Source organism: Arcanobacterium pinnipediorum (genome assembly GCF_023973165.1).
Lineage (GTDB): Bacteria > Actinomycetota > Actinomycetes > Actinomycetales > Actinomycetaceae > Arcanobacterium > Arcanobacterium pinnipediorum.
This window is the reverse complement of the sequence record NZ_CP099547.1, coordinates 1,730,144-1,952,277: the sequence shown is the minus strand read 5'-3', so window position 1 is coordinate 1,952,277 and position 222,134 is coordinate 1,730,144. Positions and strand designations below refer to the sequence as shown.

At 50.4% G+C, this 222,134-nt stretch carries 168 protein-coding genes, 8 tRNA genes, 3 rRNA genes, 1 other RNA gene, 2 pseudogenes and 2 CRISPR repeat arrays (1 of these 184 cut by a window edge); of the genes and pseudogenes, 102 read left to right on the top strand and 80 right to left on the bottom strand.

Annotation, left to right across the window (positions count from 1 at the left end; translation table 11 throughout):
- Positions 1-372 precede the first annotated feature (372 nt).
- From rpmH to NG665_RS08605, 8 genes are all read left to right on the top strand, one after another.
- Positions 373-513, top strand: a complete 141-nt coding sequence (gene rpmH, locus NG665_RS08640) for a 50S ribosomal protein L34 (protein WP_091279413.1) — start codon at positions 373-375, stop codon at positions 511-513.
- Entirely contained in the window at positions 514-876 is a 363-nt protein-coding gene (gene rnpA / locus NG665_RS08635) for a ribonuclease P protein component (protein ID WP_252673288.1), read from the top strand. It begins immediately after the preceding gene.
- Entirely contained in the window at positions 873-1,208 is a 336-nt protein-coding gene (gene yidD, locus NG665_RS08630) for a membrane protein insertion efficiency factor YidD (RefSeq protein WP_252673287.1), read from the top strand. The genes rnpA and yidD overlap by 4 nt, the downstream gene beginning before the upstream one ends.
- Positions 1,209-1,240: 32 nt before the next feature.
- Positions 1,241-2,386 (top strand): membrane protein insertase YidC, encoded by a 1,146-nt coding sequence (gene yidC / locus NG665_RS08625; RefSeq protein WP_252673286.1) that lies wholly within the window; start codon positions 1,241-1,243, stop codon positions 2,384-2,386.
- A 39-nt stretch (positions 2,387-2,425) separates the two neighbouring features.
- Positions 2,426-3,019 (top strand): Jag family protein, encoded by a 594-nt coding sequence (locus NG665_RS08620; protein ID WP_252673285.1) that lies wholly within the window; start codon positions 2,426-2,428, stop codon positions 3,017-3,019.
- A gap of 427 nt (positions 3,020-3,446) precedes the next feature.
- Positions 3,447-4,076 carry a 16S rRNA (guanine(527)-N(7))-methyltransferase RsmG gene (gene rsmG, locus NG665_RS08615; protein ID WP_252673284.1) on the top strand — a complete coding sequence of 210 codons (630 nt, stop codon included), beginning with the start codon at positions 3,447-3,449 and terminating at the stop codon, positions 4,074-4,076.
- Positions 4,077-4,534: 458 nt separating this feature from the next.
- Entirely contained in the window at positions 4,535-5,413 is an 879-nt protein-coding gene (locus NG665_RS08610) for a ParA family protein (protein ID WP_435366698.1), read from the top strand.
- Between the two features lie 6 nt (positions 5,414-5,419).
- A complete protein-coding gene (locus NG665_RS08605) occupies positions 5,420-6,895 on the top strand; it encodes a ParB/RepB/Spo0J family partition protein (RefSeq protein WP_252673283.1) in 1,476 nt (491 codons plus the stop codon).
- A 280-nt stretch (positions 6,896-7,175) separates the two neighbouring features.
- Here the strand turns inward: NG665_RS08605 and NG665_RS08600 are convergent, their stop codons facing one another.
- The 6 genes from NG665_RS08600 to NG665_RS08575 all read right to left on the bottom strand — a co-directional run bounded on the left by NG665_RS08600 (position 7,176) and on the right by NG665_RS08575 (position 15,128).
- Complete coding sequence (locus NG665_RS08600) at positions 7,176-8,486, bottom strand: aminotransferase-like domain-containing protein (RefSeq protein ID WP_252673282.1); 1,311 nt, start codon at positions 8,484-8,486, stop codon at positions 7,176-7,178.
- A gap of 2 nt (positions 8,487-8,488) precedes the next feature.
- Positions 8,489-8,812, bottom strand: a complete 324-nt coding sequence (locus NG665_RS08595; RefSeq protein WP_252673281.1) for a thioredoxin family protein — start codon at positions 8,810-8,812, stop codon at positions 8,489-8,491.
- 26 nt (positions 8,813-8,838) lie between these two features.
- A complete protein-coding gene (gene trxB, locus NG665_RS08590; RefSeq protein WP_252673280.1) occupies positions 8,839-9,786 on the bottom strand; it encodes a thioredoxin-disulfide reductase in 948 nt (315 codons plus the stop codon).
- Between the two features lie 57 nt (positions 9,787-9,843).
- Complete coding sequence (locus NG665_RS08585) at positions 9,844-12,276, bottom strand: hypothetical protein (RefSeq protein WP_252673279.1); 2,433 nt, start codon at positions 12,274-12,276, stop codon at positions 9,844-9,846.
- 80 nt (positions 12,277-12,356) lie between these two features.
- Positions 12,357-14,621 (bottom strand): DUF6049 family protein, encoded by a 2,265-nt coding sequence (locus NG665_RS08580; RefSeq protein WP_252673278.1) that lies wholly within the window; start codon positions 14,619-14,621, stop codon positions 12,357-12,359.
- Positions 14,622-15,128: an NUDIX hydrolase gene (locus NG665_RS08575; RefSeq protein ID WP_252673277.1), complete on the bottom strand. Its 507-nt coding sequence runs from the start codon at positions 15,126-15,128 to the stop codon at positions 14,622-14,624.
- A gap of 62 nt (positions 15,129-15,190) precedes the next feature.
- Between NG665_RS08575 and NG665_RS08570 the strand changes: the two genes are divergently transcribed.
- From NG665_RS08570 to NG665_RS08680, 9 genes are all read left to right on the top strand, one after another.
- On the top strand, positions 15,191-16,681 hold the full coding sequence (locus NG665_RS08570) for a CCA tRNA nucleotidyltransferase (RefSeq protein ID WP_252673276.1): 1,491 nt from the start codon (positions 15,191-15,193) through the stop codon (positions 16,679-16,681).
- Complete coding sequence (locus tag NG665_RS08565; protein WP_252673275.1) at positions 16,678-17,922, top strand: MFS transporter; 1,245 nt, start codon at positions 16,678-16,680, stop codon at positions 17,920-17,922. Before NG665_RS08570 ends, NG665_RS08565 begins: the two co-directional genes overlap by 4 nt.
- 65 nt (positions 17,923-17,987) lie before the next feature.
- Positions 17,988-19,262: an AI-2E family transporter gene (locus NG665_RS08560; protein ID WP_252673274.1), complete on the top strand. Its 1,275-nt coding sequence runs from the start codon at positions 17,988-17,990 to the stop codon at positions 19,260-19,262.
- A gap of 5 nt (positions 19,263-19,267) precedes the next feature.
- Entirely contained in the window at positions 19,268-21,475 is a 2,208-nt protein-coding gene (locus NG665_RS08555; RefSeq protein ID WP_252673273.1) for a transglycosylase domain-containing protein, read from the top strand.
- A 197-nt stretch (positions 21,476-21,672) separates the two neighbouring features.
- The gene (gene rpsF / locus NG665_RS08550) at positions 21,673-21,978 is read left to right on the top strand and encodes a 30S ribosomal protein S6 (RefSeq protein WP_252673272.1); all 306 of its coding nucleotides are present in this window, start codon (positions 21,673-21,675) and stop codon (positions 21,976-21,978) included.
- An 18-nt stretch (positions 21,979-21,996) separates the two neighbouring features.
- Positions 21,997-22,527, top strand: a complete 531-nt coding sequence (locus NG665_RS08545; RefSeq protein ID WP_252673271.1) for a single-stranded DNA-binding protein — start codon at positions 21,997-21,999, stop codon at positions 22,525-22,527.
- Between the two features lie 60 nt (positions 22,528-22,587).
- Entirely contained in the window at positions 22,588-22,824 is a 237-nt protein-coding gene (rpsR, locus tag NG665_RS08540) for a 30S ribosomal protein S18 (protein WP_252673270.1), read from the top strand.
- Between the two features lie 21 nt (positions 22,825-22,845).
- Positions 22,846-23,292 carry a 50S ribosomal protein L9 gene (rplI, locus tag NG665_RS08535; RefSeq protein WP_252673269.1) on the top strand — a complete coding sequence of 149 codons (447 nt, stop codon included), beginning with the start codon at positions 22,846-22,848 and terminating at the stop codon, positions 23,290-23,292.
- Between the two features lie 548 nt (positions 23,293-23,840).
- Positions 23,841-30,758: a YPDG domain-containing protein gene (locus NG665_RS08680; protein WP_289812915.1), complete on the top strand. Its 6,918-nt coding sequence runs from the start codon at positions 23,841-23,843 to the stop codon at positions 30,756-30,758.
- A gap of 175 nt (positions 30,759-30,933) precedes the next feature.
- On the opposite strand, the gene NG665_RS08525 is transcribed toward NG665_RS08680, so the two are convergent.
- Both NG665_RS08525 and NG665_RS08520 read right to left on the bottom strand, forming a co-directional pair.
- Positions 30,934-32,244, bottom strand: a complete 1,311-nt coding sequence (locus NG665_RS08525) for an ISL3 family transposase (RefSeq protein WP_252672635.1) — start codon at positions 32,242-32,244, stop codon at positions 30,934-30,936.
- Between the two features lie 234 nt (positions 32,245-32,478).
- The gene (locus tag NG665_RS08520; protein ID WP_252673268.1) at positions 32,479-33,816 is read right to left on the bottom strand and encodes an MATE family efflux transporter; all 1,338 of its coding nucleotides are present in this window, start codon (positions 33,814-33,816) and stop codon (positions 32,479-32,481) included.
- Positions 33,817-34,298: 482 nt separating this feature from the next.
- Here NG665_RS08520 and dnaB point away from each other — a divergent pair, with 482 nt between their 5' ends.
- Entirely contained in the window at positions 34,299-35,645 is a 1,347-nt protein-coding gene (gene dnaB / locus NG665_RS08515; protein WP_252674112.1) for a replicative DNA helicase, read from the top strand.
- A 68-nt stretch (positions 35,646-35,713) separates the two neighbouring features.
- On the opposite strand, the gene NG665_RS08510 is transcribed toward dnaB, so the two are convergent.
- From NG665_RS08510 to NG665_RS08490, 5 genes are all read right to left on the bottom strand, one after another.
- Positions 35,714-36,412, bottom strand: a complete 699-nt coding sequence (locus tag NG665_RS08510) for an HD domain-containing protein (protein WP_252673267.1) — start codon at positions 36,410-36,412, stop codon at positions 35,714-35,716.
- On the bottom strand, positions 36,412-37,242 hold the full coding sequence (locus NG665_RS08505; protein ID WP_252673266.1) for an aldo/keto reductase: 831 nt from the start codon (positions 37,240-37,242) through the stop codon (positions 36,412-36,414). Before NG665_RS08505 ends, NG665_RS08510 begins: the two co-directional genes overlap by 1 nt.
- Before the next feature lies 1 nt (position 37,243).
- Positions 37,244-37,822 carry a 1-acyl-sn-glycerol-3-phosphate acyltransferase gene (locus NG665_RS08500; protein ID WP_252673265.1) on the bottom strand — a complete coding sequence of 193 codons (579 nt, stop codon included), beginning with the start codon at positions 37,820-37,822 and terminating at the stop codon, positions 37,244-37,246.
- 106 nt (positions 37,823-37,928) lie between these two features.
- Positions 37,929-38,744, bottom strand: coding sequence for a DsbA family protein (locus NG665_RS08495; protein ID WP_252673264.1), 816 nt, complete (start codon positions 38,742-38,744; stop codon positions 37,929-37,931).
- Between the two features lie 4 nt (positions 38,745-38,748).
- Positions 38,749-39,669 (bottom strand): DUF4862 family protein, encoded by a 921-nt coding sequence (locus tag NG665_RS08490; RefSeq protein ID WP_252673263.1) that lies wholly within the window; start codon positions 39,667-39,669, stop codon positions 38,749-38,751.
- Between the two features lie 70 nt (positions 39,670-39,739).
- Between NG665_RS08490 and NG665_RS08485 the strand changes: the two genes are divergently transcribed.
- From NG665_RS08485 to tgt, 3 genes are all read left to right on the top strand, one after another.
- Positions 39,740-40,318 carry a hypothetical protein gene (locus NG665_RS08485; RefSeq protein ID WP_252673262.1) on the top strand — a complete coding sequence of 193 codons (579 nt, stop codon included), beginning with the start codon at positions 39,740-39,742 and terminating at the stop codon, positions 40,316-40,318.
- Between the two features lie 20 nt (positions 40,319-40,338).
- Positions 40,339-41,166 carry a DUF4261 domain-containing protein gene (locus tag NG665_RS08480; RefSeq protein ID WP_252673261.1) on the top strand — a complete coding sequence of 276 codons (828 nt, stop codon included), beginning with the start codon at positions 40,339-40,341 and terminating at the stop codon, positions 41,164-41,166.
- Between the two features lie 67 nt (positions 41,167-41,233).
- Positions 41,234-42,457: a tRNA guanosine(34) transglycosylase Tgt gene (gene tgt, locus NG665_RS08475; protein ID WP_252673260.1), complete on the top strand. Its 1,224-nt coding sequence runs from the start codon at positions 41,234-41,236 to the stop codon at positions 42,455-42,457.
- Positions 42,458-42,522: 65 nt separating this feature from the next.
- On the opposite strand, the gene NG665_RS08470 is transcribed toward tgt, so the two are convergent.
- On the bottom strand, positions 42,523-43,944 hold the full coding sequence (locus NG665_RS08470) for a hypothetical protein (protein WP_252673259.1): 1,422 nt from the start codon (positions 43,942-43,944) through the stop codon (positions 42,523-42,525).
- Between the two features lie 149 nt (positions 43,945-44,093).
- On the opposite strand from NG665_RS08470, the gene NG665_RS08465 reads away from it, so the two are divergent.
- The 4 genes from NG665_RS08465 (at position 44,094) to NG665_RS08450 (ending at position 49,277) form a co-directional block, all read left to right on the top strand.
- Positions 44,094-44,711 (top strand): TetR/AcrR family transcriptional regulator, encoded by a 618-nt coding sequence (locus NG665_RS08465; protein WP_252673258.1) that lies wholly within the window; start codon positions 44,094-44,096, stop codon positions 44,709-44,711.
- 12 nt (positions 44,712-44,723) lie between these two features.
- The gene (gene hrpB / locus NG665_RS08460) at positions 44,724-47,189 is read left to right on the top strand and encodes an ATP-dependent helicase HrpB (RefSeq protein ID WP_252673257.1); all 2,466 of its coding nucleotides are present in this window, start codon (positions 44,724-44,726) and stop codon (positions 47,187-47,189) included.
- Between the two features lie 124 nt (positions 47,190-47,313).
- On the top strand, positions 47,314-47,961 hold the full coding sequence (locus NG665_RS08455; protein ID WP_252673256.1) for an HAD-IA family hydrolase: 648 nt from the start codon (positions 47,314-47,316) through the stop codon (positions 47,959-47,961).
- Between the two features lie 50 nt (positions 47,962-48,011).
- Positions 48,012-49,277: a methyltransferase domain-containing protein gene (locus NG665_RS08450; RefSeq protein ID WP_252673255.1), complete on the top strand. Its 1,266-nt coding sequence runs from the start codon at positions 48,012-48,014 to the stop codon at positions 49,275-49,277.
- Positions 49,278-49,652: 375 nt separating this feature from the next.
- Here NG665_RS08450 and NG665_RS08445 read toward each other — a convergent pair whose 3' ends face one another.
- From NG665_RS08445 to NG665_RS08405, 9 genes are all read right to left on the bottom strand, one after another.
- Complete coding sequence (locus tag NG665_RS08445) at positions 49,653-49,925, bottom strand: 50S ribosomal protein L7/L12 (RefSeq protein ID WP_252673254.1); 273 nt, start codon at positions 49,923-49,925, stop codon at positions 49,653-49,655.
- 246 nt (positions 49,926-50,171) lie between these two features.
- A complete protein-coding gene (locus NG665_RS08440; protein ID WP_252673253.1) occupies positions 50,172-51,422 on the bottom strand; it encodes a hypothetical protein in 1,251 nt (416 codons plus the stop codon).
- Positions 51,423-51,449: 27 nt separating this feature from the next.
- Positions 51,450-52,673 (bottom strand): RHS repeat-associated core domain-containing protein, encoded by a 1,224-nt coding sequence (locus NG665_RS08435; RefSeq protein ID WP_252673252.1) that lies wholly within the window; start codon positions 52,671-52,673, stop codon positions 51,450-51,452.
- 455 nt (positions 52,674-53,128) lie between these two features.
- Positions 53,129-54,439 (bottom strand): ISL3 family transposase, encoded by a 1,311-nt coding sequence (locus NG665_RS08430; protein ID WP_252672639.1) that lies wholly within the window; start codon positions 54,437-54,439, stop codon positions 53,129-53,131.
- Positions 54,440-54,486: 47 nt separating this feature from the next.
- The gene (locus tag NG665_RS08425) at positions 54,487-55,695 is read right to left on the bottom strand and encodes a hypothetical protein (protein WP_252673251.1); all 1,209 of its coding nucleotides are present in this window, start codon (positions 55,693-55,695) and stop codon (positions 54,487-54,489) included.
- A gap of 37 nt (positions 55,696-55,732) precedes the next feature.
- A complete protein-coding gene (locus NG665_RS08420) occupies positions 55,733-56,404 on the bottom strand; it encodes a hypothetical protein (protein ID WP_252673250.1) in 672 nt (223 codons plus the stop codon).
- Positions 56,405-56,455: 51 nt separating this feature from the next.
- Positions 56,456-57,217, bottom strand: a complete 762-nt coding sequence (locus tag NG665_RS08415; RefSeq protein WP_252673249.1) for a hypothetical protein — start codon at positions 57,215-57,217, stop codon at positions 56,456-56,458.
- Between the two features lie 12 nt (positions 57,218-57,229).
- Positions 57,230-57,538, bottom strand: a complete 309-nt coding sequence (locus NG665_RS08410; protein ID WP_252673248.1) for a hypothetical protein — start codon at positions 57,536-57,538, stop codon at positions 57,230-57,232.
- Between the two features lie 220 nt (positions 57,539-57,758).
- Positions 57,759-57,971: a hypothetical protein gene (locus NG665_RS08405; RefSeq protein ID WP_252673247.1), complete on the bottom strand. Its 213-nt coding sequence runs from the start codon at positions 57,969-57,971 to the stop codon at positions 57,759-57,761.
- A 187-nt stretch (positions 57,972-58,158) separates the two neighbouring features.
- Here NG665_RS08405 and NG665_RS08400 point away from each other — a divergent pair.
- The 4 genes and pseudogenes from NG665_RS08400 to NG665_RS08385 all read left to right on the top strand — a co-directional run bounded on the left by NG665_RS08400 (position 58,159) and on the right by NG665_RS08385 (position 61,757).
- Positions 58,159-59,395 (top strand): annotated as a pseudogene (locus tag NG665_RS08400) (IS3 family transposase).
- A 20-nt stretch (positions 59,396-59,415) separates the two neighbouring features.
- Positions 59,416-60,050: a CRISPR direct-repeat array (repeat unit 30 nt; unit sequence CTCTTCCCCGCATACGCGGGGGTATTTCCA).
- Positions 60,051-60,167: 117 nt separating this feature from the next.
- The gene (locus tag NG665_RS08395) at positions 60,168-60,470 is read left to right on the top strand and encodes a tyrosine-type recombinase/integrase (protein WP_252673246.1); all 303 of its coding nucleotides are present in this window, start codon (positions 60,168-60,170) and stop codon (positions 60,468-60,470) included.
- 407 nt (positions 60,471-60,877) lie between these two features.
- Positions 60,878-61,390: an ImmA/IrrE family metallo-endopeptidase gene (locus NG665_RS08390; protein ID WP_252673245.1), complete on the top strand. Its 513-nt coding sequence runs from the start codon at positions 60,878-60,880 to the stop codon at positions 61,388-61,390.
- Complete coding sequence (locus NG665_RS08385; protein ID WP_252673244.1) at positions 61,380-61,757, top strand: hypothetical protein; 378 nt, start codon at positions 61,380-61,382, stop codon at positions 61,755-61,757. Before NG665_RS08390 ends, NG665_RS08385 begins: the two co-directional genes overlap by 11 nt.
- A gap of 781 nt (positions 61,758-62,538) precedes the next feature.
- On the opposite strand, the gene NG665_RS08380 is transcribed toward NG665_RS08385, so the two are convergent.
- Positions 62,539-62,916, bottom strand: a complete 378-nt coding sequence (locus NG665_RS08380) for an ImmA/IrrE family metallo-endopeptidase (RefSeq protein ID WP_353888237.1) — start codon at positions 62,914-62,916, stop codon at positions 62,539-62,541.
- Positions 62,917-62,940: 24 nt separating this feature from the next.
- The gene (locus NG665_RS08375; protein WP_252673242.1) at positions 62,941-63,231 is read right to left on the bottom strand and encodes a hypothetical protein; all 291 of its coding nucleotides are present in this window, start codon (positions 63,229-63,231) and stop codon (positions 62,941-62,943) included.
- A gap of 343 nt (positions 63,232-63,574) precedes the next feature.
- Between NG665_RS08375 and NG665_RS08370 the strand changes: the two genes are divergently transcribed.
- Positions 63,575-64,138 carry a DM13 domain-containing protein gene (locus NG665_RS08370; protein ID WP_252673241.1) on the top strand — a complete coding sequence of 188 codons (564 nt, stop codon included), beginning with the start codon at positions 63,575-63,577 and terminating at the stop codon, positions 64,136-64,138.
- A 111-nt stretch (positions 64,139-64,249) separates the two neighbouring features.
- On the opposite strand, the gene NG665_RS08365 is transcribed toward NG665_RS08370, so the two are convergent.
- On the bottom strand, positions 64,250-68,740 hold the full coding sequence (locus NG665_RS08365) for a glycosyl hydrolase family 95 catalytic domain-containing protein (RefSeq protein WP_252673240.1): 4,491 nt from the start codon (positions 68,738-68,740) through the stop codon (positions 64,250-64,252).
- 271 nt (positions 68,741-69,011) lie between these two features.
- On the opposite strand from NG665_RS08365, the gene NG665_RS08360 reads away from it, so the two are divergent.
- Positions 69,012-69,084: transfer RNA gene (locus tag NG665_RS08360), tRNA-Arg, on the top strand.
- Positions 69,085-69,387: 303 nt separating this feature from the next.
- Here NG665_RS08360 and NG665_RS08355 read toward each other — a convergent pair.
- From NG665_RS08355 to NG665_RS08345, 3 genes are all read right to left on the bottom strand, one after another.
- Entirely contained in the window at positions 69,388-70,698 is a 1,311-nt protein-coding gene (locus NG665_RS08355) for an ISL3 family transposase (RefSeq protein ID WP_252672639.1), read from the bottom strand.
- 485 nt (positions 70,699-71,183) lie between these two features.
- Positions 71,184-72,377: a Gfo/Idh/MocA family protein gene (locus NG665_RS08350; protein ID WP_252673239.1), complete on the bottom strand. Its 1,194-nt coding sequence runs from the start codon at positions 72,375-72,377 to the stop codon at positions 71,184-71,186.
- 43 nt (positions 72,378-72,420) lie between these two features.
- A complete protein-coding gene (locus NG665_RS08345) occupies positions 72,421-72,564 on the bottom strand; it encodes a hypothetical protein (RefSeq protein ID WP_252673238.1) in 144 nt (47 codons plus the stop codon).
- Positions 72,565-72,585: 21 nt separating this feature from the next.
- Between NG665_RS08345 and NG665_RS08340 the strand changes: the two genes are divergently transcribed.
- A complete protein-coding gene (locus NG665_RS08340; RefSeq protein ID WP_252673237.1) occupies positions 72,586-73,953 on the top strand; it encodes a Mur ligase family protein in 1,368 nt (455 codons plus the stop codon).
- Positions 73,950-74,777, top strand: coding sequence for a type 1 glutamine amidotransferase (locus NG665_RS08335; RefSeq protein WP_252673236.1), 828 nt, complete (start codon positions 73,950-73,952; stop codon positions 74,775-74,777). Before NG665_RS08340 ends, NG665_RS08335 begins: the two co-directional genes overlap by 4 nt.
- Before the next feature lie 85 nt (positions 74,778-74,862).
- Here the strand turns inward: NG665_RS08335 and NG665_RS08330 are convergent, their stop codons facing one another.
- A complete protein-coding gene (locus NG665_RS08330; RefSeq protein WP_252673235.1) occupies positions 74,863-79,419 on the bottom strand; it encodes a hypothetical protein in 4,557 nt (1,518 codons plus the stop codon).
- A gap of 364 nt (positions 79,420-79,783) precedes the next feature.
- Here NG665_RS08330 and NG665_RS08325 point away from each other — a divergent pair, with 364 nt between their 5' ends.
- A complete protein-coding gene (locus NG665_RS08325; protein WP_252673234.1) occupies positions 79,784-80,464 on the top strand; it encodes a hypothetical protein in 681 nt (226 codons plus the stop codon).
- Positions 80,465-80,620: 156 nt separating this feature from the next.
- Here the strand turns inward: NG665_RS08325 and NG665_RS08320 are convergent.
- From NG665_RS08320 to NG665_RS08300, 5 genes and pseudogenes are all read right to left on the bottom strand, one after another.
- A pseudogene (locus NG665_RS08320) lies at positions 80,621-81,858 on the bottom strand (IS3 family transposase).
- A gap of 105 nt (positions 81,859-81,963) precedes the next feature.
- Positions 81,964-84,798: a CRISPR direct-repeat array (repeat unit 29 nt; unit sequence GGAAATACCCCCGCGTATGCGGGGAAGAG).
- Between the two features lie 20 nt (positions 84,799-84,818).
- Positions 84,819-85,133 carry a type I-E CRISPR-associated endoribonuclease Cas2e gene (gene cas2e / locus NG665_RS08315; RefSeq protein WP_252673233.1) on the bottom strand — a complete coding sequence of 105 codons (315 nt, stop codon included), beginning with the start codon at positions 85,131-85,133 and terminating at the stop codon, positions 84,819-84,821.
- Positions 85,130-86,083 (bottom strand): type I-E CRISPR-associated endonuclease Cas1e, encoded by a 954-nt coding sequence (gene cas1e, locus NG665_RS08310; protein WP_252673232.1) that lies wholly within the window; start codon positions 86,081-86,083, stop codon positions 85,130-85,132. Before cas1e ends, cas2e begins: the two co-directional genes overlap by 4 nt.
- On the bottom strand, positions 86,080-88,719 hold the full coding sequence (cas3, locus tag NG665_RS08305; protein ID WP_252673231.1) for a CRISPR-associated helicase Cas3': 2,640 nt from the start codon (positions 88,717-88,719) through the stop codon (positions 86,080-86,082). Before cas3 ends, cas1e begins: the two co-directional genes overlap by 4 nt.
- Positions 88,716-89,414 carry a type I-E CRISPR-associated protein Cas6/Cse3/CasE gene (locus tag NG665_RS08300; protein WP_252673230.1) on the bottom strand — a complete coding sequence of 233 codons (699 nt, stop codon included), beginning with the start codon at positions 89,412-89,414 and terminating at the stop codon, positions 88,716-88,718. The genes cas3 and NG665_RS08300 overlap by 4 nt, the downstream gene beginning before the upstream one ends.
- 247 nt (positions 89,415-89,661) lie before the next feature.
- On the opposite strand from NG665_RS08300, the gene NG665_RS08295 reads away from it, so the two are divergent.
- Genes NG665_RS08295 through cas5e form a run of 4 tightly spaced genes read left to right on the top strand, consistent with a single transcriptional unit; the run spans position 89,662 to position 93,742 of the window.
- A complete protein-coding gene (locus NG665_RS08295; RefSeq protein WP_252673229.1) occupies positions 89,662-91,293 on the top strand; it encodes a type I-E CRISPR-associated protein Cse1/CasA in 1,632 nt (543 codons plus the stop codon).
- 19 nt (positions 91,294-91,312) lie between these two features.
- Positions 91,313-91,921 carry a type I-E CRISPR-associated protein Cse2/CasB gene (casB, locus tag NG665_RS08290; RefSeq protein ID WP_252673228.1) on the top strand — a complete coding sequence of 203 codons (609 nt, stop codon included), beginning with the start codon at positions 91,313-91,315 and terminating at the stop codon, positions 91,919-91,921.
- 31 nt (positions 91,922-91,952) lie between these two features.
- Positions 91,953-93,008 carry a type I-E CRISPR-associated protein Cas7/Cse4/CasC gene (gene cas7e, locus NG665_RS08285; RefSeq protein ID WP_252673227.1) on the top strand — a complete coding sequence of 352 codons (1,056 nt, stop codon included), beginning with the start codon at positions 91,953-91,955 and terminating at the stop codon, positions 93,006-93,008.
- A complete protein-coding gene (cas5e, locus tag NG665_RS08280; RefSeq protein WP_252673226.1) occupies positions 93,005-93,742 on the top strand; it encodes a type I-E CRISPR-associated protein Cas5/CasD in 738 nt (245 codons plus the stop codon). The genes cas7e and cas5e overlap by 4 nt, the downstream gene beginning before the upstream one ends.
- A gap of 129 nt (positions 93,743-93,871) precedes the next feature.
- On the opposite strand, the gene NG665_RS08275 is transcribed toward cas5e, so the two are convergent.
- Complete coding sequence (locus NG665_RS08275; protein ID WP_252673225.1) at positions 93,872-95,008, bottom strand: ROK family transcriptional regulator; 1,137 nt, start codon at positions 95,006-95,008, stop codon at positions 93,872-93,874.
- Between the two features lie 394 nt (positions 95,009-95,402).
- Here NG665_RS08275 and gnpA point away from each other — a divergent pair, with 394 nt between their 5' ends.
- The 4 genes from gnpA to galE are packed head-to-tail and all read left to right on the top strand — an operon-like array spanning position 95,403 to position 101,204.
- Complete coding sequence (gene gnpA, locus NG665_RS08270; RefSeq protein WP_252673224.1) at positions 95,403-97,565, top strand: 1,3-beta-galactosyl-N-acetylhexosamine phosphorylase; 2,163 nt, start codon at positions 95,403-95,405, stop codon at positions 97,563-97,565.
- Positions 97,562-98,656, top strand: coding sequence for a phosphotransferase enzyme family protein (locus tag NG665_RS08265; protein WP_252673223.1), 1,095 nt, complete (start codon positions 97,562-97,564; stop codon positions 98,654-98,656). Before gnpA ends, NG665_RS08265 begins: the two co-directional genes overlap by 4 nt.
- A gap of 1 nt (position 98,657) precedes the next feature.
- On the top strand, positions 98,658-100,148 hold the full coding sequence (locus NG665_RS08260) for a galactose-1-phosphate uridylyltransferase (protein WP_252673222.1): 1,491 nt from the start codon (positions 98,658-98,660) through the stop codon (positions 100,146-100,148).
- A gap of 39 nt (positions 100,149-100,187) precedes the next feature.
- On the top strand, positions 100,188-101,204 hold the full coding sequence (galE, locus tag NG665_RS08255) for a UDP-glucose 4-epimerase GalE (protein ID WP_252674111.1): 1,017 nt from the start codon (positions 100,188-100,190) through the stop codon (positions 101,202-101,204).
- 107 nt (positions 101,205-101,311) lie between these two features.
- Here galE and NG665_RS08250 read toward each other — a convergent pair whose 3' ends face one another.
- The 4 genes from NG665_RS08250 to NG665_RS08235 all read right to left on the bottom strand — a co-directional run bounded on the left by NG665_RS08250 (position 101,312) and on the right by NG665_RS08235 (position 104,360).
- Entirely contained in the window at positions 101,312-101,815 is a 504-nt protein-coding gene (locus NG665_RS08250) for a carboxymuconolactone decarboxylase family protein (RefSeq protein WP_252673221.1), read from the bottom strand.
- An 855-nt stretch (positions 101,816-102,670) separates the two neighbouring features.
- The gene (locus tag NG665_RS08245; RefSeq protein ID WP_252672639.1) at positions 102,671-103,981 is read right to left on the bottom strand and encodes an ISL3 family transposase; all 1,311 of its coding nucleotides are present in this window, start codon (positions 103,979-103,981) and stop codon (positions 102,671-102,673) included.
- Positions 103,982-104,155: 174 nt separating this feature from the next.
- Positions 104,156-104,247, bottom strand: a tRNA-Ser gene (locus NG665_RS08240).
- Between the two features lie 25 nt (positions 104,248-104,272).
- Positions 104,273-104,360: transfer RNA gene (locus tag NG665_RS08235), tRNA-Ser, on the bottom strand.
- A 127-nt stretch (positions 104,361-104,487) separates the two neighbouring features.
- Here NG665_RS08235 and NG665_RS08230 point away from each other — a divergent pair.
- Entirely contained in the window at positions 104,488-106,698 is a 2,211-nt protein-coding gene (locus tag NG665_RS08230) for a hypothetical protein (RefSeq protein ID WP_252673220.1), read from the top strand.
- Between the two features lie 86 nt (positions 106,699-106,784).
- Here NG665_RS08230 and NG665_RS08225 read toward each other — a convergent pair whose 3' ends face one another.
- Both NG665_RS08225 and serS read right to left on the bottom strand, forming a co-directional pair.
- A complete protein-coding gene (locus NG665_RS08225) occupies positions 106,785-107,720 on the bottom strand; it encodes an HAD family hydrolase (RefSeq protein ID WP_252673219.1) in 936 nt (311 codons plus the stop codon).
- 4 nt (positions 107,721-107,724) lie between these two features.
- Positions 107,725-109,005 carry a serine--tRNA ligase gene (gene serS / locus NG665_RS08220; RefSeq protein ID WP_252673218.1) on the bottom strand — a complete coding sequence of 427 codons (1,281 nt, stop codon included), beginning with the start codon at positions 109,003-109,005 and terminating at the stop codon, positions 107,725-107,727.
- 102 nt (positions 109,006-109,107) lie between these two features.
- Between serS and NG665_RS08215 the strand changes: the two genes are divergently transcribed.
- Positions 109,108-110,274 carry a diacylglycerol/lipid kinase family protein gene (locus tag NG665_RS08215; RefSeq protein WP_252673217.1) on the top strand — a complete coding sequence of 389 codons (1,167 nt, stop codon included), beginning with the start codon at positions 109,108-109,110 and terminating at the stop codon, positions 110,272-110,274.
- Positions 110,271-112,547, top strand: a complete 2,277-nt coding sequence (locus tag NG665_RS08210; protein ID WP_252673216.1) for a hypothetical protein — start codon at positions 110,271-110,273, stop codon at positions 112,545-112,547. The genes NG665_RS08215 and NG665_RS08210 overlap by 4 nt, the downstream gene beginning before the upstream one ends.
- Here the strand turns inward: NG665_RS08210 and NG665_RS08205 are convergent.
- The 4 genes from NG665_RS08205 to upp all read right to left on the bottom strand — a co-directional run bounded on the left by NG665_RS08205 (position 112,528) and on the right by upp (position 116,250).
- On the bottom strand, positions 112,528-113,298 hold the full coding sequence (locus NG665_RS08205; RefSeq protein ID WP_252673215.1) for a glycosyltransferase: 771 nt from the start codon (positions 113,296-113,298) through the stop codon (positions 112,528-112,530). The two genes, NG665_RS08210 and NG665_RS08205, sit on opposite strands and share 20 nt — an antisense overlap.
- Positions 113,299-113,491: 193 nt before the next feature.
- A complete protein-coding gene (locus NG665_RS08200; protein WP_252673214.1) occupies positions 113,492-114,370 on the bottom strand; it encodes a DUF5926 family protein in 879 nt (292 codons plus the stop codon).
- Between the two features lie 241 nt (positions 114,371-114,611).
- Positions 114,612-115,610: an alpha/beta hydrolase gene (locus NG665_RS08195; protein ID WP_252674110.1), complete on the bottom strand. Its 999-nt coding sequence runs from the start codon at positions 115,608-115,610 to the stop codon at positions 114,612-114,614.
- Between the two features lies 1 nt (position 115,611).
- Entirely contained in the window at positions 115,612-116,250 is a 639-nt protein-coding gene (gene upp / locus NG665_RS08190; RefSeq protein ID WP_252673213.1) for a uracil phosphoribosyltransferase, read from the bottom strand.
- A gap of 245 nt (positions 116,251-116,495) precedes the next feature.
- Here upp and tadA point away from each other — a divergent pair, with 245 nt between their 5' ends.
- Together tadA and NG665_RS08180 are read left to right on the top strand one after the other, a co-directional pair.
- Entirely contained in the window at positions 116,496-116,990 is a 495-nt protein-coding gene (gene tadA, locus NG665_RS08185) for a tRNA adenosine(34) deaminase TadA (protein ID WP_252673212.1), read from the top strand.
- A 150-nt stretch (positions 116,991-117,140) separates the two neighbouring features.
- Positions 117,141-117,231, top strand: a tRNA-Ser gene (locus tag NG665_RS08180).
- A 673-nt stretch (positions 117,232-117,904) separates the two neighbouring features.
- On the opposite strand, the gene NG665_RS08175 is transcribed toward NG665_RS08180, so the two are convergent.
- The 7 genes from NG665_RS08175 to NG665_RS08145 all read right to left on the bottom strand — a co-directional run bounded on the left by NG665_RS08175 (position 117,905) and on the right by NG665_RS08145 (position 127,622).
- Entirely contained in the window at positions 117,905-120,631 is a 2,727-nt protein-coding gene (locus NG665_RS08175) for a hypothetical protein (RefSeq protein WP_252673211.1), read from the bottom strand.
- 4 nt (positions 120,632-120,635) lie between these two features.
- Positions 120,636-122,492, bottom strand: a complete 1,857-nt coding sequence (locus NG665_RS08170) for an HSP90 family protein (RefSeq protein WP_252673210.1) — start codon at positions 122,490-122,492, stop codon at positions 120,636-120,638.
- 8 nt (positions 122,493-122,500) lie between these two features.
- Positions 122,501-122,980, bottom strand: coding sequence for a type III secretion system chaperone family protein (locus NG665_RS08165; protein WP_252673209.1), 480 nt, complete (start codon positions 122,978-122,980; stop codon positions 122,501-122,503).
- Position 122,981: 1 nt separating this feature from the next.
- The gene (locus NG665_RS08160; RefSeq protein WP_252673208.1) at positions 122,982-123,425 is read right to left on the bottom strand and encodes a type III secretion system chaperone family protein; all 444 of its coding nucleotides are present in this window, start codon (positions 123,423-123,425) and stop codon (positions 122,982-122,984) included.
- A gap of 155 nt (positions 123,426-123,580) precedes the next feature.
- On the bottom strand, positions 123,581-124,654 hold the full coding sequence (locus NG665_RS08155; RefSeq protein WP_252673207.1) for an acyltransferase family protein: 1,074 nt from the start codon (positions 124,652-124,654) through the stop codon (positions 123,581-123,583).
- Between the two features lie 233 nt (positions 124,655-124,887).
- The gene (locus NG665_RS08150; protein ID WP_252673206.1) at positions 124,888-126,288 is read right to left on the bottom strand and encodes a hypothetical protein; all 1,401 of its coding nucleotides are present in this window, start codon (positions 126,286-126,288) and stop codon (positions 124,888-124,890) included.
- A 476-nt stretch (positions 126,289-126,764) separates the two neighbouring features.
- Positions 126,765-127,622: a hypothetical protein gene (locus NG665_RS08145; protein WP_252673205.1), complete on the bottom strand. Its 858-nt coding sequence runs from the start codon at positions 127,620-127,622 to the stop codon at positions 126,765-126,767.
- 610 nt (positions 127,623-128,232) lie between these two features.
- Between NG665_RS08145 and def the strand changes: the two genes are divergently transcribed.
- The 5 genes from def to NG665_RS08120 all read left to right on the top strand — a co-directional run bounded on the left by def (position 128,233) and on the right by NG665_RS08120 (position 134,510).
- Positions 128,233-128,916: a peptide deformylase gene (def, locus tag NG665_RS08140; RefSeq protein ID WP_252673204.1), complete on the top strand. Its 684-nt coding sequence runs from the start codon at positions 128,233-128,235 to the stop codon at positions 128,914-128,916.
- 426 nt (positions 128,917-129,342) lie between these two features.
- Positions 129,343-130,836: a DUF1846 domain-containing protein gene (locus NG665_RS08135; RefSeq protein ID WP_252673203.1), complete on the top strand. Its 1,494-nt coding sequence runs from the start codon at positions 129,343-129,345 to the stop codon at positions 130,834-130,836.
- A 2-nt stretch (positions 130,837-130,838) separates the two neighbouring features.
- A complete protein-coding gene (locus NG665_RS08130) occupies positions 130,839-133,259 on the top strand; it encodes an HAD-IC family P-type ATPase (protein ID WP_252673202.1) in 2,421 nt (806 codons plus the stop codon).
- A 400-nt stretch (positions 133,260-133,659) separates the two neighbouring features.
- Complete coding sequence (locus NG665_RS08125) at positions 133,660-133,914, top strand: GlsB/YeaQ/YmgE family stress response membrane protein (protein WP_252673201.1); 255 nt, start codon at positions 133,660-133,662, stop codon at positions 133,912-133,914.
- A gap of 224 nt (positions 133,915-134,138) precedes the next feature.
- Positions 134,139-134,510, top strand: a complete 372-nt coding sequence (locus NG665_RS08120) for a PfkB family carbohydrate kinase (protein WP_252673200.1) — start codon at positions 134,139-134,141, stop codon at positions 134,508-134,510.
- 509 nt (positions 134,511-135,019) lie between these two features.
- On the opposite strand, the gene NG665_RS08115 is transcribed toward NG665_RS08120, so the two are convergent.
- From NG665_RS08115 to NG665_RS08105, 3 genes are all read right to left on the bottom strand, one after another.
- Positions 135,020-135,093 (bottom strand) — tRNA-Pro (locus NG665_RS08115).
- Positions 135,094-135,228: 135 nt separating this feature from the next.
- The gene (locus NG665_RS08110; protein ID WP_252673199.1) at positions 135,229-136,236 is read right to left on the bottom strand and encodes a metallophosphoesterase; all 1,008 of its coding nucleotides are present in this window, start codon (positions 136,234-136,236) and stop codon (positions 135,229-135,231) included.
- Positions 136,233-138,650, bottom strand: a complete 2,418-nt coding sequence (locus tag NG665_RS08105) for a transglycosylase domain-containing protein (RefSeq protein WP_252673198.1) — start codon at positions 138,648-138,650, stop codon at positions 136,233-136,235. The genes NG665_RS08110 and NG665_RS08105 overlap by 4 nt, the downstream gene beginning before the upstream one ends.
- A 156-nt stretch (positions 138,651-138,806) precedes the next feature.
- On the opposite strand from NG665_RS08105, the gene NG665_RS08100 reads away from it, so the two are divergent.
- Genes NG665_RS08100 through NG665_RS08090 form a run of 3 tightly spaced genes read left to right on the top strand, consistent with a single transcriptional unit; the run spans position 138,807 to position 139,813 of the window.
- Positions 138,807-139,127, top strand: a complete 321-nt coding sequence (locus tag NG665_RS08100) for a WhiB family transcriptional regulator (protein WP_252673197.1) — start codon at positions 138,807-138,809, stop codon at positions 139,125-139,127.
- Positions 139,128-139,180: 53 nt separating this feature from the next.
- A complete protein-coding gene (gene sp36 / locus NG665_RS08095) occupies positions 139,181-139,339 on the top strand; it encodes a Sp36 family protein (protein ID WP_252673196.1) in 159 nt (52 codons plus the stop codon).
- The gene (locus NG665_RS08090) at positions 139,340-139,813 is read left to right on the top strand and encodes a RidA family protein (RefSeq protein WP_252673195.1); all 474 of its coding nucleotides are present in this window, start codon (positions 139,340-139,342) and stop codon (positions 139,811-139,813) included. It begins immediately after the preceding gene.
- A gap of 190 nt (positions 139,814-140,003) precedes the next feature.
- Here the strand turns inward: NG665_RS08090 and NG665_RS08085 are convergent, their stop codons facing one another.
- Entirely contained in the window at positions 140,004-140,681 is a 678-nt protein-coding gene (locus NG665_RS08085; protein ID WP_252673194.1) for a Crp/Fnr family transcriptional regulator, read from the bottom strand.
- A gap of 187 nt (positions 140,682-140,868) precedes the next feature.
- Between NG665_RS08085 and nth the strand changes: the two genes are divergently transcribed.
- Complete coding sequence (gene nth, locus NG665_RS08080; protein WP_252673193.1) at positions 140,869-141,561, top strand: endonuclease III; 693 nt, start codon at positions 140,869-140,871, stop codon at positions 141,559-141,561.
- A gap of 33 nt (positions 141,562-141,594) precedes the next feature.
- Here the strand turns inward: nth and NG665_RS08075 are convergent, their stop codons facing one another.
- Complete coding sequence (locus NG665_RS08075) at positions 141,595-142,506, bottom strand: alpha/beta fold hydrolase (protein WP_252673192.1); 912 nt, start codon at positions 142,504-142,506, stop codon at positions 141,595-141,597.
- Positions 142,507-142,564: 58 nt separating this feature from the next.
- Positions 142,565-143,749 (bottom strand): DUF2157 domain-containing protein, encoded by a 1,185-nt coding sequence (locus NG665_RS08070; RefSeq protein WP_252673191.1) that lies wholly within the window; start codon positions 143,747-143,749, stop codon positions 142,565-142,567.
- A 183-nt stretch (positions 143,750-143,932) separates the two neighbouring features.
- Here NG665_RS08070 and NG665_RS08065 point away from each other — a divergent pair, with 183 nt between their 5' ends.
- The 7 genes from NG665_RS08065 to NG665_RS08035 all read left to right on the top strand — a co-directional run bounded on the left by NG665_RS08065 (position 143,933) and on the right by NG665_RS08035 (position 148,652).
- The gene (locus NG665_RS08065) at positions 143,933-144,958 is read left to right on the top strand and encodes a CpaE/TadZ family protein (RefSeq protein ID WP_252673190.1); all 1,026 of its coding nucleotides are present in this window, start codon (positions 143,933-143,935) and stop codon (positions 144,956-144,958) included.
- Positions 144,958-146,118 carry a TadA family conjugal transfer-associated ATPase gene (locus NG665_RS08060; RefSeq protein WP_252673189.1) on the top strand — a complete coding sequence of 387 codons (1,161 nt, stop codon included), beginning with the start codon at positions 144,958-144,960 and terminating at the stop codon, positions 146,116-146,118. The genes NG665_RS08065 and NG665_RS08060 overlap by 1 nt, the downstream gene beginning before the upstream one ends.
- Positions 146,103-146,804 (top strand): type II secretion system F family protein, encoded by a 702-nt coding sequence (locus tag NG665_RS08055; protein WP_252673188.1) that lies wholly within the window; start codon positions 146,103-146,105, stop codon positions 146,802-146,804. Before NG665_RS08060 ends, NG665_RS08055 begins: the two co-directional genes overlap by 16 nt.
- Positions 146,805-146,900: 96 nt before the next feature.
- Complete coding sequence (locus NG665_RS08050) at positions 146,901-147,332, top strand: type II secretion system F family protein (protein ID WP_252673187.1); 432 nt, start codon at positions 146,901-146,903, stop codon at positions 147,330-147,332.
- Between the two features lie 256 nt (positions 147,333-147,588).
- A complete protein-coding gene (locus NG665_RS08045) occupies positions 147,589-147,780 on the top strand; it encodes a DUF4244 domain-containing protein (RefSeq protein WP_252673186.1) in 192 nt (63 codons plus the stop codon).
- Between the two features lie 88 nt (positions 147,781-147,868).
- On the top strand, positions 147,869-148,207 hold the full coding sequence (locus tag NG665_RS08040) for a hypothetical protein (protein ID WP_252673185.1): 339 nt from the start codon (positions 147,869-147,871) through the stop codon (positions 148,205-148,207).
- A 4-nt stretch (positions 148,208-148,211) separates the two neighbouring features.
- Positions 148,212-148,652: an Rv3654c family TadE-like protein gene (locus tag NG665_RS08035; protein ID WP_252673184.1), complete on the top strand. Its 441-nt coding sequence runs from the start codon at positions 148,212-148,214 to the stop codon at positions 148,650-148,652.
- A gap of 140 nt (positions 148,653-148,792) precedes the next feature.
- On the opposite strand, the gene NG665_RS08030 is transcribed toward NG665_RS08035, so the two are convergent.
- Positions 148,793-151,075: a DEAD/DEAH box helicase gene (locus tag NG665_RS08030; RefSeq protein ID WP_252673183.1), complete on the bottom strand. Its 2,283-nt coding sequence runs from the start codon at positions 151,073-151,075 to the stop codon at positions 148,793-148,795.
- 308 nt (positions 151,076-151,383) lie between these two features.
- Here NG665_RS08030 and NG665_RS08025 point away from each other — a divergent pair, with 308 nt between their 5' ends.
- The 9 genes from NG665_RS08025 to NG665_RS07985 all read left to right on the top strand — a co-directional run bounded on the left by NG665_RS08025 (position 151,384) and on the right by NG665_RS07985 (position 163,491).
- Positions 151,384-153,189: a ribonucleoside triphosphate reductase gene (locus tag NG665_RS08025; RefSeq protein ID WP_252673182.1), complete on the top strand. Its 1,806-nt coding sequence runs from the start codon at positions 151,384-151,386 to the stop codon at positions 153,187-153,189.
- Complete coding sequence (locus NG665_RS08020; protein WP_252673181.1) at positions 153,190-153,951, top strand: anaerobic ribonucleoside-triphosphate reductase activating protein; 762 nt, start codon at positions 153,190-153,192, stop codon at positions 153,949-153,951.
- 32 nt (positions 153,952-153,983) lie between these two features.
- Entirely contained in the window at positions 153,984-155,492 is a 1,509-nt protein-coding gene (locus NG665_RS08015; RefSeq protein ID WP_252673180.1) for a methyltransferase, read from the top strand.
- Between the two features lie 67 nt (positions 155,493-155,559).
- The gene (gene topA, locus NG665_RS08010) at positions 155,560-158,292 is read left to right on the top strand and encodes a type I DNA topoisomerase (protein WP_252673179.1); all 2,733 of its coding nucleotides are present in this window, start codon (positions 155,560-155,562) and stop codon (positions 158,290-158,292) included.
- 2 nt (positions 158,293-158,294) lie between these two features.
- The gene (gene tmk / locus NG665_RS08005) at positions 158,295-158,963 is read left to right on the top strand and encodes a dTMP kinase (RefSeq protein WP_252673178.1); all 669 of its coding nucleotides are present in this window, start codon (positions 158,295-158,297) and stop codon (positions 158,961-158,963) included.
- Positions 158,960-160,174 (top strand): DNA polymerase III subunit delta', encoded by a 1,215-nt coding sequence (locus tag NG665_RS08000; protein WP_252673177.1) that lies wholly within the window; start codon positions 158,960-158,962, stop codon positions 160,172-160,174. Before tmk ends, NG665_RS08000 begins: the two co-directional genes overlap by 4 nt.
- A gap of 27 nt (positions 160,175-160,201) precedes the next feature.
- Positions 160,202-161,776 (top strand): alpha/beta hydrolase, encoded by a 1,575-nt coding sequence (locus NG665_RS07995; protein ID WP_252673176.1) that lies wholly within the window; start codon positions 160,202-160,204, stop codon positions 161,774-161,776.
- 228 nt (positions 161,777-162,004) lie between these two features.
- Positions 162,005-162,080: transfer RNA gene (locus NG665_RS07990), tRNA-Thr, on the top strand.
- Between the two features lie 274 nt (positions 162,081-162,354).
- Entirely contained in the window at positions 162,355-163,491 is a 1,137-nt protein-coding gene (locus tag NG665_RS07985; protein WP_289812914.1) for an IS1249 family transposase, read from the top strand.
- Positions 163,492-164,362: 871 nt separating this feature from the next.
- On the opposite strand, the gene NG665_RS07980 is transcribed toward NG665_RS07985, so the two are convergent.
- From NG665_RS07980 to NG665_RS07960, 6 genes are all read right to left on the bottom strand, one after another.
- Positions 164,363-166,171, bottom strand: a complete 1,809-nt coding sequence (locus NG665_RS07980) for an AAA family ATPase (protein WP_252673175.1) — start codon at positions 166,169-166,171, stop codon at positions 164,363-164,365.
- A gap of 244 nt (positions 166,172-166,415) precedes the next feature.
- Entirely contained in the window at positions 166,416-166,607 is a 192-nt protein-coding gene (locus tag NG665_RS07975) for a hypothetical protein (RefSeq protein WP_252673174.1), read from the bottom strand.
- Between the two features lie 27 nt (positions 166,608-166,634).
- Positions 166,635-166,805, bottom strand: a complete 171-nt coding sequence (locus NG665_RS08775) for a helix-turn-helix domain-containing protein (protein ID WP_353888236.1) — start codon at positions 166,803-166,805, stop codon at positions 166,635-166,637.
- A 170-nt stretch (positions 166,806-166,975) separates the two neighbouring features.
- Positions 166,976-167,917: a hypothetical protein gene (locus NG665_RS07970; protein ID WP_252673173.1), complete on the bottom strand. Its 942-nt coding sequence runs from the start codon at positions 167,915-167,917 to the stop codon at positions 166,976-166,978.
- Positions 167,914-168,240, bottom strand: a complete 327-nt coding sequence (locus NG665_RS07965) for a hypothetical protein (RefSeq protein WP_252673172.1) — start codon at positions 168,238-168,240, stop codon at positions 167,914-167,916. Before NG665_RS07965 ends, NG665_RS07970 begins: the two co-directional genes overlap by 4 nt.
- A 15-nt stretch (positions 168,241-168,255) precedes the next feature.
- A complete protein-coding gene (locus tag NG665_RS07960; protein WP_252673171.1) occupies positions 168,256-169,536 on the bottom strand; it encodes a tyrosine-type recombinase/integrase in 1,281 nt (426 codons plus the stop codon).
- Positions 169,537-170,168: 632 nt separating this feature from the next.
- On the opposite strand from NG665_RS07960, the gene NG665_RS07955 reads away from it, so the two are divergent.
- The 4 genes from NG665_RS07955 (at position 170,169) to rrf (ending at position 176,593) form a co-directional block, all read left to right on the top strand.
- Positions 170,169-170,714 (top strand): DMP19 family protein, encoded by a 546-nt coding sequence (locus tag NG665_RS07955; protein WP_252673170.1) that lies wholly within the window; start codon positions 170,169-170,171, stop codon positions 170,712-170,714.
- An 804-nt stretch (positions 170,715-171,518) separates the two neighbouring features.
- Positions 171,519-173,045 (top strand): 16S ribosomal RNA (locus NG665_RS07950).
- Positions 173,046-173,291: 246 nt separating this feature from the next.
- A 23S ribosomal RNA gene (locus tag NG665_RS07945) occupies positions 173,292-176,384 on the top strand.
- A 91-nt stretch (positions 176,385-176,475) separates the two neighbouring features.
- A 5S ribosomal RNA gene (gene rrf, locus NG665_RS07940) occupies positions 176,476-176,593 on the top strand.
- The 16S, 23S and 5S rRNA genes sit together here, the layout of an rRNA operon.
- 324 nt (positions 176,594-176,917) lie before the next feature.
- Here rrf and NG665_RS07935 read toward each other — a convergent pair.
- Positions 176,918-178,804 (bottom strand): solute carrier family 23 protein, encoded by a 1,887-nt coding sequence (locus NG665_RS07935; protein ID WP_252673169.1) that lies wholly within the window; start codon positions 178,802-178,804, stop codon positions 176,918-176,920.
- A 227-nt stretch (positions 178,805-179,031) separates the two neighbouring features.
- On the opposite strand from NG665_RS07935, the gene NG665_RS07930 reads away from it, so the two are divergent.
- A complete protein-coding gene (locus NG665_RS07930) occupies positions 179,032-180,498 on the top strand; it encodes a purine-cytosine permease family protein (protein ID WP_252674109.1) in 1,467 nt (488 codons plus the stop codon).
- 152 nt (positions 180,499-180,650) lie between these two features.
- Here NG665_RS07930 and NG665_RS07925 read toward each other — a convergent pair whose 3' ends face one another.
- The 4 genes from NG665_RS07925 to NG665_RS07910 form a co-directional block, all read right to left on the bottom strand.
- Positions 180,651-180,905, bottom strand: a complete 255-nt coding sequence (locus NG665_RS07925) for a metal-sensitive transcriptional regulator (protein WP_252673168.1) — start codon at positions 180,903-180,905, stop codon at positions 180,651-180,653.
- 52 nt (positions 180,906-180,957) lie between these two features.
- Positions 180,958-182,580, bottom strand: a complete 1,623-nt coding sequence (locus NG665_RS07920; protein ID WP_252673167.1) for an FAD-dependent oxidoreductase — start codon at positions 182,578-182,580, stop codon at positions 180,958-180,960.
- 184 nt (positions 182,581-182,764) lie between these two features.
- Positions 182,765-182,935: a DUF8730 family Cys-rich protein gene (locus tag NG665_RS07915; protein ID WP_252673166.1), complete on the bottom strand. Its 171-nt coding sequence runs from the start codon at positions 182,933-182,935 to the stop codon at positions 182,765-182,767.
- Between the two features lie 305 nt (positions 182,936-183,240).
- Positions 183,241-183,651 (bottom strand): YccF domain-containing protein, encoded by a 411-nt coding sequence (locus tag NG665_RS07910; RefSeq protein ID WP_252673165.1) that lies wholly within the window; start codon positions 183,649-183,651, stop codon positions 183,241-183,243.
- A gap of 153 nt (positions 183,652-183,804) precedes the next feature.
- On the opposite strand from NG665_RS07910, the gene NG665_RS07905 reads away from it, so the two are divergent.
- The 4 genes from NG665_RS07905 to ispF all read left to right on the top strand — a co-directional run bounded on the left by NG665_RS07905 (position 183,805) and on the right by ispF (position 186,556).
- A complete protein-coding gene (locus NG665_RS07905) occupies positions 183,805-184,545 on the top strand; it encodes a phosphoglyceromutase (RefSeq protein ID WP_252673164.1) in 741 nt (246 codons plus the stop codon).
- Between the two features lie 165 nt (positions 184,546-184,710).
- Positions 184,711-185,256 (top strand): CarD family transcriptional regulator, encoded by a 546-nt coding sequence (locus tag NG665_RS07900; protein ID WP_252673163.1) that lies wholly within the window; start codon positions 184,711-184,713, stop codon positions 185,254-185,256.
- A gap of 62 nt (positions 185,257-185,318) precedes the next feature.
- A complete protein-coding gene (ispD, locus tag NG665_RS07895; RefSeq protein WP_252673162.1) occupies positions 185,319-186,005 on the top strand; it encodes a 2-C-methyl-D-erythritol 4-phosphate cytidylyltransferase in 687 nt (228 codons plus the stop codon).
- A gap of 68 nt (positions 186,006-186,073) precedes the next feature.
- Entirely contained in the window at positions 186,074-186,556 is a 483-nt protein-coding gene (ispF, locus tag NG665_RS07890; RefSeq protein WP_252673161.1) for a 2-C-methyl-D-erythritol 2,4-cyclodiphosphate synthase, read from the top strand.
- Between the two features lie 63 nt (positions 186,557-186,619).
- Here ispF and NG665_RS07885 read toward each other — a convergent pair whose 3' ends face one another.
- On the bottom strand, positions 186,620-188,032 hold the full coding sequence (locus NG665_RS07885; RefSeq protein WP_252673160.1) for an MFS transporter: 1,413 nt from the start codon (positions 188,030-188,032) through the stop codon (positions 186,620-186,622).
- Between the two features lie 202 nt (positions 188,033-188,234).
- On the opposite strand from NG665_RS07885, the gene cysS reads away from it, so the two are divergent.
- The 5 genes from cysS to NG665_RS07860 all read left to right on the top strand — a co-directional run bounded on the left by cysS (position 188,235) and on the right by NG665_RS07860 (position 193,948).
- Positions 188,235-189,659, top strand: coding sequence for a cysteine--tRNA ligase (cysS, locus tag NG665_RS07880; RefSeq protein ID WP_252673159.1), 1,425 nt, complete (start codon positions 188,235-188,237; stop codon positions 189,657-189,659).
- Complete coding sequence (gene rlmB / locus NG665_RS07875; RefSeq protein ID WP_252673158.1) at positions 189,659-190,642, top strand: 23S rRNA (guanosine(2251)-2'-O)-methyltransferase RlmB; 984 nt, start codon at positions 189,659-189,661, stop codon at positions 190,640-190,642. Before cysS ends, rlmB begins: the two co-directional genes overlap by 1 nt.
- 2 nt (positions 190,643-190,644) lie before the next feature.
- A complete protein-coding gene (locus NG665_RS07870; RefSeq protein WP_252673157.1) occupies positions 190,645-191,949 on the top strand; it encodes a hypothetical protein in 1,305 nt (434 codons plus the stop codon).
- A 7-nt stretch (positions 191,950-191,956) separates the two neighbouring features.
- Positions 191,957-192,478 carry an ASCH domain-containing protein gene (locus NG665_RS07865; protein ID WP_252673156.1) on the top strand — a complete coding sequence of 174 codons (522 nt, stop codon included), beginning with the start codon at positions 191,957-191,959 and terminating at the stop codon, positions 192,476-192,478.
- A gap of 99 nt (positions 192,479-192,577) precedes the next feature.
- The gene (locus NG665_RS07860; protein ID WP_252673155.1) at positions 192,578-193,948 is read left to right on the top strand and encodes a uracil-xanthine permease family protein; all 1,371 of its coding nucleotides are present in this window, start codon (positions 192,578-192,580) and stop codon (positions 193,946-193,948) included.
- Between the two features lie 3 nt (positions 193,949-193,951).
- Here NG665_RS07860 and NG665_RS07855 read toward each other — a convergent pair whose 3' ends face one another.
- Positions 193,952-194,524 carry a LytR C-terminal domain-containing protein gene (locus NG665_RS07855; RefSeq protein ID WP_252673154.1) on the bottom strand — a complete coding sequence of 191 codons (573 nt, stop codon included), beginning with the start codon at positions 194,522-194,524 and terminating at the stop codon, positions 193,952-193,954.
- Between the two features lie 173 nt (positions 194,525-194,697).
- Here NG665_RS07855 and NG665_RS07850 point away from each other — a divergent pair, with 173 nt between their 5' ends.
- The 3 genes from NG665_RS07850 to NG665_RS07840 all read left to right on the top strand — a co-directional run bounded on the left by NG665_RS07850 (position 194,698) and on the right by NG665_RS07840 (position 201,128).
- Complete coding sequence (locus NG665_RS07850) at positions 194,698-195,999, top strand: MFS transporter (protein WP_252673153.1); 1,302 nt, start codon at positions 194,698-194,700, stop codon at positions 195,997-195,999.
- Between the two features lie 332 nt (positions 196,000-196,331).
- A complete protein-coding gene (locus tag NG665_RS07845) occupies positions 196,332-197,420 on the top strand; it encodes a DUF5979 domain-containing protein (RefSeq protein ID WP_252673152.1) in 1,089 nt (362 codons plus the stop codon).
- 375 nt (positions 197,421-197,795) lie between these two features.
- Positions 197,796-201,128, top strand: a complete 3,333-nt coding sequence (locus NG665_RS07840) for a DUF5979 domain-containing protein (RefSeq protein WP_252673151.1) — start codon at positions 197,796-197,798, stop codon at positions 201,126-201,128.
- A 398-nt stretch (positions 201,129-201,526) separates the two neighbouring features.
- Here NG665_RS07840 and NG665_RS07835 read toward each other — a convergent pair.
- Positions 201,527-201,614 (bottom strand) — tRNA-Ser (locus NG665_RS07835).
- A gap of 124 nt (positions 201,615-201,738) precedes the next feature.
- Between NG665_RS07835 and ffs the strand changes: the two genes are divergently transcribed.
- From ffs to recR, 3 genes are all read left to right on the top strand, one after another.
- Positions 201,739-201,834, top strand: an RNA gene (ffs, locus tag NG665_RS07830) — signal recognition particle sRNA small type.
- Between the two features lie 172 nt (positions 201,835-202,006).
- Complete coding sequence (locus tag NG665_RS07825) at positions 202,007-204,751, top strand: DNA polymerase III subunit gamma and tau (protein ID WP_252673150.1); 2,745 nt, start codon at positions 202,007-202,009, stop codon at positions 204,749-204,751.
- Entirely contained in the window at positions 204,751-205,368 is a 618-nt protein-coding gene (gene recR / locus NG665_RS07820; protein WP_252673149.1) for a recombination mediator RecR, read from the top strand. Before NG665_RS07825 ends, recR begins: the two co-directional genes overlap by 1 nt.
- A 74-nt stretch (positions 205,369-205,442) precedes the next feature.
- On the opposite strand, the gene NG665_RS07815 is transcribed toward recR, so the two are convergent.
- Both NG665_RS07815 and NG665_RS07810 read right to left on the bottom strand, forming a co-directional pair.
- Positions 205,443-206,693, bottom strand: a complete 1,251-nt coding sequence (locus tag NG665_RS07815) for a DUF4032 domain-containing protein (protein ID WP_252673148.1) — start codon at positions 206,691-206,693, stop codon at positions 205,443-205,445.
- Between the two features lie 149 nt (positions 206,694-206,842).
- Complete coding sequence (locus NG665_RS07810) at positions 206,843-207,970, bottom strand: ABC transporter ATP-binding protein (RefSeq protein WP_252673147.1); 1,128 nt, start codon at positions 207,968-207,970, stop codon at positions 206,843-206,845.
- 234 nt (positions 207,971-208,204) lie between these two features.
- On the opposite strand from NG665_RS07810, the gene NG665_RS07805 reads away from it, so the two are divergent.
- The 3 genes from NG665_RS07805 to NG665_RS07795 all read left to right on the top strand — a co-directional run bounded on the left by NG665_RS07805 (position 208,205) and on the right by NG665_RS07795 (position 211,019).
- The gene (locus NG665_RS07805) at positions 208,205-209,896 is read left to right on the top strand and encodes a serine/threonine-protein kinase (RefSeq protein WP_252673146.1); all 1,692 of its coding nucleotides are present in this window, start codon (positions 208,205-208,207) and stop codon (positions 209,894-209,896) included.
- Positions 209,897-209,976: 80 nt separating this feature from the next.
- Entirely contained in the window at positions 209,977-210,828 is an 852-nt protein-coding gene (locus tag NG665_RS07800; protein ID WP_252673145.1) for a thioredoxin domain-containing protein, read from the top strand.
- 118 nt (positions 210,829-210,946) lie between these two features.
- Positions 210,947-211,019, top strand: a tRNA-Thr gene (locus tag NG665_RS07795).
- Between the two features lie 21 nt (positions 211,020-211,040).
- Here NG665_RS07795 and NG665_RS07790 read toward each other — a convergent pair.
- Entirely contained in the window at positions 211,041-211,202 is a 162-nt protein-coding gene (locus NG665_RS07790; RefSeq protein WP_252673144.1) for a hypothetical protein, read from the bottom strand.
- 97 nt (positions 211,203-211,299) lie between these two features.
- Here NG665_RS07790 and NG665_RS07785 point away from each other — a divergent pair, with 97 nt between their 5' ends.
- Positions 211,300-212,742, top strand: coding sequence for an alanine/glycine:cation symporter family protein (locus NG665_RS07785; RefSeq protein WP_252673143.1), 1,443 nt, complete (start codon positions 211,300-211,302; stop codon positions 212,740-212,742).
- A 20-nt stretch (positions 212,743-212,762) separates the two neighbouring features.
- Here the strand turns inward: NG665_RS07785 and NG665_RS07780 are convergent, their stop codons facing one another.
- A complete protein-coding gene (locus NG665_RS07780) occupies positions 212,763-213,431 on the bottom strand; it encodes a potassium channel family protein (protein ID WP_252673142.1) in 669 nt (222 codons plus the stop codon).
- A 15-nt stretch (positions 213,432-213,446) separates the two neighbouring features.
- On the bottom strand, positions 213,447-214,838 hold the full coding sequence (locus NG665_RS07775) for a TrkH family potassium uptake protein (protein WP_252673141.1): 1,392 nt from the start codon (positions 214,836-214,838) through the stop codon (positions 213,447-213,449).
- 94 nt (positions 214,839-214,932) lie between these two features.
- Between NG665_RS07775 and tdh the strand changes: the two genes are divergently transcribed.
- The 3 genes from tdh (at position 214,933) to NG665_RS07760 (ending at position 218,791) form a co-directional block, all read left to right on the top strand.
- A complete protein-coding gene (gene tdh / locus NG665_RS07770; RefSeq protein WP_252673140.1) occupies positions 214,933-215,991 on the top strand; it encodes an L-threonine 3-dehydrogenase in 1,059 nt (352 codons plus the stop codon).
- Positions 215,991-217,184, top strand: coding sequence for a glycine C-acetyltransferase (locus NG665_RS07765; RefSeq protein ID WP_252673139.1), 1,194 nt, complete (start codon positions 215,991-215,993; stop codon positions 217,182-217,184). The genes tdh and NG665_RS07765 overlap by 1 nt, the downstream gene beginning before the upstream one ends.
- A gap of 302 nt (positions 217,185-217,486) precedes the next feature.
- Entirely contained in the window at positions 217,487-218,791 is a 1,305-nt protein-coding gene (locus NG665_RS07760; protein ID WP_252673138.1) for a thioester domain-containing protein, read from the top strand.
- A gap of 4 nt (positions 218,792-218,795) precedes the next feature.
- Here the strand turns inward: NG665_RS07760 and NG665_RS07755 are convergent, their stop codons facing one another.
- A complete protein-coding gene (locus tag NG665_RS07755; RefSeq protein WP_252673137.1) occupies positions 218,796-219,467 on the bottom strand; it encodes a uracil-DNA glycosylase in 672 nt (223 codons plus the stop codon).
- A gap of 136 nt (positions 219,468-219,603) precedes the next feature.
- Between NG665_RS07755 and NG665_RS07750 the strand changes: the two genes are divergently transcribed.
- The 3 genes from NG665_RS07750 to groL form a co-directional block, all read left to right on the top strand.
- Positions 219,604-219,864 (top strand): DUF3263 domain-containing protein, encoded by a 261-nt coding sequence (locus NG665_RS07750; RefSeq protein ID WP_252673136.1) that lies wholly within the window; start codon positions 219,604-219,606, stop codon positions 219,862-219,864.
- 70 nt (positions 219,865-219,934) lie between these two features.
- Entirely contained in the window at positions 219,935-220,552 is a 618-nt protein-coding gene (locus NG665_RS07745) for a LytR C-terminal domain-containing protein (protein WP_252673135.1), read from the top strand.
- A 305-nt stretch (positions 220,553-220,857) separates the two neighbouring features.
- Positions 220,858-222,134 carry the 5' portion of a chaperonin GroEL gene (groL, locus tag NG665_RS07740; protein ID WP_252673134.1) on the top strand. Its footprint extends 346 nt past the window's final position, so 1,277 of the gene's 1,623 nt are visible here — the first part of the coding sequence; its start codon is at positions 220,858-220,860; its stop codon lies beyond the right edge, outside the window.

Below are 222,134 nucleotides of genomic sequence, written 5' to 3'. Positions count from 1 at the left end.
AATTTCCTCTTTTCGTGTTTTATCACTGGAATCGACTTCACTGAGTACATGATATGGGAGAACTCAAATTAAATCTCGAGTTATCCACAGTCTTATGCACAGCTGTGGATATTACATCGGTGTAATTACATGAGTTGAACCGCGAGTTGTCAGACGAAAAATGTATCCACTGGTTTGTCCACAACTGTGGAAAGAAAAGAAGACAGATTCGCCACAGATCTGCCGTCGTGTGACAATAGTTACGCAGGTAGTGTCTTTTATTGACTATGAGCCGAAAAGTCGCGTAAAGTCGTCAAGTCATGTGTGTGCAGGACACACACGGATTTAATGCAATTTGAATCCGTTCAAGAATCGATAAGTGGGAGATCACCCATGTCTACCAAGCGTACGTTCCAGCCTAATAATCGTCGTCGGGCCAAGGTTCACGGCTTCCGTAAGCGTATGGCCACCCGTGCGGGTCGTGCAGTTCTTGCCTCCCGCCGTCGTAAGGGCCGCGCACGCCTCTCCGCGTAAATGTTGCCCGCCGCTAACCGATTACGAACATCGGGCGATTTTGCCCGAACAGTTCGTCATGGGAGGCGGAGCGGAAACAGCCTTTTAGTTGTCTACTTTCTAGAAGATAACGAACATAGTGAAGCCGACCTTTGTACAAAGGTCGGCTTCATCGTGGGGAAAAAAGTCGGAAATTCTGTTGTCCGGCACACACTCTCACGTAAACTCCGTCACCTCGTGCGAAACATGCTTGCTGGAATTAAGCCGGGAATCGTCGTCGTACGGGCAAATCCGGATGCGGCAACGGCGTCGTCACCCGAACTTCACACTGCACTAACGCGGGCACTTTCCCACACCCATGCCTGGAGCGAGGAATCCCGATGATTGCACGCATTCTAACTTGGGCAATTCGCTGGTATCAGCGCAATATATCGGCCGGACTTCCCCGTCGATGCAAATATCAGCCAACCTGCTCCCAATATGCTATCGATTCCATTCGGGTTCACGGCGTAATAAAAGGTACACTTTTGACTGTGTGGCGTTTACTGCGCTGCAATCCCTGGAGTCACGGTGGCGTAGACTGGGTTCCACAACCAGGAGCCTGGCCAACGAAACCACTCGGATACACTGAACTTATGGCGTACCGCGCCAAAGAAGAATCATCAGGCCACAGCGGCCACGGCGATGATACACACAACGGCAACCGCCCTAACTAAAAACGGCAACTGCCCTAACTGAAAGAAGAACTGTGGATACTATCCTCTTCCCCATCAAGTGGGTTATCTCGTGGATTATGTACGGCATTCACACAGTGCTGACCACTCTTGGTATGAGCACTGGTTCTGGTGCCGCGTGGGTCTTGTCGATCGTCGGTTTGACGATCGTGATCCGATTTTTAAGTATTCCGCTGTTCAACAAGCAAATCCGTGCCATGCGTATGGGACAAGAACTGCAGCCAGAAATTCAAAAACTTCAAAAGAAGTATAAGGGCCGCACGGATGCTGTGTCGAGGCAGCGCCAACAAGAAGAAATAACGGCACTCTACAAGGAACATGGCACATCACCATTTGCGTCCTGTTTTCCAGCGCTTATCCAGATGCCGATTTTCTTCTCTCTTTTCCGAATACTGAATAATGTCAATATTATTTCTCAAGGTGGCGAAGGTATTGGCGCAGTCGATCAACAGGTGGCGACGGAGATCGCTAACTCCACACTTTTCGGGGCGCCACTGTCGTCGTCGTTAGGAACTGCGAGCGCGTATGATTTAACGACCAACGTTCGTGTTGTTGCAGTTATTTTGATTGTTTTGATGATGGCAACTTTGTTCTATTCACAGAAGATGATTATGACGAAGAACATGCCAGAATCCTCCCAAGATCCCGATAATCCGGCATACAAGATGCAAAAGACGATGCTCTACGGCATGCCGATTATTTATGTCTTTACTGGTTTCGCATTCCAGGTTGGTGTGCTTGTTTATTGGCTTACCTCCAACTTTTGGAATATCGGCCAGCAGTACTGGCTCATCACCTACAACCCAACTCCGGGTTCGCCAGCATACAAGAAGCGTCAAGCAAAGATTCGTGCCAAGCGTATTGCTGCTGGTTTACCTCCTGAAGAAGAGCCAGCTGAACCAGTTCAGCCACGTATCCAGCCCTTAGGCAAAGAGCGTTCGAAGAAGGCCGGCGGTAAGAAGATTCCGGCACAACTACAGGCTGAAGAAACGACAGAAAAGACCACGTCTAGCGAAATTCGTGGCCTTGATGGTCTCACTGATGAAGAACGTGCCCAAAAGCGCTATGAACGCCGGATGGCTGAGCGTCAGCGCGCAAACGAAAAGAAGAAAGCTCGCCAACAAAAGGCGAAGCAGAATAAAAAGAATCGTAATTTTTAATCATCTGTTGGCAGATGAGATGACATAAAAGGAATCACCATGACTGAAGAACACGTTGATCTGCGGGCTTTGCTCGACGAAGAAGGCGATATCGCCGCAGATTATCTCGAAGAGCTTCTTGATATTATTGATATGGACGGCGATATTGAGATTACGGTTGAAGCTGATCGCGCCGCGGTAGGTATTGTTGTTGACGACGTCGCTGATCGTCGTCTCAAGCGTTTGATTGGTAAGCACGGCGATACCCTTGACGCTCTCCAAGAATTAACTCGACTTGCGGTCCAGCAGCAAACCGGTGAGCGTTCTCGACTTATGCTCGATATTCTCGGCTATCGCCAGCAGCATCGGCAAGAGATTGCTGAGATTGCGCGCGAAGCTATTAGTCGAGTTGAAGATTCTGGCGAGCCAGTTGCGTTGAAGCCAATGAATCCGTTTGAACGCAAAGTTGTTCACGACGTCGTCGCTGAAGCTGGTTTGTTCTCCGACTCGTCTGGTATTGGACCGGCACGTCACGTTGTTATCTCATTGCTTGATGAAGAACACGACGTCGAAGACGACGGCGACGATGCAGACATTTTTGACGGCACGAGTGAGTCTGCCGAATCGGCTGAATCTGCCGAGTCTGCTGACTGAGTTAGCTCACGCAGTACATGCAAATTATCCACGTTTGGCCCGCACATGTTGCGGGCCAAACGTTTAGGTTAGATGTGTGAATGAACAGTGTAATTAAGGAATTTGGTGGCATGTGATTATCTAGCTGAGGCGGTTATTGTTTTCTGTTCTTTTATTCCCATGTATTCCCATGCCTATGTTTGGTTAGCCTAGCTGGTTCCGTATGTCTGCGCATTTGGCCTAGATTTACATGCTTCACTCCGGAGTTCTTGCACGGCTGGAATGAATTTTTATGTTTCAAAAACGCATTTCTATATTTTCGTGTGTCGTATACTCAGGTATAATCACGATGGATGTAACCGGTTTACATCTTATTGATAATCATTATTATTAATATTTTTAAGTTTTTATTGCGTGGCGATGTTGGATTTTATCGGTAAGGTGAGTTATGTCAGTTGAGCGTATTCCTGACCATGGTGTCGAACACTTTGGAGATACCGTCTGGGACCAACTCGTTCATTTTTCTCGACTCTTAGAGTCCGAAGGTGAACTCCGCGGTCTCATCGGTCCGCGAGAATTAGACAAGATCTGGTCACGCCACATTTTGAACTCCACGGCTATTGTAGATTTTGTTCCACAAAAATCTACCTTGATTGACGTTGGTTCGGGTGCGGGATTCCCCGGTCTGGTAACTGCAATTGTTCGCCCTGATGTTGATATTCACTTGGTGGATTCTTTAGGACGCCGTACCGAATGGCTTTCGTACGTCATTGATACTTTAGGTATCGATAACGTCACGGTTCACAATAATCGTGCCGAGGAACTTCATGGAGTTCTTTATGGAGATGTTGTCACTGCTCGCGCTGTTGCGGCGCTCAAGAAATTATTGCCTTGGACTATGCCTTTAGTTAAAAGTCATGGTCAGTTGGTTGCACTCAAGGGTGGACGCGCGGAACAAGAAGTTGACGAGGCGCATAAGGAATTACGTAAATATAGTGCAGCCTGGGCTGAAGTGCATGACGTTGATGTGTGGGGTGCTGATGAAGGTACCCGCGTCGTTGTGGTGGAGAAACTGTAGATCTTATCCGGTAGATCTTATCGGAGTTCGTACTGTCAAAGTATCAACACCGATGTTTCACGTGAAACATCGGTGGTCGGTAATGTTTCACGTGAAACATTATATGCCTATGTAGTTAGCTGACCATCAGATTTCATCCTCCCGGAATCCGATGCGTTAGTGATGTTATGTGTGATGGTGTGTGGTGTATTTTCTTCGTTCAGATAATGGCATGTTCTGTTATGAGTTAGTTTTGGTGGGTGGTTTTCTACAGCCTGTGGAGAATAGCTCGGCTTTAATAATGGCGATAGTGGATAACATTGCATTGTGGTTTATGTAATTCATGAATGGCTTTTAACTAGTAGACTTATAGCAGGATAAGGATAGGAGCTGTAGGAATGGTGGATCCACGTAAACGTGTTTCGAGGAATCAAGATAATTCTAAAGATGTACCAAGTGCAGCTGCATTGTTTACAGATATGAGTTCTCCAGTTGGTGCGGATTTATTGCGGGATCGCGAGCTAATGCATAAGCTCGAACGAGTAACGTTCAAACAACCATCACACACGCGCGTGATTACCGTGGCGAACCAAAAAGGTGGAGTTGGGAAGACGACGTCTGCAGTTAATATCGCTGCTGCCCTCGCCCAAGGGGGCTTGCGGGTGCTACTTATTGATGCTGATCCACAAGGAAATGCGACAACAGCTCTTGGAGTTGAACACGTTTCAGGTACGCCTTCACTGTATCACGTCTTAGAAAATGAACTCACTTTAGCGGATGTCATCCAACCTTGCCCAGATGTCAATGGACTTTTCGTAGCTCCGTCGACGATCGATCTTTCCAGTGTTGAAATTTCTTTGGTGTTGCAAGAGCGTCGCGAATTTAGGTTACGCGATGCGATTTCTGATTTTCTCGCTCAAAATTCAGAGGATAAAGCAGTTGATTACATCATTATTGATTGTCCACCGAGCCTAGGTCTTTTGACGCTTAATGCGTTAGTTGGCGCCCGGGAAGTTATGATCCCTATTCAAACTGAATACTATGCGCTTGAGGGTCTGACTCAACTCATGAAGACGATTACTATGGTGACGGAGTCTCTCAATCCTGGTCTCCATATTTCTACGATTCTATTAACCATGTTCGATCGCCGTACAAATCTTTCCCAAGATGTGGCGAGCGAAGTTCGCCAATATTTCCCACGTGAAACACTGTCGGTGGAAATTCCTCGAAATATCAGAATTTCCGAAGCGCCAAGTTTCCAGCAGACGGTTGTAACGTACGATCCTAAATCTTCCGGAGCTCTCGCATATCGCGCTGCAGCATACGAACTAGCAGAGCAAATTTCTGAAGAGGAGTAATTTTAGATGGCAGAAAAACGGCGTGGCTTAGGGCGAGGTATCGGAGCACTTTTCCCTGCTGATCAGGAAGAATCACGTAAGCGGCCAATCGACATATTCTTCACACATAACGAAGAAAACAACAACTCAAGACGTACTCAAGAGTCACCTATTAACACAGATGACTCCAAGATCTATGAAACTCCGCGCATCGAGGAGAAGGACTCTAAGAATGAAGCTGCCCCAGTTGTGCAGTCTGATTCGGCCGGAGTAGCAAAGCCGTCCGCCACAACAAAGTCAACGAAAGTAGCTTCAACACGTGCATCTAAAGCTAAGATAAAGACGCACAAGGATAAGGCGGATAGCGATGTGATTCCTACTGAAAGCATCGCAACAAAGGTTAGCGAACCTGGCACTGATCAGGATTCAGTTTCTAGTCATTCCACCTCTGAATCTACTCACGCAACTCTAGTGGCTGAACTGGGTGTTGAAAAATCTGTTTCATCGCGTAAACCTGAAATAGATTCGACTCCAGCCAATGTTTCACGTGAAACATCGGCAGGTGATCAGCCAGAGCGACAGCAGGATATGCAAGAACAATCTCGTGAAAACAGTGAATCGTCTACAATTAACGATTCTAACGATTTACAGGAAATCCCAGGTGCGACTTTCGGTGAGCTCTCCCTCGATGAAATCGTCCCGAATATGCATCAGCCACGCCAAATCTTTGATGAAGATGATTTAGCTGAATTAGCAGCGTCCATCAAAGAAGTCGGTGTGCTTCAACCGATTGTGGTTCGGCCACTAGATCAGCCAATTCAAGATCATCCAGAAGCACGCTATGAACTTATCATGGGTGAACGGCGTTGGCGCGCATCACGTTTAGCAGGAAACAGTTCCGTACCAGCGATAGTACGGCACACAGATACCGGCGATATGTTGCGCGACGCTTTGCTAGAGAATCTTCATCGAGCTCAGCTCAATGCTCTTGAAGAAGCAGCTGCATATCAACAGTTGATGGAGGACTTCAACTGTACTCAAGAAGAGTTATCGCGCCGAATTGCTCGATCACGTCCACAAATTTCGAATACATTACGTCTGTTGAAGCTACCACCACTCGTACAGCGTCGGGTAGCTGCGAATGTTATTTCAGCAGGTCATGCTAGAGCATTGTTAGGGCTCTCTGATCCGGCTGCGATGGAACGTTTAGCGCAACGCATTGTTGCAGAAAATCTATCAGTGCGTGCAATCGAAGAACTCGTTGCCCTCGGTGAAGGCGGAGAACAGGTTAAAAAACCTGGATCGCACCGTTCATCACAATATCAGCCAGAACTGAGCGAACTTGCATCGCGTCTCATGGATCGCTTCGAAACAAAAGTAAAAGTCGTTATGGGGCAGAAGAAAGGACGCATTTCAATCGACTTCGGTTCCATTGACGATCTGAACCGTATTCTCGACTTGCTCGATGAAGAGTCGATCGATGTTTCACGTGAAACATTGTAGGACGAAGGCGTGAGATCGCAGTATGAGCGCGTGACATCGCAGTATGAGAGCGTGATATACAGTGTCAGCTGAACAACTCAACACGCGATCTAGCTAGTATTACTACAGCTCACCGTAGATCTAATGACTATCGGTGAGCTGTAGTGTTATGTGAGCTTATGTGATCGCGTAAATACCTGAATATCACACCATCAGAATAAGGTTGCACGTAGTATTGAAAAACAAATGTCACGAATGACGAATATTCTATGAAGATGTTCCTACCATGTGATTTGAATGATTACTTGAGGAGTAATTCTTCTTCGATCGTCTTTGCCAACCGCTTGACGCCTTCAGTAATTCGATCCGGGGTGGGGTAACAGAAGGATAGACGAATATGATCTGATCCTTGACCATCGGCGTAGAAAGCAGTTCCAGAAACGTAAGCAACACCGTTATCGACTGCACGGGGAAGCATCTCTCGGGCGTTAATGCCGTCGGGTAATTGAACCCAAATATAGAAACCACCATCGGGAACGGTCCACCGACATTGCGGTAAGTACTCTTCGAGGGCTTTATTCATTGCGTTCCGACGTTCGCAATACATCACACGGTATTCTTTGATTTGGCTAAGCCAATCATAGGTACGTAGATACTCGGCAATCGATAGTTGCCCAACCTTGGTTGGGGAAAGGACTGCGTTCTCGTTAGCAAGCACAAGCCGAGCAGTGAGTTCTTCACTTGCTAAAGCCCAACCGACTCGATAGCCCGGAGCGAAAATCTTAGAAAATGAACCCAAATAAATAACGCCGTCAGGATTCCAATTATAGAGTGCACGGTTCGTTTGATCATCGAAACCAAGCATGCCATAAGGATTATCTTCGAGAATAATAACCTTATGTCGCTTAGCAATCTCAACAATTTGTGGCCGACGCTCGATCGCTAAGCACACACCGCCAGGATTATGGAAGTTTGGAACGGTATAGATAAACTTCACCGGTGTTCCGGCTTTTTCAAGCTCGGTAAGAGTGCGTTCTAGCTCTTCAGGAATCAAACCATCTTCATCCATCGGGACATGAACAACCTTCGCCTCATGGGCGGCAAATACTCCTAGCGCACCAACATACGATGGAGCTTCAGCGACGATAACGTCACCAGGATTAACGAGAACCTGGGTAACAATATCAAGTGCTGCTTGAGAACCGGTCGTTACAGTGATCTGATCAGGAGAGGCATGTACGCCCTCTTTTTCAAGAAGATTGACGATCTGCTCGCGCAACTCCAACTCGCCCTGACCGCCGCCATATTGCAGAAGCTCGGTGCCGCGTTCGCGCATGAGCTTTGCAGACATGTCTGCTAAAAAGTCCAACGGCAAACCAGAAATATTGGGCATACCGCCAGCGAGTGAAACAACTTCAGGACGGTTAGCGACAGCAAATAAGGATCGTGTCTCAGACTGTTTGGTGTTTAATGCGCGACTGGAATATACGTGAGCCCACATCTCTTCGTCGATTTGTGGCTCGATTGGGTTGAATGAGGACGAGCTATCACCGCTGGCAGCGGCGGCAGCAGAATTAAGGATATGCGTGCTACCGTCCGTATGTTCTGCCATAATTACTCCTTTGTTACACGAGCATTGATGCTGTGCTTTTCTAACGCGGTGATAAGTTCACTGCGCAACGCCAGTTTAGGTCTCGCTCCCACGAGAGTGATGAGGTCCTGGCTGTTTGCTGATAACTGAATAGCGGGAACATGTGTAATACCATGAGTTTCCACTAGTGTTGGCTGTTGATCAATATCAACAGCCAACACTGTGAGCGGTGTTCCCGATAACTCAGGTACATTTTGTATATAGCGGCAAATATCCGCGGCAACTTCGTTGAAAATACGCCGCATCTGGATACTGGCAAGTGACCACGAGGCGAAAAAATATCGCATCGTAAATTCAGAGTTCGCTACATCTATCACTGTGATGCTTCATTAGCCTCCAAGTTAATCAAGTATGTTTCAGCATCAAGAGCTGCTACACAACCGCTACCGGCAGCGGTAACTGCTTGCTGATAGGTTGAGTCAACGACATCTCCACATGCGAAAACACCTGGAATGGAGGTCTTTGCAGAAGGCGAATCAACCTTGATATAGCCATGACCATCGAGTTCGAGCTGGCCGTTGAGAACCGCGGTACGTGGATCGTGGCCGATTGCAACAAACATACCAGATACAGGCAAATCAGAGTGTTCACCGGTGACGGTATCTTCAAGAGTCAATGATTCTAAGCCACCAGCGCCATTGATGTCTGCAATCTTAGAATTCCAGTGCACGGTGATGTTTTCGATATCGTTGATACGCTGAGCCATTACCTTCGATGCACGTAGCTCATCACGACGGTGGATCAAATGCACCGTGGAGGCAAAGCGTGAGAGGAAAATTGCTTCCGTGACTGCGGAATCACCGCCACCAATCACGGCAATCTCTTGGCCCTTAAAGAAGAAACCATCACAGGTAGCACAGTAAGAAAGTCCCTTACCGGTGTAGGCTGTTTCGCCTTCAAGACCGAGCTTGCGATATTCAGATCCTAGCGCCAAGATAACTGTTTTTGCCTGGTAGGTAGCATCATCTGTTGTAACGGATTTGATATCACCAGTCAGGTCGAACGAAATGGCGTCTTCATAGCGAACTTCCGCACCAAACCGCTCGGCTTGTTCTTGCATACGCATCATCAATTCAGGTCCCATAATAGGTTCAGGCCAACCGGGGAAATTTTCTACTTCGGTTGTGGTCATGAGTGCACCGCCGGAATTAAGAGTACCGGCTAGAACGATTGGCTTTAATCCGGCACGTCCCGTGTAGGTAGCTGCAGTCCAGCCAGCTGGGCCGGAACCGACGATAATAACATCATGAATTGTACTCATGTAAACCTCTTTGCAAATAAATAGCACGTATAGATATATACGTAGTGCTTACGTGTATTATTCCACCGAAATGTCAGACAGGTAAATACGATTGGCACCGGTGTGATCAACTGGTAATTCAGTGAACCAGAGTAAAAGGTCTGAAGTCAACGGTTTTTGCTCGAAGGTGATGGTAGTTTTTTCGTCTACCGGACCCTCGTAGAGTAGTTCGCCACCGTTTGGATCACCGCCAGTTTTAACCTGAACATTACCGCCACTTCCAGCTACATCCAGAATGAGTGTGGAAAGTTGGGCTTCTTGTTCCAAAACGACGTGGATACCAATACCGGAGATGTCTCCCATTCCAGGATCGTTGAAATACCACGACTGCCAGATTGTTTCTGGATTCCCGTCGATAATATGACCGACGTTTTCTGGATAGTTTGGCACTTCGGGGTCAGAAAAGAATCGTGGACTATCTGGATCAACGAGATTGGCTGCCACAACTTTCGGTGGTACCGCTGGATTCTGGGCTTGTTGTGAGGTTGTTTCGTGAGAATCTGGGGTAGTAATCTCAACGTCACGCAACGGTTTGAAGAGTTGGCGTAGCCCGAGTACAGCAGCAAAAACGACGATAAGGACCAAAATAATAATGACCAATGTCGAAGCATTAAACGAGCGCCCCGAGGATGGTGTAGGTACTTTCTTCGACGAAGATGCCTGGCGCGGTGAGCGCGGTTGATGAGAGTCGAGATTGGATACGGCGAGATTTTCGCCGGCCAAGTGGCCAGTAGCGGAGATATCCTCAGCATTAAGCACGTGGACATTGGTAGTTACGTGGTCAGCTTCAAGATCGCTTTCGAGTTGCGGATGAATAGACGCCAGGATTTGGGTGTTGTCACCTACCAGATCGCTATCACCAGCAGTTTCGTTCTCGTTGTCCGCTTCAGTATCCGCCACGGTACTATCGGCCACGGCAGGCCACTGGTTCACATCCGGGACGGTGCTTTCCGCAGTGATCCCGAGCAGTGTCTCGACTTTTTCCTCAGCTTCTTCGGGGGTTTGGGCGGGGTTATTCGATACCACCTCAGCTACCTCACCAGTTACTTCGGTTGGTTCGACGTCGGGGCTATCGGTTTCGTCGTCGGCTTCGGTTGGTTCGTAACTAGCTTCGGCTGATTCGCCGCTGGTCATCTCATCCGGTTCGACGGCGGAGTCATCAGACTCGCTCGAAATATCGCTCGGATTCTCAACCTCAGCATCGCTACCAACCTCAACCTCAGCATCGCTACCAGGCTCAGCTTCGGCTTCGCTACCAGGCTCAGCTTCGGCTTCGCTACCAGGCTCAGCTTCGGCTTCGCTACCAGGCTCAGCTTCGGCTTCGCCAATATCCTCAGCGACGCCAGATTCGTCATGCACAGAATCAGGATCGACGTCTTTCTCATCGGTGAGCGATTCTGAATCTATCTCACCAGAATCTGCTGAATCCTCGTTGCTCGCATCTTCGCCGCCCGCAGCGTCGTCGTCAAAAACCTTGGGGAAAACAGTCGATGAAAAGTCTATCGCGGAGTCCGCAAGGCTTTCTGAATCACTCGCAAGCCCGGCTGAAGTGCCGGCTAGACCTGCTGAAGCGCCGGCTAGACCTGCTGAAGCCCTCGCAAAATCAATCGAAGATTCTGCGGTATCGATATGTTCCCCTGTAACTTCGGGGATTGTGGGTGCGAATGTTGATAGCGAATCGGTATCAACATCTGCCCAGGGAACGAGCTCTAGTAATAAGTTGTTTGGCGATGACGGCCCGTGATCTGTGGTCGTAGCCGTGAGAAGCTCTTTGATCTCGGCAGAGAGATCAGGCATATTGGCTGCTTCTTGAATAATCTCATTGCGCTGTTCGATAAACGTTTCACGTGAAACATGACGACCAACAAGTAAAGACGCTAATACCGCAATGATTCCTTCAGCCTCGCGGCGATCTAGTTCGGCAGTGTCTAGATCGTGAGGAATGCTGTGCAATGCCGCATTGACGCCGTATCCGTCGATGATGACGTTGCCTGCATCAGTAATATAAATGTCGTCAGTATCAAGAACTAGGTGCCGAATTCCTTGGTGGCGCACTGAATTAATTGCCGAGGTTACTTCGCCAATAATTGCATGGGCTAACTGGGGAGGGAGTGGCTTGTCATTGAGGAAATCAGAAAGACGGCGGCCCGGCGGAATCTCAGTGAAAATAGCATAGTCACCACCTTGACCAATCACAGCGATCGTGGTGACCATTGCGGCCGCTATGTCTTCAGTATTTTGCAGATATGATGTACGACGAGCGGCGTCGAGAACCGCGTTAGCTCCCGGAAATTCCGGATCGATTACAATTGCGCGAATTTCTACTGAGCGAGCTGTGTCTCGAGCTGCCCATACTGACGAATAGGCTCGGTCTGCCTGCGTCGCGATAGGAAACATGAGTTCAAAGCGATCAGCTATGCGTTTTCCAGAAAAGGCATAGGATTTACTCACAATTGTCTCCTTCATCAGTCTGATTTACTCGTTAAGTTCAGCATGGTCATCGTGGTTATTAGATATAGTACGGTCACAGTTTACTCTGAGTTTGGTAGATCCTGCGTATTTTCGGTGCGGAATCGTTGTGAAACTGCCAGTGAGGCTTGACGCGGATCCATCGGCTGTGACCGACGTCCTTGGCGAATGGATTTAAAGACTCCAAAAATAAACAAGACGCCGATTAAGCCCGCGATAATAGCGGTTCCCGTGTTTTCCCAATCTGCTCTAACTCGAACATGGACTGTTGCGGGGTCACCGATCGTTAGTCCGGTGCTGTTGGTCAGTGATACAGCAAGATCAAGGTTGCCAGATCCCCAGGCTTCAACTGGAATCATCGCTTGGGAGGTGCTTTTGGCCGGAATAGTGATGGTGTCAGAATCGGTTGCCCGAAGTCGAGAATCTGATGCTTCGAGGGACACAGTAACATTGACCGGCTGGCTATAGGAATTACTGATTCGGATCGGCAATGATGAATTGGTGGAAATAAGATTGATCGTCGAGGTCTTTTCCACGGTGATCTTGTGCGTATCAACATTGCCCATCGCACGAATAAAAGTCTCACGTTTTTGCGGATCTGTACGCCACTGTGTTCCCATGAGGCTATCCGCATAGCTATCGATCATGCTATCTAGCGCGGTTCCTGTACCGAAAATCTGGGCGAATTGGTGTGCGGTAGACAGTGACTGATCGTAGAGCTTCAGTTCCGCAGGGCTCAGTTCGCCGGGCGCAAGATTGGTTTCGGGTAACTCTTCATAGTCAAAATCAACCGTGGGTGAAGCAAGGAGTGCCGAAACTGATATGGGTTGGTTCCACGGGGCTTGCGAGAGTGCCGAAACGACTTCAGCGGGCGCATTAACCTGGGCCGCGTGGACGTCAGTTCGCGGTAAGAGAGCTGCAACTGCACGCTGATTATTGGGTTGCTGGCGGTAGAGCATCGCGGAGAGTGCTAGTGCAACTTGCCGGCTGTCGAGTGGATCAAGTGAAATTTCTTCGTCGTAGTTTCGCAGCCGTCCAGCGATAGCTTCAGACAGCGCTGTGTTGGCGACGACGAGGGGCATCGGCTCGTTATCGACGTTTACCGATGTGTGTGCGTCACTGTTATATAGCTGTTCGCCGGCTGGAGTGAGAGTGGAATCGTGAACGATAGCGGCTTTGAACCCAGCGGAACGCACCGCCCGTAGCGTGGTGATATCTACTGCTCCTGCTGGGATATACAGTTGTGGGATTGAGCTGTTGAGATAGTAGCTGATGCGTTGTGGCATGTTGGCGTGGGCTAATGCAGCTAGGTCGGCGTCGTATGCCGGAAGAGCGCGATGTTCGGCGTTGTTGAACGTGGTGGAGTGGGTGAGGCGCGGATCGGAGAAGAGTGTTACTCCTGGGATATCCCAGTGGGCGAAGAATGAGGAGAGGTCGCCAGGTTCTGTGTTTTCGTGGTTAGGTGTTGCAGATTGTGTGCCGGGACCGGTTGCAGATCCACCACCAGAATCCACGGGTGCTGATTGAGGTTGAGAATTTGTTGGAGCCGATCCATTACCAGCAGCAGGAGTGGATCCATTACCGGTATTAGGTGCCGACTCACTACCGGAATTCACTGCTTCGGATTGAGTTCCCGGGTCTGCTGACGTAGTGGTTAAAACCTCGTCAAGGAGTTCTGGAACTGACTTACTGTGGGTAGGTAAGTGCTCAATGACTGGAACAACTGCAGTAAAATGGGTGCGAACTAGGGGCGTATCGGGTGTGACAATAATGAACGAACGGTCAGATAACTCCTCGTCACCGTGGATAGCATTAACTTCGATACCGCGCGGACCCCACGCTGTTACAGTGTTCGACCAGGTAATCTGCGATCGCGGCACGGTAATTGTATGGGTTAGACGATCTTTGGGTGCTACCTCTACTGCACGGTTATCATCATAGAGGGAGTAGCCGTACAGATTCCCGGAAATCCAGGCAGAGATTTGGCTGGCTGTTGTTGCTGGCCACGATTGAGAGCGGACGTTGAAACCTGTGATTGCCAAAGGTTGAGTGCTGGGGTTTACGAGTTCAACCGTCAATGTGAGGTCTGTATCGGGGGCCAGCGTCGGATCGCCAACTGATGTGATAGTTAGATGCGGTTCACGAGCTTGCGTCTGGGTTTGGGGCTGTGGCTGGGTTTGGGGCTGTGGCTGGGTTTGGGGCCGTGGCTCGGTGTGAGTAGCCAGAGTGCCAGGCAACACTGAACCATCGGATACGAAAAGCCCGCCCAGTGGGATCATGATAGCGCTAAATCCAGCTAGAACACGCTTCAAACTCCAACGTTTCATTTAGCCCTCCAGCAAGGTTCGGGCTACCCCAACAATGCGTCGTTCGTTGGGGTAAGCAAGACGGGCTGCGACATGATCGAGGCGTACCCATTCGACCATTTCTGCTTCGTGGTCTGGATCATTTTCGACGGTGAGTGTGCCATAGAGCGCTTCGAGGAGGAAGTGGTGGACGACTTTGTGAACTCGGCGGTCGTGCCCGGAGAACCAATAGTCGATGGAGGCTAAATGCCGCAGAACCCGGCCGGTAATTCCGGTTTCTTCCGATATTTCGCGTACGGCTGCTTGTTCAGCTGTTTCCACTCCTTCGAGATGACCTTTGGGTAGGCACCATTCAAGGCGCCCGCCACGATTCCTACGCGCTATGACTGCAACGTAAGCTCGACCTTCTTGAACTGAAATAATGACTCCGCCAGCTGAGGTTTCGTTCACAATAGGCAGGGGTGATCGCCGCGCCGAATGGCTTCGACGCGGTCCGTTTGGTGGCGGAGCCGGATATTTTCGCGACATAACTTCTACTTCACAGTCGCTGAGAATATGCTTAACAGCGCCTTTCGTGGCACTCTAGGAGGGTGACTTCAAGCGATTCTGTATTCAATTCTCATACGACGACGGACACTGACGTTAATCAGCGTGCCCGGCTACTTACCCAAGCGCATCAGCGTTTAAGTGAGTTACCTGCGGCAATACTGGAACTAGGTTCTATTTTCGCACGTAATGGCCATGAATTGGCAATGGTGGGAGGTCCTGTTCGCGATGCGCTTCTGGGTTTGCCGATTCATGATTATGATTTCACTACCTCTGCCCGGCCCGATGAAACCGAACGGTTACTAGCATCGTGGGGTAGTGCGCATTGGGATATCGGGCGTGAGTTCGGCACGATCGGCGCCTCTAAAGCCGGTTATGTGGTTGAAGTCACAACTTATCGTACTGAGGAATATGACACAGAATCTCGAAAACCTGGCGTGCACTATGGCGATAGTCTCGAAGGTGATGTGACTCGTCGTGATTTCACAGTCAACGCAATGGCGATCCGGCTGCCATCTATGGAACTTGCCGATACCACCGGCGGGTTAGACGATTTAGTTTCTGGCGTTTTACGCACCCCGGTCAGTGCCCAGCAAAGTTTCGACGACGATCCCTTGCGGATCATGCGCGCTGCGCGTTTTAGTGCCCAGCTTGGTTTTGATGTCACTGACGATGTGCGATCAGCAATGGCCGACATGGCAGATCGGCTCAACATCGTCTCCGTAGAGCGCATCCAAGCAGAACTTCATCGCCTGATTATCTCCCCACATGCCCGCAAAGGTCTCGAACTCCTCGTCGATACGGGTGTGGCCGATATTGTGTTACCCGAGCTGGCCCAGTTGCGCGATACGGTTGATGAACATGGTCTGCATAAAGACGTCTACACTCACACATTGACAGTCCTTGACCAGGCGATCGCGCTGGAAACCGATGCCGAAGGCGCCCTACCGGGACCAGATTTTATTCTCCGCTTTGCCGCGCTCATGCACGATATTGGCAAGCCCGCAACGCGCCGGTATGAACCCGATGGCACAGTGACGTTTCACGCCCACGATATCGTCGGGGCACGCATGGTTGCTAAGCGCATGAAAGCACTACGGTTTGATAAGGCGACGACGAAAGCCGTAGCACGCCTTGTTGAACTACATTTACGTTTCCACGGATATGGGGAACAACACTGGTCAGATTCAGCTGTACGGCGTTATGTTGCCGATGCCGGACCACATTTAGAACGATTAAACCGCCTGACTCGAGCAGACGTCACTACCCGCAATAAACGTAAAGCACGCTGGCTAGCTGCTGGGATGGATGATTTAGAACAACGTATTGCTCTTTTGAAAGAACAAGAAGAAGTCGATGCAATTCGCCCCGATCTTAACGGGGAACAGATCATGGAGCTGTTAAACCTGACGCCAGGTCCCGAAGTGGGCCAGGCATATCGCTTCTTACTGGATTTACGAATGGAAGAAGGACCTTTGGGAGAAGATGTTGCAACCCAGCGTCTGTTGGCCTGGTGGGAACAGCGCACTCAATGAGTTCCATTTCCACTCTTATACATCGGCTTCTTCCCTATCCGCAGTTTCGTAGATTGCTCACAATCCGGTTGCTTTCTCAAACCGGTGACGGGTTGTTCCAAGCTGGGTTAGCCTCCATCGTCTTATTTAGTCCGTATCGGTTGGGAACTATAGAAGAAGTTGCGCTCGCGTTTGCAGTGATATTGTTGCCCTTCACGATCATCGTTCCGTTCGTTGGTCCGCTACTAGATCGGTGGGATCGCCGTCGAATCTTGTTATGGGGTAACTATCTGCGTGCCGGTGGGGTGTTTAGTTTAGCTATCGCGCTCGCGATCAAGCCCACCACTAGTGTGATGATTGTGGGAGCGCTTGTGCTTCTTGGTATAAATCGCTTTATTCTTGCCGCCTTATCTGCTGGGCTTCCCCACACTCTGCCTACGCGACTCTTGGTTGTTGCCAATTCGTTGATTCCAACGGTGGGGTCAATCGCGGCTGGCTGCGGTGGACTGCTCGGTTTGGGTTTAACCGTGATCTTGGCACCGGGCACATGGCGCGACGTCACTGCGCTTGGTTTAGCCGGGCTGTTTTTTATAGCTGCGAGTGCCACCGCCGCTACGATGAATAACCGATGCTTGGGTCCACTTACGATAAAGCAATGGTCTGTGCGCCAGATCCTCACCCAGCTCATGGCGGGTCTTTCCTATCTAGTTCACCAACGCCACCCGGCTTACGCGCTGGCAATCATGACCGCACATCGGTTGTTGTACGGGCTAGAACTGATGATGCTTTTAGCTTTGAGCAAGTCAGGATCGCTCGGACTTTTTCCTTTCGCCACGGTTTTGGCGGTATCCTTCTCCGGCAACGCTCTAGCCATCTTAATTACTCCCGTTGCACATCGGCGCATCGGGGCACACAACTGGATTCTATGCTCTCTCACCCTCGCCGTTACCGGGCACTTGGCCTGGGCACTAAGCTCTAACCTCGCCTTGGTATATCTAGTGTTTGCGCTCTTCGGTCTCAGCGTCCAAGGCGTCAAAATTTCAGTAGATACGATTGTGCAACGCGATGTTGGCGATGCCTACCGTGGGCGTGCGTTTTCGCTCTACGACATGTTCTTCAACGCCGCACTAGTTGGAGCAGGAGTGTTAGCCGCATTCTTTCTGCCCCCTTCTGGATGGTCGACGACGGTGAACATTGGCTGTGCTCTAGCTTACGGCACGAGTGCATTTATTTATCGTAGTGTGGTTCGGTCACCGCAATAACGCCGATATTTTGGCACAATAGGAGAACGTATGCATGTACGTCACTCTTATTTAAGGAGCACAGCATGAGTCAAGCAAACGATCACGACGCCGTCGGCACTGATAACGAAGGTACGCGAAACGCTGGTGAAGAATCCGTCGTCGATATTAATACCAGTGGTTTCATGATGCTTGCGGTGCTGGCTCTGCTGACGGTTGTGGGGATCGGAGTCCATTCCATCGCCGATGTTTTCGCGCCACTGTTTCTAGCCTTCACTTTGGTGTTAGCGTTGCGTCCGTTTGGGCAATTCTTGATTCGTCACCGCTTCCCGTCGTGGTTTGCTTCGTTGACGACGTTGATTATCACCTTTGTGATTATTGTTATTTTGTTGATGCTCACGGTGTGGTCTTTGACTCCTGTTCCTGACGTCGTTGTGGAGTATTCGGCAAAATTCGAGACGACGATGTATGACTTCTTTACGTGGTTGCAAGGACGCGGGCTGAAAACGCGTGACCTTATGTCTTATGCGAATCAGATTAACGTCAATTCTATTGTGGGCTGGACGTGGAGTTTTATCGGTGGGTTGTTCTCTGTTGCCGGACTGATGTCTATTGTTGCTATCGCGGCGTTCTTCTTAACAATTGATACCACGGTGACTCGTGCGCGCTCCCAAGTGGTTTCCAAGGATCACTGGAACATGGGTGAGGCGATGCGCGGTTTTGAAAAACGTGTGCGTCACTACTGGATTGTGACAACCGTTTTCGGCCTGCTCGTTGCTGGGATCGATGGGATTGTTTTGCAATGGATGGCGATCCCGTTGGCTTGGACGTGGGCTTATTGGGCTTTTATTACTAACTACATTCCTAATATTGGTTTCGTCGTCGGCGTCATTCCTCCGATGCTCATCGGTCTACTTGATTCTGGTTGGCAGACGGCGTTGTGGGTTTTAGTGGCTTACTCGGTGATCAACGTTGTTATTCAAACGTTTATCCAACCTAAACTCACCGGCGATATTGTTGGTCTTTCACCGTCGGTAACCTTCTTCTCGCTAATAGTGTGGACTTCGATCGTTGGTGTGTTGGGCTCGATCTTGGCAGTTCCGTTGACGTTGTTCTTCAAAGCGCTGTTTGTTGATTCAGATCCGCGTACGCGCTGGCTTGATGTGTATCTGATTTCAGAAAGTCAGGCTGGGCGGCGGCTCGAAGATGGCTACTATGATGCTTCAGCGCCCTACGAAGGCGATCTTCCAGAGTTCCTTAATCCATTTTCTAGACTTGAACGCAAAGCTAGAATGCAGTACCGCCCCAAGCTCCATGCGCTCAGTAGGCAACTGAAGCGTTCGGCGAATAAAGAAAGCTAGATACTGTGACTGCAAAGAAAACATCAAAAAAACCGCGTAAACGTGGATGGAATTATCCGCGAGCCGGCTATGGTCCGATCCATCGTTGGCTTCCGTCGTGGCGTATCGTGCTGGGCACGCTATTTTCAATGTTTGCGTTAGCTATCGGCACTTTTATTGGATTGTATGTTGCTATCGACGTACCTGAGCCAGATGATTTTGCCCTCGCCCAAGCAACTGAAGTTTATTATGGTGACGGCGAGGAACTGTTGGGTAAGTTTGCTGAAGCTGACCGGCGTTCTGTGGAGTTGGCAGATATTTCACAACAGTTGCAGCATGCCGTTATTTCTTCTGAAGATCGCAGGTTTTACGAAAACAACGGGGTAGATCCCAAAGGCATTGTGCGAGCACTGTGGAACAATATCCAAGGAAATCCAACCCAGGGTGGTTCTACGCTCACTCAACAATATGCCGAACGTTATTACACTGGGCAAACCACGTCGTTGACCGGTAAAGTACGCGAACTTATTTTGGCGATTAAGATCGATCGGGAGCAGTCAAAGGAACAGATTCTTAATAGCTATCTCAATACGATTTATTTCGGGCGTGGAGCATACGGCGTCGAATCTGCGGCACGAAAGTATTTTGGGGTTAGCGCTAAGGATTTGACGCTATCTCAATCTGCACTGCTAGCTGCGGTTATTCCAGCGCCATCTGCTTGGGATCCGGCTGTGGATCCAGATACTGCGCGAGTTAAATATGAGCGAGTGTTGAACCGGATGGTTGAAGATGGTTGGGTGAGCCAGGCTGATGCAGATAGCGCTGAGTTTCCGCAAACTCTAGATCCGAACACGTCGCAAACGGGTGTGAGTGGCACTGATGGCTATCTACTTCAAGAAGTTCGAAATGAATTGATTGACGATGCTGGTTTCACCGATGAACAAATCGACCGTGGCGGATTTACTATTGTGACGACGATTGATAAAGCTAAGCAGCAAGCCGCCGTCGATGCAGTTAATTCACTGCCCGAGGATCGGCCCGCGAACAACCATGTGGGTTTGATGTCGGTTGATCCGGCTACTGGGGAAACTCTAGCAATGTATGGTGGCCGTGATTATGAGGTGCGTCAACGTAACAGCGCGACTCAAGATCGAGCGCAAGCCGGATCGGTGTTTAAGGTTTTTGGCGTTGCGGCAGCGCTAAAGAACGGGATCTCACCATATGCAACATTTAGTTCTCCAGCTTCGTACACTATTCCGGGTACTGATTTGACGTTTAGTAATTTTGCTGATGCTGCTTTTGGTGAGTTGCCGTTGCGGGACATGATTGCATATTCGGTTAATACCGGGTTTATTAAGTTGAATGAAAAGATTGGTCCCTCGGCAACAGCGCGAATGGCTGTTGATATGGGACTGCCTAAAGATCTGGTTGGCTTAGATAACAATGCCGGCAATATTTTAGGTTCGGCTTCACCGACTGCTAAAGAGATGTCACGAGCAATTTCTACGTTGGCAAACGGTGGGCGGCGATTAAATACGGTACATATTGTGCGTGAAGTTAAAGATCCGCAAGGTAACGTCATTTATCGTGGTGATACGGGTAGTGAACAGGTGCTAACTTCAGATATTGCCACAATGGCAACGTATGTGGTTCGCGGTGGTAGTGCTCCCTACGGTACTGCTTCTGATTTAGCTACGTTGCAACGCGATATTGCTGCTAAAACTGGAACCTCTACTGGTCCACGATCGGGCTGGGTAGTTTCCTATACACCTAATCTGGTTACTGTTGTTGATATGTATCAGGTTGGTGAAGATGGTAGCGAAGAAGATTTGACCCCGTTTGGGGGAGTAAACCTTATTACTGGTTCGTCATGGCCACAACATATTGCCTTAACCTATTTGGAAGCGGCATTTGAGGGCATGGACAAGGTGAAGTTCCCTAATGCGAAAACTATTATTGACAAATACTTCCCCCCGCCACCGCCCCCACCTCCCCCACCGGTTGAAGAGCCAAAGAATGAGGAAGATCAAGGTGAGCAACCGCCGCTAGAAAATCTTCCACTGCCTGAACCTGGTCCGCTTCCATATCCGGATCCGACTCTTCCCGAGATGCCGCAGGATAATAACGGGCAGGGCACACCTCCGGCTGGCCAAAATCCGGGAGGCACGCCGGGCAATAGGCCAGATAATAGACCAGGAAATCAGGGTGGTTCTGGAAGTGAGAACAATAATTGACGGGGTAATGGCAGTGCGGTGCACTGCCGTGCTCTGGTGATGATAGTGACGAGAACGATAGCGTCGTGTGGTGTAAAACGCACGGCGCTATCGTCATTCTTCCGGTATTGTTAATACAGTGCGTTATATACGCACAGCATGACCCTCCTGTCATGGAAAGACCATGACCGTATTAAGTCCAAAGGAGGTGGGTACACATGCGTCAGTACGAGATGATGATTATTCTCGATCCTGAAACAGATGAGCGTACTCTCCAGGGAACCCTAGAGAAGTTACTCGCTGTTGTCCCAGCCGAGGGTGGAACCCTTGACAACGTGGACATCCTCGGTAAGCGCCGGCTCGCTTACTCGATTAACAAAAAGTCCGAAGGTATCTACGTAGTTGTCTACATGACCGCTACCCCGGCAACCGCTCAAGAACTTGATCGCCAGCTCGGCCTTAATGAGTCGATCATGCGCACCAAGCTTTTGCGTTACGAGCCAGTAGCTACTACCCAAGCCTGAAAGAAATTGGAGTAAACCATGGCTGGCGAACCGATTATCACCGTCGTCGGAAATCTCACCGCAGATCCGGAACTCAAGTACGTTGGCTCGGGCACGCCTGTTGCCTCGTTTACTGTGGCCTCCACCCCGCGTAACCTGAATCGTCAAACAAACGAATGGGAAGATGGCGAAGCCATGTTCGTTCGTTGTTCTGTGTGGCGTGAATATGCTGAGAACGTGACTGAAACGCTGTCTAAGGGCATGCGTGTTGTGGTTACTGGAAAGCTTCAGGTGCGCAACTATCAGCGTCAAGATGGCTCGCAAGGCACATCGATTGAGATGCAGGTAGATGAAGTGGGTCCATCCTTGCGTTACGCAACCGCTCAGGTGATGCGTACTCAAGGTGGTGGAAATCGTGGCGGTTTCAACCAGAATCAAGGTGGATTTAATCAGGGAGATGGCCAGCACGGCCGTGCTTCCTACGATGCTCCGGCCGGCGGATCAGCTTATGATCCGTGGGGTCAAGCACCTGCTGGTGGCTCATCATTCGATGATGCTCCACCATTCTAAGACTTTTTGGGATAGCCGTGTTTCTAACATGGTTATCTAACAATCGAAAGAGGAATTACTATGGCAAAGCCTGTATTGCGCAAGCCAAAGAAGAAGTCCAATCCGTTGAAGGCAGCGAAGGTCGCTGTTATTGACTACAAGGACACCGCAACCCTACGCAAGTTCATCTCGGACCGTGGCAAGATTCGTTCCCGCCGAGTAACTGGCGTTTCCGTCCAAGAGCAGCGTCAGATCGCTCGTGCAGTTAAGAATGCACGCGAAATGGCTCTTTTGCCTTACACGAGCTCTGCTCGCTGATCGAGAGAGGAAAACTATATTATGAAGATTATCCTCACTCACGAAGTTGAGAACCTCGGTACTGCTGGCGACGTCGTCACAGTTAAGGATGGCTACGCACGTAACTTCTTGATCCCACGTGGCTACGCTACGATGTGGACCAAGGGTGCACAGCGTCAAATCGATCAGATCGCTGAGTCACGCCGGAAGCGTGCAACTGAAGATATCGAAGCATCTCGCGAAATGCGTGACGCTCTCGAAGCTACGGTTTTGACCATCGCTAAGACTGCTGGTGCAAACGGCCGTCTCTTCGGCGCTGTCTCAACCGCTGATGTTGCTATCGCAGCTTCTGAAGTTGCTGGTAAGCCTGTTGATCGTCGTTCGATCAACCTGCACACCAATATTAAGTCCGTTGGTGATTACACCGGTCAGATCAAACTCCATGCTGATGTGACCGCAAACATCAAGCTCACTGTTGTAGCTAAATAACAGCGAGCATAGCTAGATGGTGGCTGATCGAGCTTCTACTAGCTATTACAACTCACAACTGTGCACCTAGAAACTCACGTTTCTAGGTGCACAGTTTGTTTATAGTGGTAGGTGAGATTGTGAAATCGGTGCTGTGTTGAATCTATTCGGAAAATCTTTCTGTGACATCGATACCTGTTTATGCGATCTTTTATCAAACTTATTTGTAACAGGTCGATTTCATAGTTTTGAGCGAGCCAAATAATTAAGAGTATAACAATACTCCACAGATAATCAGCCGAAGGGGTCTTTTCCAATAACTCGATAATTGAGCCCTAAATTAGTTATCTATTATGAAAATCCGCCGATTGTGCAATATGTCAAATACATGTATGTAATTAGGATAATTGTCTGTTTCTATGTGGTTGGAGTGGTAATGTGTGAATTACTGATGAATAGGTCTGCACTTTGTGCACCCTATTTACCAACAAAATGTAGTATGTCCCCTAGCGGAAAGAGTAACAAGTGAATCAAAGCAACAATTTACTGTGTAAGGGGGTGGCGTCTCTATGAGATCTAAGTTCTCTTTGAAGCGAATACTCGCCCCCTTAGCTGCTGCTACGGTTGCGCTATCGGGAGTGGTTGGTCTTGGCCACCTTCCCGCAGCTTACGCCGTAGATCCTGCGCCCGGCACCACTGTCGGCGCAATTCATTCTCCCGGCCTAGCGAGTAACAACCAGACAGTTTCCGGTAACGTTCGCGAAATTGTTCGTTACGGAACAAATAACGGTCTAGATTCACTCGGTCAGGAAGCTAAGGGACTCGAGGGTGTAAAGGTTTACTTCCAATGGTATGAAGGCCAAGAGCGTCGTGGGCGTTACGCGTCACCCGTCTATTATGCGGTGAGTGATTCGCAAGGCAACTTCACTATTGATGCGAAACCTTATCTAGATGATCGTGGGCGTGTTCGCGCTTTTGATGGCAACCCCACAGTGGGTGCTGCTGGAACAAAGGCTCTCAACGGTCTAGATTCCCGAGATGGCTGGAAGGAAAAGGTTCGTATTTGGTCAGAGCTTTCTGATTCAGATAATAACTATCGCCTGCAGGCACAATATGCGGCCTCTCCGGCACCTGATCAGTCAATCAATGACTTGAATCTATTTTCGACTTGGGACGCTGGAAAGCATCAACTAAAAGATGTTTTTATTAACTATCAAGATTTATCCAATGAACCGCAACATTTACCGGAAGAGCTCTGGTATGACTCTGCGTCTAGCCAAGGTAGGGGTCTTAATGGGTCGGTCAGTGGTGTCGCAGCATACAACCTGACAGTACCAAACGGTGCGTTAGACTTACACACCTATACTGAGATTGTTGGCGATCCTCGGATCCCTGGTTTGGAAATTGTTGGCTCTTATCTATCAGATTCCGCAATTGACAAGATTAAAGCGCATGTCGATCAGAACTTTGGTGGTAAGGCATTGCGTGGCGCTGGATGGACTGCACAGGATGAAAAGGGACTCCAGCGGTGGATTCACGAACAAGTTGCAGCTAACCCCACCGAGTGGATTGCGGAAACTTCGAAAGCTGTTACTGATCAGAACGGAGAGTACCACTTATACTTCCGTGGTACTTATGGATTCTCGAGCGAGGAGTGTGGAACGTCTGCTATTTCAAGGACGTGTGCTAAGAACCCAGATGGGTCGTACAAATATTGGCATAAAATTGCTGAGAATTGGGGCGATGGAACCTTCGCTAATATCTCGGCTGGCCTAGCGAAGCACGTAAATACCGAGTGGATGTATGTTGCTCCTAAGGATTTGCCAAGCAACGTTGGTCTAGCTTCGCCATACTCAATGGCTCGCTGGGTTGATGGTGCTGCAGATAACGATTGGGGTGGTGGTGCATTCGCTCCAACAGTCGCAGTTAACGGCAAGTCGCTTGACTACGTTACATTCCAGAACATGTACCTATCGTTGTCAGCTTTGCGTTTCGATATCACTAACTATGATTCGCAAGCTAACCAGGCATCTCGTGGTGATATTGCAAAAACTGCCACCTCAGGTTTGGTTAATGGTAAAAAGTACACCATCGACTGGCCTGGTACAGGCAAGAGTTGTACCTTTACCGCTGGTGCTGACACCACTATCCCTTCCTGTGATTTCCAGGTTCCAGAGGATTTAGCCACCACCACAACCTACGTCGCTAATCTTTATGACGGCGAAGGAACAAATGGTGCTTTCTTGGGCTCTGATACTTTTACCGCACGAGTACCTCAGGATCTTGCGTGGGGTAGCCGAGGCGACGACTACACGGGTTCAGTTGCGATTACTACTGATCCTGCTGCAGGAAACATTCCTTTAAACTATAGTGATTACACTGTTGCGCCTGAATTGCAGGAGAACCTTGTACTCGATACTGCTACTGGCGCTGTAACAGGTAAGCCGACCACAGCCGGAACTACTGATCACAAGGTCAACTACAATGTTTCTTTCGTCCCAGAGGGACGTACTGAAACAGTCACACAAGAGGCTAGCTACAACACTCAGCTTGTAGTTACTGATACTCCGCTTGCCACTGGGCAAGTCGGAACAGAGTATGACCAGACCGTCACCCCCACCGGTTTCGAAGCAGCTGGTTACACTTTGCAGAAGATTAACAGCGTTGAAGGTCTACCTGCTGGTCTGACTTATGCAAATAATAAGATCACTGGAACCCCCACAGTCACTGTTGATGCAACTGAGGAAACTCCGAATGTCACTGTCAAGTACACTGTCGTCAATGCTGCTGGTGAAACCAAAGAAGTAACGGATATCGTTCCGTTGAAGATTGGTGAAACTGAAGCTACCGTCTACACTCCTGCATACACTGAGACTCGGACTGCTCCTGGTAAGACTGTTTCTTCTGCTGCTCCTACCTTTACTGATAAGGATGGTGCGACTGTAGATAAGCCTGAGGGTGCGACTTTCGCGGTTGATACTGCTAAGTTACCTGCTGGTTTGACTGCTGAGATGGTTTCTATTGACGAAGCTACCGGCGTGGTTACGTTGAAGACTCCGGCTGATGCAGCAAACGAGACTGTTTACGACATTCCTGTGATTGTTACTTACAAGGACAATTCCACGGATAACGTTACTGCTCCGTTCAAGGTCTATGACCAGGACGGCGACGGTGTTGTTGATCCAGTTGATCCTGACAATCCACAAGATGGTGAGGATAAGTGTGCTGACACTCCTGCTGGTGCAACTGTTGATGCTGATGGTTGTACCTTGGCTCAGCGCTACACCCCGGTTTACACCGACACTCCGGCTGTTGTTGGGGTAGCTAAGACTTCTGCAGCTCCTACGTTTGATGATGTGACCACTAAAGATGTTGTGGAAACATTGGCTTACGATGCTCTGACTCAGGGCAAGGGTACTGATGCTGAGAAGACTGTTGCAGCTACTTTCGCAACCGCTAAGGACGGTGCGACTGTTGGTACTGATGGTGCAGTAACATGGACTCCTGACCAGACTGGTCGTGTTGAGATTCCTGTGAATGTAACCTACCCGGATACCACGGTTGATGCTGATGTTCCCGCTCCGTTCGTGGTTGAGGACAGCCAGGCTAATACCAATGATCCTGCTTATGAGGATAAGACTGGTAAGCCTGGTGAGACTGTGACTGTTCCGCAGACCGGCGATACTGAAATGCCTGCTGGCACTAAGTATGCTGAGAAGACGGATAATCCGAATGTGACAGTTAACGCTGATACAGGTGAACTAACTGTAACTATTCCTAACGATGCTACCCCTGGTAGTGAAATCACTGGAACTATTACTGTTACCTATCCAGATGGTTCTTCTGAGGACATCACCTATAAGGTGACGGTACTTCCAAATGACGCACAGAAGTTTGAGCCTGCATACACTGAGACTCGGACTGCTCCTGGTAAGACTGTTTCTTCTGCTGCTCCTACCTTTACTGGTAAGGATGGTGCGGCTGTAGATAAGCCTGAAGGTGCCACGTTCAAGATTGATGAGGCTAAGCTACCTACTGGTATTACTGCCGAGATGGTTTCTATTGATGCAGATACCGGTGTGGTTACGTTGAAGACTCCGGCTGATGCTGCAAACGAGACTGTTTGGAATATCCCGGTCATCGTGACTTATCAAGATGGCACAATGGATAACGTTACTGCTCCGTTCAAGGTCTATGACCAGGACGGCGACGGTGTTGTTGATCCAGTTGATCCTGACAATCCGAAGGATGGCGAGGACAAGTGTGCTGAGACTCCTGCTGGTGCAGAAGTTGATGCTAATGGTTGTGCGGTAGCACCAACCTTGGGTGATGTGCCGAATGTTAATGGGACTATTGGTGTGGAGATCACTCCGATTGAGGTTCCTGTTACTAACACTGGTATGAATGAGAATCTGACTTGTACTGCTACTGACTTGCCTGCTGGTTTGTCTGTTGCTTTGAAGGCTGATGGTTCTGCTTGTGTTATCTCCGGTACTCCGACTGAGAAGGCTACTGATAAGCCATTCACTGTAACGCTTACTTACGATAAGCCTGATGGTGATAAGACTGCTGGTACCCCGATCGTTAAGAACGGTACCGCTACTATTGGCGACAAGCCTGACGCTGATGGTGATGGTGTTCCTGATGATATGGATCAGTGTGCTGAGACTCCTGCTGGTGCAGAAGTTGATGCTAATGGTTGTGCGGTAGCACCAACCTTGGGTGATGTGCCGAATGTTAATGGGACTATTGGTGTGGAGATCACTCCGATTGAGGTTCCTGTTACTAACACTGGTATGAATGAGAATCTGACTTGTACTGCTACTGACTTGCCTGCTGGTTTGTCTGTTGCTTTGAAGGCTGATGGTTCTGCTTGTGTTATCTCCGGTACTCCGACTGAGAAGGCTACTGATAAGCCATTCACTGTAACGCTTACTTACGATAAGCCTGATGGTGATAAGACTGCTGGTACCCCGATCGTTAAGAACGGTACCGCTACTATTGGCGACAAGCCTGACGCTGATGGTGATGGTGTTCCTGATGATATGGATCAGTGTGCTGAGACTCCTGCTGGTGCAGAAGTTGATGCTAATGGTTGTGCGGTAGCACCAACCTTGGGTGATGTGCCGAATGTTAATGGGACTATTGGTGTGGAGATCACTCCGATTGAGGTTCCTGTTACTAACACTGGTATGAATGAGAATCTGACTTGTACTGCTACTGACTTGCCTGCTGGTTTGTCTGTTGCTTTGAAGGCTGATGGTTCTGCTTGTGTTATCTCCGGTACTCCGACTGAGAAGGCTACTGATAAGCCATTCACTGTAACGCTTACTTACGATAAGCCTGATGGTGATAAGACTGCTGGTACCCCGATCGTTAAGAACGGTACCGCTACTATTGGCGACAAGCCTGACGCTGATGGTGATGGTGTTCCTGATGATATGGATCAGTGTGCTGAGACTCCTGCTGGTGCAGAAGTTGATGCTAATGGTTGTGCGGTAGCACCAACCTTGGGTGATGTGCCGAATGTTAATGGGACTATTGGTGTGGAGATCACTCCGATTGAGGTTCCTGTTACTAACACTGGTATGAATGAGAATCTGACTTGTACTGCTACTGACTTGCCTGCTGGTTTGTCTGTTGCTTTGAAGGCTGATGGTTCTGCTTGTGTTATCTCCGGTACTCCGACTGAGAAGGCTACTGATAAGCCATTCACTGTAACGCTTACTTACGATAAGCCTGATGGTGATAAGACTGCTGGTACCCCGATCGTTAAGAACGGTACCGCTACTATTGGCGACAAGCCTGACGCTGATGGTGATGGTGTTCCTGATGATATGGATCAGTGTGCTGAGACTCCTGCTGGTGCAGAAGTTGATGCTAATGGTTGTGCGGTAGCACCGGTCATCCCGAATGTTCCGGCAATCACTGGTGAGAAGGATAAGCCGATCGATCCGATCACTATCCCAATCGAAAACCCAGGTAAGGCAACTGACCTTGTTTGTAAGGCAACTGGTCTTCCTGCTGGTTTGAACATCGGGCTCAACGAAGATGGGACTGCATGTGTTGTTACTGGTACACCTACCGTGGCTACCGATGGTCCTGTTGATGTCACTGTAACGGTTGAATACAACAAGCCTGATGGTGATAAGGGTCCTGGTACTGTAACCAAGGATGGCACTGCTAACATCACCGTCCCAGTTCCTGGTGACGCTGATGGCGATGGTGTTCCTGATAATGCAGATAAGTGTGCTGACACTCCTGCTGGTGCAACTGTTGATGCTAATGGTTGTGCAGTAGTACCAAGCATTCCGAACGATCTACCGAACATCGTTGGCGAAAAGGACGAGCCGATCGATCCGATCACTATCCCAATCGAAAACCCAGGTAAGGCAACTGACCTTGTTTGTAAGGCAACTGGTCTTGCAGCCGGCTTGATGATTGAGTACGTCGACGGCAAAGGATGTGTCATTTCCGGCACGCCGACTGAGGTGAAGGACGGCGATTACACCGTCACAATCGAATCCAAGCGTCCTGATGGTGATAAGGGTGACAACACCCCTGTTGTTAAGGACAATGGCAAGATCAAGATCACCGAAGCTCCTGTTGCTCCGAATTGGGAAGACACTACCGGCAAGCCTGGTGATGATGTCGTGATTCCTAATACCGGTGGCGAGGTTCCAGATGGTGCAACCATTGAAACCAATGGTCCTGGTACTGCTATTCTCGATAAGGATGGAAACATTAATGTGACCATCAACGAGGATGCTAAGCCTGGTGACAAGGTTATCGTGACGGTGAAGGATAAGGACGGTAATCCTATTGATACCGTTACCATCACTGTTGTTGAGAAGCCTGTTGCTCCGAATTGGGAAGACACTACCGGCAAGCCTGGTGATGATGTCGTGATTCCTAATACCGGTGGCGAGGTTCCAGATGGTGCAACCATTGAAACCAATGGTCCTGGTACTGCTATTCTCGATAAGGATGGAAACATTAATGTGACCATCAACGAGGATGCTAAGCCTGGTGACAAGGTTATCGTGACGGTGAAGGATAAGGACGGTAATCCTATTGATACCGTTACCATCACTGTTGTTGAGAAGCCTGTTGCTCCGAATTGGGAAGACACTACCGGCAAGCCTGGTGATGATGTCGTGATTCCTAATACCGGTGGCGAGGTTCCAGATGGTGCAACCATTGAAACCAACGGTCCTGGTACTGCTATTCTCGATAAGGATGGAAACATTAACGTGACCATCAACGAGGATGCTAAGCCTGGTGACAAGGTTGTTGTGACGGTGAAGGATAAGGACGGTAACATCATCGATACCGTTACCATCACAGTTGCAGAGAAGCCTGTTGCTCCAACCATCAAGGAAAAGCTTGCAAAGACTGGTCTTGATATCGCTGGATTAGCAGCGATCGGACTAGGCTCGCTCCTGATCGGTGCGTTCGCAGTAATGCGCCGTCGCAAGGAAAGCTGATTCCAACGTGATTAGCGAGTAATCGCTAACTACCATACGGGTGGGCATGAACGAAAGTTCATGCCCACCCGTTGCTTTTCAACAGCAACAACTACGGCGATTCCAACAGGAGATCAACTAAAGAAAGAGACAATCAGCGCCACCATGCAAAGCGGCTCTTCGGATTTTGGCGGGGTTAGGGGAAGATTGTGTTGAGGAGTCGCCAGTTGGGTTTGCCTGCGTAGAGGAGGCATCTGATGCGGTAGTTGGTGAAGTTGGTAAATCCGTAGCCGATTCTTTTGATGCGTTTGATGAGGTTGTTCATGGCTTCGGTGATCGAGTTCGATAGGCGGGCGTGGTGGTAGGCCAGGATCTGGTGATACCAGTTTTTAAGTGTTCGGCTAAGTTGTTGGATTTCTTGGGGCATGAAGTCCTGGCTGGTGTGGTTGATGAGTTGATCAAGCATGGTTTGAGCGGTGGTGATGTTGTCTTGAGCGTAGAAATTTCGGAGGCGTTCTTTGACACGGTAAGCGATAGCGACTTCACCATGAGGGTCTCCTAAGCGTAAAAGTGATTCGATCCGATGTTGTGTTTTATCGGTGAGTTTTTCTTGTCCGTAGACAAGTTGGCGTCTTATACGGTAGAGCGGGTCGGTTTTTCGTCCGCGGTGTCCAAGTGTTTGTTGTTGAACACGCCGGCGTACACGATCAAGGGCTCGGTTAGCTAATGTGATGACGTGGAAGTGGTCAGCGACTTGGGTAGCGTGTGGTGTGACCACGTTGAAAACAGCCCGGTAGGCCGGGCTCATATCGAGTGTGGCATAGCTGATTCCTTGTTTCCAATAGGTAGGGAAGCGGTGAAGGAAACGGGCAACCTCAACATAGTTACGGCTTGGAATAATATCAATGATCTGGTGGTTGGCTACATCGCATAGCGTGGTCACATATTGGGTAGGGCGTTTGTTCAAACGAACGAAACTTGTCTCGTCAAGACCGATTGCAGGAGTTTGAGATAAACGTTTACGATCAGCATCAAGTAAGGCCTGCCCGTAGACGGTCACGGTATGGTTAATCGTGTGCCAATCACAGCCCAGCTCGGCAGCGACTTCACTTATTGTCCGTCCCATTCCTACTTGCCTGGTCGCCCATTTAGCTGCCCTGGTCGTTAACCGACAGTGTCTACTAGCAATGCGTTTGTCCTGGCTTGTCCATGACCCCATATCGCATTGATGGTTAGGACAATACCAGCGGTGTTTACGCCAGATCAAACCCATGGGGCGTCCGTAAACGGGCAGATCGATATAAGGAACTCGTGGCCTATCCTTGACTCGTGCCCGTACCTTGCATCGAGGACACACCACGGTGTTAAGATCTTGCTCGATCTCGATTGACTGGTGTGGTCCGTGACGATGATAAGCCACAGGCACAACATCTTTTAAACTCAGCAAACGAGCCACGATTACGTTAGGATCAGAACTGGTGAAGATAGTTTCAGGTTTTTTGCTCACACTCTAAGCATGAACTATCTTCACCACTTTCACATCCCCTAACCCCGCCAAAATCCGAAGAGCCTGCAAAGCCGGAACAAATAGCAGGAAAGTAGAGCAAGCCACGGCACAGAACAGAAGAACTAGTGCGAAAAAGAAACGAGTCAGCGCTTCACCTTGGTTAAAAATAGCAATACGTAGAGCAATACCTACAGGCACACAGTTACGTACTGTCTATGCGCAGCCCAGAACCCATTAACGAGCGAGATGCATCCAGTCATCGCCACGAGTACGAACAAATTGAGTTCCGGCACGTACCGCCATTGTTACCCCGCCATAACCAATCCAAAGAACAGCCATACCCCACGTTTGACCAAACCAATCAGGACGCCACAAAACAATACCCGCAACAGGAGCAAAAGCACACAGCGTAGCTAACATGTACCACGCTAAGCGTCGAGTATCACCAGCGCCAATGAGAACCCCATCGAGGATAAAAGCCAGCGACGCTAAAGGCACAGCGAGACCTGCAATCCACAAGATTATTCGAGACAAAGTTTGCACATCGGCATCAGTACTCATAATCCACGGCACAACAAATGAGAGTGCACCAACAACGATTCCCAATCCGATACCAACCCAGACTCCCCATAATATACAGCGATGTAACACGCGCCGAACAACGTTCGGTTGGTTCAAGCCAAGAGCCTGACCAACAAGGATTTGTGCTGCAGTAGCCAAAGAATCCAGGCCATAAGACATGAAATTCCACACCGTCATCACGATTTGATTCGTAGCAAGAGCAACCGTACCAAGTCCCGAAGCTCCAGCGATCAACAATAAAATAGCACTACGCAGTGACAAGGTACGAACAATAAGCGGAAACGCATCATGCAGCGAACGTAAAACGCCAGTTCCAGAAGCTAGTATCGACGCGCCCGCTTGCCGAGCACGGTGGGCAATAATAGTAACTAAGACAATTGCCATACCCGATTGTGCTAAAGCAGTACCAAGACCAGCCCCTGTTATCCCTAACCCGAATACGTAGATAAGAATCGCATTGATGGGGATGTTAACTAACGCTCCACTCGTTGCCACTATAAACGGCGTACGGGCATCGGCAAAGCCACGCAAGGTACCTGTAGCGGCAAGAACAATCAGCATGCCGGGAAGACCCCAGGAACTTGCATGAAGATAAGAAAGCGCCTGTGTAGTTACTGCAGCGGTTGGATTAAACCAACTGATAATAACTGAACCACCAAAATACAAGATCAGACCGAGAACAATACCGAGACCACCAGCAAGCCAGATACCATCTATTCCGAAGCGGTAACCTTCTTTGTTCCGGTTGGCACCGACCGCACGCGCAGTAGCAGCAGTAGTGGCATAGGTCAAGAAAATACATAGGCCCACTAGAGTGGTCAAAATTGTTGAAGCGAGAGAAAGTCCAGCGAGAGGAGCGCTACCGGGCAGGCGACCAATCATCGTCGTATCTACAGCTACTAATAGCGGCTCAGCAAGTAACGCGCCCAAGGACGGTAATGCGAGTCGGATGATTGCTAAATCTACATGTTCTAGATCATCGTTAGCCACAAAAGCCTCGAATCTTTTCACAACAAAGGTACTGAGTAATCTTCGACTTCCAGACTACCGAAACTTCAACGGTATTGACGACACGCGGAAACTTAAAGTGGTTGAGGTCTAACTGCGGAAAAGTTTGCAAAACGAGGTAGTAAAAATCGTAAACTATCCACATGCGTGGAGAACATTATGGCGAGATAGCGGGGAAGGCGCCACCATAATCCACAACGGTGGATAAATATGTGAAAATCTGTGGATAACTGAAGAAGTTACTAGCAGGGTTATACACAAATCCACCGCAGTTATCCACAGAAAAACTTAAAGTAATCACAGAGCTGTGGATAGTTTACTCGCAATACATGCAGTGAGATTGAACAAACCACAGCACTTATGCGCGAAATCAGCCATAATTAGCTGTGGTAGTGCGCTGCGGTGCGAACAAGGCGATGAGCACTCGTGGCAGTTTGAGTGGCAAAAGAATGGACGTGAACGATATGTCGAACTCTCAGTATGAACGTACCCCACCCCACGATATAGATGCCGAACGCTCCGTCCTTGGCGGAATGATGCTCAGCAAAGATGCACTAGCCGATGTTTTGGAAATACTTGATGCCAAGGATTTCTACCGCCCAGCTCACGCCACGATCTATAACACCATACTTACTCTTTTCGGTACCGGCCAGCCTGCGGACGCGATCACGGTTGCTGCAGAGCTACAACGCCAAGGCGTGTTGGAACAAGTAGGTGGGCGAGCAGTCCTCCACGATCTTGTTTCAGGAGTGCCAACTGCAGCTAATGCCGCATACTATGCACAGATTGTGCGCGACCAGGCAGTATTACGCAGGTTAGTCGAAACTGGAACCCGTATTGCCCAGCTCGGATATACTACCGAACGCGGCGACGTTGCCCAGTTAGTTAATCTGGCACAATCCGAAGTGTATGCATTAAGTGAATCTAAATCGTCAAATGACTACGCTCAACTCCGTGCAATCCTTCCAGATGTATATGAAGAACTGGAATTAAACTCGGCTCGTGATGGCCAATTAGCCGGCTTAGCTACCGGTTTCCACGATCTTGATAAAGTCTTGCTTGGTTTGCGACCCAACCAGATGATTATTGTGGCCGCTCGCCCAGGAATGGGGAAAACAACGTTAGCGATGGATTTTTGCCGGCACATTTCTATGAAAGAGAATAAGCCGGTGGCGTTCTTCTCGTTGGAAATGAACCGCAATGAATTGGCGATGCGCATGTTGGCAGCCGAGTCAGGAGTGTGGTTATCACGGCTTATCGGAGGTGACCTCGAACAACGCCACTGGGAACAAATTTCCCAAACACTTGAACGTATCGCCGACGCACCGCTTTTCGTTGACGATTCTCCTAACCTGACTATGATGGAGATTCGCTCCAAAGCACGCCGAATGCGCCAACAGCACGGCATTGAGCTCATTGTGATCGACTATCTGCAGTTACTCACCTCCGGTGGGCGCACCCCAGAATCACGCCAACAAGAAGTCTCAGAGTTTTCGCGCTCTATCAAACTACTTGCTAAAGAGCTCGAGATCCCGATCATTGCAATCGCGCAGCTCAATCGTGAAACCGAACGCCGAGATTCGAAGAAACCCCAAGTATCTGACTTGCGTGAATCTGGATCACTAGAGCAGGATGCCGACGTCGTTATCCTCATTAATCGTCCCAAGGAACGTGACGAGATGGGTGCGTTACCACCGGCACAAATTATCGTGGGAAAGAACCGATCCGGCCCAACCTCAGATGATATCGAACTTGAGTTCCAAGGCCAGCTCACGCGCTTTGCGAACTATGCGTCGGCGGAGGATTATTAGTCCTGGAATAGTAACCGATCTGGAATAGTAACCGATCTGGAATCGGCAACGCTAGACAATTTCTGTAGCTAAGCTGTTAATTCTGTAGCTAAGCGACCAAAGAACGTCCGCTGTACATCGATTGCTTCTTGCCACAGCCGAGTAGCCGTCTGAGTAGCACATGGCTGGCTCCACAGCCTGTCAAGCTTGTTAAGATAGCTCTTTAGCCACCGGAGTTGCTCGGTAGTGGAAAGATCCATGAAGCCTATGTACGCCAGTGTATCTGCCACCCGGTAGGCGCCAAACCGATCGATATTATCGCAGTCCCCGATACAGCGAGCTAAGAGGCTTGGGGATGTATCAAACACTAAATATGGCCGCCCGTGCACATCGTGATCCCCGCCTTGCCCATCAGAGCGCGGATTGTATAAATCGTCGGTATGCATCGCAATACCCTGGACGATTTCGTCACGCTGAGATTGATCCAACCCAAGCGCAGAAAGAAACTGGTGTGCAACCACAGCCCCGGCACGGCCGTGATCGACGGGGAAAGGTGCATCAAACTTCCCCACATCATGCAGCAAACACCCCAAAGCTAAAACATCGCCATCAAGCCCCTCAGCTTGCGCAACTACACGCCCAATGCGCGCAACTCGTTGACAATGTTCAAACCGATACCGCCGCTGGCTCAAGCTCACCGGTTCGCCAGAGACAATCCGATCAGGGGAGAACAAATGCTGGTGCAGAAAAGCTAACGCAGGCTCGAACGCCGCAGCTGCACTAATCATCACGAAAGCCGCGAAAAGTCGTTCGGATGTGGACCGCGCCGGCCATCGGCACCGCGATCAAGTGCCCGAATAGCGGCAAGATCGTCATAATCTAAAGTCACCCGCAACGAATCAAAGTTTTGCTGTTGCCGAGCTAACGTCGATGACTTTGGAATAACTACGAAATTTTCCGCTAAATGCCACGCTAACACCACCTGTGCTGGCGTGGCATGATGTTTATCAGCGATCTCTAAAATCACCGGATCTTTAAGATCTTCCCCGCGACCCAACGGTGACCACGACTCTACCGTAATCCCCATCTTCCGGCAGTAATCAACAACGTCGCGATTTTGGAAATAAGGATGGATCTCGATCTGGTTGACCGCAGGCACGCCACAACCGGCAGATACTAACTTCTCAATATGTTCGATCTCGAAATTAGAAACACCAACGGATCGTGCACGGCCCTCAGCTACAAACGATTCGATGGTCTTAAACGTCTGCGGGAAATCTCCGCCGTAGTGCATCGGCAGCGGCCAATGGATCAAAAACAAATCAACATACTCGGTGCGCAGATTGCGTAAGGATTGAGCGAAAGATTCGCGTGCCTTATCAGCTTCATGGTTCGGGTTATTAAGTTTCGTTGTAATAAAAATGCTCGCGCGCGCGAGCCCAGATTCGATCATTGCCCGCCCAACCCCGGCCTCATTGCCATACATTTGTGCGGTATCAATATGGCGGTAGCCTACTGCGAAGGCTTGCTGGACCAGATCAGCAGTATCAGCTAACGGAATCTGGTAGGTGCCAAATCCGAGGGCGGGCATCGTGTAGCCGGTAGATAGTCGAGTCATTTTAGTTCTCCAACGGTGATTCGTCACGCAGGCGAGGCGTGGATGTAAGTTCCGGATGAATACCGGCTAGCGGTTCATAAAATTCACGAATACGATCCATATCTGCCTTGCGGTCACCGCTTAGCATCATCGAGCCACGCCAGCCATAGGTGCGAGTATGCGAATCAATGAAGCCAAACACCACCGGCACCCCGGCTTCGTAGGCGATATGGTAAAACCCAGACCGCCACGTATCACGCTTACTGCGGGTACCTTTAGGAGCTAAACACAAAGTAAAATCAGTTGCGTGACGAGCTTGTTGCGCAATATCACTAACCACTCCATGCGGTGAATGCCGATCTACCCCAACTGCACCAAAAGCGCGCGCAATTGGGCCTAGTGGGCTTCGAATAACCGAATCTTTCACCAAGAATCGTAAGTTACGTTCCGAATGCCAAAAAGCTACCAACATGTAGATCGCGTCCCAGTTCGATGTATGCGGAGCGCCGATCACAATAGCTTTTGGCGGTAGTGGTTCGACCTGTAGTTCCCAGCGGGAAAATTTTTGAAAAGTGTGGGAGATGAATCGTTTGATAGACATAAGATTTCCTTGCAGTGGTTCGTCTTCCCCGGTTGGATCTGACAATGAGTGGCGAAAAGGTTGGGCTACGTTAAAACGTTGGGGTACGTTAAAACGTTAGGCTACGTTAAAAACGCTGCATTTCTTGATCGATGACGGAAATAAAACGATCTGCAGGCAATGCTCCGGAAATAAACGAATAACCGATCAGGAATGCCGGAGTACCCGTGATCCCCAGAGCGATTCCGTGACTGCGTTCGCCACTAATAGCAGCCACCGTTTCATCAGAGACGAGATCGGCTGCGAACTTCTCAGTATCCATTCCCAATTTGCCAGCCAACTCAGTCAGGGCTTGCGGGGTGACCTCGGGCAGGTTCGTGAAAAGTTCCTTATGGTATTCCCAGAACTTATTTTGCAAAGCCGCCGCATGCGAGGCTTGCGCTGCAAGAATGGAATCCTTGCCAAGAATCGGCAACGAATTGTATTCAACCCGGATCTTGCCGCTATCAATAAGATCTTGGAGTTCTGGCAATGTGTTCAGCGACCAGTCCCGGCAATGCCCGCACCGATAATCCGAATACATTTCAATAATAACTGGCGCATCAACCGAACCGAGCGCTCGCGGATCGTTAGGATCCTTCCGGTGTTCGTTTTCTACCGCTTGTTTAAGTTGCGGATCGAGTTCGGTAGCCGGCTGCTGGGCAGAATCGCTACCACCAGAAGCGTTGCCACCAGAAGCGTTGCCACCAGAAGCGCTACTTTCTTTTCCACTCGGCTGACTTTGAGCCGCCGTTGATTCCGACGGCGATCCCTGCGGTGACGGCTTTCCCAACAAAAAGCCCGAGGCGATAAGGCTAATCACCAGCACTGCCACCGTTATCAGGGCAATGAGCGAAATAATAATGTTGCGGCGACTCTTGGGGGTATCTGCGGGCTGACTCATAGATTTAACCTATCTGCAATGTGGTTGTTGATCCTGCCGCCATAGCAATATGGCGAAGTATCTCCAGCCTAGTGGACAACGAGGCCTCGGTTCCAATGCTCACCTTCGCTCCCATCACTGAAGCAGAATATTTCTGGGCGAGTCGGGAAACGTCAGCTACGTGCGAGGACGTCATTAACGACGTCGGTTCGTCAGTGTTGAGCGGAACATGATCGTCATTCCATGCCGGACCATACGCATTTGGTTGCGCATGTGCCCCAGAAAACATCACGCCAGCTAACGCGTGGGCACTACCGGCAGTTTCTACATGTTCGTAGGCAGTTTGAGTATCACGGCCTTCGATAACTGATCGTCCCCAATTAATCAGAATCTCAAGACCGTGAGCACGTCCGGCTTTAATCTCATCAGCTAAACTCAAAAAACCCTTTTGTGGGCTTTGCTCGGCGATGAATGCGTCTTGATGTTCAATAACGAGTTTGGCATCGTCCCAATCCCATTGGGTAACCACATCTAAAGAATGATTAAACGCAACCGGATCTGCAATTTTAGTTGGTGCAGAGTGTAAGGCGACGTGGGTAAAAACTTGGCGCCCGGCAGCATCGTTGATTGCCTTAATCGCCCACGAGGCATTCAATAGATAATCAAGAGCAGCTGTTTTGCCACTTTCTTCTGGTGAGGCCAAACCAAAATACTGATCCTTACCAACGCGTTGCATAACACCAGGGATAGGGGTGAGCATATTGGTGGTAAAATTAGGAGAGAGCTGAGATACAAACCACTCAACGTCGTCGGTAATTGAATCACGGAACGGAATCTCTAAACCCTGAACCCACGGTTGGCCGGCAAGTATCTGGTAATAGTCCGCTTGTTCCTCTTTGGTTGCGGGCAGTGATGCGTAGGCACCAATAATAAATGGGACAGACATTGCACAGACCTTTCAAGCACAACGAACTAATGTGCTTCTAGTTTACGACCCACAGCCCAAAGGTGGTATTTTGACAAGCATGAAGGTTGGCATTTCTCAATTCCGCACAATCATCACAGTTTTCATTGTGGTGATACTTGTGTCTGTCAATTTTCTGGTGGTCTACTATATTGCTCGCGAAAACAAGGCTGATATCGAGTTCCCGTCCGATCCCGATATTACTTATCGCACCCACAACATCGCCGATTCGCACATGTTCGTATCCAATTTTGTGGGCGATCAAGAAAACACACAAAATATACTGAAAACCTTGCCTCTCAATAGCGATATTACCGCCATAGACATTCTCGATTCCGGGATCAACATCACTGTCCACAACGTTCATCTCGACGACGAATCAACCCAACGCGATATTCTCTATTCGGCCGCCGTCATTATGACGATGATTAAAGACGCCACATATGTTTCCTATCAAAACGGTACGAAAATTATTGAAGTTACTCGCACCGACGTCGAATCCTTTGTTCCCGAACAAACCCTTTCTTCCTACGATCAACAGGCATGGAACCGGGTGCGCCGCTCCATCCCCGAAGCCGTATCGTCAATTATTGAAGTTCGAAACACCACAACGAAGTTCAAAGAAGGCTAGGCTCCCGTAAACTTAACCGCATGGAGTATCTCGGAATCAACGCAATTCATCCAACCGCCCCTGAATATTTAACGGCGGCTGGTCTCTTTAGTGCCCCGATCGACGTCGGCGCCGCGGTAGAACGTATCCGTAACTTGTGGGGTGAAGATATTCAACCGCGCTGGGTCAATGTTGAGGCACAAAAAACTGGGGGAATGAGCGGAGAGATTTTGACGTTTTCCCTCCAAGGCGTTCAGGTGATGATAACTCCGGTAACCGGGCAACTCCACATCGATAAGGGCCATCTTCCGAACCATCACACCCATGTGGCGATGACCTTCTACGCTCCGCTAGCTGGCCAAGCACACGGCACTCTTGCCGGCGAGCGTGAGCTAACTGGGCAAAACGCTGCAGAACTAACTCGGCGTCACCGCATGGTTTCGGCACATATTGCCTATACTCAGGTGGCTGATGCTTTGATGCGCGAACAAGCTGCGTTGGGTATCTATCGTCATGAGCTTGGTGTTATTCATCAACCTCAGATGGTGAGCACACTGGCAGATTCGCTGACCCAAGGCCAGGTGCCGCTGCCGTTATGGATTAATATCCGCCTCGGCGAGGGTCCAACAACGCGGGCGCGCACCCTCGGATTGCCCTTCTTTGGTCACCTTGATTTAGAAGTGAGCGGAAGTGGGCGAACATTGGCGCAAACAGCTGAGTTCGTCGAAGCAACTGCGCGCTATATCGTGATGGGTGATAGCTACTTGTTACCTGGCCAAACAATCGGGGCTAACGACGGCGGTAGCTATCCGGTTTCCCAAGAAGTTTCGCTAGCCGATGGGGCTACAGTTATTCGGATTGACTACTAAGATTTGCACAACACGTTTCGGGGAATCCGGCGTGGATTGTTTAAGGCGATAGGTATAGGTGAAGATAATGTTTGAGATAGATAACCGGTTAGATGGCCAGTTGGGTCGAACTGGAACGATTCACACCCCGCACGGTGATATTCAGACGCCGGCGTTTATTCCGGTAGCTACCAAAGCAACGGTTAAGAGCGTCTTGCCAGAGACGATGCGCGAGATCGGCGCGCAAGCATTGCTTTCCAACGCCTACCATCTGTATCTGCAACCGGGCTCAGATGTTGTTGATGAAGCTGGCGGGGTGGGCGCATTTGAAAACTGGGATGGGCCGACGTTTACTGATTCGGGTGGCTTCCAAGTGTTGAGCTTGGGTTCTGGGTTTAAGAAAGTGCTTTCGGAGGAGTTTAACGGTTCGGCACATGTTGACGGCAAGGTTGCGGCGAATAAGGAACGGTTAGCGAATGTTGACGACGACGGCGTGTGGTTCCGTTCGCATCTTAACGGATCGAAACACCGGTTTACGCCCGAGATTTCGATGCGGATTCAACATGAGCTTGGTGCCGATATTATTTTTGCTTTTGACGAATTGACGACCTTGTTGAACTCGCGCGGCTATCAAGAACAAGCCTTGGAGCGTACTCGATTGTGGGCTGAGCGCTGTTTGCGAGCCCATCAACAGCTCACCGAAGAACGCCAGGGCAAACCCTATCAACAGTTGTTCGGTGTTATTCAAGGTGCGCAATATGAGGATTTACGGCGTAAAGCTGCGCGTGACTTGGGGAATATGGAGATTGATGGGCAGCGTTTCGATGGCTTCGGTGTTGGCGGGGCGCTCGAAAAAGAAAACCTGGGGCGGATCGTGCGCTGGGTCAATGAGGAGCTTCCTGAAGATCGGGCACGTCACCTGCTTGGTATTTCAGAACCTGATGATTTGTTTGCCGGTGTGGAAAACGGTATCGATACCTTTGACTGCGTCAACCCTTCGCGCGTAGCACGCAATGCCGCGATTTATTCTCCTGACGGCCGCTTTAACGTTAATCGGGCACGGCATAAGCGAGAGTTCATCCCCTTAGTTGAGGGCTGTGAATGCTATACCTGTAGGCACTATACGCGCGCCTACATCCATCATTTGTTCAAGGCTAAAGAGATGGTCGTAAATACGCTAACAACTATCCACAACGAATATTTCACGATCAAACTCGTTGACGATATTCGCCAGCACATCAATGCCGGAACCTACTGGGAGTTCAAGGAAGAAACCCTGGGCCGGTTTTATGGGAACACGAACCAATCATAGGTCAGGCGTTATCTAGGTGCTTGCCTGCCAACTTCGTTAGTGAGTTGCAGGCAAGCACCTAGAAGTTAAAACTCGCGGTCAACTGCGGCCTGAAGTTTTTCTAAGGTCTGAGCATCAGGGAAACCGGAGACTTTCCAGCGCGGCGGCCAGGCATCTTCGTCGCGCACGAAACCCTCTTTCCAAATCTCGCGCGCAACCTGGGATCGCAACGTGATCGATACTGCTGGTTCTGGCTCGAATGGATGCGGGGAACGTTCGCGGGTGAAGGTAATCATCTCAGTTTCAGGTACGGATCCGTGATGATCGGTAGCATCCCACTCGGTCACCCCTACCAGATCTCCGCTCGGGGATTCCATCACGTTGTAGTGTTTGAGGTTTCCGAAGTCAGCCCAGCGATCCATGATGCTTGCTTGAGCATTGTAGATAGCTTGGCGGTAGGTGGTGCGCAACTGGCTGAGTTTGCGGGAAAGCCTATCACCAGGCAACGGAATCCATTCCGTCCAGCCGTCACTAGCTAGCGTGTGGGGCAGAGGATAAACCATGGTTTCGGTGTTGCTGGTTTCAATGAGCGCATCGAAAATATCTTCGAGATGCGGATCGTCAGCGAAGGCGATGAAGTAGTGATCGAGAGCTACCGGGATGAAGAGTGGGATATCTCCTGGACGATCGGCGATAACTTGTTCGGCTATGGACGCCATCATCTCAATATCGCACCACCACGATAACTCATAGCCAGGCGGGGACATAAAGGTGACGATTTGGGCTTTACCTAGCTCGGCAAAACCTAAAGTGATGTGGTTTTCTTTTCCGCCAGATCCAACACCTAACCGGAGATTGGCTACTCCTTCGGAGAGCAGCTCCCCGATATCGCGCATATCCCCTTCGGTTTGAGAATAATAGACCGGGACTTGGCCGCGCTCAGTGTCGCGCACTAAACCAACTGCAACGAAATCAGTGATGGGCAGATAGATGATGGAATCTCCCCCTGAGTGTGACCGTAAAAAGTAGGGGGCAGAATCTATGCGCGGAAAATAGTTCACATTAGGACCGGCTGCAAGCGTAGAAAATTCTTCATCATCGTCCGCATCCTGATATTTTATAGCGTTCTTGATTTCGTTGAGCCCGAATGGATCAGCTGGCGTGCCGCCAATAGAACGGAACGACTCAATAAGAGTTTCTAGGGTCGGATTGCTTACGTCTGGTGGCAGTTGGCGCTCAGAATCGCTGCCGGATTGATCGACGCCGGTATCCCCTTCTGGCATAGCAGAGGGTACTGCTTGAGCGATACCGATGCTCAGTAATCGGATGAGGATATCGGTTCGATCTTCCTCATCGGCGTCCGGGCGGATAAGTACCCCTGGCCGGAACCGGAATGCTCGCCCATCGGCTAAGAGGATTTCGAGCCATTCGTTATTGATAGTGATGATTGCATCGCGTAGCTGTGGGTGTGATGATGCTACGTGCTGTGCCCACGCCATGAATTCCATAATTTCATTCTCCCGCGAATTGATTAGTTCTCATACTCGTAACCCCAAATTACTCGGATCGGGATTTTGGTCGTAGATGAAATTTTACACGACGATGTAGGCTTATACTGTTATCGATGACGGCGATGCGTTACCTGCATAGTAACGGTGTGACGAAAGGAATAGCGATGCCGCGGATCTCTGCTCCTACTGTGAAAGAGCATCACGATATCGTGTTCGAAAAACTGATTAATGCTGCCGAAGAGATTTTGCGCTCGCCTAACGGGCAGGCATTTACTGCCGGAGCGATAGCGCAGAAGGCTGGGATCGCCCGGAACTCGATCTACCGATATGTGCCGTCAGTAGACCATTTGCGTCTGCTGGTTCTTGAACGATATTTGCCGATTTGGAACGAGCGTGCCAACGCCGCCACTCAAGCGGTATCTACACCGGCAGAAAAGCTGGTGGCGCTGGTCGATATCAGTTTAGAGTTGGGTGCACAAACCGGACATCAGTGGTTGATTAACGTTTTGAAGACGACGAAGTTCACTCCTGAGACATTTGCCACGATGGAGAATTTGCCGCCTGCGGTTGTGAATTTTCACCGCGAATTGGCTCACACGGTTGTTGAGTTGTGCCAGCAGATCGATCCGGTGCGTGCTCCGATGAATGCTCGTATTACCCGCAGTTTAATGGATTGTGGTTTGCGGGCGCTCGACGACGGTTTGCCGCTTGATGATGTGCGTGAAGCAGTTTTGAACTCGGTTCGTTCTTTGATTAGGTCTTGAACTGGGTTGCGTGTGAGGTTTTGCGAGATTTGCGCCGATCCACCTGACCTTCCGGTGCGCGAAGCGTTGGGCGAGATTGCTGGTGAATCTGGAAATCTTGTTATTGCAGCCCCGCCTGGGAGTGGAAAAACTACGCTCGTGCCGGTGGCGTGTGCGGCGCGTTTAGGTGGCGGGATCGACGTCGAACATCGCAAAGTTATTGTTGTTCAACCTCGCAGGGTGGCAGCGCGCGCAGCTGCGCGGCGTATCGCACAGTTACTAAACGAGCCGGTTGGGACGCAGGTGGGGTATCGCGTTCGCGGTGAAACCAAACCCGGAACCGATATCGAGATGGTTACGCCAGGTGTGTTGTTGCGGATGTTGCACGATGACCCTGAACTACCTGGTGTTGGCTGCGTGATTATCGACGAAATCCACGAACGCGATCTCGATACTGATATTGCTACCGCATTCGTGCTTGATGCTCAACGCGCCTTGCGTCCGGATCTGCAAATTATTGCCATGTCTGCCACGGTGGCGTTAGAGCAAACCGCGAACCTGCTTGGGGCACGCATTATCGAGGTGCCAGGCCATATTTATCCTGTTGAAACAGTTGAGGTGCCCGGCCCGCAGCCATTAACCGTTACGCGCAGCGCCGCGATCGTGGTATCTGAGGACTATCTTGACCATATTGCTGGCGTTGTACGCCGAGCACACCGCGAACATGCCGGTTCGATTTTGGTGTTTGTTCCTGGCGTGCGTGAAATTTCTGCGGTGGTTGGCCGGTTACATAATCTCGATATTCCTGTGTTTGGATTACACGGCCAGTTAGATGCGCGCGAACAAGACCGGGTCCTGGATGCTGGTGGGGAGCGCGTGATTGTTGCAACTGCGCTGGCAGAGTCGTCGTTGACCGTGCCCGGAGTGCGAATAGTCGTTGATGGCGCACTGGCCCGCCAAGCTCGGGTAGATGGCGGAATTAGTGGGCTTGTTACCGTATTTGCCTCCCAAGCCTCAATGATTCAACGAGCCGGACGTGCCGGGCGTGAAGGCCCCGGCTTCGCATACCGATGCATGGGGTTGGGTCGAGCCGAAAAGTATGCACAACCAGAGATTCGCACCGCAGACTTAACGGATGCGTTGTTACAGTGCGCAGCCTGGGGTGCGCCGGGTATGCACGGCATATCGTTACTTGACGAACCCCACCCGGAACATCTTGCGCATGCTAGTGCCGAACTTTTCGCGCTCGGATTTATTGACCAAGCCGGAACTATTACCGCTCGCGGCCAGCGCGCCGCCCAACTCCCACTCAGCGCCTACCTTGCCCGCGCACTGATCGACGGCACTAGATATGTGCGCCCCGATACTGTCACCGAGATTGTTGCCTTCCTTGCTAGTGATATGAGAGTCGAAGGAGCTGATATCGCCCATGCGATGCGCCGTCGTCGTAACGATCCTGGGCTGGTACGCGAACGGCGGCGGCTACGCAACATCATCACCACATTGGGTAACGCAGGTGAGCTGGCAGACTCGGGCACAACCAGTAGCCCAACTCTGCCCGCTATGGCTACCACTTGGGATGATGCGGTTGGTATCGTCGTCGCACTAGCCCACCCGCAGTGGATCGCGCGCGCTCGCGGACGCGGATATGTACTTGCCAACGGAACCGGCGCCGTCCTTCCGGCTGGTTCCCCGCTAGCCGGTGAACAATGGTTAGCGATAGCAGATCTGGGTAAAACCCAAGGACAATCTGAGGCAATGATTTATGCTGGAGTACCAATCGACGTCGAAACAGCAGTAGAGGTTGGCAAACACTTACGTTCCGAAACGATCGAAGTTGATAACCAAACCCTTCGTGCATCAAAGGTGGTTTGGTTGGGCGCAATTGAACTTTCGCGCACCCCCGCTAAACTCTCCGCCGCACAACTGCTCGCCGCCCGGCAAGAACAGGTCCGTCATGACTCGATTGCTGACCTGCCGTGGACTGCGGGGCTTACGGCAATCCGGCACCGGTTAGCATTCCTTCACCGCGCACTGGCCCAACCGTGGCCAGATGTATCTGACCACGCCCTTAGCGAAAGCATCGACGAGTGGCTGCTACCGTTCGTCACCGCTCACGGAATCGATCTCGCCGGCGCGCTGGAGAGTTTGAAACCTTGGGAACAAGCACATCTTTTTGACGAACTCGCACCCGAACGCATCACCACACCATTAGGTAGTGCGCGGGTAGACTACGCCGGTGAACGGCCACGAGTTCGCATGCGCATCCAAGAAGCATTCGGCTGGCAAGCCACCCCGGAAATTTGTGGCGTGCCAGTTACCCTCGAACTGCTCTCACCAGCTCAACGTCCCTTAGCTATCACTGACGATCTGGCATCTTTTTGGGCCGGGCCGTATGCGGGAGTACGCGCCGAGATGCGCGGGCGCTATCCGCGCCACCCCTGGCCCGAAGATCCAGCCAGCGCCGAACCTACCCGGCGGGCGAAGAAGCGAAGGTAGCGCAGAAATAAGGGATTGTTGCCTCAATAGGTCAGGTTGTCGAGTTGTCTAGGTGGAGAGCGGTTAAACAGATGTGCGTCACAATAGCTGAATGAACTGCAAGCAGAGATGAGACAATAGCAGTATGCGAAAAATATTATTTGATCTGTTCGGCCTGTTTATGAAAGTACAGACCGACGAAGGTGTTGCCGGGATTCATCGGGCAGCTCGCCTTGATGAGTTCGGTGTAGATCGGGCGCAGTTCGATCATCTCTATCGTGCATTGCGTGATCCGCTCGATGCTGGAACCCAAGATTATGGTCAATATCTTGACGCTATTGGCGCTAAACTCGGCGTCGACTTCCGTAGTATCCCTGGCCTTGTTAGCGAAACTGAGCTAGCCGATGTGCAATCATGGTCGGCGCACCATCAGGATATGACCACCTGGCTTGAAGAATTACACGACGGCGGTTTCCACCCCAACGTCCTGTCAAACGTCCCAGCAACCCATTTGGCATGGCTAAAAGAAAACAAGCCCTGGATTGACCTCTTTGATGTGTCGCTATTCTCCTGCGAACTCGGGTTAGCTAAACCAGACCCAGCTATCTATCGCGCAGCAATCGAGGCTCTTGGCGAGGCTGGCGATAACATTTTATTCTTCGACGATACGTACGCCAACGTCGTCGGCGCTCGCGAAGCTGGATTGCGGGCACTACACTTCGTCGGGATCGACCAGGCCAAACGAGACGTCACTGCGTTTCTTGCCGGGCATGACTTGGGCCGAGAAGACTAAAATAAACTGCACCAATCGACGTCGGCTAGGAGAGCGAAAACGTGAGAACAATGAGCCAGACCGTAGCTCATCGCCAGCTTCCGGTGCGTGAGATAGCGAGCCAGACTCTCGACTGTGACTATTTCCAGCGCGGAGTGTGCCGATCGTGTACCGAACTGGAAACGCCCTACCCGGAGCAGGTGCGGGCAAAGCAGCAGCGCGCCGAGAATCTGATCGATGCACACGTGTGGGAAGAACCGTTTGAATCTCGCCCACAAGCCTTCCGCAACAAGGTTAAACTCGTTGTGACTGGCAGCGTTCGGGAACCGAAACTTGGAATCTTAGGTGGCGACGGGCGCGGGGTGGACTTGCGCAACTGCCCCCTGCCCACCCCCGGTATTCGCGGAGCAATCCCCGAAATCGCGCGCTTCATCACCGCCTGCCAGCTCGAACCGTATTCGCCAGCCACCGATCGGGGCGTGCTCAAGTACGTAATTATCACCGAGTCTGACGACGGCGAACTCATGGTCCGATTCGTGGTGCGCCGGCGCGGAGTGCAAGGAGTTGTGTTCAAACGTAAAGACGAACTTTTAGCCGCACTGCCCACTATCAAGGTACTCACGCTCAATGTTCAGCCCGAACACAAAGCGATTATTGAAGGCGCCGAAGAAATTATTGTCAACGACGCTGATCTATTGCCGATGCAGGTGAACTGTGATCTGCATGGTTCAAGTTTTTCAGCTGGGGCAAAGCTGACCTTAAACCTTCGCCCGCAATCTTTTTTCCAAACAAACACCGATGCCGCCGGGGAGCTCTACCGCACGGCGGTGCACTGGTTAGGCAATGTTAATCATGTGTGGGACTTGTATTGCGGAGTTGGCGGGTTCGCGCTCGCGTTAGCTGCCGGTCGCACTCACGGGAGCATTGTTGGCGTGGAAACCTCTGAGCAGGCAGTCCAGGCAGCAAACCAGACAGCGCAACAGATGGGGTTGGCGGATCGAGTCCGGTTCTTTACTGGCGACGCCACCGAGTGGGTAGCTAATGTAACTGAGCGGGCAGAGGTTGGAGCCGGTGCGATACCGGAGGCTAACGTTGCGATGCCGGACGCCGTCGTCGTCAATCCACCTCGGCGCGGGCTAAGTACGCAACTGTGCCAGTGGCTCAATGAATCAGGTATATCGCACGTGCTGTACTCTTCGTGCAATATGGACTCGCTGGCGCGCGACGTGGCGTTAATGCCGAACTATACGGTAGCACGCGGAAAAGTGGTGGATATGTTTCCCCATACCAAACATTGCGAAGTAATTGTGATGTTAGATCGCGAACAGAGCTCCTAGTTCTCGTAGCGGGCGGGAGGCTCGGTCAACGAGTTCAGGTAGGCGAGGGCTTGCGGATTGTTAGCGTAAAACTCTTTATGCTCGTTATAGATATCTTCGGCGAAACATTACGCCATACCTTAGCCGTTTCTTCCCACTCTGGATCATCAATAGCACAGCTGAGTAGTTCAAACTTGCGGTGTTGGAGTTCTTCTAACAAACGTAAATACACCACGTCGGTGTGAACCAAGCTGATAAACAGAGACGTTATCTGCCAAGGTGATGCCAGAAAACAATACGGTAATGCCTAAAGTCGATGAAAGTGTCTTGAAAGCCTGTACCGGTATAAAAATTCAACGATTACTTCTGTATGTAGCCACTAAGGAAAGCCAATAGTTAGGATACGGAGTCGATGGCGTTTTTCGCCGTAACAAGATCAGCTCCAGTGCGTTCACGATATGCCTTTATTGCCGCAATCTTGCGTCCCGAAGCAGCCATTAAGCGTTCTTCAGCAGAAACAGCGAAAGTATCAACATCGGCTGCTTCTTCACCGACGTGTTCTTTGAGTTGAGCTACGAGCGCCAATAGACGCTGATTCTCATGTAGCAGGAGTTGTTTCTCGTGACGTAAACGCTCAATCTCCCGAGCTTGAGAAAACCATTTCCCCATTGCTCTAACCTTTCAATACGTGCGGTATTCCAACAAAAATTTTATAGCAAGGGACTCTGGCACACAATGTCTACAGGGATTTCCAGCCACAACGTCGAATACTCACCACTTTTGCCCCCGCTGGCTCTAGATACCCAAACCGCAACCACTAAAATGTATCCCATCAAGAACACGTGAGCACAGCATTAATAAGGGTCTGGCTTAACCAAGAAAAAGACGACGACGGTGGTGTGGTTTGGGGTGGTGTTACCAGGTGAAGTCAGCATGGGTGAAGATGCTACGACGTGGGAGTATGCGTGGACCATCTTCTAGCAAGTGTGGTGGTGGGTTAAGTGGGGAAGAAGGTAGTTGGTGGGTGAAGAACTCTTCAACCATCTCATCATCAATATCGGGCGTGTGAGCACGTGCTTCTTTCCAATCAACTGGAGCACGCATCTTCAACCCTTCCGCACGCGGCACAACCAACGCCGGATAACACATAAACCAGCCCTCAAACGGATGTGACTGCCAGCCCTTCACCCGACACGCGCCCCGTAAACCAGCTGTTACGGGAACAGCAAGAGTTGGTTCAACATTTTTATACCAGCCGGTGACCTGGTAATGCCAGACTTTCTTCCCCGCACTATCAACCATCAACAATTCATAGGTGTTTTTCGTTATGTGGCGTGCCCATAAACACCCAAACGGACCATACTTATTGGCCCGATACTGACATATCTTATACGCATAATGATTAGCAAAAGTAAAACCAACAATAGCGCCGCTACTCCATGACCAGATCACTCCGCGTGACATGACCTCGGTAAGGTAGATTAACGGTAACCCACCAATAACCCATCCAAGAACCTGGACAAGCGTGCCAGTTAAACCATTTAAATGCCGGCCAGTGTAATACGACCAAGCACACATCAGCCCCATATACACCGGTGGGACAAGCCGATACCATCCAGAAGACAACCAGATAGGAACAAACAAGCCAATAGAAATAACCACCGCAGAAAAGAAACCCAGAACAATATTAAACTCGGCAACATCTACAAACCGGTAAATACCTTTAGAGCTACGCCCTCGCCAATCATGAGTCATATCAAACCATAAATCAACCAACCCCACCCGCTGCTTACCTATATCCTCTAAACCTAAAAGACGACCATACCTATCAAGATAGTCTTTATACGGACTGGGATTAAAATTCGTATCAGCGATCTTTTCTTCCACACTCATCACCACCGCTAACGCAGTGGTTTGATCCCCACCCTCAACAGCCGTAATACCTTGAGCAAATAACCGGTCAACCTCACCAGAATCATACTTATGAGGGAAGGTTAAAAACTTAATAATCGGATCCCACAAGAAACGCAACGGTCGATACAACACCCCAAGTTTTTCCGGACTAATTGCAGGAGTCTCATCCATCTCACGCATCCGTACACACTCAACGCGCAACCACCACATACACCAGGCCAGCAACCGTGAATTATCCACATCATCACCCATTCTTCTCAACTCCTATCAACCGCACAACTAGCGAACAACTTCATCAACAATTACAATTTCTGGAAGCAAACTATCAGTAACAGAGGGATAATCAGTCAAACCACGTACTACATGCATATTCAGCATCGTTACTCCAATTCTCAGTTTTATCGGCTGCAACACCTTACGTTCAGCCCGCTCAAACAACGCACCCGCATTCCCATAATCGGAACCAAAATAATCCTCTCCTCGAACTTTGAGGCCAGAATTCACACTTCGAACAAGCATGTTAGTCGGATTAAACATCTCATTGGTGATACTTCCAAAAAATCCATGCTCGTTATTGCGACCAAGAAGATTATTAGCATTATACTCAAGCACGCCAGCTACACCATCTTCAACCATCTCACCGGCATAATCCACCCCAAAACGAGCCACACGCTTACCAACACCAGACAAGCCATTAAAAATCTCTTGAGCACCTTTCACAACCCCACCAAAGATTTTTGATCGCGTGATGCTGGGACTAATTCGGCTGACTATCGCTCCGGCACCTAAACCAGCAAAAGTACTAATACCGACACCCAACCAGTCCACTGATCCGGTAAAAGTTTTCTCAGCAACAATCTGCACCCCGGCACTAAACAATGCTCCCGCAACCGGAAGACCAATGCCGGTAAACAACGCTAGCCCGCTAAGGCCGATCATAGCTAGACCAACAAGGTTTTCCCAGCTAAAAGCGTTTTGCTCGATCTTGTTCCATAGGCTTGTTGACCGGTTGTTGTTGTATGCGGCCAGTTCTTGATCGGTGACTGGTTTGAGTCCGAGTGGGTCGGATAGGGATAAGGGGTTGTTCGCGGCATAGTTGAACGGGTTTGCTTCCCATACCACTCCTGGTAGTGGGGGTAAGGGGTCGTGGGTGAGGAAACTATGCGTGGTGGGGTCATACACGCGTGCCCCTAACCATGCTAGGCCGCCAATATGTAGGCTCCCGCTACCAACACTTATCCCGTCAGGCAGACTGGGAAGATGATGATGAGTTATCTGATACGGGTTATCTAAGTGTATGGTTGATGACTCACCCCAGCTACCAGTATGTCCAGGTATTCCTAGATCAATACCACCAGTGATACTAAAGAATGGTTGATGGTCTACACCAACAAGATTGTATACCGGGCGTCCATAATCCCATTCAATATCCGTATCACCCACCCGGTCCAGAAAGCCTAGAGCGTTGACATGAATATCAGTGCGGGTAGTACGCCCATGCACATCACGCTCAATAATGGCCTGTAGCCAGCCTCGTTCGTCCCATACGCAAAGGCATTGAATGAAGAAAACAGCCGCTAACCTATCACGACGACGGTGTTGGTGGTGTGGTGTTACCAGGTGAAGTCAGCATGGGTGAAGATGCTACGACGTGGGAGTATGCGTGGACCATCTTCTAGCAAGTGTGGTGGTGGGTTAAGTGGCTCTTCGCGTTTTAGCGGGGTGAAACGTTGTTACTCGGTGGGTTTACTGGCCTAGTATCAGGTGCTGGTGTAGTGATTTTAAAGTTAGCAGCTGTGTTTTCGTTGGCGTTAATGTGGTGGTGATGAGATTTTTAGTGGCCCGGAATAACTATACAAAAGTAAGCAACATACATTGTCTTTGTTAACCCGTTGGTGTTAGTGCGAGCAACACTCGATGATAGAAAATGCCTTGTGATCTTCTCACTGGTAAACAGGTTACACGAAGATATTATGCAGCAGTCTCCAGTTAGGTTTACCGGCATACAGTAATGCACGAATGCGATAGTTGTTGAAATTCGTGAACCCAAATCCGATACGTTTAATACGTTTGATGAGATTGTTTAACGCCTCGGTGATGGAATTAGAAAGATGCGTTTGATGATACGCCAAGATTTGAAGCTGCCATCGTTGTAGCGTGCGTCCTAGCTGCTGAATTTCTGGGGGCATAGCCACATCCAGGCATGTTTGTATCAATTCTGCAAGCATGGTGGTCGCAACACCAAGATCTGTTTGCTGATAAAACTCTCGTAAGCGTTCTTTTATCCGATACGCAATCGCTACTTCAGCGTGAGGATCTCCTAACACAAGCATGCTTTCTAGACGCTGGACCATTGCTGGCAGTAGTTTTTCACTACCATATGTCAGTAAACGCCGAATCTTGTATAAAGGATCTTTTTTATGCCCACGGTGTCCCAAGGTCTGATTTTGTACGCGTCTACGTACAGTATCTAACACACGATTGGCTAACGTAATCACATGGAAATGATCAGCTATTTGAGTTGCCTGGGGTAATACCACGTTATACACAGCACGGTATGTTGGGCTCATGTCTAAAGTGGCATAGCGGATTCGTGCTTTCCAAGCGTTGGGCTGGTCTTTTAAATAGCGGGCTACGTCTATGTAGTTACAGCTTGGGATAATATCAATGATTTGATGATGCTCGACGTCACATACCGTAGTGACATAACTTGTGCGGTGTCCTTGTATGCGAACGAAACTTGTTTCATCAAGCCCGATTGCGTGAGTCTTGTTTAAACGCTTACGGTCTGCTTGTAGTAACACTTGACCATACATAGTTACTGCATCATTGACTGTGTGCCAAGAACAACCAAGTTCAGCTGCGACTTCGCTAATTGTTCGTCCCATGCCTACTTGCTGGGTCGCCCATTTAGCTGCCCTGGTAGTCATCTGGCAACGTTGAGCAGCAATACGTTTATCTTGACTTGTCCATGAACCAACATCACATGCAACGTTTGGACAATACCAGCGGTGCTTACGCCATAACAAGCTCATAGACCGACCATAGACAGGTAAATCTATATACCGTACTCTTGGCCTTTCTTTAACGCGTGCAAGACTTTCACAACGTGGGCATGTTGGTCTCTTAAGGACTTGTTCAATTTCGATTTCCTGTTGAGAGCCATGACGGTGATACGCCAAGACGCGAATATCTTTCAAACTCACAAGCCGAGCAAGAATTACGGTAGGATCATAAGCGGTGAAGGTACGTTCAAGTTTTTGATTCACACTCTAAGCATGAACTACCTTCACCACTTCTGCATCTCCACACCCCGCTAAAACGCGAAGAGCCGGTTAAGTGGGGAAGAAGGTAGTTGGTGGGTGAAGAACTCTTCAACCATCTCATCATCAATATCGGGCGTGTGAGCACGTGCTTCTTTCCAATCAACTGGAGCACGCATCTTCAACCCCCTCGCACGTGGCACAACCAACGCCGGATAACACTGATACCAGTTCGGAAATTTATTATTTTTCCTTCCAGGCGAACGGCAATCACCACGTAAATCAATCGATAACCAATCACTCAACGCGGCATCAACATTCTTATACCAGCCAGTGACCTGGTAATGCCAGACTTTCTTCCCCGCACTATCAACCATCAACAACTCATAGGTGTTTTTCGTTATGTGGCGTGCCCATAAACACCCAAACGGACCATACTTATTCGCCAAATACTGACACCTCTTATACGCATAATGACTAGCAAAAAGAGTACCAACAATAGCGCCACTACTCCATGACCAGATCACTCCGCGTGACATGACCTCGGTAAGATAGATTAACGGTAACCCACCAATAGCCCCACCAAGAACCTGGACAAGAATACTAATAATGCCGTTTAAATGCCGGCCTGTGTAATACGACCAGGCACACATCAGCCCCATATACACCGGTGGGACAAGCCGATACCAGCCAGTAGACAACCAGATAGGGAAGAATAAACCAATAGAAATAACTACCGCAGAAAAGAAACCCAGAACAATATTAAACTCGGCAACATCTACAAACCGGTAAATGCCTTTAGACCCACGCTCTCGCCAATCATGGGTCATATCAAACCATAAATCAATCAACCCCTCTCGTTGACGTTGAGCACTACCTGCCATCAACATATAGCGATACCGCTGCAGATAATCCTTATACGGGCTGGGATCAAAATTAGTCGAAGCGACCTTTTCTTCCACACTCATCACCACCGCTAACGCAGTGGTTTGATCCCCACTCTCAACAGCCGTAATGCCTTGAGTAAATAACCGGTCAACCTCACCAGAATAATACTTAAACCGAAACGTAAAAAACTTAATAATCGGATCCCACACAAACCGCAACGGCCGATACAACACACCCAACATCTTTGCCGTTAATACCGGAGACTCACGTAATCCACGCATCCGTACACACTCAACACGCAACCACCACATACACCACACCAGCAACCGTGAATTATCCACCGTGAAACGACCAAAACGATCAGGGTTTGACATATGCATCCTTCTGGTTTTAGTACTACACGCTAACGCGTTAGTTCTCGTAGTGGGTGGGTGGCTCGGTTAACGAGTTCAGATAGGCGAGGGCTTGCGGGTTGTTGTCATAAAACATTTGATGATCTTGGTAGAGCCTTCTAGCTAACCATTTACGCCAATACCGTGCAGCTTCTTCCCAGCCAGGATCATCAATAGTAAAATTTGGTAACTCAAACCTGCGGTGTTGGAGCTCTTCTAACAACCGTAAATGAATCAGTGTCACCTTAGACGAATTCAAATCAACGGTCACTTTTTTCTTACCCGCATACAGCTTGTATAACAGGATGCCTTTATGTAGGCGCGTCACCTCACTAAAGCGGATCTCGCGGGAATAGATTTTTCCAAATCTCGACCAGATCTTATCCCGGTCAATTCCTGCTCGACCCCACAAGCCATAAGCCAGAAGAAAAAGACCAATCAAAAGAGTAAATGAACTCATAGGTATCATAGCAGGATCTACTGGCTGGTCGGAAAACCAATTTATTATTCCTATCAGAAATATCAACGCTGCTACAACAGATGTCAATAAACCAACGAGAATCTGTATCTTTGGGTGGGAAAATGTTCGATCTTTATTCGGGTCTTTATCTGTTTTTCCTAGTACACGGATAAGGCCTTTGATGAGATTTACGAATAACACAATCCCAAGAGTGATCAATGCAGGATACATGGTCTAAGACCTCTCTAAATAACTATTACATTTATAAAACATAGCGATAAATTAGTGAAAAACTCGCAAGACCCATTGCTGAAAAACAGGTACCTCGTCTGGATATATTGTTCCTACTAAGTTGTCACCATCTGTCACAATGAGACATCCAGCCGGAACTAGATTCTTCTCAGCAATCTCAGCTATGAGACTATCTGGAAAATCAAAACCACTCAAAAACGGTCCAGTCCCAGCAATAAAATGCTGTGGAAAATTCATCAAACGCTCAACCCGGTCAGGCTCAAACTGACTCGCAGTAAACCTTATCGTACGCTCTTTAATCTCAACATATACACATATCTCCTCATATGTAACAGGAGCACGAAATAAACGATCTCGACTACGATGAACCTCTTTCGCATAAATCTTCATCTCGCGTAACTTAAGAGGAGGAACATCTTCACCACCCGCTCCTTGGATTTCAACCGTTACCTTTGGAACAGGTCTTTGATATTGAAGCAAAAACATGCCAATAAGCAAACCAATCACACCAGCAGAAAACCACGTATAACCAAGTGTTTTATCCCCAACCACCCACACCAGATACATATCTGCAGGTAAAAGCAAGATGATAACCCACAAGAAAAACCTTTTAACACGCTGAAAAAACAAACCAAAAACAATCAAGCATATAAACGGAAGAACCACGCTTATCAATCGAAGCTGTAAAGAGTGATCACTTTCTTTCGTCACAACCACAAAACATAAAGCAACCCACACCGTAACTAAAACTAAAATATATCCACTAGTAGCACTAAACACCCGAGAACGCATTTTATCTACTCCTTAAGGCAGAACCATCCCAGTTAAAGAATCGGTAAAATCAGAAACTCCAGCTTCGACTAAGCTTTTCCCCGCACTATTCCATAAAGCACGTGAATTAGTATTAGTGTAGTTGAAAACCCCTTCGACAGTACGTGGATGAAAACTACCCATTTGTGGTACCTCATAGACTCCTTTAAGTTCAAAAAGGGCACCAACTCCCATTTCCTTCACACCATAACCAACAGTCTTACTACCCACATAGTCAAAACCAGCACTCATAAGCGCTTTTTGCGAATTAATCTCTCCCACACTAACAAGATCTTCACTCACACTCCCCAGCATCGACCCAGAAAGATTCACTCTATCGACTAACGAACCTCACGCTCGACATACAATATTCCCAGTGATCTGCAACAAAATTACTCGTTTAAATCAACCAGTTCGTTGTATCGGTGTTCCGAGAAGCGTTTCTGTTGCGTTAACCTACTGCTGAATTAATCTCGTGTGTCAGTGAGGAAAATTTGACGACGGCGGTGTTGGTGGTGTGGTGTTACCAGGTGAAGTCAGCATGGGTGAAGATACTACGTCGCGGGAGTATGCGTGGACCATCTTCTAACAAGTGTGGTGGTGGACTAAGTGGGGAAGAAGGTAGTTGGTGGGTGAAGAACTCTTCAACCATCTCATCATCAAGGCCGGGCGTGTGAGCACGTGCTTCTTTCCAATCAACCGGAGCACGCATCTTCAACCCCCTCGCACGTGGCACAACCAACGCCGGATAACACATAAACCAGCCCTCAAACGGATGTGACTGCCAGCCCTTATTACGGCACGCACCCCGTAAACCAGCTGTTACGGGAACAGCAAGAGTTGGTTCAACATTTTTATCCCAGCCGGTGACTTTGAAGTGTCCCAGGTTTTGTTCCGTTTGAGTAGATGGGATAATCTGGACTATGCCAAAGAAATTTGATCAGGATGCGAAGGATCGCGTCGTCCGCTTGGTAGAAGACCGTATTGTGGCGGAGAATGTTTCCTTGCAAGAAGCGTGCAAGATTGTGGCACCGAAACTAGGTGTTTCTTGGCACACTGCTCGGCAATGGACTCAGGTAGCTCGTCGTGAAGGACGCGTTCTTGAACGCTTGCCGGAGGACTTGGAAGTCGAAAATGCGCGGCTACGCCGTGAAAATCAGGAGCTTCGCGATACTAATGAGTTGTTGAAAGCAGCGTCGGCTTTTTTCGCGTCGGAACTCGACCCGAAACGTCGGAAATGATTCGGTTCATTGATGAGTATCGAAATCGTTTCTCTGTCGAGTTCATCTGCAAGACGTTAAACACTCACCGTGTTGGTGGTTTCATCACTTCTCGTGGCTATCGTCAATCAAAATCCCGTGGTGTGAGTGCTCGTAGCCTGCGTGATGCTGCTGCCGATAGTGCATATCGTTGAGGTTCATGAAAGTAACTACAATGTCTACGGGATTCGTAAGATGTGGCACGCGTTGCGCCATGAGGGGATCGATATTGGTCGTGAGCAAACCGCTCGTTTGATGCGCCTTGCTGGAGTTAGTGGTAAAGGTAAGGGCCGCTTGCCTGTGACAACTCGCAAACCTCGGGGGCTAGATACTCGCCCGGACTTGGTGAAACGTGAATTTCGAGCTCCGAGGCCGAATCGGTTGTGGGTGGGGTGACATTACCTATGTCCGTACCCGTAAGGGGTTTGTCTACACCGCTTTTGTGACCGATGTGTTCTCCCGACGGATTGTCGGGTGGGCGCTAGTCGGTTCAATGCGAACTGAAGCGTTGCCGTTGCAGGCGCTCAATCAGGCGATCGTATGTGCGAAGAAAACAACTGGGCTGATTCACCATTCAGACCACGGCTCGCAGTATGTGTCCATTGTTTACAATGAGCGTCTTGCCGAGCATGGGATTACTGCCTCGACAGGGACGGTTGGCGATTCCTATGACAATGCTTTGGCTGAGAACGTCAACGGTTCTTACAAGAATGAGCTGATTCATAGGCGGTCATGGGCGGACGTGGTTGACGTAGAAATCGCGACGTTTGAATGGGTTTCGTGGTGGAACGAGTCACGACTTCACCAGAGCTTGGGCTACCGTACACCGGCTGAGGTTGAACAGGAGTTTTGGAACGGCAACACCGGCCATGAAATAATAGAAATCAAGGCACGTGCCTAGGAACAAAACCCGGGGCACTTCACTTCCCCGCATACGCGGGGGTATTTCCCACACGACTTCCCGCTCAACGCAGACTCGTTAGCTCTTCCCCGCATACGCGGGGGTATTTCCTTGTTAATGAAGTACAGTTGTCCTTTACCGGTCTCTTCCCCACATACGCGGGGGTATTTCCCAAGAATCGGTGTACCGCGTCCTAAACTCACACTCTTCCCCGCATACGCGGGGGTATTTCCGAAGCATGGGCATTTAGCGAAGTTCAAGGAAACTCTTCCCCGCATACGCGGGGGTATTTCCATAACGCAACCATTGGAATGGTGCTCGTAGCCGCTCTTCCCCGCATACGCGGGGGTATTTCCAAGCTAGCGATATTTCCCGGCTGCCACGCTGCTCTTCCCCGCATACGCGGGGGTATTTCCCCACTCTACGTCATGCGTAATATTATCTTGCCCTCTTCCCCGCATACGCGGGGGTATTTCGCTAGTAAATCAGCTTTTACTGGCAGACTCTTCCCCGCATACGCGGGGGTATTTCCCTCGAGCAAGATGAACTGACGTTCTTGCGATACTCTTCCCCGCATACGCGGGGGTATTTCTCTGTGATACTCCGAGGGGTTTTAATCAAGTGACTCTTCCCCGCATACGCGGGGGTATTTCACAAAGAGCTTGGAACGTTCGACTATCCAGACGGCTACGACTATCAACAGCTAGAGGGCACCTATCACCTCGTACCCACAAAAAATATTCGCGGACGGGGCAAGAATTTCGTTATCCCTATGATCCCCGTAGTTCGCAGCTATCTAGAGGCGTGGAAAGCTGTTTCACCGCCGCCTCCTCACGGGTTAGTGTGGCCGCTACAGGATGGCAGGATACGCAATAAGAAGTATGACGGCGCACAGTGGCGTAAGCTCCAAGACCAGGCGGACGTACATAAAGGTCAGAGGTATTATGTGGGGCACGAAATCCGCAACACGACTGCAACGCTGTTGTTAACTATTGGTGTTGACCCGGAGATTATTAAAGCGATCATGGGACATTCGACGGTAGCAATGAGCATGGCTTATACGCGTGTCAAATAGTGGGCACATGGAGCGCGCGTTGCAGGGTATGGCAGAGGGCTTGCATTTGGAGGCGCCTCCTGTTGAGGTGTCAGCTATCGAGTGAATCGCGATTGGTTGATTTTCTTGACGAGCACAGGCGGATTCTATTCACCAAAAAGCATACGCAACGCCCAAGGTATCTTATCGTCCATGTGCGAATACGCTATCGAGCAAGGAATTATCAGCACGAATCCCGCTAAGGCGTGAAAATACCACGCGACTAAGCCAAGAAAGAAAAAATGTACCTCACTGGCGAGCAGATCGCCAAAATCCTTACCCACACCTCCCTGTCAGTGTTTTTGCCGGCTATCAGTGTCTATATTTAGACAATAAGACCCCTGTTAGTCTTATAATGACTTACAGGAGAATGGTGGGAGGTGTGAAAAGTGTTTACTGGTAAAACTGTCGGTGAAATCCGTGAAATGGCGCGTAAGGACGCGGCAGATGTTCTTGAAGTGCATTGGAATGGCGAATATCCTGTCGATCCGATTGTTATTGCTCGAAAGCTGGGTGCGTCTGTGTTTATGTCTGAGCTTGGCGATGACGTTTACGGTATGCTCCGTAAAACAGACATGGAGGCAGATATTTATATCGATCGCGACCAGAGCACTAATCGGCAACGCTTCACGTGTGCTCATGAGGTTGGGCATCTCGTTAGTCATCGAGATGAGTCTGGTGACTTCGTTGATGCACGTTCTGATGAGGGACGCGGTACTGCGTCAGAGATTTATGCGAATGAGTTTGCGGCCGAATTACTGATGCCAGCGCCAGAGTTGAGGAGAAAATTAGAAAATAGCGACTCTGCTTATGGGCGGGTTCTAGCTGAGCTTCTTCTGGCTGACTATTTCGATGTGTCGCTTGCTGCTTTGCAGTATAGAAGGAAACTCCTTGGAGTATAAAGGCTCGTCTCTGGACGATAATCAAATGCCGGCTGCTGATGATGCGCCGAAGTCTCGCACAGATATTAGCCCTCGGCAAGTGAGTGAAACTCAAAAGTTCGAAGGTAAAGACGAAACTGGGCATGACGGCAGTTTGAGTTCGTTTGTGTCTATGACCCGGCTACGCCCGTTCCTTGCCTTGTTTGAGGCTTATGCTGTGCGGTCTTTCCCTAAGCGTCGTAGTGCTCGTAGTTGTGTGGATGCGATGATGGATCAGCATCGGTGGTTGTTTCAGGTTTGTTTTTGGGCTGATTTCTTATTTACAGCGGCTCTGTGTGTAGGAATTCTTTTAGTTTTGGGTATTAACATTTATCACCTAGCGTTTTAAAACAATAGGTAAGCCCCAGCAGGCGAGAATGCTTGCTGGGGCTTACTGTTTATTTTTGCAGGTCGGTTCTAGCACCACGCCCTGGACGGTTTATTTGCCAGTTGTCGACAGTTTCGGGGAGCCAACCATAGGTTGTTGCATTTCCTTCTCCGATGATTGCGTCTGGTGGGGCTAGCCGTTTCTGATTTTGGTAGGTTCGGGCTGTACTGTAGGCGATGCCTACGCGCTGGGCGTACCCGTGTAGCGAAAGGTAGCGTGTGGGCATTAGTTCTTCCGTTCTTTGAGGGTGACTATGAGCGCATGTAGACCGCAAGCGAGTCCGATTGTTCCGAGTACAATTTTCGCGAGGACTGGTAAGCTTGTGAATGCGACGATCACACCTATGACTATGGCTACTGTACCTGTGTACGTTTTGAGTTCTTTCATGGTTTCGAGATATTATCTAGGAGGGTTTCCCCTGATGGTTCAGGGGAAAATTTGAAGCTATTTACGCTTCTTTTTGTTCTTGCTGGGCTTGGTGACTTCGATTAGTTTTGCAATGCCTATTAGAAATGCTCCAAGTCCGGCAAGGATTTCTCCTACATGTTCTATCATGTTCACCTCCTTTCTGATTATTAGTTTACTACCCCATCTAACCTATGTCAAGTGGAATAGTTAGGTTATCGAAATGTCCAAGCGTTGGAGAAGGTTGCGCATACGCTTCACCTAGACGCCAGTGTCAACACGGAAGCCCTCGAAGCTGATAAGTAAACATTACCCCCAGCAAGCATTAGCAGCGATTCTATATCGCACATAGTGTGTTTTGGTAGGCTTTGACGATCCAGCAGGTCACGTCGAGTTCTTCGGCGATTGCTGAGGGGTGTCCATTGTGGAGCTTTTCTGCTAAATCGTACTCGGTAGGGGAGATGAGCAGGCGTGCAGCTAGACGGTCTGCTCGTTCTTCCTCGGTTGGTGGTTGTGGCCCATCGTGGCCGAGCAGGTGGTGGGCGAACTCGTGGGCGAGTGTTGATATGGCGTTCTTCGGCATGGATTGTAGGCATGCGTTTAACGCTATTCTTTTCATCTCGCGATTGTATGATCCTGGTACTGGTAGGTTTGGTTTATAGATTACGGCGACCCCGTGGCTTTCAATGAATTGTTCTAATTCTTCGAGAGTCAAGGGTTAAAGGGGTCGCCTTTCTTTTTATTGATCGTATTCGTATCCGTGTGGTGAAGCTGCTTCTAGGTTAATATCCGGCTCCGACAAGTTTCTGTCGTCGTCAAGGTCTGGGACTGGGCGTAGGGGCTTGTCGAATTCTTCTCGGTTGCCGTTTTCTAGGCGGCGACTGATCTCATCGACGAGTTCTTTGTCTGTAGCGTCCGCGAGAGCGACTTTAATTTTTTGAACTGTAAGGTCGCGTTTAGTGATGAATCCGAGTTCTAGGAGCGCTCCTACAACGTCGTACTCATAGGATCGACTAATTGCGATAACCATATCTCTTCCCCGCATACGCGGGGGGTATTTCAAACTTGGCGACCGAGCAGCAGAGCCACGAGTTACCTGAAAGTGCGTGCTAGGCCTCAAGCCCAACATCTTTGCATTCTTAACTTCAATACTACCTTCCGGCAAGCTGCCACTTAGTATAGGAAAACTCCGAGGCTGCGTGTCGAAATTATTCTGATTTTAACTTTTCGGGAATAAACCATAAACAAGTAACGTTGACCTTAACGAGAAGCAAACCTGCGGTCTTGAAGACTTCATAAAGAAGTCGAGAAACCTTCAACAGTTTCATCTGACGCAGGCCTAGCTTCAACTTATTAAATAACGAAAGATTCTCATGAAAAAAATTATCCTTATTGCTGCACCGATCCTCCTTGTCGTTTTAATTACTGCGGCCTTGATTTTTAAGCCTTGGCTGGCTTTTATCGATAAGGACGTCAACGACGCCCTGCCTACTATTCCTTCCGTGTCTGAGACCGATTCTGGCACGTCGAAAGAAACCGATAGTGCAATGGAGAAGCAAACTGAGGATCAATCGAATGGTCCGGCAGTGATCGCAGAAGGCACCTTCGTCACCCACGCCCACGACACTACTGGTATGGCTCGAATTGTTCGCCTCGAATCAGGCAAACACCAACTCGTTTTTGAAAACCTTGACACTACCAATGGTCCAGACGTTCACGTGTGGCTCTCCAAAGCTGACGTAGTTACAGGTAGCGACGGCAACCAAACCGCAGGAAACTCCCCTCACTTGGACGTAGCGCCAATTAAAGGCAACACCGGTAATCACGTCTACGACCTACCTGCCGATTTCAATCCTTCTGAATGGAAGAGCGTTGATCTTTGGTGTGACCAGTTCTCCGTTTCTTTCGGCGCAGCACAACTCACCCCACTGAACTAATAGAACATAGTTTCTTCCCCAATAAGCGTTGCGGCACACATTAAAATGTGTGCCGCAACGCTTATTTCGAGTAAGGATTTTTACCTTATTCTCAGTTTCCCGGTAACCTAGTTAGCTTTCACGACGCCGCGAAGCAAACAACGCAGCACCAACAAGTACCATCCCTAAACCAGTAACTAGCATAAACATTCCAGATATTCCTGTTGTTGCTAGTTTCTTCGCACTATCATGTTTCGCTTGTGGTTGTGACCGCGTTATTTTCGCAGAATCATCTACAAGTTTCGTATCCGAATTATCAGACTTACCGCCATCAGATGAGGTGTTCGTATCTGAGATGCCACCAGTACCCTTATCCGATTCCGGTGAGTTTGGCTCATCTCCTCTTGGTTTGTCTCCATCATCCCCACCTTGGTCTCCGGGCAAAGTGGGATCGTCAGGAGTTTCAGCGTCCGGGGCAGGCGCGTCCGGGCCAGGCACATCTGGATCAGGCACCTCCGGAACGTCAGGCACATCTGGATCAGGCACCTCCGGAACGTCAGGCACATCTGGATCAGGCACCTCCGGAACGTCAGGCACATCCGGCACCGTAACCATCACCTCAAACGTGCCCGTCACATCTGGGTTCGAAACCGACGTCGCCGTCACCGTCGTCGTTCCAGATGCTAGCGCACTAACCTGTCCTGTTTCGTCCACACTCGCAACTTCTGGCTTCGCCGACTTCCAACTAACTGCCGCATCTGTTGCACTCTCTGGCGCAACAACTACCATCAGCAATTGCTTCTCGCCAACACTCATATCGGCCTTACCCGTAATCGTTAGATCCGTGACCGCAACAGTTTCTGAGCGTGCAGTCATGACGAAGATATCGCCCGGTTGAGTATCAAAAGACACGATGCGTTCACCGTTAGCATTCTCCACGACTGTCGCATCCACCGGCTCTGACGTTACTGCCTGACGGAATCCGAAACCAGAAGCCTCCAGTGCTGGAACACGAACGATACTGTAGTTTCCAGCATCACCCTTCGTCACCTTAATGTTTGCCTGATTGCCCTTAACTGACTCAAGGATGACGCGCTCTGCTTTGCCCTCCTTCCAGTCAATACCCACCGAAAAACCACCGCGTGCCCTCAGGCCACGAACATTTCCGTCGCTCCACTCATCTGGAAGCGCTGGAAGAATGTTGGTGTAGTTGTGGAAACGTTGACCGCTAGTCGAAACAAACGTTGAATTTGATTGCAACAACATTTCGTTCACACCAGATGTGTTGCCAAAGTTTCCATCAATTTGGAACGGAGGATGGACGTCGAACAAGTTGGAGTACATTGCGTTCTTGAGTTGTTTCTCAATCAGCTGGTAGGCATGGTTTCCATCTCCAGTACGTGCCCACGAATTGATACGTTGCCCGACTCCCCAACCAGTTGCATCATCGCCACGGTACGTCATCGACGTCTTAGCGGCATCCATATAGGTCGGGTTATCCACAGTGATAAGATCACCCGGGAACAAACCGAGCATATGCGACATGTGACGATGGTTTACTTGATAGTGCGGAATTGGCGAACCATCCTGCTTCTTGCCAAGTTCTCCTTCGAAATACCATTCCTTGATCTGCCCACTATGGCCCACCTCGATTGGTTTCAGTAGGCTTTGCGCACACATCCAAGACCGGTTTGCTTGCGAATCGCTAAATTCGCCGTTGTTATCTTTTGCCCAGTTTTCGACCCGGCAGTTATCCAGGTTTCCTACTAAGTGATCGTCGACGTCGAGTGCCTGCGCTGATTCGATAGCGTCATTTAGCATTTGCCATACGAGAGAGCTTTCATAGGTGTTACCGTCAGTTCCTAAAGGTCCGTGTTCTGCCGAGTAGGCAACGCCGGTGGTTAGGCGTGGCTGACCGTCAGCTGCTGGCAGGAAGCCTTTATGCAACATGTAATCAACATAGAAGTTTGACTCTTCTTTCAACAGTGGATAAATCTCGGTACGCAACTGGTTGAGATCCCCGCCATACTCGTATGCTTCATACACATTTTGTAGTAACCACGGCATTGCTGCCGGACTCCATCCCCATGAGAATGCAGCGCCCGGCGTTGTCCAACCGTAAGCGGTGTTTTCGGTGTGAGCCATGTAGCCAGCGCCTTCACCTGGTGGAGTACCTGGTTGAGTATGTGCACCAGCATAGATTCGTGCTGTTTCACGTCCTGGTTCAACCAAGCCCGCAGCATACGTAATAACTGGCTGAGCTAGTTCTGCTAAGTTCGCTGAGTAGGTTGGCCAATAGTTCATTTGTAAATTGACGTTCATGTGGAAATCTGAACCCCACGGGGTACGCCCGTGTGCGTTATCATCGGCTGTGGACGACCAGATGCCTTGAAGATTTGCTGGCAATGGGCTGTTTTCACGAGACGAACCGATCTGTAAGTACCGGCCATATTGATAGACGGCGGTTTCGAGTTCGCGTTTTTGAGCCGTAGTTGCTGTTCCAGCACTGTATGCGTCAAGAAGTTCTTCGGTGGTGAGCTTCGTGCCGTCTGTCTCATGTTGGCCAAGGTCAAGTGTGAGACGCGAGTAGAGAGATGAATGGTCAGCGATATGGTCGGATCGCACTTTTCCGTAGCCTTTGTTTGCCGCCTTTTGTACGCTTTGTGCAACGCGAGCATCAACTGCGGCGGCATCTTCACCGGTACGGTAGCGTGGGTAGTCGTACTCGAAATCGGTAGCTGCGGCAATATAGAGGATAACCTCACGTGCTCCATAAACAGTAAGTGCCTGACCATTGCTACTTGCGCCAATTGTTCCCGAATCTGTGACGGCTTTGATCTTGGAGTTGTAGATCAATCCGTTGTTGCCTAACGCACCGCGAACAGTGAGAATGTCAGCGTTTACTGTGCTCGAAGCATCTTTTTTGGAAAAACCCGGGTTGGCATTGAGAGAAATAGTAAGGTTGAGCTCCTCGTCGCCGTTGGCTGTTAGACGAGCAACCATCACATCATCTGGATTTGAGGCGAAATATTCGCGGGTGTAATCAGTGCCGTTATGGGTGAAACCGACCGTTGCAAGCCCTTTGCTGAGGTTAAGATCTCGACGATAGTTGGTGTATTGTGCATCGTCACCAAACCCATAGTCGATCTCGATATTTCCCCAGTTTTGGTAGGATCCTTGCTGGCGAGCATCCTCACCACCAGTAAGCGCTCCCGGATCGACGGTGTCTGCACCATCTTGTAACTGGCGGTTGAGTTCACGCAGGCGTACGCCTTCTCGTCCTTTGTTCTCGTTATTTCCACCATTGTAGTCATCAACGGTTCCAGGGCCGCCTGTCCATAACGTTTCTTCATTGAACGTTATGCGCTCAACTCCGACTTCACCCCAAACAGTTCCGCCAATCTTTCCGTTGCCGATCGGAAGAGTAGTTTGCTGCCAGCGGTTATTCTCTCCTTCTCCTACACTTCCAGCACTGAGCCGAAGTTTAGTTTGAGAGGCAGGTTTGGTGTACCACAACATGTCATCGTCCGCGGTGGAAAGCTCACCTTCGTCAGTTGTCTCTCCCAGCGTGTAGACCAAGAATGTGGTGGTGAGAGTTTCGTCGTCGTTCGCGGTAACAGTGATGGCGTGTGCGCCGACTTGGTTGACGTCATAGTCGATACCTGTGACGGTGTACTGGTCTGGGGTCAAAATCGTTTCAGTATTGTTCGTACGTGAAATTATTTTGACTTCCATACCGGCTGGATCGAAAGGTTCACCGATTTGATAGCGGTTCTTATCTGGCGCATTGACTGATAAATAACTGTCTTTTTCTGGCATCGTCAGACGTAGTTTCGGTGCCATGTCACTGGTTGCGCCGTTGAATGTTCCAACACCTTCAGTACTGGCAAAACGCATATCGTAATGCTTGTTTTCGCCAACCATCAAGGTAACCATCTTATGATCGTCGCCGCTAGCAAATTCCTTAGCAAGAATTGCGGTTACGTCTACCGACACCGTGGTTGGATTGTGCACATTCATGTGGTCACTGTAGCGTTCGTTTCCAAATGCGAAAGGTTGAGATACTGCAACAGCGCGGCCATCTTCTCCATTAAATCGTGGCCGTGTTGCCCATGTTGCTTCTCCAGTAGCGCACGATTGAGCGTTATTTGTACAGATGTGATCGTCAACAGCGACGATTGTGATCGTATTCGTATCATCTGCCTGTGGAACATGCCCGCCAGCCCATCCTAGATACGTCAAATCAAGAGTCGCGTTTTGTGGTATCTGATTCAAACCTGATAGATCGAAGGTGATCATCGCAGTTTTTGCATCTGTTCCATCTGTGGTGTCTGTTGATTCAAAACGCTCACCAAAAATCCCGTGCCCTTGCGGCTGTAACGCAGCAATATAGGGTTTTGCGTTCATGCTATGAACTTTTTCATCCGCCCACGATTGTAGCGTGGAATCAGCAGATGCCTGCACCGTTACTGTTTCTGCTTGCCCCGGTTGTGCTTGCCCTGTTTGTGCTTGCCCCGGTTGTGCTAGTGCAATCTGCGGCATCATCGCTACTGGTATTGCACAAGCAACCAAGGCTACTGTGATGTTGAATAGACGTGAATTTTTCCGCGTCTGGTATCTCATTACCAAGCTCCTTTGCTTGCGATAAAACTGTCTGCGCTGACAGCTCCATAATTTCTACCAAAATAGACTTTAACTCAAAGTCGATGAATCATGACACAGTAATTGGGAAATAGAAAAAACATGTGTCGCCTTTGTTCGCCTGGAATCGTTCAATACACGTTTCTTTAGCTGCCTATTTTCTCCTTCAAATGGAAGTGTTTCCTATGCCACGTTTTCTAGTTCGCATCTGAGAAAAAATAGTTGTAAGCTAGAGGACGTTCCAAGGAACGCTGCGCTCGTAGCTCAACGGATAGAGCGTCTGACTACGGATCAGAAGGTTGGGGGTTCGAGTCCCTTCGAGCGCGCTCTTCGGCTCAGTGGTGAATTATCCCGCTGAGTCGAATTTTTATGGGCTCTTCGCGTTTTGGCGGGGTGAAACGTTGTTACTCGGTGGGTTTACTGGCCTAGTATCAGGTGCTGGTGTAGTGATTTTAAAGTTAGCAGCTGTGTTTTCGTTGGCGTTAATGTGGTGGTGATGAGATTTTTAGTGGCCCGGAATAACTATACAAAAGTAAGCAACATACATTGTCTTTGTTAACCCGTTGGTGTTAGTGCGAGCAACACTCGATGATAGAAAATGCCTTGTGATCTTCTCACTGGTAAACAGGTTACACGAAGATATTATGCAGCAGTCTCCAGTTAGGTTTACCGGCATACAGTAATGCACGAATGCGATAGTTGTTGAAATTCGTGAACCCAAATCCGATACGTTTAATACGTTTGATGAGATTGTTTAACGCCTCGGTGATGGAATTAGAAAGATGCGTTTGATGATACGCCAAGATTTGAAGCTGCCATCGTTGTAGCGTGCGTCCTAGCTGCTGAATTTCTGGGGGCATAGCCACATCCAGGCATGTTTGTATCAATTCTGCAAGCATGGTGGTCGCAACACCAAGATCTGTTTGCTGATAAAACTCTCGTAAGCGTTCTTTTATCCGATACGCAATCGCTACTTCAGCGTGAGGATCTCCTAACACAAGCATGCTTTCTAGACGCTGGACCATTGCTGGCAGTAGTTTTTCACTACCATATGTCAGTAAACGCCGAATCTTGTATAAAGGATCTTTTTTATGCCCACGGTGTCCCAAGGTCTGATTTTGTACGCGTCTACGTACAGTATCTAACACACGATTGGCTAACGTAATCACATGGAAATGATCAGCTATTTGAGTTGCCTGGGGTAATACCACGTTATACACAGCACGGTATGTTGGGCTCATGTCTAAAGTGGCATAGCGGATTCGTGCTTTCCAAGCGTTGGGCTGGTCTTTTAAATAGCGGGCTACGTCTATGTAGTTACAGCTTGGGATAATATCAATGATTTGATGATGCTCGACGTCACATACCGTAGTGACATAACTTGTGCGGTGTCCTTGTATGCGAACGAAACTTGTTTCATCAAGCCCGATTGCGTGAGTCTTGTTTAAACGCTTACGGTCTGCTTGTAGTAACACTTGACCATACATAGTTACTGCATCATTGACTGTGTGCCAAGAACAACCAAGTTCAGCTGCGACTTCGCTAATTGTTCGTCCCATGCCTACTTGCTGGGTCGCCCATTTAGCTGCCCTGGTAGTCATCTGGCAACGTTGAGCAGCAATACGTTTATCTTGACTTGTCCATGAACCAACATCACATGCAACGTTTGGACAATACCAGCGGTGCTTACGCCATAACAAGCTCATAGACCGACCATAGACAGGTAAATCTATATACCGTACTCTTGGCCTTTCTTTAACGCGTGCAAGACTTTCACAACGTGGGCATGTTGGTCTCTTAAGGACTTGTTCAATTTCGATTTCCTGTTGAGAGCCATGACGGTGATACGCCAAGACGCGAATATCTTTCAAACTCACAAGCCGAGCAAGAATTACGGTAGGATCATAAGCGGTGAAGGTACGTTCAAGTTTTTGATTCACACTCTAAGCATGAACTACCTTCACCACTTCTGCATCTCCACACCCCGCCAAAACGCGAAGAGCCTTTTTATGCCCGGGTCGCAGGATCCGGGCATTTTCCATCTCAGTTTCAGACTTCGGCCAATAAACTACAGACTTAGACCTATAAATCCAGACTTAACGGGCGATTCCTCGTGCACATCGGGCTAAGACCGCTGTTTATGTGTCGCAAAACCGGGGTATATGGGGCGATGTCCTCATATACGGGGTGATCACCCCATATACCCCGGTTTTGTAACAACTCTAGGCGCACACTAACCAAAATCACGATCAAAACCAGTCATAATATCAGACAATGCTCGCAATGCCGACCGCGAGTTACTGTGCGGCCATCGAGCACCCACTCCACCGGGAGCAAATTACTCACCAAATCCAAGCCAAACACCGCGCATCAACTCCATCGAGCATCAACTCCGCCAAACACCCACAATCTACCCAGGCACTAACTACGCCGGCTGATTATCGGCAAAATATTGCTGAATATGTTCCGCCGGGAAATCAATTTTCCGCGCATTCGACCCATTACGTAACGAATCAGTTGCTGCAATTCCTGCTGCCACCGCATGCCAAGCACCTAGCGGTGAAGTATCTGTTACAGCGCCTTCGCGCACGAACCGCACAAACTCATTGACAGTGAGCTGATCGGCATCATCATGGCCACGAGCATCCCCGACAATCGGATATTGCACATCGCCGTCCGGGTTATAGAACGTGCGCTGATTCCACACTCGAATAACGCCACCTTCACCGTCACCAAAATTCTCCACCCGGCCAGCGGTCCCAATAACTGTATAGTTCCGCCAATAATCAGGCGTATAGTGGCACTGTTCGTAGGAGGCGAAAACCCCAGATTCTAAATGCATCAACATCATCGACAAATCTTCGACGTCGATCACGTCTGCCATCCCTGTTTGAGCTAACGGTGGCCAATTCTTCAAACTATGCCATTCATGCATCAACTTATCGCCCTGACCGCCACGATCTTGGATTTGATCGTATAACGTCAAGCCACCCATTCCCACCACAGAATCGGTGTACGCGCCAGCCAGCCAATGAATCACATCAATATCGTGCGCCGCTTTTTGCAACAACAAGCTATTGACATGCGCGCGTTGTGAATGCCAATCTTTGAAATAAAAATCGCCACCAGAGCCAACAAAATGCCGGCACCAAATCGCCTTAACTTCACCGATCTCACCGCGCGCAATAATCTCACGCATTTGGCGCACCACATTCATGTGCCGCATGTTATGCCCAACGTAAAGCGGAGTCTTCGTTTCGTAAGCTACCTGGAGAATCTCGTTCGCCCCCACCATCGTGATCGCTAACGGTTTTTCTAAATAAACAGCCACTCCCGCCCGCAGCAAAGCAACCGTAACCTCGTGATGAGTATCGTCAGGAGAAGTCACGAACGCAATATCAATACCGGCCGCCACAAGCTCGTCCACAGTTGAATAAATCGGCAGCTCACGGCCCAACCGCAACGCCACTCGTCGCGGCGCGTCCAAGCTCGGATCGCACACTCCAACAATCGTGCAATTATTAGCCTCCGTTTCACATTTAAGCGCCAAATGTGAACGAGCGCCGGCACCAATCACACCAGCACGCAATTTCTGTTGAGCCGAATACGATTTCCGCACGAGCTTCCCCCTCGGTTGATAATAGACGTTGCATCTTGAACAATTATTGCACCGACACCACAGATATGAATGAATGCGGGCCGGTGTGCGCGCCAGCAAATCCCCCGCCACCTACCTGAGCATATTCCTGGCCACCTACCTGAGCATATTCCAGGCCACCCACCTGAGCATATTCCAGCCACCTCACAGGTGCAGTAGAATAATCCTCATGAGATTTCTTGGCTTACGAAACACTGCCGGCATCGTCGCTGGACGCCTCGCCGCAACCGCCTCGCGCATCACTGGCCGCGGCTCTGGCGGCATGATTGGCGGCCGGGTCGCTTCCACAATTTCTCCCCGCCTGCTGCGCGACATCACCTCCAACATGAAGGTCATTATCGTTACCGGCACCAACGGCAAATCCACCACTACCCGAATGATTACTGAGGCTATTGCCGCCGGCGGGCTCACCGTCGCCACGAATCGTGGTGGCGATAATATGCGGCCCGGCATCTTAGCCGCTGTTCTCGAAAATCCGAACGCCGACGTCGCCGTACTCGAAGTAGATGAAATGTGGATCCCTCAGGTAGCTAACGAAGTTGATCCCGACGTCTTTGTTTACCTGAATTTGAGCCGCGATCAGCTCGATCGTGTTGGTGAAATCTCCATTATCGAACAACGCTTACGCCAGGCGATCAACGATCATAAATCGGCCACCGTCGTCGCCAATATCGACGATCCCCTTATTACCTCCGCCGCTTGGGATTCGGAGAATCCTGTATGGGTTGCTGCCGGGCAAGGGTGGTCTGGGGATTCGCTGACTTCTCCGCGCACCGGCGGGATCATTGTTTATGGCGACGACGACGTTCATCGACGTTCCGATACCCACGTTCCGTTTGCTTCGGGTCATGATACTCACGTGTGGTGGCGGGCGATCTCGCTAGATGCCGATGGTTCTTCGGATGCTACTGACGTTCATTCTTTTGCTCGCCCTTATCCGCATTGGTCATGGTCGGCACCTAGTTGTGATTTCCAGCCGGGTTCACCGATGGATATTCATGGTCCTCATGGAACAACGAATGTGTTTGTTCAGCTTCCGGGGCGTGCTAATCGTTCCAATGCTACCCAGGCTCTGGCGGCTGCTTGTGCTATTGGTGTTAAACCTGCTGCGGCTGGACGTGGAATCGCAAAGGTTTCCTCGGTTGCAGGCCGTTATGCCAATGTCACTATTGAGGGACGTAATGTGCGGTTGCTTTTGGCAAAGAATCCAGCCGGGTGGCAAGAATCGTTGACTATGTTGCGCACGGATGCTTCTCTTGTGGTCGGCATTAATGGGCAAGTCGCCGATGGGGTGGATTTGTCGTGGCTATGGGATGTTGAGTTTTCCGAGTTGCATGGCCGACGAGTATGGGCGTGTGGGCAGCGCGGTGCAGATTTAAACGTTCGTCTGCACTATGCCGGGGTCGACGCCGAATTTGTTGCCGATCCGGTCGCGGCGATTCTTGCTACCGAGCCAGGCGAGGTCGACGTCGTGCTCAACTATACGTCTTTCCGAGATACTCTCGTGGCGTTAAGGAAACGAGGATATGACTTATGAGTTTGCGTATTGGAGTTATTCTTCCTGAAGTGCTGGGCACCTATGGTGATTCGGGTAATGCGGAGATTTTAGCGTTTCGAGCCCAGGCTCGCGGGGTTGATGCCGAGATTGTCCATGTTGGGATTGATGATGCTATCCCAGATTCTCTCGATATCTATACTCTAGGCGGTGGTGAAGATATTGCGCAGAGCATTGCGGCTCGCAAACTCACAACCGATCACGGATTGGCTCGTGCTGTGGCGGCTGGCCGGCCCGTTTTAGCTATCTGTGCAGCGTTGCAGGTGCTCGGCACCTACTATACTGACGCAGCGGGAACGAAAACCGCGGGTGCTGGCCTGCTCGACGTCGTCACTCTTCCGCAAGGATTGCGTGCGATCGGTGAGTTGCGCAGTGAACCCGGGCCGGGACTCGTTGGCCGTGGAGTAACTGAAACTCTTTATGGTTTTGAAAATCATGGTGGTGGCACAGCGCTTGGTCCAGATGCAACACCGTTTGGTTTTGTTTCTTTCGGTACGGGCAACGGTGTACCCGGTGTTGCTCCGGTACAAACTAACGATTCGCGTGAGCTAGATCCGGACACTGTTTTGGAAGGGACACCGCAGGGTTACGTAACTGAGGTCGATGGTCGGCGGATCGACGGCGTTGTGCAGGGTTCTATTTTTGCCACATATATGCATGGGCCAGTTTTGGCACGTAATCCCCAGCTTGCCGATATGCTCATTTCGATGGCAACCGGGGTTGACGTAGCTGAATTGCCGGCCGTGGAGGTACCCGGCGTGGCAGATCTACGTGCCGAACGTGAAGAGTTTATTCGGCGAATGTGAGTCACGTTTGGTGGAATGAAAAGGACGCGATAACGATTGGTTTGATCGTTATCGCGTCCTTAGCTATTGAGTGGTGCCAGCGGAGTTACTTTGTGAACTTTCGTCCACCCAGAATTGCTAGGCTACCCATCAGAGCCAATAGTGTTGCTAATACAATCGCAACTAGGCTGTTATCTCCAGTCTTTGCTAATTGACTGTCCGATGCCGAAGTTTGGTGCTGATCTGTCACCTGTTTGTGTGTCGTGTTTTCTTTGTTCACAACATCAGATTCGGGCTTAACATCTGGCTTAACATCTGGCTTAACATCTGGCTTGTCACCAGGCTTCTCACCAGGTTTGTCGCCGGGCTTATCGCCGGGCTTCTCGCCGGGCTTATCCTCAGGCTTCTCGCCGGGCTTCTCGCCGGGCTTCTCGCCGGGCTTCTCACCAGGCTTGTCACCAGGCTTCTCACCAGGTTTGTCGCCAGGCTTATCCTCAGGCTTGTCACCAGGCTTATCCTCAGGCTTATCCTCAGGCTTAGGTTTGTCTTCTTTTTGTGCTGGAGTCAGGTCCAGAGCACGAAGAGTCACATTAGCTACACCCGGAACAGTGATGTTACCTGGAACCAGAGCACGATCTGGCATAAGGAAAGCAAATTTCACGCTAACTGGCTGATCTTTCACAGTATCAACACTCGGCACTCCAGAAATAACACACGCCTGACCATTTTCAGACATAGCCACACTCAAACCAGCAGGCACACCATCAACTGCCAGACACCTCAGCCCTGACACCTTACCAGGATTCATCAACGGAATAACAACCTCGGTAATCGCCTTACCCTTTTCACCCGCAATAACAAACGAATCAACACCAACAGTTGGCGCTACCGCACAACCATCACCATCAACCTCAGCACCTTCCGGCGTACCAGAACACCGATCGAGTACGTTAATCACCTTGTCGAGATCATCATCCTGGCAGAACTGTGGAAGTTGTGCAGTAAATGACCAATGCGTTTCACCGTCAAGCTCATATCCCGGCTGCGCAACTGCATCAACAACAACTGTTTGACCATAATCGTAGACATATTTCCCATTAAGACCAGGCTGGAGAACATCCTCGCCAACCTTCACAACATAGGACACACCTTCAGTATCCTTCACAGTAACAAACGGAAGAACTTTACATGAAGATAGATCATCCACATGCGGCTCACCAAAAACTGGCTCAGTCGCGGTAACTACCGTAAGAACCGGATCAGCTGGCTTGAGTATCGTAACTGTGATCGTGTCAATCAAGGCTTGCTGACCATCGACGATGTGGACGATGATCGTCTCGCCTGCGGTCGCTTCTGCATTCGCTTGAATCGTAACTTCACCATTTTGACCTAGCTGTGCCGATTCGATAGGACCAGAAATGCCGATAGCACGAACGCCTGGCAGAGTTGGGCCACCAAGATTTTCAAAAACAATAGTCCCACCTGGAACAACCTCACCTGTATCGTTCCAGCGCGGTGGAATAACTTGCTCATTGATCGTAGCTACAGTTTCCACAATGAGACGATCTTGAGTTTGATCTCCATCCGGGCGCTGGTAGGAAATAGTGATATTCACAGGCTGATTGCCCACAGCCGTCACTGGCATACCGGTTACTACACATGCATCACCGGCAGCATTTAGTGCCACAGATAATCCAGCCGGCAATGAATCTGAAGTACACTGCAGTCCAGTATTCTTCCCTTCATTCATTACTGGGATAGAGATAGCATCAATCGCACTACCAACCGTGCCGGTAATCGCTGGGATCTGGCCAACACTAGGCGCTACCGCACAACCATCACCATCAACCTCAGCACCTTCCGGCGTACCAGAACACTGATCGAGTACGTTAATCACCTTGTCGAGATCATCATCTTGGCAGAACTGTGGAAGTTGTGCAGTAAATGACCAATGCGTTTCACCGTCAAGCTCATATCCCGGCTGCGCAACTGCATCAACAACAACTGTTTGACCATAATCGTAGACATATTTCCCATTAAGACCAGGCTGGAGAACATCCTCGCCAACCTTAACAACATAGGACACACCTTCAGTATCCTTCACAGTAACAAACGGAAGAACTTTACATGAAGATGGATCATCCACATGTGGCTCACCAAAGACTGGCTCATTCGCGGTAACGGACGTAAGAACCGGTTTGTCTTCTTTTTGTGCTGGAGTCAGGTCCAGAGCACGAAGAGTCACATTAGCTACACCCGGAACAGTGATGTTACCTGGAACCAGAGCACGATCTGGCATAAGGAAAGCAAATTTCACGCTAACTGGCTGATCTTTCACAGTATCAACACTCGGCACTCCAGAAATAACACACGCCTGACCATTTTCAGACATAGCCACACTCAAACCAGCAGGCACACCATCAACTGCCAGACACCTCAGCCCTGACACCTTACCAGGATTCATCAACGGAATAACAACCTCGGTAATCGCCTTACCCTTTTCACCCGCAATAACAAACGAATCAACACCAACAGTTGGCGCTACCGCACAACCATCACCATCAACCTCAGCACCTTCCGGCGTACCAGAACACTGATCGAGTACGTTAATCACCTTATCGTGATCATCATCCTGGCAGAACTGTGGAAGTTGTGCAGTAAATGACCAATGCGTTTCACCGTCAAGCTTATATCCCGGCTGCGCAACTGCATCAACAACAACTGTTTGACCATAATCGTAGACATATTTCCCATTAAGACCAGGCTGGAGAACATCCTCGCCAACCTTAACAACATAGGACACACCTTCAACATCCCCCACAGTAACAAACGGAAGAACTTTACATGAAGATGGATCATCCACATGTGGCTCACCAAAAACTGGCTCAGTCGCGGTAACTACCGTAAGAACCGGTTTGTCTTCTTTTTGTGCTGGAGTCAGGTCCAGAGCACGAAGAGTCACATTAGCTACACCCGAAACAGTAACATCACCCGGAATCAGACCACGATCTGGCATAAGGAAAGCAAATTTCACGCTAACTGGCTGATCTTTCACAGTATCAACACTCGGCACTCCAGAAATAACACACGCCTGACCATTTTCAGACATAGCCACACTCAAACCAGCAGGCACACCATCAACTGCCAGACACCTCAGCCCTGACACCTTACCAGGATTCATCAACGGAATAACAACCTCGGTAATCGCCTTACCCTTTTCACCCGCAATAACAAACGAATCAACACCAACAGTTGGCGCTACCGCACAACCATCACCATCAACCTCAGCACCTTCCGGCGTACCAGAACACTTATCTACATCGTCGATAACGCCATCGCCGTCTTGATCAGGATTAGTCTTGTTTTCTACAAACTTAATTCCGACGTCGTTCGATGCTGGAATTCGGAAATCACCAGCTACATACTTAGCCTTAATTTCATTATTAAGTTGGGTGAAAATAGGACCGGCAACAAAGTTTAAGAAAAACCCTAGATCCGGTTTCACAATATGTAAAAATCCGTTGATTTCTCCGGTTATCTTAGCTGTTTGCCCAGTAGTGGCAAGTTCTTGCGCGGTTTCTTTAGTAATCGAAATGTTTCCAGCATCACCAGAGGTCAAGCTCATATTTACCGTCTGTTGCGCGGTAGCCGAAGCGATGGTTGAACTTGAATTCGTTTCGTTTGCGTTGCCATAGTTGGATCCAAAGTTACGTACGACTGTGCGCACAATAAACTTCTTCTTTTTATCTGGGTTCTTAAATGAGAACCGTGAAACTAAGTTACCGTTTTCCGGGCGAACGATCGTTGATTCCAATGGCTGGTAATTTTCATCCAAAACTGCCGCCACACGGTATAGTGCTGACGTTAGCTCCAAATTATTCATTTCACTCGCAACCTCGAAGCGATCATCAAATGACAGCTCAAGATCCTCGAAAGAATAATTTTTCGTTTCCTTGCCGCTAAAATCGGTAATCTTCTCGGCATCAGCAATAACACCCAGCGGGTTTTCCATAACAATGAAAGGCACCCGATTGTCGGTAAAAGTGAACGACGACGTTAACTGAACGGGAATATTACCGTCATCGAAATTCTTTTCATCAAACTCAGCAGTGATTTGACGAGTTTTTGCTGCTGGATCGTCAAACCCCTCGTGGGATTCGATATTCGCCTTGTCACCTAAAACTGACGCCGGCGTTTGGGATTCACTAATCGAAATCTTGCCCTTGGCAAGACCTGAAACAGCTAGATCTTGAAGCGCCGTTAAATCAAGGAATGTTTGGTACAGCTTAATGTTTTCGGTACCCAAATCATTAACAACCGTTCCGATAGTGTCGGTGTCGCGATAAATTTTTTGCTCTGGTGCTCCCGTGTAGCTCTTTTCTGGCGACCACCCTAAAAAGATTCGACGATCACGTAGATAGTTAGCATCACTGCGCCCTGGCCAATTCAAAACGTTGTTGTTCCCAGGGCCGGTCGGGCGAGAATAACCAAGTTTCTCATCGAGAGAAGAAAAGTCTACGGTTGCTTCTTTACCGTCTTTTTCCATCGTGATAGTAACAGTATTACCCTCAGCATACGCTTGATGGGGAGTAACTACCTGATAGCCGAACATCACGCTCATCGCGAGACATCCAGCAACTATTTTAGAAGTTAATTTCACCATTAACTCTTATTCCTTTATTAGTAGGTGACGACTTTCAGCCGAAAATCCATATTGGGACTATTTCGGTCATCCTAATCATGTAACCACATATAGGAACGATAAATTATAGTTTTAACTAAGACATACCTAACATTAACGCCACTATTTCACTGATTCGTTGATATATCGGCACAAATTCGTTGTTATATCGGCACGAACCAAATCGTCACAAGGAACACCTTTCGGCGCTATGAGCCAGCTGTTGTGATGGTGAGGGGAACTTCGGGACTAATAGACACGGGTAATGTGTTGCATGACAGTTTCGAAGGTCTGCATATTTATAAATGAGAATCTGTCGGGTGGCAGTGTACGAAAGGCTGAAATAATGGTGATTGAACCGGCGAAGTTTGGTGAGGGGCTGGCGTTTAGCACGGGGGCTGCGAGTGCTAGCATGCAGCGCGCGTTACGGAAGATGAGTAAAGACCCTGCCGAGGCACGCGTGTTTTCCCAAGCAAAAATATTCGTACCTGTTTTTGGGTCTATTTGCCTCGGAATTATATGGCTCATTATCTCGGATGCAATAAAGGTGGTTGAACATCCAGCAGATATAATTAAATGGATTTTTGTACCTATTATCGTGCTAGCATTACCGGCTTTCTTTCTTATTTATGGGTTAGTGCGCCGGTTTGGGGTGGATCACGATAAGGTATGGACGAAGTTTGGGTTCTTGTTTTACCGTGAGGTTCGGTTTGATGAGGTGACCAAGATTGGTTATGGCTTTAACCGGTATAAGCTGTATGCGGGTCGGAAGATGGTCAATATTGACTATAATCGATTCGATTACTCGCTGGTGTATTTACGGTTGTTAGAAGAACTCCAACACCGCAGGTTTGAACTACTCAGGTGCCCTATTGACGATCCTGAATGCGAAGAAAATGCTCAAATAACGCGTAACGGTTTCGCGGAAAGGATTTACGCTGAGCATAAAGAGTTTTACGCTAACAACCCGCAAGCTCTCGCCTATCTGAACTCGTTAACCGAGCCACCCACCCACTACGAGAACTAACACGTTAGCGTGTAGTACTAAAAACCAGAAGGATGAATATGTCGAACCCTGATCGTTTTGGTCGTTTTAGTGTGGATAATTCGCGGTTGCTGGTGTGGTGTATGTGGTGGTTGCGTGTTGAGTGTGTACGGATGTGAAGTGCCCCGGGTTTTGTTCCTAGGCACGTGCCTTGATTTCTATTATTTCATGGCCGGTGTTGCCGTTCCAAAACTCCTGTTCAACCTCAGCCGGTGTACGGTAGCCCAAGCTCTGGTGAAGTCGTGACTCGTTCCACCACGAAACCCATTCAAACGTCGCGATTTCTACGTCAACCACGTCCGCCCATGACCGCCTATGAATCAGCTCATTCTTGTAAGAACCGTTGACGTTCTCAGCCAAAGCATTGTCATAGGAATCGCCAACCGTCCCTGTCGAGGCAGTAATCCCATGCTCGGCAAGACGCTCATTGTAAACAATGGACACATACTGCGAGCCGTGGTCTGAATGGTGAATCAGCCCAGTTGTTTTCTTCGCACATACGATCGCCTGATTGAGCGCCTGCAACGGCAACGCTTCAGTTCGCATTGAACCGACTAGCGCCCACCCGACAATCCGTCGGGAGAACACATCGGTCACAAAAGCGGTGTAGACAAACCCCTTACGGGTACGGACATAGGTAATGTCACCCCACCCACAACCGATTCGGCCTCGGAGCTCGAAATTCACGTTTCACCAAGTCCGGGCGAGTATCTAGCCCCCGAGGTTTGCGAGTTGTCACAGGCAAGCGGCCCTTACCTTTACCACTAACTCCAGCAAGGCGCATCAAACGAGCGGTTTGCTCACGACCAATATCGATCCCCTCATGGCGCAACGCGTGCCACATCTTACGAATCCCGTAGACATTGTAGTTACTTTCATGAACCTCAACGATATGCACTATCGGCAGCAGCATCACGCAGGCTACGAGTAATCACGCCACGGGATTGTGATTGACGATAGCCACGAGAAGTGATGAAACCACCAACACGGTGAGTGTTTAACGTCTTGCAGATGAACTGAGTAGAGAAACGATTTCGATACTCATCAATGAACCGAATCATTTCCGACGTTTCGGGTCGAGTTCCGACGCGAAAAAAGCCGACGTTGCTTATCTGAACTCATTAGTATCGCGAAGCTCGGGGTTTTCACTAACGTAGCCGCGCATTTTCGACTTCCAAGTCCTCCGGCAAGCGTTCAAGAACGCGTCCTTCACGACGAGCTACCTGAGTCCATTGCCGAGCAGTGTGCCAAGAAACACCTAGTTTCGGTGCCACAATCTTGCACGCTTCTTGCAAGGAAACATTCTCCGCCACAATACGGTCTTCTACCAAGCGGACGACGCGATCCTTCGCATCCTGATCAAATTTCTTTGGCATAGTCCAGATTATCCCATCTACTCAAACGGAACAAAACCTGGGGCACTTCACCCCCGCGTATGCGGGGAAGAGCACAGGAAAACCCCGCGAACATTCCCGCAAATCGGAAATACCCCCGCGTATGCGGGGAAGAGTAGACGTATTTCTGAATCAATATCGCTAGATAGGAAATACCCCCGCGTATGCGGGGAAGAGAATTAGTACCTAAGAGAGTGCCCGGGGGCATCGGAAATACCCCCGCGTATGCGGGGAAGAGTTTATCAAGGCCACCGAGGGCACTGGCTACGTGGAAATACCCCCGCGTATGCGGGGAAGAGCGGCAAATCCACCCAAGATAGGACCAAGCCCAGGAAATACCCCCGCGTATGCGGGGAAGAGAGACACCAGCGGTGTAACTGACGATGGTGTTAGGAAATACCCCCGCGTATGCGGGGAAGAGCGGGTAATGTATTTTTCTATTTCATTACTGCCGGAAATACCCCCGCGTATGCGGGGAAGAGACGGAGTAGCCCAGATACTCGGCCACACAGTCGGAAATACCCCCGCGTATGCGGGGAAGAGTATAGTACCCCTCATTTTCCGATCTATACCATGGAAATACCCCCGCGTATGCGGGGAAGAGCTCCGTAAGGTGCTCCTGCTTACCTCCATCAACGAAATACCCCCGCGTATGCGGGGAAGAGATAGCCTCTTCTTTATGCCAGAAACTCACCTTGGAAATACCCCCGCGTATGCGGGGAAGAGTTGATAAAAACGGGACTATATAGGGCTAGAAGGGAAATACCCCCGCGTATGCGGGGAAGAGTCTTCGATGTGACACAGACCACTGAATAACGTGGAAATACCCCCGCGTATGCGGGGAAGAGGGGTAGCCGGGACAAAGGTTACATTAGCTAATGGAAATACCCCCGCGTATGCGGGGAAGAGCCGATGATGAAATACGTTACATCAAGCATGATGGAAATACCCCCGCGTATGCGGGGAAGAGATGGAGGGTCGAGTTATGATGCGCAGATGCGTGGAAATACCCCCGCGTATGCGGGGAAGAGCGTTTGAGGAATACGGCAGAAAATTCCTCACAGGAAATACCCCCGCGTATGCGGGGAAGAGAGTGTGAGGGTGAATTTACTGAGGCTATTTACGGAAATACCCCCGCGTATGCGGGGAAGAGGATCGTCGTAGCCACAATCGCGATTCTTATTCGGAAATACCCCCGCGTATGCGGGGAAGAGTTCAGAGGTTCCAGAGGGACTCCGGGATTAAGGGAAATACCCCCGCGTATGCGGGGAAGAGGTATTCAGCCTACCTAATGGGGCTTTTCCTTGGGAAATACCCCCGCGTATGCGGGGAAGAGGCTGGAGCCTTACCGTTATCCTCATCACCGCTGGAAATACCCCCGCGTATGCGGGGAAGAGCTGCTGGCTTCGGTGGTTCTACCGTTGATGCAGGAAATACCCCCGCGTATGCGGGGAAGAGTGCTGAGCCGTATTCTTTCCAGCCGATTACCTGGAAATACCCCCGCGTATGCGGGGAAGAGTATCCCACTCAACATTAGCTAATGTAACCTTTGGAAATACCCCCGCGTATGCGGGGAAGAGTTTAGGCACACCACCGGGGCCACGTTCACCAGGGAAATACCCCCGCGTATGCGGGGAAGAGCAGCCTACTAACGATACTGCAGAATCTCTCAGGGAAATACCCCCGCGTATGCGGGGAAGAGACGCAAACACCGCAAAAAGTCTAGGATTTGATGGAAATACCCCCGCGTATGCGGGGAAGAGGTCGATGGGGAAAAGAAGGAGCACCTCACGGAGGAAATACCCCCGCGTATGCGGGGAAGAGTGGCGGGCTTGGATTGGACACCTTTGGTGGACGGAAATACCCCCGCGTATGCGGGGAAGAGTTGGCTCGGGTCGCTACCTATCAATGATCTTGGGAAATACCCCCGCGTATGCGGGGAAGAGAGGAATCGGCGGATCAGCGCTCATGGAAACTCGGAAATACCCCCGCGTATGCGGGGAAGAGGAAATCCCCAACACAGCTGACGAGGCGCCAGTGGAAATACCCCCGCGTATGCGGGGAAGAGCAGGTGAATACTCCGAGCCATTCCGATGCACAGGAAATACCCCCGCGTATGCGGGGAAGAGGGGAATACTTCAGTGGAATAATTCCAATCCTTGGAAATACCCCCGCGTATGCGGGGAAGAGTTTTGTGTGTGCGCATTTTGTTGATTCTGACCGGAAATACCCCCGCGTATGCGGGGAAGAGTTGAGCTTACGTGGGACGGAAAACTCCACTATGGAAATACCCCCGCGTATGCGGGGAAGAGAGATTTATAAGGGTGATGATTTCCGGCAGGTTGGAAATACCCCCGCGTATGCGGGGAAGAGTTATCAACAAATTGGTAACAGACGAGATCCATGGAAATACCCCCGCGTATGCGGGGAAGAGCTCACCGCAATGTTAAACGGCAAGGAACCGATGGAAATACCCCCGCGTATGCGGGGAAGAGAATGATCCTATCACCCTTGGAGTAGGACAATGGGAAATACCCCCGCGTATGCGGGGAAGAGAACGCATGAGCGATGAGAGTGGCCAATGAGCCGGAAATACCCCCGCGTATGCGGGGAAGAGAGTCCGCTCATTTCTTCCAAACTCGGAATATCGGAAATACCCCCGCGTATGCGGGGAAGAGTGTTTGCCATCTTAAATTCAGATAGTGGATTAGGAAATACCCCCGCGTATGCGGGGAAGAGTGCCATTCGCAATACTGCTGAGCAAGCACAGCGGAAATACCCCCGCGTATGCGGGGAAGAGATTAGTGTAACAGTAGAGTAATTAATCATTCTGGAAATACCCCCGCGTATGCGGGGAAGAGAGGGTCAAACGTCGAGGGATTACCGAACGGCTGGAAATACCCCCGCGTATGCGGGGAAGAGACTAACGGAACCCTTTATTTTCAACGATTTCGAATTTTAGATTCTCCACGTCCGGGACGTAGGGATACGACAACGAGACCATCAAGGTCAATAATTTGTCGAGAATTTTTACCTGCGGTCAGCATAGAGAATCCTTGTTCGCGTTTAGGGTCGCTATAAATCATAGTAGAAGTACCATCTTCAAGTGTAGTGCTCACGCGTTCCCATAAACGATCGCATACGTTGCGTGAAATGTTTCCGATATAAATTCCACTATCTGCTTCGGTTAGAAAGCGGGTCACATAACCATGGAGGTGGTCAGGAACAGCGGTTAATGTCAGAACTGCAAACATCATTCATCTTCTTTTCCGTATTGGGTATGTCCTGCGACCTCGCCGTGGTCGTCAATTAATCGATCATCAGTGCGGTTGGGAAGATGGGGTTCTAAGATTTCCATGAGTGTGCCCAGCATATCTTCCATAATGTGTTGCCTATGAATCTCCTGGCGCAGGTCGCGTCTAATTTCACTGATTGGATCTTCGTCGTGCGCATGTTTAAAAACAAGAGGTAGGACAACTCGGGCTTTGTAGAGATCTGCGAGATCGAAGAGAAGAGCGCGAATATCCCCGCGATGGATGATTCCCAAAGCAGGATTTACACCTATAGCTGCGCATACCGTAGCTGCAACTCCGTACATAATAGAATTTGCTACATTCAGCCCAGTATTTACTGGATCAGTAGCAGCTGTATCTCTCTTGAAACCTTTAATCTTGGCTTTTTTGGCTAAATCCCGGTATGTTGTGCGCATGATGCGTCCTTCGATACCGCGCATGACTTTGATTGAAGCATCCCTGACCTGCCCAGCACCGAATTGCTTCGAATAGAGCTTAATGGCAGCAATTTTTTGCGCATCGGGGGAAGCTATCAAGCGTGCTTGAGCAATGGCCCATTTCGCGGAAGATGACAGTGGAGTTGCATGCGTGTAGGCATTAACGCCGCCACCTCCAGAAAAGACAACAGTACATCCCGACCGCGCACATGATGTTATTGCTGCATTAGAGATACTTGTTCCAGGTCCAAGGCACAACACTCCTAATCCGGCGACGGGTAGTTGGATTCGAGTTACGGTTGCTTCAGAGTCTGGGTTATCGTCGTCGTCAGTAGCGTCTTGAATGGCGACGACGCCGGTGCGATCTTGTCGTACTAGGCAATACTCTAAATACAGAAACGATATTCTGTCTTCAATTCGTACCTGATGATTTGCCGGTATTGTGCTAAAAGCAAGTGCCTCTTGTGAATAACTCATGGCTTTAGAGGTTGTACTGGACCAGTAAAACCGATTTGCGCATCGTAGAACTGATCGGCGTTAGGAACGAAGTAATAACCATTCAAAAGTGAACGGGATTCAGATAACGAGATCGCGTTAAGACGTTCGACAAAATCTTGCTCTGAATTACGGGGTAAAGAGAGAGGTATGGAGGCATGTAATGCCTCTCTAATGGCATCTTTATCCCGTGAAGATAAGGCTAGAAGTTCCTCTACTGTTTTGGGCCATGCACCTGGAATCGTAGATTCTGAGCCGCCTAGAATGAATCGAGCAGTAGATCCTTCATCGATAAGTCGTGTTGTTGATTCATCTGCCGGATTATTCGTGGTGAGTGCAACGAAATTCCCAACGATAGAGCGCTCTGTTAAGGCGTCTGTTATCCGGGCGCGGTTAGATTCTGCACGCATCCCCTTCAAAGCTCCTTTAGTTATAGCTTCCATATCAAAATCGGTGATTGCGTTCTCAAATTTAACGTGAGCAGAGTCGATAAACTCTTGTGCATCGTCTGGAATCACAAGTTGGGAGTGTTGATCAAGCCACTCATGGGTGTGTTTAATCTCCGCAGCCAAATATGGTAGATAAGGCCCGCTTTGGTCAGAGTCGAACCAGGTCACAGTGAGTTTTTTCTGGGTTTCCCCAGGGCAGCGAGACTCGCGAAGAGGATCATTTCGGCGCCACTGCCTGCCAGCACGCTGAACGAGTGACGGTGCCGGACAAATTTCGGTATTCAAAAAATCAAGATCGATATCGAGAGAAGCCTCGATCGCCTGCGTTCCTACAACGGTCACGTTCGTGCCAGTCCCATCTGGGCCAAGCAAATTAAGAAGTAACTGCGCATTTTGACGGCGATGTTCTGCAGTCATTCGTGAATGTAAAACTACGACGGTCTCGCCATTTTTAGCAATTTCTCGCGCAGTTTCTTGCGCTCGCGCTACAGTGTTACAAATAATTCCCAGGCGTGCTTGTGGAAACTTCGCACGTACTTCTTCGTGCCAAAGTACGTGGGAGTCAACGAGGGAATCATATTCTGTTTGGCGCAGGTCAATTGCCATAGTTGCAGTGAGAGACTCAACTGGAATTGAGGCAGTTTGGGTTTCGGTAACGACGTCGATCGATGGGAAAACTGGTGGTTCAAGTTCTTTTTCTGCCTGAGAATATGCGGAAATCAGTTGCTGACGCTGTTCACTAGGCATCGTGGCAGTTAAGAATGTTACTCGAGTCCGAGTCTTTGCTAACCATGGCAGCAACTCTTCTAATAACTTGGTTTGGTAAACATCAAGGGTATGAACTTCGTCGATAACAATATGTGCATTAGCTAGCGCTAGAAGTCTGAAATGTATCCACTTCCCAGGTAATGCAGAAGCCAATGCTTGATCGATTGTTCCTACACAAACAGGAGCGAAAAGTCGGGCGGCACCGGCACGAACAAATGATGACGGATATAGTCCACTGGGTTGATCGGTCTGGTTTTCACGTGAAACGTATTGTGCTTCGTCGTCGTACATTGAAAGTGGTTGTTGGTAAAAATCTTCCACCGAAGCTAAGCCGTGGGCCAATGCCGCTACATTGCTTGTGTCTCGATAAGCGTGCTGAACTCGACGCATAATAGCGTTAGATGTGGCCTGCGTGGGTAGCAAGAAAATGAGACGTTCTGGGCGGGTAGAATGGCGCAACAATGCGGCTTCAGTTTTACCGCTACCAGTAGTAGCCATCAATGACCACAACCCTTCTCGGGCATTGAGAGCTTCTTGCTGAATCGGGCGCGGGTCATAATCGCCTAAAATTGCATGCTTAGCCGCCTCTTCGTCCTTCCAAGGGGAATATACACCCACTGTGGCACGAACCCGTGATACAGCTTCTTTTTCGCGTTCAATTATCCAACGTGCTGGATCTTCAAGTATGTCCGGGGAATTGGCAAGCAAAGCAAATCCGCCGTCAACGAATGGTTCTCCAGAAGCGATCCGATCAGCCAAAACAATCAGTCCGGAAAGAAGCAACGTCAAAGTTGAATCTAGCTGTTCTGGAATATCTTCACGATCGAGGTGGCAGGCTGCCCGTACGGCGTCCGTTAAGTCGTTCTGGGCAGCAGTCCAGCCGCCATATTCTAGGTCTTGGAGGAGAGCTCTCGAGTCAGAAGCCTTACTTATGGCACAGAATCTTCCGTGATGCCCGCCAAGAGCTAAATGCAACCATGTTCTTTTGGCAGATTGGCGTGGAGAAGGCAGTATAGATTGGCTTGCGTAGGCAGAAAGTCGCTCATGGCGCCGTGCTTCTTCTTTTGTTCGATCTAAGGCAATCGATGAGCCCACAAGACTCCTATAGTTGCCGGAATCTTTTATTTTTCTTCGGATATCTTCCCAGTGTTGTGCCTTATCCGCAGGCCGTTGTTGGAATAGTGGACTAGCTTTACCGACGTCATGAAGTCCCGCAATGCATTGGACGATGGATTTAGCCTTATTTCCAAGATTTTCGTGGAATAGTTGACGTAATCCATCACGGAGCCAGAGGTCATAGAGAACACCAGCAATCGTTGTGGTGTCAAGTAAATGAGCAAGTAATGGATATGTTTTATCAAATCCGTCTTGTTTTGCCCACAGTTCCGTTCGAGTGTTCATGCTAAAGCCTGTATTGTCAGTAATCCACATCCGTAGGCCTTGGCTCGACCGACGCCATGAAGAATGAGATTGTTGAGTTCACTCCCGTCTACAACGGTTGCTATCGCGTCTACAGTATCGACTTGGATTGTCATAGAACTCGTAGACTTCCCGTTTCGGTCAATGCCTAAGAGTTCACGCTGATGGTTGGTTATTGTTACGTCACCGAGGGCTAGTTTGAGCTTGTTATTTAGCCATGGCGTCATTGTTTCGTGATTATATGCATCTTCGGTAGTTTTTGGAGAAAAATCGAACGGAATTGGAGTGGTTATAACGTGGGAACCTTGGGACGCGACATTGGTAGGAATTGTTCTTCGGCGAATCGCATTAACTGCTAGTCGAAAACTAACTGGAGTTCCAGTTGGCAACAGCTCCATTTTTCGCTCTACAGTTTGCGTTCCGAACGGGGCATGCACTGGCGGGATCTTCGATTGGATTAAGAAGAAAGGTGCCTGGCCAGCTAGAAAGTCAGCGCGGAACAGTATAGCAGCATCTTCTCGAGGCTTATCAGAATCAACAGTATCGAAGATCGCCATAACTGCTCGGTGGCGGAATTGTGGGTCAGTTTCATCCCAGCCGTTTCGTGGTTTGTTAGCGGCTTTCTGACTGAGTGCAAGATGAATAGGATATTTTGTCAGATAGAGTGACTCGACCATGTCCGCCCCTTCAGCGTAGATGCTATTATTATTCAGTTCCCCATAGTTATGGGGGTATTTCCATTGTTTTACAAGTTAGTTTCCCCGCATTTGCGGGGGTAGATTGCTCTGGTCTCTGGAGGAATTTCCCTCTATCTCAAAAGTACATTGCTTTTTTATTAAAATCAACATTGTTTTACAAGTTGAAAAAATTATATTCAGGTACTACGCTTTATGTTACACCAATCACTATGAGGGGCAGAGGAAGATGGATATCAATGCATTAACCGATATTAATTGGGTCTCCACAACACAAGGTGACGTTTCTGTTCGTGAAGCACTATTACGGGCCCATGAACCGGATTTTATGTTGAATCTGCAAAAGCCAGCATTTGACGTCTCGGCAACGTTTAGATTTTTACTATCAGTTGTTGCGGTTGCACTTCGTTATGAAGAGGATTTTGAATGGGATAATGCAACAGACATGGTCGCCTTGTCTACTAAGGGTTTCAGCGGTCGTGCTGTAGACCATGCTTTGGATGTACTATCGCCTAGCACTAATATTTTTGATTCGGTCCATCCTTTTATGCAACGGCCTGTTTTGCCTCCCAAATCAGATAAAGACACTTCGCGTAAAATAGGACCTGGGGATCAAGAAGTCAAGAAACTTTCACCTGCTATGCCCTCGGACCGAGGAGAAGATTATTGGAACCTTATCGTCAGTTTCCCAACGGAGCTCTCTTTATCTGATGCAGTTATGAAATTAGTGACCTACCACTACTACTCTATGGCAGGCAACAATAAATATGATGGCGATAAAACTCGGATGGGTGCGCCAGGAATTCGATTCTTAGGCAAAGGAAATGCGGCTACTGAATTTATTTGGAGAGTCGACGGAGAGAGTTTCCTGTATTCACTCCTTGCGTCATTGCCGAAGAAATGGGTTGAAGGACAAGGACTTCCGGCATGGGCAGACCGAGAAATGAGTTTATCGAAGCTGCCAAACGAACTGCTTCATCCGTTGTGGATGGGGACGTGGAGCTCCAATACTGCAGCTTGTTATTGGAACGAAGAAAATGGCCAATATCTTTTGGCTGGAGTTCGTGTTGGAGGTGTTCCACCACAGTGGTTACCAATTAGTTATGTCGGTAAAGACTCTGAAAAAGCGTTAAAAGAGTGGTGGGATATTCGAAATGAGAATGACCCAATGTACCTCTATATGGGAGATTCAAAATTGGGTGATGGTGCCAAGAAAGCTCAACGAATCGACTTTGGTCGAGATGGAACTGATTTGGCAATCGAGTGGGCTGCCGAAGATAAACTTGCTGCTTTATTGAATTCCGGTAATGCTAATGTGCTCCCAAGCGATGCTGAAGATCGTATGCCTATTTTCTTTAGGCACCAGATTGAAGGAACTGCATCGTCACCCAGTGTAAGAGCCTCCGAGGTCTTTTTCGCCGATCCTGACGTTTGGGGTTTCGGGTTAAGGCCTCAACAGCGAAACGAAGTTCGATGGAAAGCGCAGTTAATTCGTACTATCCATCGTAGTGTTACAGGAGTGTTCCGCCGTCGAAATGCCTCAGATTCGAAACGTGAAGCTAGTGGCTACCCGGCACTTGCATTAGATGCCCTAGAAAACTCAAAGGCAGATGCTTCAGCTGAGTTTTGGCGCCAAATAACTCCAGTTTACGAAACATATATGAGTGAGCTTCGAGCTGGCACTCTAGCCAGTGAGGAACTAGCAGAAGGAATGTATCGTGCGGCAATGCAAACGTTTGATCGAGTAACAGATCCATTTATTGGTCAACATTCGCAACAAATTTATGCAGTGCGTGCAAGTCTTTCGCGTATCATTCGTAAAATCATTCGCGATCACTACAGCACAACCGAGGAAAATTAGAAAGAATAGGAGGGGTAACGTGGTTAATAATGTAGACGATAAGGCAAAATACGCGTTGATCTATCAAATTCTAGATCGACGAACAAAAGATACTTTTAGGCAACAACGAGCCAACATTCGGCGTGGAGCTGATCCGTTTACTGAACATTACGCATATCCATACATATACCCTGCGTTAGGGCCCGATGTGCGACCAGAAGTTCGCACAACAGCAGTGCGAGTGGCTGCTCTTATTGCTGAATTTATTGATATTCCACAGTCTCAAGAAACTGAGGAACGAAAATTCAAATCATTTGGTACTTGGTGTAGTGAATTGACGGTAGCGTGGGCTAGACAAAAGAAACAAGACCAACAGGTTTCTTTCGACCCTAGAAAACCAGATGAGATTGCTCGACGTTTATCCTACATTCACACCCAAGATTTTGAAGAAGCATTTCGGTCTATCTGGCGATTAATGCAAATGGCAAACTCATTAACGAATCCTCCAGCATGCGATTATTTCTCAATTTATCGATTACTTACCCGATGGGGAAATGGCGTAAGCGAGGAGTCCCGTGCGTTAAGAATGCAAATTTTAAAAGACTATTACGGCAGTATCGGCCAAACTGCTGATACTTCTGAGAACTAATTACCATCCATAAAGCAACTTAAGGAAAATCATGGCAAAGAATCTAACACTACACATAATTTCTAACGTCCCATATTCGAACCTTAATCGCGACGATTCCGGAACTCCGAAACGTCTTATGCTGGGTGGTGCATTGCGCGCGATGCACTCATCTCAGAGCATTAAGCGTGGTATCCGCGGAAAATATGAAGAAGCTAGCCTAGATCTCTCAGTGCGTTCTGGAAAACTTGTTGACGAAGTGCTCGATATCGCCACTAAATTGAATCCAGAGATTGAAAAAGAATCATTGCGCAAGCCCGCAGCGAAACGTATCGGTGAGCTAACCAAAAGCGAAGCAGCAGAGAAAGAATCAGATCGTTCCGCGTGGCTCTCGGTAGAAGAATTAACAACCTTAGCGCAGAGCCTAATCGATGGTGAAGAAAACAATGAATATATTGCCGATGGTAAGACGGGATCATTAGCGATTGCTGCTTTTGGTCGTATGTTCGCTAATGCGCCAGAAAAAAATACTGAAGCAGCGATATCTGTTTCGCCTGGAGTTACTACTCACGCGGCGACTATTGAGTCAGATTATTTCTCCACGGGTGATGATGTGCGTGAGCGCAATCGTGAATCTGGTGCCACCTATTTGGGAGTGTCTCGGTATGTTAACGGCACGTTTTATCGAACGATTTCGATCGACAAAGATCAGCTTAAAGCAGTTTGGACCGCATTTGAACTCCCAGAAACGCGAGATAACTTACGGGAGTTCATTCGAGCCGCGATTTACGGTATGCCACGCGGTAAGGAAAACTCTACTGCACCTTACACAATGCCGAGCCTTGTGTTAGCTGAAGAACAGCGTTACCGCACCGCATATAGCTTTGAAAAGCCTGTATTGGTCGGTCCGGATGGTGGTTACGAAGCTGAAACAATAAAAGAACTCGCAGCACAATATCAACGAGCACGCTCATTCGATCCACATAATTTCGGTCCAGTTGAAGTTCTGTCCGGCACTGCTGAATTTTCCGATGAGCTTTTTGCAGGTGTGGAACGCGACAGTCTTGACGGCATGATTGATCGTATTGTGGATTGGATTTTGCAATGATCGAATCGTTGTACATCCGACTCAGTGCTCCGATACAGTCGTGGGCTGGACCAGCGGTGAGTGGTAACATCGTTCGTACCGAGTCATGGCCCACTCGTTCGGGTCTTCTTGGGCTACTTGCAGGCGCCTTGGGAGCTGAGCGTGGAAAATGGCCAGATTGGTTAAACGACGTCGAATTTGTTGTTCGTCAAGATCGTCGCCCGAACATCGTTGATGATTTCCATACGATTAATCCAAGGACGGAATCGATACTTTTTCGGCGTAGACATCTGATAGTTCAAGGAGCTTCTGCCGGCAAAGCCAAAGGCAAGGCGCTCGTTTTCACACCCGATGCACAAGGTGGAACCTCAGTAGTCAACAGGACGTATCTGGCAGATGGTGAATTCCTCGTCCGTATCACCTCTGACCATATCGACGAGCTCGAAAATGCGCTGGCTTCACCTGGTTTTGCAACCTATCTAGGACGTAAAGCGTTCGCTCCAGACTTCCCATTCTATTTGGGACGTGGATCAGCTGATCTCATCGAGAAAATCCCTGTTTTTCTCAACGAAAGCAGCAAACGACTCGATGAAGATGATGCGCAAAAATCTAAGCCGCTCGCCATGGTAATATACGGAAAATTCCATCCGGAGAAAGGTCGCAGACAACAACAGTTGATTCCAGTAGTTAAATCACGATCAACTCAGTTTGATTTTATTTCGGAGAACTTAGATATCCGCAGAATTCCTGAGTAACTCATGTGGATAATTAACACCTCCAGTTTTTATAAAAACTGGAGGTGTTAATTATCCACAACTATCGGATGCTTTAGCTAGCTTAGGAAACCACCCACCCACATCATCCACCCACATCATCCATTTCCGTCACGCCTGTGCATCGACGAGCAGCCGGTGGGCAGCGCGAGCAGCGCCAATTAGCGCAGAGTTATTGTTGTAGAAAGACGGTTCGATGCTCAAGGTGGTGGTGGAGCTGGAGCTGGCGGTGGCAAACAGTGAGGCGCGCAGAGAGCTCATAAAAGCACCGATTTCAGAAAGCGCCCCGCCAACAATAACGGCTTCGGGGTTCATGAAGTTCACCAGCGGGGTTAGTGCCCGCCCAACGAGTTCGCCCGAGCGGCGAATCATCGGCACTATTTCTGGCATTTGTGACAAGCTAGCATCAATAATATCTTGCATACTATTCAAAACGATCCCGGCCGCGAGTGCTTTTTCTCGAATCGCGCTGCCAGAAGCCTCTTTTTCCAAACATCCCCTGCGGCCACAGCCGCAGACGATCGTCGATCCGGAGGCCACCTGGGCATGCCCCAAGTCTCCAGCCATTCCGCCTGCTCCGGCAAACACTTCCCCGTTGACCACTAACGCCCCACCGATACCAGATCCGGCCTTGACGTATATAAATGTTTGCGGGCAGTTCGCATCGCGCCGCACTTCGCCAAGCGCGGCTGCGCGCGCATCGTTTTCGATCCATGCCGGCCTGCCGGTGCGCCGAAAGATCAGTTCCGCTAAGTCGGTGTTGTGCCAGCCGAGCATTCGCGCCGGCATAACAATGCGTTGGGTAGCGGAATTGACCGGGGCTGATACCGATAATCCGTATGCGCAGATAGAGGCACCGGGATAGAGTTCGTCGCGCAACTGCCCCCAGAGCTTTACGAGACGATCGATTGTTTCTTCGGGTTCGGTGAGTTGCGGTAGATGGATTTCGCGCGCTGGCATCGTTGGTTCGACGGAGTTCGTCACAGCATATCGAATATGTCTAGTTCCGAGTTCGGCGACGGCGACGACGTCGGGTACCGCAGACGATTCAAGAATTTTTGCTGGACGTCCACCAGTTGATTGCTGGGAGTTGATCTCGGAGATCAGCCCTTGGGCTAGAAGGTCGCGCACGATATTCGACGCGGTAGACGCCGAGACGCCCAGTTCGCGAACCAAGTCAGACCGGTGTGCTACGGCTCCAGATTTAATCAGTTGATAAGCCGAAGTTGAGTATTTCTCACGTGCCACGCTTAGCCTCAGTTCGTAAGTTTGTTGGGATATCGCCGTCGTCATTCCAACGCTGGCAACACCTCGTCGTATGGCCAATATGGTATAGATAAAAATAACTTTTGTTAAGTTGTAAAAAGAAAATGCAACGTGCGAATAAAGTGTGTCGTTTGGGTCTCAAATGTGTTACGATTTTCGCGGTTGAATGTCGATTGAACCGATTCTCCTGAGCAACGGTCGAAACCACAAAATGGTCGAAACCGCGTGAATCATGAACACGTACCAGTCAGTCCTCAAGGGGGAGGGATAATGAAGATACTTCCGTATACTTCTAACGTCGCAACCACAAACAGCTGCAAAAAATGACTTCGCATCAACCTAAAAACAGAACCTATATACGAGCACTGGAGAAAAAATGAGCGTTGGTCGCTTTACGATGCCTACTGAAGAAAACTTCGTGGAACAGTCACACGAACTTGCCCAAAAATGGGGCGCGGACGCAATCCGTAATTCAGACGGCACCCACCTTGATGAAGACGTCATCAAGATGGGCAAACGTATCTATTCGGCATACTTCCCAACCCGTGGTCACAACTATTTCATCAAAGACCACATGGATTGTGTCCCGATGGTATACCTCATGTCCGAGCGGACCCGCGCCACAAGCAGCACAGTCGACGTGCCGCTGATGCACACCTACTTTGCTGAGCAACTCACCATCAACCGCGATGCTAGCCCACAGAGATTCTGGGAAGTTATCGATCGCACCTCCGGTGAGATTATCCCAACCGAGCAGTGGTCACTTGACGCCGAAGCCGACGTCGTTCACATTGACCAGGCACAGCCGATGCACGAATACACCGTGACCTTCTTGGCCTACGTCATTTGGGATCCAGTGCAGATGTATAACCACATCACCAACGATTGGGGCGATAAGGAACACGAAATCGCCTTCGATCCGCGCCACCCCGAAATCCAAGAGTTCATGCTCAACACGCTCGATCAGTGGCTAGTGGATAACCCACACGTCGACGTCGTTCGATTCACCACCTTCTTCTACCAGTTCACGCTGATCTTCAACAACGAACGCAAAGAAAAGATCGTGGACTGGACTGGTTTCGCCGTCACCGTCTCCCCGCGGGCACTTGACGAGTTCGAAAAAGAATACGGATATCGGATGCGCCCAGAACATTTCGTCGACGGCGGTTCCTACGGTTCTTCCTTCGTCTACCCCAGCAAGGAACAGCGCGACTGGCTCGATTTCACCGCCAATTTCGTCCACTCATTAATGAAGCAAATGGTTGAGCGAGTCCAAGCCGCTGGCAAAGAAGCCATGATGTTCCTTGGCGATCAGTGGATCGGCACCGAACCTTACTCGGACACATTCCCGGCAGTAGGAATGGATGCGATCGTTGGCTCGGTTGGCGATGGCACCACCACCCGCATGATCGCCGACATCAAAGGCGTAAAGTATCATGAGGGTCGCTTCTTGCCTTACTTCTTCCCAGATTCTTTCTATGAAGGTGCTGATCCTTCGATCGAAGCTTGGGATAACTGGCGTAAGGCACGCCGCGCAATCCTTCGTTCCCCACTAGAGCGTATGGGATACGGCGGATACCTCTCCTTGGCATACCAGTTCCCGAAATTCGTCGACGACGTCGCCACAATTTCCAACGAATTCCGCGACATTTACGAAAAGTCCGGTGGTCAAGGCGCACAAACCCAGCTCACTGTTGCACTGCTTGACGCTTGGGGTGCGCGCCGCTCATGGCAAGAATTTACCGTGGCCCACGCGCTACCGAACAAGTACAACCGCTCGTTCTACGGAATCCTCGAAGCACTATCGGGCATGCGCGTCAATGTACGATTCTTGAGCTTTGATGACATCCTCACCAACGGTATCGACCCAGACATCGACGTCATTATCAACGCCGGACCACAAGGAACCTCATATTCCGGCGCACAAGCATGGAAGAACCCCGAACTTGTAGCCCTCATTCGTTCTTGGGTCAGCGGTGGTAAAGGCTTCGTTGGTATCGGCCAGCCGAGCGCTATCGAACACGGTGGCCGTCACTTCCAGCTCGCCGATATTCTCGGCGTCGATCAAGAAATCTACCACAGCCTCAACGTAGACAAATACTGGCCAGAAATCACGCAAGAACACTTCGTCATCGACGATATTCCACGTCAAGCACTCGATTTCGGTGAAGCGATTATGAACACCTTCCCGATCTCGGAAAACACCACAGTAATTTCTGGTCTTGACGGACAAGTCCAGCTCGCAGTCAATTCCTACGATGCTGGGCGCGGTGTTTACCTCTCCGGCCTGCCATACTCTGCACTCAATGCACGGTTGCTTGAACGCATCTTGTTCTATGCTGCCCAAAAAGAAGACCAGTACGTGACGTGGAGTTCATCGAACCCCGAGTGCGAAGTTGCCTACTTTGCCCACAACAACATGTATGCCGTGACGAACAACTCCGAAAACCCACAGCAAACCGTTGTTACGTTGCCTGACGGAACGACCGATTCGTTCGATCTCGCACCATCAGCAATCGAATGGAAGTCACTGTCATGAGTGAAGTATTAGATATTGCAACCCAGTTCGCTATCTCAGGTGAGCTAGAATCTAGCATTCCGTGGGGTGATGGGCACATCAACCGCACCTATCGGGTCAAGACCACGAGCGGCGACTACATCTTGCAACACATCAACACCACAATCTTCAAAGACGTAGCGAGCTTGATGAACAACATCAAGCTCGTCACCGAGCACCTTGCCCGTAAAGGTAAGGAAACCTTGGAGATCATTCCCACTCGCGATGGCAAACTCTACTACGAGCACGCAGATGAATTCTTCCGGATGTATCGCTACATCGATAATTCACTGTCTTACTCCTTAGCTACCTCATCGCAGATGGTGCGATCAGTAGCGCGCACATTCGGCCAGTTCCAAAACGACCTAGCCGACTTCGATGCCACACTCCTAGCCGAAACCATTCCGTTTTTCCATCACACGCCAACACGCTACCAAAACCTGCTGGCAGCAGTGGAAAAGGATGCGGCCGGGCGCGTAGCTGACGTCGAGGCAGAAATCGCGTTCTTTACCGAGCGCGCCGAACAATACTCACACGTCACCGACCTCTTGGCTACTGGCGAGATCCCGTCGCGCGTAACGCACAACGACACCAAGATCAACAACATCTTGCTCGACGCAGACTCCGGCGCAGCCCGAGCCGTGATCGATCTCGATACCGTGATGCCCGGATCGCTACTCTACGACTTCGGAGACGCGCTACGAACCGGAGCCGCCCTGGCTGACGAAGACGAAAAAGACACCGCGAAAGTCGGCTTCGGGCTCGAACTCTACACCGCATACTGTCAAGGATTTATCCCGGTATTGCGCGAAACCCTCACCCCAGCCGAACTCGACCTGTTAGCGTTTTCGGTAAAGCTGATGACCGCCGAATGCGGTATGCGTTTCTTAACCGACTATATCGATGGCGATATTTACTTTGCGACCGCCTACAGCGAACATAATCTCGTGCGTGCCCGCAACCAAATCGCTCTCGTTGCCGATATTGAACGCAAATATGACCAGATGCGTAAGATCGCCACCGACGTCTACAACGGCAACGACGGCGATCACAACGGACACGAGGAGAAGTAACATGAGCGACGATAAGCTCACCGATTTCTATTCTGCAGTCGATGCTCTCATCGACTACGCTCACACTCATCTCAAACTCGACCCCACCGATAGTGACTGGGCACGCAACCAGATCTTCGCGCTTTTCGGATTGAACTCATATCGCCCAACCGGCGCAACCGGCAGTGACCATGAGCGCCCCGATGCGATCCTCGAACAGTTACGCGAAACCGGAATAGCTGCCGGGTTGTTCGACGAGAGCCAAGCTGAGTCCCTATGCGACCAAATGATGGGGATCGTGAGCTTATCGCCCTCGGCGATGAAACGCGTCTTTCTCACCGACGTCGAAACCCACGGTGGCTCCCAAGCCATGGCGAACCTCTACGATTATTCGATCAAGAACAACTATGTTCGCCGCTCGGTACTCGATCAAAATCCACGCTTTGAAACCAACGGTCTGATTATTACCATTAACAAAGCCAAGCCGGAGTTTAAGAGCGCAGCTAAAGCCCAAGCAGGAAACTCAGTAGCAGGCGGCTACCCCAAGTGCTCAATCTGCCACGAAAATGAAGGCTTTGCTGGCCGAACCAAATTCACGTTGCGTACCGTGCCATTAACCCTTGATGGGCAGTCGTGGTTCTGGCAATTCTCCCCATACGGCTACCTCTACGAGCATGGCATTGCAGTAAATTACGAGCATACGCCTATGCACGTCGATCGCGGAACTTTCCGCCGATTAATGGATTTCGTAGACCAGTTCCCGGATCTGTTTATCGGCTCCAACGCGGCACTGCCACGTATTGGAGGATCAGTATTAGGTCACGATCACTATCAGGCCGGTGGCGAAAAGCTCCCAATGCATGTTGCTGGGAGCTGGAAGACCTTCATCGCTGCTGACTTCCCGCAAGCACGAATCGAGATCCTAGACTGGCACAACACTGCAGTGCGCGTCGTATCAACGGATCGTGAAGCGATTGAAGAGCTCTCCGCACGCATCCACGAAGCCTGGATCAACTACCATAACGAAGAACTCGGCATTATTCCGCGCGATGGTGACGATGTATTTTCTGCCGTATCGCCAACAGTTTTACTCACTGAACGCGGATATGAAATGTCGATCATTCTCCGATCGAATATCACCAGCGAAGAGTACCCTGAAGGAGTCTTCCACGCCCACCCAGAGTTCTTTGCCATCAAGCAAGAATCGATCGGACTGATTGAAGCTCAAGGTCTGTTTATTTTGCCTGGCCGCCTGGACACTCAGCTCGACCAGCTAGCTCAACTCCTACAAGAAGACCGCGAACTGCCCGAAGAACTCAGCGAATTTGCTGGTGTTTTCGCAGAATTGCGCGAGCTGATTGGAGATAGTCGTGATGCGGATGTTATCGCACAAGCGATTCGGGACGAGCTTGGAAGCGTCTGCCAGCGTATCCTAGAAAATACCGCAGTGTTTAAGGACCACCGAATCACTCAAGGCTTCCTTGAAGGCCTCGGATTCACCCCCGAAAACTAAACGGAACCTTTGAACAATCAACTAAGACAGGTGAATGAAATGACAACAGTTCTTGTTGCCGGTGGCGCTGGATATATCGGTACCCACACCACCGTGGCACTCGTGGAAAAAGGCTTCGACGTCGTGTGCGTCGATAACTATTCCAACTCATCCCCGCAAGCTCTCCAACGCGTCGAACAGATCATCGGCAAACCAGTACGCGCCTATGAAGGCGACCTGCGCGACGAAGAACTCCTCGATCAGATTTTCACCGAGAACACGATCGACTGGGTTATTCACTTCGCGGGAATGAAGGCAGTGGGTGAGTCCGTTGAAAAGCCACTCGAATACTATGACAACAACGTCGGTGGCGCACTGGTCTTGCTACGTTCGATGCGCCGCCACGGAGTGAAGAAGATTATCTTCTCATCTTCGGCAACCGTCTATGGCGATCCGCAAACCCTGCCGATCACCGAAGAAACTCCGGCTGCTCAAGCAACTAACCCATATGGTTGGACGAAGGTATTTGAAGAGCAGATTTTGACCGATCTGCATCGCGCTGATCCAGAATGGACAGTCGTCTTGCTACGGTACTTCAACCCAGTAGGTGCACACGAATCCGGGTTGATCGGTGAAGATCCTAAGGGTATTCCAGCAAATCTGACCCCATATGTTGCCAAAGTTGCGATCGGAGAACTCGAAAAGGTCAATGTGTTTGGCGATGATTACGATACTGCCGACGGTACCGGTGTGCGCGACTATATCCACGTCATGGATCTAGCCCAAGGTCACGTTGCTGCCGCGTCGAATATCGAACAGGCCGGTGTTTATGTATACAACTTGGGAACTGGTCACGGCTACTCCGTACTCGAAGTTATCAAGGCATACGAGAAGGCAGTGGGCAAAGAGATTCCGTACGTTATCCAGCCGCGTCGTGACGGCGACGTTGCGTCCTCATACGCCGATGCGTCCAAGGCTCGCCAGGACCTGCAGTGGGAAGCCCAGTACACCATGGATGATATGGCAGCTACCTCGATGAACTGGCAGCAAAAGAATCCACACGGATACCAGAAGTAAGCCGTGTTGAATTCGTAAACATTTTCAATACCTATAAAGGTTGAGGGCCACGCGCTGCGTGGCCCTCAACCTTTATGACGATCCTAGAGTGGTTGTGCACCAAAGGGTTAGTTGCGTGGCCGCTTGCGAACCGGATGTTGGGAAACGACGGAAACTCGGTTAAAGGCATTGATTGCGATGATTCCCCATTCCAAGGCAACTAGCTGTTCTTTGGTGAAGAACTCCCGAGCACGGCTAAGCAGATCTTCGTAGGAGGCATCTTCGGGCAGGCGAGTAATAACTTCGGCCATCTCGATCACCATCTTTTCCGCATCGGAATAAACCTTCTTCGCGTGCCGCCACGATGGTAGTAGATCGATTTGTTGTTGAGTAACGCCAACGCTTAATGCACGCGGTACGTGTACGGAGAGACATGTGCTGCAACCGTTAAGCTGTGAGGCGCGAACATAAGCCAACTCGACAAAATTGCGGTCGAGTTCCACCTCGTCAAATGCCGAGCCCAATGCAACTGCAACACCTTCCATGGCGTTATAAACCGAAGGCATTTCAACGTCGATGTAGGGTGGCTTGAAACGTGGGTTCTCGTTGGCTGAGGATGAAACGTCAGTCATATTTACTCCTTATAAGTCACGCGCGATGCCAGAAGAGCACCCGCACATTAATTTAAGTATAAACATCCCAGCCGATTAGAACCTACCTGCCAAGCTCTCGGCAAAATAATGGCTAACGAATCAGCCTAACCCGTTTTGAGTGCCACCGGCTCAGTGAAACTTGGCTGTTACTGCTAATTGTTTAGTGAAACCTGGCTGGTACTGCCACCGGCTCGGCGGAATCGGGTTCTGGTTGTTGCCTGGTCCAGTGAAACTTGGCTGTTACTGTCACTCAACCCGCATAAATCCAATTTCACGGCTACGTAAAACCCTAACGTGTGTCAAAACCGGGGTATATGGGGCGATGTCCTCGTATATGAGGACATCGCCCCATATACCCCGGTTTCGGAACAGGCGCACCGCTCACCCCAACCCGATAAGCGGACAATTAGGACTAAATTCTGCTCATATTGCTTGGAAGTGGTTGAGTAGGGGATCGGAGTGGGCTGGCTGTCCCTGCGATACTGCTGTTTATAGGTAAGTGGGCCATTTAGGAGGGATCGGAGTGGGCTAGTTGTCCCTGCGATGCTGCTGTTTATAGGTAAGTGGGTCGTTTAGGGGCTCTTCGCGTTTTAGCGGGGTGAAACGTTGTTACTCGGTGGGTTTACTGGCCTAGTATCAGGTGCTGGTGTAGTGATTTTAAAGTTAGCAGCTGTGTTTTCGTTGGCGTTAATGTGGTGGTGATGAGATTTTTAGTGGCCCGGAATAACTATATAAAAGTAAGCAACATACATTGTCTTTGTTAACCCGTTGGTGTTAGTGCGAGCAACACTCGATGATAGAAAATGCCTTGTGATCTTCTCACTGGTAAACAGGTTACACGAAGATATTATGCAGCAGTCTCCAGTTAGGTTTACCGGCATACAGTAATGCACGAATGCGATAGTTGTTGAAATTCGTGAACCCAAATCCGATACGTTTAATACGTTTGATGAGATTGTTTAACGCCTCGGTGATGGAATTAGAAAGATGCGTTTGATGATACGCCAAGATTTGAAGCTGCCATCGTTGTAGCGTGCGTCCTAGCTGCTGAATTTCTGGGGGCATAGCCACATCCAGGCATGTTTGTATCAATTCTGCAAGCATGGTGGTCGCAACACCAAGATCTGTTTGCTGATAAAACTCTCGTAAGCGTTCTTTTATCCGATACGCAATCGCTACTTCAGCGTGAGGATCTCCTAACACAAGCATGCTTTCTAGACGCTGGACCATTGCTGGCAGTAGTTTTTCACTACCATATGTCAGTAAACGCCGAATCTTGTATAAAGGATCTTTTTTATGCCCACGGTGTCCCAAGGTCTGATTTTGTACGCGTCTACGTACAGTATCTAACACACGATTGGCTAACGTAATCACATGGAAATGATCAGCTATTTGAGTTGCCTGGGGTAATACCACGTTATACACAGCACGGTATGTTGGGCTCATGTCTAAAGTGGCATAGCGGATTCGTGCTTTCCAAGCGTTGGGCTGGTCTTTTAAATAGCGGGCTACGTCTATGTAGTTACAGCTTGGGATAATATCAATGATTTGATGATGCTCGACGTCACATACCGTAGTGACATAACTTGTGCGGTGTCCTTGTATGCGAACGAAACTTGTTTCATCAAGCCCGATTGCGTGAGTCTTGTTTAAACGCTTACGGTCTGCTTGTAGTAACACTTGACCATACATAGTTACTGCATCATTGACTGTGTGCCAAGAACAACCAAGTTCAGCTGCGACTTCGCTAATTGTTCGTCCCATGCCTACTTGCTGGGTCGCCCATTTAGCTGCCCTGGTAGTCATCTGGCAACGTTGAGCAGCAATACGTTTATCTTGACTTGTCCATGAACCAACATCACATGCAACGTTTGGACAATACCAGCGGTGCTTACGCCATAACAAGCTCATAGACCGACCATAGACAGGTAAATCTATATACCGTACTCTTGGCCTTTCTTTAACGCGTGCAAGACTTTCACAACGTGGGCATGTTGGTCTCTTAAGGACTTGTTCAATTTCGATTTCCTGTTGAGAGCCATGACGGTGATACGCCAAGACGCGAATATCTTTCAAACTCACAAGCCGAGCAAGAATTACGGTAGGATCATAAGCGGTGAAGGTACGTTCAAGTTTTTGATTCACACTCTAAGCATGAACTACCTTCACCACTTCTGCATCTCCACACCCCGCTAAAACGCGAAGAGCCCGTTTAGGAGGGATTGGAGTGGGCTAGTTGTCCCTAACCTGCCCGCGCACCGGCTCATCAGAAAAGATATCCCCCGAGACCAGTTCGCTGGTCTCGGGGGATATCCGATATGGCGGAGACGGCGGGATTTGAACCCGCGAGCCGCTTTTAGGCGACTACTCCCTTAGCAGGGGAGCGCTTTCGGCCACTCAGCCACGTCTCCTTGAATGTTTGCGCGAGGCAAACAGCGGAGAGTAAGGGATTCGAACCCTTGATGCAGGGTTACTGCATACTGGTTTTCAAGACCAGCTCATTCGGCCGCTCTGACAACTCTCCTTAGTCTCAAGAAACCACGAAGGAATCTTAACACCTCCATTATTGTAAGGGAATTGCGACCCGAGTGAAAGCTGGTAACGCAGATATTTGTTTTACTATGGAAAGAGAACGACGTGAAAGGGTAGATGTGCGGCGACGAATTATTTCCATAATGTTGGCTTTGCTCGGTGTTTTAGGTATGGCCGGAGCGGCTAGTTCTGCTCTGGCTTTATCGCCTGCGGCACCGACTTCTTCCCGAGATTCCATACTTTTCATTGGTATGTCAGGGGTTAGCCCGAGCGATCTTAATCTCGCCGATCCCCAGTTAGCAACCTTGCTCGAAAACTATTCACTTGCGGCGTTGAGTCCACGATCCGTGTCTCCGCTCACATGTCCGTCAGAAGGATGGATGCAGTTACGTACGTCACGAGATGTCTCAGATCGGCTTCCAGAAACATACATCGAGAAATATGGCGACGATTGTCACGCCGCCACAATTATTGAAGATCCGGCAAGCCTACCCAAAACGCAACCTCAACCGGTACATATTCGAAATTTCACCCAACATATCGAGAAAACCCAGTGGCCGCAAGATCTGCTTTTTTCGCACGACGTCGTTGCCATCGGAACAAACGCGACGATTCCAGTGGCATCCAACGATGGTAGCGTCCAGCAGTGGTATGCGCTTCCAGATGGTGGAGACCCAGCAAATGCCGCCAAAGCACAGCGAGAATTAACCCGAATTTTACAAACGTCACCCGGCGACGTCGTCGCCGATATCGGAAGTGTTCGTGGAGCGCCCCGCTATCTCGATGTGCCTGCACAAACCAAACTCATCGAACAAAAGCTGATCAACATATTGACGGCAAACAACAACGCTGACCATCCGCGTACCGTGATTATTGCCTCTATGGCAGATCAATGGCGGCGGGCTCACCTGCACTTCTTCGCAACCAATATGGCGATCAATGGGCACGGCGGCCCGAGTGTTCTCGAATCAGATTTGACGCGGGCAACAGGTTTCATAACCGCCGCCGACGTGCGCAATCTGCTCACCGGAAAACTCACCGGACTCCATGTTCAGCCAGAAGATTCTTTGACCAGCGCACTACAGCCAGTGCTCGATATTGCACGCCATTCTAGTGTTGCGGCGTCATCGTCGGCAAAATGGTATCAGGTCTTTAATATTGTGGTTTTGCTTGGCGCAAGTGCCCTGACGGCCGTATTCTTGATCAAACCACAACGAGAAGGTCTTAGCTGGGGCGGACCACGCTGGATCTGGATTGGGTTAGAAAAATTTAATCTGTGGGCGTTTGCGTGGGTGCCGGCTGCGATGATCTTAAATTTCTTGCCCTGGTGGAATCTTCCGGGTGGCCCGGGCATGATGCAAACCTGGGCGATCGGGGCAACCAGTGTGATTGCTGGCGGCATGGTGGCATGCGCTCATCTAACTCCACACCGTGCCGGTTTCATTGCGCTGGTGGCAACAGTGATATTGAGTCTGGATATCGTTGCCGGTTCACCCCACCAACGCAACGGGTTTATGGGCTCACTTATCTTAACCTCACGGCGCTACTACGGAATTTCTAATCGCACCTATCTCATACTTGTCGTGGGCGGACTTGTTGGCGCGTTGCTGATTATTGCGTATCTTCGACGCCGGGCTAGCAGCCAACGCAGTGTTTCCGACGGCGAACTAGCAACACACGATATTGCGGCGTTGCCTTGGGGTTCGATGACTGTGGGGCAGGTAAGCGCTTATATTATTTCTGCTGTTGGGCTATTGATGCTCGCTGTTGATGCCATGCCAGGTTGGGGTGCTGATTTTGGTGGGCCTCCAGGAATTATTGCTGGATTTGGTATAGCGGCGCTGCTTGTCGCGGGCAAGAAATTGCGTTGGTGGCATGTGCTTGCCTGGATTCTTCTCACCGTTGCTGTGATGTCTGCGGTTGGATTCGTTGATGTTGCGCGCGGCGGACAGTCACATATCGGTAGATTCTGGTCTAGGTTTGGTAGCACAGATAGCTGGGCTATCGTTGGCGGGAAAATCCGTGACGTTGTTCGTTCGTTCGTGGGGCGTCCGGATTTGCTTATCTTGATAGCTGTAGTGATTATTTTTGCTATTGCAGCTGTTTATGCTACGTCGTATCTTAATTCTCGCAGCGGAGTGCATCTGGCGTCCTTGCGGGAGATCACTGCGGGATATGGTTTCTTGCCGGTTGCAGCCGGTATTGCTGCCGGGATTTTCATAGCTGTTCCGATCAATGATTCGGGCGCAATTATGATTAAAGAAGGGCTCTATATTGCTTTGCCGGCATTGGCTGCCATGATTGCCGGACAGGCAGCTAAGCGCAGCTAGAAGTGCAACCGAGCCCTCCCAAACGTGCAGCTGAGAGCCAAGCTCAACGTGCCACTGAGCCTAACCAACGTGCCACGCCGGGATAGTTATAGCAAAGCCTCTAAAACAGCGGCACACCCGTCGTCGTCAACATGGTCAGTTAACGCATCGGCATACTCGCGAACATACTGGGGAGCATTGCCCATCGCAACACCGACCGTTGCCCACTCCAACATAGCCACATCGTTCCCGGAATCGCCCACCGCAACAGTGTTGTATGGGTCAATGCCAAACCGCAGGCGCAACTCTTCGAGCGCTGAGGCTTTAGAAACACCCTCGGGAGTAATATCCATCCAGGCAGACCAACCCACCGCATACTCCACGCCATGCAAACCCAACTCCGCTACCGCATCAAGGAGTTCGCGTGCCGTCATTTTCGCAGCGCGAACAGTTAGCCGGGTAGCTTTTGTTGAAGATAATTCCGATAACGGTACCAGCCTGCTCGGACCAGACAATTCATCGGGAGGGAACGGATAGGTTACGCGCGTAGGTTCGTCAAGGGTTTCCAAAGCAAACCACACATCGCTAGGTAGCCCCGCAGATAAAATCTCAATCTCGCGACTAGGATCAAACGTATGCGAAGCAACCAATCGGAATGCCGGACCGTTCTCACCCAAAAAATCAGGTAGCGGGGTAGTTTCAGAATCAGGAATTACACCTCCGATTGAGGCAGTGATAGCGCCATTACAGGCCACTACTACACCGCGCTCAATCCCAATATCCCCCAGTGCTACCTGAGTTCCGGTAATACCGCGTCCGGTAGCGAAAATAAGAGTTGTTCCGGCAGCAATATGAGCATGAACCGCCTGACGCATCCGCTCAGAGACCGTTGCGTCATGATGCAAGGTTGTGCCATCTAGATCAATAGCAAGCAACAAGTCTGGTCCTGCTTTGGGGAGCGACGAAGCGCGCAGGACGTCAGTAAAGTATGGCAACGAGTCCGGCAAATCATCTGCGGACTGTTGAGAGTTATGTATAGTCACGTTTTTACGAAACACCAATCGGTGAGACAAGCTCGCGGCCACCAAGATAAGGACGCAAGGCTTGTGGAATATATAGGGAACCGTCAGCTTGCTGATGGTTTTCAAACATAGCAACCAGCCATCGCGTAGTTGCTAACGTGCCGTTGAGGGTAGCAACAGCTTGGGTTGAGCCATCACCAGCGCGCTCGCGGATACCAAGGCGGCGAGCCTGGAAGGTTGTACAATTCGACGTCGAGGTCACTTCCATATAACGGTTTTGGGTTGGAAGCCATGCTTCACAATCAAACTTTTGTGCCGCCGAAGAGCCAAGATCGCCCGCAGCAGTATTGATGACCCGGTAAGGAAGTTCCATCTTTTGGATCATTTCTTCTTCCCAGGCCAAGAAACGCAAATGTTCTTCAGCTGCTTCTTCAGCCGTGCAAAACGAGAACATTTCAACTTTGTTGAATTGGTGGACGCGAATAATTCCGCGCGTATCACGGCCATAGGAGCCAGCTTCGCGACGATAACAGGTAGACCAGCCAGCGTAACGCTTTGCGCCTGCGCTCAGATCGAGAATCTCATCAGTGTGGTAGCCGGCCAGAGCTACTTCTGAGGTGCCAGTTAGGTAGAGATCATCGGCTGGAAGATAGTAGATTTCATCGGCGTGTGCACCTAAGAATCCGGTACCGCCCATCACTTCTGGTCGCACCAGAGTGGGGGTGTTCATCAACGTAAAACCGTTGGCTTCTGCCTGATCGGCAGCCATCGTCAGCAATGCGAGCTCGAGCCGAGCCCCGATGCCTTTAAGGTAGTAGAAACGCGAACCAGAAACCTTCGTGCCGCGTTCCATATCAACTGCGTCGAGGCCCTCAGCCACGTCGAGATGATCGAGAGGCTCAAATCCTTCGGCAGCAAAATCGCGGATCGTGCCGACCTCGCGCAATACTTCGTAATCATCTTCACCGCCGGCTGGAACGCCAGGCAGAACAAGGTTGGCAATCTTGAGCATCGCAGCCTGGAAATCAGCTGCCGCCGCACTGGCTTCGGATTCTAGGCGCTTGACCTGTTCCGACATTTCTTTTGCCTGAGCCAAAATCGCTGGACGTTCCTCAGGTGAGGCTTTACCCACCGTGCGAGAAAGATTCTTTTGCTGAGCGCGCAGATCTTCAAAGGCCTGCTGGGTGGAGCGGCGTTTTTCATCTGTAGCAAGAACAGCATCAACAAGTGCGGGATCATCGCCGCGGGCACGTTGGGAGGCGCGGACTGCTTCTGGATTATCGCGAAGGGTACGAATATCGATCATAGCCACAAGTTTAATGCGTTTTTGCCCGCCTTCCTAATGCTCAGCGCGCAATGAGACGAAGCAGTGTCAAAGAGTAGAACAACTTCTAGTAGAATCAAGACTATGAAATGGGAATTAGTGCTCTTAGTCTTGACTTTTATCGTTAGCCTTGTGGCACTAATCGGCATGCTAGAAAACAGGCGCGCCATTCGCGCGATAGTCCTAGAACGACGTCGAACTAGCACGGCGCGCGTGGAGGAAACAGAATCGAGTGTGCCTAGTTTGCAGTCCGACCACGGGCCGGTCTACGTGGTATATAACCCGACGAAGAAAGCAAACTGGGATCAGATTCGTGCCGAGCTGAGCCGTGTGGCCCACGATGCCTCACTGCCCGAACCGATCTGGTTAGAGACCACCGCTGAGGATCCAGGTGTTAGCCAAACCCAGCAAGCAATAGAGGCAGGAGCCTCGGTAGTGATTGCAGCCGGTGGGGATGGTACGGTGCGAGTGGTTGCTGAGGGATTAATCCACTCCGGTATTCCCATCGGGTTACTGCCAGTGGGTACCGGCAACTTATTGGCACGAAATCTGAATCTACCCCTAGACGATATCCACCAGCTGGCAACGATTGCACTAACTGGCGCGAACCGCAAGATCGACGTCGGCGTACTGACGGTGCGTAAACCTTCAGTTGCGTTGCCGGAACATTTGCGAGGCGAACACAATTATGTTGCTGAAGCAGGACGATACGTCTTCGTCGTCAATTCTGGAATGGGGCTCGATGCTGAAATCATGGCCGAAGCCCAAGCCAATCAGAAACTTAAAGACTATCTCGGTTGGGCAGCCTATGTTAAGGCCGCACTGCCCCACATTTTAGCGCCTAAGATGAAGGCAACGATTACGACCGGCCGGAACGGCAGACCGCTGAAAACTGATGCTCGCACTGTTATGTTCCTCAACTGCGGTGAACTTGTTGGTGGAATCGTTCTTGATGCAACTGCTCAAGCTGACGATGGTTGGATTGAGTTGGCTATTATTGACACCAAGCGCGGGCTTATCGGCTGGATTGATCTGCTGCGCCGGGCTGGTAACCAAAGCCGCGGGCAAACAAGTACTGAAATCCCGGGTATTCCGGCACAAGCTGCCCTCGATGTTCACCGTATTACCCAAGCCTCACTGGAAACCGAGCATGCTCATCCGGTGCAGGTCGATGGTGACGTTTTGGGATATACCAACCGAGTTCATTCCCAGATCCTTCCGCAGGCTCTCAATGTTCGAGTGCTGCGATGAGCAGATCGGGAAGCGAAGAACCCACCTCGAACACGCGAAGCAGTCGCCGTGATGTGCGCCGATGGTGGGGGTGCCTGGTAACGATTGTGGTTGTTTTCCTCAGCATCCTCTTAGCTCCAGCGTGGCGTGGAACGGTGATTAGTGACGACGGCGCAGTCCACGTTGGCCCGGGGAACAAGACAGTTTTCATCGGGTTTAGCGGGGTGGTATGGGAAGATATTTCGCCAGAAAAAACCCCGGTTTTGGCTGAGCTTTACCAGCGTGGCGCATCGGCGAATATGGTTGTTAAAACTCTGGGAGTAACAACTTGTCCGAACGCCGGCTGGCTAACTATCAGCCAAGGTGTGCGGGCAGGTGACCCGATCGCCGATGGCTGCGCCGGCCAGGTAACAGCTTCACACGATGGGGTTTTACCGCAGGAGGTTGAAGCGGCACGGTTGGAGGGCGAAAAATCTTCACCCTATGATGTTCCAGATACTACCTTGGGTGACGAACTTGCCCGTGCCGATATTTCGGTGGCAACGATTGGTTCTGGTGCGGCGTTGGCTACCCGTTCGTCGTCGAATATGCCACTGGCACAGCGCCAACATCGCAACGCGAAGACGGAAAACGGTTTGACTGTTGACGCTGCACAGCTCTATCGCCAGGTTTCTGACGCTGATCTCGTTGTGGTGGATATGGGCCAGATCATTAACCGGCGGGCAGGTGATGGGCGGGTTGAGCCAGCAGTGGGGCAAAAATCGAAAGGTATGCTCGCTGATTTGCGAGCCGCTTTTGCTAGTGCCGATACTCGATCAGTTCAAGCAACGGCAGATATTGCGGTGCTCGATGAGCAGATTGGGAAACTCGTCGAACATATTGATCCAGGCGCTACGATAATCCTTGCTTCAGTTGCTGATTCTGATAGTCAAACAGCCCACTTGCAGTTCTTTACTGCTATCGGGGCAGATATTGAACCAAGTAGTTTGGCATATACGAATTCCACACGGCACCGCGGCCTTATTCAGCTTACCGACCTGCCACAGTTTATTATGACTCAGCTTGGCGAACGGCCAATTCCTGACTTCGTCGGATCAGCTATTGCAACTAACACCTCCGGGCCGGTTCCAGCCTCAGATATCGCTACCCAGCTACGCGACGACGATGCGCGCGCAATCGCGGTACGTCCAGCTGTTGGCCCGTTCTATGTGCTTTTTAGCGCGATGGCTGTTATTTTTCTGGGCTGGTGGGGCTGGCTGAGGTGGAGAGCAATTCGCAGCGGTGAGCATCTTGATATGAGCCAGGCGCACACACTTTTTGGCTTGAGTGTAGCTATGATGCCGGTTTCTTCTTTCCTTGCCAACTTGCTTCCGTGGTGGAATTGGCCATATTCGACGGTTGTATTTCTACTCATCGTGATGGCGGTGAGTGCCTGCGGTGCTTATCTGAGTGCTGGTACAAGTAAGCCTTCGGCAGTTGTGGCGCTAGTGAGCGCCAGCGTTTTGAGCATCGATGTGCTGGCCGGTTCGATGTTGCATTCGTCGTCGGTGCTCGGCGATCAGCCGCAACAAGGTGGGCGTTTTTATGGTTTATCCAATGCGCCGTTTACTATTTTTGCTATTTCGATGTTGTGGTTGACGATTATCGCAGTGCAGTTTATGCGGTTGCGCTATCGCAACGTGACAGTTCCAGGCACCGTAATCGTGATGGGACTGAGTGCAATTATTCTTGACGGAGCTGGTTCCCTGGGTGCAGATTTTGGTGGCGTCCCGGCGTTATTCACTGCCTTCTTCGTGCTTTTTATTGCCTTGGGTGGACGAACTCTCACGCCCCGAACACTCCTCACTGTCCTTGGCGTTGGAACTGGGATCGGGATCGCGGTTGCGTTTGTAGACTGGTTACGCCCTGAGGAATCCTGGACTCACGTGGCCCGCTTTTTCCAAAGCCTTATCGACGGCGAGGCGGTCACTATCGTCTATCGCAAATTGATGTTTATGCTTGGTTCGGCGCCGTGGTTTGTGTGGCTCATCGTCGCACTCGTTGCGGCGGGCTACTGGAATTATCGCGCACGTATCGCCGAGTTGGTTACTACCGCTGATAGGTATTCGGATGATAACGGTCTAGGGCCAGATATTGCCTGGGTTGATCGCTCTGTGCTGGTGTTGATTTTTGTTGCGATCGCGCTCAATGATTCTGGTTTGGTTATTCTCTTGATCGGAGTTGGCTTCGGTGCCCCGCTATCCCTAGTGGCGCGCAACGCGCCAAGAACGCGGTTTAGGCTCCGTAGGCGTTAAACGGTTCGCCGTCGATGACTGGGGGACGATGTGCGGTGTGTACCGTATGACGGTGGATCGTACGTGAAGCCAATGCTTTGAGTACGCCACGCAGTTGGGCAGCCCGGTGGAGTTGGCCGGCAAAATCGTTAGTTGAGACGCGATGATGTAGATCGCACGGCACTTCTTGTACGGTGAATCCGGCAACGAGCAGGTCGATCGTCATTCCTACTTCCACACCCCAACCCGGCGCTAGTGGGGTGATAACATCGAACGCGGTGCGGGTGATGCATCGCTGACCAGATAGTGGTTGGCGGGGAACCCAGCCAGTGAGTGCTTTAATCCCGTTGCGTCCGGTTTTCGTGACGATCCCGTGACCGCCAGCGCCTTTTTGTGGCGGTAGATAGGCGATTGCGCAGTCAACTGTTCCACTGAATACGGTGTGGACGAGCGGGGCGCATTCTATAGCTGATTCGCCCAGGTCGGCATCGAGAAAGAGAAGCGCACGAGCCGGTTGCCCTTCGACGTCGCGCATGGCAACAACTGCAGCCCCTGTTTCCATCGCAGCAGCTTTGCCCCGATTAACGGCATGGCGGACAACAGTTGCACCATTTTGGCGAGCAACTTCTTGGGTTTTGTCTGACGAACCGTCATCGACGACGACGACGAGATCGACATGCGGAATAGCCCGGGCGGCGCCGATGGTGGCGGAAATCCGCTCTTCTTCATTCATTGCCGGGATAATGACTGCAACATGTTGTTCGATATTCACAGTATGTAACAATACTCCAAATTTTCAGTAAAGTTCTCGTTAGTGATGGAATATGTTTGCGTCGTGGACAAGCCCACATTGATGACATGAAGGAGGGCAGAGACGTGGACTGGTCCAAGAAAGAAGGAAGCTAATTATTACATCCAACTTTCCAGGAGTAAGCTCACGATCTCTACCCCCGCAACAAAATTGATTAGCGCAAAGTCACTTGGCGAGAAATAATGCCAGCCCGCGCCCGGCGCTCTTCAGCAGTCAACGGCTCAGTGACAGCCAACGCCTCGTCAAGGCGCTGGGCAAGCACAGCCATCGGCTCACTTAGCTCATCGGCTTCACTGCCCGCGTCAAGCTCAAAAACCGGAATCATTAAACCAAGTGCACGGAAGGCGCCAACGAAACGACCGCCGTCGAAACCGAGTTCACGTGCCTGGTGTAGGCGAGCCAATGCGTCGAGAACGTGGGCCTCTGGCTCTGGGCGCACCCAACGGACGAACTCACGTTGCATCCGGCACCAGTATGCGCCATCGATGTGTGGAACATGGGCGGTTGGTAAAACCTGTTCGCGGGTTTGCTCAATCGCAGACTGTACTTGTGGATCGTTTAGTTCAGCTGGATCGACCCAGAAGCTGTAATTTTCGTGCAACGTCATCTCAGAATCTACACTGAGATCGAGAATATCTTGCAGGCGAGGTCCTGGAACCGGCTGATCAGTTTGCGCTAAGGTATCGCCCGGCTTAAGGTCTAAGCCTTTAATAATGCGATCGGCAATATCGAGCGAAACGTCGCCGGAATTCATCACAGTTTGAGCGGCGACGAGCAAGACGCCGTCGTTGCGGCGAGAAGCTGCAGCCATGCCAGGAAGTAGTGTGACGATTAGGAGGTCTTCACTGCCATATTCGGCAGTGGTGCGCACCGGCAATGTTGCTGCCGGAATAATCTCACGCATCGCAACTAGTTGCGGTTCGAACGCTAAGCCGTCAAACGGACGATCCACAAACTGGATCCGTGCCTTCTTTGGCTTCTTTTCTTTGTTTCGGCGGCTTGCCTTGCCCATCGGCATCTCCTTATTGTTCATCAGGTTACGCCGCTAAAAGCGGCACATGATAGGTATTTTAGCAGTAAACGCGTGGTGGAAAGTGCGCCAGCAACCGTTGCTGGCGCCAGTTATCGAGGTTGATCTTGTTCACCAGTCATTTTGGCCGGGTGGCAGATCATTTTGACCGGGTGGCAGATCGTTTTGGCCGGGTGGCAGATCGTTTTGGCCGGGTGGCAGATCATTTTGACCGGGTGGCAGATCATTTTGACCGGGTGGCAGATCACCGGCCCACCTGGCGTAACGCCCACCGGATCGTTTCGCGCGTGTAGCGGTTACGTGCTGGCGTCTCAGACAATGCGAGATCGTGGCGACCGCCGATGATCTCTACCGTCTCCACGTGAGAACCCAACGCTGGAGCTAAGCGCTTCATGTCTTCGACGTCGAGCACCACATCAGTATGCGCAAGCTCGTACTCACTTGGATGAGTACGGCTGCCAGACTTATCTGAATGAGCAAGAAGCACTGGTTCCTTGATATCCAGACCGCGAGCAACCATCGCGTGCCCGCGCCGTGCCGCAGTGAAGAAACCAGCAAAGACGGTGGCAGAAGTGAGTGGTTTATGTTGCGGATTAAAATAGAACTCACCTCCATAATCCACGTGCAAACTCCGAGCATAAGCTGGTTTTAACCGTGCGATCGGAGTGAGCGGAGCGACTCGAGCAATCTTTTCAAAGACCGATGTTGCCGCTGTGCGTTGCCATGTTGGCCCATTGTGATCTAGCCACGGCGAATTAAGAATCACTGCATCAACTGCGCCAGGGTGACGATCGGCAAATAACACCGCTTGTAATCCGCCAGTTGAATGACCAATGAGTACGATCTTCTCCGCGCCTTGGGCACGGATATGAGTCAGTGCCGCATGGATCTCTTCTTCGCGGATGAGCAAATCTCGTAAATCATCACGGCGCGAAGGGACCCGTAAGGAGCGTCCCGAACGGCGAAAATCCAGACCATACAGGGGGATGCCAGCTTCAGCCCACGCTTGAGCTTGCTCCACATGGAAAAACGAATCCAAGAACCCAGGCAACCACAAGGCGGCAACGCCGGAGTGTGCAACTCGTGTATCGGCGTCGACCTCGCTGACCAACACCGCCACATCTGGACGGCCCGGCGGGGTACCGGCGTCGACGTCGTTCAAAAATGCGGTGCGAGCAACCCAATTCGGACCCAAATAATCAGGCACCCGTGGACCAAATGTGGGAATAAGACCAGAGTACATATTAATCAACGATTCCGTACAAGCGATCCCCGGCATCGCCCAAACCGGGAACAATAAAGCCCTTCTCGTTGAGCTTTTCGTCAACCGCGGCCACAATAATGCGAACATTGCCGCGATCGCCAATATGTTCTTCGAGAGCTTTCAAGCCTTCGGGCGCCGCCAAAATGCAGATGGCAGTGACGTCGCGAGCACCACGCTCAAGCAGATAATCAATCGAGGCGATTAACGTGTGCCCGGTGGCCAGCATCGGATCGAGAACGAAACATTGGCGATCGTGGAGATCATCTGGAAGACGATTGGCGTAAGTGATTGCTTCGAGAGTCTGCTCATCACGCTTCATGCCCAGGAAGCCAACTTCGGCGGCTGGGATTACTCGAACCATGCCATCAAGCATGCCCAAACCGGCGCGCAGAATCGGGACAACCACCGGGCGAGGATGGGCCATTGTTGTACCGGTCATGTGAGCAACCGGGGTCTCGATGTCTTTTGGCTCGGTGAGAATATCGCGGGTTGCTTCGTATGACAAAAGCATAATGATTTCTTCAACTAGCTGGCGGAAAACAGGTGAAGGAGTGTTCTTATCGCGCAGAGTTGTCAGTTTATGTGCCACAAGTGGGTGGCTAATTACCTGGAGTTCCATACTTATTAATTTACCGGTTTTACGGGCGCTAGACATGTTTTACTGGTGAGGAGTATGTATCAAAAATCCAAGCGGGCGATGTCTTGTGGCGCGCGTGGGTGGTTGGCGGGTTTAGTGTGGGCGGATCTAGGCTGGGAAAGCGCATACGTGAAGTGGGTGTGCGGGCGGAGTGGGTGTGCGGGCGGAGTGGGTGTGCGGGCGGAGTGGGTGCACATGCACACCATCAAACATGCGAAAATATGACTATGTATGAATCCGAAGAAGTAGCTATGCGTTACGCAATGGAGCTAGCTCAACGAGCCGGGCAATCCGGTGATGTACCCGTTGGTGCGGTGGTGGTTAGCAACGATATTGATGGCGATCTGAGCGGCGAAACTGTCGGCGAGCTTGGCGTATTGATTGGGAGTGGATGGAACACGCGTGAGGTCGCAGCAGATCCGTGTGGGCATGCCGAGATTAATGCCTTGCGTCAAGCAGCACGTACATTGGGTCGGTGGAATTTAAGTGGATGTACGTTGGTGGTCACTCTCGAACCGTGCACGATGTGTGCGGGTGCGATTGTAAACTCGCGGATTTCGCGGGTGGTTTTCGGAGCGTGGGATGAAAAAGCTGGAGCTGCGGGGTCGGTGCGGGACGTGTTGCGGGACGCCAGGTTAAACCATACGGTCGAAGTTGTTGGCGGGATTTGTGAAGCTGAGAATGTTGAGCTTTTGCGTCAGTGGTTCCAACAACGGCGGTAGTGCCTTTGGTAGTGCCTTTGGTAGTGCCTTTGACGGAAGCTGTGAAACTCTTCAAGTGCGCCGCGAATCGTAGTCGGCGAACTATGTGACGTAACTGAATGCGTGTAATTTTGCGCGTTGGCATACCGGCGCGATAGGATTGGCTGGCAAGGTAGCGTGTCCGAGCGGCCGAAGGTGCAGCACTCGAAATGCTGTGTACGGTAACCCCGTACCGAGGGTTCAAATCCCTCCGCTACCGCCACTAGTTCCCCCTGGTATATCAATGAAAAGTTGAAACCAGGGGGTTCTGTTTTAAGGCTTTGCATACCCTATGCATACCAGTGAAACGATAACGGTTCCTACCGACCACCAACAGCACGCACATCTATCCAAGCAGCCATCGATCCTGTTGGTTGGCCAAAATTCAAGTTTTAAACAGCTATCCAAATGGCAGTCGAAACAAAATTCACCATTCAAGCAGTCATCGATCCTGTTGGTCGGCCTAAAAGCACATGAAACGCAGCCACGCCTACCAATACATGCCGAATCTAGTCTAATTTGTCGGGTTTTCGGGGTAAATAGAGGGGTCTACCTGCCACGAAGCTAGGATGTACTGTCGCGAAACCGGGGTATATGGGGCGATGTCCCCATATACGAGGACATCGCCCCATATACCCCGGTTTTGAAACACTTTATAGCCTTAATCAGGATTGAAGTGAGGTTTTAACGCGCAAAGTGGTGTTCAACGCGGAGAACAGTAGCTTATGCGAGCAAAGGTTGCCGGTGCTGAGGTGGAGATATAGGCGATGAGGATAGGAAAGTAGCTAGCAAGCATAGCAATAGGGCGCGGAGTTAGCGAAAACTCTGCGCCCTATTGCTATGCAGCCGTTATTCATGTGCAGCCGTTATTCATGTGCAGCCGTTATTCATGTGCATCACTCGTTTTCGAGCAACGACTCCAGATGCTGCTTGAGCTGGCGAGCATAGGTACGCACATTCTTTCCGGCATACCGTGGCTGCGCCACCGTTTCAGAAACCTGAGTAATGAGTTCTTGCGCCCGGTCAAGCTGACCAGTAATAAGGTACATGTGCGCTAGGCGGCACTGTACCTCAAGGGCAGAATCTCCATGATCGATCTTCTCAAACCCAGCAATCGCAGCCTGCAAATAGTCTTGCGCCATGCCGTACTTGTAGCACAACATGTACATGTGGCCCATATCAGAAGACCAGTCAGCCTCATACCACTGCGGGCTACGACCCAAAAACTCAGTATGCCCAGGATCAGTTACCAACGAACGCAACCGTTCCATCGTCGATTCCAGCAAGGCAATATCTTCATCAGGTACCTGGCCGGGTTGCTGACCGATTGCTTCACTGAATTGATAGAGCGTCTGGCATAATTTACGCAACGCATTATTGTAGGACTTTTCCGCAGCCAAAATTGCGTCGTTGTCATTATCGGCAATCGTCAGTTCATCAAGAGTGCGGGAAGCCCGGTCAAATTCTGCATCAACTAAGGTCACAACATGTTGCCAGACGCGGATCGCATCACTAAACCGGTGAGCTTCCCGGTAAGCATTCGCAGCCCGCATTAACGCCTGAGTATGAGCGTCTTGCTCCTTGACCGGCATAGTTTGGGCGCCACGTTCCAAATGAATCGCGGCAGTCTCGGCGTGCTCCATCTTTCCAGATGCTTGGGCCAGTGCCAGATGTAAATGCGGCACGACGACGCCACCTAAATGCTGACGTTCTAAAACATCGAGCGCATTTTGGGCTACTTCCGCCATTTCTTCCCACCGACGCCGGCGAGCAAGAAGCTGGGATAAATAAACGGCTGCCACGCCTTGGCGGTAGGGCAATTGTGCAGCTGACGATACGTTGAGCATGTCGCGCGCTGGTTCAATCGCTTCATCAATATAACCGGCCTCTTCCGCCGCATGAGACAATAGACGCAATGCGCGCAACCGGGCACCGAGCGGATCGTCAGTGTGTGCCCCCAGCGCCTCATCGGCACTTTGCGCGGCCTCCATGTATTCCTTATCTTTCATGTGACGCTCAGCTTGGGCGATAAGGGTAAAGGCCGGATCAGAGACCACTTCCGGCAAGCGGTCTGGGGCTTCATCGGCTTCATAGAGCAGTTCGTTGGCCTCAGCGCGCAACTGATCCCATTCGGCGCGTGCGGTCTCGGTGAGCCCATCAAGATCGTCATTAAGTAGTTCTGGCGCTGCCACGACGTGTTCGAGGGCCTGCATCCAGTAAATCGTATTGACTGCCGCGCCGAATTTGGCGTCAGCTTCGAGCAGTTCGCGCAGTGAGAGATCTTTCCACGGGCCGGAGAGTTGTTCGGCTGACAAGCCAGGTTCACTTTCGAGAGTGGAGAGTTCTTCATCATCGACGACGTCGGATGCGGCTGGTTTCGGTAACGCTTCGCTAATCTTCATTCCCGAAACGTCAGGAATCGGGGTTGTTGTGGTAGGTTCGGGTGCAGGTTTAGGGTTGAGGATCTCATTGAGTCGTTCCATTTCGCGTTCTGGATGTGGATGTCCGGGACGCTGGGCGAACTGTTCGGTGAGGTCGACAGCAAGCTGGTAGAACCATTGGCGTGCTTCGCTTAATGTTGGGCGCACTAGTTGCGGGGCAGAAATCCAGGGCAGTTCCTCACCAGGTAAAGTGACATCGAGAACTTCTGAGCCACGCTCAGTATCAAAACTATCTAGCACCAAGACCACAGCAATAGCAAAATCCAACAAAACTCGAGGGGACTCAGCTTCCTTCATCCACGGAGTATGGCGTAAAGAAATTGTTAGGGCGCGTTCTAGGCGTTCGGGGCGTCCAGCTCGGCCAGATACAGCCAAATACACCAACTGCTGATCGAGGTTTTGTAGGTAGCTTGCCGACTGCTGATAGCGGCGGTATGCGCGCAAATGTGCAGCCCAGGCTTTATCGTCGCGGCCTGAATATAGCCACGGCAACATTAGATCGCTTAACAACTGTTCGGGTTGATTACTGCATTGGCTTTCTGCGCCTAGAGCTTCTTCGCCAATCTCGATAGCCTTATCCCACTGTTCTAGGCGCGCAAAATAATCGACTTGATGACCCGGATCGCACAACGCACAATCGGAAAGATCTGAGCGGTCGGCATTGAGCCATTGCTGATAAAACCCTTCAGCCTTGTCTTTTTCACCCAGACGGCGATACATTTCATAGTTACGGAAATACCAGGCACGCTGCGGATCGGATTGCTGTTGATAAAAATCATGCATGCGCTGCAAAATCTGTTCGGTTTGGGCGACCGAAACATTGGGAAGTTCGCGTGCGGCAGAGAAAACATACTTGTAAAACCAGCCGAGTTGGTGAACTAAGCCGTCTGAATAACCGGGTAGTTCGACGTCGTCAAACCACTGCGGATTTTCCTTATAATTGCGTTCTAGCCACGCAAACGGGGCAATCACGCGAGTCGATTCGCCACCTTGAACGTAGGCGGTTACGAGATCGACGTAACAGCGCACAGCAGTTTTCATATCGCCACGATCTTCAGCCACCTTGGCTGCCTGAGCCCACAATGCGGAACACGTTTTCCCCCACGGGGTGGCTTCGGCGCGTTGGATCAGATCGGTGAGTTCGTCAATGCCATCATCAACCCAGTTGTTATTGCTTGTCATAGGACTACTTTTCTCCTGTCGTGCCACGGCGAGAAATCAACGCCGAAACTAAGGTTGTAAAAACGGTTGCAGACCACGACCTGGCCTGCTGGTTCATCGGATGGCGCCCAGCAAGTAGCGCCTGGACATAAAAGCCGCGAATCGCACTCTTGACGGCCTCCTGTTCAGTGGTCACTGCGCCGGCGAGCTCATTAATCACACTAGAACGCGCATTGAAAATAAGACGAGGCGCATCGTCTTTAATTTGGCCGTTACGGCGTGCAGCATCCGCAGAATCGAGAAGTCCAGCAAATAAATCATCGCTAGTATCACGTTCTTCTTTTTCGATGAGTTTTCCGGCCAAGTTGCCGTTGGGTAAGAAGAGAACAGGTAACGACGTCGGATCGAAACTTCGAGCTTCAACCACTAACGATTGACCGTCGAGCACTTTGGTTGCCACGTCGAGCAAGGTCATAAAATAGGCTTCTTGGGAAATGCTGACAGGTTCGAGCACGCTCAGCACTTCTTCGACGTCGAGCTCGCTAATCGAAAGATGTGGACGGTCTAGGGCAAGTTGTGCCAGGAGTTCTTCGTCGAACGCGAAACCGGCGTTGACAACGCATAATCCGTTGCGTTCAAAAATAGTTTCAAGAGTGCGGAACTCGTTATCGGTGCGAGTAAAGCGAATCGCGCCGAACTTATCTATTACTTGAGCTAAAGTTAGCTGGCCTTGGCTCGTGGTAAACGGAACTGCTGAAACAACCAGATCGCGTGTGGCGCGATCGGTGATAGCCAGCGATTTTAACCCGTTGATGTGAACAGAGGTGAAACGATGGAAGCGTTCAATATCGAACTTGGCGAGATTCTGTAGCCAAGCGCGGATCTGATCGCCCATCTGTTCGCGAGCTGCGTCAAGAATCTCGTTGTCAAAAAGCTGCTCGCGCGAAGCGGTGGGTTTGAGATTGTCAGTGTTGAGAACTACGCGCACAAAATATGCCCACTCTGGCAAAATGTCGGTGACCTTTTTCCCTAGGAGCATTGAGCGCAAGTACACATGGTGGTGTAAGGACTGGCCGGGGCTTGCCCCGGAAGAGAGTACGAATGCTACACCTTTGATGCCTGCAATAGGAACATCGATGTCGATCATGTCGAAGGGAGAAAAACCAAAGTTTTCCATGCACCAACGAGCTTTTTGACCGCGAGGTAGCTCCCAGGGTGGCGTGGTGTCAGTTAGGGTGACGCTAGAGGAGTTCTCGCGCTCGAGCGTCACAGTTATAGGTAGGAATTGGCCGTAACTGCTAATTAGTGACTGGAGTTTGGCGTAATCGAAACTCCGATCACCGGGCAGGCTTTCCAAGACGACAGTGGTACCAGCATCGCCTAATTCTGCCGGGACGTCACCTGGCTGCGGGTAGTCAACTAGCCAAGTACCGTCGGAGCGGCCAACCCACCGCACCACTCGCGGATCAGCTTCTTTAGCTGACCGCGAGTAGACGGTGATGGTATGCGAGACCATAAAGCATGAGAGTAACCCGATGCCGAATTGTCCCAAATAGTCAGCACGAGAAAAACCGAAATCGTCACGCTTAGATGACGCGCCGATTGTTGAGAGGAGATTCTTGACCTCATCAAAGGTCAAGCCCACTCCGGTATCGGTTACTCGTAGGGTAGAGCCGTTCGTGATGAACCGAATCCGGCGGGCGGCACTCGGATCGAGTTGCCGGCGAGCCGTGATCGCATCGAGCCCGTTTTGTAGGAGCTCGCGCACGAATACAGCCGAACTGGAGTATAGATTGCGAGATAACAGCTCTACAAGACCGCCTAGATCAACTTGGAAAAACTGTTCGACGTTACCGTTATCTGCAAAATTATGCTCCGCCATAAAAAACCCTATTCGTTCTCGTTTTGCTCTGGTTGTGGGATCTGTAGATCCTCGATGTATTTGTCGATCGCCTGAACATTGAGGCTTACTGAGAGACCAACATAGCGCTCTAGCTGCTCATCGGTTGCGCCAGCTTCAAGCGGGAAGGAAACATCCACGTTCATGATCAGATCGTTATCGTCATCGACATGAGGATGTGCGGTACCGAATACCGTTTCCTTGTTCCAGTTATTTGCCCAAGCAAGTGCTTCGCCAAAACGTTCCGCAGGCAAAATCGCACCCGTGCCATAGGTTGCAATCGTAAGAATGTTCGATTCTTCAATGAGGCGAACAACTGTGAAGCGACCATCAAAGCCCGTAAGTAGCGTGTTGTCGCGTTCCTCATCGACGTCGAAGGTCCACTCATTATTGTCAAAAACCTGCTTAACGCGTTCAATCGTTACCGGGCTAGGAGTTAAAGTATCCTTATTCTTCTTAAACCACGCCATGTTACTCTCCTTGATCTTCGACAGTCCACGTCACCAAATGTGGCAACGCTTCGGCAACTTCAGCTTCTGCTCCAAAGAAGGAACCCATAGCATTACGGAAGGCAGCTTGGAGCTGTTCGTCACTCAAACCGTCATCGATAGGAAGGTTGAACTCAAAAATGAGCGAACCGCTAGCGCCCTCTGTGGGATCCTCAACGTAAGTCTTAGGTAGCGTGCGCTCAGTATTGAGCTTGTTTGCCAAAAGATAAGCTTGTTCGACGTCGTCTTGTTCGACGATGTCTGCACGCCACAGTCCGGTAATCGTCAGAAGATTTTCAGTTACGCGCATGAATGCGATGAGAGACTCAAAATGAATAACAATACGTTCGTCATCAGTGACTTCATACTTCAGTTCTTCGGCTTCCAAAAGAAGCTTAACGCGATCAAATGTTACTTCAGGTAGCATATGATCTCCTTTCTGTTGTATTTGCGCAACGATGCCAACGTCTGTTGAATTGCGCTCGAGTTAAGAAAACCCATTCTCATCCTATCGTGGATTCAGGACATATTGAAGCCCAAATGAGGACTCAAGTCCCAATGTTGGCTAGTTTGGGAACTATGCTATTTCCCGGTGGTGGCGGTAGTGAGAAGTTTTCGTTGTAGGCGCGGCATTAATCTGGACATAACAATTGACAGGATAACGGTGAGCGCAAACGAAATAATCACAAACCAATACCGGTGACTTTCACCAAACCCGTAATACGACAACACCAGCATCGGCAGGCGCTGCAAAACGTAAATCCAAAACAAATTCCGCCCACACCATGCCAAAATCGGACTATTGAAATGAACAACCATCGTCACCAGAACTGCAACCGCACAATACGCCAAAGCAGCTGACTGGAAAACCAGATAATGCAGCCCCGCAACACTCTTGACCGCAACGAAAACCGCCGTCGTCGTCGCTACAAGAACCGACCACAAAAACCAACCATGCCTGCCACGCAGCCGCGCTTCTAGCGGAGCGCGGAAAGCAGACCATGCCATCCCCAACGGATAACACAACACCGTATTAAACGTATAAGCGCCGCTCGAACCCTTCGCCCACCACATTAGCGCACCAAAAACCAAGCCGGCCCCAAACATCAACGCAACCCCCGCGCCTGGCATACGGGCAGCTAAATCGCCAAGAAGTTTATAGACAACAAACGTCATCACATACAGCACCAAAATCGCAAAAATATACCATGCCGAATTGCCAACACTCGTCCACCCGACCATTGCTAATATCGTCTGAACAACCGTAATTTCACGATCTAACGCCACAGACAATAACGCATACATACATACCGCCACGGCGAAATTAATCCACGTCACCGCTACCCGCTTAGCCGGAATCGAATCAACATACCCCGGCTTTCGCCGAATCGACTCATGGACGCCGAACCCCGAATAAAACAAAAACAAGGCCACCATTAGCTGACCCAACCCCGTCGCCAAACCATACATCCAGCCATCTGCTGCTGGGACCAACGGAATATAGGTCCGCACGTGGGCATAAAACACGATCAGAATGAACAGGCCATTAATTTGCGTGGTGTGGGCCTGTGAAATATACGAATCTAAGTCAGGGCGCGGGAAAATCTTGATGCCAGCTAGGCACACGAGCACGATCAGGACGAGGAATATGTTCACGGTTTCACATTAGCTGGTTTGGTGGGTGGTTGGTGGTTGGTGGTTGGTGGGTGGTGGGAGGTGGGTGGTTGGTTGGTTTGGTTGGTGGTTGGTTGGTTGGTGGGTGGTGGGAGGTTGGGTTGGTGGATGGTTTGGTGTCGTTTCCTATTAATCATTCTAGCGAGCGGAGACGTTAGTTTTTGCACCGGACCACGGTATCGAAGGAGATAAGAAAGGGATGAGTATCGCGAAAATCATTGTGAATCGGAGTTTTTATTGCGATAGCGTCGCACTCTTTGGTGTCGAATGATGGCAACAATTCCAAAAATAACTCCGGTTACTAACGGTATCCATAGTTTGGGATGGTCAACAAGCCAGGCGAGCCAATCGGGCAGATCGGGCAAGGTTGGCAGGAACGAAGCAAGCCACTTAAAGAAGTGCGTGATGGAATCCCATACTGGAGACAAGAACGCGCCGAGCTTATCGAAGAGCCAGTCGATTGGCCACCAGATTTTCTTTATCAGCCACCATACTGGCGATAAAATCTTTCCAATTAGCCACCAAAAAGATGTCCACAACCAGACAATCGGTGAGAAAATCCAGCTTACATAAGACTTAACTGCATCCCAAATAGGGTGAAAAAGAGCTTCAAAGAAAGGCACGGCTAGAAACAGAAACCATCCCCACCCTACTTTGCCCAAACCAATGAGAATTGGCAGGAAAAAGCGCTTTATCGGGGAGGCCTCTAGCATGAGTTGTCGTTTTTCGGCGTAGCTGTTTTGCGGGGCAGTGAATTCGAATATTCCGTCTGTGGTTGGGGTGATTGTGGTGTGAGAGGTTGGATTTGGTGATTGATGGGTGGTATCCGGTTGGATGGTATCCGGTTGGATGGTATCCGGTTGGTTGGTGTCTGGTTGGTTGGTGTCTGGTTGGTTGGAGTTTAGTGGTTGGTTGGCACCCAATGGTTGATTTGTGCCCAAGTAATACGCTGAAATAATATCCCCAAACGGTGAAGATTCGATCACTATTTTCGGTTTGGAAGCTAGGGAAACGTTTGTGAATTCGCCAGGTTCAGGATAGGAGATAGTGATGTTTTCGGTTGGGTTGGTGTCTTTAGCTGAGTTGGTTCCTTTGGTTGGGTCGTTGTCTTTGGTTGGGTTGGTGTCTTCGGGCTGGATGGAGTCTTTAGATTGGCTAGTTTCTGAAGAATCATCTTCACCGGCAAAGATTGCGCGAAGCCCAAGAGATCCACAACGCGGGTGACCTAATCGAGCTATTGTGTGACCGTTGAGTTGCACAGCAACTTGATTGCCAACATTAGATCGGATTCGGTCAGTGTATTCAAAGAATCGCTGCTTCATTGGAGCCAGCACGCGAGGTAACCTGTTTGCCCAGCGTTCAAACCTGTGAGCGAGATTTTTAAGTCGTAGATTTTGTTCGTTGATTTCCGAGTCGGAGGTTGTCTGAGCTTGCGGATTGGTGGTGGTCTCGGCTCCGGAGTTAGAGACCGTACTTGTGTCAGTTTCAGGCTTTATATCTGTTTCTGATTCAGGTGGCGCATCCCATTCCGGGTCGATTCTGCGCATTTCTACCGCAGGCGCTTCGATGATTTCGAAACGACCGAAGGTGGGATGCTCAAGAGTCCAGATGCGCATAGATTTAGTCTAATAACAGGTATATATGTTTCAAAACCGGGGTATATGGGGCGATCGCCTCATATACGGGGACATCGCCCCATATACCCCGGTTTTGTCACCGATCTTAGGTATCAGCAGGCGGTGTGCAGATGTCAGAGGTGTTGGCGTTAGTCAGGTTCATTTTTCCAGCTTCCCTGACCCGCGCTGCATATATTGAGATGTGCCACCCTAGATATTCAGGGGAATTCCACAGTGTTTTGTACGGCTTTACCGATGGTTCATCTGCCCTTGACACCCTCGAGATGTCCTCCCTAGTTATATCCAACCTAGCTACTCATGGCGAATACTTTAAAAGGATAGCTCTCATAAGATTTCCGATCCTATTTGCTCATGACCTATCTTCTACTTATCAGTGCATGTCTAGCGTATCCATAGACCCTATTTGCGAAGTGCTGGCGCTGAGCTATCTGTAGCTACCCAAACCTCACGATTTATCACAGTAACGGGCGCGGAAATAGTAGATGTTCCCGAGTCCTTAAAACGGTAAGAATATAGGACTTAGTATTTTCCCAGTCACCCCAAATTTGTTGATAACTTAGCCGTATATGTTTATATCCGAGAAGTGTTTGTTGTGCATCCCGGTATCGATCTTCGTTGACGTTGAGCCCTTTGCTATGAAACGCTGTGCTATCACACTCGATAGATAAAGATCTTCCGACGAGCAAGTCGATACGCCCAACAGTTGGAACATAGACCTGTGCCGAAACCGGGACGCGTAATGAGTGAAGGTAGTTTCTCACGCGGGTTTCACTGCCTGATTGTGCATCACGTATTCGTCTACGAAGAACTTGTTGCTTGTGGCGCTGTGCACCAGCAATGATCTTATCTGCCGTGGGCATATCTATTTTCCGTTGATTCAATGCAGATTCCAGAACAATTAAACCTGTCTCTTCATGGTGGTAGCGCACGATGTGTTCCAGAGATTCAACAAGAGTGCTATAAATATGGGGCGATTTTGCGGGTGACGGGTGGATACCGAGCAGCCCATCACTGGTCAGTGACCGATGAATCGTAAGCTGAGTAGCGCGAGCACTAGAATCTCTACTGCGGCAGATCAGATGCGGGTATCGTGTCTCAGGGACCCACAATCCCCATTCTTTCGCAGCAGAACAACAACCTATCAGGTAACCATGTTGTGCGGCATTCCGTTCAAGTTCAGTAATTGATGGAGACCCATACCAGCGATGAGGTAGCCGAATGATAATCCCTTCGTCGCATGCCTTTTGTAGTAAGCGGTTATTGGTGACAAAGGGATGAGGTAGTTGGTGGCGACGAAAAACTCGTTTTTCCATACTCTCAAGGATGGCTGAGCGGCTGATTAAAAGTGGACGAATATCCCTTACCTATGGAAAACGATGTTGAGGGTAGCAGGTTGTGGATAAAGTTGAAGGTATTTTAGGTGACGAGCAACAAGGTCAGGTTGAGGCTTTCTAAGAATAGTGGCTGGTGTGGTTGGTGCCTGCCGACGGAAGGTAGTCGTGTGGTTGGTGTGCTCTGTGTGACTGGTGGTGGGAGGATTATGGCTGAAGTCGGTGGATGCTTGTGCCAAAACCGGGGTATATGGGGCGATCGCCTCATATACGGGGACATCGCCCCGTATACCCCGGTTTCGTGACAGTGTGGGCTGATAGAACAGCAGATAAACGAGCGATTTACGTTATTTGACTGGTTTGTGTGGCAGAAAACTATCTCGCGAGTGAATGGATGGGTAGCCAATCCGGCGGACAAGCCTAGGGTAGCCAATCCGGCGGACAAGCCTAGGGTAGCCAATCCGGCGGACAAGCCTAGGGTAGCCAATCCGGCGGACAGGGTGAGGTTCACCAACCCGGCAGACGGGCAGATAATCGGGAAAGTCGGGTGGATCGAATGCATATCTGTCCGCCAATCGCGTAGTCTAGGTATATGCTTTACCCCATTCATGTATATGGTTCGCCGGTTCTCCACAAAACCAGCCGTCCAGTTACTGTTTTCGATGACAAGCTCAAAAAACTCACCGAAGATATGTTTGAAACCTGTGAAGCCGCTCCTGGTGTAGGTCTTGCTGCACCACAAATTGGTCTCGATTTGGCGATGTACGTGTGGATGTATGATGGTCCAGAACATAAGGGCCCGCAGCGAGGTGTGGCGATCAATCCGACGCTACTTATTGAACCGGTCGATACTCTCGAACCAACGCCAGCCGACGAGGAAGGATGCTTATCTTTCCCTGGCTACCAGTATGGACTTCGTCGCTCACCTCGGGCAGTTTTGCGTGCCCAAGACGTTGAAGGTCAATGGTATGAGCTGGAAGCTGATGGTTGGTTCGCGCGTATTATGCAGCACGAGTATGACCATTTGCACGGCCGAATTTATGTTGATCGATTGACTGGGAAGTCTGCCCACCAAGTATCTAAGGTGATGAAGCGCGAGAAGTGGAATGTGCCAGGAATTGCTTGGTTACCGGGGCAAGATGAGCTTTTTGATCTCGACGACGCCGCGCTCGCGAACCTTGACGAGATGACTCGTTATTTTGCTGGAGTTCCGGAAGACTCCGCAGCGGCAGAATCAGAATTGCCTGATAAAGGTGCAAGTTTCGGTTTGGCATAGTTTCGGTCTGGCATAGTTGCGGTTTGGCATAGTTGCGGTTTGGCTTAGTCGCGGTCTGGCATAGTTACGGTCTGTTCTAGTACTAAGTTTTGGCAGATGTCGTGGCTACCCCAGCGAGATACCCCAGCAAACCTAGCTGACCAGGCCCGCAACCCCAGCCATTCCCGGTACTCAATTGGTGTGAAGAAAGGCTAAGCATTTGACGAGGATAATCGATGGCGCGTAAGCTCCATTGTTGGGCTCCCTGGAAGTCATCTCAGTTCTGAATGATGATTTCGGCAAGGGAGCTTTTCCTTATTATGGTGGAAATGAGGAGTTGGGAACGTGAGGAATTATTGCGATGAGTCACTGTTCGCGACGAATTGTTGACTATGGGGAAACCGGTTTCCACCAGTGAAGATGGTTGGGGACATTAAGGAGAAAATCATGGCCTTCACAGTAGGGTTCGACCGCGAAAAATACATTGAGATGCAGTCAAAGCATATTTTGGAGCGGCGGGCGAAGATAGGCGGGAAGCTCTATCTTGAGATGGGAGGCAAGTTGTTTGACGACAACCATGCCTCGCGAGTATTGCCTGGTTTTACTCCCGATAACAAGATCGTTATGCTGGAAAAGATTGCAGATGAGATCGAGATTATCGTGTGTTTGAATGCTAAGGATTTGCAACGCCAAAAAATGCGTTCGGATGTTGGCATTACTTACGACGAAGATGTGCTGCGGCTGATTGATGTTTTCCGGGAGCGTGGTTTCCTCGTGGAAAATGTTGTGATGACTCAATTCGATGAGTCCAATACGTTGGCTGTGACGTTTATGCAGCGCTTGGAGCGGATGGGAATTAAGGTTGCTCGCCATCGCGTGATTGCCGGATATCCGGCAAATGTTGATGTGATTGTTTCTGAGGAAGGGCTAGGGAAGAACGATTTTGTTCAAACTTCGCGTGATCTTGTTGTTGTGACTGCTCCGGGCCCAGGCTCAGGCAAACTGGCAACATGCTTGTCGCAGATTTATCACGAGGCTAAGCGCGGCACGAAGGCAGGTTATGCGAAGTTTGAAACGTTCCCGATTTGGAATGTTGCTCTTGAGCATCCGGTTAATTTAGCCTACGAGGCTGCAACTGTGGATCTTGATGACGCTAATCTTATTGATCCCTTCCATTTAGAAGCGTATGGCGAGTCAGTTTCGTCGTATAACCGAGACATCGACGTCTTTCCGTTGGTGCGCACAATGTTGGAGCGGATTGCCGGCCAGTCGCCATACCAGAGCCCAACCGATATGGGGGTGAATATGGCTGGCTATTGTATTAGCGACGACGAAGCGGTGCGGGAGGCTTCCCGGCAGGAAATTATTCGCCGCTATTATCAGGCACGTGTTGAAGAACGCAAGGAAGCTTTGGATACGACTCTTTCGGATCGGGTTCGTCATGTGATGCGCAAGGCGGGTGTGACCACGGCTGATCGCAATGTGGTTGCGCCGGCGTTGAAGTTGGCAGAGGAAACAGGCAGTCCAGCCTCTGCTATTGAGCTTCCCGACGGTAGTATCGTCACGGGCAAAACCTCGGAGCTGTTGGGTTGTTCGGCAGCTATGTTGTTGAATGCGTTAAAGCAGTTGGCAGGTATTGACCGAGAGGCTTTGTTGTTGTCGCCGCAGTCGATCGAGCCGATTCAAAAACTCAAGGTTGAGCATTTGGGGTCGCGTAATCCGCGGCTGCACACGGATGAAGTTTTGATTGCGTTAAGTGTGTCGGCTGGTACTAGTCAAGATGCACGCAATGCAATGGCACAATTAAAGAATCTAGCTCGATGCGATGTTCATGTTACGACGATTCTGGGTACGGTTGATGAGGCTATTTTCCGTAATTTGGGATTGTACGTGACCAGCGAGCCGGTCTTTCAGCGCAAGTCTCTCTACCAGAAGAAGTGATTATGTCTCAGAAGCTATCGTTGGGCTTAACATCTGAAGAAGTGGCCGATCGTCGTCGTGATGGCCGGGTCAATACGTTGCCGCCGCGTACGGGGAAAACGGTGGGCGATATTATTCGTTCGAATGTGTTTACGCGGATTAATGCCATGTTGTCGGTGCTGTTTGTTATGGTGATGACGACCGGTTCAATTATTAATGCGGCGTTTGGTCTGCTGATTATCGTTAATTCGGGTATTGGAATCGTCCAGGAGCTGCGGGCGAAGCGCACGCTTGATTCGCTGTCGCTGATTGGCGAGGAAAAACCGCGGGTATGGCGCGATGGGAAGATCGTCGAGGTTGCCCAAGAAGATGTGGTTCTTGACGACGTGATTGCATTGCGTTCTGGCAACCAGATTGTTGTTGATGGTGAGGTTGTGGACTCTGACGGTTTAAGTATCGATGAGTCGATGCTTACTGGTGAGTCAGATGCGGTGCGCAAGCAGCTAGATGATGAGATTTTGTCTGGGTCGTTTGTGGTTTCGGGTACTGGCGCGTATCGGGTAACGAAAGTTGGAGCGGATTCGTATGCGGCGCGGCTGACTGCGGAGGCATCACGTTTCACGCTGGCTAAATCGCAGCTTCAATCTGGTATCAACACGATTTTGAAGTATATTACGTGGGTTTTGATTCCGGTGGGTATCCTGATTATTTATTCGCAGGTTTCGCAGGGGACGAGCCAGTGGGATCAAGTCATTTTGAAGATTTCGGGTGCGTTAGTACCGATGATTCCAGAGGGCTTGGTTTTGATTACCTCCACGGCGTTTGCGTTGGGTGTTATCCGGTTGGGTAAGCGCAAGTGTTTAGTTCAAGAATTGCCGGCTATCGAGGGTCTTGCCCGAGTGGACGTGGTGTGTGCGGATAAGACGGGTACGTTGACTGAGAATCGGATGATTTTTGAGTCGATTCGTTTGTTTGACGACGAGGGCGGGTTGGCTGATTCTCGTTCTGCTTCTGGCACATGGAGTTTTGCACAGTTAGAGGAGGTTCTTGGACAGTTAGGTGGTGCTGATCAAGATCCTAATTCTACTATGGCAGCGATTATTGAGGCCCATGGTTTGGATGCGGGTACTAAGAAGTGGGAGGTGCGCAGCCGGCACGCGTTTACGTCGGCGACGAAGTGGTCAGGTATCACATTTGCCGAGCACGGTAGCTGGCTGTTGGGTGCTGCGGATGTGCTTGCTGAAGGCAGCGCGTATGCCAAGAGTGCCCAGGAGTTAGGTTCGACTGGTTTGCGTGTGATTATGCTTGCCCATACGGATCAGGTGGTCGATGACGATACTGAATTGACCGACGTCGAACCGGTTGCGTTGGTAGTTTTTGAGCAGAAGGTTCGTCCCGATGCTGCCCAGACCTTGGAATATTTTGCGGAACAGAATGTGACTGTGAAGGTTATTTCTGGTGACAACGCGGCCTCAGTTGGTGCGGTGACGCGCAAGTTGGGTGTGGATTCTGGTCAGGCGATTGATGCGCGCACGTTGACGTCGGAGAATTTCGATGCGCAGGTTGCGAATAATTTGGTTTTCGGGCGGGTCACTCCAGATCAGAAGCGTTCGATGGTGGCCTCGTTGCAAGAGGCCGGGCATACAGTTGCGATGACTGGCGATGGTGTCAATGACGTACTGGCGTTAAAAGACGCCGATATCGGTGTTGCGATGGGCTCGGGTGCTCCGGCGACGCGTTCGGTTGCCAAGATTGTGTTATTGGACGATAAGTTTGCAACGTTGCCGTATGTGGTGGCTGAGGGCCGCCGCGTGATCGGTAACATCGAGCGGGTCGCTAATTTGTTTTTGACGAAGACGATCTATTCAGCAGTGTTGGCAATTTTGGTGATTATTTCGGCTATTCCGTTCCCATTCCAGCCGATCCATGTCACGATTACTGGTTGGTTTACGATTGGTATTCCGGCATTTGTTTTGTCTTTGCCGCCTAATAATCAACGTGCTCGTTCGGGGTTTGTACGCCGTGTTTTGTGGTTTGCGGTACCTGCTGGAGTTGTGGTTGGTATTAGTGCGTTTGTTTCGTTCTGGGCCGCTACTGGTGGCGAGTTTGTTTCCGGTCAGGTCTATGTTGAAGAGTCGACGGCGGCTTTGCTGGCTTTGATTATTCCGTCGACGTGGGTGTTGGTGTGTATTGCTCGCCCGCTATCATGGTGGAAGTCGATTCTTGTTGTTTTGCCGTTGCTGGGTTATGGCGTGATCTTCACATGGGATTTCACCCAAAAGATATTCATGTTGGATTCATCTAACGGTGCAATCATGCAGCAGGCGGCGATTATTGGCTTGGTTGCTGCGGTTCTTATCGAAGGGCTGTGGTGGACTGTTAAGCGCTATCAGGGTGAGCCGACGATCTTGTGGCGCAACGATCCGTTACTGTCACAGCGCTGATTTTTAGCGAGGTTTTCTGTGGTTGGAGGTTCGTTAAAACTCTCAGGGTTTTCCCAGTTTGTGCGCATTGGTTTTCGAGTTAAGTATGTTTAGATATGTATATCTGAAGGAATTCCTAGTGTGTAACTCCTAAAGAATGCGGAAAGTGAATATTTGAAAGCCTGCTGGTCAAGGATTTGTGCGACTTTGATTCGGCGCTAAGGGCTCTCATGGCAAGCGAGCGACTACCTCAACGGTGGTCGCTCGCTTGTATCTAACGGATTCGATGAATGGCATGTGCCTCGTCTAGCTTTTCCACCATAAGCTGATTCGGAACGTATTTGCGCTGAGCCTGATAGGGTTAGAATGTAAATATTTCAACTATCCCTCGATTTTTCGAGTTAAAGTGGAAGGTCTTATTATGATCAATATTATTGGCACAATTATTTTTGGTGCAGTTATCGGTTTTCTTGCTAAGTTCTTTAAAGGTGCAGAGCTATCTGTTCTCGCTACTGTAGTTTTGGGTGTCGCTGGCGTCCTCCTCGGTAATTTGGCTCTCTCGATCTTCGGTTACCCGGCAAACACCGGCGGAATCGACTGGATTCGCTGGGTTGTCTGCACGCTCGTCGCAATGGCTGCGATCGGTATCTACGCCGGTACTAAGTCAAAGAAGTAATCTATCTGTCATAGTTGCCTAATGTAACTAATACAGTCTAAGTAAAGCTCCAAGAATGCCCGCATTCTTGGAGCTTTACTTATTAACCACACCGCGTTACGTAGTGCCGAATCTGGTAATCAGTAGGCAATAGTCGGGCGCCAGTATCTCAAACTTTCCACCGCTCACCTGTTGTTCCTTGTTAGATAAGGCTTTTATTTGAGGTCAAGGATTGTCAATACTTCATGCCTAATGAGTCAGAGTTGTCTTTGCTCACTGGAATGCCAGTTGAAACGATTGACGATGTTCGTAATGCTACCTCAGCATTGTTAGAAGCAGGGGTGAAGAATGTGATTGTTACTCTTGGATCGCGTGGTGTTTTGTGGATGGCTGAGGGAATAGATGAACTCGTTAGTGCCCATACTGTTCAAGCTCGTGATACTACAGGTGCAGGAGATGCATTTATTGGTTGTTTTAGTCACTACCTAGTGAAAACTGGAAACGTGCTTGAATCGTTGCGCAAAGCAAATCGTTATGCGGCAGATTCGGTCACGAAACTAGGTACTCAGACCTCGTACGCCACGGCTGAAGAACTTGCTCAGTTATCGTACAGCTAGTTAATCTAGTTGCTGGTCTGACTGCTAGCCAGTTCAGCAACTAGCCAGACCAGCAATTAGCCAGTTCAACAACTAGCTAATCTATCCAAACCGGGCGTTAGGCACTTTTCGCAGCTAATCGGCGCTCTCAAACCTCATTTTAAACCTGACTCAGACTGGAACGTGTTCCAAAACCGGGGTATATGGGGTGATGTCCCCGTATATGAGGACATCACCCCATATACCCCGGTTTCGCGACAAGGCGTCGAGAGATTGAGACGGTTGGCTGGGCGTTATGTCGGGCTAGCGAGGATTTTAGGCTGATTAATGGAGGATTTGAGCTGGTTAGTTGGGTGTTGTGTTAGGTTGACTGGGAGATTGCGGCATGCGCCGGGAGATTGGGCTAGTCGGCTGGTGTTATGGCGGGCTGTGCGGGTCGGTTCGAACAGCCTTACAAGCCGGTGCTACCAAGTGTAAAGCCCCAAAAGCAAAGAATCTCCCCCGACATAAGTCGGGGGAGATTACACGAGTCGGGGTGGCGGGATTTGAACCCACGGCCTCTTCGTCCCGAACGAAGCGCGCTACCAAGCTGCGCCACACCCCGTGAACGTTGTTAACCAACCAGTTAATGATAACGCTACGAGAGCTTTTTGGGAAATTTATGCCCCGAGCCTGCGCAAGACATCACACATGATCTGCATGTACTTCTTCTATCACGGCCCTACATTCCTTTACGGCCCTACAACTGAACAACATCGAGCATAATTGCTTCAGGAGCACAAAAAGTTCGGATTGGAGTATAGGGCGATGTGCCAATCCCGGCAGAAATATTGACAAGCATATGCTCCGCGGCATCAAGCGTGCCGTTTTTCTTCAACACGCGCGCACGGTCTGTATTGTCATTATGAGGCGGCCAGCGGAACAATCCATTTGCAAAAGCTGTTGGCAGATCGCAATTGGTAACTAACGCACGCGAACCAGGCAGATTAACTTGGCCACCGTGGGTGTGGCCAGCGAATGTCAGATCTGCATGATCTGCAGCCATCATATCCAACACCCAAGTGTAGGGTGCATGAGCTAAAGCAATCCGCATATGAGGGCCCGCAACTGTTTCGTTATTATCTGGAGCGGGCATGGCATGGCGTTGGATATGCGGGTCATCGATTCCTACCAGATCTAGCGTCCAAGCATTTACACTGATCCGGGTGCGGGCATTATTGAGATCTACCCAGCCTCCACTGGTCAAACCGTCCCGTAAAACCTCTGTTGCTAAGGGCTTACCAGAATGTGGAGCGCCATCGGGAGAATCGTCTTCATCCGCGTTCGCCGTTTTGCTGCTCGGACCAAGAAGATAACGCAACGGATTCTTCAGCGTTGGCCCAGAGTAATCATTGGACCCAAAAACAAATGCGCCCGGTACAGATAAGAGCGGACCAAGATCATCCAATAACGGATCTATAGCGCTATCATCTGCAATAAGATCACCGGTAGCCACCACAAAATCGGGACCTAAATCTGCGAGCGAACGAATAAAGCTACGCCGTTTGCGTTGATATGGCACCAGGTGAGTATCAGAGATATGTAAGATCCGCAGCTGGGCAGGCTGTGATAGTGAAGCCCCTCGTGCCGGGATTAAAGCGGTGCGCCGCCGAACAGTATAGGCATGTGCATGAACCAAAGCTCCAGCAGTTATCGCGGTGCCGGAAGCGATAAGTCCCCCGAGGATTCGTGCTGGCACGTTAGTCATGGGCGCGGCCCAATCGAAAGCCACAAATCAACACGACTACCGGGACTGCCGTCTCCGACAACTTCTTGACGAGCTACCTGACCACGTGGCAGATCGGAGTAGTCACTACCGACGGCAACGACGTAGCCTGCGCCTTGCAACGTAGCAACCGCATCAGCTTCACTCATACCGATGACCGAAGGAACCGCCGATTGCGGGTCTTGCTCCTTCTTTTCTGCCTCATCTTTTTCTTTGCTATCTTCAGCTTGCGTATCTGGCGGCTGTATTGCTTTAGCGGGTTGAGCAAATGGCACAATAGGTTGATCTGCCAACGCTTGATTCATGTAATCACGGAAGGCTGGAGCGGCGAGCGTTCCACCATAGACGATGCTGTAGAAAACACCGTTGACGGTAACGTCGAGCATCGGAATATTGCCATTCATGTGACCAGTCCATACAGCCGATGCAAGCTGTGGGGTGTAACCGACATACCACATGTGGTATGAGCTATCCGTCGTACCAGTCTTGCCAGCAGATGGTCGCCCGGCGGCAAGTTGTGCCGCTGAACCAGTAGCACCTGGTTGGGGAACGAGTTGCAAAATCCCATTGACGGTTCGCGCTACGTCTTTGTCAATGACTTGGCGGCATTCTGGCTGCCGTTCTGCGAGAACATTGCCAGCTCGGTCAGTGATCTTGGTAAATGAATGCGGCTTGCAGGCAAGCCCATCTGCGCCCAACGTTGCCACTGACGACGCCATCGAAAGTGGCGTGGTCGGGTTTACACCAAGGACTTGTGAAGGGCGCGGAATAATGGGGGTAATATCGCCTTCTTTAACATTCGTCATGCCAGCTCGATGGAGCTCATCGAGGATGTCCGGAGTAATGTAACTACCTTGGCGAGCACCCATCATTTCTGCTGTGCGAGTGATTTCGCATAGATCAAGTTTTGACGACATCTGGGCAAAGGCGGTATTAACTGAATACTTTGCTGCTGTAGTCGACGGAATCGGTCCAAAGCTTTCGCCGTCGTTATTAGATGGACTAAACGTATCTGCTAACCCTGGAGCGCATGGAATTTTCCAGTCGCGTGCCGGAATGGTGATCTTTCGCGAACCAGTTAGGCGCTCGTAGGGGCTGTGTCCTTTAGCTATCCAGTCCACTAGGGTGAAAATCTTGAAAGTCGATCCTGGTTGGAAGCCTGCGCCGCCGCCCATGTCTTCGCCGACGTTATTGTTGACCTTAGTTGCGTTTGGCTGTGCCTCTGAGGGGTTGCCAAAGGGACGGTTTTGAACCATTGCGCGGATGTTTCCGGTGCCAGGTTCGATTGAGGATAACGCAATGTCGATACCGGATGGATCGCCTACTGGAACCCGATTAACGATGGAGTCGTATGCGATTTGCTGTTCGGTAGGGTTGATGGTGGTGTGTATAACTAGGCCACCCCGGTAGAGTTTGGCGATGCGCTCGTCACGAGTCTGACCCAATTCTTCATAATTTAAGACGTCGCGTACAACGTATTCACAGAAGTTGGCCGATATTCCAGCCTCGTCACACCCGTTGTAGGCAGGTGAAACTTGGAGCATATCCTCAATGGATACTGCGGCAGCGCCATCGTATTGTTCTTGAGTGATGTAGCCTTGATCCAACATGGTTCCCAGCACTGTGTTGCGGCGTTTGAGTGCGCCTTCGGGATTTGATACCGGATCCCAACGTCCGGGAGCCTGGGTGATTCCTGCAAGCATCGCGGCTTGTTCCAAGGTGACATCTTTGGCTGGTTTTGAAAAGAAATATCGAGATGCTACTTCGACGCCGTATTGGGATGGTCCAAATTGCGCAATATTGAGGTATGCGGTGAGGATTTCATCTTTCGTCATTTGGTTTTCGACGGCGATCGCGAAGCGTGCTTCGTTGAGCTTTCGCGCAATTGTTTGTTCAGTTGCGGCTGCTATTTGTTCATCGTCGTCTTCGATACGTCCTTTTTCTAGTAACGCGTTTTTGACATACTGCTGGGTGATTGTTGAGCCACCTGCAAGCGAGGATCCTGTGAGATTGGAAAAGGCTGCGCCAAGGATGCCTTGGGCGTCGATGCCGTTGTGTTGATAGAAGCGTTGATCTTCGATCGAGACGGCAGCGTCTTTAATGTACTGGGAAATATTTTCCGAGCCGACGACGATGCGGTTTTCCGAATAGAAGCTAGCTAATTTGGTTCCATCGGCTGCAACAATGGTTGAGACTTCGGATGGAACCGTAAAGTCGACGTTCGTTGGTAGATCGTCGAAAATTTTTGTTATGGCATTAACTGCCGTGCCAGATGCGGCAGCTACCGGGATAGCCATTGCTGCCAGCAGGCTACCGCCGAGTCCGCAGAGTAAGAAGAATGACAGCAGAGCGGCTAGTGCTTGCTTGAAGGTCAAATTCCGTTTTTGTGTTGCCATACATACAGAATACTGCCTATTTTCTCTGGGCGCGCGGGACAGAGATGAACATTGCCAAAATCTCGATGTGACGTTTAGCCATAAGGAAGGTAGGATATTCGTGATAGAAGTCACGACAGAATGGGGCGAAGAGGCTTCACTCGGAGGGATATCGTTATGAGTCTGGCTTATGAAGAACAGACATGGGCGGTACATGCTGCATGTGCGGATGTGGATCCAGATTCGCTTTTCGTTCGCGGTGCCGCACAGCGGCAAGTTCGTAATGTGTGCTTTTCGTGCCCGGTGCGTATGGAATGTTTAGCGGATGCCTTGGATTCCAATGCGGCATTCGGAGTGTGGGGTGGCCTAACTGAGCGCGAACGCCGCGCTATCCTTCGTATGTTCCCAGATGAAAATAATTGGGCGGAACGTTTAAAGAATTCAAACGAACAGTTAGTTGTTGAATTACGTGCCGGACGAGTTCCGAGATTGAGTTGAGTCGTTTCTTCGTTGAGTCTTTCGCATACCCAGTGATGCAGTAGGCTAGAGGTATGAAGAAATTTGAATATGTTACTTTACCGCTGCTAGTACACAACACCAAAGCCATTCTTGATCAATGGGGCGAAGATGGCTGGGAGCTTGTCAGTGTTATTCCAGGCCCAAATGGTAGCCAAAACCCCGTTGCCTACATGAAGCGTGAGAAGCAGTAAATGGCTAGGATTCCAGTTCGCCAGCGCCTAGCAGAACTCGGTATTGATCTTGTGCCGCTTGCGCCACCGGTTGCTTCCTATATTCCGGCGCAGTTATCTGGCAATGTTGTGCGCACCTCGGGGCAGTTGCCTTTTGTTGCCGGGCAATTAGAGGTGCAGGGCAAAGTTGGCGATGAGGTATCTGAAAGCCAAGCATACGATCAGGCGCGGATCTGTGCACTTAATGCGCTTGCCGCGATTGCTTGGGCGTTAGATGGTGATCTTGATCGAATTGTTTCAGTCTCGCATGTTACCGGGTTTGTGGCTTCAGCACCTGAGTTTTATGGTCAATCGCGTGTTGTGAACGGTGCTTCAGATTTGCTTCACGATATTTTTGGTGACGACGGCGTTCACACGCGGTCCGCTGTTGGGGTTGCGGTCCTACCGTTGAATGCTCCGGTTGAAATTGAATTAAGCGTCGTTATTGCCGATTGATCCATGCCGTAATAGGCAGGTGTGGACAATGACGAATTCTGTGCGCTAGCAGTAGTGGTGCATGGAATGCGCCGGCTATGAAAATCAGTAGGTTTTATAAGTCTGATGGTGGTTGGGTGGCACTAGCTAGTGCCACCCAACCACCATCTCACCATATTCAACTTATGTGTGGTTTGGGTATGAGCTGAGCTCAGTGTGCGCGGCGCTGGAGGCGCTGGACTTGGATGAGCAATACGGCACGCCCTTCAAGGCGAATCCAGCCACGTGAAGTAAAATCTGCCAAGGACTTATTGACTGTTTCGCGAGAAGCGCCAACGAGATGGGCGAGCTCTTCCTGGGTTAGATCGTGGGCTACATAGATACCTTCTTGGGTACGTTCGCCAAAACGCTCTGCAAGATCAAGGAGAGCTTTAGCTACACGGCCGGGAACATCAGAGAAGACCAAGTCTGCCATCTGCTGATTCGTGGTACGAAGGCGGCGAGCAAGTTCACGCAACATGGACTTTGCCATGGCTGGGTGGGAATCGATGTAGGTCATCATGTCTTTGTGGGACAACGATAATAGGCTTGTGGCAGCAATAGCTGTCACTGTTGAGGAACGAGCACCGAGATCAAACAAGGTCAGTTCGCCAATGATTTCACCAGGGCCCAGCACGGCGATGAGGTTTTCACGACCATCATCTGCGGTGTGGGAAAGCTTGACTTTACCGTCAGTGACTACGTAGAGACGGTCGCCAGAATCGCCCTCGTGGAAAAGTGATTCACCACGCTTTAAGGTGGTCTCGGACATGAGAGCAAGAAGATCTGCGCGGTCGGCTTCGTCTAGCTCTCGGAAAAGCTCTACATGAGCCAAAACGGTGGAATCCATCCGAATTCCTTTCAAATAGAAGGCTACTAGGACAAGACCTCGGCTCGTGTGTGCGAGGTCATACATATCTAAGTGTGCCACGTTTTACAGTGATAGGCACGCGGTAGCGCAAATTTTCTTCTCTCAGAGTTATTTTTTCTGCGACGAAGGCAGTTCCAAGCTAAGCTAAAGTGGCCAAGGAGGAAGTATGAATGAAAAGAAAAGCGTTCGTCGTCGTCTGCCGTTTCGACCCCGCTCCCTAACTGCACGTCGCCAACAAGCAGACCGCATCGTCCAACGCCTCGCCGAACTCTACCCAGATTCGCACTGTGCACTCGACCATCGCAACCCATTCGAACTCCTCACCGCCACCGTTCTTTCGGCACAAACAACCGATGCGCGAGTCAATTCCGTAACCCCAACACTCTTCGACAATTTCCCAAACGCGCACGCACTGGCTCAAGCACCGCTGGCAGTCTTAGAAGAAATTTTGCATCCGCTAGGATTTTATCGAGCCAAAGCACGTTCGCTAAACGGTCTTGCCACCGGTCTTATTGATCGCTTCGATGGCAATGTGCCACCTAATCTCCAAGACTTAGTAACTTTGCCAGGTGTAGGGCGTAAAACCGCCAACGTCGTCTTGGGAAATGCGTTCGATATTCCTGGTATCACAGTCGATACTCACGTCGGACGACTCGCGCGGCGATGGGCGTGGACGCGCGAAACTGACCCGGTCAAAGCCGAAGCAGATCTAGCCAAGATTTTGCCGCAGTCACAGTGGACGATCATTTGCCATCGAGTTATTGATCATGGCCGGCAGGTATGTCATTCTCGCAAACCGGCGTGCGGTTCTTGCCCTATGGCAGATATTTGCCCCAGTTTTGAACTCGAAATAGGCTAAGTAGACCTCGCTGAAGGAAAATACCCTTACGTTTTAGGTGATCCGGTTTAAGAACTCCACAATCGCCTCAGTTACGCGCTCAGGCTGTTCTTCAGGAACGAAATGCCCGGCGTTGGCGATGGAAACAAACTGATAGTCTCCGATTGCGAATTCGCCGTCTCGAGACCAGGCGCGCTGCGGTAGTAACGGGTCACTTTCGCCGCGGATAGCCAAGATCGGCAACCGTACCGAATGAGCTGATTCGCGCAGGTATGCACGCCCGGAGGGACGCTGCTGAGCAAGATACATCCATCGCAGTTGGTCAATGGCAATATCGGCAGCCATAGGCAGGTTCAGGGCTTGAGCGTAGAGATCTGCTTGTGCGCTGGCACCATCATTTCCAGGAGCTGACCAGCTCGCAAGAATTTCACGCAATTTTTCTGGATCTTTTAATTTCCGCTTCGAAAGTGAGCGGAGAAAGGTTGATGCGGCGTATTTCCACGTCCGCAACGTCACGTGTGCTCCAATACGCTGCAACGTGCGCGGATGTGGTGAAGATATAGTGATCAGACCGCTAAAAAGTGTCGGTTCCATAGACGCTGCCGACCAGGCAAGTGCTCCGCCGCGCCCATGACCAACAACGACTACTTTGCGTGCACCTAAAGATCGCACGATTTTTGTTAGATCTTGGGCGAGGGTGAAACCATCTTCTGATTTCGGTGTTTTATCCGACCCGCCGATACCGCGTTGGTCGATAGCAACAACCTGGTATCCAGCTTGGGCGATTTGAGCGATCTGATGCCGCCATGCCCACCAATACTGTGGAAAACCGTGAACTAAAAGAACTAACGGTTTCGTTTCGGAGTATTCTCCGGCGCTCACGACGTGGAATTGGGCACCATTGGCTTGGATAAGCCGATGTTCCCAAGGGCCAGGTAGCGTGATGCACGTAGTATCGGCAGGCATGGCATAGACCTTATGTGTTTGAAGGGTTGCCGCGGACGGCTAGTAGGTTACTTTTGGGTTACTTTGTTTCGTCAGGCGTCGTCGTTGGTGTTGATGCGGTATTGAGCAAGAACTCCCGACGCGTCTGAGCGATTGCGCGCGTTGCGCCACGACGGCGAGCTGCATGGGTAGCAACGCCAGTCATGAACAGTAAGAATCCGAGAATGACGACGCGCCCGGTACCCAAATCGAGTTCGATATGATGGACGACGTTGCCGGTGAAGTCATTGTAGTGACCGATATGTGCATCCAACCAGGTAACTGCGTGATGTCCGAGTGAAGGCACGATCAGGGCAACCATTCCAGCTATGGTAACGAGTCCTCCCCAGAATTGTGCGCCGAGTGAGGAGGCGCGCGCAGTTAGCCAGAGCATGGCGAGAACAACCAGGCCACCGAGCAGTTCAATGAATGGGAAGAACGCAAATGTTTGCGCATCCCACGGGTTGTTTTCCACAAGGTAGAGGCGGGCACCGGCGTCGGAGATTAAATACCATGCCAAAGGTATCAGAAGTAAAGTGAGGAAGAAGCTGCCGGTATGGATCCAACCGCGTCCTTTTGGTTCATCAGGAATTTCGGTGATATCGCCCGGATCTGCACTCCACTCTTCGCGCGGAGGAGCAAAGTTTGGTTCTTCTTCGCCAGCTGGCATAACAGATGTGCGATTGGGGCTGGCTGGGACGGCAGGCGCGACGACGCCCATCGCAACGCCGGTTTCGGTGTTTGGTTTTTCGCTGTGCTCAGTTTCGTTGAGGTAGCCGCCCAGTGTTGGGTTCGGATTTGATGGTGTTTCGTTTGCAACCATCTGGCGGTCACGTGGTTGTGCAGGTAGGTCTGGGTCTACCAGATCTTCGCGTGGCTCGACGTCGGCGAACTCGTTTGCGCTGTAGTTAGCGTCATTGACGTATTTGGGTGCCCCCCAATGTGTAGTATCGGTTTGCGGCAGGTTGTTCTCTTGGTCGTGCTGTGCGGAAGGTTCATCAAAATCTGGGGTGTCTTCGGTGTGCGCGGCTAGAGTCTCACCAAAGTCAGGGGCATCGGTGCCAATAGTGAGATCCTCGTCGATTTCTACCGATTCACCAGCGACCTGTTCGGGCATATATTCCGGCTGTAGGCGTTCGGTATTCTCGACGATTGGTTCGAGAATGTCGTCGTCGTTAAACGGCCGTGGATTGGCCGAATTATATGGATCGTTCGGTGTAGTCACGATTCCTCCTATTGTTAGTTAAACTAACGCTATCGCTATCTGGTGCTTATGTTGGGGAACTTGGCGGTGTTTTGACGGAAAAGTTACGCAGACCATGTCCAATTAATTGTGGATAGTTTGGGTTTTCCACCTCTTAGGCACGACGACGGTGCGCCACTAGCATCTTAGGGCACGGTTGTATGTATGCGAACAACTTCGAAACATAAAGTCCCAGAACTTGAACTTGTATCTGTGCTCTACCGCGGCAATGATGATTTGATCGCGGAGGAATTACGCCGGTTAGCGCAATTGGTCGGTCTCGATTTTCAGGTAACAACGTTGGCGAATCGTACTATCGACGCGGTGTTGACATTTCGTTCCCAAGGCCTAGAACCGTTGACGGTTCAAGCCCAGTTTCACGATATGTTTGCATCATATTTCGCTCGTGGCGTCGCTCAATTCCATGTTCGAGACGATGCTGCGGATGTGATGGCATTGATGAGTGCTGTGGGGGCTACCGTGCGCGGTAGCGTCATCGGGGTACTTGGCGCTCATGGCGGAGCCGGAACGACGACGATCGCGGCTTGGCTGGCGCGTCTAGCGGCCCGGGAAAAATCGCAGGTAGCTTTGGCAGATTTCAATCTTGCCTCGAACTCGTGGGATGTTTTGCTCGGGATAGATAGCGCGGCAACAAACCGGCAAGACTTATTTAGTGCACAGGGAGTTATTTTGCCGGGCAAACTTGCTCATTCCTTGGCAACCTGGAACCAGGTGAGCGTGTTGCCGAGCCGAGATTGCGAAGTTGATGGACATGCAGGCGAGCAAGGATCGCGAATAATTGGTGCGCTTAGCCAAGTTCATGCGTGGAGTTTTATTGATCTAGGTGTGCTTGGAGCGCACTGGGAAACCCAACGGCAATGGTTGCGATGGTGTGATGTGCTCGTCGTCGTGACCCATCCAACGCCACCAGCGGTAGAAGCATGCCGGCGCAAACAGCAAGAACTAATCGATTCTTCACACACCTTCATCGTAGCAAACACAGTCAAAGCCCACGCCCAAGCTGACGAAATAGCCATTGCTTTAGACTACCGGGACGTTTTTGGGGTGCGAAACGCGGCCAGTGCTCGCGCAGATATTGACCACGGTGTAAGCCCAGGAGATCGTAGCCGAGGCAAGATGGCTAACGACATGAGCCAACTGTGGGATATTATCCGAGAGTCGGTGATGTAATGGCGTTTTTACCGGCGGAACAGATAGCTGCAATCCGGCGTCGTTTGGCTAGTGGCACCACACCGGCAGGAGCAATTAATGCCCAGCGTGGTCTACTAACCAACATCGATATCGCGAACGTTGATGCCCAAGTACGCCACGAAGTAACAGGAGCCGGACTCACAATCGGGCCCTTGCTTGAAGATCCTAGCGTCACTGATGTGGTTGTCAACGGACCGGGTCAAGTATGGGCTGATCGAGGTCAGGGAATGGTTGCAGTTCCGATAGTCGAAGGCGATCAGAGCGTGCGCAGTGCCGGGGCAGTTCGTGCCCTGGCGGTGCGACTGGCAGCTTTGTGTGGTCAGCGCCTGGATGACTCGAGCCCAATCGTTGACGGCACCTTTGCCTCCGGGGTGCGCTTGCATGCGGTTATTGCGCCACTGTCAGCTTCGGGGACGTTGATTTCGTTGCGCACCCATCGTGCGCGCGTCTTTTCGTTAGAGGAGTTGGCGCAGCTAGGTGGGTTGAAGCCGAGTTTGGTGCCGTTAGTGCATGCTCTTGTGGAAAAACGAGCCAATGTGATTATTTCAGGAGCCACGGGTGCGGGAAAGACTACGTTCTTGAATGCAGTATTGAGCCGGGTTGCGGGCACTGAACGAATTTTGATTATCGAAGAGTCGGCGGAGCTTGCTCCACAACATCCGCACGTTTTGCATTTGCAAGTACGTCGCGCCAATGTTCAAGGTGCGGGCGAAGTAACGATGAGCGATCTCGTGCGAGCAGCGATGCGAATGCGCCCGGATCGCATTATTCTCGGTGAGTGCCGCGGTCCCGAAGTTCGAGATGTCTTGGGTGCACTTAACACCGGGCATGAAGGTGGCTGGGCAACTATTCACGCCAATTCCGCCCAAGATGTGCCAGCGCGGTTGGTAGCTTTAGGTGCCTTGGCGAATATGAGTGAAACGACGGTTGGTGCCCAAGTGGCTTCAGCCCTTGATGCGGTCATTCATCTGGAGCGGGTAGGTGCGTGGCGAGGAATTACTCAAATCGCCACTTTTGACCGGGTTCGCGGTGAATTAGTGGCACGAGTCGCGGTAGATATTGGTCGCAATGGTATCGAATACGGCCCGAGTTTTCCAGAACTGTGTCAAAGATTGGAGTTGCCATGTTCGTCCTTATAGCTGGCTTATGCCTGGTATTTGCGATGGTGTTAAGTCTTCCCCAGTCACGTATTCCGCCTCTGGGCTCAAAGATCAAAGGTCTATCCGCCCCGAAGAGGAAGAAGCGTAGTGGGGGAGGCCTAGATATGGGAATGGTGATATCGGAGGTGGCTACTCGCTTACGTTCGGGTGCTGGTCTTGAGCGGGCCTGGGAGAAAGCGATCGAGCCATACAGTTATTTACGAGAGCTTCCTGGCCCGCGTGGCTTAGATGAAGAGGGAGTGCCACATGTTTTGCGCCAATTATGGAAAACTAGTTGGTGGTATCGACGTCGATACCGTATTCCGCAGGCGACGATAACAGCGTTACCTGCGGTTTTTCTTGTGTGCCGAATGTCCTACGGTACGGGCGCACCCGTAGCAGATGTTTTTGATTCGTGCGCTACAGGTATCACGGAGGCCGGTGAAGCTGTGGCGGCGCGCGATATTGCATTGGCAGGGCCACAAACTTCAGCAGTGATGTTGGCATGTTTGCCGGTTATCGGGCTAGCGAGTGGATCTATTTTAGGGGCTGATCCAATCGGATTCTTCTTCTCGTCACTGTTTGGAATTGTTGTTTTGGTAAGTGGTCTAAGTGCTGAAATGCTCGGCGTGTGGTGGGTGTGGCGATTAGTTGCGCGTGCCCGTCGCGAAAGCGAGGAGTTTTAAGTGGTGTTTATTGTTGTAGCTGCCTGGGTTGTGCTTCTATCAGTGCCCTTACGGTTTCCGAAGCGATCAGGTGCACAAGTGGTAGGGAAAGTAGATATGGCGGTCGTTTTAGATGTTGCGGCCGCTGCATTATTATCGGGAAGTTCGTTGCCAGATACATTGCGGATGCTCGGTAAGTCTTTGGGCGGATCGAAAGTCGGGGCAGGGGGATACTCGGCCGATAAACTTCACGAAACTGCCAATATGTTGGTTATGGGGGCAACGTGGGATGAAGCTTGGCGAGATGTCGAAGGTTTTGAGCTCCTTGCTCGAACACTTCAGCCGGCGTGGGTTGATGGGGTTGCTCCAGTGCCATTGCTAGAACGTGCTGCGCGCACTTTGCAACTAACGCGAGTGCGGCGTGCGAAAGAGTCTGCAGGGCGATTGGGGGCTGCCTTAGTGATGCCGCTGGGCTTATGTTTTCTACCGGCATTCATCATTGTTGGTGTGGTGCCGATTGTGGCTGGTTTAGCGACGTCGTTGTGGTGAAGGGTGGCTTGTGGTCACGCTACCTACGCCGTTGGGGCGAGGTTTTGGTCAGTGTACCTACGCCGTTGAATTGGGGGTGGCCCACAAGCACTGCACTTCGGTGTTGGCGATTTACGTTTTCCACAGATGGCGGCGCCAACCAAGCTTTCCACTGATTGGTCTAGATCCATTTAGCTAAGGCAGGGTTTTTGAGAGACTATAAGAGTCATCAAACATGATGAAACAATATCAAAAACCAACAACAAGGAGGGTTATTATGAAGGCGTTATCTATGCTACGCAAGTATCGCAACAGTGTTGAAAGTGGGATGGTCTCTGCTGAATACGCAGTAGGCACCATCGCTACGACGAGTATTGCCGGAATTCTTATTTGGATTGCCCAGCAAGACTGGTTCAAAGAATTGTTTATCGCATTGTTCAAATTTATTTTTGAGCTATTCATGAGCTAATCCGACGCAATTCACCTACTAAAACCGATGATTTTCTGTGGTGGCTGCGCCAATGTGGCCACCACAGAAAAAGTGCAGGAGAAAATAGATGCAGCGCGAAAAAGCGATGGTCAGTGTAGAAACAGCACTGAGTGTAGGGCCACTCATTATTGTGGTGTTAAGCGCGATGCTTCCCCTAGTTGGATGGTTGTATCATATCGAAGCTGGGCATAGCGCTCGCGAGATTGCGCGTGAGTATGCGATACATGGGCCGCGGTCCGCCTCGGGTCTTATTGAAAAAGTTCGTAGCAGCGGTGGTGATGTGCGTATTGAGCACGTAGGGGAATATGCCCAGATAACAGTGGTTAAGAAAATGCCTGATTTTCTGGATTGGATAGGGATAGATATTGCTGGAACTCACCTAGTTGTGATGGAACCTCGAAGGTGATGCTATGGGTAAGAGTGGTGCTGAAAACGCAGCGAGATATATTCAAATCTCGAGCATTGGTAACACCGATACGGTGAGTAATAGAGTCGAACGCGGATCTACAACAATAGTGGTTGTGGGTGTGATTGGTGCGCTCATGGCTTTAGTTAGCATTCTTGCTGGCATAGGCAGGGTTATGGATGCCCAACAAGATCTACAAGATCGTACAGATTTAGCAGCTCTTGCTGTGGCGCAAACCTATCGCTCAACTCAAGATGCGCGGATTTCGTGTGAGCGCGCCCGCAAGTTCGTAGCTGATTTAGCAATGAGATGTTGGGTTCAGGGCCGTGATGGGCATGTTGATGTTCGCTCATATCTCGACGTGGGGTTGATGACGATAGAACTGCACGCTACTGCTCGTGCTGGTCCGCAATATCAAATTGAGAACAGTGTCCAATCTCGATGATGATACTGCACTGTTGCCGAGCTGATTACTCGAGTCCGGATTTCCAGAGCTAACTACTGGCTTTGCGATTGTCAAAGGTGAGGGGATGAGTGTTTATGGTAGGGGGTGTTTATGGAATGTGTAATGAAGGTTAAGTGCGCTTAGCTGGCTGCATCAATCTGCTCTAAAAGCACAGACATGAGGTCTAAAGCACCGCCTTTTGATAATGGCTGATTATTGTTTCCGCATTTGGGAGATTGGACGCATGAGGGGCATCCTGATTCACACGGGCAGGTTGTGAGTGTCTCATGGGTTGCTTCGAGCCACATTCGCCCAGCGTGGTATCCACGCAACGCTGCTCCCGAGCCACCGGAAATCGCATCATGAATAATAATGGTGGGTTGTTGCGTATCAGGATGCAAAGGTGTTGAAAGACCACCGATATCCCAGCGGTCACAAGTTGCCAGTAAGGGGAGCATTGCAATCATGGTGTGCTCGCCACCGTGAAGAGCGCCAGGCAGATCGGCAGTATCTATATGCTGTTGCCGAGTCTTATGTTCAGCTATGGAGATCCATGTTCCTGAAGTAATGAATTCTCGTTCCGGCATCTGAAGTGGAACAGTGCCAAGGAAGATACCGTCACTGGCTCTACGCACGTCATATCCAATAACCTGGGATCGGACGTTAACTGTGCCGTAACTCCATTGCCCGTCAGGTAATTCAATCGCATAAGTGGTTGAGATGATATCTACTGAATTATTGGTGCGTGCAAATGTGCGAATATCTGCGTCCAGGGCAGGTTGAGCCAGTGCTACATCAGCCTGGCATTGGAGAATTTCGAAGGTTCTTCCCTGATGGAGATAGATAGCTCCGGGAAACACCGTGGTGTCGGCACGTGCGCTATCAACTGTACCAAGCACCGTTCCGTCAACGGAATTAACAATAGCTATCGTTGTGTTCTCGCCACGTAAATCCAACAATGTATGGGGCTCGATGCGGGTAGCCGTATTCCAAAACCAGCCGGTGGGGCGGGTGCGCAACAAGTCATTGGCTACCATCTGATCAAGCAGACCGGTAGAAGGGAGGGAGAAAATCGGCATATCGTTTTGCGTCAATGGCAACTCGTGAGCTGCCGCGCACAAATGTGCAGGCATGATTGCCGGGTTCGTGGGGTCGAAAGTTGATGATTCCTTCGGTGGCTGGCTAAGTATCTGAGGATGATTGACGATGTATTGATCAAGTGGGTTATCACGAGCGATAAAAATACCCGTTCCAGAACAGCCAGCTCTACCGGCTCTACCCATTTGTTGGTGAAAAGATGCGTGAGTGCCCGGCCAGCCAGTAGTAATCACCGCATCCAAACCCGCGATATCAATGCCGAGTTCGAGAGCAGAGGTGGTCACAAGGGCGCGCAGTGAGCCATTACTGAGTCGTGCTTCAAGATCGCGTCGCTCTTCGGGTAAGTAGCCGCCACGGTATGCGGCGATGCTTTGAGATATACCCGGATTAAGTTGGAGCAGAAAGTTTTGCGCAAGCTCGGCAACTCGTTCTACACCTTGGCGAGAGCGCACGAAAGTCAAGAGTTGTTTGCCTTCTAGCACAAGTTCTGCAGTTAGCAACGCCGCGGTTTGAGCAGCAGAATCAGATGGTGAGACTGTATATATTTCGCGGGAACTTATAGGGGAACCGTCGTGAGTGATGGCAGATACTGGCCCGAAGGCTGATCCGAGAAAACGTTGTGCATCTTGGCGCGGATGTGCCGATGTAGCAGAAAGGAAAATAACGCGAGGAAAAGCTCCGTAGTGAGCGGCGATGCGTAACGCACGCCGGACGATAAGAGATACGTGTGCGCCGAAATTACCGCGATAATGATGGAATTCATCAACTATTAAATATCGCAATCCGCGCCACAGTCGTGCCCATTTCTCATGCTTAGAGAGGAGTGAAAAATGGAGAAAATCTGGGTTGGATAAAATAATATCTGCATGCTCGCGGGCGAAGTGCCGGGTGGGGGTATCGCTATCGCCGTCGGCAGTGGCAACCACGATGTGGGGGTCTATCTCGTTGGCGAGCTGGGATAAGTTAGCTAATTGGTCAGCCGCAAGAGCCTTAGTGGGTGAGAGGTAGAGTGCAGTAGGTTTGCTACGGTGACGCTTTAACGATTGCGAGATTGAATAAGACAGTATGTCGTTAAGCGCTGGTATCCAGGCGGCCAATGATTTACCAGAGCCAGTTCCAGTAGCTAAGACCACATGGTTATTTTTGCTCAACTCTTCGATTGCTTGAGTTTGATGAGTCCACAGCTCGTTAACGCCACGTTTTGCTAAAGCGTGACGGATTAGTGGTGAAATGTGTGATGGCCATGGTGCAGTGATTGGTGGGCGAGGAGGAAGAACCAGATGCCCAGTGACGGCGTCATGAATACTCGATGGCAAGGAATTCATAGCTGTAGTGTCTCACTTTTTGATACGAAATAGCCTTCTTCCGGCACACAATTTCCGTCACAGTAACAAAAAACTCGTGATATAAACCACAGCGGATTTTCCGGCAAGGTGTGTCCTGCGCGAGTTTTAGCCATAGTTCACCATCGAGAGAATTTCCCATCCAGAATCACTACATATAGGGTCGGCGTGTTCTGCTAGACCGATATGTAGTGTTCGGAGTACCGTAACTTTTACGCGCACCGAAGCACGCAGCGGCGCAATATCCAAAGTTGTGCAAAAGAAAAGACATAAAAAGAAAGGCCAGAACCGTGAGCCGCCACATCGATCCCGTCGAATCAATCCAAGAATATCTCACCCGTTCCGACTGGCGAGTTAATGCTAACGCCAACCAAGACTACTCCTTGGGTGGTCTTATCTTGAACAATGCGGGAAAGATGGTCGCCAACTACTGGCTCGATGAAGTCTTTTCTCCTGAAGCAGGGCACGCTCACCGCGAAGGTGACTTCCATATTCACGATCTCGATATGCTCTCCGGCTACTGCGCCGGCTGGTCCTTGCGTCGCCTCCTCGAAGAAGGGTTCAACGGAGTTTCCGGAGCGATTGCTGCCAATCCGCCAAAACACTTCTCCTCAGCATGCGGCCAAATCGTCAATTTCCTCGGAACCCTACAAAATGAATGGGCCGGAGCCCAAGCCTTCTCCTCATTCGATACCTATATGGCTCCATTCGTTCGCCTCGACCAGCTCAGCTACGACGAAGTCAAACAACACATCCAAGAACTGATCTACAACCTCAACGTCCCATCACGCTGGGGTAGCCAATGCCCGTTCACCAACCTCACCTTCGATTGGAATTGCCCAACCGATTTAGCCGAACAAAACCCCTTAATCGGAGATGAACTGTGCGACTTCACCTACGGTGAACTCGCCGAAGAAATGGCGATGATTAACCGCGCCTACATGGAAGTAATGATCGAAGGCGATGCCAACGGCCGCGTCTTCACCTTCCCAATCCCTACCTACAACATCACTAAAGATTTCGCGTGGGATAGCGATAATGCCACCTTGCTCTTTGCAATGACCGCCAAATACGGCCTGCCCTACTTCCAAAACTTTATTAACTCCGAACTCGATCCAGGCATGATCCGATCGATGTGTTGCCGCCTCCAACTAGACATGCGCGAACTACTCAAACGTGGCAACGGACTCTTCGGTTCAGCCGAACTAACCGGATCCATCGGCGTCGTCACTATGAATATGGCTCGGCTGGGCTATCTGTATGCCGGTGACCTTGAGCGCCTTTACGAACGTCTCGATACGCTACTGGACATGGCTTGCGATACGCTCGAACGCCGTCGAAACGCAGTCCAAGGATTTATGGATGGTGGACTCTACCCATACTCCCAACGCTACTTGGGCACGCTCAACAACCATTTCTCAACCATCGGGGTCAACGGCATGAACGAAATGGTTCGCAACTTCACCCTCGACGACTACGACATCACCGACCAACGCGGGCACGCCATGGTTGCCGACATGCTCGACCACATCAACGCTCGCCTCGTCGATTTCCAAGAGCGCACCGGAAACCTCTACAACCTCGAAGCCACCCCAGCCGAAGGCACCACCTACCGGCTGGCAAAGGAAGACGCAAAGCGTTTCCCGAATATCATCCAAGCTGGAACCCCAGATCAGCCCTACTACACCAATTCCTCCCAACTCCCCGTCGGATTCACAGATGACGCTTTTGAAGCCCTCGAACTTCAAGACGAACTTCAATGCAAGTACACCGGCGGAACTGTGCTCCATCTATATATGAACGAAGCAATCTCCTCCCCCGATGCGTGCAAGGAAATCATTCGTCGTGCCCTAACCCGATTCTCCCTGCCATACATCACCATCACCCCAACCTTCTCTATATGCCCAGTCCACGGCTATCTCAAAGGTGAACATGAAACCTGCCCAACATGCGCTGAAATGAACCCAAGCCAACCCCAAGAATGTGAAGTGTGGACTCGCGTCATGGGATACTTCCGCCCAGTTCAGTCCTTCAACATCGGAAAGAAGGGCGAATACGCAGAGCGGCAGATGTTTGTGGAGAAAGCACTGTCATAAATGAGCACACCACTTGCCAGTGCGTCTGACCTAGCCATCGCAGGATACGTTCCACTATCTACGATCGACTGGCCAGGCGCACTGTGTGCTTCAGTTTTCTTGCAAGGCTGCCCGTGGCGATGCGTGTATTGTCAAAACACTGAGCTGATCGATCCGCGCGCGAACGGAACAGTGACCTGGGAAGAATTCGATGCCTTTTTACAACGACGCCAAGGATTGCTTGACGGCGTCGTATTTAGTGGCGGTGAAGCTACCCGGCAGTTGGCGTTAGCACCCGCAATCAAACACACCCGTGAGCTAGGTTTTGCGATCGGGTTGCACACTGCAGGAGCATATCCGGCACGGTTTGCTCATCTACTTCCCGACGTCGATTGGGTAGGCCTCGATATTAAGGCACTACCAGATGGCTATCGCCCAATTATTGGCGCCGATGCCGGCGCAAAAGCCTGGCATTGCCTAGATCTGTTATTGGCACAGGTAGCCGAGCGAGCCGGTAGCGAGCGCCCACTAACCTACGAGGTACGCACCACCATCTATCCGAACTCAACAGTTGCCCACGACCTGCCGCGTATCGTCGAAGAACTACGCACGCGCGGAGTGGAGAACTTTGCGCTCCAAGAAGCACGCGAGCGCGGCACCTCGCCGCAATTCCAAAAACAAGCGCGTTCGTGGGATCTATCTGCCTGGCAACAAACGTGGACTCAACTCGTAGCGATGGTGGAAAACGCCGGCTTTTCCACGGTGGCGATTCGCCCGGCGTAATTTCGCAATCAGCCCGGCATAATAGTTCCATGATGAGTTTTCAGTTTTTTGACGCCCTACGCGGCGATCTCCGCGACTACACCCCAGCGAAAATCGCGGAACTAATAGGTGATAGCGCGCTCGCGGCCTTGGCACGCGACGAAGCCGTCCCTGCCCAGGTTGCCGCGCAAGCGGCCGGTGGTCAGCTGGGTTTAATGCTACGTCTGTGGTGGATCGGCGATCCGCTCTCGGTTGAAGAGGTCGCGCGCGCGATCCCGAACACATATCGCGCCACCGGTGGAATGCCAGGGTTGGGAGAAATTTTTACTGACGACGCCGGTGGGGTGCGTTCTCGATTCCAGCTTGTTCCGATTGGGATAGGTGAGGAATTGCTATGGATAGCTTCGGATCGCGGTTCCCTTCAAGGCGCCCGGCATAAAACTGACCATGTTATGGGCGTTGGAGGTGCGACGCGCACACTGGCTGGACTAGCCCACTATGAACCAGGCCAGCGCGTGTTGGATTTGGGAACCGGGTGTGGCATTCACGCGATTTTGGCAGCCAAAGCTGGCGCGGTTGTGGTTGCAACCGACATATCAGCCAGAGCCTTAGCCTATGCCCGGTTTAATGCGGCGCTCAACGAGGTTGATATCCAGGTGCGGGAAGGGTCGCTGTTCGATCCGGTTGCAGGTGAGAAGTTCGACGTCGTCGTCTCTAATCCGCCATTTGTGATTACCCCAAGCCAAGTGCGCGAAAATCTAGGAACGATGGAATATCGTGACGCCGGTGTGCCTGGCGATACATTGGCGGCGCAGATTGTGGATGCGGTCGAAGATTATTTGTCGCCGGTTGGCTCAGTCTATATGTTGGCTAATTGGGAGATTAGTGGTGGTAGGCAACCGCTTTGGGATTCCCATCCGCGCGCGTGGTTTGCGCACAGCGATTTAGCTGCGTTGGTGGTCCAACGCGAGGTGATCGCCGTCGATCAATATATTGAAATGTGGTTACACGACGGCGGTTTGCGTGCGGGCAATGCGGATTATGCGCCAGCATATCGGGCCTGGCTGGAAGACTTTGCTAGGCGCAACGTGTCACACATCGGGTTCGGTTATCTGCTAGCGGGCAGCGTGGCTGGCGGTATGGAATCGGTTCCGGCGCGTAAGTTTTTTGACTTACGTGGCGCGCCACCCCAGGATATGCACAGTGTTATCCGCACGATGGGACTGGTTCCGAATCTGGACGATGAAACGTTGTCTTCATTACGTTTAGTGAATGAGGGGATCGAAGAACATCGGTACTATCATCCGGGAGCGTCTGATCCGTGGCTGATCTCGTTTACGTCGAATCGGACGTTTTCGGATCAGATTCAGGCAGATACAGTTTTGGCTGGTTTTGTCTCGGTTTGCGACGGGCAATTAACGGTAGGGCAGATCATCGAAGCCTTGGCACAAGTCTTAGAAGTAGATAGTGGTCGATTGCGTGAAGACCTCCTCCCACAGGTTGTCCACATGCTTGAATTAGGCATGCTTGAGATAGTGGAAAACGCCGAAGATGTGGATTGATTTGTGTTTGGGTGGCACAGATGAGGTATGTTTACAACCAGAACCCTCCTATATATAAGGACGTAACGTGACAAAGCTAGTGATTGTAGAGTCTCCTGCTAAGGCGCGCACTGTCGCCAACTTTCTTGGTGATGAGTACGATGTGACGGCCAGTATTGGTCATATTCGTGACTTGCCTAAGCCTTCGGATTTGCCTGCAGATATGAAAAAAGGTCCCTTTGGCAAGTTTGCTGTTGATGTGGAGCACAACTTTGAGCCCTACTACGTCGTTAATGCGGATAAGAAGAAGAAAGTCAGTGAACTTAAGGCTGCGTTGAAGAAAGCAGACGAGCTGTGGTTGGCAACAGATGAGGATCGCGAGGGGGAGGCCATCGCGTGGCATCTGCTCGAAGTTTTACAACCAAAGATCCCAGTTAAGCGTATGGTGTTCCATGAAATCACCAAGGAAGCGATCCAGCGCGCGTTGGATGCCACCCGCGATCTGGATACCAAACTAGTTGACGCTCAAGAAACTCGTCGTATTCTTGATCGCCTTGTTGGCTATGAGGTTTCGCCGCTGCTGTGGCGCAAAGTTGCCCCGAGCTTGTCAGCTGGCCGAGTTCAGTCAGTTACCACCCGCCTAGTTGTTGAACGCGAACGCGAACGCATGGCCTTTGTGCCTGCCGGATACTGGGATGTTAGCGTCGATTTAACAAAAAATGCTGAGACCTTCACCGCGAAATTGCTCGAGATTGATGGGGCGCGTATCGCGGTTGGAAAAGATTTTGACGACGATGGTCAGCTCACTGCTAAGTCAGCCAAAGAAGGGGTTAGAGTTCTCACCGAGGCTGATGCTCACGCAGTTTCAGCCGCGCTTAATTCTGGACAATCCACCGTTGCAAGTGTGGAGACTAAACCGTATCGACGTCGTCCAGCTGCGCCGTTTACTACTTCGACTTTGCAGCAAGAAGCCTCGCGTAAACTGCACATGAATTCGCGAGACACGATGCGAGTAGCGCAGTCGCTATACGAAAACGGTTTTATCACCTATATGCGTACCGATTCAGTTAATCTTTCCAGCCAAGCTATTGCTGCTGCGCGTTCGCAAATTAAAGACATGTACGGCGTACAGTCGTTGCCAGACAAGCCACGAATTTACGCTACGAAATCTAAGGGTGCACAAGAAGCCCATGAGGCTATTCGGCCTGCCGGTGATTCTTTCCGTACTCCAGCTCAAGTCTCAACCCAGTTGCGTGGGCGCGAGTTTGACTTATATGAGTTGATTTGGAAACGCACGGTTGCCTCACAGATGGCAGATGCTACCGGGTCTACTGCGTCGGTACGTCTGGTGGCAGACTTAGGTATCGCTGGAGGTATGCAGGCGCGGTTGGGTGCTTCGGGAACGATTATTACCTTTCCAGGCTTTATGGCTGCTTATGAAGAAGGTAAAGATAAGAAGCGTTACGAAGAACAAGCTGAATCGCGATTGCCCGAACTCGTTGCGGGTGAGAAGATCGCACACGTTCAATCTCAGGCAGGTGGGCATGAGACTGCGCCGCCGCCACGCTACACTGAAGCCTCGTTGGTTAAGACGATGGAAGAAAAGGGTATTGGGCGGCCATCTACCTACGCCGCAACGATCTCAACCATCACTGATCGTGGATATGTTGATCGCAAAGGTCAAGCACTTGTGCCAACCTGGCTCGCCTTCGCTGTGATCCGTTTGCTTGAGGAGAATCTGCCCGATCTTGTCGATTACGATTTCACGGCAGATATGGAAGAAGATCTCGATAGGATCGCTGCCGGTGAAGAAAATCCAGTTCAATATTTGGGTGGTTTTTACCGTGGTGACGGCGATAAGAAGGGGCTACGAGACCAAGTCGATGGGCTAGGCGATATTGATGCGCGGGCAGTTAATACCATTGATATTGGTGATAATATTGCGGTTCGAGTTGGCCGCTACGGACCATATTTGGAGCAAACAAACGCCGATGGTACCGCAGGCAAACGTGCCTCTGTTCCACCTGAGGTTGCCCCCGATGAACTCACGATAGCCAAAGCCCATGAACTCCTAGATGCTGCCATGGAAGAAGATCGCGTATTGGGGCAAAACGAGAAGGGATGGGACGTCGTCGTCAAAGATGGTCGATTCGGTCCTTACGTTTCCGAAGTCGTCCCAGACGATGCGGTTCAACTAACCCCAACGGGCAAAGTTTCGAAGGTTAAACCAAAGCCCGCAACTGCTTCGCTATTTAAGTCGATGAATCCAGATACGGTGACGATCGAGCAGGCAGTGCAGTTATTGTCGCTGCCGCGCGAACTTGGCGAAATTGATGCGGAACTTGTAACGGTTCACAACGGACGATTTGGTCCCTACATGCGTAAAGGTTCAGATTCGCGATCCCTCGAATCCGAAGAACAAATCTTCACAATTACGTTGGAGGAAGCGAAAGAAATTTTTGCTCAACCTAAGCAGCGTGGCAAACGTCAAGCCCAGCCACCGTTGGCGGAACTTGGAAAAGATCCGGTTTCGGGCGGCACGATTCTACTAAAAGATGGCCGTTTCGGATTGTACGTCACTGATGGTGAAACCAATGCATCATTGCCGCGATCTGAGGATCCAAATCAGATTACTGCCGAGCGCGCCCAAGATCTGTTGGTACAACGTCGGTTGAAGATTGCTGAGCAAGGCGGGCCAAAGAAACGCAACGCGACCAAGCGTACCGTGAAGGGTGCCGGCAAGAAGAAAGCGACTGCGAAGAAGTCGACGTCGGCGAAGAAGCCTGCTACGAAAAAGGCAGATTCTGACAAGAAGGCGTAGCGATGTCAGGTTTGTTTATTTCGTTTGAAGGTGGCGATGGGTCCGGGAAATCGACTCAGGTCAAACGGCTGGCGGCATGGCTGACCAACCAAGGATATAGCGTTGTGGTCACCCGTGAGCCTGGCGGTACTGAATTAGGTGAACATATTCGCCACCTTCTCCTCCATGGCGGTGACGTGAGCCCACGCGCAGAAGCCTTGTTGTATGCCGCTGATCGTGCCCATCATATGGAAACTAAAATCCTGCCGGCACTTAAGCGCGGCGAGATAGTCATCACCGATCGGTTCTTGGATTCTTCTGTTGCCTATCAGGGTGCTGCGCGCTTGTTGGGTAAGCAAGAAGTTCGAGACTTGTCGCTGTGGGCAGTTAACCACTTGATGCCTGCAGTAACTTTTCTCCTTGATGTTCCAGTAGAAATCGGGCGGGAGCGGGTTGGTGCTGAAAAAGATCGGCTCGAGGCTGCCGGGATGGAATTCCATCAACGAGTACGCGAAGAATTTTGTCAGTTAGCCAAAGACGATCCCCGGCGCTGGCATACGATCGATGCAACCGCAGATATTGCACATATCGAGCAGGAAATCCGAACAGTTGTTGCCGATTTGCTTAAAAATGTGGAGGCTGGAACACTCACTCGCTCAATGGTTGATGTAGCCGGTAGTCTTGGACTATGAGCATCTTTGACGATCTGGTCGGGCAAGAAGCTGCTGTTTATGAATTACAACGAGCAGCTGATGCCGCGCGTGCAGTCAATCAGCGTTCAGCTATAGATGTGACGGGTCAAAGTTCCAGCTCTGATGTTGCTGCCCAGGCAATGAGCCAAGCGTGGTTATTTACCGGACCTCCCGGATCGGGGCGGTCCCTAGCGGCGCTAAGCTTAGCTGGCGCATTGCTGTGTACCGGACCAACTCCCGGATGTGGAGTGTGCCCGCAGTGTATTGCAGTGATGGAACGAAATCATCGCGATGTCACCCTTGTTACTACTGACCACGTTACGATTAGCGCAGAACAAGTACGCCAGTATGTTGCCAGTTCCTATGTTGCTCCTACGAGCGGGGCATGGCGAATCATTATTATTGAAGATGCCGATCGGATGCTGACCCGCACCACTAATGTGTTATTGAAAGCCATTGAAGAACCAGGTGCACGAACTGTGTGGATGTTGTGCACGGCAGCGGTAGCTGATGTGCTTCCCACGATTCGCTCCCGATGCCGCAATATTAACTTGGTGACTCCGCAAGCCCAACAAGTTGCGGATTTGCTTGTCAAGCGTGATGGGGTAGAACCGCGAGCAGCTCTCGTTGCTGCACGGGCAGCGCAGTCGCATATTGGTTTGGCGCGAGCGCTTGCAACCGATCCACATGCTGCCTCAATTCGCAGTAAAACCCTGAACGTATTAGCCAAGCTCAAAGGCGTAGGAGATGCGGCACTCGGTGCCCATTTATTGGCAGATACGATCGCCATGCGTGGAGATGGAGTGACGAGGAAAGAAGCACTCGACGAAGATACGCAAGCGATTCAAGCACAACGAATGGCTGCTTTTGGTTTAGATGAAAACGCAAAAGTTCCAGCTGCTGTTCGCAGTCAAGTTAAAGAAAGTGCAGAAGCAGCACGCCGTCGTCAAACCCGGCAAGAACGAGACGTACTTGATCGGGAAATGGTCTACATGTTGTCTTTCTACCGCGATGTTTTGGTCCGGCAGATGGGTGGGCGCGTGGAGTTGATTAATGTTGATTATGAGCAAGCGATCGATCGGATCGCTGCTGGGTCCACAACGCATGATACATTGGAGAAATTGGATCGTATTAGTCAAGGACGTGAGCGGTTACGTGCAAATGTGCCTGCACAACTCGTTATGGAAAGTGTTTTAGTTCAACTCCGATAATCGGTGTTTGAGAAGGTTAGGAACCAGATGAAAAAACGTATATTTGCCGTGCTAGGTAGCCTTGCGCTTGTTTTGGCGAGCTGTTCGGGAACTGCAGAGGTCAAATCGAGTAAGGATTCTTCGGAAACGAAGTCAATCGCGAAAGAATCCTCCTCAATTCAGGTCAAAGCTATCGATGCACCGATGCCAGAAATTCCCGCGGGTTTAGAGAAGTTCTACACCCAAGAGTTGACGTGGGAAGAGTGTGGAGCCGGTTTGGACTGTACAACTATGATGGTTCCGCTCAATTATGCTGATCCGGATGGGGCGACGATCGAATTAAAGATCAAGCGGCGTCATGCAGACAGCGATAAAATCGGTTCCTTGCTGGCAAATCCCGGTGGTCCTGGTGGTGGCGGTCAAGAAATGGCAGAAAGTGCCGAACAGTTCTTCACCGAGCGGATCACCAACAGTTTTGATGTCATTGGATTCGATCCTCGTGGTGTGGGAGAATCTAGCCCAATTGACTGCGTCTCTGATGCAGAACTCGATGTTTATCTTGCCACTACGTTCCCAGATACTCCTGAAGGCCGAGAACAGTCACGTGCCTCAGAGATCGAGTTTGCTAATAAGTGTGTGCAAAATACTGGTGAACTTGTCAAGTATGCCGGAACTGAGGAAGCAGCCCGAGATATGGATGTTATCCGCCATCTCGTCGGTGACCCGAAGCTGTACTATGTCGGATTTTCATACGGCACCTCACTTGGTGGAATGTATAGCGAATTATTCCCCAACAATGTTGGTCGCGTAATCCTTGACGGTGCTGTTGATTCTGACGTCTCGCAATATGAGCAGCAAAAAGCGCAGATGAAGGGATTTGAGTTAGCCACAAACAACTACATTGATGATTGTTTGACACGTGAGGATTGTCCGTTCAATGGGACTCGCGATGAGGCGCGTGCCGAAATTCGGCAAATGTTTGATAAAGCTGGTGAACAACCACTTCCAACAGCCGATCAAGAGCGCCCACTAACTCAGTCAGGTTTGCTTTTCGGATTCATCACACCACTATATGATGATGCGTCGTGGCCGTTCCTTTCCCAGGCAATCGACGAATATCAAAATGATGGAACTGGAAACCTCTTCCAGCTCTTCTTCGATGCCTATACTGGTCGCACCCAAACTGGTGAGTTTGAAAATAACTCTACAGAAGCAAATATCGTGATTAACTGTGCAGATTCCATCATTGAGGGAACGCCTGCTGATTGGGAACGGCTCAGTGATGAACTCAAAAATGAATCTCCACTCTTCGGTGACTTGATGGGCTTCTCGCAAGGAACTTGCCAAGCTCTGCCGAAGCCAGATCACGAAATCATCAAACGATTCACTGCTACCGGGTCTGATCCGATCGTGGTAGTAGGAACGGTTGGCGATCCGGCAACCCCATACGAGTGGGCTGTTGCCTTTGAAAAGGCATTTGATAACGCAGTGCTCGTGACCTGGGAAGGTGAGGGACATACTGCATATGGTCGCCCATCAGGTTCGTGTGTGAAGGATTCCCTTGATGCATACCTGCTCAACGGAACTGTGCCAGAAGATGGCTTGCGCTGCCCGGCGCAGTAGAGGGTCCTACAACTCAATAATGGAAGGGCGGAACGCTATGCGTTCCGCCCTTCGCTTTGGTTATGGCGCCAAAGCGTTAGACGAGCGCACAATTTCGAATAATTATCGTGTGATTTATGACGGAATACTCGATGTTCCTCTGTAACCATTTGTCATCGAAGCAATGTATCAGATAGATTATTAGAGCTGTAATGGCACAAGGTTTGTAGGATGTAAGTTCTTCAATCCGCCGCCTTAGCTCAGTCGGTAGAGCGTCTCACTCGTAATGAGAAGGTCGTGGGTTCGATTCCCACAGGCGGCTCCACTAGTTCCCCCTGTTATATCAACGAAAAGTTGAAAACAGGGGGTTCTGTTTTAGGGCTTTGCATACCGTATGCATACCAATGAAATGAAATACGGGCTAGCGGACAATTGTTATTGATGGTTTTGCTGTTTTTCGTTGCTAGGGTGGGGTTTTCTGGAAAGAAACTCGTTTCGACTCGAGTTTTTGGTTGGACAATAGTTATTGATTTTGTTGCCAGTTATCCGCGTGATAGCAGGGAAAAATTGTGGTGAAAGTCGGTTGCATACTAGTGGGTATGAGATCGAACAAGAAACACTGCCCTACTTGTGGTGAAGGCATGGTCAAAAACGGTAAAGACAAATGCGGCCACCAACGCTGGATCTGCTGCTCATGCAAGGTAACCTCGCGTTGGCATAACGACGTCACTTCGCGGGATTTGCGCGCGTTCTTAGACGTTCTGACTGGGAAAACCACGCAGCGAGAACTTCCTGGACAGGGCCGGACCTTCCGACGCAGGAGCGCTGTGTTGTGGGAGATCTGGCCGATATGCGAACCCGATGGGCAAGACCACCGCGTGATCCATGTTGATGGTATCCATTTAGGCCGCGATGCTGTCATTCTGATCGCCTGCAGCCCCGAATATGTGATTGCCTGGCATGTGGCCAGACGTGAATCGACCCAAGCCTGGCTGGACCTGCTCGCGAAAATCCCACCACCCGGTATGGTCGTGGCTGACGGGGGCACAGGTTTCACAACAGCTCGGGCACGATTGTGGCCCTCCACGCGTGTCCAACGCTGCACGTTCCACGCCTATCAACAGGTCAAACGCTACACGACCACACGCTCACGAACTGAATGTGGCAGACAGCTCTACCGGATCGGTGTTGATCTATTGCATGTGAAAACTCCCGCACACGCGCACGCATGGATCGATAGCTTCTATGCTTGGCGTCACCGTTGGGCTGGGTTCCTGGCCGAGAAAACCCGTAACGAGAAAGGAAAACTAGTCGATAAACACGAGCGGCTCGTCAAGGCTGGCAATAGTCTGTCTAGGCTGGTCGATAGTGGCCATTTGTTCACGTTTCTCAATCCCGATCTTTACGATGACGGAGAAATAATCGGTTCTCTACCAGCGATGAATAACCAGATCGAGGGAGGTATCAACTCGCCTTTACGTGAACTGCTGCGCCGTCATCGGGGTATGAGTATCGATCACCGGATCCGTGCAGTGTCATGGTGGTGCTACCTACACACCGAGAACCCTGCCAACCCAGCCGAAATCCTGCGTATCATGCCCACCAACACGGACATCATGCGCGCTTACCAGCAAGCCGCAGCCCGACACCGAGCCGACCACAACAACCATCGCTGGGGCAACGGCCTTGACTGGAACGAACTCCACACCCACACACCCTACCGCAACGACTACTAACCCAAAATCAATAACTTTTGTCCTATAACCCGAAAATACTCCCACAGCCATGACCCTATGAGGTGGCGAAACACCACCCCACCCCTATACCCCTAACCTTGTTGGTATGACCGCTACGCGTTTAGGAGCTGACAGGCTGTACGGGTTTTAGAGTTTTCGTTGTGTTTTCGGCGGGGGGATATATCGCTACGCTGTGCCTAGGGTGCGAACTGGGAGGGGTAGGGTAATGCACCCCATGGGTATGCGCTCGCGGTCAGGCCACAAACTCATGGGCTTTCAGAGATGTTCAACGCTGATTTAACACACGCATTTGCGGTCACTAGCTTCCGTTGCCTGTGAACTGTCTAAGCGTGCTATTAGCTCGATTGTGGCACGTTCCAAGGGGTGCTAGGGTCAATGCTCACAAACTCCCTGAGCTAGTCGTCTGTGTCCGTGAGTTGTAGGAGTAGCGTGGTTGGGTCTTGCTGGTTTTGTTCACACCACGTGAGAAACTCGATCAGGTTCATGTTTAGCCGTGTTTCATTGTTCATAGTTCTAACCTTTTACACTGCTTAACCGCCGGATAGTGGTCGTGTGCGAGCGAGCGTGCCAGTTTCCATTTTTCGGTGTGTGGGGTGGGCTTTCCTTTTGATCTCGCGCCATGTGTCCATGTTGAGGGTTGAGCGGATTTCGGTAAATGAATGGCCGGGGAACCTGTGCGCGTGTGGCTGGTTCCCCGGCTAGTTTGTTTTAGGCTGCTTGCTGTTGGTGTTGGGCTTGTTCTTGTTCCCATTGACACCATGGGTGGAGGGTTAAGCCGTTGAGTGGAACTCGTGGCAGTCTGCACCACGTACACCAGTAGCCGGTAATGGGTAGGTGTGGTTCTCAATGGTTATAGTTCTTCTTTGCATTGATCGCACCCTCCTTTTTTGTCTAATGGCGTTTGGTGCAGTGGGCATGTGCCTTTGGGTTCGCTTGCTTGCTTAACGGGTGAATCGTGACCTGAATGGGGTTCTAACGGCTTGTTTTCGTTGCTATCAAGGGGGTTTGCCATTGTGGTCACAATGTGGTCATCAGGGCTTGTTTGACCTGAATGTGACCGCATTGTAGAAACGTTGCTAGAGTGCGGAAAAGTGGCAACTGTTTCCCCATTGTGGTCACTGTGGTTAGGTTGAGCGGACTGTGTGACCTTAATAGTGTCTCCTGTGTCCATGCTTGGCGGAACATGTCCGGGTGAGTACACGATAGAACCGCCTTGAAAACCTTTCACGCGTTCAGTTACTAGACCAGCTCTATTCTTAGCACGCTGGTAAGTAGATTTAGCCCCAAGCCCCGCAGCTCTGAACCTGTTGGATAGTTCGCTATCTGGAATAGAGGTGGTTTGCCCGGTGAATTGTTCTAATAGCCATTGGGCTTTGTCCTCTGTTTCTTGTGCGTCCTCGTAAGACGTTGGGGAGTAATTAGTTACTGACTCAGCAGATACATCAGATTCTCCAACGTAGCGCAATACCCCCACGTCTTTATGCTGTACCCCGGCTATCGTTAAGGGCACTGAATCGAACATATACAACCTGTGCTTACCGGCTTCTCCGTGGTTAAACTTTATTGCCGATACTACAGATTCTTTAGCGTCAGGCTTTTTTGCCATGAGTAAAAGACTGCGGGCACTATCACGCCATTTGGTAGAACCAAGTAACGCGTCTGCGCCGCGCCCGCCGCCTTTTTTCACGTGACTTAAACACAAGAATGTGACACCGGTTTGCTCAGCAACACGGGTCAATCCTTGTACGAACCGTTCCACTTGTAGAGGGTTATCGTTATCGCCTTGGAATAATGCACTAACGGGATCGAGAATAACAAGGGTCACGCCCGTGTCTTTAAGGTCTCCGAGAACATCAATCACGCTAGTGGCGGTTAATTCCTTATCCCCGTCTCTAGCGCTCATGTCGTAAAACTCGTTCAGGTCTACACCAGCGGCGCGCGCTCGCGGCCGGGTAATGGATTCTTTAGAGTCGTCTAGTCCAAGATAGGCAACTTTCCCGGGTTTGCCATAGTAGTCACCCTCTAAAGTGCCTTTAATGACTTGTCCGGCTATTTGTAGCGCTAGCGTGGTTTTACCACTACCGCCACCACCTCCGAGCATGGTTATTGATCTTGCGGGTATGTAGCCCTCCCACAGCATGTAGCTTGGTTCTTCTTCTATCTGGCTGTAGGGGGTCAGGACAAGACGCTTGCTAGTTCCTTTAGTGGAAGATTCGGTGTTAAGGAACTGTTTAGTTGCCTCTATCTCACTAAGAATCACATCACGGTCTGCCTTACCATCGCGTAACTGACTTAACCGCTCTATGCGGCTACCAAGTTCCCTATCAACATAAGCGTCTTTGAGTTGCTTTATGTAATCAGGGATAAGTGGCACTGAGGGTGCCTTATGCACACAATCGCCTATATAGGGTCGGTCTATTCCCCTGCGGTCTTGTTCGTTGATAGTTTCAATGATCGACCATGAGGTTACATTGTCGAACTGTGTACCAGACTGATCTAGCTCACTGAACACGTGCCAGATATGTTGGTGTCGTGGATCGTTGAACCATTGCGGTTGAACCTCATGTAAGTGTTTCCAGTTGCCACTCGATAAAGCCGCACCTATTAAACCCTGCTCAATGTCTTTTAGGTGCTCAAGCATGTCATTACTAGCGCTCATGCCTGCACCTCCCACCCGTACCAGGTGGCTACCGCGTCAAGTAGTGCGTGTCCAAGGCTGCGCCCGGTGGCCGGGTCAAGATCGACGACGACACCATTAACCCGCACCCTTATCGGCGCGTACTGGTTCGACGTGATCGCAACCAACCCATGAGGCGTACATGTCGGGTCTATAGGTGCATTATTCGCGAGCGCATGAGGTAGAATATGGGCAGACCGTTTAGCACCCCCTAGATGGTCTTTTTTCATGCCACATCACCACCCAACGCCGGGTAAGTGTTCAGCAGATCAGCCAACATAGTGTGTGTGGCGCGTGTCTCTTCCCACGTTAAACCTATACGCCGGTTACGCGCTTCAATCAGCACGCCTTGCGCGCTCGCGGTCGCGGACGCTACTTCACGGGTGGTGTTGTTGTCTGGTACTAGTGTGAGGCTCATTAGTTCACCTCCTTGCCGTTGAGTGCCTCAGGGGTGAGTGCGTCTAGTGGTATGCGGATAACGCGGCCTACTTTGACGTGGGGGGAGCTTGTTAGCGTAGATCATGCGCCGGATCGTGTCAGGGTGCACGTTGAGATAGTGCGCAGCACCGTTAATTGTTGTGTATGAGACGTTTGGGTGTTCAATAACCGTAGTCATTGTCAAGTTTCCTAACTGTCGTGAAAGCACGACTATTACGGCCATAGGAATGGCCTGCTAGAAAACTTGAACGCTACCGGCTGGTAGTCAAGCACCTAACGATCACATAGCGTGATAAGGCTAAATGGGAACATGTGCCCATCTACGCACAAATATAGTCTGGTTAAGTTTCATACGCAATATTTTTCAAGGCTGGCTATGTCTAACTCGGTTATTCCCGCATCCCTCGCCACGGTGACGGCTTGGACAATATCCTCAACTCGTAGTGGTCGGTGGTTGTGCTGGTAGGGGCAGTGGAATGTGACAAGGCGGCTTGTAACATCGAGTTCATACACTTCTGTTAGTTCGGGGGAGCTGTCAAGCTGCCCAAAAATATACGTGTTGTTTCGGGGGGTATTTTCATTCTGTCGCATAAACAGTACAGGTGAGTTGAATCCGCATATCTTTACGTCGCTCGCTGGTTTTATTAGGTGTATTCGCCGGAAAAGGCCGTAACTATTTTCGTTAGGTGAAAATGAAAAGGTAAGGCCGTTTAGATCATCATTGTAGTTATGTGGCAAGTTCTCACCATACATCTCGGTTTCTTCTGGGTAATTAAAACGGTCATTGAAAATGGAATCAGGGAAATTGTTAAGGAAATTGTTAAGGAATTCTAAAGACGTGAAAAGTTCTTGTGTCTGTTCAGTTGCCGGTTTAGCTCCCCTAGCGGTGATAGTTAGTGTTATCGCGTTATGCATTCCTTTTGTTGGTGTGACAACTGTTTTAACATACTTTTGCGCCTGAGGGCTTAGCGTGCTTAGACGTTCAGTATTAATATGCTCTAATCTCCATCTAGGGGGTTGTGCGCTATCTGGGATAAAGGGGACTAGCACACACTCTAGCCCGCCTTTGAACAAAGTAAAGTTGCGTTCGTCCTTATATTCTCTAACGACATCATCGTATGGCATCGCTAATTCGCCATCAGCATTTAGATATTCCACCTGCTCGTAGGTTATGGGTGTTTCTTCAATGTCGAACAATGCGTTGGCAAGGTAATAGCGCGGCTTGAGCTTCTTCTTTCCATGGCAGGGATTGGAGCAATATAGGGTAACGCAATTTTCTGTAATGCTCATGCGCGTGCCCCTGCTGTGTTGGCTGTTGTGGCTTTGAGGAACATAGCGGCTTTGGTAGCGTTGCGAGCGAGTTCTAACAACTCATTGGCTGTGAACCCCGTAGCGCTTTCAAGCAAGACCTCAGGCTCTTCTAGTCGTCCGCCGTTTTTGGTTGCGATAGCCCAGTATCCTATCGACAATAAGCCATAGTTTTTGTACCCAAAACTCGCGAACGCATGGCCGTCAGGGCAATGAGTGTTCACGTCATAACTGTATTCGTCAAGGTTATCAGGCAGTAGCGCGCGTAATTCCTCGACTGGCTGTGTTGGTTCTGTCGTCGTCATAATAGGGTTCCTTTCTCATTTAGCCTGCTGGCTAGTGGTGTTGTTCTGGTTTTCGTGTTCTCTGCGTTTAGCGTCCAGTGAGGCCACCTTGTCCCGTTCCTCATAGGCTTTACTTATCGCGAGCGCTGCGGCGTTCAACCCGTCAAGGTTGGCTAGTCTGTAGCGTTCCTGCATTGCTTCATCAGTGTGGCCGGAAATGGTTTGGGAAATATGTGGCGGTATTTGTTGCTCGCTCATAGCTGTGATTGCTGTGCGGCGTAGATCGTGGGGGTGGACTTTTCCTAGTCCGAGGCTTTCCGCGGCACGCTCCACGCAATGTCTATATGTGGTGTCAGGTATGACCGTGGTGGGTTTGCCTACGGAATGGAATAACAGGCCGTCAGTCTTTCGTGTTTGTATTAGCTCCCATAGTTCAGGTATCAGCACAGGGGGCACAATGAAACTCCGCACGCCTGCGGCGGTTTTCGGTTCGCCAAAATGTAGCGCGTTACCCTCTCCGGTAACGTTGCGGCGTACATGAATAGCCATGCTGGTTGGTTTGCCTTTACGGTCGGTAGTCAATACTTCTACGTCGCTTGCCCGTAATGCGCGCGCCTCACCAGATCGCAACCCTACTAGTCCAGACAATCGCACTAGTAACGATAAGTATGGGGCAACCGTGTTGGCTAAATCGTCTAACTGTTTGAGTGTTAATGCTTGCCGTGGCCGCGTCTGTACTTTCATGCCTTTAGGCGGTTTCGGTGGGCGAACTTCTTGGAACATTCCAGCAACATAAGGCGACACAGCGACCACTTCAAATAGCACGGCACTACGAAAGATAGTGCCCAATAAGTCTGCCGCGCCTTTGCGCGTGCGTGGCCTGCCCGGTGCCACTACCTCCAACCATGCCCGCACATCGGCACGAGTAATAGACCGTATCGGCATGTGCTTAAACGCCGGCAGGATATGCAGATTAAGTAACGATTCATATTTATGTTTCGTCGTCGGTCGTAACTCTCTACTATCTATCCACCGTTGCGCGAACTCCCCAAACGTGTATGCGTTTTTCTTCGCCTGCTGTTCGGCTTCTATGCGCTCGCGGTCTAACTGTTCGGGTGACTTCCACACGCCACGGTCTATATCTGCTTTTACCTGTGCGAGCCATGAGCGCGCCGCGGTTTTAGTGGTGAATGTGGTGGGGGCTGTTATGTAGTTAGGCTTTCCCTCATCGGTGTATTTAGCGTGTGGGTGTAAATATTTGGCTTGATATTTGCCAGATCGTTGCCGTTGAATCTTCCCAAAGTCGCTCCGTGCCAACGTTTCCCCCTAATAATTTTGCATACTCTATGCATACCAAGGAACACATTTACAAGCATACTACAGCATATTTAAGCGCACATAGTGAAAAGGGTTAAACACTGCCCTATCAATGAAAACACGGGAAAACGGCACTAACTCAACAGGGCATAAAAATGACCCCTGTGGGTTCGATTCCCACAGGCGGCTCTCAGCCGAAGCCCCTGCCAAAGCGGGGGCTTTCGCATATCCACTAAATGGCGCAGGTATTCGACCATCAATCAATCCGCCCAAAATCCCAGCTCAACTACTATCTAACCTGCTTCCGCCTCGGATAAGACCTTAATTTGTTCCGAAACCGGGGTATATGGGGCGATAGGCCCGTATATGAGGACATCACCCCGTATACCCCGGTTTTGCAACAGGCAAACCGATCCGCCAACCACAAAAACCAATACTCAGTTAATACCTAGCAAATTTAACTGTGCTGGTTAAACGCTGTTGATGTTCACTTCGAACACTTATTTTGTCTCAGTTACTCATGTACTACACTTGGCAATAGCAAAGACGTTGTTAGTCCCAGATTCTTGCCGGCATAAAAGTTCTGGAATATGAAGCTATGCAGTTCTTGACAGAGTAGATATGAGGGACAAATGCCTAAATCCTTATCGCACGCAAGTAAGCATATTGCACTTACAGTTCAAAGCGTACAGCGAAGTGCGTTAGAAGATGATTTATGGACGGTGATTGAGCCACTCCATTGGAAGGGTAATTTATGGGGTAACTATGCTCAATATGAGGAGTCGCTGAGTCACTTCACTGCAGAACAACGACTGCTTTATGCGATGAATTGGTTAGAGTCGGAAGTATTTAATGGCGGGTTTTATCAATTCTTCGATAATCCCACTGGTCAAGTATGGTCAGATGCTTACGCGGGGTTTCAGATTATTGGCGATGATGACACGGTAGCTATACTCGATGAAATTCTTCTGTGGTGGGGTGGAATTCCAGCCAACGACTGGGCTGCACGCCGCACCTACCTTGCCCAGTTAATTGAAGCTGATACTGCGGGTAGTCTCGATATTTTTGATGAATTATTCGCAGATGAAGATATTGAGTTAAAACGCAATCAAAAGGCGCGCGACTGGGTAGCGAAACATGCGGAAAAGTTTGTTTTTGATGGGGAGATTGTTCTATGAGTAACTCCATTGCCCGCATTGGTGAGGTTTATGCGCACGACATTGAGCAGATTGACCGCTGGTGTGCATGTCACGTCATTGCAGACGGTTATGGTGACGTAGGGAAAGCAGCCTCGCAATGCACAAGGGCAGATAATGAATGTGCAAGCGGGTAACCGATGTAGCGAGAACTAGTCAGCGGAGATCCCGCTTTACCAGTTGCGTGGATGGGCGAGCCGCGAAGGACTTAACACTAGCGTAGTTAGGAAGGTGCATAAGGCGCATAAGAGTGCGTTAGCGGCTATCGTGGCGGTAAGTGTGGAGGCTGGGGCTGATGTGCAAGATTAGATTGTGCCTGCCGGCAAACAGTTTAGGGCGAATTTTCATTGTTAACGACGAGGGAGCCTGAGTTTTCGTAGCCGAGAAAATGTGTGGTGGGGGTTACGTTGTTTTGGTTTGACGGTTGTGTGGGTGGGTGGGTATAGTTTTTATTCGTTGCGAATGACTGGTTTGGTTTTCTGGGCTGGTGTTTTTCGCGGTTATCCTTCTTGATGGTTGCCTGTTGTGGGTGGTTGTTGGGTGTGGGTGTGTTGTTTGATATCTCAATAGTGTGTCAGCTTTTTATAATGATTGTTTTGTAAGGGTTTGCGTGCTGGCCTTTGTGGTTGGTGTGTTTGCTCTTATGTTTTTTCAAGGGCGAGCTTTTGTGGTTTGTTTTTGATTTTTTTGGATGAGCTAGTTTTTGGTTTGTCTGTTTTGTTGAGCCTGTTTGGGCTTTTCGGACGTGTATTGATTGGATGCCTCTTTTGTGGGGTGTTTGGTTTTTGTTTGGAGAGTTTGATCCTGGCTCAGGACGAACGCTGGCGGCGTGCTTAACACATGCAAGTCGAACGATGATGCTCCAGCTTGCTGGGGTGGATTAGTGGCGAACGGGTGAGTAATACGTGAGTAACCTGCCCCCTTCTTCGGGATAAGCCTTGGAAACGGGGTCTAATACTGGATATTCTGCACTGGACGCATGTTTGGTGTTGGAAAGGGTTTCTGGTGGGGGATGGGCTCACGGCCTATCAGCTTGTTGGTGGGGTGATGGCCTACCAAGGCTTCGACGGGTAGCCGGCCTGAGAGGGTGACCGGCCACATTGGGACTGAGATACGGCCCAGACTCCTACGGGAGGCAGCAGTGGGGAATATTGCACAATGGACGCAAGTCTGATGCAGCGACGCCGCGTGGGGGATGAAGGCTTTCGGGTTGTAAACTCCTTTTAACACTGAACAAGGCGAGAGTTGAGGGTAGGTGTTGAATAAGCGCCGGCTAACTACGTGCCAGCAGCCGCGGTAATACGTAGGGCGCGAGCGTTGTCCGGAATTATTGGGCGTAAAGAGCTCGTAGGCGGTTTGTCGCGTCTGCTGTGAAAGACCGGGGCTTAACTCCGGGGCTGCAGTGGGTACGGGCAGACTAGAGTGCGGTAGGGGTAACTGGAATTCCTGGTGTAGCGGTGGAATGCGCAGATATCAGGAGGAACACCGATGGCGAAGGCAGGTTACTGGGCCGTTACTGACGCTGAGGAGCGAAAGCATGGGGAGCGAACAGGATTAGATACCCTGGTAGTCCATGCCGTAAACGTTGGGCACTAGGTGTGGGGCTTCATTTCCATGGGTCCTGTACCGTAGCTAACGCATTAAGTGCCCCGCCTGGGGAGTACGGCCGCAAGGCTAAAACTCAAAGGAATTGACGGGGGCCCGCACAAGCGGCGGAGCATGCGGATTAATTCGATGCAACGCGAAGAACCTTACCAAGGCTTGACATACACTGCGACATGCTAGAGATAGTGTGGCCTTCGGGGTGGTGTACAGGTGGTGCATGGTTGTCGTCAGCTCGTGTCGTGAGATGTTGGGTTAAGTCCCGCAACGAGCGCAACCCTTGTCTTGTGTTGCCAGCACGTTATGGTGGGGACTCACGAGAGACTGCCGGGGTTAACTCGGAGGAAGGTGGGGATGACGTCAAATCATCATGCCCCTTATGTCTTGGGCTTCACGCATGCTACAATGGCTGGTACAGAGGGTTGCGAGCTTGTGAGGGTGAGCGAATCCCTTAAAGCCAGTCTCAGTTCGGATTGGGGTCTGCAACTCGACCCCATGAAGTCGGAGTCGCTAGTAATCGCAGATCAGCAACGCTGCGGTGAATACGTTCCCGGGCCTTGTACACACCGCCCGTCACGTCACGAAAGTTGGTAACACCCGAAGCCCGTGGCCTAACCTTTTTGGGGGGAGCGGTCGAAGGTGGGATTGGCGATTGGGACGAAGTCGTAACAAGGTAGCCGTACCGGAAGGTGCGGCTGGATCACCTCCTTTCTAAGGAGCTGCCTTCACACCTGGTTTTGTTTATTGTGGGTGTGGCTGATGTCCCTGTTTTTTGGGGGTGTTGGTTGTGGTGGTTTTTAGTGGAAATGTTGTTATGGATTGCTGGCATGCTGTTGGGGTGTGGGGTAATACTCCGTGCTGCCTGTGTTTCTGGATGCTCTTTTGTGGGGTGTTTGGGGGTGTGGTGTTGGTGTGGTGGTTGAGAATTGTATAGTGGACGCGAGCATCTTTGGTTTTTTGTAAGTGTTCAAGAGCGTTCGGTGGATGCCTTGGCATACGGAGCCGATGAAGGACGTTGTAGCCTGCGATAAGCCTCGGGGAGTTGGCAAACGAGCTGTGATCCGGGGGTGTCCGAATGGGGGAACCTGGCTAGAGTTATTTCTAGTTACCAGCATCTGAATGTATAGGGTGTTTGGGGGTAACGCGGGGAAGTGAAACATCTTAGTACCCGTAGGAAAAGATATTCTGTGAGTAGTGGCGAGCGAAAGCGGATGAGGCTAAACCATGTGCGTGTGATAGCTGTCGGGCGTTGCGTGTGTGGTGTTGTGGGGCCATGTTTGATCCCGCCGATGAGGGGTCGGATAGTGATAAATGCTGGTGTGTAGGCGAATCAGTTGGGAAGCTGGACCGTAGACGGTGAGAGTCCGGTAGTTGTAACATGTCAGTCTGTCTTATGTGGTGCCCGAGTAGCACGGGGCACGTGAAATCCCGTGTGAATCTGCACAGACCACTGTGTAAGCCTAAATACTTCGTGTGACCGATAGTGGATAGTACCGTGAGGGAATGGTGAAAAGTACCCCGGGAGGGGAGTGAAATAGTACCTGAAACCGGACGCTTACAATCCGTCAGAGCCTCCTTGGTAGGGGTGATGGCGTGCCTTTTGAAGAATGAGCCTGCGAGTTAGTGGCATGTAGCGAGGTTAACCCGTGTGGGGTAGTCGTAGCGAAAGCGAGTTTTAAAAAGCGAATTTTAGTTGCATGTTCTAGACCCGAAGCGGGGTGATCTACCCATGGGCAGGTTGAAGCACGTGTAAGAGCGTGTGGAGGACCGAACCCACTTCAGTTGAAAATGGAGGGGATGACCTGTGGGTAGGGGTGAAAGGCCAATCAAACTCCGTGATAGCTGGTTCTCCCCGAAATGCATTTAGGTGCAGCGTCGTGTGTTTCTTACTGGAGGTAGAGCGACTGGATGGCCGATGGCCCTTATCGGGGTACTGACGTCAGCCAAACTCCGAATGCTGGTAAGTGAGAGCACGGCAGTGAGACTGCGGGGGATAAGCTTCGTAGTCGAGAGGGAAACAGCCCAGACCATCGGTTAAGGCCCCTAAGCGTGTGCTAAGTGGGAAAGGATGTGGAGTTGCTGTGACAACCAGGAGGTTGGCTTAGAAGCAGCCATCCTTGAAAGAGTGCGTAATAGCTCACTGGTCAAGTGATTCTGCGCCGACAATGTAGCGGGGCTAAGCACACCGCCGAAACCGTGGCAATGAGACATTAGTGTTTTGTTGGGTAGGGGAGCGTCGTGCGTGAGGTGAAGCAGCACAGGTAACTGGTTGTGGATTTCGTACGAGTGAGAATGCAGGCATGAGTAGCGAATGACGGGTGAGAATCCCGTCCGCCGTATAACTAAGGGTTCCAGGGCCAGGTTCGTCCGCCCTGGGTTAGTCGGGTCCTAAGGCGAGGCCGACAGGCGTAGTCGATGGGTAACCAGTTGATATTCTGGTACCGGCGAAAGACCGTCAATGCTGAATCGTGTGATACTAACCATCCGATCTGCCATTGTCTTCCTTCGGGTTGATGGTGTGTGGGGAGCGTGGGGCCTGAGCATGTAGTAGGCAAGCGTGTTAACAGGGGTGACGCAGAGTGGTAGCTTCGCGTGGCTAATGGCTTGCCACGTTTAACAGTGCGGCCTGTTTCCTAGGTAAATCCGGGAAGCGTGAAGGGTGAGGCTGGATGATGACCCATTATTGTGGGGAAGTAGAGTGATCCTGTGCTGTCTAGAAAAGCCTCGACGTTAGGTTTTAGCCGCCCGTACCCGAAACCGACACAGGTAGTTGGGTAGAGTATACTAAGGCGAGCGAGTGAATCGTGGTTAAGGAACTCGGCAAAATGCCCCCGTAACTTCGGAAGAAGGGGGGCCTGATCCTTGAAGCCTTTTCTGGCTAGGGGTGATGGCCGCAGAAACCAGGGAGAAGCGACTGTTTATCAAAAACACAGGTCCGTGCGAACATGTAAGTGGATGTATACGGACTGACGCCTGCCCGGTGCTGGAAGGTTAAGAGGAACGGTTAGAACACGTTTGTGTTCGAAGCTGTGAATTTAAGCCCCAGTAAACGGCGGTGGTAACTATAACCATCCTAAGGTAGCGAAATTCCTTGTCGGGTAAGTTCCGACCTGCACGAATGGCGTAACGACTTCTCCGCTGTCTCAACCGCGAACTCGGTGAAATTGCATTACGAGTAAAGATGCTCGTTACGCGCAGCAGGACGGAAAGACCCCGGGACCTTTACTATAGCTTGGTATTGGTGTTCGGTACGGCTTGTGTAGGATAGGTGGGAGACTGTGAAGTTGCCACGCTAGTGGTGATGGAGTCATTGTTGAAATACCACTCTGGTCGTGCTGGATGTCTAACCTTGGACCATGATCTGGTTCAGGGACAGTGCCTGGTGGGTAGTTTAACTGGGGCGGTTGCCTCCTAAATGGTAACGGAGGCGCTCAAAGGTTCCCTCAGCCTGGTTGGCAATCAGGTGTTGAGTGTAAGTGTACAAGGGAGCTTGACTGTGAGACCGACAGGTCGAGCAGGTACGAAAGTAGGAACTAGTGATCCGGCGGTGGCTTGTGGAAGCGCCGTCGCTCAACGGATAAAAGGTACCCCGGGGATAACAGGCTGATCTTGCCCAAGAGTTCATATCGACGGCATGGTTTGGCACCTCGATGTCGGCTCGTCGCATCCTGGGGCTGGAGTAGGTCCCAAGGGTTGGGCTGTTCGCCCATTAAAGCGGCACGCGAGCTGGGTTCAGAACGTCGTGAGACAGTTCGGTCCCTATCCGCTGCGCGCGTAGGAAACTTGAAAAGGGCTGTCCCTAGTACGAGAGGACCGGGACGGACGAACCTCTGGTGTGCCAGTTGTACCGCCAGGTGCATGGCTGGTTAGCTACGTTCGGAAGGGATAACCGCTGAAAGCATCTAAGCGGGAAGCCTGCTTTAAGATAAGGTTTCCATAAACATTTAATGTTTTGAAGGCCCCCTATAGACCATGGGGTTGATAGGCCAGGCGTGGACAACAAGTAATTGTTGGAGCTGACTGGTACTAATGGCCAACCACTTAACAAAAGACACGATATTAACATGTTTCGCGTTCACTATACGATTCCCAACCCCCACACTAAAATACAGTGGTGGTGGTATTAAACTCCAAGATTTTTGACGGTGGTCATAGCGGTAGGGAAACGCCCGGCTCCATTCCGAACCCGGATAGCTAAGCCTACCAGCGCCGATGGTACTGCACTCGAGGGAGTGTGGGAGAGTAGGACACCGCCGTCAACACATTATTGACAAGGTAGGAGACACCACCCAGTAGGTTAAACTATTGTGGTTGTGTCTCCTACCATTTTCGTGTATATAGAATAAACCAGTAAACACCCGCACCCCTCCCAACCACAAACACACACCCACAAAATTATTGATAGCTAGCTATTAGACTTATAACTACCGCCGGTCAACTCGTTACTTCGCGTGATCCTTGATTAATTATGCTCACTGTTGTGCAGTATCGGAATCTGGCATACTTGGCGGAAAACATTATCGTACAAATGAGTGGGAGGACTCCGATCCGGAGTCCTCCCACGTGAGAATCTATCTTAACGATTAGCCTTGATATTCGTGAGCTCGCTGATTGGCGCCACGGATCAGAATACCGAGGCGGTCGTCTGCAATATCAACCACTTGTGTCACCGCAACAATATGTTCAACTTCGGGAGCGTGAGCTAATCTGCGGCGGGCATCATCTAAGATTCCTTCCATAGATGCATCCGTAGTCAAAAATGCCACATACGGAATACCGAACTTCGCCCGATAGCTATCACACAGTTCCTTGAGTTCTGTTAGCTGCGCTTGGCTCGCAGTGCCCAAGGCAAACGAACCAATGACCTGAGTGTTTTCATCGTTGTCGGGTGCGGTTACGATCTCATACATATCTGGATAGGAAGATACTAGTGACATACGTTGCGCTGCATCAGCTTGAACCACCCCTACAAGTAGCGCATCACGAAGTTGGGTCACGGAGTCGAACGGACGAGTCTGCCAGGCGTTCTCAAGTGGCCAGATTTCTGAATTAAAGAGCGGACGCAATGTTGATACAAAGGATTGCTGATCCATTGCGTTGACGTCCACAAGGCTGACACCGGAGGCGATATGTTGTTCAGAACGCTTCGCTGAAAATGGCATGTGGAAGAACACCAGATTTAGCAAGATAGCGGTAATTGAACCGATTGACATTCCGGAAGAGAAAAAGACCTGTGCCCACTGTGGGAATACTTGAGCAACTTCGGGACGGAAAGTTACGAGCATCGCCAAGCCCAACGACGTCGTCACGATCGCTGCGATACGGAAGTCACCCAGATCGGATTTCGCAATCGTTTGCAAACCAACCCACGCCACGTTAGCGAACAACGCCAGCGAAGCGCCTCCGAGCACCGGAGAAGGGATTGAGGCAACGAGCGCTCCCACCTTTGGCAGTAAGCCAACGATGATCATCAACACGCCAGCGCCGGCAGCAACCCATCGCGATTTGATACCAGTTAGTCGCACCAACCCGACGTTTTGAGCAAACATGGTGTATGGGAAGGAATTGAGAATACCACCTAAGGTTGTTGATGCACCGTCAGCACGAATCGCGGCAGCCACGTCGGCAGAAGTAATGCGCTTACCAACAATCTCACCGGTAGCAAAAACGTCACCGGTAGTTTCCACCATCGTAATCAACATGACGATAATCATCGAAATAATAGCGGTGAACGAAAATACTGGCCATCCGAAATAGAACGGCGTCGTGACACCTAGTGCTGGAGAGTTCGTGATTGCTTCGAGCTTTTCTGGTTGAATATGGTCCATAACAAGAGCGATTGTGGTGCCGCCGATCAATCCAATCAATACCGAAATTGTTCCCAAAAATCCGCGGAAGAATCGCTGGACTAAAACGATGGCGAGCAGCGTGCCAAAGCCATAGGCTAGATCGCGAACCGCTGGAACGCCGTCAGCGTAGTTGACGAAGTCGTTAGCTGAAACCGCTAACAAAGAGGTTCCCATCACTAATAAAACCGTACCGGTGACGTGATGGGGGAAGAAACGAAGAAGCTTGGCAAAGAACGGTGCGGCAAAGAATGTAAACAAGCCAGCAACGATAATCGAACCGTAAATGACGGGTAGTGATGCCTCACCGCCTGCGCCGTCCGTGGCCGCCAAGCCGATGGCGATAATCGGGGCAACCGCAGTTGTTGTGACGCCTTGAATGATCGGCAAGCGAACACCGACTTTATTCGTCACACCTACGCTTTGAATCAACGTAGCTAAACCGCAGGTGAACAGGTCAGCGTTAATGAGATGGATCGTCGTCGCAGAATCTAAGTGTAGTGACGAGGCGATCAGCAGTGGAACAATGACTGCGCCAGCATAGAACGCAAGAAGATGTTGGAGGGACAAAAGAACAAGCTTGGGCGCCTTTGGCACGGCGTCTACCGAATTTTTCTGGTTCATGGCAAAAGCCTACCGAGCACAGGAAACCGCCAAAAACTGATGTCTAATATGTGAAATTCTCTTGTCCATTCTATGGAAGGCCATATTCTTACGGTATTACCGAGCACTAAGTCATGCGCCAGCGCTTTGCCGAGATCACAAAATTTCTCCCCGCACTCGCCTGCGATATCGGGCATACTGTTACCAACCAAGCAAAATATTTTGATACGAAAGTTGGTTTGAGGTCCATGGCGAACAAAGCCAGTAAATCTCCCGATTCTGTAGGTTTAACGATTGAAAGCAACGGCATCGACATTATCGCCGAGCATGAACGCACCGCAAAGCCGAGCGATCTTTTCTGGCCATGGTTCGCGGCCAATGTTTCAGTTTTCGGAATCTCGTACGCATCCTTTGTGTACGGTTTCGGCGTCTCGTTTATCCAAGCACTGATCATCGGTGTGATAGGTGTGACAATCTCGTTTGCCTTGTGTGGCGTGATAGCTATTGCCGGTAAACGCGGTTCCGCGCCGACCATGATTTTGTCTCGAGCGGCGTTTGGCGTGTATGGGCAACGGGTACCGGGAGTATTCTCATGGTTGATCTCGATCGGCTGGGAGACGTTCCTCGCTATCTTGGCAACTTTGGCCACTGCGACTGTTTTGGCTCAGATGGGCTGGAGTGGTGGAACGCTCACCAAAATAATTGCCTGCGTAGTTATTGCAACGATGATTGTTGTAGCCTCGGTGGCTGGGTACCACATCATTATGAAGATTCAGTCGGTATTAACATGGGTGACGGGTGCGTTGACGATTGTCTACCTCATTTTGACGTTGCCGCAAGTTGATTTTTCGGCAGTCATGGCACGCCCATCAGGTTCGACGACGGCGGTGATCGGTGCCCTCGTGATGCTCCTGACCGGTTTTGGCTTGGGATGGATTAATATCGCCGCTGACTGGTCGCGCTACCAGTCTCGCGATGTATCGGCGTGGAAGATCGTGGCGTGGAATACTTTCGGTGGCGCTATCTCGCCCGTATTTTTGTTGATCGCGGGTCTATTAATCGTCGGGTCGAATCCGGAATTGGATGCGGGCATTGCCAGTGATCCGATTGGTACTTTGGCCACGATTTTGCCGACGTGGGTATTGTTGCCATTCTTGATTACCGCAGTGCTGGGCCTGGTTTCGGGCGCCGTGCTGGGTATCTATTCCTCTGGTTTGACGTTGCTGAGTTTAGGTGTGCGGATCCCGCGTCCGGCGGCGGCAGGTATTGATGGATTGATCTTGACAACGGGTACTATTTGGGTGGTCTTTTTTGCCCAAGACTTCCTAGGGCCATTCCAGTCGTTTTTGATTACGTTGGGTGTTCCGATTGCGTCGTGGGCTGGTTTGATGATTGCCGATATTGCGTTGCGCCGGCGGGAATATGATGAGCAGGCGTTGTTTGATCCAAAAGGGATTTATGGCGCCTGGGATTGGACGTCGTTGACGACGATGGCGCTGGCCTCGTTCGTCGGCTGGGGTCTAGTTATCAACAATTTCGCTGAAGAAGCAGCATGGAATAATTGGCAAGGCTATTTGCTCGGCCCACTTGGCTTAGGTGGCCGTGACGGGGAGTGGGCTTGGGCCAATCTCGGTGTGCTCTTCGCCCTGATTTTGTCCTTTGTGGCTGGCTACGTGTTGCGCTCTGCTAAGGTGGCTCGGCAAGAAAAGCGCTAAGGCGATATGTTGCGAATATGATGCTCGAGGCGGGCTGGTACTTAAACGTACCAGCCCGCCTTCGATTGAAATATAGGGAAGTGGTGCTCTATATCATCTAGCTCCCGCAATGTTCGATCTTTCGGAGCCGATCTGAACGAGCTTAGATGCTGCTAGGCGAGGGAGAGAAACATTTTTTCCAGATGTTCTTCTTCGATATCGTGCCCATCGGTATAACACTTTTTCATTCCGGTAGAGATAACCAGGTATCCGGCCCGGTCAATTGCTTTAGCAACGGCTGCTAGCTGCGGAATGATTTCGTGGCAGTCTTGTTCACTTTCTAGGGCGGCGATGACTGCATCGAGTTGTCCGCGGGCGCGTTTTAGTCGCGTAATGGCGGGTTTGACGTCCTGTGCCGGTAGATGCATGAGTGGTATTCCTTTGGAAGAGATGGGCAGATGTGACAGGTGCGTAGTGCGGTTAGACGCGGGTGGTCTGGCCAAACTTCCACGTCGTATATCCGCCGTCGAGGTTTGCGCATTCGATGGCGTTGTTCGACAGCAAGGTGCATGCGACATGGCCACGCAGTCCGACTTGGCAATGGACGAGGACCTTTTTATCCTTCAGCTCGGTAAGACGTTGGCGGAGTTCATCGACTGGGATGTTGATAGCTCCAGGGATATTTCCGCGATCATATTCTTGTGGTGTGCGCACATCAACGAGCGTCCAACCTTCGTCTAGTGCTGATTGGAGTTCGTGCCACTGGAAAGTTTTTTCACCTGCTAGTGCGTTGTCATCGATAAATCCAAGCATATTGATTGGGTCTTTTGCCGAGCCGAATTGCGGAGCATAAGCTAATTCAAGATCGGCTAGGTCTGCGGCTTTCACATGTGCGCGCATAGCTGTGGCAATCACGTCAATGCGCTTGTCGACGCCGTCATATCCTATTGCTTGTGCGCCGAGGATGGAGTCGTCGTCGGCATCGACTATAAGTTTGAGGTTCAAACCAGTTGCGCCCGGATAGTATCCGGCATGATTGACGGGATGGGTGTGAATAACCCGAACATTTTTCCCTGCGCTACGTGCGCGACGTTCATTCCATCCGGTTGTGGCGATCGCTAAACCAAAGAGTCCGATAATGGCGGTGCCCAGAACAGGTTGGGCGTTGGTGGCGCGTCCGGTAATAATATCGGCCACAAGGCGCCCATGGCGGTTTGCGGTTTGGGCGAGCGGGACCATGGTTCCTTCTCCAGAGATGGCATCAGTTTTCTGTGCTGCGTCACCGAGAGCGAAGATTGCTGGATCGGAGGTTTGTTGGCGGGCATCGACGACGATACCACCACGTTCGTTGAGTTCTATCCCTGCAGTGCGTGCAAGATCAGTGGCTGGTTCTACCCCGAGTGCGGCGATAACGGTATCTGCAGGTAGATGCTGATCGCCGGCTACTACGTATCCATCTTCAATTGCTGTGACTTGGGTGTTGGCCAAAATAGTGATGCCATTTTCTTCCAAGTGCTTAGTGACGATTGCCGCCATCTCAGCATCGAGGGGAGCCATAATGTGTGGAGCTTGCTCCACTACGGTGACGCTGATTGAACGCTTGGCAAGGTTTTCTGCCAATTCCAGTCCGATAAAACCGCCACCGATGATAACTGCACGCTCCACAGTGGTGTGCGAGATAGCAGCGACGATACGATCGGTATCTTCTACTGTGCGCAAAGTCAGCGCCTTGTCGATGCCAGGAATCGGGGGAGTAAGTGGGCGAGCTCCTGGGGATAACACGAGATAATCGTAGGCGATCTCGTAGTTACCTTCTGGACTCGTAACTGCAACAGTTTTCGCTGCGCGGTTAATCTCGGTGGCTGTGGTGTTGGTTCGTACGTCGAGATTGAATCGCGCTTTGAGTGACTGTGGTGTTTGCAGGAGTAAGTTCGACCTTTCGGTAATTTCTCCGCCGATAAAATAGGGTAGTCCGCAGTTCGCGAATGAGACGTATCCTGAAGATTCTAAAACGATTATCTCCATCTGTTCATCATTACGACGAAGTCGTGTTGCGGTGGACATTCCACCAGCTACACCGCCAATAATTACCGTAGTGGTCATGTGATTCCTTGTATTTTGTTGTGAGTGGGGTTAAGGGCTAAGTGTTGTGCGCAGCCAAGTCCAGTTTGAGGTTTCAGCTGGTGATGTTTTCACCCGAGCTGGGAGATTTCGATCGTGAGCTGGGGTGGATTTCGTACGTGAGGCTGACTGCCTTTTGCACGTGAGGCTAGACGGATACCGATTCCTAGCTAAATAGAGAGCGGAAGAATCCGCCGCCTTTTGCTTGAGCTTTTTCTTCTTCGGTGCAGGTGCACCACTGCCCAGCAGGTACCTTAGCTTTTACCGAAGCAACATGCTGGCCGCAACCGCCCCATGTTGTTTTGCCACAATTTTTGCAGGTAACTGGATAGCACATTATATTCTCCTTGGTGTTATATGTTCGATTTAGCTACGATAGCTTCAATATACCCCTAGGGGTATATTGAAGGCAAGGCAAACAACGTAATTCGCGCGGATACGCCTAAAGTTTGCCCGGTAAGTAAAATAAAATGTGCCCGGCAAGCAACCTGTGCTAACGGGAAAATTCACCGGGCAAATCTCGTGCGTGCACTACTCCAGTAAGGTGGTTTGGCGTGCTCGTGGCAGGCAATATCCGCCGTCGTTACTAAAACACGCTACCCCAGCGCCGCGCGAGGCTCCCATCACCGAACGCGCCTTTAGCTAGTTCACAGTGACAACGACGTCGTAGCTGCCAGCGATAGTCGACGGCACGACCATTTTCCCAAAGGGGAAACATGAAACAGGAATAAGCTTGATGTGGACAATAGCCAGCGGTATCCCGATAATCGTCAACGTCAACGCTACCGCACTAAGCAGATGCCCAACCGCAAGCCAGATACCGGCGATGAAGAACCATACGATATTCATCAAGGTAGACCCGGCACCAGCGCCCGGTTGGCGAACTATGCTTTGCCCAAACGGCCAAATAACGAATTTGGCAATGCGAAACGACACCACGCTTATTGGCAAAGTGATAATGAAAATAGCTGCTATAACGCCAGCGCCCAGATATCCCAAAAACATGCCAAGCCCACCGAATATCAGCCAGATAATATTGAGCAAAGTTTTCATAATCCCAATATATAGCCTCCTTCCGACACAGTTTCGTAACACCAAAAATCTCAGGCACTACGACCTAACTAAAATCGAGTGAACACAAGTAGACTAGAAGTAGTGCGCGCTCGCGCATCATAAAGTGTTACCGATCATGGAAGTAAAACACAGATGACTTACAAACTCGTTCTCGTCCGTCACGGCGAAAGTGAATGGAATGCCAAGAACCTCTTCACTGGCTGGGTTGATGTCCCACTCTCAGAGAAGGGAACTGAAGAAGCAAAGCGTGCAGGTAAGCTCCTCAAGGATGCAAACGTCTTGCCAGATCTGCTATTCACATCCTTGCTTCGCCGCGCTATTATGACCGCAAATCTTTCCCTAGATGCTGCCGATCGCCACTGGATTCCAGTCAAGCGCAACTGGCGTCTCAACGAGCGTCACTACGGTGCGCTCCAAGGAAAGAACAAGAAAGAAATTCGTGATGAATACGGTGAAGAACTGTTTATGCAGTGGCGCCGTTCATACGATGTTCCACCACCAGCAATCGAAGCTGGCTCGGAGTTCTCTCAGGATTCTGACCCACGCTACGCTGGTGAGCCAATTCCAGCAACCGAATGCTTGCAAGATGTTCTCGAACGTCTCTTGCCATACTGGGACGAAGAGATCGTACCAGAACTCAAGTCCGGCAAGACCGTCATGATCGCCGCTCACGGCAATTCCTTGCGTGCAATCGTAAAGCACCTCGATGGTATTTCTGACGATGAAATCTCCGGTTTGAACATCCCAACTGCTATTCCGCTCTACTACGAATTGGATGAAGAAACCCTCAAGCCAGTTACCAAGGGTGGCACCTATCTTGATCCTGAAGCTGCAAAGGCTGCTATTGAAGCTGTAGCAAATCAGGGTAAGTAAACCGCTGAGAGCATAGATATTAGGGAGCATACCAAAAGGTGTGCTCCCTAATTCTTATCGCTAAATATTGTGTTATCACGCCATAAGCGTAGGGGTATGACGGGAGATGGTGTATTTTTGGTAGACTAGGTGTATTCATTGTTCGCAAAGATAGAGAGACACCACATGAGCTTCAAAGTCGGAGAAACTGTCGTTTACCCACATCACGGGGCTGCGTACATTGAAGATATTTCAGAAAAAATCATGCGTGGCGAAAAGCGGCTGTATCTTACCTTGCGTATTATTCAAGGCGATATGGTCATTCAGGTTCCGGCAGATTCGATCGAACAAGTTGGTCTGCGCGATGTATCTAACGATGAACAGTTAGAGCAAGTCTTTGCTGTTTTACGAGAAGAAAACGTTGAGGAACCATCGAACTGGTCGCGTCGCTACAAGGCGAATGGCGAAAAGCTGACATCGGGCGATGTGAAGAAAGTTGCTGAGGTTGTGCGCGATCTTACTCGGCGCAATTCCGACCGTGGCTTATCTGCCGGTGAGAAACGAATGCTTGCGCAGGCACATGCAATTCTCGGTTCGGAGGTAGCTTTGGGTCGTGGAATTAGTGAAGATGAAGCAACCGAGCTATTAAACGAGATTTTGGGGGAGTTCGTCCTTCCTCTCGACTCAACCGACACCGTAGATACACCACTTTCTGCGCAGTCGGCTGAATAATTTTTATGATGAAGGTGGGTCGTACCGGCAAGGTGCGGCCCATTTCGTTAGATGAGGGTAACATGACGTGGAGTGCAATTATTGCTGGAGCCGGATCAGGGACTCGGTTAGGGGCAAACATCCCTAAAGCACTTGTTCATCTCGGCGGGACGCCGTTGATTGTCCACGCAGTCCAGGCAATGAACAACGCAGGGATTGCCGATTGTATTGTCACCGTACCGGATGGATACTTGGACGAATTTCGCCGCGTCTTTAACGACGCCGGCCTTGAAGTTCGTTTGACTTTAGGCGGATCGACCCGTCAAGAATCTGTTGCGTTAGGTTTGGCGTTAGTGACAACCGATGCGGTGCTAGTTCACGATGCGGCGCGCGCTTTGACTCCCGTTTCGATGATCCAACGAGTTATACAGGCTATCGACGCCGGTGCGCAAAGTGCGATACCAGCACTGCCGGTTGTCGATACAATTAAACGAGTTTCTAAGCAGGGTAGAGTTAGTGAAACTCTCTTGCGTCACGAATTGCAAGCAGTTCAAACCCCTCAAGGATTTTTAACTCCCACGCTTCGCCGGGCGCATGACCTTGGCAACCAACCACACCATTTTGAGGCCAACGCTGCGCCAGATGATGCGGCCCTAGTGGAACTGATTGGCGAAGAGGTCGTTGTTGTTCCAGGGGCATACGAAGCGTTGAAGATCACCACGCCGTTTGATCTTAGCGTTGCTGAACTTCTCTTGACTCAAAGCCGGTAGCTTCCTAGATCTAAAAACTTTCCATATCTGGTAACTTCCCCAAACCCTTAGCTGTAAAGGAAACACACATGGTCAGTGATATGCGAGTTGGCACCGCGGTAGATATACACGCCTTTTCCAGTGATCCACACCGTAACCTCTATCTAGCTTGCTTATCGTGGCCAGGCGAACAGGGCCTTGAGGGGCACTCAGATGCCGACGTCGTCGCCCATGCAGCGGCCGATGCCGTGCTTATTGCGAGCGGAATAGGGGAATTAGGTACCGTCTTCGGAGTAGACCAGCCACAGTGGGCTGGCGCCTCGGGCCAAACCCTGCTCACCCAAGCCGTAAACCTCGTCAGGGAAGCTGGCTGGACGATCATGAATATTAGTGTCCAACTTTTAGGGCAAAAACCACGGTTTGCACCCCGAAAATCCGAAGCCGAAACGGTGATGACCCAGATAGTTGGCGCGCCGGTATCAGTTTCCGCATCGACGTCGGACCACCTTGGTTTTATCGGACGTAAAGAAGGACTGGCTGCGATCGCTACCGCACTGGTTATCAAGCAATAATAGCGATTGTGAGACGGCTAGCGACTCTCAGCGTCACGATATCCGACGAACCCGCTTCGATGGTTAGGCCACATTGTGTTGCCGACGTCGAGCGTGCCGCGCAACCGGGATAAAGGAAATCAGACCAACGATCAAAACCGCGCTGATTCCCAAGATCCCAAAATAGGCAGCATCTTGACGAGCAATGTCTAAATACCATGCTCCAACGGAGATAGCAGTTGCATAGAGCAGCGGCGCAATCGGTGAGGCAGCTCGGCCAGTGGTGGCGTAGAGTCCGAAGATTTCTGCTTCTTCACCTTCGGGGGCGAGTCTGGTCAAATAGGTACGGGATGCGGACTGGGTGGGGCCGACGAAGACGGTGAGTGCTAGGCCGAAAATCCAGTAGATCTCATGGCCAGATAGACCCAATAGCCCATCGTGGAAGAAGAAAACACCTAGACCGAGCAAGACCATCGCGCCAACGGAGAAGATGATGACTTTCGCTGCGCCGATCCAATCTTCGAGCCAGCCGAATGCGATCGTGAAAATGCCTGCCACAACGTTGGTGGCGATACCAAAGACGATCACTTCGGAGGTGGAAAAACCAAAGGCCACTCCGGCGATAATTGCCCCGAAGGAGAAAATTCCGGCTAAGCCATCGCGGTAGATTGCCGAAGAAACCAAGAACCATAAGATGATGCGGTCATTGCGCCACAGCTCAGCGATAGAGCGGAAGAGCTCCCGGTAGGAGTCAAAGAAACCGTCAACTGCGGACTGCTCGGCTTTTGGCTTGTTCTTCAAGGTCAGGAGTAACGGCAATGAGAAACCACCGAACCACAAACCGGCTAAGAGCATCGAGACGCGAACATTTAAGCCGTCGTCGGCCGAAACGCCGAACAAGCCGACGTCGGGATTGATGAAACCGAAGAATAGTATAAGGAGAAGGACAATTCCGCCAAGGTAGCCTAGTCCCCAGCCGAAACCCGAGACGCGACCGTAGTTTTCCCGTTCAGTTAGGTCTGACAGTAGCGAGTTGTAGACGACCGATCCGGTCTCAAACAAAATATTGCCCACGGCTACTAGTGCCAAACCGAGAGTGAGGTATTGCTGCTCGGGACGCACGAAGAAAAGTAGGGCAATAATGCTGGCAGTGCCCAAGGTGGTGATACGTAAAACTGTGGCGCGTTTGCCGGAACGATCTACGGCTTGTCCGAGAGCAGGAGCAATAATCGCAATGAAAATCCCGGCGATTCCTAACGCCCAGCCAAGATTGGCGTTGGCTTGGTCGCCGAAGAATTTAGGATTAGAAATATAGACCGCGAAAATGAATGTGGTGACGATGGCGTTGAAAGCCGCCGATCCCCAGTCCCACAAACCCCAGTAAATAATCGCTTTGCTAAAAAGGCTTGATTTTTTGGGTGTTTCTTCCAATGGCGCTACTTTTGTCGGAAAAGGGAGCGCGTCGTTGCTTGGAAGTGACGATGGTTCAAGTTTCATACTTGTTAATCTATCGCTATTTGGTGACCAATGGGTTAATTTTCTCAAGAGGTTTAGGTGTGATTCATTGCATTAAGCGAATAATTTCTGCACGAGGAAGGCGATGATGATACAGAGGTTTTCTCGCGGTGGATAAAGTGTGTTTTCCGCTGGCAGCTACGAGTGTGCAAGATATGTGGGATTTTCTGTGTAAAATCGAAGTATGGCACTACATATTTATGATTCAGCAACACGCTCGATGCGTGAGTTCACCCCTCTTATCCCTGGTAAAGTCGGTATCTATCTGTGTGGTGCCACAGTTCAAGGTTCGCCTCATATTGGCCACATGCGTTCGGCACTAGCTTTCGATATTTTGGTGCGCTGGTTACGCCGTCGTGGATACGAGACGACGATGGTGCGTAACGTTACTGATATTGACGATAAGATTTTGGCAAAATCGGCCCAAGCGGGGCGCCAGTATTGGGCGCACGCTTATAAGTATGAAAATGAATTCAACCAAGCCTATGACGCGCTTGGCGTGTTGCGACCAACCTATGAACCACGAGCAACCGGTCACATCCCGGAGATGATTTCATTTATCGCTAGGCTGATTGAAAGAGGCCATGCTTATCCGGGAAATCCAGGCAACGTCTATTTTGATGTGGCTTCGCTTCCGGACTATGGTTCGCTCACCCGGCAAACCTTAGATGATTTTTCTGACGACGACGTCGAGCCAGATAAACGCAACCCGCGCGACTTCGCGCTGTGGAAGGCAGAAAAGCCAGGTGAACCGGCAACGGCTGCGTGGGATACCCCTTGGGGGCGCGGACGGCCCGGCTGGCACCTCGAATGCTCGGCAATGGCTGGAAAATATCTAGGTGAGGCGTTTGATATCCACGCAGGCGGAATCGATCTACGCTTCCCCCATCACGAAAATGAGCAGGCACAGTCACACGCAGCGGGCTACGATTTTGCCAACTATTGGATGCACAATGCCTGGGTGACTATCGACGGCGAAAAAATGAGTAAGTCATTGGGTAATTCGTTGGTTGTTTCTACGATTCTCAAGCAGCATCCGGCAGTGGTTGTTCGCCTTGCGTTGGCAACCGTGCACTACCGTTCTACGGTTGCCTACTCGGAGCGTACCTTAGCTGAGGCGAGTGCGATTTGGGATCGGCTCTCGGGGTTTGTGCAACGATCAATTGATGCCGTTGGCGAAGTGCCACTAGATGAGGTTGCCAGTGTTGGGCTGGAAGATTTTCCGGCAGATTTCGTTGCGGCGATGGATGACGATGTCAATGTTTCAGCTGCACTAGCGGTTATCCATGAGCATGTCACGGCAGGTAATAACGCGTTAGTTGCAGAAGAAGAGGTAGATATTCGCAATGAGCAGCTTTATGTGCGTGCCATGCTGGACGTCCTCGGTTTAGATCCGTGTGCGTCACCGTGGCGGGAAGAGCGATCATTGGGTTCGAATTACCATGATGCGTTGGATGCGCTTGTTCATACGATTCTTGATGAACGAGCAGCTGCGCGCGCTGCAAAGGATTGGGCGCGTGCTGACGCGTTACGAGATTCATTGCTTGCTGCGGGGATCCAGGTAGAAGATTCAGCTACTGGGGCTCGCTGGAAGATCGGAGAAAAATAATGGCAGGTCACTTTGGGCGTCCCGGTGCGGTTCGCAAGGGCATGAAAAAAGGATCAAAGGTAGGTTCTGGCGGGCAGCGTCGGCGTGGCCTTGAAGGTAAAGGTCCCACTCCCAAAGCTGAGGATCGCACATATCATCCAGCTCATAAGAAGAAGATTGCGCGTGAAGCTGCTGCGGAAAAGGCGGCGGGCCCGAAGTTGCGCGGTCATTTGCATACTCCTGAAGGATATGAGCTGGTTAGTGGCCGTAACCCAGTTGTTGAGATCGTCTCTTCGGGTATCCCGTTCTCGCGTGTGTTCGTTGTTGGCTCTCTTGCCAATGACGAACGGATTGCTACTGTGTTGCGTGCCGCAACTGAATCTGGTGCAGATTTAATTGAGGTAACCCGTCAAGAACTCGATAAGATGACTGACGGTCAAGTTCACCAAGGTATCGCTTTAGAAGTGCTACCTTACGAATATGCTGATATTGACGAACTGGTTGCTCGTGGTCACGATCACCTTGAGCCTGGTTTGATTGTGGCTCTTGATTCGGTAACCGATCCACATAATCTCGGTGCAGTGATGCGGTCGGCTTCAGCTTTTCGTGCCGATGGGGTACTGATTCCAGAACGGCGTAGCGCAGGTGTAACCGCGACCGTATGGAAAGTTTCTGCCGGTGCGGCAGCTCGAGTTCCAGTTGCGCGCGAAACCAATCTGGTGCGCGCCCTAGAAGAACTCAAAGAACAAGGGTATTTTGTTATCGGGCTTGATGGTGATGGTCAAGAATCCATTGATAACTTAGATATGGCAGATGTGCCGCTGGTAGTGGTGACGGGTTCTGAAGGTAAGGGATTATCGCGGCTAGTGCGCCAGACGTGCGATGTGATTGCTTCTATCGCGATCGCCTCAGATATGGAATCGCTTAACGCTGCTGTGGCAACTGGAATTGCACTCTATCAATTAGATGTTAATCGTCGGAAGTTCCATCAGAAGAAGGCATAATCATGACATCGTGGAGATCAGTTCGTGGGCATATTGATATTTTTGACCCATATCTCACTACTATCGATCGCATCGAAGAGTTCTTCGCTGAGCAACGAATTTTGGGTCGCGGTCAAGCAGGTGAACATGGCTATGAGTTTGAGGTAGCTATCAGTGGCAGGCGACGTCGCGTTGCGATGCTCGATGATGCCGGCACTGTTATTCGTGGCTTGAGCGTGAGTGATCTTCTGGTAGAGATGCAGGATAAACTTCGGAAAGTCGCAGTTGAACTCGATGGCGAGGTTGTCCACGGCCCACTCGATATTGGTGCCGTTGATATTGAAGCTGATATTGATGTCGACGAAAGCGATGCGGTAGGTGCTTTAGTTCATGACGCACTGGAATCTGGCGCTAGCGAGGATCTGGATTTTGGAGTTACAGGCGCAGATTTTCCAGATTTTGATGATGGCCCGATGATGTTGATGACCGATATGGCTTTGGCAGAAGTTCCTTCATTGGCTAATGCGCAAGAAGCTCCGATTATGGTGTCGAAACTCGGCACCTTACGAGTCTTAACATCCGAGCGATCCTTAGCTGGTTATCGTAAAGTTTTCCCTCGGCCAAATTATGTGATGGCCTTCGCAGTTACTATCCATGGACAATTCCATCCGACCCTCCTTGTACGACGCGATAATGTACGTTTTACTTGGGACTGGAGCGGTGAGCTCCCCGTATTTAGATGGATCGACGATGGCTCGATCGCCCATGAATTTGTTAATGACGAGTTGGGAGCTGGCGCTATTGCGCGCCTGGCTACAGCAGACTTGGTCAACGTGACGTTTGCTGAGATGCGGCATGCTTTGCTTGTAGAGCCACGAGCAGCAGTGCGTACGCTTATCCGAGTATTGGGATTACCTCATGAAATCGGCGAGGCTTTAACTGGTGAGGGAAACTTGTCCAACATCCCTGCAGCTAAGCTTATTTCTCCCGACGATTGGTCTTTTGAAGACGTGCTCGCGTGGGAATTTGCCGGTGAAGGAATAATTGAACCAGCGATGATGAAAGCCCTTAACTCGATCTATCTTGACCGTCCGTGGCTAGTGGCGGTTGGCTCAGCTTTCCAGTCAGCGATTGCTGGCGGTTTGCTTGCTACTGCGTTCCACCGCCACCGGCATGGTTATGGCGGGAAGACCCTTGGTGTGATCGGGGTGGGGGTATTGCTTAGTGCTTTTACTCGTATCGGTACCACAACATATATGCGTGATATTCTCGACCGTAAGCAAGCCGATATCGATATGTGGCGCAATATGCGCAACTGGCAAGGATAGGATCTTTATGTATATCTCTGAACCTCAACCCGAAGAACTCTCAGCCTTTTGGACCCGTGCAAAAGTTCGTTCTAAACTTGCCGAAGTCCCTGGAGTGATGGGAGTAACTGATGTTGTTTCGGTTGAGCCGCCAGCCTTCACATTGGGTGATGGTACGCGGAGTTGTGCCTCTAAACTTGCGTTATTAGTTGTTCGTGGGCAAAAGAGCGCTACCTCAAGTTACGCACCTGCCTATGACAGTGCCGGACTGGCCTACCCGAAAGTTGGAGATTTGGGGATTTTGCTTGACGGGGATGCAAAGCCGGTCGCTTTGATCCGCAATAGGGAAGTGGTTCTCATTCCTTTTGACGAAGTCACTTCAGAGGTCGCCCAGGCAGAAGGCGAGGGAGATCTGGAAAAATGGCGTGAAGCGCACGAACGAGTATTTACTGAAGACGCTCATGCTGTAGGTATCGACTTTGATCGTAGTGCCAATGTTGTTGTTGAATATTTCGATGTGATGTATCGAGTAGATACTGATATCGCATAGCTCACATTTGAACTATCCTGCCAGCTAAGGTTGCGATTCTTATCTTCTATTCCGTATAGTTCTGGACGTTTATGTATCTCGTTATTACAGGAGAATCGGATGTCGCAACTGTTTACCTGGAAGCTCCATGGCGATGGAACAAAAATTGCTCCGGGGGAAATTGTTCCTCCGCATGAGCGCCTTTCGTGGCCTATCACAATAGGGGTTGGCGCCCAACATATGGTGGCCATGTTTGGAGCGACGTTCCTCGTTCCCCTCATCACTGGTTTCGATCCGGCAACGACGTTATTCTTCACCGGAATCGGAACCATTCTTTTTATCCTGATCACCTCGGGACGTATTCCATCCTACCTAGGCTCGTCGTTCGCGTTTCTTGCCCCCATTGGAGCTGTGACCGGATATGTAGCTAAAGATGGGCTGCCACTTGATGATGAGCTTGCGGCTCTTGCACAAGGTGGCATCATCACTACTGGTGGCCTGCTTGCCCTAATCGGCATCGCCGCCCATTTTGCGGGTACCCGCTGGATCGATGTTCTCATGCCACCGGTTGTTACAGGGGCTATTGTTTCACTGATCGGTTTCAACCTTGCACCTGCAGCGTGGAACAATGTTCAGGCTGCGCCGGTGACGGCATCGATAACAATAGCAGCGATCTTGTTAGCAACCGTCCTTTTTAAGGGCATTATGGGCCGGTTGTCTATCTTGATCGGCGTTATCATCGGCTATATTGCTGCAATCATTCGTGGCGAGGTGAACTTTGATGCGGTTGCTGCAGCAGATCTTGTTGGTATTCCACATTTCCGTGCACCAGCCTTCGACCTTTCACTATTTGCCTTATTTATTCCAGTGGTTCTTGTACTAGTTGCGGAAAATGTTGGTCACGTTAAGTCGGTTGCTGCAATGACGGGGGAGAATCTGGATAAATACACCGGACGCGCACTATTTGCTGACGGTCTTGCCACGATGATCGCAGGGTCTGGTGGTGGTTCAGCAACAACTACTTATGCGGAAAATATCGGTGTTATGGCAGCAACTCGGATCTACTCAACCATTGCCTACATTGTGGCTGCCGGATTGGCGTTGTGCTTATCTATGTTGCCAAAGTTTGGTGTCGCAATTGCTACGATTCCACCAGGTGTTCTAGGCGGCGCTGCGACAGTCCTCTACGGCATGATTGGCATGTTAGGCATCCGTATTTGGGTTCAGAACAAAGTTGATTTCTCGGACCCGGTTAATCTCAATACTGCTGCTGTTGCTATGGTTATGGCGATTGCAAATTACACACTATTCATCGGTGATTTAGAGTTCTCTGGTATCGCACTGGGATCCTTTGGCGCAATTATCATCTACCATGTGATGCGCGCGATCTCGCGTTGGCGGGGAACAACAATCGAACCAGCGACCCCAGCTTCAGCTCCGGCGGGCGCTGAACTCGAAGAAGGCGCGTTACACCGCGAACCTCGCCAATAAGGTTTACTGAACCGGCTTACAGCCTTCGATCGGCTCCAGTGCGGCAGCGATATCTGCCTCATTGGGGCCGGTTTTTATTCCGTCAAACTTTTTACCAACAACGACGTCGAGGATCTCGGAGTTGTTGGTTTCATCGAAGTGAATGGTTGCGCCAGGGAAGTATGCACGGAGCGTATATGCTGCGTCAACACCATTTTTTCCAGCGATAATCCGGATTGATTCAGGCAATGCTTTGCCATTCCAGTTTGCAGTTTCGGTGATTGTGACTCCGAGTGTTGCCAGATTTTGCCCCACTTCACCGGCTTTTCCGTTGATAGATGTTGAGTTGTAGACGCGTGCGGTTAATGTGGAAAGCTCACGTGGTTGGATATCTGATGAAGGGCAGGGAACGAGATACTCAGGCTCAGCCTCTTTGGAAAACTCTCGTTGAAATGGCACTGGAACAACCCCGGTCCACACGAGTAATCCGAGGAGAAACAAAAACGCCATAATGGCGGATATGGAACCGAAGATAACGGTTTGCCGTTGTTGAAGGCGTCTGCGATATTCTGCGCGCGGATCATGCTGAGTACTCACCTTATATAATTTAGCGCAACTAGAGTCAATTGGGCGAAAGTTAGAGGGAAAAACTCCAAACGCGTGAACCAATGTTGAGTAACACAGGGCGATATTCGTTCCATTGTTCACCAAACGAAGATACAGCTGTAGCGCGTAATTCCGCTCCGTTAAACTGGAGTTGAGGTCGATCTATGTCTAAAACATTTCATTCGCTGTCTTATCCAAACTATCGTCTGTGGTTCATTTCTAACCTAGTATCCGCAACTGGTATGTGGATGCAACGAGTGTGTCAAATATGGGTCGTCTTGACTGTGCTAACCAACAATTCGGCGATTGCGGTTGGTTTAGTCACCGCATTTCAGTTCTTGCCACAGATGTTCTTAGGTCCCTTTGGTGGTGTCCTTGCCGACTGGGTGAATCGTCGCCGGTTGATCCAAATTACCCAGCTCGCAGTTGCCTTTATTGGTCTAGCTATGGGGCTCTTACTCGTGACACATACTGCCGGTCTTATCCACGTTTATTTAGCTGCAGTTTTATCTGGGATAGCAGATGCGCTATCGTCGGCAGTCCGCAACACGTTCTTATCCGAACTCGTACCGACGGCGTCGTTGCCGAATGCTATTAGTCTGAATTCGACGTCGTTCAATATTGCTCGACTATTTGGGCCAGCACTCGCGGGTCTGCTCATTGAACTGGTCGGCCCGGGCTGGGTTTTTATCTTAAACTTTGCCCTATTTATAGTGCCCGTGCTGGCACTTGCCGCCATGAAAGAGGAACATTTTTTCGCACACAAGGTGGCTGAACGGCACAAAGGAATGTTACGCGAAGGATTTGCATATGTGCGCACCCGCTCTGACATCGTCGCCATTTTAGTAATGATCGCAGTAGTCTCCGGTTTAGGGCTCAATTTTCAAGTTACCCAAGCGTTAATGGCAACCGAAGTTTATGGCGAAGGTGCTGGCTCGTATGGTCTACTTGGTTCGATGTTGGCAATTGGTTCTCTTAGTGGCGCGCTGTTCTCTGCACGGCGCAAAGCACCGCGGTTTTCACTATTGCTTCTTTATGCGGCGGTTTTTGGTCTGGTTGCGATTGCGGCTTCCTTAGCTCCAACGTATTTGTCGTTCGCTATTTTGATGATTCCAACCGGTTTTACAATGTTGACGTTCTTGATTGCCGTCAACACTTTAGTCCAGATAAGTACTCCGGCACACTTGCGTGGTCGAGTTCTAGCAATATATTTTGCGGTCAATTTAGGAATTACCCCAATTGGTTCTCCTTTGATTGGTTGGATCGGTCAGATGTGGGGCCCGCGCTGGTCGATCGCGATTGGTGGAATTGGTTCCATTCTTATCGCTGTCATAATTTTTATCTGGGCGAAGATCGCGTGGGATGTGGAGTTGCATCATCTCAAACGATGGCCATTTGTGAGTATCTATGGTCCACGTGAGCGTCATGTGGATAATTTCCGCGAGATCGATGATGGGTTACGGTGATTGTAGGGCCGCCTCAAAATTTCTCATGCTTGTTGCGAGAGGATCTTGTTTCACTCGGTGAGTTCTCGCCGAGGACGGACTATCGTTAACGACTTCTTTTGATATTCAAATAAGCATTGATGCCGATCCGCATTGTTCGATCAGTGGCCACGGACATAGGTATTGTGAAATTCAAAAGATTCTAGGTTAGCGCAGTTCACATTTATTATCACTGAATTGTGTTGTTTTCACGTCCGGCATGGGTTAGATTTACGACATCTCTTACGTGGGGTATATTTACTCGTACTCTTTAAATTTATTATTTGGTAATAACATACTAAGAACGGAACTTAATGAAAATTTCATCTCCTAATTTTTCGTCTGGCGTGCTCAGAACATTTGCTGCCGTAACGCTGTTTAGCGTCGGTATCGTTGGTTTTTCCAGCGGAGTTGCTATGGCTGACGAAGATCCAATTTCGTTTATTGTGAAGGTTGAAACAACCCCCGATAACGTTATTGACCCAGGTGAAAATATCGTAGTGGAATATAAATGTGGTGAGGCTGCTCCAGTACGCATTAATGTCCCGACTTCTGGCGAGTTAGTCAAGGTTAAAGATATTCCTACCGGAACTTCATGTGCAGTATTTGGTCACCTTGGTAATCCTAAAGATGGATATTCCAATGTTCTCAACACCGCACAACAAGATTTTGCAACAATTACCAAGGACGATGCGCAGAATGCTATCGCAGCACAAAATGCAGAAACCGTCCCGCAGACTGAAAGAACCAACTTAGGCCCGCTCATTAGAGTCACCAATGATGCTGAGAATATTCCTTTTTTCAAGATTAACAATGAGTACTTACGCAATACCGGTGCATTTGGAGTTTTCTCTATCGTTCGTGGAGCGGCTAAAGATCTCGCGCCAGAAGCATTCAGCTATGAATATACTTGTTACGACGAAGTAAGTGAGCAGACGAGTGCTCCGCAAACAATAACTTCCACAATGGTTGAAACACTGGTTGAACCGATTCGCATTGCACACGCGGAGAATATTCCTACGGGTACTTGCCATATTAAGCTTTCGGATGATTCCGTAGCGGGTACGACATTGGAGCGTACAGTGCTTGTTGATGGTAAGGAAGTCGCAGGAGATATGTTCGACATCGAGGTTGGATTCCCTGATCCCGTTGATGTACGGATCGAGTATGTTTATGAACCGGTTGTAGATGATCAGGAAGACGCTCCGGAGAAAACTCCTGCAACCCCAGAAACTCCGGCAACCCCAGAAACTCCTGCCGATCCTACTCCTGCCGCCGCTGAGCAGAAGGGTCAACTTGCTAAAACTGGTTTCACTAATGCAGGATACTTAGGTCTTGCTGGACTGTTCTTAGTTCTTGGCTCTGGAATGTTGCTGGCAGGGCGTAAGCAGAATAACTCTTGAGGTAGTAAAGATCCTCGCGTTATAGCGTGAGAAATAGGGTGTGAGCAGGCAACGGCTACTCACACCCTATTTTCATCATGAGCATTTAGGTGTTTGCGGCACACCAGGAAAGTAGTGACACTCGGGGGGAGTTGAAACGGTTTGAATACGGGAGACGCCAGGGGCTTCGCACTACACCCTAAGGCAGTTTTCCATTTTGTATCAATTGTGCGATTCTGTAAAAATTTATTAAAAGTATTACAAATTCTAATAAATCTTTTTTTCAAGTGACTTTACGCATCTTCCTAATGGTGATGTTCTTATCAGCCTATACTTACTAGTGTATTTATATATAAATTCTCGTTGAGAGAATACATAGTAACTGGAGTGTATGTAGTGCAAAATCAGAGTGCACAACTAGGAACGAGTAATCGCTTCCGCCGAGAAATAGGGAAGACCCCTAGCCGATCCGCTAGTTTGCTACATCGCGTAGTGTCGCTATTCGCGGTTGTTTTCCTCGTAGTGGCTGGGGCTGTTTTCGCCCCAATATCCAACGCTATTGCAGCGCCGCGGGGTAGTGAGAAGATTGTGTTTAGTGAGTTTTCTATAACTAAACTAAATGCCGCGAATGGTAATGAACGGCCTGGTGAGAAACTTACCAAGGGTAATTGGGCTAATTTAAAGTTCGAGTGGGCCGCGGATCAGACCAAGGACCCGTTGACTGCGGGCGATGGCTTTACCGTAGCCTTACCGTCAGAGTTTAGGTTCTGGGATAAAGATACGACCGTGCCGTTGGAACTGCAGGGTAGTGGTGTTGGCTCATGTGCGATTGCTTATACCAAGCTGGAGTGTACTTTTAACGCCGGTATTGATGAGAGGATCGCGAACGGTTCCGCCGATATTCAAGGTACTGCGACGCTGCAGGTTCAGGCAGTCTTAGAGACTACAGCTAATTTTGTGGAATTGACTTTGTCTGATGATGACACTGAGATGGTAGAGCTTCCCGGTGGTGGAGGCATTGATGGTGCAGTGGTAGTGCCTCCTAAATATAATCCGTATGTTGCTCTAACTAAGGCTGTTGATACGCCTCGAGCTAACGGCAACAAGTTTGTGTGGAAGGTTCTGTTTGGTACCGAAAAACTTCAAGCTGTGTTTGATAAGGCTGGGATCAATAAGACTTTTGATGGAGTCACTCCTCAGACTCTAGTTTTCACTGAGAATCTTGGTCCCGGACAGCGTTTTGCAGAGCTCGAAGACTGGGCGCTTATCCAGTTTGATGGTAAGGATCATCCTGAGAACTATACCGGTGCTGAATATCTTCTCGATGTTAGCGCTCCAGGAGCTACTAATGGCTGGGAGATTAAGGTTGACGTTCTGACTGATTCTGATTCTGGTTCCCAAGCTCGAGTTACTGTAACTGGTCCGTTCAAGAAGGATCATAACTACCGCATTAATCCAATCAGCACTCCGGTTTCTCATGACGGTCAAGTGGTTCCTGGCTTCATCTATGCGAATGATATCTCGTTGGATGAGGTGCAATTAAATGCTCGAACTGAGACTTCTTATGCTAATCAGTCCTCAGTGACGATTGAGATGAAGCCTGGTTTTGGAAGCTTCCGTGTGGTTAAGGGTGTGGCTGGTCCTAAAGCGCATGAATTGCCAGCTGGCTCAAAATTCCCGGTGACGGCGAATTGGACTTTACCTGGGACCGCTACGGTCGACGAATATCCTGATTGGACTCCTTATGGTACTGTGAACGCCGATAAGCGAAGTGGTGTGAGCGTCTTCGACGTTTCCTCGGGTGAGAAGAGTAACTTCCCGGGAACTTTCCCCAAGGGGACGAAGGTTTTTATGACTGAGGATCTTTCTAATACTCCCGCGCTTGATGGCATGGTTTGGGATGTGCCTGAGTTTAAGCGAGGTTTTACAAAGGGGGAGACCTTAGAGCTGACAATTGAAGATCAGGAAATCCTTGAGGTCGCTTTAACGAATACGTTGAAATCCTTGAAGGCTGATTTCATGGTGTCGAAGACGGTTTCGGGTGATAATGCGGCTGATTTCGTGACTCGAGATTTCGTCTTTGATTACATTTGTGATGATGTCGATGCGACTACTGGTTCTGTTACCGTGAAGGGTGATGGAGTTAAGGTTGCTGCTGGTGTAAGTTTGCCGGTTGGTACTACCTGTACTGTGACTGAGACTGATGCCGCTAACTTCGATCCTGATCATTTCACCTGGACGAAGCCGGCAGAACAAACTGTCACGATCGCTGACACCTCCAATGGCACCGCCGCTGCCGCCCTTGTATTTGACAATAATTACGCACAAAAGTCTGGATCTTTCCAGATCAAGAAGGATGTGGAAGGCTACAAGGGAGCTGACCAAGACGACTTCCAGGTGCAGTACACCTGCGGTACCGCTGCTCCGGTGACCGTGGCGCTCCCGTTCAATGGTGACGCTGTGACAGTGGATAACATTCCTGTGGGCACCGTTTGTACTGTAACTGAGGTTGCAGATTCAGCTGCTCGTGACAACCATAGTGTTGCCACCGCCTACTCTGTTGGAGGCGTGCCAACTAATGAAATTACAATTGCTGGAGCGCCAGACTTGGCACAGGTTGTCACCGTTACTAACACCTATACCCAGTACACCGGTACTTTCAAGCTGGCTAAGAAGGTCACTGGTGATTACACTCCTGCTACTGATGAGAGTTTCAAGGTTAGCTACAAGTGTGGTACTGACGCGGCTGTAGAGGTTGATCTTCCTGCTGATGGTACTGAGGTTGCTGGCCCGGTTTTGCCGGTAGGTACCACTTGTACTATCGAAGAGCTTGACGGCGCTAACAAGACTGGTTTTGCTTTGGCTACCACTTACACGGTTGATGGTCAAGACGGTGCCGTTGTCACCATCGCTAAGGATGGGGATGCTAAGGCTGTGGTGACTAACCACTACACCCGTTTGGTTGGTGGTTTCACTGTAGCTAAGTCCTTCACTGGTACTGGTATGCACAAGGCTCCGGCTGAGGTTGTTTTTGATTACAAGTGTGTTGACGAAGCTGGTGTGGAATCTATTCCTGCTGGTAGTCTCACCTTGAACAAGGCTAATAACTGGACTGCTTCGGTTGCTGATGTTCCAACTGGTTCTTGTACTTTGACTGAACAGGATGCTTCGGTTGCCGATACTGATTTGGCCACCGCCGTCTCTGTTGATGGTGTGAAGACCGACGGTAACGAAGTAACTTTCACCGTAGCTGACAAGGCAGAAATTGCCGTGGAAGCCACCAATGAATACACTCGCCACGTAGGTCGCTTGATGATTGAGAAGAAGCTCAATCCTGAAGCCCCTGAATCGGCAAAGAATCTACAGTTTGAATTCGCTTATACCTGCACCACCGGTGTGGATTCTGAAACGATGAGTGGAACTGTTCGCACCAAGGCAGGCGACTCTGTTCTGGTAGAGAACATTCCTACTGGCGCAACTTGTGTAGTCTCTGAGGTTGAGGGGCGTTACGAGATTGATGGCTACAATTTGCTCATGCCGAAAGAAAAGGCAGGAAACGTTGTAGCAGTAGGTGACACGGTAGTAGTTGAATTCGTCAATAGCTACACAAAGAATCCTGTACCAGGATTGGCTAAGACCGGTCTAGGCATTGCGTTTGGCGCCGGCTTGGTTGGTCTGCTAGTTACTGCGGGTGTCGTATTGTTGGTAATCCGACGCAAACTAAGCTGATCGGCTAACCGATACTCATTGAAACCAGCGGTTTCATAAAACATATAGAGGTGGTAGAAGACGTCAAGATGTCTTCTACCGCCTCTATGTGTTTACAGATGTAATGGGTAACGGGGAGAAAACTTATGTTGTTGGACTTGGATGTACCAAGAAGGCGGACGGCACCTAGCGTAAGTTCGATATCATATTTCATTGCGTCACAACTGGCAGTAGTGAAGTGCTGCCGCTCTACAAGACTGTGGTAGCAGGCTGAGAAGACTTCTTGACGCATGGAGTAGATCCACTTGGGGTATTTGGGGCGATGTATGCCCGGTATTGCGCCAACGTGCTAGAAGTCTCGTTTTTATCGCGCCCATCGGAATGAAAATTCCCCCGAGCAATGTATTGATCGGGGGAAATGGCGGAGGATGGGGGATTCGAACCCCCGAGGGCTTGCACCCAACACGCTTTCCAAGCGTGCGCCATAGGCCACTAGGCGAATCCTCCTGGTGCGCGTCACCAGTGGTGACGTACCCGTTAATCGTATATGAAAACACAAGTAGGTGCGAATCGGTGGGATGTTACCTAGGCAATAAATTAGCATCATCAGAGAATTTCGCGTACACTGAAAGTCGACTCCTCACGTGGCGTCATCTTAGGTTAATTCCCCAGGGCAGGAATGCAGCAAGGAGACCGGGCTCTGGCGGGTGCGTGAGGAGTCCTTTTATTTTTATTGGGCTATCATCTTTCCGGCGTGCAGTTTCCCCAATCAACAGCGATCACTTGAGATTCGTAGGTTCATTATTTTGGCTGATAGGTAACAACGTGTTATCGCAGGGGCCAAGCCTGCTTATCGCCAAAGTGGATAAAAGTGCGTTATCCACGGTGTGGGTAAGGCTATGCATACGACGAGTCAGGTGTGGGAAGAGTCGAGTAAGATAGTATCTGTGAGCGTAGCCATGTATCGCCGTTACCGGCCACAGTCCTTCCAAGAAGTCATTGGGCAAGACCACGTTGTCGCGCCGCTAAAAGCAGCGTTGGCAGCGGGGCGTACTACCCATGCGTACTTATTTTCTGGTCCTCGCGGATGTGGGAAAACCACATCGGCTCGCATTTTGGCGCGGTGTTTGAACTGTGCCCAGTATCCAACTGATACCCCGTGTGGGGAGTGTGAGTCATGTCGTGATTTAGCACGTGATGGTTCTGGATCACTCGATGTTGTCGAGATGGATGCCGCATCGCATGGCGGTGTAGATGATGCTCGTGATCTACGTGAGCAAGCCGGGTTCGCGCCAGTGCGTGACCGATTCAAGATCTTCATTATCGACGAAGCTCATATGGTCTCAAATCAAGGCTTTAACGCACTATTGAAACTAGTTGAAGAACCGCCCGAGCATGTGAAGTTCATTTTCGCAACTACGGAACCAGATAAAGTGATTGGTACGATCCGATCACGTACCCACCATTATCCCTTCCGTCTTGTTCCGCCGGTTGATTTGGAAAAATATTTGGCGCGATTGTGTGCAATGGAAGGTGTTAGTGCATCAAAGGATGTGCTCAATCTTGTGATCCGTGCAGGCACTGGATCGGTGCGCGATACGCTTTCTGTTCTCGATCAAATCATTGGTGGATCAGATTCTCATTCCTTAGATTACGATAGAGCAGTAGCGTTGCTAGGTTACACTTCGGCACATCTGCTCGACGACGCCGTTAGTGCTATTGCCCAACGAGACGGAGCGGCATTGTTCGGTGTTGTTGACTCAGTGGTTACCTCCGGTCATGATCCACGGCGTTTCGTTGAGGATCTTTTGCAACGCTTACGTGATGTGGTGATTATTGCATTAACTGGGCAAGCATCTCGGGATATTTTCGTCTCAGTTCCAGATGATCAGTACGCACGCATGGATGAACAGGCGAAAGCGTTAGGTGCTCCACGAGCCTCGCGATGCGCTGATATTACTCACGAAGCCTTGAACATGATGGTGGGTGCTACTTCACCACGCCTACAACTCGAATTACTATGTGCCCGTCTGGTTGTGGCTCAGGCAGAGAGTGCAGGCGATCGAAAGACGTCGGCCGAATCTGCAGAGCCAGAAGGAGGGCGAGTTTCTAGCCCGCCACCCGAATTAGCAAAATGGAAGAAACCAGCCACGCCACAAGTTGAACTTCCGGCTGATTCTTCGCCGGCTCGGGCAACCTATCAGCCGCCAGTTTCGCAAAGCGAGCAAGGAACTTTGGGACATCAGCCGCCAGTTTCTCCGGTAGTGTCACCAGATTCAGCGAAAGCGGAAACACAGGTCCCACCAATTCCTTCGATGCCGGCTTCTACTGCAGGTATGCCGGCACCATCTAACGCACCGATCCCGGCGCAATCCCAACCATCAACAGGAGGTAGTCCGGGACGTGTGGATGATTCTCGAACGCGTGATACACAAGTGGCTGATGTGGAGAATAAACCACTTGTTCCGCCCATGATCCCACGAGATTTACCTGATTCTGCAGCTGTACAGGCACGTGTGGCAACTGCTGGTCCCGCATCAGCTGTTTTCGATAAGATTGCTGGCGCGTGGAACAACATTGTCACTCATCCACATCTTGGTGGTTTGGTTCGCAACCAGCTTCATGCAGGAGCGCGTCCGCTTATCGTGCAAGACAACACGCTACAGATCGCCTTTGCTATGCCAGCGGTTGCGCAACGATTTAATCAACGAAATTCTGGTACGCATGTCGCTGCTGTGATCAGAGAAATTCTCAATATTGAAATATCCGTTACTGCTGTTCCAGACGAAGGCTCAACACCCCCAAAAGCCGAGGCCGTTCTTGACCAAACACCGTCGCCAGTTCAAGAATATACGGCCGATTTCGAAAACGACGAGGATGAAAGAGCAGTCGGCGTTGAAAATCCGCCAGCGGAGTTGGCAACCGCTGTAGGTACCGATCCGCAAGAAGCAGATGTCGATCCATCGGGAGTCTTAGCTGGCGTTGTTGATCGTACAATTCAACTGCACGGAGAAGACCATATTCAGGTAGATCAGCCTCAGCCACAGGAACTACCGGCAGATCACGATGAGGCGATGGCACCGGCAACCCCGCTAGCTGCCACGCCAATACTCACCTCACCGGCACCTACTCCGGCGCCAAATGATCCGCAATTGAGTGCCCCGGTGCCAAATGCCCCGGTATCGTCCCAATCCATATCCGCAACCGCTGGGTCTGAGCCAGATATTCCATTTTTTGCCGAACCGATGCCCGATATTCCTCCACTTGAATATCCAGGAGATACGGGCAACTATGGCGATACTGCACCCACTCCCACACCCCATTCGTGGGTACAACACTCTGTTTCGGTTTCTACTCCCAAAGAAACGCCAGTAGAACACAATATGCCTCCGGTTAGCTCCCAACCTATGCCACCACCAAACCCAGTTCCTGCCATGCAACCGCAGCGACCTTGGGATACTCGGCCTCACCACGTCGTCGAAAATAATCCTGGTTCCCAATCAGAAGAATTTTCCGAATGGGAAGAAGTTAGCGAAGATGATCCCGACATCAGCGAATCGCCACTAGTGGGAATACGAGTTCTCATGGATACGTTCCACGCAACAGTAATAGAAGAAATTCCAGACAATAACGGAGGTGAATAGTGGCTGGCGTATATGATGGCGCGCTGCAATCACTCATTGATGAACTCGGCCGCCTGCCTGGCGTTGGTCCAAAAAGTGCGCAACGGATCGCCTTCCATCTCCTCGAAGCCGATGACGACGACGTCGTTGCGCTGATCGATTCCCTACAAGCGGTCAAGGCGAAAGTACATTTTTGTCGGGTATGTGGCAACATTGCCGAAGGTGACCTATGCCGAATCTGTTCTGACCTACGCCGGATCGACTCCACGATCTGCGTAGTAGAAGAAGCTAAAGACATCATCGCAATTGAACGATCCCGCGAGTATCGCGGAAAATATCATGTGCTCGGCGGCGCGATCGATCCTATCGGTGGAGTCGGGCCAGATAATCTACGTATTCGCGAACTCTATGCCCGTATTCAACAAGGCGGTGTTGAGGAAATCATTTTGGCAATGGACCCTAACGTTGAAGGTGAAGCCACTGCAACATATCTCGCCATCAACTTAGCCCACATGGGTGTGATAGTTTCGCGACTCGCCTCTGGACTCCCAGTGGGTGGCGATCTTGAATACGCCGATGAAGTCACTATCTCACGCGCACTCGAAGGCCGCCAACGTATCCACACCCCTGCCAGTTGAAAGACAGGTTGAAAGACCAGTTGAAAGACCAGTTGAAAGTCTGAAGATCGCAGAAAAACTACAGAAGACGATTGTTACATGTAGTAATCATCAGGCTCATGCGGGTTATCGCGCTCAAGAATCGCCACTTCCTCACGGTGTGAGGGTAGAACATTATGGACGTAGGAACGCACTGCGTCCAACAACGGAATATCATGCCCGGCATGTTCCGCGATATACCAGCGATGTTCGAGAATTTCATGGAATAACTGAGCCGGCTGGAGCTTGCCGCGCAAATTATGTGGGATCGCATTGACCGCCGGTTCATAGACGTTCGCCATCCACTCATGGGCCACAATAGAATCTGGCACATTCCATTGCCTGTTCATAGCCCGATAGCCGTCAATATCATTCATCATTCGACGCGCTTGGGCTTCTTCGACGTCCATGCCGGTTAACCGCATAATTTTACGTGAATAATGCCCAGCATCAACCACTTTCGGTTGGATAGATAGGTGAGTGCCGTCGATATCGGTCTTCATTTCGAGTTCGCCAACCTCGAAGCCAAGCTCATTGAGACGGCGGATGCGCGCATCTACCCGCCAGCGTTCGTTGAGTGAGAATGATTCGGCACTGGTCAGTTCAGTCCATAGTTCGCGGTAGCGTCGCTCAAAACGATCGCCGACGGCGATTGCGTTAAAGTCTTCGCCGAGGACGCCGCCAGCTTGCAGATCCATCAATTCGCCGATGATGTTCGTGCGAGCAACGTCGATATCGTAAAACCGTTTGCGCTGGGATAGGTTGTCTTCAATTTCGCCGGTTTCTGCGTCCACGAGGTAGGCGGCAAATTCGCCTGCCGAGCGCAAAAACAACGTGTTGGATAGTGAGACGTCGCCCCAGAAAAATCCGAGTAGGTGGAGACGAACCATGAGGACGGTTAAAGCATCGATGAGCCGGTCTACCGTTTCAGCTCGCATAGTTTGTTGCCCAAACAAGGCTCGGTAGGGGAGTGAAAATGGTAGGTGTTTGGTGACGAGTACGGCGTTGAGTGGCTCACCGTCATCTGAGGTGCGCCCGGAAACCACAGCGAATGGTTCAACGCATGGCGCATCGAGACGTTCGAGGTTGCGCAACATTTCATATTCGCGATAAGCAACGCTTTCCCCGATTTCTTTGACGGCGATGATTTGGTTTTCTAGGCGAACGAAGCGCACGATATGCCGAGAAATACCGCGAGGTAACTTTGTCACGATCTCATCTGGCCACTCTTCTAACGCGATATTCCACGGTAAATCTAGCAGCGCAGGGCTGACGGTGGCGGATGTGATTTGAAGAGTTTTCGGCATAAGCGTAGATCCTGACAAGTTTGTGTGAACGTATCTAGCAATAGTTCATAATACCTAGGGCAATAAGTTCATAATACCTGGGTCAATAAAAAACGAGGGTATGGTTGAAAAATCTCGTTATTTCCAACCATACCCTCGATTAGTGGGTTTTAGTCACCAATACGGTTGCCGGTCACTGCTGAGAAGTAGTGAACTCGGTCTGCGCGTGGACGTAAGTAGACGACGTCGTTAGCAGCAGGTACATTCTCTGGCGGAATACGTACCACCATGGTCTCGGAGCTATCGCCAGATCCAAACCGCTGGGTTTCTTCAGTTTGGCCTACGATTGTGCCGTAAACGTATGCGTCTGATCCGAGGCCTTCGACGAAGGTTACCTTCAGCGGAATAGAGTGTTGTTCAGCTTGACCGATAACTTCGAATGCTTCGGGACGCATTCCGATGGTCAATTCGTTCTTTGTCTCGCTCTTGATCGCCTCGAGAACATTGTGCGGCAATTCTAGGCGAGCATCACCGAAGACTGCTTGTGTTCCTTCGACTCGCCAATTTCCAAGGTTCATCGCTGGTGAACCGATGAATCCGGCAACGAAGGCGTTAGCTGGGCGAGCAAACATCTCTGCAGGAGATGCTACCTGCTGGAGCAGTCCATCTTTGAGGACGGCGATGCGATCACCCATGGTCAGTGCTTCGGTCTGATCGTGGGTGACGTAAACGGTGGTAACACCGAGCTCACGCTGCAAGGAAGCGATCTGGGTGCGGGTTTGAACGCGGAGCTTAGCATCTAGGTTAGACAATGGTTCGTCCATCAAGAACACTTGTGGTTTACGCACGATTGCACGGCCCATAGCCACGCGCTGACGCTGACCACCAGAGAGTGCCTTTGGCTTGCGCTCAAGATATTCAGTCAAATCGAGAATCTTAGCTGCTTCTTCAACGCGCTTACGAATTTCTGCTTTGTCAACGCCGGCGATCTTGAGTGCGAATCCCATGTTATCGGCCACGGTCATGTGTGGGTAGAGTGCGTAGTTCTGGAACACCATAGCGATATCGCGATCTTTTGGTGATACGTCAGTTACGTCACGATCGCCGATAAGAATACGACCAGCATTGACATCTTCGAGGCCGGCAAGCATACGCAGCGAGGTGGATTTTCCACAACCCGATGGTCCAACGAGAACGAGGAATTCGCCGTCGGCGATGTCAAGGTTGAGCTTATCTACTGCAGGCTTATCTGCGCCTGGATATACGCGTGTTGCGTTTTGGAAAGTAACGGTAGCCATTACTAAATCCCTTCACCGGCAGGTACGTGCCGGACGATCCGTTGTGAAAGGTGCCTGAGTGTCGACTCTGACACAGACTTTGCATCGGTGCAAAGCTGAACTTATTGTCCCACATTAGAGAAAATTTTTCTATGAGTACGGTTACCTCATTCCAGTCGTAGACTAGTTGTATTGCTGAAGCGGTTAGGGATCGTTGGAAAATGCAGGAGATCGTAGGAAAACTCAGGAGGTGGAATGCGCGAACGTGCACAATTATCGGGCTATACGTTGATTAAACAGATAGGCTCGGGCGGCATGTCCACAGTGTTCGAGGCGTTGAGCCCGGCAGGTGAGCGGGTGGCGTTAAAGCAAATGAGCCCAGGTTTAGTGGGTGACGTTGCGATGCGGGAGCGTTTCATTCGCGAGGTGTCGATGCTGCAACGAGTTTCTAGTTCCCACGTTGCTCAGATTCTCGACGTCGAACTAGACGACGACGTTTTTATCGTCACCGAACTTGTTGACGGGCCAACGCTTGAAGCTGATGTGAATGAAAATGGCGTATTTCGCGGCCAAGATTTAGTTGATTTGGCTACCGAATTAGCCCAAGCATTGCGTGCAGTTCACGCCGTTGGGGTGTTGCATCGTGACTTAAAACCGTCCAACGTCATGATCGGCGAGTCCGGGGTGGTGTTGATTGATTTTGGTATTTCGCAGGCAGTGGGTGCCACGCGTCTTACCCAAGTCGGTTCGGTTGCTCATACGCCTGGTTATGTTGATCCTCGTATTATTACTGGCAGTGATCCTGATCAAGACGCCGATTGGTGGGCCTTAGCTGCAGTTGTTGGTTTTGCGGCGTGTGGGCACCCATTATTTCACGGCACTCCGGCAGCGATCATGCGCCAAGTTTTAGAGGGCCAGCCCGATATGACTGGAATGGATTGGCGTGTTGCTAAGATTTTGAAAGCTAGTCTCCTCGCGGATGTAACTTTGCGACTACCGTTTGATCAGATGGTAGAGGCGTTAGCAGATCTTGATAATGATCTGCAGGCAGGATCTGAAGGCGAGTTTGCCAGCGACGACGACGAGTTTGCCAGTGACGACGACGATTTTGCCAGTGACGACGACGAGTTTGCTAGCGACGACGAAGGCGGGCATCGCGATGAGCGCACTCAGGTCATTACGATGGACCAAACTGTGCCAACACTCATAGCTCCTGCGTCTGGGCCGTTCATAGACTCGGCAATCATCGCCAATCAAGATGGTGATAGTGAGGGTTATCGGACTGCCTTTGATATTGATGACCGTGAGTATAGCGGTGATCAGGAGGCGGGGTCGGGGCTTGGTGCCTATGGTGAGCAGTCCGAAGAATCAGGCGAGCTCAGTTCGCGCCCGATGGGGCGAGCCCGACTCTTGGCGTTACTGGCATTGCTTGGTTTATCAGTTACTGCTAGCTGGGATATTGTGATCACAGCAAGCATAGCTGGAGGCGCGTTCTTAATTTTTTGCGTTATCGGGCTCTTGCATCAGCGCTACACGATACGCAAACAACGTGGCAAACAGGCGAGCTTCGCGCTGATTATGCGATTTCCGTTGATGGTTCTTCATGCTGGGGTGCTCCTCGTCGTCGGTGGCACACTAGCGGTGATCGTGGGTGGAGCCGGAGCATGGTTGGCTACTTACGGTCTTGGTAGCTGGCTAGATCTTGATATTCGCGTGATTTTAGCGGTTGTGGCCTTCATTTCCTTGTTGATTTTATGGACGCCAGATTGGGCGATCCACGCCCGTAACGGGTGGCGACTTACCGTGCGGGAGTTAGCGCCCTCGCCGAGCTACTACGTTTTTTGGATTGTTGTGGCACTAGCGATTCTTCTGGCCGCACTTGTGGTTGGGCAAAGTGGCTATATTGGCATCAATCAGCACTATTTTTATAGTATTCTTTCAGCATAAATATAGTTGTCAGTGATATGTTTTTCAGTGAAACGCACTAAGATCGAAACAGATTTAACTCATTAACGTAAAGGACGATAATGGCTTCCAAGAACACTCCTGGTCTTTCCCAAGAGCGGATGACGAAAGAAGAACGACGCCAAGCTGCGCGCGAGAAAGCTCGGATGCTCAAAGAGCTTGAAGCTAAGCAAGCTCAACGCCGGAAAGTAATTATGATCGCCGTGGGTGCAGTTGCTCTCCTTCTTGTCGTGTTTGCTGTGTGGCAGATTATTTCTTCTGATCGCGGAGATGCTAAACAGCTCGGGTCTTACACGGGCTCATCTCGCGAAGTTCTAACCGATAACGTTGCAGCAGACGGTGGAGTGTTGTTTGATGAAAACCAGGTTGCAACCTCCGAAGAATCCGGCAAGTCAGTTGTTGGGCTGTGGTCTGATTTTATGTGCCCAGCATGTGAAGTTTTTGACGCTAAGTATGTTCCGTTAATGAAGGACCACGCTACAAACGGCGATATTCAAGTATCGTTGCATTTGGTCAATACGCTCGGCACTGATTTTTCAACCAAGGGTGCCACAGCGTTCTACTATCTTGCGCAGTATGCTCCAGAAAAGGTCTGGGACTTCAATACCGCAATGATGGAACACGGAAAGAAGATCCACGATCAAACCGTGCCAGCAGTCCCGACGGCCGCCGATATCGCTGACATCGCCAAGAGCGTTGGTGTTGCAGATGATGTGGTCAATGATCTGCCGGCTTCAATCCTTGATTCGAAGTGGCAAGATGTCGTTGCCAAGACCGTTGGCACTTTCCGAGACAACGGTTTCACTGGTACACCTACCCTGACCGTCGATGGTCAAGCAGACGATTCTTGGACCAAGGGTAACCCCGATGAGGTTGTGCCAGAAATCTTGAAGAAGGCTGCAGGAAAGCAGTAATAGTGATTGCACTACACTAAACGTGTCGAAGATTACCCGGTAATGCGATTGGCATTACCGGGTTTTCTCTGTCATTATAGTTAAGCACGCCCGTTCGATAAAAGATTCGGATGTGCCCGCCTCCTTAGCTCAGTTGGTAGAGCGACGCTCTTGTAAAGCGTAGGTCGTCAGTTCGAGTCTGACAGGGGGCTCTTTTTATTTTGATCCAGTCTTTATTCACATCCTTGTTCGCGGTGATAACTACAGATATCCTTCACTGGTGAATCATTAGCTAGAGCCGATTCGCTCGAACAGATCGCTACGGTATTTGCATGTAGCGCACTACCTTCGGTGCGGGTGATAGTCCACACCCTGCGGTTTTCTAACATAAGCATGCCTTCTCACATTATGGATTAGATGTTAAGTTTTTAGTAAATTACGCTAGGATGTGACTTCGGCAGTGATGTGCTTGCCAGAAAAGGAGAATATCCCATGCAGAATTTTGTAGATAGTCTGAAATCGGCTCTGTCGGGTTTTAACGACGTCATTTACACATGGATTTTAATCCCATTGTTGATCGGAGCCGGAATCTATTTCACGGTTCGTTCTGCGGGGCTTCAATTCCGGCTATTTGGCAAGATGATCAAGGTTATTGGCCACAGCCGAGAAGCTCAGCGTGGTCAGATTTCTTCTTTCCAAGCATTCGCCATCGGTCTGGCAGCACGAGTAGGAACCGGAAACATTGCCGGAGTGGCCGTGGCGATTACTCTTGGTGGCGCTGGCGCCGTATTTTGGATGTGGGTTGTTGCGTTACTCGGTATGGCAACTGCGTTCATCGAAGCTGCTTTAGCCCAGTTATTTAAAGTTCCCTGGCACGATGGAACTTACCGTGGCGGTCCGGCCTACTATATATGGAAAGGTCTCAAATCTTGGCGTTGGGGTGCAGTTTTTGCTGTCTCTCTTCTTTTCACTTACGGTATTGCTTTCGAACTCGTCCAGTCCAACACTATGTCCAATTCACTATATGAGGCCTATGGTTGGCCAACGTGGGCAACTGGCCTAGTCGTTACTGCACTAACCGGTGCAGTTATTCTTGGTGGACTAAAATCCGTTGCCCGCGTGACAGAAATTCTGGCACCAGCGATGGCGTTGGTATATATCGGTATCGCCATCATCGTTATCTTGATGAATCTTGAACATATCATCCCAGTCTTCACCGAGATTTTTGAGTCAGCTTTTGGACTCAATGAGGCATTCGCTGGAACTGCAGGCGGTTTTACTGCGGCGATAATGAATGGCGTCAAGCGTGGTTTGTATTCCAACGAAGCGGGTATGGGTTCGGCACCAAACGCAGCATCGACCGCCACCACAATTCACCCCGCTCGCCAAGGCCTCATCCAAGCCATGGGCGTCTTTGTTGACACTATGCTTATTTGTTCGGCAACAGCATTCATTATTCTTATCTCAGGTATCTACACCCCGGGCCAAGAAGTCGAAGGAGCAACCCTAACGACGAATGCTGCCGCAGCTGCACTTGGTCCGTGGGTTCAGCCAGTGATGATTATTTTAGTTATGGTCTTCTGCTTCTCTACCCTTATTGGAAACTACGCCTATGCAGAAGTGAACATGGACTACCTATTCCCAACGAAGAAGCTAGGAAACATCGTTTTGCGTATTGTCGTTGTCATTGCAACGTTCGTGGGTGCAGTAGCCAAGCTGGGTCTAGTGTGGACAATTGCTGATACGTCCATGTTCTTCATGGCAACAATCAATCTTGTTGCCATTATTCTCTTGGGATCGTGGGCGTTTGGAGTGCTTCGTGATTTTGAATCGACGAAGGGCGAAGGTGCGTTTGTGGCAGACGATAACCGCTATCTGCCAGGCAATATTCCCGATACGATCTGGACGAAAGAAACTGCCGGATCAGCGCACTGAACGAAACGTATCTTAGAGCTCTATTCCGAAACTATTGAGGCGATTGTTTTGCTCGGACCAACTGCCAAAATTTCATCACCGGGTTCGAGAATGGTTTCGGCGTAGGCATTGATCCAGTCGTCGGTAGGTCCTTTGACTGCGATGATTGAAATACCCTTGGAACGGCGCAATCCGAGCTCTGCCAACGGTTTGCCGGTCATATCGTCGTTAACTGTGGTAGAAACCAGCGCATAGCCGTAACCGAGCTCAACGTAGTCGTTGAAGGACTGGGCGACGATATGTGCAGCTCGCCGTCCCATATCAGATTCTGGGTAGAAGATGTGTTTAACTCCCATTTGTTCGAGAATCTGACCTTGTTGCGGTGTAGAGGCCTTTGCCCACACTTCAGGTCCGTTCATTTTCAGTAAAGCTGACGTTACCAAAATCGAGGATGCAAGATCATTGCCAATGGCCACCACAACCCGAGAAAAGTCTTGGATGCCTAACTCGTAGAGCGTTTCTTCATTTGTTGGATCAGTAGCAAGAACATGAGGGAGCTTGCTTGCTAGGCTCTGGACAACCGCGGGCGATTTGTCGATACCCAGGACGCTGTATCCGGCATAGACCAATTCCAGTGCCAAGGATGATCCAAAGCGACCCAAACCGAATACAGCAACGTCGTGTTTATGAGCAGAATGGCGCAAACGCATACCATATCTCCTTTCCTAGCCGATTAATGGCCGATCTTTAGGAAGCTCGTAGGTCAGCGGGGTTGTCCGTAACGCTAACGCCGTGGCAATTGTCAAAGGTCCTAACCGGCCAATAATCATTAATACTATCAACACTATCTGGCTGGATTCAGGCAATGTTGGTGTAATTCCAGTTGATAGGCCAACAGTTGCGAATGCCGAGACTGATTCAAATAGTGCTTGATCGAGATTGGCTGTAGTTTGCACCATGATCAACATGGTTCCGGCCATTACTGCTATCGACGATAGTGACATTACGGTGAGTGCTTGGCGTTGAGCAGAGCGTGGTAGACGTAGCCCTAAAATGTTTACAGCGCGCCCACCGCGCATCTCTGACCACACCACGAAACCGATGACGAACGCCGTCGTTATTTTAACTCCGCCGGCGGTGCCACCCGGACCACCACCGATAAACATGAGCATGTCGGTCATAACACGTGAAATATCTGTCATGGAACCGACGTCGATGGAGTTGAATCCGGCGGTGCGCGGAGTGATGGAGGCAAAAAATGCCATCAGAATCTTGCCTGCCGAATCCTTCGCAGTGCCCAAAGTATTCGGGTTATTCCATTCGGCGACGGCGAAGAAGAGCCAGCCAGATAGGAGCAAACTGATAGTGCCAACGAAAACTAGGCGCGTTGTCATGGGCCAGCGCCACCAGTGTGCGCCACATCGGTAAAAGGCGAGGAGAGCAGGGAAGCCCAAGCCGCCGATGATGATCCCGATTGAGATGGGCAAGATGATCCATGGATCGGTAGCGAAGTCCATCAGTGAATTAGTGGACAAGGCAAATCCGGCATTGTTAAATGCCGATATGGCGTGGAATGACGCTTTACCGAGTGCGGTTTTGAAAGAGTCACCTAGGAAGATGTATCGCAAGAGCAAAGTGAAGGCGAGGATAGTTTCTACGGTTACCGTCAAGATCACGACGCCGCTCACTACCCGACGTACATTTCCCAGGCCGACTCCGCTAACTGAGGCTGATGCAACGACGCGGGTGCGCATGTCGGAGCGTCGCGCCAAAACCATTGCGACCAGGGTAACGATTGTCATTGTGCCGATACCGCCGAGTTGGATCAGAACTGCGATGATTGTTTGGCCGAAAGGAGAAAAATAGGTTGCCGTATCAACTACGGCGAGTCCGGTCACTGCTGTCGCGGAGGTTGCGGTGAAAAAAGCGACGGAAAACGGGGCGCCGCCGTCAAACTGTGGACCATACTCGAAAGGAGGTGTTTCGAGTGGATATGGCCAAGGAGGCCGCCCGGTTACGGAGACCGGGAGCATCAATAGGAATGTCCCCACTATCAGCGTCACAATGAACGCCGATATTAAAATATAGGTGGGTCGCATCTTTCTCAGACGGTTCACTTAAGTGATTCTAGATCCCAGGGTTACGTTAGACAACACAAAGGGTTATCGTATGTAGTGAAAGATTTTCTCTACTCCCTTCCAAGGATGATCTATGCGAGCGCTTGTTAAACCTCTCCAAGGCCCTGGCCTAGAGTTACGTGAAGTTCCTGAGCCGATACCTGGCTATGGCGAAGTAAAAATCAAAGTCATGCGGGCAGGACTGTGCGGAACTGATCTCCATATCTTGTCGTGGGACGATTTTGCGGCTGCGCATGTGCAGGCAGGGCAAACTATCGGACATGAGTTTTATGGTGAAATTGTTGAACTTGGTCCTGATGTGGTTGAAGGTGAGGGGCAAGGTCAGTTCCATGTCGGCCAGCGTGTTTCAGTAGAGGGTCACGTAGTGTGTGGCAATTGTCGCAATTGCCGCTCGGGTAACCGCCACATGTGTCCTAATACGGTTTCTATCGGGGTGGATCGTGATGGTGCTTTTGCTGATTACGTGGTAGTTCCGGTAACCAATGTGTGGATTCAGCCCGATGAGATCGATCCAGAACTTGGCGCTCTATTTGATCCTTTTGGTAATGCAGTTCACACTGCATTTCAGTTCCCGTTGACGGCTGAGGATGTTTTAGTAACTGGCGCGGGTCCGATCGGCATCATGTGTGCGGCGATTGCGCGTCATGCTGGGGCACGTAATGTTGTGTTGACTGATATTAACGATGAACGTCTGGATCTCGCCAAAGCTATCGACGGCATTGTGGGAGTTAATACGGCATACGAAGATATCCGTAATTACTTCGGGTCGTTGGGGATGACTGAAGGTTTCGACGTCGGTTTGGAGATTTCGGGTGCACCGGTTGCGATGGCGCAAATGATTGATTTGTGTGCGCACGGTGCGAAGATTGCTTTGCTGGGGCTTCCGGCTCGGCAGTATGCTATTGATTGGAATTCGCTCATTTCACACATGCTGACGATTAAGGGTGTTTATGGGCGAGCTATGTATGATACGTGGTTCCGTGCGACCTATCTGATGACTGGTTCGCAGCGGTTGCGTGAGCAAATTCGCAAGGTGATTACGCATCGGTTTGCGCCCGAGAATTGGGAAGAAGCGTTTGAAACGGCACGTAGTGGACATGCGGGCAAGATTATTTTGGAATGGAATGACTAATGTTTAGTATTCGAGAAGAATTGGCCAATACGCTTGATGAGATTCGAGCTGGTGGACTGTTTAAGAATGAGCGGGAGATCCTGTCTCCACAGTCGGCTCATATTCGCACTGCTGACGGGGAGCTACTGAATTTTTGTGCCAATAACTATTTGGGTTTGGCAAACAATCCGGAGATTATCGCCGCGGCGCATGCTGGGTTGGATAACTATGGCTATGGCACGGCTTCGGTGCGTTTTATTTGTGGAACCCAAGATATTCACCGCCAGTTGGAGCGGAAAATTGCGGACTATGTGGGGATGGAAGATGCGATTTTGTTCCCGTCTGCTTTCGATGCCAACGGTGGCATTTTCGAGGTTTTGTTAAGTAAAGACGACGCCGTTATCTCCGATGAGCTCAACCATGCTTCGATTATCGACGGCGTTCGCTTGAGTAAGGCGCAACGCTTCCGGTATAAGAATTCCGATATGGATCAGTTGCGCCAGCAGCTTGTAGCGGCACGCGCTCAAGGTGTGGGGCGTATTTTAATTGTCACCGACGGTGTGTTTTCCATGGACGGCTATTATGCTAAGTTGCCAGAAATTTGCGATCTGGCTGAAGAATTTGACGCTATGGTGATGGTTGACGATTCGCATGCGACGGGTATTGTTGGTGAGCATGGTTCGGGTACTCCGTCGCAGTTTGGTGTTGCAGATCGGGTAGATATCTTGAGCGGTACTTTGGGTAAGGCTCTTGGCGGTGCTTCTGGTGGTTACATTGCTGGACCTAGCGAACTTATTGCTTTGTTAAAGCAGCGTGCTCGCCCGTATCTGTTCTCTAATGCGGTTGCTCCTTCGCTCGTTGCGGGTTCGTTGAAGGCGCTAGATATTGCCCGTGCAGGTGATGACTTGCGGGAAAAGGTTGCCGATAATGCGCAGTTGTTCCGTTCGTTGATGAGTGAGGCTGGTTTTGAATTGTTGCCGGGCTCGCATGCGATTATTGCGGTGATGTTCCCAGGTGAGGATGGTGCCCGGCTAGCAAGCGACATTGCGGCGCGCCTAAATGAGCTAGGGGTTTATGTTACTGCCTTCTCTTACCCAGTGGTGCCGTTGGGTAAGGCACGTATTCGTGTCCAGCTCTCGGCAGCGCATTCGCACCAAGATATTCGTGAAGCGGTTGGTGCGTTTATTCAGGCGCGATCTGATGTGCTGGAGTAGTCGATTAGATATGTCGAAATAGGTGTTGCAGCTTTTATGGGAGGGTGATTGTGCTGAAGATCGCCCTCCCATTGTGTTCGCACATGTGAGTGTTGTGGCTTCTAATCTTTTTATTTTGTAGTGGGGCAGTGAGGTTAGTGTTTCGGGCTGTGGTGAATCGTGTGACTGGGCGATGTGCTTTGTGACGAGCTTGAACAACGCCAATGTGGATAATCGAGCTACTGTGGATTTTTATTCTGGGTAGTTCTTTTGGGTGCTTAGTCTGGTGGAGTAAGCATACTTCTCCAACATAAGGACTAGCGATGAACCTTGTCATTCGTCTATTAACTATTCTTACTGCAACTATTTTCGTGCTTGTGCCAGTAGGTAGTGCACATGCAGATGATTCCAGCTATCGTATCGAAGCTCAAGAAGAGAATCTGCGAGGTATCACGATGAGCTACCGTCCGGTAGTCGAAGCTAACCTGCATCCAGGATATACTCGCCAAGTTTGGCGCACGCGGCCAATGCTTTTTACTATCAAAGATCCGCACAACGCTCTCTATCGTGCCTATTGCCTAGAAATAACGGTTTCCATTAATCGCAACTCACCGATTTCTCTCACTGATTGGGATGGTTTCTTAGGAGATAACGCCTTTGGTATCGATCCGCAGGTGCGGCAGAAAGTGGCATGGATCGTCCAACATTCTTTCCCTACGCGAAGCATCGCCGAACTAGCCCAAGATCTCGATATTCCACATCTTTCTGTTCCACAAGCAATTACCGCCACACAATCTGCAATTTGGCGGTTGACTGACGGGGTGGAGCCAGATTTTGCAGATCTAGACAATCGCTCATCCCAAAGTGAAGATTCTGCGGCAATAACTAAGCTCTACAATTATTTATTGTCTGAGCATAATACCGGGCTAGATCACCCCAATCTGGATAGTGAGATCAGAGTGGAAGTTCCGCGTGAGGTGGGTCTTGCTGGCGAACTCATCGGCCCGATTACAATAAAAACCGCACTGCCTTCAGTTTCGGTCGAACTTCCAGATGCGAGAGCTCTGGTTGATGTTGCAGGCAATGAAATCGATCTCGATCATGTTCAGCCTGGTCAAGAGATGTATCTTGATCTGCGCAATGTCGCTGACCGTGGAAATTTACGAATTGTAGTGAGTGCTATGGTTCCACAATATGATCGTAGCTTGATTACGCCACTGATATCGCCTGAAGAACATGGCCAAAGTTTAGTGTTGATTCGTCACTCGCAACAGCGTCAGGAAACTGAAGCGGTGTTGCAATGGCTGGGGGTTGATGACGTTTGCCGCGATGAAGCCGGAAATCCAGTGCGTGATGGCTTAACGGGGAACGTAATCGTTGCCGGTTCAGACCAATGCGTGCCGAGTCTTCCATCTGTTCCAGAACCCGATAGCGCGCCGCCTGTGCCAGAACCTCATCCACAAACCTCGGATGTAGTGACACATTCAGCTCCTGCGGGTGAAGATGTTGTGCCGGGCCAACAATTGGCGAAGACGGGATTTGAAGCATGGTATTTAACGGGTATGGCATTGTTATTGATCGGTGCTGGAGTTTTTATGCTCAGGTGGCGTAGCACCTTCTCGGCGTGAAAATTTAGACGATGGTCCAGTCGATCGGTTCGCCTCCTTGCGCTACAAGTAATGCGTTAGCTCTCGAAAATGGTTTAGAGCCGAAAAAGCCACGGTGTGCCGATAGTGGAGATGGGTGAGGTGTGTTGATATTTGGTACATCGGGCATGAGCGGGGCTAAGGATTGTGCTTGTTTTCCCCACAATATTGCTACGAGTGGGCCACCGCGTTGGGCGAGAGTTCTAAAGGCATGATCGGTTACCTTCTCCCACCCCAGGTTCGCGTGCGAACCTGGGGAGCCGGGGGTGACGGTCAATACGCGGTTCAGTAGCATCACTCCTTGCTCGGTCCAGGAGGTCAGATCGCCATGTTCGGGAGGCGTAATACCCAGATCGTCGTGTAGTTCACGATAGATGTTAATTAAAGAGCGAGGTAACGGGCGAACAGAGCGATCTACAGAAAATGAAAGACCAACCGGGTGCGTAGGGGTGGGGTATGGATCTTGTCCGACGATGAGCACTCGAACATCAGGTAGAGGTAGCTCAAAAGCTCGCAAGATTTTCTTGCCTTGGGGAAGGTAGCCGCGGTGTTGAGCATTTTCTTCACGCAAGAAATCTCCCATAGCGTGAATCTGGGAAGCAACTGGTTCCATAGCCTGTGCCCATGTTGGATGCATAACATTGCCGAGTGTATTCATAGTTCTATTTTAGTGGGACTAAGCCTGTTAGTTTAGTGGTCAGAATCGATATTATGTGGTGTTCTTAGGTTATTGCAGATATGGCTGTAGCACGATTGTGGTCTATATCTGGGTCGAACCGGGTAGGATTGACAGCATGGAGCAGGCTCAACAAGATAGTTCGCAACATTTGACGGAATTGGAAATACTGATATTTAGAATCGAAGAATCATGGTGGAGGATTGCTCAAACAAAAGAGCGGGCCATTGCCCAAGAGCTACATATCTCTCCCATGCGTTATTATGCGCTTTTGTCGCGTATGCTTGATGATGAACGTGTCTGGAAGGCGCGGCCACAACTTGTGGATCGGTTACGTCGATTACGTGATGGGCGAGTTGAAGAACGCCACCCAATGTAAATCTCAGCAGTATATATAGATCCTGATCGACAAGAGAATAATCGTTAAGAGAATATAGGTAGGCCAACGCGTGAACGCATATATAGAAGACGAATTTGACCGGCTAGCCCAAGAACGTGAGAGTCTGGGGTCACACCGTCAGCCACGGCGGTTTAGCCCATGGCTTCTTGCCCTTGCCGCAGTGCTTGTCCTTGCTCCCCTCCTCGGTTGGGGAATCGGACTGTGGGCAGCTAGTGATAGTACTATCGCGGAAAAATCAACGCAGGATTCTAGCGCTGAAGTTCAACAACCTGCTTCGCCTGACCAACAACCAAGTCAGCCCGGACAACAAGAACCTGCTGATGAGCCGGCAAGTGAAGATCCAGAGAGTGCAGAACAAGATGCGCAACCATCTGCTCCGCCTGCACAACCTGAGATTGATAAGACCATCGGTGTTTTAGTGCTAAACGGGCGAGGTGAAGCCGGATTAGCGGCGCGCACTGCGCAAGAACTGGCAGATCAGGGATATGAGAATGTCAATCCAGGAGATTACTCCAATGCGCGCTTACCCATTGATACCACGGTCTATTACCGAGATGCAGCACACCTCCAAGTAGCTCAAGATATTGCGAAGAATCTCGGAAATGTTGCTGTTGAGGACGGAACAGATCTCGGACTCGATGCAGACGTCGTCGTTATTTTGCGCTGATATCGTTTGAGATTAAAACAGCATCGTAGAAGGTGTTATCTCTCTAGCTAATTGTGGGTGCCTTGAACGTTGAAAGTTGCGTTCGAGGCACTCAACTTTTCTCTACTAGATGAATGTGCACATTTTTAACCGTGCCATCTTGCACTCTCGCCTCGAGAGTGCCAATATTGATGTTGGCACTCTCAGTAGGAGAGTGATAAAACGTTAGCTGGTGAGGTGGGCATCGCACACGAAACAGAACGTGTACGTCGAACACCGTCCGTCGCGGGCACCAGCTGTCAACCCACCCAACCGGGAGGAAAAACATGGTAAAGATCATTGCTCACAATGAAGACGCGCGCCGGGGAATGGAGCGCGGTCTTGACGCGCTTGCCAACACCGTCAAAGTCACTCTAGGTCCAAAAGGCCGTAACGTCGTTCTCGATAAGAAGTGGGGCGCGCCAACGATCACAAATGACGGCGTCTCCATCGCTAAGGAAATCGAACTCGAAGATCCGTTTGAGAAGATCGGTGCAGAGCTCGTCAAGGAAGTTGCTAAGAAAACTGATGATGTGGCCGGTGACGGTACCACAACAGCAACCGTTCTCGCTCAAGCTCTCGTCAAGGAAGGCCTGCGCAACGTTGCAGCTGGTGCAAACCCAATCGCATTGCGCAAGGGTATCGATAAAGCTGTTGCGAAGATCGTAGAGCAGCTTCTCACGAATGCTAAAGAAGTTGAGACCAAGGAAGAAATCGCAGCAACTGCTGCTATCTCTGCTGGCGATAAGGAAATCGGCGAGCTGATCGCTGAAGCTCTTGATAAGGTCGGCAAGGAAGGCGTTGTGACTGTTGAAGAGTCCAACACTTTCGGCACTGAGCTAGAACTTACCGAAGGTATGTCTTTCGACAAGGGTTACCTCTCGCCATACTTCGTCACTGACGTTGATCGTCAAGAAGCCGTTCTTGAAGATGCCTACGTTCTCTTGGTTGAATCCAAGATTTCCAACGTCAAGGATATGCTCCCAGTTCTTGAAAAGGTTATGCAGACTGGCAAGCCACTCGTGATCATTGCTGAAGATATCGAAGGTGAAGCACTCGCAACCCTCGTCGTCAACAAGATCCGCGGCACCTTCAAGTCCGCTGCTGTTAAGGCTCCAGGTTTCGGCGATCGCCGTAAGGAAATGCTCCAGGATATGGCTATCCTCACTGGCGGTCAGGTCATTTCGGAAACTGTTGGCCTCAAGCTAGAGAACGCTGACATCGAGCTTCTTGGTCGTGCCCGCAAGGTTGTGCTCACCAAGGATTCCACCACCATTGTTGAAGGTGCTGGAACGGCAGAAGATATCGCTGCTCGCGTTTCCACCATCAAGACCCAGATCGAGAACTCCACCTCCGATTACGATCGGGAGAAGCTTCAAGAGCGTCTCGCAAAGCTCGCTGGTGGTGTTGCTGTTATCAAGTCTGGTGCAGCAACTGAAGTTGAACTCAAGGAACGCAAGCACCGCATTGAGGACGCCGTCCGCAACGCAAAGGCTGCTGTTGAAGAAGGTATCGTCTCCGGTGGTGGTGTTGCACTGATCCACGCAGCTGACCAGGCACTTGC

Excerpts from the sequence above, each read along its gene's own strand:
- NG665_RS08075 (WP_252673192.1), bottom strand. The coding sequence starts at position 142,506 with ATGCCTGCCGATACTACGTGCATCACGCTACCTGGCCCTTGGGAACAT.
- NG665_RS07965 (WP_252673172.1), bottom strand. The coding sequence starts at position 168,240 with ATGACGACGACAGAACCAACACAGCCAGTCGAGGAATTACGCGCGCTA.
- NG665_RS08150 (WP_252673206.1), bottom strand. The coding sequence starts at position 126,288 with ATGCGCATCTGGACTCTTGAGCATCCCACCTTCGGTCGTTTCGAAATC.
- serS (WP_252673218.1), bottom strand. The coding sequence starts at position 109,005 with ATGATCGATATTCGTACCCTTCGCGATAATCCAGAAGCAGTCCGCGCC.
- rpsR (WP_252673270.1), top strand. The coding sequence starts at position 22,588 with ATGGCAAAGCCTGTATTGCGCAAGCCAAAGAAGAAGTCCAATCCGTTG.
- NG665_RS08295 (WP_252673229.1), top strand. The coding sequence starts at position 89,662 with ATGGATATCAATGCATTAACCGATATTAATTGGGTCTCCACAACACAA.
- NG665_RS08620 (WP_252673285.1), top strand. The coding sequence starts at position 2,426 with ATGACTGAAGAACACGTTGATCTGCGGGCTTTGCTCGACGAAGAAGGC.
- NG665_RS07975 (WP_252673174.1), bottom strand. The coding sequence starts at position 166,607 with ATGAGCCTCACACTAGTACCAGACAACAACACCACCCGTGAAGTAGCG.
- NG665_RS08330 (WP_252673235.1), bottom strand. The coding sequence starts at position 79,419 with ATGGTGAAATTAACTTCTAAAATAGTTGCTGGATGTCTCGCGATGAGC.
- NG665_RS08210 (WP_252673216.1), top strand. The coding sequence starts at position 110,271 with ATGAGCAGATCGGGAAGCGAAGAACCCACCTCGAACACGCGAAGCAGT.
- yidD (WP_252673287.1), top strand. The coding sequence starts at position 873 with ATGATTGCACGCATTCTAACTTGGGCAATTCGCTGGTATCAGCGCAAT.
- NG665_RS08265 (WP_252673223.1), top strand. The coding sequence starts at position 97,562 with ATGAGTGAAGTATTAGATATTGCAACCCAGTTCGCTATCTCAGGTGAG.
- NG665_RS08020 (WP_252673181.1), top strand. The coding sequence starts at position 153,190 with ATGAGCACACCACTTGCCAGTGCGTCTGACCTAGCCATCGCAGGATAC.
- NG665_RS08455 (WP_252673256.1), top strand. The coding sequence starts at position 47,314 with ATGCGAAAAATATTATTTGATCTGTTCGGCCTGTTTATGAAAGTACAG.
- NG665_RS08365 (WP_252673240.1), bottom strand. The coding sequence starts at position 68,740 with ATGAGATACCAGACGCGGAAAAATTCACGTCTATTCAACATCACAGTA.
- NG665_RS08575 (WP_252673277.1), bottom strand. The coding sequence starts at position 15,128 with ATGTCGCGAAAATATCCGGCTCCGCCACCAAACGGACCGCGTCGAAGC.
- NG665_RS08125 (WP_252673201.1), top strand. The coding sequence starts at position 133,660 with ATGATCAATATTATTGGCACAATTATTTTTGGTGCAGTTATCGGTTTT.
- galE (WP_252674111.1), top strand. The coding sequence starts at position 100,188 with ATGACAACAGTTCTTGTTGCCGGTGGCGCTGGATATATCGGTACCCAC.
- NG665_RS08195 (WP_252674110.1), bottom strand. The coding sequence starts at position 115,610 with ATGTACTCTGGTCTTATTCCCACATTTGGTCCACGGGTGCCTGATTAT.
- rplI (WP_252673269.1), top strand. The coding sequence starts at position 22,846 with ATGAAGATTATCCTCACTCACGAAGTTGAGAACCTCGGTACTGCTGGC.
- NG665_RS08200 (WP_252673214.1), bottom strand. The coding sequence starts at position 114,370 with ATGAACAATAAGGAGATGCCGATGGGCAAGGCAAGCCGCCGAAACAAA.
- NG665_RS07805 (WP_252673146.1), top strand. The coding sequence starts at position 208,205 with ATGCGCGAACGTGCACAATTATCGGGCTATACGTTGATTAAACAGATA.
- dnaB (WP_252674112.1), top strand. The coding sequence starts at position 34,299 with ATGTCGAACTCTCAGTATGAACGTACCCCACCCCACGATATAGATGCC.
- NG665_RS07865 (WP_252673156.1), top strand. The coding sequence starts at position 191,957 with ATGTATATCTCTGAACCTCAACCCGAAGAACTCTCAGCCTTTTGGACC.
- NG665_RS08165 (WP_252673209.1), bottom strand. The coding sequence starts at position 122,980 with ATGGCGTGGTTTAAGAAGAATAAGGATACTTTAACTCCTAGCCCGGTA.
- gnpA (WP_252673224.1), top strand. The coding sequence starts at position 95,403 with ATGAGCGTTGGTCGCTTTACGATGCCTACTGAAGAAAACTTCGTGGAA.
- NG665_RS08495 (WP_252673264.1), bottom strand. The coding sequence starts at position 38,744 with ATGAGTCAGCCCGCAGATACCCCCAAGAGTCGCCGCAACATTATTATT.
- NG665_RS08050 (WP_252673187.1), top strand. The coding sequence starts at position 146,901 with ATGGCGGTCGTTTTAGATGTTGCGGCCGCTGCATTATTATCGGGAAGT.
- NG665_RS07930 (WP_252674109.1), top strand. The coding sequence starts at position 179,032 with ATGGCGAACAAAGCCAGTAAATCTCCCGATTCTGTAGGTTTAACGATT.
- NG665_RS08130 (WP_252673202.1), top strand. The coding sequence starts at position 130,839 with ATGTCTCAGAAGCTATCGTTGGGCTTAACATCTGAAGAAGTGGCCGAT.
- NG665_RS08100 (WP_252673197.1), top strand. The coding sequence starts at position 138,807 with ATGAGTCTGGCTTATGAAGAACAGACATGGGCGGTACATGCTGCATGT.
- NG665_RS08425 (WP_252673251.1), bottom strand. The coding sequence starts at position 55,695 with ATGTCAAACCCTGATCGTTTTGGTCGTTTCACGGTGGATAATTCACGG.
- NG665_RS08775 (WP_353888236.1), bottom strand. The coding sequence starts at position 166,805 with ATGACTACGGTTATTGAACACCCAAACGTCTCATACACAACAATTAAC.
- NG665_RS08055 (WP_252673188.1), top strand. The coding sequence starts at position 146,103 with ATGTTCGTCCTTATAGCTGGCTTATGCCTGGTATTTGCGATGGTGTTA.
- cysS (WP_252673159.1), top strand. The coding sequence starts at position 188,235 with ATGGCACTACATATTTATGATTCAGCAACACGCTCGATGCGTGAGTTC.
- cas2e (WP_252673233.1), bottom strand. The coding sequence starts at position 85,133 with ATGATGTTTGCAGTTCTGACATTAACCGCTGTTCCTGACCACCTCCAT.
- NG665_RS07915 (WP_252673166.1), bottom strand. The coding sequence starts at position 182,935 with ATGTGCTATCCAGTTACCTGCAAAAATTGTGGCAAAACAACATGGGGC.
- NG665_RS07905 (WP_252673164.1), top strand. The coding sequence starts at position 183,805 with ATGACTTACAAACTCGTTCTCGTCCGTCACGGCGAAAGTGAATGGAAT.
- NG665_RS08445 (WP_252673254.1), bottom strand. The coding sequence starts at position 49,925 with ATGGGGAAATGGTTTTCTCAAGCTCGGGAGATTGAGCGTTTACGTCAC.
- NG665_RS07780 (WP_252673142.1), bottom strand. The coding sequence starts at position 213,431 with ATGCGTTTGCGCCATTCTGCTCATAAACACGACGTTGCTGTATTCGGT.
- NG665_RS08335 (WP_252673236.1), top strand. The coding sequence starts at position 73,950 with ATGAGTTTGCGTATTGGAGTTATTCTTCCTGAAGTGCTGGGCACCTAT.
- NG665_RS07810 (WP_252673147.1), bottom strand. The coding sequence starts at position 207,970 with ATGGCTACCGTTACTTTCCAAAACGCAACACGCGTATATCCAGGCGCA.
- NG665_RS08480 (WP_252673261.1), top strand. The coding sequence starts at position 40,339 with ATGGAGTATCTCGGAATCAACGCAATTCATCCAACCGCCCCTGAATAT.
- tadA (WP_252673212.1), top strand. The coding sequence starts at position 116,496 with ATGTATGAATCCGAAGAAGTAGCTATGCGTTACGCAATGGAGCTAGCT.
- NG665_RS08000 (WP_252673177.1), top strand. The coding sequence starts at position 158,960 with ATGAGCATCTTTGACGATCTGGTCGGGCAAGAAGCTGCTGTTTATGAA.
- trxB (WP_252673280.1), bottom strand. The coding sequence starts at position 9,786 with ATGAGTACAATTCATGATGTTATTATCGTCGGTTCCGGCCCAGCTGGC.
- NG665_RS08250 (WP_252673221.1), bottom strand. The coding sequence starts at position 101,815 with ATGACTGACGTTTCATCCTCAGCCAACGAGAACCCACGTTTCAAGCCA.
- ispD (WP_252673162.1), top strand. The coding sequence starts at position 185,319 with ATGACGTGGAGTGCAATTATTGCTGGAGCCGGATCAGGGACTCGGTTA.
- tgt (WP_252673260.1), top strand. The coding sequence starts at position 41,234 with ATGTTTGAGATAGATAACCGGTTAGATGGCCAGTTGGGTCGAACTGGA.
- cas7e (WP_252673227.1), top strand. The coding sequence starts at position 91,953 with ATGGCAAAGAATCTAACACTACACATAATTTCTAACGTCCCATATTCG.
- NG665_RS07980 (WP_252673175.1), bottom strand. The coding sequence starts at position 166,171 with ATGAGCGCTAGTAATGACATGCTTGAGCACCTAAAAGACATTGAGCAG.
- NG665_RS08145 (WP_252673205.1), bottom strand. The coding sequence starts at position 127,622 with ATGGAAAAACGAGTTTTTCGTCGCCACCAACTACCTCATCCCTTTGTC.
- NG665_RS08470 (WP_252673259.1), bottom strand. The coding sequence starts at position 43,944 with ATGGAATTCATGGCGTGGGCACAGCACGTAGCATCATCACACCCACAG.
- NG665_RS07750 (WP_252673136.1), top strand. The coding sequence starts at position 219,604 with ATGGAGCAGGCTCAACAAGATAGTTCGCAACATTTGACGGAATTGGAA.
- NG665_RS08680 (WP_289812915.1), top strand. The coding sequence starts at position 23,841 with ATGAGATCTAAGTTCTCTTTGAAGCGAATACTCGCCCCCTTAGCTGCT.
- NG665_RS07860 (WP_252673155.1), top strand. The coding sequence starts at position 192,578 with ATGTCGCAACTGTTTACCTGGAAGCTCCATGGCGATGGAACAAAAATT.
- NG665_RS08260 (WP_252673222.1), top strand. The coding sequence starts at position 98,658 with ATGAGCGACGATAAGCTCACCGATTTCTATTCTGCAGTCGATGCTCTC.
- NG665_RS07815 (WP_252673148.1), bottom strand. The coding sequence starts at position 206,693 with ATGCCGAAAACTCTTCAAATCACATCCGCCACCGTCAGCCCTGCGCTG.
- rpmH (WP_091279413.1), top strand. The coding sequence starts at position 373 with ATGTCTACCAAGCGTACGTTCCAGCCTAATAATCGTCGTCGGGCCAAG.
- NG665_RS08610 (WP_435366698.1), top strand. The coding sequence starts at position 4,535 with ATGAGTTCTCCAGTTGGTGCGGATTTATTGCGGGATCGCGAGCTAATG.
- NG665_RS07765 (WP_252673139.1), top strand. The coding sequence starts at position 215,991 with ATGTTTAGTATTCGAGAAGAATTGGCCAATACGCTTGATGAGATTCGA.
- NG665_RS08065 (WP_252673190.1), top strand. The coding sequence starts at position 143,933 with ATGCGAACAACTTCGAAACATAAAGTCCCAGAACTTGAACTTGTATCT.
- NG665_RS07755 (WP_252673137.1), bottom strand. The coding sequence starts at position 219,467 with ATGAATACACTCGGCAATGTTATGCATCCAACATGGGCACAGGCTATG.
- NG665_RS07850 (WP_252673153.1), top strand. The coding sequence starts at position 194,698 with ATGTCTAAAACATTTCATTCGCTGTCTTATCCAAACTATCGTCTGTGG.
- NG665_RS08565 (WP_252673275.1), top strand. The coding sequence starts at position 16,678 with ATGAGTTCCATTTCCACTCTTATACATCGGCTTCTTCCCTATCCGCAG.
- cas5e (WP_252673226.1), top strand. The coding sequence starts at position 93,005 with ATGATCGAATCGTTGTACATCCGACTCAGTGCTCCGATACAGTCGTGG.
- NG665_RS08560 (WP_252673274.1), top strand. The coding sequence starts at position 17,988 with ATGAGTCAAGCAAACGATCACGACGCCGTCGGCACTGATAACGAAGGT.
- NG665_RS07920 (WP_252673167.1), bottom strand. The coding sequence starts at position 182,580 with ATGACCACTACGGTAATTATTGGCGGTGTAGCTGGTGGAATGTCCACC.
- NG665_RS08580 (WP_252673278.1), bottom strand. The coding sequence starts at position 14,621 with ATGAAACGTTGGAGTTTGAAGCGTGTTCTAGCTGGATTTAGCGCTATC.
- NG665_RS08420 (WP_252673250.1), bottom strand. The coding sequence starts at position 56,404 with ATGTATCCTGCATTGATCACTCTTGGGATTGTGTTATTCGTAAATCTC.
- NG665_RS08085 (WP_252673194.1), bottom strand. The coding sequence starts at position 140,681 with ATGGATTCCACCGTTTTGGCTCATGTAGAGCTTTTCCGAGAGCTAGAC.
- rnpA (WP_252673288.1), top strand. The coding sequence starts at position 514 with ATGTTGCCCGCCGCTAACCGATTACGAACATCGGGCGATTTTGCCCGA.
- NG665_RS07885 (WP_252673160.1), bottom strand. The coding sequence starts at position 188,032 with ATGAAACTTGAACCATCGTCACTTCCAAGCAACGACGCGCTCCCTTTT.
- NG665_RS07825 (WP_252673150.1), top strand. The coding sequence starts at position 202,007 with ATGCATACGACGAGTCAGGTGTGGGAAGAGTCGAGTAAGATAGTATCT.
- NG665_RS07910 (WP_252673165.1), bottom strand. The coding sequence starts at position 183,651 with ATGAAAACTTTGCTCAATATTATCTGGCTGATATTCGGTGGGCTTGGC.
- NG665_RS08215 (WP_252673217.1), top strand. The coding sequence starts at position 109,108 with ATGAAATGGGAATTAGTGCTCTTAGTCTTGACTTTTATCGTTAGCCTT.
- tmk (WP_252673178.1), top strand. The coding sequence starts at position 158,295 with ATGTCAGGTTTGTTTATTTCGTTTGAAGGTGGCGATGGGTCCGGGAAA.
- NG665_RS08120 (WP_252673200.1), top strand. The coding sequence starts at position 134,139 with ATGCCTAATGAGTCAGAGTTGTCTTTGCTCACTGGAATGCCAGTTGAA.
- NG665_RS08030 (WP_252673183.1), bottom strand. The coding sequence starts at position 151,075 with ATGAATTCCTTGCCATCGAGTATTCATGACGCCGTCACTGGGCATCTG.
- cas3 (WP_252673231.1), bottom strand. The coding sequence starts at position 88,719 with ATGAACACTCGAACGGAACTGTGGGCAAAACAAGACGGATTTGATAAA.
- NG665_RS08370 (WP_252673241.1), top strand. The coding sequence starts at position 63,575 with ATGAAAAAAATTATCCTTATTGCTGCACCGATCCTCCTTGTCGTTTTA.
- tdh (WP_252673140.1), top strand. The coding sequence starts at position 214,933 with ATGCGAGCGCTTGTTAAACCTCTCCAAGGCCCTGGCCTAGAGTTACGT.
- NG665_RS08170 (WP_252673210.1), bottom strand. The coding sequence starts at position 122,492 with ATGGCGGAGCATAATTTTGCAGATAACGGTAACGTCGAACAGTTTTTC.
- NG665_RS07995 (WP_252673176.1), top strand. The coding sequence starts at position 160,202 with ATGAAAAAACGTATATTTGCCGTGCTAGGTAGCCTTGCGCTTGTTTTG.
- NG665_RS08545 (WP_252673271.1), top strand. The coding sequence starts at position 21,997 with ATGGCTGGCGAACCGATTATCACCGTCGTCGGAAATCTCACCGCAGAT.
- NG665_RS08060 (WP_252673189.1), top strand. The coding sequence starts at position 144,958 with ATGGCGTTTTTACCGGCGGAACAGATAGCTGCAATCCGGCGTCGTTTG.
- NG665_RS08015 (WP_252673180.1), top strand. The coding sequence starts at position 153,984 with ATGAGTTTTCAGTTTTTTGACGCCCTACGCGGCGATCTCCGCGACTAC.
- NG665_RS07760 (WP_252673138.1), top strand. The coding sequence starts at position 217,487 with ATGAACCTTGTCATTCGTCTATTAACTATTCTTACTGCAACTATTTTC.
- NG665_RS08035 (WP_252673184.1), top strand. The coding sequence starts at position 148,212 with ATGGGTAAGAGTGGTGCTGAAAACGCAGCGAGATATATTCAAATCTCG.
- upp (WP_252673213.1), bottom strand. The coding sequence starts at position 116,250 with ATGGAACTCCAGGTAATTAGCCACCCACTTGTGGCACATAAACTGACA.
- ispF (WP_252673161.1), top strand. The coding sequence starts at position 186,074 with ATGGTCAGTGATATGCGAGTTGGCACCGCGGTAGATATACACGCCTTT.
- NG665_RS08490 (WP_252673263.1), bottom strand. The coding sequence starts at position 39,669 with ATGTCTGTCCCATTTATTATTGGTGCCTACGCATCACTGCCCGCAACC.
- rpsF (WP_252673272.1), top strand. The coding sequence starts at position 21,673 with ATGCGTCAGTACGAGATGATGATTATTCTCGATCCTGAAACAGATGAG.
- def (WP_252673204.1), top strand. The coding sequence starts at position 128,233 with ATGCTTTACCCCATTCATGTATATGGTTCGCCGGTTCTCCACAAAACC.
- NG665_RS08340 (WP_252673237.1), top strand. The coding sequence starts at position 72,586 with ATGAGATTTCTTGGCTTACGAAACACTGCCGGCATCGTCGCTGGACGC.
- NG665_RS08040 (WP_252673185.1), top strand. The coding sequence starts at position 147,869 with ATGCAGCGCGAAAAAGCGATGGTCAGTGTAGAAACAGCACTGAGTGTA.
- NG665_RS08600 (WP_252673282.1), bottom strand. The coding sequence starts at position 8,486 with ATGGCAGAACATACGGACGGTAGCACGCATATCCTTAATTCTGCTGCC.
- NG665_RS07935 (WP_252673169.1), bottom strand. The coding sequence starts at position 178,804 with ATGAACCAGAAAAATTCGGTAGACGCCGTGCCAAAGGCGCCCAAGCTT.
- NG665_RS08375 (WP_252673242.1), bottom strand. The coding sequence starts at position 63,231 with ATGGTTATCGCAATTAGTCGATCCTATGAGTACGACGTTGTAGGAGCG.
- NG665_RS08440 (WP_252673253.1), bottom strand. The coding sequence starts at position 51,422 with ATGGGTGATGATGTGGATAATTCACGGTTGCTGGCCTGGTGTATGTGG.
- NG665_RS08110 (WP_252673199.1), bottom strand. The coding sequence starts at position 136,236 with ATGACTAACGTGCCAGCACGAATCCTCGGGGGACTTATCGCTTCCGGC.
- NG665_RS08450 (WP_252673255.1), top strand. The coding sequence starts at position 48,012 with ATGAGCCAGACCGTAGCTCATCGCCAGCTTCCGGTGCGTGAGATAGCG.
- NG665_RS08160 (WP_252673208.1), bottom strand. The coding sequence starts at position 123,425 with ATGCTACCTGAAGTAACATTTGATCGCGTTAAGCTTCTTTTGGAAGCC.
- NG665_RS08500 (WP_252673265.1), bottom strand. The coding sequence starts at position 37,822 with ATGTCTATCAAACGATTCATCTCCCACACTTTTCAAAAATTTTCCCGC.
- NG665_RS07955 (WP_252673170.1), top strand. The coding sequence starts at position 170,169 with ATGCCTAAATCCTTATCGCACGCAAGTAAGCATATTGCACTTACAGTT.
- NG665_RS08325 (WP_252673234.1), top strand. The coding sequence starts at position 79,784 with ATGGTGATTGAACCGGCGAAGTTTGGTGAGGGGCTGGCGTTTAGCACG.
- NG665_RS08135 (WP_252673203.1), top strand. The coding sequence starts at position 129,343 with ATGGCCTTCACAGTAGGGTTCGACCGCGAAAAATACATTGAGATGCAG.
- NG665_RS08510 (WP_252673267.1), bottom strand. The coding sequence starts at position 36,412 with ATGATTAGTGCAGCTGCGGCGTTCGAGCCTGCGTTAGCTTTTCTGCAC.
- cas1e (WP_252673232.1), bottom strand. The coding sequence starts at position 86,083 with ATGAGTTATTCACAAGAGGCACTTGCTTTTAGCACAATACCGGCAAAT.
- NG665_RS07970 (WP_252673173.1), bottom strand. The coding sequence starts at position 167,917 with ATGAGCATTACAGAAAATTGCGTTACCCTATATTGCTCCAATCCCTGC.
- NG665_RS07985 (WP_289812914.1), top strand. The coding sequence starts at position 162,355 with ATGAGATCGAACAAGAAACACTGCCCTACTTGTGGTGAAGGCATGGTC.
- sp36 (WP_252673196.1), top strand. The coding sequence starts at position 139,181 with ATGAAGAAATTTGAATATGTTACTTTACCGCTGCTAGTACACAACACC.
- NG665_RS08090 (WP_252673195.1), top strand. The coding sequence starts at position 139,340 with ATGGCTAGGATTCCAGTTCGCCAGCGCCTAGCAGAACTCGGTATTGAT.
- NG665_RS07790 (WP_252673144.1), bottom strand. The coding sequence starts at position 211,202 with ATGCTTATGTTAGAAAACCGCAGGGTGTGGACTATCACCCGCACCGAA.
- NG665_RS08415 (WP_252673249.1), bottom strand. The coding sequence starts at position 57,217 with ATGCGTTCTCGGGTGTTTAGTGCTACTAGTGGATATATTTTAGTTTTA.
- NG665_RS07845 (WP_252673152.1), top strand. The coding sequence starts at position 196,332 with ATGAAAATTTCATCTCCTAATTTTTCGTCTGGCGTGCTCAGAACATTT.
- NG665_RS08595 (WP_252673281.1), bottom strand. The coding sequence starts at position 8,812 with ATGCGATATTTTTTCGCCTCGTGGTCACTTGCCAGTATCCAGATGCGG.
- rlmB (WP_252673158.1), top strand. The coding sequence starts at position 189,659 with ATGGCAGGTCACTTTGGGCGTCCCGGTGCGGTTCGCAAGGGCATGAAA.
- NG665_RS08175 (WP_252673211.1), bottom strand. The coding sequence starts at position 120,631 with ATGACAAGCAATAACAACTGGGTTGATGATGGCATTGACGAACTCACC.
- NG665_RS08395 (WP_252673246.1), top strand. The coding sequence starts at position 60,168 with ATGATCCCCGTAGTTCGCAGCTATCTAGAGGCGTGGAAAGCTGTTTCA.
- NG665_RS08105 (WP_252673198.1), bottom strand. The coding sequence starts at position 138,650 with ATGGCAACACAAAAACGGAATTTGACCTTCAAGCAAGCACTAGCCGCT.
- NG665_RS08045 (WP_252673186.1), top strand. The coding sequence starts at position 147,589 with ATGAAGGCGTTATCTATGCTACGCAAGTATCGCAACAGTGTTGAAAGT.
- NG665_RS07925 (WP_252673168.1), bottom strand. The coding sequence starts at position 180,905 with ATGCATCTACCGGCACAGGACGTCAAACCCGCCATTACGCGACTAAAA.
- rsmG (WP_252673284.1), top strand. The coding sequence starts at position 3,447 with ATGTCAGTTGAGCGTATTCCTGACCATGGTGTCGAACACTTTGGAGAT.
- NG665_RS07785 (WP_252673143.1), top strand. The coding sequence starts at position 211,300 with ATGCAGAATTTTGTAGATAGTCTGAAATCGGCTCTGTCGGGTTTTAAC.
- NG665_RS07870 (WP_252673157.1), top strand. The coding sequence starts at position 190,645 with ATGACATCGTGGAGATCAGTTCGTGGGCATATTGATATTTTTGACCCA.
- NG665_RS08605 (WP_252673283.1), top strand. The coding sequence starts at position 5,420 with ATGGCAGAAAAACGGCGTGGCTTAGGGCGAGGTATCGGAGCACTTTTC.
- NG665_RS08300 (WP_252673230.1), bottom strand. The coding sequence starts at position 89,414 with ATGGTCGAGTCACTCTATCTGACAAAATATCCTATTCATCTTGCACTC.
- nth (WP_252673193.1), top strand. The coding sequence starts at position 140,869 with ATGAATGAAAAGAAAAGCGTTCGTCGTCGTCTGCCGTTTCGACCCCGC.
- NG665_RS07800 (WP_252673145.1), top strand. The coding sequence starts at position 209,977 with ATGGCTTCCAAGAACACTCCTGGTCTTTCCCAAGAGCGGATGACGAAA.
- NG665_RS07900 (WP_252673163.1), top strand. The coding sequence starts at position 184,711 with ATGAGCTTCAAAGTCGGAGAAACTGTCGTTTACCCACATCACGGGGCT.
- NG665_RS08505 (WP_252673266.1), bottom strand. The coding sequence starts at position 37,242 with ATGACTCGACTATCTACCGGCTACACGATGCCCGCCCTCGGATTTGGC.